Annotated in this window: 154 protein-coding genes, 1 tRNA gene, 1 pseudogene, 1 CRISPR repeat array and 1 riboswitch (1 of these 158 only partly in view); of the genes and pseudogenes, 88 read left to right on the top strand and 68 right to left on the bottom strand. The window is 69.0% G+C overall.

The features are described 5' to 3' along the window. The 7 genes from C7389_RS09675 to C7389_RS09705 all read right to left on the bottom strand — a co-directional run. A protein-coding gene (locus C7389_RS09675) for a 3-hydroxyacyl-CoA dehydrogenase/enoyl-CoA hydratase family protein (RefSeq protein WP_133590783.1) crosses the window boundary here: on the bottom strand, window positions 1-1,454 show its 5' portion. It extends 937 nt beyond the left edge of the window; only the first 1,454 of its 2,391 coding nucleotides appear in the window; it begins with the start codon at window positions 1,452-1,454; its stop codon lies beyond the left edge, outside the window. 122 nt (window positions 1,455-1,576) lie between these two features. Then, a complete protein-coding gene (locus tag C7389_RS09680; protein WP_133590785.1) occupies window positions 1,577-2,854 on the bottom strand; it encodes an OmpP1/FadL family transporter in 1,278 nt (425 codons plus the stop codon). A 115-nt stretch (window positions 2,855-2,969) separates the two neighbouring features. Further along, window positions 2,970-3,377 (bottom strand): acyl-CoA thioesterase, encoded by a 408-nt coding sequence (locus tag C7389_RS09685; RefSeq protein WP_246034697.1) that lies wholly within the window; start codon window positions 3,375-3,377, stop codon window positions 2,970-2,972. Further along, window positions 3,374-5,470 carry a 3-hydroxyacyl-CoA dehydrogenase NAD-binding domain-containing protein gene (locus tag C7389_RS09690; protein ID WP_133590787.1) on the bottom strand — a complete coding sequence of 699 codons (2,097 nt, stop codon included), beginning with the start codon at window positions 5,468-5,470 and terminating at the stop codon, window positions 3,374-3,376. Before C7389_RS09690 ends, C7389_RS09685 begins: the two co-directional genes overlap by 4 nt. Then, a complete protein-coding gene (locus C7389_RS09695) occupies window positions 5,467-6,750 on the bottom strand; it encodes an acetyl-CoA C-acetyltransferase (protein ID WP_133590789.1) in 1,284 nt (427 codons plus the stop codon). Before C7389_RS09695 ends, C7389_RS09690 begins: the two co-directional genes overlap by 4 nt. A gap of 11 nt (window positions 6,751-6,761) precedes the next feature. Continuing rightward, the gene (locus C7389_RS09700) at window positions 6,762-9,266 is read right to left on the bottom strand and encodes an acyl-CoA dehydrogenase (RefSeq protein WP_133590790.1); all 2,505 of its coding nucleotides are present in this window, start codon (window positions 9,264-9,266) and stop codon (window positions 6,762-6,764) included. Between the two features lie 102 nt (window positions 9,267-9,368). After that, window positions 9,369-10,067, bottom strand: coding sequence for a TetR/AcrR family transcriptional regulator (locus C7389_RS09705; RefSeq protein ID WP_133590793.1), 699 nt, complete (start codon window positions 10,065-10,067; stop codon window positions 9,369-9,371). A 271-nt stretch (window positions 10,068-10,338) separates the two neighbouring features. Between C7389_RS09705 and C7389_RS09710 the strand changes: the two genes are divergently transcribed. The 6 genes from C7389_RS09710 to thrS all read left to right on the top strand — a co-directional run bounded on the left by C7389_RS09710 (window position 10,339) and on the right by thrS (window position 16,502). Beyond that, window positions 10,339-10,731, top strand: coding sequence for a Fur family transcriptional regulator (locus C7389_RS09710; protein ID WP_133590796.1), 393 nt, complete (start codon window positions 10,339-10,341; stop codon window positions 10,729-10,731). 46 nt (window positions 10,732-10,777) lie between these two features. Then, entirely contained in the window at window positions 10,778-12,004 is a 1,227-nt protein-coding gene (zigA, locus tag C7389_RS09715; RefSeq protein ID WP_133590798.1) for a zinc metallochaperone GTPase ZigA, read from the top strand. A gap of 585 nt (window positions 12,005-12,589) precedes the next feature. Next, window positions 12,590-13,177: a 6-pyruvoyl trahydropterin synthase family protein gene (locus C7389_RS09720; RefSeq protein WP_133590800.1), complete on the top strand. Its 588-nt coding sequence runs from the start codon at window positions 12,590-12,592 to the stop codon at window positions 13,175-13,177. Then, window positions 13,174-13,734 carry an LbetaH domain-containing protein gene (locus C7389_RS09725; protein ID WP_133590802.1) on the top strand — a complete coding sequence of 187 codons (561 nt, stop codon included), beginning with the start codon at window positions 13,174-13,176 and terminating at the stop codon, window positions 13,732-13,734. The genes C7389_RS09720 and C7389_RS09725 overlap by 4 nt, the downstream gene beginning before the upstream one ends. A gap of 21 nt (window positions 13,735-13,755) precedes the next feature. Beyond that, window positions 13,756-14,490 carry a PIG-L deacetylase family protein gene (locus tag C7389_RS09730; RefSeq protein WP_133590804.1) on the top strand — a complete coding sequence of 245 codons (735 nt, stop codon included), beginning with the start codon at window positions 13,756-13,758 and terminating at the stop codon, window positions 14,488-14,490. Next, the gene (gene thrS, locus C7389_RS09735) at window positions 14,487-16,502 is read left to right on the top strand and encodes a threonine--tRNA ligase (protein WP_133590806.1); all 2,016 of its coding nucleotides are present in this window, start codon (window positions 14,487-14,489) and stop codon (window positions 16,500-16,502) included. The genes C7389_RS09730 and thrS overlap by 4 nt, the downstream gene beginning before the upstream one ends. A 146-nt stretch (window positions 16,503-16,648) precedes the next feature. Here thrS and C7389_RS09740 read toward each other — a convergent pair whose 3' ends face one another. Further along, complete coding sequence (locus C7389_RS09740) at window positions 16,649-17,440, bottom strand: AraC family transcriptional regulator (RefSeq protein WP_133590808.1); 792 nt, start codon at window positions 17,438-17,440, stop codon at window positions 16,649-16,651. A gap of 93 nt (window positions 17,441-17,533) precedes the next feature. On the opposite strand from C7389_RS09740, the gene C7389_RS09745 reads away from it, so the two are divergent. Then, the gene (locus C7389_RS09745; protein ID WP_133590810.1) at window positions 17,534-17,788 is read left to right on the top strand and encodes a hypothetical protein; all 255 of its coding nucleotides are present in this window, start codon (window positions 17,534-17,536) and stop codon (window positions 17,786-17,788) included. Continuing rightward, window positions 17,785-18,417, top strand: a complete 633-nt coding sequence (locus C7389_RS09750; RefSeq protein ID WP_133590812.1) for a pyridoxamine 5'-phosphate oxidase family protein — start codon at window positions 17,785-17,787, stop codon at window positions 18,415-18,417. The genes C7389_RS09745 and C7389_RS09750 overlap by 4 nt, the downstream gene beginning before the upstream one ends. A 60-nt stretch (window positions 18,418-18,477) precedes the next feature. On the opposite strand, the gene chrA is transcribed toward C7389_RS09750, so the two are convergent. From chrA to C7389_RS09780, 6 genes are read right to left on the bottom strand one after another with little or no spacing between them, the layout of a single operon-like run. Continuing rightward, window positions 18,478-19,674 carry a chromate efflux transporter gene (chrA, locus tag C7389_RS09755; RefSeq protein ID WP_133590814.1) on the bottom strand — a complete coding sequence of 399 codons (1,197 nt, stop codon included), beginning with the start codon at window positions 19,672-19,674 and terminating at the stop codon, window positions 18,478-18,480. Next, window positions 19,674-20,393 (bottom strand): arsenical resistance protein ArsH, encoded by a 720-nt coding sequence (gene arsH, locus C7389_RS09760; RefSeq protein ID WP_133590816.1) that lies wholly within the window; start codon window positions 20,391-20,393, stop codon window positions 19,674-19,676. The genes chrA and arsH overlap by 1 nt, the downstream gene beginning before the upstream one ends. Next, window positions 20,386-20,808, bottom strand: a complete 423-nt coding sequence (arsC, locus tag C7389_RS09765) for an arsenate reductase (glutaredoxin) (protein ID WP_133590818.1) — start codon at window positions 20,806-20,808, stop codon at window positions 20,386-20,388. The genes arsH and arsC overlap by 8 nt, the downstream gene beginning before the upstream one ends. 9 nt (window positions 20,809-20,817) lie before the next feature. After that, window positions 20,818-21,909, bottom strand: coding sequence for an ACR3 family arsenite efflux transporter (arsB, locus tag C7389_RS09770; RefSeq protein ID WP_133590820.1), 1,092 nt, complete (start codon window positions 21,907-21,909; stop codon window positions 20,818-20,820). Window positions 21,910-21,912: 3 nt separating this feature from the next. Next, window positions 21,913-22,407, bottom strand: coding sequence for an arsenate reductase ArsC (locus C7389_RS09775; RefSeq protein ID WP_133590822.1), 495 nt, complete (start codon window positions 22,405-22,407; stop codon window positions 21,913-21,915). A 7-nt stretch (window positions 22,408-22,414) separates the two neighbouring features. After that, window positions 22,415-22,741 (bottom strand): ArsR/SmtB family transcription factor, encoded by a 327-nt coding sequence (locus C7389_RS09780; RefSeq protein ID WP_211168415.1) that lies wholly within the window; start codon window positions 22,739-22,741, stop codon window positions 22,415-22,417. A gap of 99 nt (window positions 22,742-22,840) precedes the next feature. Here C7389_RS09780 and C7389_RS09785 point away from each other — a divergent pair, with 99 nt between their 5' ends. From C7389_RS09785 to C7389_RS09795, 3 genes are all read left to right on the top strand, one after another. Further along, the gene (locus C7389_RS09785; RefSeq protein ID WP_133590826.1) at window positions 22,841-23,212 is read left to right on the top strand and encodes a winged helix-turn-helix domain-containing protein; all 372 of its coding nucleotides are present in this window, start codon (window positions 22,841-22,843) and stop codon (window positions 23,210-23,212) included. A gap of 394 nt (window positions 23,213-23,606) precedes the next feature. Then, on the top strand, window positions 23,607-24,422 hold the full coding sequence (locus C7389_RS09790) for a sulfite exporter TauE/SafE family protein (RefSeq protein WP_211168414.1): 816 nt from the start codon (window positions 23,607-23,609) through the stop codon (window positions 24,420-24,422). A gap of 473 nt (window positions 24,423-24,895) precedes the next feature. Further along, a complete protein-coding gene (locus C7389_RS09795; RefSeq protein ID WP_133590830.1) occupies window positions 24,896-25,666 on the top strand; it encodes a PEP-CTERM/exosortase system-associated acyltransferase in 771 nt (256 codons plus the stop codon). A 111-nt stretch (window positions 25,667-25,777) separates the two neighbouring features. Here C7389_RS09795 and C7389_RS09800 read toward each other — a convergent pair whose 3' ends face one another. Beyond that, the gene (locus C7389_RS09800) at window positions 25,778-26,257 is read right to left on the bottom strand and encodes a VOC family protein (protein WP_133590832.1); all 480 of its coding nucleotides are present in this window, start codon (window positions 26,255-26,257) and stop codon (window positions 25,778-25,780) included. Window positions 26,258-26,361: 104 nt separating this feature from the next. After that, on the bottom strand, window positions 26,362-26,808 hold the full coding sequence (locus C7389_RS09805; RefSeq protein WP_133590834.1) for a winged helix-turn-helix transcriptional regulator: 447 nt from the start codon (window positions 26,806-26,808) through the stop codon (window positions 26,362-26,364). A 100-nt stretch (window positions 26,809-26,908) separates the two neighbouring features. Here C7389_RS09805 and C7389_RS09810 point away from each other — a divergent pair, with 100 nt between their 5' ends. Next, window positions 26,909-28,174: an MFS transporter gene (locus C7389_RS09810; protein ID WP_133590836.1), complete on the top strand. Its 1,266-nt coding sequence runs from the start codon at window positions 26,909-26,911 to the stop codon at window positions 28,172-28,174. Window positions 28,175-28,237: 63 nt separating this feature from the next. Here C7389_RS09810 and C7389_RS25850 read toward each other — a convergent pair. Continuing rightward, window positions 28,238-28,438 (bottom strand): annotated as a pseudogene (locus C7389_RS25850) (manganese efflux pump); the annotation flags it as partial. Window positions 28,439-28,531: 93 nt separating this feature from the next. Next, a riboswitch (yybP-ykoY riboswitch) is annotated at window positions 28,532-28,691 on the bottom strand. A 248-nt stretch (window positions 28,692-28,939) separates the two neighbouring features. After that, window positions 28,940-29,533, bottom strand: coding sequence for a sugar O-acetyltransferase (locus tag C7389_RS25690; protein ID WP_133590838.1), 594 nt, complete (start codon window positions 29,531-29,533; stop codon window positions 28,940-28,942). Window positions 29,534-29,869: 336 nt separating this feature from the next. Here C7389_RS25690 and nirB point away from each other — a divergent pair, with 336 nt between their 5' ends. From nirB to C7389_RS09845, 5 genes are all read left to right on the top strand, one after another. Next, window positions 29,870-32,410, top strand: a complete 2,541-nt coding sequence (gene nirB / locus C7389_RS09825; RefSeq protein WP_133590840.1) for a nitrite reductase large subunit NirB — start codon at window positions 29,870-29,872, stop codon at window positions 32,408-32,410. Window positions 32,411-32,443: 33 nt separating this feature from the next. Next, a complete protein-coding gene (gene nirD, locus C7389_RS09830; protein ID WP_133590842.1) occupies window positions 32,444-32,785 on the top strand; it encodes a nitrite reductase small subunit NirD in 342 nt (113 codons plus the stop codon). Between the two features lie 136 nt (window positions 32,786-32,921). Beyond that, entirely contained in the window at window positions 32,922-33,734 is an 813-nt protein-coding gene (locus C7389_RS09835; RefSeq protein ID WP_133590844.1) for a formate/nitrite transporter family protein, read from the top strand. A 21-nt stretch (window positions 33,735-33,755) separates the two neighbouring features. Beyond that, entirely contained in the window at window positions 33,756-35,492 is a 1,737-nt protein-coding gene (locus C7389_RS09840) for a bifunctional protein-serine/threonine kinase/phosphatase (RefSeq protein ID WP_133590846.1), read from the top strand. Between the two features lie 226 nt (window positions 35,493-35,718). After that, on the top strand, window positions 35,719-36,027 hold the full coding sequence (locus C7389_RS09845; protein ID WP_133590848.1) for a hypothetical protein: 309 nt from the start codon (window positions 35,719-35,721) through the stop codon (window positions 36,025-36,027). Window positions 36,028-36,043: 16 nt separating this feature from the next. Here the strand turns inward: C7389_RS09845 and C7389_RS09850 are convergent, their stop codons facing one another. Then, the gene (locus C7389_RS09850) at window positions 36,044-36,934 is read right to left on the bottom strand and encodes a DMT family transporter (RefSeq protein ID WP_133590850.1); all 891 of its coding nucleotides are present in this window, start codon (window positions 36,932-36,934) and stop codon (window positions 36,044-36,046) included. 296 nt (window positions 36,935-37,230) lie between these two features. After that, on the bottom strand, window positions 37,231-37,635 hold the full coding sequence (locus C7389_RS09855; RefSeq protein ID WP_133590853.1) for an H-NS histone family protein: 405 nt from the start codon (window positions 37,633-37,635) through the stop codon (window positions 37,231-37,233). An 828-nt stretch (window positions 37,636-38,463) separates the two neighbouring features. Here C7389_RS09855 and C7389_RS09860 point away from each other — a divergent pair. Beyond that, a complete protein-coding gene (locus C7389_RS09860; protein WP_133590855.1) occupies window positions 38,464-39,309 on the top strand; it encodes a DMT family transporter in 846 nt (281 codons plus the stop codon). Between the two features lie 223 nt (window positions 39,310-39,532). Here the strand turns inward: C7389_RS09860 and C7389_RS09865 are convergent, their stop codons facing one another. From C7389_RS09865 to C7389_RS25135, 4 genes are all read right to left on the bottom strand, one after another. Next, on the bottom strand, window positions 39,533-40,696 hold the full coding sequence (locus C7389_RS09865) for a DUF1501 domain-containing protein (RefSeq protein WP_133590857.1): 1,164 nt from the start codon (window positions 40,694-40,696) through the stop codon (window positions 39,533-39,535). 16 nt (window positions 40,697-40,712) lie between these two features. After that, window positions 40,713-41,978 carry a DUF1800 domain-containing protein gene (locus tag C7389_RS09870; RefSeq protein WP_133590859.1) on the bottom strand — a complete coding sequence of 422 codons (1,266 nt, stop codon included), beginning with the start codon at window positions 41,976-41,978 and terminating at the stop codon, window positions 40,713-40,715. Window positions 41,979-42,473: 495 nt separating this feature from the next. Continuing rightward, the gene (locus C7389_RS09875; protein ID WP_211168413.1) at window positions 42,474-44,261 is read right to left on the bottom strand and encodes a TonB-dependent siderophore receptor; all 1,788 of its coding nucleotides are present in this window, start codon (window positions 44,259-44,261) and stop codon (window positions 42,474-42,476) included. Next, window positions 44,258-44,560 (bottom strand): TonB-dependent receptor plug domain-containing protein, encoded by a 303-nt coding sequence (locus C7389_RS25135; protein WP_211168412.1) that lies wholly within the window; start codon window positions 44,558-44,560, stop codon window positions 44,258-44,260. Before C7389_RS25135 ends, C7389_RS09875 begins: the two co-directional genes overlap by 4 nt. Window positions 44,561-44,882: 322 nt before the next feature. Here C7389_RS25135 and C7389_RS09880 point away from each other — a divergent pair, with 322 nt between their 5' ends. Further along, window positions 44,883-45,620: an SDR family oxidoreductase gene (locus tag C7389_RS09880; protein ID WP_133590861.1), complete on the top strand. Its 738-nt coding sequence runs from the start codon at window positions 44,883-44,885 to the stop codon at window positions 45,618-45,620. Here C7389_RS09880 and C7389_RS09885 read toward each other — a convergent pair. Together C7389_RS09885 and C7389_RS09890 are read right to left on the bottom strand one after the other, a co-directional pair. Continuing rightward, window positions 45,598-46,350 (bottom strand): 2'-5' RNA ligase family protein, encoded by a 753-nt coding sequence (locus tag C7389_RS09885; protein ID WP_133590863.1) that lies wholly within the window; start codon window positions 46,348-46,350, stop codon window positions 45,598-45,600. The two genes, C7389_RS09880 and C7389_RS09885, sit on opposite strands and share 23 nt — an antisense overlap. A gap of 145 nt (window positions 46,351-46,495) precedes the next feature. Continuing rightward, a complete protein-coding gene (locus tag C7389_RS09890; protein WP_133590865.1) occupies window positions 46,496-47,932 on the bottom strand; it encodes a DHA2 family efflux MFS transporter permease subunit in 1,437 nt (478 codons plus the stop codon). A gap of 62 nt (window positions 47,933-47,994) precedes the next feature. Here C7389_RS09890 and C7389_RS09895 point away from each other — a divergent pair, with 62 nt between their 5' ends. The 3 genes from C7389_RS09895 (at window position 47,995) to C7389_RS09905 (ending at window position 51,299) form a co-directional block, all read left to right on the top strand. After that, window positions 47,995-48,456: a MarR family winged helix-turn-helix transcriptional regulator gene (locus C7389_RS09895; RefSeq protein ID WP_162851712.1), complete on the top strand. Its 462-nt coding sequence runs from the start codon at window positions 47,995-47,997 to the stop codon at window positions 48,454-48,456. Between the two features lie 385 nt (window positions 48,457-48,841). Beyond that, the gene (locus C7389_RS09900) at window positions 48,842-49,477 is read left to right on the top strand and encodes a LysE family translocator (RefSeq protein ID WP_133590869.1); all 636 of its coding nucleotides are present in this window, start codon (window positions 48,842-48,844) and stop codon (window positions 49,475-49,477) included. 10 nt (window positions 49,478-49,487) lie between these two features. Then, complete coding sequence (locus C7389_RS09905; protein WP_133590871.1) at window positions 49,488-51,299, top strand: ABCB family ABC transporter ATP-binding protein/permease; 1,812 nt, start codon at window positions 49,488-49,490, stop codon at window positions 51,297-51,299. 153 nt (window positions 51,300-51,452) lie between these two features. Here C7389_RS09905 and xdp1 read toward each other — a convergent pair whose 3' ends face one another. Together xdp1 and prsT are read right to left on the bottom strand one after the other, a co-directional pair. Further along, entirely contained in the window at window positions 51,453-52,187 is a 735-nt protein-coding gene (gene xdp1, locus C7389_RS09910; RefSeq protein WP_133590873.1) for an exosortase-dependent surface protein XDP1, read from the bottom strand. Window positions 52,188-52,324: 137 nt separating this feature from the next. Further along, entirely contained in the window at window positions 52,325-55,138 is a 2,814-nt protein-coding gene (prsT, locus tag C7389_RS09915) for an XrtA/PEP-CTERM system TPR-repeat protein PrsT (protein ID WP_133590875.1), read from the bottom strand. Between prsT and C7389_RS25695 the strand changes: the two genes are divergently transcribed. Then, entirely contained in the window at window positions 55,137-55,265 is a 129-nt protein-coding gene (locus C7389_RS25695) for a hypothetical protein (RefSeq protein WP_281275373.1), read from the top strand. The two genes, prsT and C7389_RS25695, sit on opposite strands and share 2 nt — an antisense overlap. A gap of 56 nt (window positions 55,266-55,321) precedes the next feature. Here C7389_RS25695 and C7389_RS09920 read toward each other — a convergent pair whose 3' ends face one another. Beyond that, on the bottom strand, window positions 55,322-57,457 hold the full coding sequence (locus C7389_RS09920) for a sensor domain-containing diguanylate cyclase (RefSeq protein WP_162851713.1): 2,136 nt from the start codon (window positions 57,455-57,457) through the stop codon (window positions 55,322-55,324). Window positions 57,458-57,697: 240 nt separating this feature from the next. On the opposite strand from C7389_RS09920, the gene C7389_RS09925 reads away from it, so the two are divergent. Both C7389_RS09925 and C7389_RS09930 read left to right on the top strand, forming a co-directional pair. Beyond that, window positions 57,698-59,602 (top strand): sensor histidine kinase, encoded by a 1,905-nt coding sequence (locus C7389_RS09925; RefSeq protein WP_133590879.1) that lies wholly within the window; start codon window positions 57,698-57,700, stop codon window positions 59,600-59,602. Next, window positions 59,599-60,933 carry a sigma-54-dependent transcriptional regulator gene (locus tag C7389_RS09930; protein WP_133590881.1) on the top strand — a complete coding sequence of 445 codons (1,335 nt, stop codon included), beginning with the start codon at window positions 59,599-59,601 and terminating at the stop codon, window positions 60,931-60,933. The genes C7389_RS09925 and C7389_RS09930 overlap by 4 nt, the downstream gene beginning before the upstream one ends. Before the next feature lie 77 nt (window positions 60,934-61,010). On the opposite strand, the gene C7389_RS09935 is transcribed toward C7389_RS09930, so the two are convergent. Both C7389_RS09935 and C7389_RS09940 read right to left on the bottom strand, forming a co-directional pair. Then, the gene (locus tag C7389_RS09935) at window positions 61,011-62,651 is read right to left on the bottom strand and encodes an ATP-dependent DNA ligase (protein ID WP_133590883.1); all 1,641 of its coding nucleotides are present in this window, start codon (window positions 62,649-62,651) and stop codon (window positions 61,011-61,013) included. Next, the gene (locus tag C7389_RS09940; protein WP_133590885.1) at window positions 62,648-63,745 is read right to left on the bottom strand and encodes a ligase-associated DNA damage response exonuclease; all 1,098 of its coding nucleotides are present in this window, start codon (window positions 63,743-63,745) and stop codon (window positions 62,648-62,650) included. Before C7389_RS09940 ends, C7389_RS09935 begins: the two co-directional genes overlap by 4 nt. A 304-nt stretch (window positions 63,746-64,049) precedes the next feature. On the opposite strand from C7389_RS09940, the gene C7389_RS09945 reads away from it, so the two are divergent. The 8 genes from C7389_RS09945 (at window position 64,050) to C7389_RS09980 (ending at window position 72,040) form a co-directional block, all read left to right on the top strand. Beyond that, window positions 64,050-64,949, top strand: a complete 900-nt coding sequence (locus C7389_RS09945) for a transporter substrate-binding domain-containing protein (RefSeq protein WP_133590887.1) — start codon at window positions 64,050-64,052, stop codon at window positions 64,947-64,949. 106 nt (window positions 64,950-65,055) lie between these two features. Next, window positions 65,056-65,793, top strand: coding sequence for an amino acid ABC transporter permease (locus C7389_RS09950; protein ID WP_133590889.1), 738 nt, complete (start codon window positions 65,056-65,058; stop codon window positions 65,791-65,793). Between the two features lies 1 nt (window position 65,794). Beyond that, complete coding sequence (locus C7389_RS09955) at window positions 65,795-66,475, top strand: amino acid ABC transporter permease (RefSeq protein ID WP_133590891.1); 681 nt, start codon at window positions 65,795-65,797, stop codon at window positions 66,473-66,475. A 28-nt stretch (window positions 66,476-66,503) separates the two neighbouring features. Then, entirely contained in the window at window positions 66,504-67,232 is a 729-nt protein-coding gene (locus C7389_RS09960; RefSeq protein ID WP_133590893.1) for an amino acid ABC transporter ATP-binding protein, read from the top strand. 80 nt (window positions 67,233-67,312) lie between these two features. Then, entirely contained in the window at window positions 67,313-68,437 is a 1,125-nt protein-coding gene (locus C7389_RS09965) for a type II asparaginase (protein ID WP_133590895.1), read from the top strand. A 108-nt stretch (window positions 68,438-68,545) separates the two neighbouring features. Continuing rightward, window positions 68,546-69,946 carry an aspartate ammonia-lyase gene (locus C7389_RS09970; RefSeq protein WP_133590897.1) on the top strand — a complete coding sequence of 467 codons (1,401 nt, stop codon included), beginning with the start codon at window positions 68,546-68,548 and terminating at the stop codon, window positions 69,944-69,946. A gap of 204 nt (window positions 69,947-70,150) precedes the next feature. Then, window positions 70,151-71,059, top strand: coding sequence for a transporter substrate-binding domain-containing protein (locus C7389_RS09975; protein ID WP_133590899.1), 909 nt, complete (start codon window positions 70,151-70,153; stop codon window positions 71,057-71,059). Between the two features lie 9 nt (window positions 71,060-71,068). After that, entirely contained in the window at window positions 71,069-72,040 is a 972-nt protein-coding gene (locus C7389_RS09980; protein WP_133590902.1) for an asparaginase, read from the top strand. A gap of 31 nt (window positions 72,041-72,071) precedes the next feature. Here the strand turns inward: C7389_RS09980 and cysB are convergent, their stop codons facing one another. Beyond that, a complete protein-coding gene (cysB, locus tag C7389_RS09985; protein ID WP_133590904.1) occupies window positions 72,072-73,016 on the bottom strand; it encodes an HTH-type transcriptional regulator CysB in 945 nt (314 codons plus the stop codon). A 161-nt stretch (window positions 73,017-73,177) separates the two neighbouring features. Between cysB and C7389_RS09990 the strand changes: the two genes are divergently transcribed. From C7389_RS09990 to C7389_RS10035, 10 genes are all read left to right on the top strand, one after another. Next, window positions 73,178-73,957: a sulfite exporter TauE/SafE family protein gene (locus tag C7389_RS09990; protein WP_133590906.1), complete on the top strand. Its 780-nt coding sequence runs from the start codon at window positions 73,178-73,180 to the stop codon at window positions 73,955-73,957. Between the two features lie 30 nt (window positions 73,958-73,987). Then, window positions 73,988-75,670 carry a nitrite/sulfite reductase gene (locus C7389_RS09995; RefSeq protein WP_133590908.1) on the top strand — a complete coding sequence of 561 codons (1,683 nt, stop codon included), beginning with the start codon at window positions 73,988-73,990 and terminating at the stop codon, window positions 75,668-75,670. Further along, window positions 75,663-76,193, top strand: coding sequence for a DUF934 domain-containing protein (locus C7389_RS10000; RefSeq protein WP_133590910.1), 531 nt, complete (start codon window positions 75,663-75,665; stop codon window positions 76,191-76,193). Before C7389_RS09995 ends, C7389_RS10000 begins: the two co-directional genes overlap by 8 nt. Beyond that, a complete protein-coding gene (locus C7389_RS10005; protein ID WP_133590912.1) occupies window positions 76,190-76,960 on the top strand; it encodes a phosphoadenylyl-sulfate reductase in 771 nt (256 codons plus the stop codon). The genes C7389_RS10000 and C7389_RS10005 overlap by 4 nt, the downstream gene beginning before the upstream one ends. 39 nt (window positions 76,961-76,999) lie before the next feature. Then, window positions 77,000-77,914 (top strand): sulfate adenylyltransferase subunit CysD, encoded by a 915-nt coding sequence (gene cysD, locus C7389_RS10010; protein ID WP_133590914.1) that lies wholly within the window; start codon window positions 77,000-77,002, stop codon window positions 77,912-77,914. 426 nt (window positions 77,915-78,340) lie between these two features. Next, complete coding sequence (gene cysN, locus C7389_RS10015) at window positions 78,341-79,621, top strand: sulfate adenylyltransferase subunit CysN (protein ID WP_133590916.1); 1,281 nt, start codon at window positions 78,341-78,343, stop codon at window positions 79,619-79,621. Window positions 79,622-79,725: 104 nt separating this feature from the next. Further along, a complete protein-coding gene (locus C7389_RS10020) occupies window positions 79,726-80,118 on the top strand; it encodes an RNA-binding S4 domain-containing protein (RefSeq protein WP_133590918.1) in 393 nt (130 codons plus the stop codon). Window positions 80,119-80,241: 123 nt separating this feature from the next. Beyond that, the gene (locus C7389_RS10025) at window positions 80,242-81,648 is read left to right on the top strand and encodes an NfeD family protein (protein WP_133590920.1); all 1,407 of its coding nucleotides are present in this window, start codon (window positions 80,242-80,244) and stop codon (window positions 81,646-81,648) included. After that, the gene (locus C7389_RS10030) at window positions 81,645-82,421 is read left to right on the top strand and encodes a slipin family protein (protein ID WP_133590922.1); all 777 of its coding nucleotides are present in this window, start codon (window positions 81,645-81,647) and stop codon (window positions 82,419-82,421) included. Before C7389_RS10025 ends, C7389_RS10030 begins: the two co-directional genes overlap by 4 nt. 8 nt (window positions 82,422-82,429) lie before the next feature. Continuing rightward, entirely contained in the window at window positions 82,430-84,349 is a 1,920-nt protein-coding gene (locus tag C7389_RS10035; RefSeq protein ID WP_133590924.1) for a sensor domain-containing diguanylate cyclase, read from the top strand. 15 nt (window positions 84,350-84,364) lie between these two features. Here the strand turns inward: C7389_RS10035 and C7389_RS10040 are convergent, their stop codons facing one another. The 4 genes from C7389_RS10040 to C7389_RS10055 form a co-directional block, all read right to left on the bottom strand. After that, window positions 84,365-85,240, bottom strand: a complete 876-nt coding sequence (locus C7389_RS10040) for an AEC family transporter (RefSeq protein ID WP_133590926.1) — start codon at window positions 85,238-85,240, stop codon at window positions 84,365-84,367. Window positions 85,241-85,381: 141 nt separating this feature from the next. Then, window positions 85,382-86,716 carry an ATP-dependent protease ATPase subunit HslU gene (gene hslU / locus C7389_RS10045; RefSeq protein ID WP_133590928.1) on the bottom strand — a complete coding sequence of 445 codons (1,335 nt, stop codon included), beginning with the start codon at window positions 86,714-86,716 and terminating at the stop codon, window positions 85,382-85,384. A 23-nt stretch (window positions 86,717-86,739) separates the two neighbouring features. Then, window positions 86,740-87,276, bottom strand: a complete 537-nt coding sequence (hslV, locus tag C7389_RS10050; protein ID WP_133590930.1) for an ATP-dependent protease subunit HslV — start codon at window positions 87,274-87,276, stop codon at window positions 86,740-86,742. A 43-nt stretch (window positions 87,277-87,319) separates the two neighbouring features. After that, window positions 87,320-88,504 (bottom strand): STAS domain-containing protein, encoded by a 1,185-nt coding sequence (locus C7389_RS10055; protein ID WP_246034698.1) that lies wholly within the window; start codon window positions 88,502-88,504, stop codon window positions 87,320-87,322. A gap of 194 nt (window positions 88,505-88,698) precedes the next feature. Here C7389_RS10055 and ybgC point away from each other — a divergent pair, with 194 nt between their 5' ends. The 13 genes from ybgC to C7389_RS10120 all read left to right on the top strand — a co-directional run bounded on the left by ybgC (window position 88,699) and on the right by C7389_RS10120 (window position 97,760). Next, window positions 88,699-89,145 carry a tol-pal system-associated acyl-CoA thioesterase gene (gene ybgC, locus C7389_RS10060; protein WP_133590934.1) on the top strand — a complete coding sequence of 149 codons (447 nt, stop codon included), beginning with the start codon at window positions 88,699-88,701 and terminating at the stop codon, window positions 89,143-89,145. Continuing rightward, a complete protein-coding gene (tolQ, locus tag C7389_RS10065; protein WP_133590936.1) occupies window positions 89,142-89,816 on the top strand; it encodes a protein TolQ in 675 nt (224 codons plus the stop codon). Before ybgC ends, tolQ begins: the two co-directional genes overlap by 4 nt. Window positions 89,817-89,836: 20 nt before the next feature. Further along, a complete protein-coding gene (locus C7389_RS10070) occupies window positions 89,837-90,250 on the top strand; it encodes an ExbD/TolR family protein (protein WP_133590938.1) in 414 nt (137 codons plus the stop codon). Continuing rightward, on the top strand, window positions 90,247-91,101 hold the full coding sequence (locus C7389_RS10075) for an energy transducer TonB (RefSeq protein ID WP_133590940.1): 855 nt from the start codon (window positions 90,247-90,249) through the stop codon (window positions 91,099-91,101). Before C7389_RS10070 ends, C7389_RS10075 begins: the two co-directional genes overlap by 4 nt. A gap of 38 nt (window positions 91,102-91,139) precedes the next feature. Continuing rightward, a complete protein-coding gene (gene tolB / locus C7389_RS10080) occupies window positions 91,140-92,423 on the top strand; it encodes a Tol-Pal system beta propeller repeat protein TolB (protein WP_133590942.1) in 1,284 nt (427 codons plus the stop codon). A gap of 42 nt (window positions 92,424-92,465) precedes the next feature. Then, window positions 92,466-92,990 (top strand): peptidoglycan-associated lipoprotein Pal, encoded by a 525-nt coding sequence (pal, locus tag C7389_RS10085; protein ID WP_133590944.1) that lies wholly within the window; start codon window positions 92,466-92,468, stop codon window positions 92,988-92,990. A 1-nt stretch (window position 92,991) separates the two neighbouring features. Next, window positions 92,992-93,714 (top strand): tol-pal system protein YbgF, encoded by a 723-nt coding sequence (gene ybgF, locus C7389_RS10090; protein WP_133590946.1) that lies wholly within the window; start codon window positions 92,992-92,994, stop codon window positions 93,712-93,714. Window positions 93,715-93,716: 2 nt separating this feature from the next. Then, window positions 93,717-94,385, top strand: coding sequence for a 7-carboxy-7-deazaguanine synthase QueE (queE, locus tag C7389_RS10095; protein ID WP_133590948.1), 669 nt, complete (start codon window positions 93,717-93,719; stop codon window positions 94,383-94,385). A 36-nt stretch (window positions 94,386-94,421) separates the two neighbouring features. After that, the gene (gene queC, locus C7389_RS10100) at window positions 94,422-95,114 is read left to right on the top strand and encodes a 7-cyano-7-deazaguanine synthase QueC (protein ID WP_133590951.1); all 693 of its coding nucleotides are present in this window, start codon (window positions 94,422-94,424) and stop codon (window positions 95,112-95,114) included. A gap of 128 nt (window positions 95,115-95,242) precedes the next feature. Continuing rightward, a complete protein-coding gene (locus tag C7389_RS10105) occupies window positions 95,243-96,349 on the top strand; it encodes a YeeE/YedE family protein (protein WP_133590953.1) in 1,107 nt (368 codons plus the stop codon). Window positions 96,350-96,409: 60 nt separating this feature from the next. Beyond that, window positions 96,410-96,485: transfer RNA gene (locus C7389_RS10110), tRNA-Lys, on the top strand. A gap of 230 nt (window positions 96,486-96,715) precedes the next feature. Further along, on the top strand, window positions 96,716-97,276 hold the full coding sequence (locus C7389_RS10115) for a hypothetical protein (RefSeq protein WP_133590955.1): 561 nt from the start codon (window positions 96,716-96,718) through the stop codon (window positions 97,274-97,276). Between the two features lie 223 nt (window positions 97,277-97,499). Next, on the top strand, window positions 97,500-97,760 hold the full coding sequence (locus tag C7389_RS10120; RefSeq protein WP_133590957.1) for a hypothetical protein: 261 nt from the start codon (window positions 97,500-97,502) through the stop codon (window positions 97,758-97,760). A gap of 16 nt (window positions 97,761-97,776) precedes the next feature. Here the strand turns inward: C7389_RS10120 and C7389_RS10125 are convergent, their stop codons facing one another. Then, window positions 97,777-98,004 (bottom strand): hypothetical protein, encoded by a 228-nt coding sequence (locus C7389_RS10125; protein WP_133590959.1) that lies wholly within the window; start codon window positions 98,002-98,004, stop codon window positions 97,777-97,779. A 249-nt stretch (window positions 98,005-98,253) separates the two neighbouring features. Between C7389_RS10125 and C7389_RS10130 the strand changes: the two genes are divergently transcribed. The 11 genes from C7389_RS10130 to C7389_RS10180 all read left to right on the top strand — a co-directional run bounded on the left by C7389_RS10130 (window position 98,254) and on the right by C7389_RS10180 (window position 110,172). Then, the gene (locus C7389_RS10130; protein WP_133590961.1) at window positions 98,254-99,123 is read left to right on the top strand and encodes a dienelactone hydrolase family protein; all 870 of its coding nucleotides are present in this window, start codon (window positions 98,254-98,256) and stop codon (window positions 99,121-99,123) included. Window positions 99,124-99,305: 182 nt separating this feature from the next. Beyond that, window positions 99,306-99,671 (top strand): response regulator, encoded by a 366-nt coding sequence (locus C7389_RS10135; RefSeq protein WP_133590963.1) that lies wholly within the window; start codon window positions 99,306-99,308, stop codon window positions 99,669-99,671. A 1-nt stretch (window position 99,672) separates the two neighbouring features. After that, the gene (locus tag C7389_RS25700; RefSeq protein ID WP_133590965.1) at window positions 99,673-100,941 is read left to right on the top strand and encodes a methyl-accepting chemotaxis protein; all 1,269 of its coding nucleotides are present in this window, start codon (window positions 99,673-99,675) and stop codon (window positions 100,939-100,941) included. 10 nt (window positions 100,942-100,951) lie between these two features. Continuing rightward, window positions 100,952-101,266, top strand: coding sequence for an STAS domain-containing protein (locus C7389_RS10145; protein ID WP_133590967.1), 315 nt, complete (start codon window positions 100,952-100,954; stop codon window positions 101,264-101,266). A 13-nt stretch (window positions 101,267-101,279) separates the two neighbouring features. Next, window positions 101,280-103,460 carry a chemotaxis protein CheA gene (locus C7389_RS10150; RefSeq protein WP_133590969.1) on the top strand — a complete coding sequence of 727 codons (2,181 nt, stop codon included), beginning with the start codon at window positions 101,280-101,282 and terminating at the stop codon, window positions 103,458-103,460. 71 nt (window positions 103,461-103,531) lie between these two features. After that, window positions 103,532-105,235 (top strand): methyl-accepting chemotaxis protein, encoded by a 1,704-nt coding sequence (locus C7389_RS10155; RefSeq protein WP_133590971.1) that lies wholly within the window; start codon window positions 103,532-103,534, stop codon window positions 105,233-105,235. Between the two features lie 12 nt (window positions 105,236-105,247). Beyond that, entirely contained in the window at window positions 105,248-105,808 is a 561-nt protein-coding gene (locus C7389_RS10160) for a chemotaxis protein CheW (RefSeq protein ID WP_133590973.1), read from the top strand. A gap of 26 nt (window positions 105,809-105,834) precedes the next feature. Next, complete coding sequence (locus tag C7389_RS10165; protein ID WP_133590975.1) at window positions 105,835-107,664, top strand: methyl-accepting chemotaxis protein; 1,830 nt, start codon at window positions 105,835-105,837, stop codon at window positions 107,662-107,664. Between the two features lie 51 nt (window positions 107,665-107,715). Next, window positions 107,716-108,543 carry a CheR family methyltransferase gene (locus C7389_RS10170; protein ID WP_133590977.1) on the top strand — a complete coding sequence of 276 codons (828 nt, stop codon included), beginning with the start codon at window positions 107,716-107,718 and terminating at the stop codon, window positions 108,541-108,543. Window positions 108,544-108,547: 4 nt separating this feature from the next. Beyond that, on the top strand, window positions 108,548-109,048 hold the full coding sequence (locus C7389_RS10175) for a chemotaxis protein CheD (RefSeq protein WP_133590979.1): 501 nt from the start codon (window positions 108,548-108,550) through the stop codon (window positions 109,046-109,048). Further along, complete coding sequence (locus C7389_RS10180; RefSeq protein ID WP_133590981.1) at window positions 109,048-110,172, top strand: protein-glutamate methylesterase/protein-glutamine glutaminase; 1,125 nt, start codon at window positions 109,048-109,050, stop codon at window positions 110,170-110,172. The genes C7389_RS10175 and C7389_RS10180 overlap by 1 nt, the downstream gene beginning before the upstream one ends. 85 nt (window positions 110,173-110,257) lie before the next feature. Here C7389_RS10180 and C7389_RS10185 read toward each other — a convergent pair whose 3' ends face one another. From C7389_RS10185 to C7389_RS10235, 11 genes are all read right to left on the bottom strand, one after another. Beyond that, on the bottom strand, window positions 110,258-110,524 hold the full coding sequence (locus tag C7389_RS10185) for a hypothetical protein (protein ID WP_133590983.1): 267 nt from the start codon (window positions 110,522-110,524) through the stop codon (window positions 110,258-110,260). Between the two features lie 75 nt (window positions 110,525-110,599). Next, window positions 110,600-111,148: a Gx transporter family protein gene (locus C7389_RS10190; RefSeq protein ID WP_211168343.1), complete on the bottom strand. Its 549-nt coding sequence runs from the start codon at window positions 111,146-111,148 to the stop codon at window positions 110,600-110,602. Next, on the bottom strand, window positions 111,129-111,518 hold the full coding sequence (locus tag C7389_RS10195) for a NusG domain II-containing protein (protein ID WP_133590985.1): 390 nt from the start codon (window positions 111,516-111,518) through the stop codon (window positions 111,129-111,131). Before C7389_RS10195 ends, C7389_RS10190 begins: the two co-directional genes overlap by 20 nt. Then, window positions 111,515-112,393 carry an RNase adapter RapZ gene (rapZ, locus tag C7389_RS10200; RefSeq protein WP_133590988.1) on the bottom strand — a complete coding sequence of 293 codons (879 nt, stop codon included), beginning with the start codon at window positions 112,391-112,393 and terminating at the stop codon, window positions 111,515-111,517. Before rapZ ends, C7389_RS10195 begins: the two co-directional genes overlap by 4 nt. 91 nt (window positions 112,394-112,484) lie before the next feature. Next, on the bottom strand, window positions 112,485-113,402 hold the full coding sequence (locus C7389_RS10205) for an MBL fold metallo-hydrolase (protein WP_133590990.1): 918 nt from the start codon (window positions 113,400-113,402) through the stop codon (window positions 112,485-112,487). After that, the gene (locus C7389_RS10210) at window positions 113,399-113,566 is read right to left on the bottom strand and encodes a DUF1289 domain-containing protein (RefSeq protein ID WP_133590992.1); all 168 of its coding nucleotides are present in this window, start codon (window positions 113,564-113,566) and stop codon (window positions 113,399-113,401) included. The genes C7389_RS10205 and C7389_RS10210 overlap by 4 nt, the downstream gene beginning before the upstream one ends. Next, window positions 113,563-113,742 carry a DUF1289 domain-containing protein gene (locus tag C7389_RS10215; protein ID WP_133590994.1) on the bottom strand — a complete coding sequence of 60 codons (180 nt, stop codon included), beginning with the start codon at window positions 113,740-113,742 and terminating at the stop codon, window positions 113,563-113,565. Before C7389_RS10215 ends, C7389_RS10210 begins: the two co-directional genes overlap by 4 nt. Window positions 113,743-113,874: 132 nt before the next feature. Beyond that, on the bottom strand, window positions 113,875-114,468 hold the full coding sequence (locus tag C7389_RS10220; protein WP_133590996.1) for an LOG family protein: 594 nt from the start codon (window positions 114,466-114,468) through the stop codon (window positions 113,875-113,877). A gap of 13 nt (window positions 114,469-114,481) precedes the next feature. Continuing rightward, on the bottom strand, window positions 114,482-115,072 hold the full coding sequence (locus C7389_RS10225) for a 2-hydroxychromene-2-carboxylate isomerase (protein WP_133590998.1): 591 nt from the start codon (window positions 115,070-115,072) through the stop codon (window positions 114,482-114,484). 141 nt (window positions 115,073-115,213) lie between these two features. Continuing rightward, entirely contained in the window at window positions 115,214-116,434 is a 1,221-nt protein-coding gene (locus C7389_RS10230) for an acetyl-CoA C-acetyltransferase (protein ID WP_133591000.1), read from the bottom strand. A gap of 201 nt (window positions 116,435-116,635) precedes the next feature. Further along, complete coding sequence (locus C7389_RS10235; protein WP_133591002.1) at window positions 116,636-117,079, bottom strand: MerR family transcriptional regulator; 444 nt, start codon at window positions 117,077-117,079, stop codon at window positions 116,636-116,638. A 151-nt stretch (window positions 117,080-117,230) separates the two neighbouring features. On the opposite strand from C7389_RS10235, the gene C7389_RS10240 reads away from it, so the two are divergent. The 3 genes from C7389_RS10240 (at window position 117,231) to C7389_RS10250 (ending at window position 120,675) form a co-directional block, all read left to right on the top strand. After that, window positions 117,231-118,259 carry an MBL fold metallo-hydrolase gene (locus C7389_RS10240; RefSeq protein WP_133591004.1) on the top strand — a complete coding sequence of 343 codons (1,029 nt, stop codon included), beginning with the start codon at window positions 117,231-117,233 and terminating at the stop codon, window positions 118,257-118,259. Between the two features lie 40 nt (window positions 118,260-118,299). Beyond that, window positions 118,300-120,120 (top strand): PHA/PHB synthase family protein, encoded by a 1,821-nt coding sequence (locus tag C7389_RS10245; protein ID WP_133591006.1) that lies wholly within the window; start codon window positions 118,300-118,302, stop codon window positions 120,118-120,120. A gap of 105 nt (window positions 120,121-120,225) precedes the next feature. Then, window positions 120,226-120,675 carry a putative toxin-antitoxin system toxin component, PIN family gene (locus tag C7389_RS10250; protein WP_133591008.1) on the top strand — a complete coding sequence of 150 codons (450 nt, stop codon included), beginning with the start codon at window positions 120,226-120,228 and terminating at the stop codon, window positions 120,673-120,675. On the opposite strand, the gene C7389_RS10255 is transcribed toward C7389_RS10250, so the two are convergent. The 7 genes from C7389_RS10255 to argS form a co-directional block, all read right to left on the bottom strand. After that, window positions 120,660-121,484 carry a helical backbone metal receptor gene (locus C7389_RS10255; RefSeq protein WP_133591010.1) on the bottom strand — a complete coding sequence of 275 codons (825 nt, stop codon included), beginning with the start codon at window positions 121,482-121,484 and terminating at the stop codon, window positions 120,660-120,662. The genes C7389_RS10250 and C7389_RS10255 overlap by 16 nt on opposite strands. 115 nt (window positions 121,485-121,599) lie before the next feature. Next, entirely contained in the window at window positions 121,600-123,348 is a 1,749-nt protein-coding gene (gene ggt, locus C7389_RS10260) for a gamma-glutamyltransferase (RefSeq protein ID WP_246034699.1), read from the bottom strand. 200 nt (window positions 123,349-123,548) lie between these two features. Next, window positions 123,549-123,965: a PilZ domain-containing protein gene (locus C7389_RS10265; protein WP_133591015.1), complete on the bottom strand. Its 417-nt coding sequence runs from the start codon at window positions 123,963-123,965 to the stop codon at window positions 123,549-123,551. 84 nt (window positions 123,966-124,049) lie between these two features. Then, on the bottom strand, window positions 124,050-124,847 hold the full coding sequence (locus C7389_RS10270) for an SDR family oxidoreductase (RefSeq protein WP_133591017.1): 798 nt from the start codon (window positions 124,845-124,847) through the stop codon (window positions 124,050-124,052). Between the two features lie 15 nt (window positions 124,848-124,862). Next, window positions 124,863-125,498 (bottom strand): thiol:disulfide interchange protein DsbA/DsbL, encoded by a 636-nt coding sequence (locus tag C7389_RS10275; protein WP_133591019.1) that lies wholly within the window; start codon window positions 125,496-125,498, stop codon window positions 124,863-124,865. 94 nt (window positions 125,499-125,592) lie between these two features. Further along, entirely contained in the window at window positions 125,593-126,198 is a 606-nt protein-coding gene (locus C7389_RS10280; RefSeq protein ID WP_133591021.1) for an SPOR domain-containing protein, read from the bottom strand. Window positions 126,199-126,213: 15 nt separating this feature from the next. Next, entirely contained in the window at window positions 126,214-127,980 is a 1,767-nt protein-coding gene (gene argS / locus C7389_RS10285) for an arginine--tRNA ligase (protein WP_133591023.1), read from the bottom strand. Window positions 127,981-128,253: 273 nt separating this feature from the next. On the opposite strand from argS, the gene C7389_RS10290 reads away from it, so the two are divergent. The 5 genes from C7389_RS10290 to C7389_RS10310 all read left to right on the top strand — a co-directional run bounded on the left by C7389_RS10290 (window position 128,254) and on the right by C7389_RS10310 (window position 136,957). Then, complete coding sequence (locus C7389_RS10290; protein WP_133591025.1) at window positions 128,254-128,670, top strand: hypothetical protein; 417 nt, start codon at window positions 128,254-128,256, stop codon at window positions 128,668-128,670. Window positions 128,671-128,888: 218 nt separating this feature from the next. Beyond that, window positions 128,889-130,976, top strand: a complete 2,088-nt coding sequence (locus C7389_RS10295; RefSeq protein ID WP_133591027.1) for a TonB-dependent receptor domain-containing protein — start codon at window positions 128,889-128,891, stop codon at window positions 130,974-130,976. Between the two features lie 113 nt (window positions 130,977-131,089). Then, window positions 131,090-132,619 (top strand): ubiquinone biosynthesis regulatory protein kinase UbiB, encoded by a 1,530-nt coding sequence (gene ubiB / locus C7389_RS10300; protein ID WP_133591029.1) that lies wholly within the window; start codon window positions 131,090-131,092, stop codon window positions 132,617-132,619. A gap of 164 nt (window positions 132,620-132,783) precedes the next feature. Beyond that, window positions 132,784-134,919, top strand: a complete 2,136-nt coding sequence (gene rocD / locus C7389_RS25705; RefSeq protein WP_133591031.1) for an ornithine--oxo-acid transaminase — start codon at window positions 132,784-132,786, stop codon at window positions 134,917-134,919. Window positions 134,920-135,499: 580 nt separating this feature from the next. Beyond that, window positions 135,500-136,957 carry a high affinity choline transporter 1 gene (locus tag C7389_RS10310; RefSeq protein ID WP_133591034.1) on the top strand — a complete coding sequence of 486 codons (1,458 nt, stop codon included), beginning with the start codon at window positions 135,500-135,502 and terminating at the stop codon, window positions 136,955-136,957. A gap of 94 nt (window positions 136,958-137,051) precedes the next feature. Here the strand turns inward: C7389_RS10310 and C7389_RS10315 are convergent, their stop codons facing one another. After that, window positions 137,052-137,933 carry a LysR family transcriptional regulator gene (locus tag C7389_RS10315; RefSeq protein ID WP_133591036.1) on the bottom strand — a complete coding sequence of 294 codons (882 nt, stop codon included), beginning with the start codon at window positions 137,931-137,933 and terminating at the stop codon, window positions 137,052-137,054. Between the two features lie 106 nt (window positions 137,934-138,039). On the opposite strand from C7389_RS10315, the gene C7389_RS10320 reads away from it, so the two are divergent. Then, window positions 138,040-138,915 (top strand): HTD2 family dehydratase, encoded by an 876-nt coding sequence (locus tag C7389_RS10320; protein WP_246034700.1) that lies wholly within the window; start codon window positions 138,040-138,042, stop codon window positions 138,913-138,915. A gap of 285 nt (window positions 138,916-139,200) precedes the next feature. On the opposite strand, the gene C7389_RS10325 is transcribed toward C7389_RS10320, so the two are convergent. Further along, window positions 139,201-140,217, bottom strand: a complete 1,017-nt coding sequence (locus C7389_RS10325) for an isopenicillin N synthase family dioxygenase (protein ID WP_133591038.1) — start codon at window positions 140,215-140,217, stop codon at window positions 139,201-139,203. A 689-nt stretch (window positions 140,218-140,906) separates the two neighbouring features. Between C7389_RS10325 and C7389_RS10330 the strand changes: the two genes are divergently transcribed. The 7 genes from C7389_RS10330 (at window position 140,907) to C7389_RS10360 (ending at window position 148,102) form a co-directional block, all read left to right on the top strand. Beyond that, on the top strand, window positions 140,907-141,959 hold the full coding sequence (locus tag C7389_RS10330) for an ABC transporter substrate-binding protein (protein WP_133591040.1): 1,053 nt from the start codon (window positions 140,907-140,909) through the stop codon (window positions 141,957-141,959). A gap of 2 nt (window positions 141,960-141,961) precedes the next feature. Continuing rightward, window positions 141,962-142,459 carry a nucleoside deaminase gene (locus C7389_RS10335; RefSeq protein WP_133591042.1) on the top strand — a complete coding sequence of 166 codons (498 nt, stop codon included), beginning with the start codon at window positions 141,962-141,964 and terminating at the stop codon, window positions 142,457-142,459. A gap of 138 nt (window positions 142,460-142,597) precedes the next feature. Continuing rightward, window positions 142,598-143,614, top strand: a complete 1,017-nt coding sequence (ubiU, locus tag C7389_RS10340) for a ubiquinone anaerobic biosynthesis protein UbiU (protein WP_133591044.1) — start codon at window positions 142,598-142,600, stop codon at window positions 143,612-143,614. Window positions 143,615-143,655: 41 nt separating this feature from the next. Beyond that, window positions 143,656-144,552: a U32 family peptidase gene (locus C7389_RS10345; protein ID WP_133591046.1), complete on the top strand. Its 897-nt coding sequence runs from the start codon at window positions 143,656-143,658 to the stop codon at window positions 144,550-144,552. A 176-nt stretch (window positions 144,553-144,728) separates the two neighbouring features. After that, entirely contained in the window at window positions 144,729-145,154 is a 426-nt protein-coding gene (gene ubiT, locus C7389_RS10350; RefSeq protein WP_246034707.1) for a ubiquinone anaerobic biosynthesis accessory factor UbiT, read from the top strand. Between the two features lie 194 nt (window positions 145,155-145,348). After that, on the top strand, window positions 145,349-146,935 hold the full coding sequence (locus tag C7389_RS10355) for a gamma-glutamyltransferase family protein (RefSeq protein WP_133591050.1): 1,587 nt from the start codon (window positions 145,349-145,351) through the stop codon (window positions 146,933-146,935). Window positions 146,936-147,172: 237 nt separating this feature from the next. Then, window positions 147,173-148,102, top strand: coding sequence for a sensor domain-containing diguanylate cyclase (locus C7389_RS10360; RefSeq protein WP_133591053.1), 930 nt, complete (start codon window positions 147,173-147,175; stop codon window positions 148,100-148,102). Window positions 148,103-148,153: 51 nt separating this feature from the next. On the opposite strand, the gene C7389_RS10365 is transcribed toward C7389_RS10360, so the two are convergent. From C7389_RS10365 to andAc, 11 genes are all read right to left on the bottom strand, one after another. Next, the gene (locus C7389_RS10365; protein ID WP_133591055.1) at window positions 148,154-148,588 is read right to left on the bottom strand and encodes a type II toxin-antitoxin system VapC family toxin; all 435 of its coding nucleotides are present in this window, start codon (window positions 148,586-148,588) and stop codon (window positions 148,154-148,156) included. Next, window positions 148,588-148,845 carry a type II toxin-antitoxin system prevent-host-death family antitoxin gene (locus tag C7389_RS10370; RefSeq protein ID WP_133591057.1) on the bottom strand — a complete coding sequence of 86 codons (258 nt, stop codon included), beginning with the start codon at window positions 148,843-148,845 and terminating at the stop codon, window positions 148,588-148,590. The genes C7389_RS10365 and C7389_RS10370 overlap by 1 nt, the downstream gene beginning before the upstream one ends. An 81-nt stretch (window positions 148,846-148,926) precedes the next feature. Next, window positions 148,927-149,997 carry a CDP-6-deoxy-delta-3,4-glucoseen reductase gene (locus C7389_RS10375; protein WP_246034701.1) on the bottom strand — a complete coding sequence of 357 codons (1,071 nt, stop codon included), beginning with the start codon at window positions 149,995-149,997 and terminating at the stop codon, window positions 148,927-148,929. Window positions 149,998-150,204: 207 nt separating this feature from the next. Then, window positions 150,205-150,921 (bottom strand): ABC transporter ATP-binding protein, encoded by a 717-nt coding sequence (locus tag C7389_RS10380; RefSeq protein ID WP_133591059.1) that lies wholly within the window; start codon window positions 150,919-150,921, stop codon window positions 150,205-150,207. Between the two features lie 76 nt (window positions 150,922-150,997). Continuing rightward, window positions 150,998-151,747: an ABC transporter ATP-binding protein gene (locus C7389_RS10385; RefSeq protein WP_133591061.1), complete on the bottom strand. Its 750-nt coding sequence runs from the start codon at window positions 151,745-151,747 to the stop codon at window positions 150,998-151,000. Then, window positions 151,744-152,730, bottom strand: a complete 987-nt coding sequence (locus tag C7389_RS10390; protein ID WP_133591063.1) for a branched-chain amino acid ABC transporter permease — start codon at window positions 152,728-152,730, stop codon at window positions 151,744-151,746. The genes C7389_RS10385 and C7389_RS10390 overlap by 4 nt, the downstream gene beginning before the upstream one ends. A gap of 9 nt (window positions 152,731-152,739) precedes the next feature. Then, window positions 152,740-153,660, bottom strand: a complete 921-nt coding sequence (locus C7389_RS10395) for a branched-chain amino acid ABC transporter permease (RefSeq protein WP_133591065.1) — start codon at window positions 153,658-153,660, stop codon at window positions 152,740-152,742. A 220-nt stretch (window positions 153,661-153,880) separates the two neighbouring features. Further along, window positions 153,881-155,044, bottom strand: coding sequence for an ABC transporter substrate-binding protein (locus tag C7389_RS10400; RefSeq protein ID WP_133591067.1), 1,164 nt, complete (start codon window positions 155,042-155,044; stop codon window positions 153,881-153,883). Between the two features lie 165 nt (window positions 155,045-155,209). Then, on the bottom strand, window positions 155,210-155,548 hold the full coding sequence (gene andAb, locus C7389_RS10405; protein ID WP_133591069.1) for an anthranilate 1,2-dioxygenase ferredoxin subunit AndAb: 339 nt from the start codon (window positions 155,546-155,548) through the stop codon (window positions 155,210-155,212). An 8-nt stretch (window positions 155,549-155,556) separates the two neighbouring features. Beyond that, entirely contained in the window at window positions 155,557-156,030 is a 474-nt protein-coding gene (gene andAd, locus C7389_RS10410; protein ID WP_133591071.1) for an anthranilate 1,2-dioxygenase small subunit AndAd, read from the bottom strand. Window positions 156,031-156,057: 27 nt separating this feature from the next. Further along, on the bottom strand, window positions 156,058-157,329 hold the full coding sequence (andAc, locus tag C7389_RS10415; protein ID WP_133591073.1) for an anthranilate 1,2-dioxygenase large subunit AndAc: 1,272 nt from the start codon (window positions 157,327-157,329) through the stop codon (window positions 156,058-156,060). Between the two features lie 252 nt (window positions 157,330-157,581). Here andAc and andR point away from each other — a divergent pair, with 252 nt between their 5' ends. The 5 genes from andR (at window position 157,582) to C7389_RS10440 (ending at window position 162,148) form a co-directional block, all read left to right on the top strand. Beyond that, the gene (gene andR, locus C7389_RS10420) at window positions 157,582-158,559 is read left to right on the top strand and encodes an anthranilate 1,2-dioxygenase regulatory protein AndR (RefSeq protein WP_133591075.1); all 978 of its coding nucleotides are present in this window, start codon (window positions 157,582-157,584) and stop codon (window positions 158,557-158,559) included. A gap of 391 nt (window positions 158,560-158,950) precedes the next feature. Beyond that, a complete protein-coding gene (locus C7389_RS10425) occupies window positions 158,951-160,096 on the top strand; it encodes a VanZ family protein (RefSeq protein ID WP_133591077.1) in 1,146 nt (381 codons plus the stop codon). 64 nt (window positions 160,097-160,160) lie between these two features. Then, the gene (locus C7389_RS10430) at window positions 160,161-160,484 is read left to right on the top strand and encodes a (2Fe-2S) ferredoxin domain-containing protein (protein WP_133591079.1); all 324 of its coding nucleotides are present in this window, start codon (window positions 160,161-160,163) and stop codon (window positions 160,482-160,484) included. Continuing rightward, the gene (locus tag C7389_RS10435; RefSeq protein WP_133591081.1) at window positions 160,481-161,152 is read left to right on the top strand and encodes an alpha/beta hydrolase; all 672 of its coding nucleotides are present in this window, start codon (window positions 160,481-160,483) and stop codon (window positions 161,150-161,152) included. Before C7389_RS10430 ends, C7389_RS10435 begins: the two co-directional genes overlap by 4 nt. 3 nt (window positions 161,153-161,155) lie before the next feature. Then, window positions 161,156-162,148, top strand: a complete 993-nt coding sequence (locus tag C7389_RS10440; protein ID WP_133591083.1) for an ATP-binding cassette domain-containing protein — start codon at window positions 161,156-161,158, stop codon at window positions 162,146-162,148. Between the two features lie 143 nt (window positions 162,149-162,291). Next, a CRISPR array of direct repeats spans window positions 162,292-163,200; the repeat unit is 32 nt; unit sequence GTTTCAATCCACGCGCCCGCGAGGGGCGCGAC. The last annotated feature ends 115 nt before the right edge of the window (window positions 163,201-163,315 follow it).

Here is a 163,315-nt window from a genome sequence, read left to right on the forward strand (position 1 = left end):
CGCCGCCACAGGCGCACGCCCTCGTTCTCCCACAGGGTGTCGCCGGCCTCGGGCGCGGCCTCGCCCAGCACCCGCTCCGGGTAGAGCTGGCGGCGGTAGACGTCCAGCGTGGAGCGCGGCTTCATCGTCCGCTCGGCGGCGCTCCAGGAGCCGTCAGGCTCGTGCACGCCGCCGTAGGCGCCGCGTTCGGCCACCCAGTCGGGCAGCGGCACGTCGGTCATCGCCCGGCCGGCGGCGATGTCCTCGCCCACCGCCTGGGCGATGGCGCCCCAGCCGGCGGCCTGCCAGGTTTCGAACGGGCCCTGCGCCCAGCCGAAGCCCCAGCGCATCGCCAGGTCCACATCGCGGGCGTTGTCCGCCACTTCATCCAGCTGCACCGCGCAGTAGTGGAAGAGGTCGCGGAAGATGGCCCACAGGAACTGCGCTTGCGGGTGGTCGCTGGCGCGCAGCGCGGCGAAGCGCGCCGCCGGGTCGCGCTGCTTGAGGATGGCGCCCACCTCCGGCGCCACCTCGCCGGCGCTGGGGCGGTAGTCGCGCTTCTGCGGGTCCAGCACCAGGATCTGGCGGCCGTCCTTGCGATAGACGCCGGCGCGGGTCTTCTGCCCCAGCGCGCCCTGGGCGATCAGCCCGTCCAGCCAGGCGGGGTGGCGGAAGTAGGCGTGCCAGGGGTCGTCCGGCAGCGTGGCGGCCATGGTGTCCACCACATGCGCCAGGGTATCCAGGCCGACCACGTCGGCGGTGCGGTAGGTGGCGCTCTTGGGCCGGCCGATGAGGGGACCGGTGAGCGCATCCACCTCGTCGAAGCCCAGGCCGAGGCGGGCGGTGTGGTGGATGACGGCGAGGATGGAGAACACGCCGATGCGGTTGGCGACGAAGTTGGGGGTGTCGCGGGCGCGCACGATGCGCTTGCCCAGGCGGCTGGTGAGCCAGGTCTCCAGCGCGTCCAGCATGGCCGCGTCGCTGTCCGGCGCCGGAATCAGCTCCACCAGGGCCATGTAGCGCGGCGGATTGAAGAAGTGGACGCCGCAGAAGTGGTTGCGGCGGCCCGGCGGCACCGCCCTCGCCAGTTCGGCGATGGACAGGCCGGAGGTGTTGCTGGCGAAGATGGCGCCGGGCTTGAGGTGGGGGGCGACCTTCTCGTAGAGGTCCAGCTTCCACTCCATCTTCTCGGCGATGGCTTCGATGACGAGGTCGCATTCGCCGAGGCGGGCGAGGCCGTCGGCATAGGTGGCGGCCTCGATCAGCGCCACCTTCTCCGGCAGCGCCAGCGGCGCCGGGTCCAGCTTCTTCAGCCCGGCCAGGGCGCGGCGGACGACGCCGTCCGGCGGGCCCTCCTTGGCCGGCAGGTCGAACAGGATCACCGGCACGTCGGCATTGGCGCAGTGGGCGGCGATCTGCGCCCCCATGACGCCGGCGCCGAGCACGGCGACCTTGCGGATGATGAATCGGCTCATGCGTTCCTCCGGTGCGGGACGAAGCGAAGCGGGGACGGCCGCGCGCCCGCGGGCACGGCCGCAAGCCGGGCGCGGCCGCGAATGCGGCCGGCGCCGGGGCGAGCGAGTCAGTCAGCCAAGGCTCAGAACGCCAGCGAGTACTGGGCGCCGACGATCCAGACGCTGGAGTCGTAGTCGCCAGTGACGCGGCCGCGGCCGTCGGCGATCTGGTTGTTGTCGATCTTGGTCTTGGGCACGTAGAGGTAGGCCAGGCCCAGATCGACGGTGGACGCCGGGGTGGCCTTCCACTGGCCGCCGACGGTGAACCAGGTGCGGTCGTTGTCCGGCAGCGACACCAGGCGGCGCTCCTTGTCCTTCACCGGCGTCTGGTCGTAGGCGATGCCGAACTTCAGCTTCCAGGCGTCGTTGAGCTGGTAGTTGGCGCCGATGGCCAGCCTCCAGGTGTCGCGGAACTCGGTCTCCAGCGTCTGCACGGTGGCGCCGGACAGGGGGCCGGAGGTGCGCACGATGTCCACCTCCTTGATCTTGCTCCAGCCCGTCCAGGACACGTCGCCCAGCAGCTCCCAGCGGCTGTCCAGGCGGTGGGCGAGGCTGACGATGAAGGAATCCGGCAGCTCCACCTTCGCCTCGGCCTTGCCGGTGGTGAGCGCCGCGGTGGCGCCGGCGGCCGGCCCCTTCACCTTGAGGTCGCCCTTGAGCTTGTGCTCGATGGAGGAGCGGTAGGACACGCCCAGGCGGGTGGCGTCGGAGAGCTTGAACAGCGCACCGATGTTCCAGCCCCAGGCGTCGGAATCCGCCTCTAGGATGGCGTGGGTGGCGGCCAGCGCTGGCGAGATCACCGCCGCCGCGCGCTCGTACTCCGCTTCCATGCGCTGCCAGTTGAGGCCACCGCCGATGGACACCACCTCGTTCACCCGCCAGGCGATGGAGGGGTTGATGTTGTAGGTCTTGATGTCGAACTTGATCGAGTGGGCGGCGCCCACCCAATCGTCGTCGTACTCGGTCATCAGGCCGAAGGGCGCGCCCAGGCCGACGCCGACGTAGACATCGCGGTTCAGCGCCCAGGACAGATAGCCGTTGGGCAGGTAGGCCCAGGAGCCGGCGTCCTTGGTGTCGCCCTGCAGGAAGCCGGTGCCGCTGGAGCCGTCGTTGTCGAACTTGAAGGCCGGCCGCACTGCCGAGATGCCCACCGAGAGCTCGCGCTCGCGCAGCTCGGTCATCCCCGCCGGGTTGAAGTAGATGGTGCTGGCGTTGTCCGCCACCGCGGCGGAGCCGGCGTAGGCGTTGCCGAGGCCGCTGGCGTTCTGCTCCAGGAGCTGGAAGCCGGCGGCGTGGCTGGCGGCAGGCGCCATCAGCACCAGGGCGGCCGGGATCAGTCGTGCAAGCTCTTTCCGTTGCATCGTGTCGTCTCCTCCTTTGTCGGGCGTTACCGCCCTTGGCGCGCCGGGGACTACCGCCCCGGTTGTCGTTGGCCGCGCTCGCCTGCGCCGCTGGCGCCGCGGTGTTACTGCCCGGTCATGCGGCCGGGATCGGGGATTTCTCCCCTGCTTCGTTGATGGCCACGTAGGTCAGCCTGGCCTCGGTCACCTTCACGAACACCGGCTCGGCATGGCCGCGCTCGGCGAAAACCACCACATCCACCGTCACCGAGGTGCGGCCCACCGATTCCACCTTGGCGTAGAAGCTCACCAGGTCGCCCACCGACACCGGCTGCTTGAAGGTGAAGGAATTCACCGCCACGGTGACGACGCGGCACTTGGCGCGACGGATGGCGGGGATGGAGCCGGCAATGTCCACCATGGACATGATCCAGCCGCCGAACACGTCGCCGGACGGGTTGGTGTCGGCCGGCATCGCCATCACGCGCAGCGAGAGGTGCTTGTCGGCCGGGAGGGATTCGCGGGAGATCGGGGGGGTGGTCATGGTTTTTCCTGCGTGGGGGTCTGGACTGTAACCCCGCTATTTTGCTGCAACGCAGCACGTCCAGCTATCCGGAATTCCCCCACGTCCTCCAGATATTGCAAGGGCCCACCGGTATAGGGCGCGAAGCCGGTGCCGAAGATCACGCCGGCGTCGGCGAGGTCGGCGTCCGCCACCACCTTTTCCGCAACGCAGCGACGCGCCGCTGCCAGCAGCGGGGCGACGATGCGCTGGGCAAGCCCGACCGGTGCGCTCTCGGCGGCATGCTCCGCCGCGGCGGACTTCTCCGCCTTGCCCTCCTTCCAGCGGTAGTAGCCCTGACCAGTCTTGCGGCCAAGCTGGCCGGCTTCCACCAGCATCGCCAGCCGCGCCGGCACCTGGGCCTCGCCGCCGGTGAGGCCGCGGCCGGCGGCCAGCGCCACGTCCAGGCCCACGGTATCCACCAGCTCCACCGGCCCCATCGGCATGCCGAAGGCGAGCAGCGCAGCATCCACCGTTTCCGGCGCAATGCCCTCTTCCACACAGCGCAGGGCCTCCAGCATGTAGGGCGCCAGCACCGCGTTCACCAGGAAGCCGGGCGCGCTCTTCACCGGCAGCGGCAGCTTGTCGATACGGCGGACGAAGCTGGCGGCGGCCTGGGCCAGCGCCGGCGCGGTCTGCGCGCCGCTCACCACTTCCACCAGCGGCATGCGCGGCACCGGGTTGAAGAAGTGGATGCCGACCAGACGGCCGGGGTCGCCCAGCGCGGTGGCGATGTCCTCCAGCCGCAGGCTGGAGGTGTTGGTGGCGAGCAGCGCGTCCGGCCTGGCCTTGCGCTCCAGTTCGGCGAACAGGCTGCGCTTGGCTTCCAGGTCTTCGAAGATGGCTTCGATCACCAGGTCGGCGCGGGCCACGCCGTAGCCTTGCGGGTCCGGCAGCAGGCGGTCCAGCGCGAAGCGCACCGCGCGCTCGGTGTCTTCGCTGCGGCCCCCTTTGCCGCGCCCGCTCTTACCACTGCCTCCCAGCTTGCGCCGGAACAGTTCGGCGGCACGGCCGATGGCGGGGGCGATGCGCGCCACCGACTGATCCTGCAGCGTCACCGTCAAGCCGGCGAGCACGCAGACGGCGGCGATGTCGCCGCCCATCACGCCGGCGCCGACCACATGCACATGGCGCGGCGCAAAGCCGCTCTCCTTGCCGTAGCCCTTCAGCCGCTCCTGCAGGAAGAACACCCGCAGCAGCTTGCGGGTGGTGGGCGAGGCGATCAGCGCCTCCAGCGAGGCCGGATCGCCGGCCGGCACCGCCAGCGCGTTGCCGCCGTGGCGCGCCCAGATTTCCAGGATGGCGTAGGGTGCCGGATAGTGTTCGGCGCGCGCCCTCGCCGCCAGTTGCTTGCGGGCGCGGCTGGCGACCAGCGGTTTCAGCGGGCCATCCAGCAGACGCGCCAGCAGCGGCGGCTTGTGCAAGGGCTGGCCGGAGAGCACCAGCATGCGCGCGGCGTTCTCCATGACGCGCGCCGGCACGCAGTCGTCCGCCAGGCCGAGGCGCTTGGCGCGGCGGGCATCCACGCTCTTGCCGGCCAGCATCATGTCCAGCGCCGCCAATGGGCCGATCAGCGCCGGCAGCCGTTTCATGCCGCCCCAGCCGGGCACGATGCCCAGCATCACCTCCGGCAGCGCCAGCTTGGTGTCCTTGTCATCCACCACCAGCCGGTAGCGGCAAGCCAGCGCCAGTTCCAGGCCGCCGCCCAGGCAGTGGCCGCGGATCAGCGCCAGCGTGGGAAAAGGCAGCGCGGCGACGCGCTCGAACAGCGCCCAGCCGCGTGTCACCAGGGCACGGGCGGCGGTGGCGGAGTCCAGCTGCTCGAACTCGCTGATGTCCGCGCCGGCGATGAAGCCGGCCGGCTTGGCGGAGGCAATGATGAGGGCGCGCGGCGGCGCCGCTTCCAGCCGGCCCAGCACTTCCTCCAGCTCGTCCATCACCGCCCGCGACAAAGTGTTGGTGGCGGACTCGGCCTTGTCCAGCCACAGCCAGCTGGGGCCGCCGGCCTCCTCGGCGAGGCGCCAGTGGCGGCCACCGGCAGCCGCGCGCAGCAGGGCGCTGGATTCCGCATTCATGCCAGGTTCTCCACCAGCATCGCCCCGCCCTGTCCGCCGCCTATGCAGATGGCGGCGATGCCGCGCTTGCCGCCGGTGCGCCGCAGCACCCGCAGCAGGTGGAGCACGATGCGCGCGCCGCTGGCGCCCACCGGATGGCCCAGCGCCACCGCGCCGCCATCCACGTTGAGCCGCGATACATCCGGCACACCGGGCGCTGAAAGGCCGAACTCGCGCTGGAACAAGGCCTCGTCGCCAAAGGCGCGCAGGCAGGCGATGACTTGGGCGGCGAAGGCTTCGTTGATCTCCCAGGCGTCGATGTCGGTGCTGGCGAGTTGCTTGCGCGCCAGCAACGGCGCGGCGGCATATACCGGCCCCAGGCCCATGCGTTCCGGCGCCAGCCCGGCCCAGGCGCTGTCCACGATGCGGCCCAGCGGCTGCAGGCCGTGGCGCTCCACCGCGTCCGCCGAGGCCAGCAACAGCCAGGCGGCGCCGTCGGTGATCTGCGAGCTGTTGCCGGGGGTGACGCGACCGTAGCGCTTGTCGAAGAAGGGCTTGAGCCTGGCCAGGCCTTCGGCGGAGGCGTCACGCCGCAGGCCGTCGTCGCTGGCATGGAGAGCGCCGTCCGGGCTCACCAGCGGCGCGATCTCGTCGTTGAAGTGGCCAGCATCCTGCGCCGCCGCAACCCGTCTGTGGCTCTCCAGCGCATAAGCGTCCATCTCCTCGCGGGAGATGCCGAACTCCCAGGCCAGGTTCTCGGCGGTCTGGCCCATGGTCTGGCCGACCACCGGATCGGTCAGCCCTTTGACGATGCCTATCACCGGCGCGAGGTAAGCCGGGCGGAAGCCGCGCAGCACCTGCAGGCGCGCCACTGGCCCGCGCGCCGCGTACCAGGCGGAGAACCAGCGCACCATCGCATCAGAGAACAGCAGCGGCGCGCGCGACAGCGCATCCACGCCACCGGCCAGCACCAGCCCGGAGCGGCCGGCCTGGATGTTGGCGATGGCGGAATCCAGCGCCTGCATGCCGCTGGCGCAGTTACGCATCACCGTCCAGCCCGGCACCGCCGCGCCGCAGCCCATGCGCAGGGCGACCACCCGGCCGATGTTCACTTCGTCCGGCGAGGGGCTGGCGCAGCCGAGGATGACTTCGTCCAGCTCAGCCGGCGCGAAGCGCTGGCGCAGCAGCAGCGCGCGGCCGGCGGCGGTGGCGAGGTCGGCCGCGGAGAAGGGGCCGGGCGCGTTGCGCGCCTTGAGGAAGGGCGTGCGGGCGCCGTCGATGATGTAGATGCTGCGATCCATGCGCGCCGCCCTCAGGCCACCGCCCGCGTGGGCGCAACGGCGCCGGGCGCTGCTGCCGTCTCACCAGCCGTGCCGGCCGCCACCGTTGCACCGAACTCGAAAGGGAAATCATCCACCCGGATCACCTTGTCGCGCAGTTCGCCCCGTCGCTTCAGCATAGACAACTCGTCGTCGTCGATGACGCCGTCTTCGCGCGCCTGCAGCCACACCGCGTCTACGCCGCCGCCGGGCGCCGGCCGCGGCTTGAAGCGGCCCTCCTTCTGCGCACGGCGCACCTTGGCTTCGATGGGCTCCGCCGCCACGGTGGCGAGCAGCGCCGCTTCCAGCGCGGCCACCGGTTCGTCGATTCCGGTGGGCAGGAAGACGTCGGCGGTGAGGCGGTCGCGGGTCGGCGAGGGCGCGATCAGGCGCTTGGCGACTTCATGGCCGAGGCGGTCGGACGGCACCACGTAGGGCCGGCCCAGCGGGAACACCACCAGCCGGCGCAGCAGCAGGGCGAAGAAGCGGTTGGGAAAGTTGGCGATGACGCCTTCGAAGGCGTTCTGCGCGCGGAACATGCAGTCCCAGAGCGCCCAGTGCATCAGCGGCGCGTCTTCCGCCTGGCGGCCTTCGGCCTCGAAGCGCTTCAGCGTGGCCGAGGCCAGGTACATCAGCGACAGGATGTCGCCCAGCCGGGCGGAGAGCTTTTCCTTGCGCTTGAGGGCGCCGCCCATGGTGCCCATGGAGAGGTCGGCGAGGAAGGCGAAGGCGGCGGAGAAGCGGGTGAGCTGCTGGTAGTAGCGGCGGGTTTCCGGCGCCACGTCCGCCGCCACGCCGACGAAGTGGGAGCCGGTGAGGCCCATGACCAGCGCCCGCACGCCGTTGGACAGGGTGTAGCCGATGTGGCCCCAGAAAGCGCGGTCGAAGGCGGCGAGGTCGCCCTCGCCAGCGGCGTGCATTTCCTCCAGCACATAGGGATGGCAGCGGATGGCGCCCTGGCCGAACAGGATCAGGCTGCGGGTGAGGATGTTGGCGCCCTCCACCGTGATGCCCACCGGGATCTGCTGGTAGGCGCGGCCGAGGAAGTTCTGCGGGCCGAGGCAGATGCCCTTGCCGCCGATGACGTCCATGCCGTCGTTCACCGTCTGCCGCGCGCGCTCGGTGACGTGGTATTTGACGATGGCCGACACCACCGAGGGCTTCTCGCCGAGGTCGATGGCGCCGGCGGTCATCACCCGCGCGGCGTCGCATAGATAGGTGTTGGCGCCAATGCGGGTGAGCGCCTCCTCCACGCCCTCGAAGCGGCCGATGGCGGTCTTGAACTGGTAGCGCACCCGGGCATAGGCGCCGACCGCGCGGGCGGTGAGCTTCTGCATGCCGGTGTTGGAGCCGGGCAGCGAGATGCTGCGGCCGGCGGCCAGGCACTCCATCAGCATGCGCCAGCCCTGGCCGGCCATCTTCGGCCCGCCGATGATGAAGTCCAGCGGCATGAACACATCCTGACCGCGGATGGGACCGTTCATCCACACCGCGTTGAGCGGGAAGTGGCGGCGGCCGATGTCCACCCCGGGGTGGTCGTGCGGCACCAGCGCGCAGGTGATGCCGATGTCCTCGACACTACCCAGCAGGTGGTCCGGATCGTAGAGGCGGAAGGCGAGGCCGAACACGGTGCACACCGGCGCCAGCGTGATGTAGCGCTTGTCGAAGCTCACCCGCATGCCCAACACCTCGCGCCCCTGCCACTGGCCGCGGCAGACCACGCCGGCATCCGGGATGGAGGCGGCGTCCGAGCCAGCCCAGGGGCTGGTCAGGGCGAAAGCGGGAATGTCCTCGCCGCGCGCCAGCCGCGGCAGGTAGTGGCGCTTCTGCTCCGGCGTGCCGTAGTGCAGCAGCAACTCCGCCGGGCCCAGGGAGTTGGGCACCATCACCGTCACCGCCGGCGCCGAGGAGCGGGTGGAGAGCTTGGTCACCACCTGGGAATGGGCGTAGGCGGAGAAGCCTTTGCCGCCGTATTCCTTGGGGATGATCATGCCGAGGAAGCCCTGCTCCTTGATGTAGCGCCAGACCTCGGGCGACATGTCGTGCTGGCTGGTCGCCTCCCAGTCCTGCACCCGGCGGCACAGCTCGCTGGTCTCGTTGTCGAGGAAGGCCTGCTCCTCGGCGCTCAGCCGTGGCCAGGGATAGGCGGCGAAGCGGCGCCAGTCCGGCTTGCCGGCGAACAGCTCGCCCTCCCACCACACGGTGCCGGCCTCCAGCGCGTCGCGCTCGGTCTGCGACATCGCCGGCAGCGCGCGGCGGAAGCCCTTGAACAGCGGCGCGCTGACCAGGCGGCGGCGCAGCGCCGGCAGCAGGAACACGCCCAGCGCCAACGCATAGAGCCCCATCACCGCCCAGGCCACCGCCGGCGGCCAGCCGCCCGCCCAAGCCAGCGCAGCAAGCCACAGCAGACCCGCCGCGTACCAGGCAAAAAATGGCGCTCGCCCATAGGCGAGCGCGCCTGCCACGGGAGGGAAGAAAACCAGCAGCCACCAGATCATCGTCGTCTCCTGTCTCCGTCGCCGCGCGTCTGTGGCGCGGTCGCGTTTGATTCGAACCTGACTGTCCGCGGGCCCTGCCGCCCGCCTGCCACCTGAGCTTCTTTATGCGGCTGCAGCATCCTCCGCAGCGTCGCGCGCCGCGTTGAACACCGGCAGCGGCGCGCGCAGGCCGCCGAGCAGGAAGGACATCAGCCGCGGCATCAGGCGCTGCGGATCGGCGTCGTCGAAGGTGCCGGCGAAGAGCTGCAGCGCGTCGGTGCCGGCGATGGCGTAGGACATCGCCCCCATCATGAAATGGAAGCGCCACAGGATTTCCTCCCGCGGCACGTCCGCCAGCGCGCGGTAGAGCGCGCCGAGGAAACGCTCCAGCACTTCGGCATATTCCTCGGCGAGGAACTGGCGCACGAAGGCGTTGGGCTCGGTGTAGGTGCGGCCCAGCAGGCGCATGAAGGTGTGGCCGCCATGTTCGGTGTCCGCCGCCAGCGCCAGCGCGGTGCCGAAGAAGGCCTCGACGATGCGGCTGGGCTTGAGCGGCGCGCCCTGCGCTTCCGCCTCCAGCCGGTCCAGCGCCGCCAGCCGCTGGCGGTTCAGCTCGGTGAGGCGGCGGCGGAACACTTCCTGGATCAGCGCGTCCTTGCTGCCGAAGTGGTAGTTCACCGCGGCCAGGTTGGCATTCGCCCGGCCGGTGATCATCCGCATCGAGGTCGCCTCCAGCCCGTGCTCCACGAACAGCGCCTCGGCGGCATCCAGGATGCGGTCGCGGGTCTCGGAAGCCTGGCGGGGAAGCGCGCTGTCGTTCATCGGGCGTCTCGGGCGGAATCAATTCAAACGTCTGTTTGAATCATACGTTTCATTTATGGCATGTCAAGCCTCGGCCGAACGGCCTCGGGAAAACCCTGAGGCAGAAGTGAAATGCGGGAGCGCCTGACAGGAACGACACATCGCGCCGCCAAACGCCGTGGCGAAGAGCGCCCGTGCGGCGAGGGCACTGTCGCGCGCACAAAATGTTATGTTATAACATCACCAACCCTCGTCGCCCTCAAGCCCTCGCGGGCAAGCCCAGGAGCCCTCAATGAACCTGACCGACAAACAGCGCCAAGTCCTCTCCCTCCTGGAGGGCGGAAGCAGCCCCCTGAGCGCCTACGAACTGCTCGACCGCCTGCGCGGAAGCGGTTTCAGCGCGCCTACGCAGGTCTACCGGGTGCTGGAGAAGCTGACCGCGAACGGCCTGGTCCATCGCGTGGCCAGCCTCAATGCCTATGTTCGCTGCGCGCATCCGGAGGAGCTGGGGCATGGGCTGACGGCATTCGCCATCTGCGACGACTGCGGCCAGATCGACGAGTTCGTCGATCCCGAGCTCGTCCACGGGCTGAGCCATTGGGCCGGGCAGGCTGCGTTCGCGATGCGCGAGGCGTCGATCGAGGTTCGCGGCAGATGCGCGAACTGCAGCGCCCACGCAGCCTGACTCACATCCGCCCCTCTCCCTCCGAACGACTACCCCGCCATCACTAATGGACATCCACGCCTCCGCCTGCAGGCGCCTGCCTGTCACCGTCCTCTCCGGCTTCCTGGGAGCGGGCAAGACGACCTTGCTGAACCACATCCTCAACAACCGCGAAGGACGCCGGGTCGCGGTGATCGTCAACGACATGTCCGAGGTCAATATCGACGCGGCGCTGGTGCGCGACGGCGGCGCCCAGCTGTCGCGCACCGACGAAAAGCTGGTGGAAATGAGCAATGGCTGCATCTGCTGCACCTTGCGGGAAGACCTGCTGGTGGAGGTGGACCGCCTCGCCAGGGAAGGTCGCTTCGACCAGTTGGTCATCGAATCCACAGGCATTTCCGAACCGCTGCCGGTAGCCGAAACCTTCACCTTCGCTGGCGAGGACGGCCGCAGCCTCAACGAAGTCGCCCGGCTGGACACCATGGTCACCGTGGTCGATGCCTTCAACTTCCTGCGCGACTACAGTTCGCGCGACAGCCTGCAACTGCGCGGCGAATCGCTGGGCGAGCAGGATCAGCGCACCGTCGTCGATCTGCTGATCGAGCAGATCGAGTTCTGTGACGTACTCGTCCTCAACAAGACAGACCTGATCAGCGACCAGGAACGCGAACAGCTGATCGCGATACTTCACAGCCTCAATCCCCGCGCCCGCATCGAACTGGCCGAGTTCGGCAAGGTGCCGCTGGACCGCCTGCTGGACACCGGACTGTTCGACTTCGAGGCCGCCTCCAAGGCGCCTGGCTGGCTGCAGGAGTTGCGCGGCACGCACACGCCGGAAACCGAGGAGTACGGCATCCACAGCTTCGTCTATCGCGCACGCCGCCCTTTCCACCCCGAGCGCTTCTTCGCGCTGGTGGAAGATGAATGGCCGGGCGTGGTCCGCTCCAAGGGCTTCTTCTGGCTCGCCAGCCACCCCTCGCTGGCCGGCACCTGGTCGCAGGCTGGCGCGGTAGCGCGGCACGGTCCCGCCGGCTGCTGGTGGGCGGTCGTGCCGCAGGAACATTGGCCCCAGGATCCGGCTTCGGTGGCCGCCATCCGCTCGAACTGGGACGACCTGGTTGGCGACTCCCGCCAGGAACTGGTGCTGATCGGGATGGATATGGACGAATCCGCGCTGCGCGAACGCCTTGACGCCTGTTTGCTGAGCGATGAAGAAATGGCCAGTGGCGCCGAAACCTGGTTCTCCTGGCCCAACCCCTTTCCAGGTTGGCCCACCGATCCGGACTCACGCTGACACGCGGCCAGGCTGGAATCCTCCGCCTCGAAGCTCCGCCTCAAACCCCACATGCAAGCCCGTCTCAGTACCCCCGAGGCGGCGTGCGTTCCAAGCCCCATCACTTTCCCCGACATGGAGCCGGCGATGCCCAGGCTGAATATCGAAGATGCACGCGCCGCACACCAGGCCTTGGTGTATGCACTCGCCACCTTGCCTGCGGATGCGCCACAACGTACTGACTGGGAACGCGCCCTCGGCCGCCTTCACCTCCGGCTGAACATCGCGCATTCACAGGCCGGCCGCCCCCGGCATCAGCCCAGTGTCAGCAGTGGCGCCAGGACACATCGCTCATGTGAGGACAGCGCAGCTTGAACAGCAGCGACAAAGCGAGCCAGCGGCTGCATCGCTCACCAATGGCATCCAGCCAGGTGCGGGTCTTACTGACAAGCGGCTGCACTACGCCGGGAGCGGGAAGCCAAAGGCTACGGGATGAAGGACACCGCCCCGGGCCCGGCGCCACGCTCCGTCGCGAAAGTGCCCTCATGAGGAACCAGACCGGTGGCGGCCCCCCTCCTGTTCCGGCCCCCTCCGCAGAGGCCGCCGGTGCTGATCCGCAAGTTGTTCAAGTTCGAGAACGCACATATCGTGCGCGGCTGCAGCACGCGGCGCTGCTCCCACTCCATCCATGGCCACTCATACAAGGTAGAGCTGTTGCTGGAGGCCCATGCGTTTGACAACGGCCAGATGATTTATGACTTCGGCCTGCTCAAAGGCGCGGTACGCGAGTTGATCGATGCCTTCGACCACGCCGTCACCCTCTGGTCCGGTGACAACCTGGACTACCTGGCGGCCATGTGCAGGCACTCCGAGCGCTGGGTGTTGATCCCGGTCTCGCCCAGCGCGGAGCAGTTTTCGCGGCTGTTCTTCTGCCTCGTCGATGCGGTGCTGGCCCTCTCCGACATGGCCAACGGCGAGGCCGACGTGCAGCTCCACTCCGTGATCGTGCACGAGACCGACACCGGCTATGCCCAGTGCTTCCGCGAGGACGCCCTCAACCCGCGCATGGGCCTCATCGACCTGCATGCCATCGAGTTCGCCCCCGCCATCACCGCCCCCTGGCGCGACCCGGAACTCTTCGAACGCATCAAGCACGGCCAACAGATTCCCGCCTGCCTGGAAGAACTTGCATGATCAGGAAGAACCCCCGCGGCGATCTGCCGCAAATCCACCCCAGCGCCTTCGTCGACCCCACCGCCATCCTGTGCGGCCTGGTGATCGTGGAAGAAAACGTATTCATCGGCCCTTACGTCGTGATCCGTGCCGACGAGATGGACGCCAACGGCCACATGAACCCCATCGTCATCGGCGCCCACTCCAACATCCAGGATGGCGTGGTGATCCATTCCAAGTCCGGCGCCCCGGTCACCATCGGACAGCGGACCTCCATCGCCCACCGCGCCATCGTGCATGGTCCCTGCATCGTGGGCGACGGCGTGTTCATCGGCTTCAACAGCGTGCTGTTCAACTGCACCGTCGAAGCCGGCTGCGTGGTCCGCTACAACGCGGTGGTCGATGGCGCGCACCTGCCCTCTGGCTTCTACGTCCGCTCCACCGAACGTATCGGCCCCGACACCGAACTGGCCGCGCTACCACAGGTGAGCGCGGACGCCAGCGAGTTCTCGGAAGATGTGGCGCGCACCAATAACCGGCTTGTCCACGGCTACAAACAGATCCAGAACGAGTTTTGACTTGCCTTGAGGAATTTCCAGATGCCCGGCAGCAATCCCCAAACAGCACTCGTCGTCAGCGCCCACTCGGCCGATTTCGTCTGGCGCGCCGGCGGCGCCATCGCCACTCACGTCAAACAAGGCTGGCAGGTGAAGATCGTCTGCCTGTCCTACGGCGAGCGCGGCGAGTCGGCCAAGCTCTGGCGCAAACCCGGCATGACGCAGGAGAAGGTCAAGGCAGCGCGCAGGGAGGAGGCCCAGCGCGCCGCGGACATTCTCGGTGGCGACGTCGACTTCTGGGACATCGGCGACTACCCGATGCGCATCAGCGATGAAACCCTGTTCCGCCTGGTCGACCTCTACCGCACGCTGCAACCGGCTTTCGTGCTGAGCCACTCAGTCAAGGATCCCTACAACTTCGACCACCCCTTGGCCATGCACCTGGCCCAGGAAGCACGCGTCATCGCCCAGGCCGAAGGCCATAACCCCGGACAGAAAATCCTGGGCGCTCCACCAGTCTACGCCTTCGAGCCCCACCAGCCGGAGCAGTGCGGCTGGGAGCCCAACACCTTCCTTGACATCACCGAGGTGTGGGACATCAAGCGCCGCGCCATCGAATGCATGGCCGGCCAGGAGCACCTCTGGCACTACTACACCCGGGTGGCCCAACAGCGCGGCGTGCAGGCCAAGCGCAACATCGGCATCACCGCGGCGCGCACCATCGAGTATGCCGAAGGCTTCATGCGCCTGACGCCCAGCGTAGTGGACACCTTATGAGCCGCGCGCAGCCGCCCGGCCCCGCTGGATCGCCCATCATCGTCACCCTGCCGGACGGCAGGCAGCTCAGCTTCTCCGGCCCGGTCACCGTCGCCGATGCCGCCCGCGCAATCGGGCCGGGGCTGGCCAGGAATGCGGTGGCGGGCAAACTCGATGGCCGGCTGGTCGACACCTGCGAGCCGATTACGCGGGATGCGGAGCTGCGGATACTCACCCCGAACGACGACGAGGGCCTGGAAGTCATCCGGCACTCCTGTGCCCACCTCGTCGGCCATGCCGTCAAGCAGCTCTACCCGACGGCCAGGATGGTCATCGGGCCGGTCATCGCCGACGGTTTCTACTACGACATCGCCTGGGAACGCCCCTTCACGCCGGCAGACCTGGCCGCGATCGAGGCCCGCATGCAGATGCTGATCGCCAAGGAATACGCAGTGGTGAAGCGGGTTCTGCCACGCGCGAAAGCGATCCGCGTGTTCAGCCAGCGCGGCGAGGACTACAAGCTGCGCCTGATCGAAGACATGCCCGAAGTGCAGCAAATGGCCCTGTACTTCCACGAGGAGTATGTGGACATGTGCCGCGGCCCGCATGTGCCCAACACCCGCTTTCTCAAGGCCTTCAAGCTCACCAAGCTGGCCGGTGCGTATTGGCGGGGAGACGCCGGGAACGAACAGCTGCAACGCATCTACGGCACCGCCTGGGCCGACAAGAAGCAGCTTGACGCCTATCTGCTGCGCCTGGAGGAAGCCGAGAAGCGCGACCACCGCAAGCTGGGTCGCGAGCTGGACCTGTTCCACCTCCAGGACGACGCCCCTGGCGCCGTGTTCTGGCATCCGCGCGGCTGGGCGGTATTCCAGGAGTTGATCGGCTACATGCGCCGCCGCCAGCGGGACGCCGGCTATGTGGAGGTGAACTCGCCGGACGTGATGGACCGCAGCCTGTGGGAGATCTCCGGCCACTGGCAGAACTACCGCGACCACATGTTCACCACCGCAACGGAGGACGGCCGCGCGCTGGCACTGAAGCCGATGAACTGCCCCGGCAGCGTGCTGCTGTACCGTCACGGCCTCAAGAGCTACCGCGACCTGCCGTTGCGCATGGGCGAGTTCGGCAAGGTGCACCGCTACGAGCCCTCCGGCTCGCTGCACGGCTTGCTGCGCGTGCGCCACTTCACCCAGGACGACGCCCACATCTACTGCACCCCGCAGCAGATGGACGGCGAATGCCGCGAGGTCGTCGCGCTGGTGCTGGACATCTACCGCCAGTTCGGCTTCGAGGACATCCGCATCAAGCTCTCCACCCGCCCCGCGAACCGCATGGGTGACGACGCCACCTGGGACCTCCTTGAGGGCGCGCTGCTCCGGGCGCTGCAGGGCATGGCGCTGCCTTACCAGCTCAACCCCGGCGAGGGCGCCTTCTACGGGCCCAAACTCGAATTCGTGCTGCGCGACGCCATCGGCCGCGACTGGCAGTGCGGCACCCTGCAGGTGGACATGAACCTGCCGGAGCGCTTCGGCATCGAGTACGTCGCCGAAGACGGCCAGCGCAGGCGCCCGGTCATGCTGCACCGTGCGCTGTTCGGCTCGCTGGAGCGCTTCACCGGCATCCTGCTCGAACACCACGCCGGCAGGCTGCCCGCCTGGCTGGCGCCAGTGCAGGTGGCGGTGCTCTCGATCACGGAAGCGCATGCGCCCTATGCTCAGGACGTAGCACTGGCGCTGCGCCATGCCGGTCTGCGCGCCGAAGCCGATGTGCGTAACGAAAAGATCGGCTACAAGATCCGTGAGCAAACCCTGCAGCGCACCCCTTTCCTGCTCGTGGCGGGAGACCTGGAGACCGACAACGGCAGCGTCGCCGTACGCCTGCGAGACGGCCAGGACGTCGGGACGCTGAAGCTCGCCGACGCGATCGCCTTCCTGCTTGAGCGCACCCTGGCGCCCGACCAGAGCGTGCGCCGCACCCAGCAGGCGGAGCACCTGCTGCGAATGGCCGTACCGGCCGCGCCAACGACTTAAGTACCTCCCTCAAGCACACGGGCCAGCGCATCCGCTGCGCCCACACCTGACTGCTACAGCCGCTCCTTCCTGCTCCGCAGGCCCAGGGATTGCGGCCTGCCCCACCTCGCGGCCCACAGTAGCGCCACAGCACCGGCTCCTGCGACTCAGAGCCGCAACCGGTAGCTGGCGGGCGTGTCGCCGAAGGTGCGGCGGAACAAGCTGATGAAGGCGCTGGCAGTCGAGTAGCCGAGGTCCAGCGCAATGGCGGACACCGGCATGTCGGCGGCGAGCATCTCCAGCGCGCGCAGCATGCGGGCGCGCTGCCGCCAGGCGGTGAAGTTGAAGCCGGTTTCCGCCACGAAGCGCCGGCTCAGGGTGCGGGCGCTGACCGCGCCCCAGGCGGCCCACTGCTCCAGGCGGCGGTCGTCCGCCGGCTCGTCGATCAGCGCCCGGGCGATGCGCTGCAGCCGCGGATCGCTGGGCAGGGGCAGGCCCAAGGGCTCGACCGGCAGGCTGCGGATTTCCTCCAGGATCACCGCGGCGAGATGCGCCTGCGCGGGGGCCAACGCCCGCGCAGGCGTTTCGAGCGGCCAGCTGCACGCGCGCAGCACCGCTTCACGCAGCAGGCCGGAGGTACGCAAGGTGCAGGCGCGCTGCGGCAGATCGGCGCAGGCCGACTCCGCCACATAGACGCTCCAGCCGTGGAAAGGCCCGTGCGAACGCCCGGAGTGCACCTGGTGCGGCGGCAGCCACACCGCGTGGATGGCCGGCACGATCCACAGGCCATCCCCCAACCCCACCGACAGCAGCCCGCTCAGCGAGCCGAAGAGCTGGCCGCGCACATGCTGGTGCGGCCCGGCCGCCAGCTCATGTTCCTGGTGTTCCTGCGCGGCGAAGAGCAGCGGGCCATCGGCGGCATTCACCCATTCGTTCAGCCTCTGCAGCGTTTCGGTCATGGCGGATTCGAGCTATTGATTGTCCTTAACAGTCTATAGCCGCCACGATCTTCCTTCCTATGCTGCACGCCACTAGCACACGGAGACCCCCACATGCGCGCGCAAGACATCCTTCCCGTCGGACTCGACCAGATCGAGCGCCAGGGCATCACCATCCGCAAAGGCGCGGTCGGCGCCTTCCTCGCCAATGCACGGGCGCTGCAGGACACCGCCCTGGACGACGCGGCAAAGGAGCAGGCGCTGCGGGACATCGCCGACGGCCTGCCGGCGCTGCGCGCGCTGGGCCTGTTCGACATCCTGGAGATCCGCGATCCCCGGCTGCGCGCCCTGGTGGAGGCCGCAGCATGACGCCGGCCATCACGCCCGACCTGGACGCGCTCTACCAGCCGCCGCTCGAGATGGTCCAGAAGGCGGTGCTGGACCGCCTCGTCGATTTCCACCAGGCCTATCTCGCCCAGGCCACCTTCTTCTGCCTGGCAACCGGCAGCGCGCGCGGCCTGGACGCCTCTCCCCGCGGCGGCCCGCCCGGTTTCGTCCGCGTGCTGGATCCGCACACCGTCGCTTTCGCCGACTGGCCGGGCAACAACCGCATCGAGTCCCTGCGCAACCTGCAAGAGGACGAGCGCCTCGGCATGCTCTTCCTCTTCCCCGGGCTGGAAGTCTTCATGCGCATCAACGGCCGTGGCCGCCTGACGACCGAGGCGGCGCTGCTGCAGGCGCTGAGCGAGAACGGCCACACGCCCAAGGTGGCGACCGTGGTGCAGGTGGACGAAGTGCTGATGCATTGCGGCCGGGCCATCAACCGCGCCCGCCTTTGGGAGGAGAGCGCCCGCCTGGAGCGCGGCAGCCTGCCGACGGTGGGCCGCATTCTCGCCGCGGTGAAGCAGATGCAGGACGCATCCGCTGCGAGCAGCGAAGCGGAAATCGGCCAGATCGACGCCCATTACACCGCTGCGGTACGCAATCAGCTGTATTGAGCCGCTACGCCCTGCCCGGCGTGCTTCTTCGTCGAGCACCGCTGTGGCGGGATGCCCGGCTCAGGCGGCGATCTGCCCTGCCAGCGCGGCCAGCCCCACCACCGCCACCGGCGGCACCCGGCCCGGCACGAGCAGGCCGAAGCAGGCCAGGGCCAGCGCGAAGTCGGTACGGGTGTGGATGGCGCTGGTCCACACCGGATCGTAGAGCGCCGCCAGCAGGATGCCGACCACGCCGGCGTTGATGCCGGCCAGCGCGGCCTGAACATGCCGGCGGCGGCGCAGCCGTTCCCAGAAGGGCAGCGCGGCCAGGAGCACCAGGAGCGCCGGCAGGAAGATCACCGCCAGCAGCACCAGCCCGCCGCGCCAGCCCTGCAGGGGCCAGTCGGCCACCGCGCCGAGAAAGGCGGCGAAGGAGAACAGCGGCCCGGGAACCGCCTGCGCGGCGCCGTAGCCGGCGAGGAAATCGGCATTGCCCACCACGCCGGCCGCGGCGGTGGCCGACTGCAGCAGGGGCAGGACGACATGACCGCCGCCGAACACCAGCGCGCCGGCGCGGAACACGCCGTCTATCAGCGCGGCGCTGGACGAAGCGCTGGCCGAGGCCCACAGCGGCAGGCCGAGCAGCAGTAGCACGAGCACGCCCAGGGCCGTCACGCCCAGGCGCGATGAAACCGCATGCGGCGCCGGATGCGCCGCCGCCGGGAGAGCCAGGCGCAGCCACCAGCGGCCAGCCAGTCCGGTCGCCGCGATGGCGGCGAGTTGGGTCCAGGCCGAGGGCAGCAGCAGCGTCAGCAACGCAGCCAGCAGCGCCAGCGCGACGCGCGGGCGGTCCGGGCACAGCGTCTTCGCCATGCCCCAGACGGCTTGCGCCACCACCGCCACCGCAACCACCTTCAGGCCGTGCACCCAGCCGGCATCGGCGAGCGAGCGGTACTCGGTCAAGCCGTAGGCGAACAGGATGAGCGCGAGCGCCGAGGGCAGCGTGAAGCCGGCCCAGGCCGCCAGCGCGCCGCCGAGGCCCGCCCGCCCCAGGCCCAGCGCCATGCCGACCTGGCTGCTGGCCGGCCCGGGCAGGAACTGGCACAGCGCGAGCAGCTCGGCATAGCTGCGGTCGTCCAGCCAGCGGCGGCGATCCACGAACTCGGTGCGGAAGTAGCCCAGGTGGGCCACCGGCCCACCGAAGGAAGTCAGGCCCAGGCGCAGGAACAGGAGGAAGATGCGGCCCATGCTGTCCTGCGTCCGGGCGGGCGGCGGCATCAGAGCGCCTCCTGCCGCATCCGTCCCGCCAGCGCCGCGGCCGACTCCTTGCGCTCGCTGTACCTGTCCACCAGGTAGGCGGCGGCGTCGCGGGTCAGCAGGGTGAATTTCATCAGCTCCTCCATCACGTCCACCAGCCGGTCGTAGTACGGCGAGGGCTTCATCCGCCCGGCCTCGTCGAACTCCTGGTAGGCCTTGGCCACCGAAGACTGGTTAGGGATGGTCAGCATGCGCATCCAGCGCCCCAGCACCCGCATCTGGTTCACCGCATTGAAGGACTGCGAGCCGCCGGACACCTGCATCACCGCCAGCGTCTTGCCCTGGGTGGGCCGCAGCGCCCCGAGCGACAGCGGGATCCAGTCGATCTGGGTCTTCATCACGCCGGTCATGGCGCCATGCCGCTCCGGCGAACTCCACACCATGCCCTCGGCCCATTGCACCAGGTCGCGCAGCTCCCGCACCTTGGGGTGATCCTCGCCAGCGTCATCCACCAGGGGCAGGCCGGAGGGATTGAACATGCGCGTCTCGCCGCCAAGCGCTCGCAGCACCCGCGCCGCCTCCTCCGCCACCAGGCGGCTGTACGAGCGCTCGCGCAGGGAGCCGTAGAGCAGCAGGAAGCGGGGCGCATGCATGGCGCGCTTGGCCGGGAACAGGGCGCCCGGCTCGGCTTGCCGGAACAGCGCGGCATCCAGGTTGGGCAGATCGTCGAGCTCAGACACGGCGGCCCTCCGCGTCGATCACCACTTCGCCATCTTCCTTGGTGAACGCGCCTTGCTGGGGCCGGGGCAGGATGTCCAGCACCACCTCCGAGGGGCGGCACAGGCGGGTGCCCAGCGGGGTGACGACGATGGGACGGTTGATCAGGATGGGGTGCTGCAGCATGAAGCCGATCAACTCGTCGTCGGACCACTTCGGATCGCCCAGCCCCAGCTCCTGGTAGGGCGTGCCCTTGATCCGCAGCAACTCGCGCACCGGCATGCCCAGCGCCGCGATCAGCCGCTCCAGCGTGGCGCGGTCCGGCGGCGTCTTCAGGTATTCGATGATCTGCGGCTCTTCGCCCGAGTTGCGGATCAGGCCCAGGGTGTTGCGCGAGGTGCCGCAGGCCGGGTTGTGATAGATGGTGATGGTGCTCATCTGCTTGCCTCAGGAAGTTCGGGCCCGGCCCGCGCCGGCGTCGTACCAGCCGCGGCTGCGATTGACGATGCGCACCACCAGCAGCATCACCGGCACTTCGATGAGCACGCCCACTACCGTCGCCAGGGCCGCGCCCGAGTGGAAACCGAACAGGCTGATGGCCGCCGCCACCGCCAGCTCGAAGAAGTTGCTTGCGCCTATCAGCGCCGACGGGCAGGCGATGTCGTGCCGCTCGCCGACCCGGCGGTTGAGCCAGTAGGCCAGCCCGGCGTTGAGGAAGACCTGGATCAGGATGGGCACCGCCAGCATCAATATCACCAGCGGCTGCGCCAGGATGGCCCGCCCCTGGAAGGCGAACAGCAGCACCAGCGTGGCCAGCAGCGCCGCCATGGAGAGCGGCCCCAGACGGGCCAGCGCCCGGTCGAAGGCGGCCTGGCCCCGGCGCAACAAAGCGCGCCGCCACAGTTGCGCCAGCACCACCGGGATCACGATGTAAAGCGCCACCGAAACCAGCAGGGTGGCCCACGGCACGATGATGGACGACAGCCCCAGCAGCAGCCCGACGATGGGGGCAAAGGCGAAGACCATGATGGTGTCGTTGAGCGCCACCTGGGACAGGGTGAATACCGGATCGCCACCGGTCAGCCGGCTCCACACGAAGACCATCGCGGTACAAGGCGCCGCCGCCAGCAGGATCAGCCCGGCCACGTAGCTGTCCAGCTGTTCCGCCGGCAGCCAGGGGGCGAAAACCTGGCGGATGAAGAGCCAGCCCAGCAAGGCCATGGAGAAGGGCTTCACCGCCCAGTTGATGAACAGCGTCACGCCGATGCCGCGCCAGTGTTGCCGCACCTGGCCGAGGGCGCCGAAATCCACCTTCAGCAGCATGGGCACGATCATGACCCAGATCAGCAGCCCCACCGGCAGGTTGACCTGCGCCACCTCCAGCCGGCCGATGGCCTGGGCCAGTTGCGGCGCAAGCTGGCCCAGGGCAATGCCGGCGACGATGCACAGCGCCACCCACAGCGTGAGATAGCGCTCGAAGACGCTCATGCCGGTCGTCGCTCGTACGCAGGAAGCCAGATTGGCCTGGATGGAAGACATGGCTCAGCTCCGACCGATCTTGCGCAGTTCGCTCTGCAGCGAGATTTCGTCCAACCGGAGCAAGGGCAGCGAGAGTAGCAGTTCGATGCGTCTGCGCAGAGTCATGGCGACGTCGAGAAAGGCCTTGCGCTGGAGATCCTCATGCACATCCAGTGCAGAAGGATCCGGCACGCCCCAATGAGCCGTCACCGGTTTTCCCGGCCATACGGGGCAAACCTCTCCAGCTGCGCTATCGCAGACGGTAAAAATGAAGTCGAACACAGGCGCGCCAGGCGAGGTGAACTCGTCCCAACTCTTGCTGCGGAAGGCGGCAACCGGCAGTCCCATGCGTTCCAGGGTAGTGAGGGCGAGCGGATGCACCTCGCCTTTCGGAAAGCTGCCGGCGGACCAGGCCCGGAAACGCCCCTCCCCCAATGCATTGAGAATTCCTTCGGCCAGGATGGAACGGGCGGAGTTGCCAGTGCAGATGAAAAGTACGTTGTAGGCTTTAGCGGTCATTGGAATTTCAACCTTTGCACAAGGGAAAGGAGGCGGAGACCTCGCAGACGCCGCCTTCGCAGCAATGCTCGGTCAGATAGCCGATGAGGCCGTTCATGAGCTGGTACTCCGCCCGGTAGATCAGGTTGCGGCCCTGCTGCTCCACCGTCACCAGGCCGGCGTGGGCCAGTTCCTTGAGGTGGAAGGACAGGGTGTTCCGCGCCACGTCGAGGCGCTCGGCCAGCACGCTGGGCGTAAGGCCCTCCGGCCCGGCAACGACGAGGGCGCGGAATACCCGCAGCCGCTGGGCGTGGGCCAGGGCGCCGAGGGCAGAGATGGCTTGGTCTTCGTTCATTATTCGATGATACAACATTCATTGAATCGTTGACCATTTCCCTGGGCATCGATCTGCCGGCGGCTTGGGCACGCCGGGCAATTCCACTACCCTTTGCGCATGGACTCCCTTGCCCCCGAAGTACGCGCCATCCTGGTCCGGCCCCGCATCTACCTCGGGGATGGCATAGCCATTGGTCCCGGCAAGATCGATCTGCTGCGGGCCGTGGGAGAAACCCATTCCATCTCCGCCGCCGCCCGTTCGCTGGGCGTGCCTTACAAACGCGCCTGGCTGTTGATCGACTCGCTGAATGCCGGCTTCGGGCGGCCGGTGGTCTCGACCGCGACCGGCGGGAAAGGCGGCGGCGGCACCTCCCTCACCAAGCTGGGAGAAGACCTCATTGCCGCTTACGACGCCCTTGAAAAACGCCTGAACGCTGCCGCGCCGCCCGAGCTGGAAGCGCTCCACGCGCTGGCCGATCGCCGCGACTGAGCGCAGGGGCCAAGCAATACGGCCGCGATTCCGACGTTCGTTATGTCAACGTTGACACAGCGCAGTCGCCAATACGACAAATGCCCGCCATGCATGGCTGCCCGCAAGCGCCGACGGCTCCCCCGCCAGCGCCGGCAGGCGCGCCCGCCAATGCCTCCCGGCGCTGAGGTGCGGCCTTCGCCCGGCGACTTCCCGCAGGGCCCTGGCGCAAATGGCACATGCGTTGCTTGATGACATTCGTTATGTCTTTCTTCACCCAACGAATGCAACCCCGAATGCAACCCTTCTCCACCAGCGTCAGGGCACGCCGCGCGAAACGCACCTGCCAGCGACGAACCGCCGAGGAAACACCGTGAAAACCGAGAACCTGCCCGGACAGGACCAAACTCCAGCCGTGAGCGACACCGGCGCCGGCCGTGGCTGCGGGACTCGCAGCTTCATCGCAGGCACCCTGATCGGAACGCTGGGCGGATTGATAGGCCTGGGCGGAGCCGAATTCCGCCTGCCGGTGCTGGTCGGCATGTTCCGCCTGCCCACCCTCGAAGCCATCGTCCTGAACAAGGCGATGAGCCTCGTGGTGGTAGCGGCGGCGCTCATCTTCAGGATGCAGAGCATTCCCATCGACCGCCTCTACGCGCACGGCGACATCGTCCTCAACCTGCTCGCCGGGAGCCTGGTCGGCGCCTGGTGGGCGGCGGGCCACGCGATGACGATGCCCAGGGTCTGGCTCAATCGCATCGTGATGGTCCTGCTCGCGGCGCTAGCCATGCTGATGCTCTCCGAGGCCTGGCTGGGGCTGCATGACGGCGGCGCGCCGCTGTTCGACAACCCGCTGCTACGCACCGGCGCCGGCGTCATCGCCGGCTTCGGAATCGGCATCGCTGCGGCGCTGCTTGGCGTCGCCGGCGGGGAACTGCTCATCCCCACCATCGTGCTGCTCTTCGGCATGGACGTCCGGCTGGCGGGCAGCCTGTCCCTGATGGTGAGCCTGCCCACCATGATCGTCGGCTTCGCCCGCTACAGCCGCTCCGACGCCTTCGCGGTCATTCGGCGGGAACAGACCCTGTTCCGCACCATGGTGACCGGCTCCATCCTCGGCGCCGCGATAGGCGGGCTGATGGTCGGCGCCATTCCCATGTCCATCCTGATGACGGCGCTGGGGGTCATCCTGCTGGTATCGGCGCTCAAGACCTTCAGGCACCCGCATTGAAGAAGGCCAGGGGCCGGCCGCAACCTGGCTACTAACGCGGCAGTTGAATGCACAACAGCCGTTCGCCCTGAGCCAGTCGAAGGCCGCTCCCCGCGACGCCCTTCGACAAGCTCAGGGCGAACGGACTCTCTTGTTTGATTGCCGGGCCAATGGCCGGGTGTTCGGCGGCAACATCCGGCCCATCGGTTCCGCCCCCGGCTTGCGCACGTCGATGCTCTGCCGACTCGCTCCGCTGCCACCTCGGGAGTGGCTTTTCCCCGGCTGCAGCGGCGCTTTTTCAGTTGCGGCCCATGACGCCCGTACCCGATCAGCCAAAGGTCGTAGACAATGGCGGCCGGTGCTGGCTGCGCCGCTGCAGCCGTCATGCCGCCCGCCGCGAGACGCCTTCTCAAGCCCGCAAATGGGACCAAGGCCATTTCGCCCTTCCAAACAGGGGCCAAGACCATGTCTAATGGATGGTCTTATTGGAGAGCATGTTGAGCGTCGACCAACTGAACCTGGGGCTGGGCTTCAGGAAGCACTACAGGATTGTTCCGGCAACAAGCCGGACGTTGCGCGACGAGGGCTATCGCATCCGGCATGAGGTGTATTGCGAGGAACTGCGGTTCGAGCCGGAACGGCCCGACCGCCTGGAGCATGACAAATACGATGCCCACAGCCTGCACTGCCTGATCAGCAGCGCCGCCGATCCCAGCCTGTCGGCGGGCTGCACCCGCATCGTGCTGGTGAATCCGGCCGATCCGCATGCGCCGCTGCCCTTCGAGCGCATCACCGCCGGCACCCTGGACCGCTCCCTGCTCGACCCGGCGAAGCTGCAGCGCAAGCGCATCGCCGAGGTTTCCCGGCTGGCAGTCCGCAGCCTCTACCGCCGCCGCAAGGGGGAAGGCCACCGCGCGGTCACCCTCAGCGACGAGGACTACGGCACCGGCGCGCAGCCGCGCTTCCCCTACATCTCCATCGGCCTCTACCTGGCGGCGGTGTCGATGGCCGCGCGCAATGGCATCGACACCCTGTTCGTGCTGACCGAACCGCGGCTGGCGGCCCACTTCCGCAAGCTGGGCGTGGACATCCGCCAGATCGGCGCGCCGGTGGAACATCGCGGCCTGCGCGTACCGTCGGTGATGGACGTGCAGGCCATCATCCGCGACCTGCGACATCTGCTCAGGCCGATCTGGGCCGCGGTGAATGAAGACCTGGAACAGGGCTACGCGCAGGCCGCTCCGGACGAAGAACTGGTTGCCTGAGGCACCGCGCCAGTGACGAGGCGTGGCGAAACCGCCACTGAAGCGCCGCCTCCCCTCATGAGCGCCCCGGCGGACCGGGCGGCCACGCAGCCCCGTACCAGCCGGCCCGTTTCAGCCCCGCCGCGCCGCCTCTATGGTGGCGATGTCGATCTTTCCCATCCGCATCATCGCGTCGAAAGCACGCTTCGCCGCCGCGCGGTCGGGATCGGTGATCGCCTCGCTGAGCGCCCGCGGCGTGATCTGCCAGGACAGGCCCCATTTGTCCTTGCACCAGCCGCAGGCACTCTCCTGCCCGCCATTGCCGACGATGGCGTTCCACAGGCGGTCGGTTTCCGCCTGGTCTTCGGTGGCCACCTGGAAGGAGAAGGCCTCGCTGTGCCTGAACGCCGGCCCGCCATTCAGGCCCAGGCAGGGGATGCCGAGCACGGTGAACTCAACGGTCAGCACCTCGCCCTCGCGGCCGGAGGGGTAGTCGCCCGGCGCGCGATGGACCGCGGTCAGCTCGCTGTCGGGAAAGGTGGCGGCGTAGAACTGCGCCGCCTCCAGCGCATCGCCGTCGTACCAGAGGCAGATGGTGTTCCTGTGGGCCATGGTCGTTCTCCAGTTGCGGGCCCTCGCCCGCGAGGCACAGGCGGAAAAGCCTGCGGGGGCGGGGCGATCCGGGTATGCGGTGGTGGCGCTCACACGCCCTGAACTCAACGCAGCTTGCGCACTTCCGTCTCGGCCGGCGCCAGTTCAGCGCCATCGCCAGCCTTGGGCGACATGAAGGGAATCGGCTGGCCGGTGCTTTTTTCGATCAGTTCCGAATGGCGTTCGCCGCGGGCAAACAGCTGCCGCTCGCCCCACTGCCGCAGCGCCACCACCACCGGGAAGAGGCCCTCACCCTTGATCGTTAGTACGTACTCCTGGTAGGCGGTGCCATCCGACGCCGCCCGGGTTTCCAGGATGCCGGCTTCGACCAGCTTGCGCAGGCGGTCGGACAAAATGTTGCGCGCCACGCCCAGGCTGCGCTGGAAATCGCCGAAGCGGCGCATGCCGTCGAAAGCATCCCGCAGGATAAGCAGCGACCAGCGATCGCCGATGACATCAACGGAGCGAGCGACCGGGCAGGGTTCATCGTCCAGCGCTTTGCGGGGTGACATGGCGGTTCTCGGATATGGACGCAAGACAGAATGTAGTTGCATTTTAAAACCGCATACCGCAGCATTCAATCGGTTTCGTTTTGCAACTGGATTGAATGCGATGAAGGCGACTTCCGTTTCCGTCCCCTGCGCCATGCCGCCCGTGAACCCGCAAGCCTGCCTGCCGCGCGGCCTGGTGGTGCTGTTCGCGGCGGCCAGCGGGCTCAGCGTGGCCAACGTCTATTACGCCCAGCCGCTGCTGGATGCGTTGGCGCGGGACTTCGGCGTCGGCCAGGCGGCGGTGGGCAGCGTAGTCACGGCCACCCAGGCCGGCTGCGCCCTCGCCCTGCTGTTGCTGGTTCCGCTGGGCGACCGGCTGGACCGCCGCCGCCTGATGGCTGGCCAGCTGGCGGCCCTGGTGGCGGCGCTGGCGCTCACCGGTGCCGCCTCGTCCGCGCCCATGCTGCTGGCCGGCATGCTGGGCGTCGGTCTGCTCGGCACCGCGATGACGCAGGGCCTGATCGCCTACGCCGCCAGCGCCGCCGCACCGGGGGAACAGGGCCGGGTGGTGGGCGCAGCGCAGGGCGGGGTGTTCATCGGCCTGTTGCTGGCGCGGGTGTTCGCCGGCGGCGTGAGCGATCTGGCCGGCTGGCGCGGCGTGTACTTCTGCGCCGCCGGGCTGATGCTGGCACTGGCCCTGCCGCTGTGGCGCCGCCTGCCGGCATTGCCGCCGCAGCCGGACGCCATCAGCTATCCGCGCCTGCTCGCCTCCATGCTCACGCTGTTGCGGGAAGAAGGAGTGCTGCGGGTGCGCGGCACGCTGGCGCTGCTGATGTTCGCCGCCTTCAACATCTTCTGGAGCGCGCTAGTGCTGCCGCTGAGCGCGCCGCCCTTCGCCCTCTCCCGCACCGCCATCGGCGCCTTCGGGCTGGTGGGTGCGGTCGGTGCATTCGCCGCCGCCCGCGCCGGGCGCTGGGCGGACCAGGGCCATGCCCAGCGCACCACCGCCGCCGCGCTGGCGCTGTTACTGCTCGCCTGGTGGCCGCTGGCGCTGATGGAGCAGTCGCTGTGGGCGCTGGTGCTCGGCATCCTGCTGCTGGACCTGGGTGGCCAGGCGCTGCATGTGACCAACCAGAGCCTGATCTTCCGCACCCGGCCGCAGGCCTATGGCCGGCTGGTAAGCCTCTACATGCTGTTCTACGCGGTGGGCAGCGGACTCGGCGCCATCGCCACCACCGCGACGTACGCCCACGCGGGCTGGCCGGGTGTGTGCCTGCTGGGCGCGGCGGTCAGTGTGCTGGCGCTGGCGTTCTGGGGGTGGACAGCGGGAGCCGGACGCAGGCGCAGCAATGGCGCAGAGCACGCGGCCTCGCCTCCACCCGCCTAGGCCGCGTGCAGGTGCTCGTAGAGGATGGCCGCTCCCACCGCGATCAGGATGACGCCGCCTCCTCCTCCCCTCGCCCCGGACTGCCTTCCACCGCATGTGCAGGCCGAGCGCGGACAGCAACGCGAAGGCCGCCCAGTGGTCGAACGCCTCGATCTGGCTGGAGGCAACCGAGCCCAGCAGCCAGCCGATGACCGGCGTGATGGCCTCGACCACGCCGAAGATGAGGCCGGCCCGCAGCGCCTCGGCGAAGCGCGGCCTGGCCATGCCCGCCCCTTTTCCGAGGGCGGCGGCAAAAGCAATCGGTGGACATGGCCAGGCCGCGCAGGACGATGGAAACGGGGCTCATGTGAGGGGGACGGCGGCCGGGACGCGGAAACGAACAATACGTGCGCCCGGCCGGCTTACACGGATGGCTCGCCTGGTCTCGCCTACCACTGCTTGCCTGCGCCACGGCCGTTGGGCCGAGCATGTTGACGCAGGCGCTTCCTGGACTGGAAGCCGGCTACTCCCCAAGAGAGAACCGCATTCCAACCAGCAAGGGGAAACGGAGAAACGCATGGCGCGGGAAGGGCTATCGCGCTGGCCCCGGATCGCCTCCCCGAGCGGTCGCCGCTATCCTCGGCAGTTCCTTCGGAGTTCCTTCTTGCATCCGCCCGCCACCACCCGAAGGGAACGGCCCCTTATGAGCGGCGGGAAAGCCACCCTCACCGGCCTGCTCGCCATCCAGCCCCGGTCTGCTCCGGACCCGGGCCAGCACCGCCGCGATCAGCCCGCCTTTGTGCTGAACCGCAGCCGGTCAGCCCCGGTAATCGGACGCAGCACCCGCGCCGGGTTGCCCGCTACCAGCACCGACGCCGGCACGTCCTTCACCACCACCGCGCCGGCGCCGATCACGCTGCCGGCGCCTATGGTCACGCCGGGCAGGATGGACACGCCTGCGCCTATCCACACGTTGTCGCCTATGGTTACCGGGAAGGCGTACTCCAGGCCCTGGTTGCGGCGTTCCACGTCCAGCGGATGGCCGGCGGTGTAGATGCCCACATTGGGGGCGACGAAAACGTTGTCGCCTATGGCCACCCTCGCGCAGTCCAGAATCACCAGGTTGACGTTGGCGTAGAAGTTCTCGCCCAGCTCGATGTTGTAGCCATAGTCGCAATTGAACGGCGGCTCGATCAGGAAGGCGGCGCCGGTGCGGCCCAGCAACCCGCGCAGGATGACCTCGCGCCGCGCCTGCTCGCCGGGCGGGGTGTGGTTGAACTCGAACAGCCTGGCCTTGGCCGCCTCGCGCCGGCGGCGCAGTTCCGGATCGTAATTGGCGTCGTAGAGCAGGCCGGCGGCGGCCTTTTCCATTTCGTTCATTGCGCTCTTCTCCCGTGCGCCATTCACCAAATCGGTGATGCAGCGCACCAAAACAGGGCTTCAATCCTGGGCCAAATCCGCGGCATGAGGGCCAAAAGCCCGTAAATACGCCGGATCGTCGCTAGGCACGAAACGTGCTGTTGCACCATTGCCCGCTGCAAAGATGCGACGGGCAAAGCCTCCGCCAACGATGGTGGGACCCGGCCGGCCGCAAAGACGCAGCCTCCGGGCAATCCGAACCCTATCGAACCGCGTTTGCGGAGGCCTTCATGCTCATGACCTGTCCAGGCTCACGGGTATCACGCGAGGTCCTCCGGGCGACTGAGTGATACGAGCATGAAGATACTTCTCATCGGCCACGGCATGGTTGGCCACAAGTTCCTCGAAGAACTCGCGCAGCTGCGCCAGCCCGGCACCGAAGTCACCGTACTGTGCGAAGAGCCGCGTGCAGCGTATGACCGGGTCCATCTCTCCGAATTCTTCGCCGGCAAGAGCGCCGACGATCTCTCCCTGGTCGCCCCCGGCTTCTTCGAGGACAGCGGCTTCACGCTGCGCCTCAACACCCGCGCCGTAGCCATCGACCGCCGCGCCAGGACGGTGACCACCGCCGGCGGCGAGGTACTGCCCTACGACAAGCTGGTGATCGCCACCGGCTCGGTGCCCTTCGTGCCGCCGGTACAGGGCAATGACCGCGCGGACTGCTTCGTCTACCGCACCATCGAAGACCTGGAGGCGATGACCGCGGCCGGCGCGCGCAGCCGCAGCGGCGTGGTGGTGGGCGGCGGCCTGCTCGGCCTGGAATGCGCCAAGGCGCTGCGCGACCTCGGGCTGGAAACCCATGTGGTGGAGTTCGCCCCGCGGCTGATGGCGGTCCAGGTGGACGACGACGGCGGCCGCATCCTGCGCGGCAAGATCGAGGAGCTGGGCGTGCGGGTGCATACCGGCCGCAACACGCTGGAGATCACCGACGGCGCCCGCGCCCGCCACCGCATGGTGTTCGCCGACGGCAGCCACCTGGAAGCGGACATGATCGTGTTCTCCGCCGGCATCCGGCCGCAGGACATCCTGGCGCGGCAAAACGCGCTGGCGGTGGGCGCCCGCGGCGGCATCGCGGTGGACGACCAGTGCCGCAGCAGCGACCCGGACATCTACGCCATCGGCGAATGCGCCGCCTGGCGCGACCAGCTGTTCGGCCTGGTCGCGCCCGGCTACGACATGGCGCGGGTGGCGGCCCGCCACATCACCGGCCAGACGGAGGTGGCCTTCGGCGGCGCCGACATGAGCACCAAGCTCAAGCTGATGGGCGTGGACGTGGCCAGCATAGGCGACGCCCAGGGCCGCACGCCGGACAGCCGCAGCTTCCGCTACATGGACGAGTGCAAGCGCATCTACAAGAAGATCGTGGTGAGCGCCGACGGCAAGCAGCTGCTGGGCGCGGTGCTGGTCGGCAACGCGGACGAATACGGCACCCTGCTGCAGATGGCGCTCAACCGCATCGCCCTGCCGGCCGACCCGGAATTCCTCATCCTCCCCGCCAGCGACGGCAAGGCCAAACCCGGCCTGGGCGTGGATGCGCTGCCCGACAGCGCCCAGATCTGCTCCTGCAACAACGTCAGCAAGGGCGAACTCTGCGCCGCGGTGGCCGGCGGCGCCACCACCCTGGGCGCGCTCAAGGCTTGCACCAAGGCCGGCGCCACCTGTGGCGGCTGCGTGCCGCTGGTCACCCAGGTGATGAAGGCGGAAATGGCCCGCCTGGGCATGGCGGTGAACAATCACCTGTGCGAGCACTTCCCCTACTCCCGCCAGGAGCTGTTCCACCTCATCAAGGTGGGCGGCATCAAGAGCTTCGGCGAACTCATCGCCAGGCACGGCAAGGGCCTGGGCTGCGACATCTGCAAGCCGACCGCCGCCAGCATCTTCGCCTCCTGCTGGAACGAGTTCGTGCTCAAGCAGGAGCTGGCCAGCCTGCAGGACAGCAACGACTACTTCCTCGGCAACATCCAGAAGGACGGCACCTACTCGGTGGTGCCGCGCATGCCCGGCGGCGAGGTGACGCCCGACGGCCTGATCGCCGTCGGCCAGGTGGCGAAGAAGTACGGCCTCTACACCAAGGTCACCGGCGGCGCCCGGGTGGACATGTTCGGCGCCCGGCTGGAGCAGCTGCCGGCGATCTGGGAAGAGCTGATCGCCGCCGGCTTCGAATCCGGCCATGCCTACGGCAAATCCCTGCGCACGGTGAAGAGCTGCGTCGGCTCCACCTGGTGCCGCTACGGCGTGGGCGACAGCGTCGGCCTCGCGGTGGAGCTGGAGAACCGCTACAAGGGCCTGCGCGCGCCGCACAAGATCAAGTTCGGCGTGTCCGGCTGCACCCGCGAATGCGCCGAGGCGCAGGGCAAGGACGTGGGCGTGATCGCCACCGAGAAGGGCTGGAACCTCTACGTCTGCGGTAACGGCGGCATGAAGCCGCGCCACGCCGAGCTGCTCGCCAGCGACCTGGACAAGGAAACGCTGGTGCGCCTGATCGACCGTTTCCTGATGTTCTACGTGCGCACCGCCGACCGTCTGCAGCGCACCAGCACCTGGCGCGACAACCTGGAAGGCGGCCTGGACTACCTGAAGAACGTGGTGGTGCAGGACAGCCTGGGCCTCGCCGCCGAGCTGGAGGCGCAGATGGCGCATGTGGTGGCGACCTACCAGTGCGAGTGGAAAACCGCCGTCACCAGCCCGGAGGTGCGCAAGCGCTTCCGCACCTTCGTCAATGACGGCCGGCCGGATGCGCGCATCGTCTTCGTCGAGGAGCGCGGCCAGATCCGCCCCGCCCGCGCCGAAGAGCGCCCAGCCGCCATGGCCGATTCCACCACCGAGATGGCCGTCTGAGGCGCCCCGCGCCCCACATCGAGGAGACCCGCCATGACTACAGCCCCCTCCCAGCACTGGACCGCCGTCTGCAGCCTGACCGACATCCTGCCCGGCACCGGCGTCTGCGCCCTGGTGGCAGACCGCCACATCGCCATCTTCCGCCTGGCCGGCGACGAGCTCTATGCCATCGACAACATCGACCCCCGCTCCGGCGCCAGCGTGCTGTCGCGCGGCCTGGTGGGCAACCTGGGCGATCAGCTCGTCGTCGCCTCGCCGCTGTACAAGAACCACTTCGACCTGCGCACCGGCGCCTGCCTGGAAACCCCGGAACACTCGGTGCGCAGCTACCCGGTGCGCCTCAGCGGCGACAGCGTGATGGTCGCCTCCGGCTGAGCCACACCGCCTCATCCCATCCAGACATCCCACGGTTTCCCGTCTCCCCTCGGGGCACCGGGGATAGGGGAACGGCCCGCAACATCCCACCAAGCCGCCCTCAAGACAATCCAACCATCCTTCAAGAGGCACCACCATGGCATACCTGGCCCCCGCCGAATTCGTCACCAAGATGATCGATGCCGGCGAATCCAAACTCCTGATGTCCACCCGCGACACCCTGATCCGCGCCTACATGGCCGGCGCCATCCTGGCGCTGGCGGCCGCCTTCGCGGTATCGGTCACGGTGAATACCGGCAACCCGCTGCTCGGCGCCCTGCTCTTCCCGGTGGGCTTCTGCATGCTCTACCTGCTGGGCTTCGACCTGCTCACCGGCGTGTTCACCCTGGCCCCGCTGGCGGTGTTCGACCGCCGCCCCGGCGCCACCTGGAACGGGGTGATGCGCAACTGGAGCCTGGTGTTCCTCGGCAACTTCGCCGGCGCGATGACGGTGGCGGTGTTCATGGCCATCATCTTCACCAACGGCTTCACCGAGGCGCCCAACGCCATCGGCCAGAAGATCGGCCACATCGGCGAAGGCCGCACCCTGGGCTACGCCGCCCACGGCGCCGCCGGCATGCTGACGCTGTTCGTGCGCGCGGTGATGTGCAACTGGATGGTCTCCACCGGCGTGGTCGCCGCTATGATGTCCACCAGCGTGTCCGGCAAGGTCATCGCCATGTGGATGCCCATCCTGGTGTTCTTCTACATGGGCTTCGAGCACAGCATCGTGAACATGTACCTCTTCCCCTCCGGTCTGATGCTGGGCGGCCAGTTCACCTTCATGGACTACCTGATCTGGAACGAAATCCCCACCGTGCTCGGCAACCTGGTCGGCGGCCTCACCTTCGTCGGCGCCACGCTGTACTCCACCCACTACAAGACCGCGCCCAAGCGCAAGGCGGCCTGATCTCCGCCTGACCACCGCCACATGGCCAGCGCCCCGCGCGTCACCGTCGGCCAGCACTCGCTGGCCGGCGCGCACGAAACCAACCAGGACTTCCACGGCGCGGTGCTGCCCGCCGGCAGCCTGCTGGCGACCAAGGGCATCGCCCTGGCGCTGGCCGACGGCATCAGCACCAGCAGCGTCGGCCACCTCGCCAGCCAGACCGCCGTCGGCGCCTTCCTGGAGGACTACTACGCCACCTCGGAAGCCTGGACGGTGCGCCGCGCCGCCCAGCGCGTGCTCGGCGCCACCAACGCCTGGCTGCACGGCCAGACCCAGCGCAGCGAAGGCCGCTTCGACAAGGACAGGGGCTACGTCTGCACCTTCAGCGCCCTCATCCTCAAGGGCCGCGACCTGCACCTGCTGCATGTGGGCGACTCGCGCATCTACCGGCTGCATCCGCAGGCGCTGGAACAGCTCACCGCGGACCATCGCGTCCATCACTCCGCCAGCGAGAGCTACCTCGCCCGCGCGCTGGGCACCGGCCCGCGGCTGGAGATCGACTACCGCAGCTGGGAAGCCGAGGCCGGCGAGCTCTACCTGCTGGCCACCGACGGCGCCTATGAACACCTGGACGCTGCCGCGATCCACGCCGCCCTGGCCCGCCACCCGGACGACCTCGACGCCGCCGCCGCCGCGCTGGTCGCCCAAGCCCGGGCCGCCGGCAGCCGCGACGACGCCACCCTGCAACTGCTGCGCATCGACGCCCTGCCGGCGGACGACGCCCCCCAGGCCGCGCTGCGCCGCGAAAGCCTGGCGCTGCCGCCGGCGCTGAAACCGCGGCAGGTCTTCGAAGGCTTCACCATCGTCCGCGAGCTGCAGGTCAGCGCGCGCAGCCATGTCCTGCTGGCGGTGGATGCCGCCAGCGGCCGCCAGCTGGTGCTGAAGACGCCCTCGGTGGACCTGCGCGACGATACGCGCTACCTGGACGGCTTCGTGCTGGAGGAATGGGTGGCGCGGCGGGTGGACAGCCCGCACGTGATCAAGGCCTGGCCGGGGGAACGCCGCCGGCAGCATCTCTACGTCGCCATGGAGTACATCGAGGGCCAGACGCTGGCGCAGTGGATGACCGACCATCCGCAGCCGCCGCTGGACATCGTGCGGGGCATCGTCGAGCAGATCGGCCACGGCCTGCAGGCCCTGCATGGCCGCGACATGCTGCACCGCGACCTGCGCCCGGAAAACCTCATGATCGACCGCAGTGGCACCGTCAAGCTCATCGACCTCGCCAGCGTGCATGTCGCCGGCCTGGCCGAAAGCCTGGGCGAGCCGGACGCGGCGCCGCCGCCCGGCACCCTGCAATACCTGGCGCCGGAATGCCTGCTGGGCGAGCCGGCCACCCCCGCCAGCGACCTGTTCGCTCTCGCCGCCCTGAGCTACCAGATGTTCACCGGCCAGTTGCCCTATGGCCTGGCCGCCAGCCGGGTACGCACACCGCAGGAACTGCGCCGCCTGCGCTATATCCCGCTGCGCCACCTGCGGCCCGAGTTGCCGGCCTGGCTGGACGCGGTGCTCGCCCGGGCACTCGACCCGCGGCCGGCGAAGCGGCAGGAAGCCATCTCCGAATTCATCTACGACCTGAAAAATCCCGCCCCCCATTTCCAGCGCACGCAGCGCCTGCCCCTGGCCGAGCGCGATCCGGTGCTGTTCTGGAAATGCGTGTCGCTGATGTCGGGAATGGCGGTGCTGGGCTTGCTGGCCTTCATTGCGTCCTCCCGTTGAGAGCGCAATCGGAAAGAGGCCATCGGGAAGATGCAAAGCCGCGCGACACCGGATTGAATTGCGCGGTATCCGGGCGCCGATATGCGCGCCGCCCCGACCGGCACAGGCTGAATATCAGCGCCGGTCGAAGCCGGTATTCGCCCGAAGACACCCTGCGACGAGGCAGGCGCGGAATCAGCCGCGCAGCGGATTAAACTTTCGCCCCCGCACAGCACCGCGAATCCCAATGAAGATCGATCACCTTCCCATAGGCGCCCGTTTCCAGTGGAAGGGCATCACCTACACCAAGACCGGCCCGATGACGGCCACCGGGGACAGCGGCGGCACCGCCTTCATCCCCAAGCATGTGGTGCTGCAGCCGGTACCGGGCGAAGCACCGCCGGCACCGCCGGAGCCCACCGCGGCCCCGCTGGACGCCGCGAGGGTGCTGGCGGCCTTCGAGGCCTATCACCGCAAGGCGCTCACGCTCACCGACGAGGGGGCCCATGCCGAGTTGGAGGCAGCGCGCCAGCGCTTCCTCGCCGGCCTGCGCTGAAGCGCCCTCCACGCCGCTAGCGCCCCGCCGCAGCCGGCGCCGGATTGCGCTGCAGCGCGCCCAGCAGCGCCCCGGCGGAAACGATCAGGATGCCGACCGCAGCGGTCGGGCTGATGGCCTCGTCTATCAGCAGGCTGGCCCCCACGGCCGATACCGCCGGCACCAGTGCCAGCGCCATCGCCGCCTGGCTGGCGCCTATCTTCTGCGTGGCGTAGCTGAACATGCCGGCCGCCAGCATCGCGGCGACGACACCCTGGTAGACGCCCTGCAGCAGCAGGTCCTGCCAGCTCGCCTGGCCGATGGCCTTGGGCAGGAAAGCGAGATAGGCCGGCAGATAGATCACCGCCGAGATGCTGGCGATGCCAAGCACCGCGCGCTGCGGCGCAATCTGCCAGCGCCGCGTCAGCAGGCCGAAGGCCGCCCAGCAGCCGGCGGCGGCGAAGAACAGCAGGTCGCCCGCCCAGCTGCCCGGGTGCTGCGGCGCCAGCAGGCTTTCCGCGCCGATCAGCAGCAGGCCCGCCGAGGACAACAGCAAGGCGCTCAATACCCGGCGCGAAAGAGGGAAGCCGGCGCCAGCCGCCAGCAGGATCACCGTCCACAACGGAATGCCGCCATTGACGAAGACGCCGGCATGGGCGCTGGGTGCGAACTGGAAGCCGGAATACACCAGCAGCGCATAGCCCAGGCCGCCGCAGGCCGCCAGCGCGGCGTGGCGCGGCCACTCGCGGCGGGGCACCAGGCGCAGGAAGAAAGGCAGCGCGATCGCCGCGGAAACGCCGAAACGCAAGGCGCCAAGATCAAACGCGGTAAAGGTGCCGGTGCTGCCGAAGCGGGAAACGATATTGAAGCCCGACCAGCACACCACCACCAGCGCCACGGCCAGCCTGCCCTTGAGCACCTCGCTCATCGCGGTGCCCGCCCGCCGGGCGCTTGCGGAGGAATACAGGGAATGGGGCAGGAGTTCATCGGCGGCTCACGGCGAAAGTCGGCAAGGCCACCGCTGCGCAGCGCACCTTTGCCCGGTGCAAAAGGCAATGGAATGAGCCTGGAAGTAAATCACCCGCCAGCGGAAACGGACAGCATCAGTGGTGCGAATTTTCCGCCATAACAGTCCGCGGGGCGGAAAAACAAACAGCCCCATGTCTCCATGAGGCTGCAGTGACCCGCCAATTCCCCGCCGGAGGAATTGGCAAAAGCGGAAACTCAGCTGCGCTTTTTCTTCAGGTCGTCCAACTCGCCACCATTGCCCAGCCAATTGATGACCCAATTCGGCTTGCGGCCGCGGCCAGACCAGCCTTCTTTCGGATTCAGCGGGTTGAAATAAACCGGCGGCAGCGCTTCCTTCTTTTCGGCCGGCTGCTTCTCGGCCTTGGCCTTCGCCAGCTTGGCGGCCTTGGGCGCCTTCACCGCCTTCGCTTCCTTGGAGTCCTTGCGCGCGGGAGCGCCTTCCAGCAGGTCGCTCAATTCCAGCCCTTCCGCCTGGGCCATCTTCTCGAGCTTGCGTATCAGCGCCTTCTTCGCGCCCGTCGCCCGCTTCTCGATTTCCTTTTCAATCTGGACACAGAGCTTCTTCAGGTCGCTGAGCGAATACGACTTCAAATCCTGCATGGTTTTTCCGCTGATTTAAAAAGCGGCGAGATTACCATGCCCGGAATAAATTGCGCTCGAATCCGCCCTACCGGCGATATACGGAATTTCCCGCATAAGCCCGCGGGTAATTCCGTGACCGGAGACGCCGGCGAAACGCCCCTTACGCAAGGCCGGTGGCATATGGGCTTGAGCCGGGCCTCAGGCCGGCTGCCGAATTGAAAGCAAGTGGCGCACGGAATATCCGGCGCTGCCGCCAAATCACCGGAACGGCGCGGAGCAGGCTGGCACCATAAAAATGGCGCGCGGAATTCGGCGGTCAGACGGGGAGCCTTCTCACCCGGATCTGCACCACCGCGCAGCCCGGCTGAACAGCGCCTGAGGGATCGGGCTGTAATTCGTGGCCGGCACCGCTGCCGTGTTTTTTGCGCCATCGAGCAGGCGAATTCCGTGGCTCAGCGAATTGAGTCCGGGGCGCGCAGGAATTACTCCTTCCCGGGGCATGCATATCGCCGGTGGCCCGGAAAACGGATATGAAGGGAATTCGCACTGGGACGGCCATGCTCGCACGGCAATATCCGGCATCCGGCCTGCGCCCTTCATCCGTGCCCTTCCTGCCCGTTTCTTGGGCAGGCTGGCTGTACGCTTGCCGGCCAGGCACTTGCAGCATTTGTCCCGGCGTTTTCCACAGCGCTGCCCACACCGGCTGGGGACAAAAAGCGCCGCGCCGGCGCACAGGGTGCGTGCAGCCATCCGCCCGGCCTAGAATCCACCATCGCCCGCATTCGCGGGCAGATCCGAAAACGATAAGCCGGCGGCACGAGCCGACCGGCAACGGAGACATGCGCCATGCGCAAAAGCACGCTGCTTCAACTAGTGGCGGTCGCCATGATCGCTTTCGCCGGCAATTCCCTGCTGTGCCGCATCGCCCTGCGCGAGGGTCATATCGACGCCGCCAGTTTCAGCACGCTGAGGCTGGCCTCGGGCGCATTGATGCTGTGGCTGCTGGTGCGCCGGCGGGAAGGCAGCGGCGCCGGCCACGGCAGCTGGATTTCCGCCTTCGCGCTGTTCGCCTATGCGGCCGGTTTCTCCTTTGCCTACCTCACCCTGCCGGCGGCGGCGGGCGCCTTGCTGCTGTTCGGCGCGGTGCAGGCGACCATGATCGGCTACGGCCTGTGGCGGGGCGAGCGGCTGAACCTGCTGCAGGGCGGCGGCCTGCTGCTGGCCGCCGGCGGGCTGGTCGGGCTGCTGCTGCCGGGGCTGTCGGCGCCGCCGCTGCGGGGCGCGCTGCTGATGATCGCCGCCGGCATCGCCTGGGGCGTGTATTCCCTGCGCGGCCGCGGCGTCGCCAGGGCCACCGCCAGCACCGCCGGCAACTTCCTCCGCGCCCTGCCCTTCGCCGCCGTGCTCAGCCTGCTGACGCTGCAGCAGGCCGCGCTGACACCAGCCGGCATCGGCTATGCCATCGCCTCCGGCGCGCTGGCCTCCGGCCTGGGGTATGCGATCTGGTATTCGGTGCTGCCGGCCTTGCGCGCGACCAACGCGGCGACGATACAGCTCAGCGTGCCGGTGATCACCGCGGCGGGCGGGGTGATCTTCCTGGGCGAGCCGATCACGTTGCGGCTGGTGCTGACGTCCATCGCCATCCTGGCGGGAATCGCGCTGGTGATCACCGGGAAGCGGGCGGCGGGCTGAGGAGTCCGGCGGCGGCCAAGAAATACCCTACGCCGCCTTGCCCCCAGGGCCCTTCGGTCTCGCGGGGGTGGGCTGATTGAAGCGTCGGGCAGCAAGCAGGCTTCGACAAGATCAGCCCAACCCGCGCTGCGCCGGTATTCGATTCCCGGATCAATGGCCGCCGCCTGAGCGCAGCTGCCGGGCCGGCGATGCTTGGTCCGGCCGTTGACGGTCCCCCCTGGCTTCAGGCGAGCACCCCTTCCACCGGCTTCAATCCCTGGCTGCCAGGGAATACCGTTTCCGCCAGCTGCCTGCGGCCCAGGCCGAGGGCCGGGCCAGCCGCCGCGGCGAGCAGCGCGCGCAGGTCGGTGGTGGCGCGCAGGTCGCGGTCCTGGTGCAGGCTGGCGCTGGCGAGGCCGGGCCAGTCGCCCAGCACCTTGCCGCCAGCCACCCGGCCGCCGAGCACGAAGGCGGCGCCGGCGGTGCCGTGATCGGTGCCGCGGGTGCCGTTCTCCCGCACGGTGCGGCCGAATTCCGAGACGACGACGACCGTGGTGCGCGCCCAGGCCGGGCCCAGCGCCGCCTGCAGCGCAATCAGGCCATCGTCCAGCTGGCCCAGGGCCCGCAGCAGCGCGCCCTTGGGAGCAGCCTGGCCGGCATGGGAATCCCAGCCCGTCATCTCCAGCATGGCGACGCGCGGGCCGCGCTCGGCGGCGAGGAATTCGCCGGCGCGGGTGGCCAGCCGCAGGAAATCGCCGCGCGCCGCCGCTTCGCCCGCCATGCCGCCGTCGCCGCGTTGCTCCACCGCGCGACTGAGTGCCGGGCCGAGCTGGGCATCCTGCTCGTACATCCGCCCCAGCCGTTCCAGCAGCGCCGGGTCCGGCTCCGGCGCGCGCGAGGGCGACCAGGTTTCGACCGCGCCGGCGCCGCGCAGCGCCAGCGGCGGGATGGTGGCCAGCGCCAGGCCCTGGCGGCCGCTGGCCTGCAGCGCGCGGCCCAGCCAGCCGGTGGTGAGCACATGCGGCTGCACGCCGCCGCTCTCCAGCACTTGCTGGGCGTCGAAGTGGGAGCGCTCGCGGTAGGGCGTGGCGACCGCGTGGACGACGGCGAGCTGCTTCGCCTGCCACAGGCCGTGCAGCCCGGTGAGGCGCGGATGCAGGGCGAAGAAGCCGTCCAGCGCCAAGGGTTCGCCGCCCTGGTTGGCGAGGCTGCCGCGCTGGCCGGCGTAGTCCGGATCGCCGGGCGCCGGCACCGCGGCGAGGCCGTCCAGGCCGCCGCGCAGCAGCACGAACACCAGGCGTTCGCCGTCGGCCTTGCCGCTGGCGGGCGCGGCCAGGCCAAGGCGGGCGACCGGCAGCGCGGCAGCGGCGCCCAGGGCGTGGAGGAAATGTCTTCGGCTGATCGGCATGCGGCGTCTCCTGCAGTCAGCGGCGCTGGAATTCGGGCGCGGCGAGGAAGAGGGTGAGGGCCTGGCGCGGGCTGTCGGCGCGGGCGATCTCGGCGCGGCTGGCGGGGCCGAGGCGCTCGGCCAGGCTGCTTTCGGCCAGGCTGCGGGCATCCACCGCCGGCACCCGGCCAGCCAGGCGCGCCGCCCATTCGATGCGCTTCCACATGGCGTCGGTGCCCAGCCAGTCTTCGGCGCGATCCGGCCAGCCCGCCGGCGAGGGCGCGGCGCCGACGCGCTGGCCCATGGCCTGGGCGCCGGCGCCCACGCCTTCGAACACCCGCTGGCGCAGGCCCAGCAGGCGGTAGGCGGAGAGGCCCAGTTCCTCCGGCAGCTTGAGCTTGGGAAAGCCGGCATCCCAGGCCTGCGGATGGGCAAGCAGGGCGCGGCAGACTTCGGCCAGATCGCCGCCGCTGTCCAGGTAGCGCCGCGACAGCGCCCGCACCAGCGCCGGTGGCGGTTCGTCGGCAACGAAATGGCGCGCCAGCCGGTCGGCGACGTGGCGGGCGCAGGCCGGGGTGGCGGCGAGGTCGCGCAGCACGGCGTGGATCTCGCCTTCGCCGTCCTCGGCGTAGCGGCGGCCGAGGATGTGCTTGGCGCCGGGCTGGTGGCGGCGGGCGTCGAAGCGGGTCTCGCCGCTGTCGGCATCCACCGTCCAGCCGGTGAGCACCGCCGCCAGCGCGCGCACGTCGTCCTGGGAATAGCCGCCATCCACGCCGAGGGCGTGCAGTTCCAGCAGTTCGCGTGCGAGGTTTTCGTTGAGGCCGCGCTTGCCGCGGTTGCCGGCGGGCGAGTCCGGCCCGACCGACTGCACGTTGTCCAGGTAGCGCAGCATGGCCGGGTGCAGGGTAGCGGCCTGCAGCATGTCGCCGAAGCGGCCACAGGCGTGGGGGCGGATGGCGTCGCGCTCGAAGGCGCCGACCAGGGGCGCGACCGGCCCGCGCAGCGCGGAGACGGTGAAGTGGTTGCACCACAGGATGACCAGCCGCTCGGCGAAGGGCGCGGCGCTGTCGATCTGGTGGATCCAGCGCGCTTCGGCTTCGTCGCGCAGCCAGTCGCGGTAGCGCCGGCGTCTGGTCTCTTCGGCGTCCTGTTCGCCATGCACCGGCTTGGGCGGCGGCGCCCAGGGCGGCGGCGGCGCCGCCAGCTGGGCCTGCAGCCAGCGCACCGGATCGCCGATGCCGGCGAGGGAGGGCTCGCCGAGGCCGAAACGGTGGGCGGCGATGGACTGCTGGACCAGGCTCATGGCGGATCTGTCCCTGTAGCTGCGGAGTGGTGGCAGGCGGATGCCTGTTCAACGTGGCGGGCGGCGCCCGGGTGGACGTCCGCGGGCGCTGCCAGGGTGCGACCGATGGGGTCGCGGCGGGGTTTCCGGGAGCGGGCGGGCTTTACATCAAGTCACCGGCTGGGGAGGGGTGTAACAGCTGGGGCTGGGGAGTCTGCGCCTGGCGCGGTTTGCCGCTGGGGCTCGCTGTCGGCTCGGCAGGGCACTGCGTGCGGTATGAGGCGGGTGGGGGCAATCGAAAGACATTGCGGGGAGCGGGCTTCGACAGGCTCAGCCCGAACGGGAATGAGTGCGCAGGGTGGGCGCGGATAGGCGTGCGGATTTCTTCACTTTTCCCCCCTCTCATCCAAGGCCGCGGAGAACAGCTTTGCGCGGGCCCGGCACCGCGCCCGGCGCAAAGCCGGAACGCGGCGCGCCGCAGCCGGGGCGGACTCCCGTCCGCCCCGCTCCACCGCCTTACAGATCGATCTTCAACGAGGCCTTGAAGGTGCGCGGCGCGCCCGCGGCGAGGCGGGTGCCGCCGGCGGCCCAGTATTCCTTGTCGGCCAGGTTTTCGACGTTGAGCTGCCACACCGTCTGCTTGCCCATCACCCGGGTGGCGTAGCGCACGCCGGCGCCGTAGAGGGTGACTTCGTCCAGCCAGGCCTGGTTGAGGTCGTTCACCGGGCGGCGGCCGGTGTAGTAGGCGCCGGCATTCAGCGACAGGCCGGGCAGCTGGGCGATGTCGTAGGTGAGGAAGAGGCTGCCGGTGCGGCGCGCGGCGTTCTCGGGCAGCTTGCCGTCGTAGTCCGGGCCGATGTCGCGGAACTCCGGGTCCAGCCACAGCGCGGAGGCCTGCCAGCCGAGCTGGCGGCTGAGCCTGCCCTGGGCGGAGAGTTCGACCCCGCGGTAACGCTGTTCGCCGTCGGCGGTGTAGAGGTTGTCGGCATTGGTGTAGTAGCCGGGGCGTTCGATGTCGAACACCGCGGCGGACACCAGGGTGCCGAACGGCGCCTGCCAGCGCGCACCCAGTTCCTTCTGCTTGCTGACGCCGGGCGACATGCGGGTGCCGACGTTGGCGGTGCCGGTGGGCGCGGTCTCGCCCTCTTCCAGGCCCTCCGAGTAGGAGGCGTAGAGCGAGACCTCCGGCAGCGGCTTGTAGATCACCGCCGCCAGCGGCGTGGTTTCCTGCGGGCTGTAGGAGGTGCCGCCCTGGTCGCTGTGGTAGCGGGCGTGGCGCAGGCCGGCGATGAGCTGCCATTGCGGGCTGAGGGTGATGCGGTCTATGGCGTAGTAGCCGACGTCGCGCGTCTCGTAGGCGGCGGTGGTGGGCGAGGTGGGCATCGCGCTCCAGGTGACGCTGCCGGAGATGTCGCGCGGGTTGTAGAGGTTCTGCGAGGCGACGCTGTAGGTCTGCTGGTAGATCGGGTCCTGGTCCTTGCTGGTGTAGCTGGCGCCCAGGGTGAGCTCGTGGCGCAGGAAGCCGGTGTCGAAGGTGCCGAACAGCTCGGCGCGGCCCATGTCGGACTCCAGCGTCAGCTCCTGCGAGTTGCCGCGGATGTTGCCGGCGCCGGTGGCCACCGCGGCGGCGTTGGTGAAGCGGAAGATGGCGAGCTGGCGCTTGCGCTCCACCCTGGCGTGGCCGGCTTCCAGCGTCAGCGCCCAGTTGTCGGAGAGGGCGTAGTCGGCGCGCAGCAGGGCGTTGGTGGTTTCGGCGCGGAAGGTGGACCAGTCCGGGCCGACGAGCTTGGCCGGGTCCACCGTGTGCGGCAGGGTGATGCGGCCATTCACCGCCGTCGGCAATTGCACGCCGGCCTGCTCGGTGGTTTCGCGGCGGTCGTATTCGAAGTCGGCCTTCAGCGTCAGGCGGTCGTTCACCCGCCAGTCGAAGGCGGCGGAGAAGAAGCGGCGCTCGCCGTTGTCCACCCCGTCCAGGTAAGAACCCAGCGAGCCGCCGGCGGCATTCACCCGCAGGCCGTACTGCTGCTGGTCGCCGAAGCGGCGGCCGACGTCCGCGCTGGCCAGCGCGCTGCCGTGGGAGTCGAAGGACAGGCCCAGCGTGGTCACCGGCTCGGCGCCGGCGCGCTTGGTCACCAGGTTCACCACGCCGGCCGGCGAGGTGAAGCCGTAGTACAGCGCCGAGGCGCCCTTCAGCACTTCCACCCGCTCCTTGTTCTCCATCGGCACCTGGGAGAAGTTGAGGTAGGGCAGCGAGCCGTTGATGCGATAGTTGGTGCGGTTCTCGACGCCGATGCCGCGTATCACCAGCTGGTCCCCCAGGTTTCGCCGCCGTTCTGCTGGCGGGTGACGCCGGCGGTGTTGCGCAGCGCGTCGTACAGCCCGCTGGCGGCCTGCAGCTCCAGCGCCTCGCGCGTCACCACGTTGATGGTGGACGGCACGTCCATGATGTCAGCACCGCGGAAGGTGCCGGCCTCCACCGTTTCCGGCTTCAGGCCGTCGGCGCGCACGCCGGTGACGGTGACCGTCTGCAGCTGGCGGGCGCCGTCTTCGTCGCCGCTCTGCGCCTGCGCCGGCGCGAACATCGCCAGCGAGGCGGGAATCAACAGCAGTTTCAGTTTGGGATGGCGGAGGGAAAGCGGAGACGCGGACGGGCGGAGTCGGGTAGCGGGGTGAGGGGCCATGGGAATCGAGCGGGTTGGGGAGAGGAACGCCCGGCTTGCTGCCGGATCGAGAGTGGAAGCGGGTTTGCGTCGGCGCGCGGCGGAAAACGGCGATGCATTCGCACCAAGGCAATAATGAAAACGATTCTTATTATAAGTTTGTGCCGCGCTTTTCCGACACCTCGGTTTCCACGCCCCGCTTGCCGGCGCGCGCCAGCCTGTTGAAGAATCCCGTGCCTCCCCCTTTCCGCCCGGAGATTCCGCCATGCACGCCTTGCTCACCGGCCATAGCCGCGGCCTGGGAGAGGCCATTGCCGACGCCTTGCTGGCGCGCGGCATTCCGGTACTCGCCCTGTCGCGCCACGGCAATACCGCCCTCGCCGCCCGCCACCCCGGCCTGCTCACCGAAGTGGCGCTGGACCTGGCCGACGGCGCCGCGCTGGAGCGCTGGCTGGCTGACGGCGCCCTCGCCCGGCTGCTGCCGCCGGACGCGCCGGCGCTACTGGTGAACAACGCCGGCGTGCTGCAACCGGTGGGCGCGCCCGGCGAGCAGGGCGCGGCGGCCATCCTGCGCGCGGTGACGGTGAACGTGGCGGCGCCGCTGATGCTGGCGGACGCGCTGATCGCCACCCGCCAGGGCAGCGCCGAGCGCCGCATCCTGCATGTTTCCAGCGGCGCCGCGCGCAGCCCTTATGCCGGCTGGAGCCTGTACTGCGCCACCAAGGCCGCGCTGGACCACCACGCCCGCAGCGTGGCGCTGGATGGCCTGGCCGGCGTGCGCATCTGCAGCCTGGCGCCGGGCGTGATCGACACCGAAATGCAGGGCCAGATCCGCGCCACGCCGGCGGAACGCTTTCCGCTGAAGGCGCGCTTCGAGCAGCTGAAGCAGGACGGCGGGCTGAGCAGCCCGGCGGACACCGCCGCCCGGCTGGTGGACTACCTGCTCTCGGCGGGCTACGGCGGCGAGCCGGTGGCCGACCTCAGAACGCTGGCGTCCGGCTGAGGGGCGCCGTGCCGCGGGCCGGTGTGTCGAAAGGGAAAGCGCCGTAGCGGCGCACCGCGCCATCCGCCAGCGCGTAATCGGCGACCAGCGTGAGCGGCCCGCCGATGTCGGCGCTGTCGTAGCAGAGGAAGGCCAGCCGCTGCACCGCCAAGCGCAGCCGCACCGCCGGAAAGGCAGCCAGCCGTGGGGCGAGCGCGGCGCAGTCGTACTCATCGGCATAGAGGCCGACGGTGAGATGCGGCAGGTAATCGCCGTCGCGGCCCTGCTCTTCGCCGGTACCGGCCATCAACCCACGGCGCAGCGCGGCGATGCCGCCCTCCACGTCATCCACCGCCAGAAAGGGGGCCGAGGCGAAGCTCTCCAGCCCGCCGAGCTCCAGCGCAAAAGGCGGCGGCGCTGCAACACGCAGCGCCGCCAGCGCCTCCTCGAAAGCCGCCAGCGGATAGTCGCCCGCGCGCTGCGCCTCCGCGCAGGGAAAACCGCCCAGCGCCAGGGTGATGTGCGGCTGGCGGCGGTAGCCCGAAAGCAGGCAGTCGCCCAGATGCGCCTGCGCCGCCGCCATCGCGTCCGCCACCACCGGCTCCTCCAGCAGCAGCGCCCACAGGCCGTAGTGCGGCCGGCCGTGGTGCCATTCGACGAAATCCCGCCGCAGGTTGCGCAGCGTGCGGCCGGCGGCGAGAAAGGTCTCGCGGGCGCGAACCAGGCGGGCGTCGGGCGGGATCGGGTCCATGGGGCTTACGGCGAAGGAATGGGCGGATTATCTCCGCAGCGGCGGGCACCCGGAGCCCCGGGTCGGCGATGACGCAGCGCCCCCGCTCCAATCCGGCGCCGACTGGCCTGCCGGAGCCCTGCAGAAGAGCTCACCGCCGGACCGTTCAACGCTTCCCCATGCGGCAGGCCGCCACCAGCGCCAGCGCGAACACCCCGGCCAGCAGCAGGAAGCCCTGGGCGTAGGCGGTGAGCACGCCGGGCACCACCGTGCCATACACCGACTCCCGCCAGGCGACGAACACCGCCGCCACCGCGATGCCCAGCATGCCGCCCAGCTGGCGGGCGTAGCTGATCACCGCCGACGACTGGCTCAGCTGATGCGGCTCCAGGTGGCGCAGCGTGGCGAGATTGAGCGCCGGCATGATCATGCCCAGGCCGACGCGGCCGAGCACGGTGACGAAGATCAGTTCGCCATGGCCTATGCCCTTCGCCAGCAGCGCGAACAGCAGGAAGGAGAGGCCGAAGCAGGCCAGGCCGGCGACGGTGATCCACTGCGGCGACACCTTGTCCGCCAGCCGGCCGGCCGGCGGAATGGTGGCCGCCAGCGCCAGCCCGGCCGGCACCAGCACCATGCCAGCGGCAGCCGCGCCAAAGCCGAGTGCGTTCTGCAGGAACACCGGGATCAGGTAGGTGGAGGCGTACAGCCCGAAGCCGTAGGCGAAGGCCACCGTGGTGCCCATGGCGAAGCTGCGGTGGCGGAACAGGCCCAGGCTGATGAGCGGCTTCTTCACCCGCTGCGCATGGCGCACGAAGCAGGCCAGCAAACCGGCGGCCAGCGCCAGCTGCGCCAGCGTCCACGGCGCCAGCAGGCCGCTGTGCTGCAGGCTGGCGACGGACTCGATCAGCGCCAGCGTGCCGGCGGTGAGCAGCGCCAGCCCCCACCAGTCGAAGCCGTGGCGCGGCGCCGCCTCCGCCCGCGGCAGCAGGTAGAGCGCGCTGCCAACGGCGAGCACGCAGAAAGGCAGGTTGAGCAGGAAGATCGCCGGCCAGCCGTAGCGGTCCAGCAGCACGCCGCCCAAGGCCGGCGCCACCGCCGGCGCCAGCACCAGGCTGAAGCTGAGCGCGCCGGAGGCCCGCCCCTGCACGCCGGGCGGAAAGCTGCGCATCACCACCAGCGGCCCCAGCGGCTGCAACATGCCGGCCGCCAGCCCCTGGACGACGCGGGTGAACACCAGGTAGGGGAAATGGGTGGCCAACGCGCCGGCCACGCTGGCCAGCAACATCATCAACACCGCGCCGAGAAAAAGGCGGCGGAAACCGAAGCGGTCCAGCAGCCAAGGCGTGGGCAGCATGCCCACCGTCATCGCCGCCATGAAGCCGGTGATGGCCCACTGCACCTGTTCCTGGCCGAGGGCGAAATCCCGCATCAGCGCCGGCACCGCGACGTTGAAGCTGGTGGTGGACAGCACGCCGGCGATGGTGCCCAGGCTGGCGACGATCAGCACCATCCACTTGTAGCGCCCACCATGGCGCTGGGTGTGGGTTTCCGCCGGCAGGGCGCGGAACAGGTCGCGGGTGAGGTCGCGGATGGGGGAGGACATGGTGGACATTTCGCCCGGCAGGGGCCAAGCTTTCCATTAGCACATCAACAATTAGCATGCTAATGAAAAACCTGACCAAAGATCAACACGCCGTCGCCACCCTGCTCCACCGCGCCGCCGCCCTGTGGCGGGTGAAACTGGACGAACGCCTGCGCCCCTGGGGCATGACCCAGGCCACCTGGCGGGTGCTGTGGGCGCTGCACACCGCCGGGGAGCGCTACAACCAGAGCAGCCTCGCCACCCGCCTGGGCATAGAGACGCCGACGCTGGTGCGCCTGCTGGACCGCATGGAAAAGCTGGGCCTGGTCGGCCGCAGCCCGGACGCCCAGGACCGCCGCCAGAAGTACCTGGAGATCAAGCCCGACGGCCTGGCGCTGGTAGCCCGCATCGAGGGCGAGGTGATAGGCATGCGGGAAGAGATGCTGGCCGGCCTGGGCCAGGCCGAGCTGCAAGCCTGCCTGAAGGTGCTGGAGCGAGTGGTCGCCAACGGCGGCGGAAAACCCGCGGGGGATGCGGCGGGCTGAGTGGAGGCCGTCCTCCAAGGTAGCCCCGGGGGCAGGGTTGCTGTGCGCCGGTGATGTTCGGGAAGCGTGGAGGTTCGGGTGAGGGGCGCGTTGCACTGGACTGCGGCTGACACCGCAGCCAGCGGCGACCGACAGCCAAGCACCTATCGCGCCCTTGGGTGCCGCCCTGTACGGCTCCGCCCTCCCCTGGCACATCGCCAGGCCAGCCCGCTTTCCTCAGCCACCTAGCCACGCCGTTCCGCGATAACCCGGCCCCACAGACCCGCGCGCCCCGCTCCTCACCAACAAATCCCTTCTCCTCCAAGGGCCCACCCCGCATTTGACTGTGCCTGCCCCGCCCAACAGAATCGAACGCTTTTCCCGCACGCCCTGCCGCCCGACCGCCATGCTGCCCCTGGACACCCTGCTCGCCTTCCTCGCCGTCTCCATCGCCATCACCTTCGCGCCGGGGCCAGACAACCTGATGGTGCTGGGGCAGAGCCTGGCGCGCGGGCGCATGGCCGGCTTCGGCATCGCCGTCGGCTGTGCGCTGGGCTGTTTCACCCACACGCTGTGGGCAGCGATAGGCGTGAGTGCCGCCATTGCCGCCTCGCCGCAGCTCTTCCTCGGCCTCAAGCTGGCGGGCGCCGCCTATCTCGCCTGGCTGGGCGTGCAGGCGCTGCGCAACGCCTCCGCCCTGCGGCCGGCAGCCCTCGCCGGTAGCGGCGAGCCCTGGCTGCGCTACCTGCGGCGCGGCTTCATCGCCAATGCCATCAACCCCAAGGTGGCGCTGTTCTTCCTCGCCTTCTTGCCGCAGTTCAGCCGGCCGGAGCTGGGCAGCGTGGCGCTGCAGACGGTGCAGCTGGGGCTGGCCTTCGCGCTGCAGACGGTGCTGGTGTTCGGCACCATCGCCTGCGCCGCCGGCGCCATCGGCCGCGCGCTGGCGAAGCGGCCGGCAGCGGGCGCCTGGCTGGACCGGCTGGCGGGGCTGATCTTCATCGGTCTCGCCATCCGCCTTGCCACCGACGGCCGCGGCCAGTAGGAGCCGCCGCATGCGCCGCGCCTCCTCCCTGCCCGCCCCCGTTGGCGACACCGGCCAGCGCCGCGACTGGCAGACGCTGAAGAGCCTGCTGCCCTTCATCTGGGCCCACCGCCTGCGGGTGCTGCTGGCGCTTTCCTGTCTGATCGCCGCCAAGGGCGCCAACGTGGCGGTGCCCCTGGTGTTCAAGCACCTGGTGGACGCGCTGACGATCACGCCGGAGCAAGCCTTCATCGTGGTACCGGCGGCGCTGCTGCTGGCCTACGGCGCGCTGCGCTTTTCCACCTCGCTGCTGACCGAGCTGCGCGAGCTGGTGTTCGCCCGGGTGACGCAGGGCGCGGTGCGCGAGATCTCGCTGCGGGTGTTCCGCCACCTGCATGCGCTCAGCCTGCGCTTCCACCTGGAGCGGCAGACCGGCGGCCTCACCCGCGACATCGAGCGCGGCACCCGCTCCATCGGCTCGCTGATCAGCTACACGCTCTACTCCATCCTGCCGACATTGGTGGAGATCGGCCTGGTGGTAGGCATCCTGCTGGTCCAGTACGACGCGGTGTTCGCCCTCATCACGCTGGCCACGCTGGCGCTCTACATCGTGTTCACCGTGGCGGTGACCAACTGGCGTACCGCGCTGCGGCGCGAAGCCAACGAGCTGGACTCGGCCGCCAACGCCCGCGCCATCGACAGCCTGCTCAACTTCGAGACGGTGAAGTACTTCAACAACGAAGCCTTCGAGGCCCGCCGCTACGACGAACAGCTGCAAAAATGGACCGCCGCCCAGCTGCGCAACCAGATGTCGCTGTCCAGCCTCAACATCGGCCAGGCGGCCATCATCGCCGTCGGCGTCACCGCGATGATGTGGCAGGCCGCCAGCCGGGTCGCCGCCGGCAGCATGACGCTGGGCGACATCGTGCTGGTGAATGCCTTCCTCATCCAGCTCTACATCCCGCTCAACTTCCTCGGCGTGATCTACCGCGAGCTGCGCCAGGCGCTGACCGACATCGAGCGCATGTTCGGCCTGCTCGGCCAGCACCGCGAGATCGCCGACGCCAGCGACGCCCGCGTGCTGCCGCCAGGGCCGGCCGGCGTGCGCTTCGAGGCGGTGGATTTCGCCTACGACGCCCGCCGCCCCATCCTGCACGGCGTGGACCTGGACATTCCCGCCGGCCGCACGGTGGCTGTCGTCGGCCACTCCGGCTCCGGCAAATCCACGCTGGCGCGCCTGCTGTACCGCTTCTACGACGTGCAGGGCGGCAGCATCCGGGTGAATGGCACCGACATCCGCCAGCTGACGCAGGACAGCCTGCGCGCCGCCATCGGCATCGTTCCGCAGGACACCGTGCTGTTCAACGACAGTCTCTACTACAACATCGCCTACGGCCGGCCGGACGCCAGCCGCGCGGAAGTGGAGGCCGCGGCGCGGGCGGCCCAGCTGGAAGACTTCGTCGCCCGCCTGCCGGAGGGCTATGACACCCGCGTCGGCGAGCGCGGCCTGAAGCTCTCCGGCGGCGAGAAGCAGCGGGTGGCCATCGCCCGCGCGCTGCTGAAGAACCCAGCCATCCTGATCTTCGACGAGGCCACCTCGGCACTGGACTCCCGCACCGAAAAGGCCATCCAGGGTCAGCTGGAACTGGCGGCGGAAGGCCGCACCGCGCTGGTCATCGCCCATCGCCTGTCCACCGTGATGAATGCCGACGAGATCATCGTGCTGGACCAGGGCCGCATCATCGAACGCGGCCGCCACTTCGATCTGCTGGCCCGCGACGGCGCCTACACCCAGATGTGGCTGCTGCAGCAGCAGGAAGAGGCATTGGCCGAGCAGGCCTGAACCGGGCTCTCCGGCGACCAGCAGCAGACTTCATCCGGTACCGGCCGGCAATAAAAAACGGCAGCCTTTTCAGACCGCCGTTTGGCTTGCTGCGGGTCGCACCTCTGCGGGTGCTGCCACCCTCCCTGATTGCCTCAGTTGCTCAGTTCCAGGTCAGTCGCGCTTGCGCCGGATCCCGAGGATGCCCAGGAAGGCGGCACCGGCCAGCGCCAGGGAGCCCGGCTCCGGTACATGGGTGACGGGGGGAGGCGGCTGCTTCACCGTGCCGCTGACAGCGGCAACCTTGACGTAGTCGTAGCGGGATGAGGTGAAGCTCTGCCAGCTGCCGTTGCTCTTGTCGCCGGAGGTGACGCCCAGCGTGCCGTCGAAGCCGCCGGCGCCGATCAGCCAGAAGCTGGAGTAAAGATTGGCGGCTGCGTTCAACTGCACCGTGTTGCTACCGACGTTGGCGTAATTGCCGACCAGCGACCAGCCGTTGCTCAGCAGCGACGCGTAGGTAGCCCCGGCCAGGGAGCCAGTGAAGGGAGTGGCGCCGGTGTAGGCCAGCACGAAGATGTCGCTGTCGGTCTGGGTCCAGCCGAGGGAGACGCTGTCCAGGTGGACCGACTCGGTGCCGAAGTTCAGCATCAGCATTTCGTAGCCAGACTTGTTGTCCAGCGAGTGCTGGCCGTCGGAACTGGATTCGCCGCCGACGCCCACGCCGGAGCCAGCCCAGTAGCCGGTGCTGGTGGAGTAGATGGCGCTGCTGTTGTTGCTCGCCTTCCACCCGGTTTCAGTCGGCGCGGTCGAACTCTTGTTGTCCAGCGTCCAGGTGGTAGAGGCCAGCGCGCAGCTTCCGCATAGGGCAAGGGCCGTACCCAGGACGAATTTTTTGACGATGTAGTTCATTCTGCTCTCCGAAACAACTTTCGTCCGGCTCAAAGCAATCATCGAGCCAATAAAAAATTTATCTTAATAATCAAACTCATTGCCCCTAGCAGAGGAGCGAATGTATCAGTATGTGTAAAAAAATCTGACAGCCACTACTACAACGTAAGACGGAGGCGCCTGGCCTCTTCCGCGCCGTCGAAAGTGCTACTCAGGCGCAAGGCGCCGTCCAGTTCGTCGCGCGCTTCCTGGACACGGCCCACCTTGGCCAGCACGTAGGCCAGGTGCCAGCGCACCTCGGCGTTGTCCGGGGCCCGCAGGCGGGCGTCGCGCAGGTAGCGCAGCGCATCCTCATAGCGCTCGCCGCGGGCGAGCGCCCAACCCAGGGTGTCGATGACGTTGGGGTCGGCCGGAGCCAGGGCCAGCGCCTTCTGCGCGGTGGCGATGGCGGCGCCGTCCTTCATGTGGATCTGGATGTTGGCGAGGTTGTTGTAGGCGCTGGCGTCGGTGGGCACCTCGGCGACCAGGCGCTCGTACTCGCGCCGTGCCGCAGCCCAGTCACCAGTGCGCATATGGATCTCGGCCAGCGCGCGACGCACCGCCGGCTCCGGCTTCTCCTTCAACCATTGCTGCAGCAGCGGCGCCGCGGCGGCGGCCTTGTCCTGCGCCAGCAGCACCTGCACCCGGCGCAGCAGCAGCTCCGCCGAGGGTTGGCGTTCCTGGGCCTGGCGGTAGGCTTCGGCGGCGGCCGGCAGCTGACCGCGGGCGAAGGCGATGTCGCCCTCCACCCGCAGGGCATCCACCGCCTTCGGGTCCAGCCGGCGCAGTTCGCGCACCCGCTCGCCGGCCTTGTCGAACTCGCCGCGGGCGAGCGCGGCCTCGGCGGCCAGGGTGAGCGCGCCGGCATGCTCAGGCCGGCCCTGCAGCGCCTTCTGCGCGTTCTTGGCGGCTTCGTCCGCCGCGCCGGCACGCAGTTGCAGGTAGCCGATGCGCACCTGGGCATCGGGGTCGTATTCGGCGATGCGCGACATTTCGCGCAAGGTCTGCTGGGCGGCGCGGGTATCGCCCACCGCCTGCTCGATGCGGGCCAGTTCGGCCAGCGCGGCGAGGTCGCCGGGGCGGCGCATGGTGAGTGTGCGCATGGCCTCCAGCGCGGCCTGGCCTTCGCCGGCGGCGAGGCGGACTTCGGCCAGGGCGAGGCTGGCGGCAATGTTGTCCGGCCGGGCAACCACCGCCTTTTCGAACCAGCGCATGGCATCGGCATTGTTGCCGGCCTGCTGTTCGAGCACGCCGGATTCGTAGAGGGCGACGCCGTCGTTGCGATCCTTTGCGAGCATTGCCGCGTAACGCTGGCGGGCAGCGTCCAGCTTGCCCTCGGCGCGGTCCACCCGGGCGAGGTTGAGCTGGGCAGGGATGAAGCTGGCATCGCGCTTGAGCGCCTCGTTGTAGGCGTTGCGGGCACCAGGAAGGTCGCCATTGCTGGCCAGCGCGAGGCCAAGCAGGTTGTGCGCCGCCGGGTTGGCAGCCTGCGCCTGCACCGTCTTGCGCGCGGCGGCGACTGCCTTGGCGCGCTCGCCGCCACGCATCAGCAGGTTCACATAGGTGGCGGCGAGGCCGACATCCTGCGGCGCCTTGTCGAAGGCAGCGGCAATGCTGCGCAGGCCGGCGTCAGTGTCGCCCATGCCGACGCGGCCAAGGCCGAGGGCGGTCTGCAGCCGGGGATCCTCGCCGGCGCCGCGGGCGGCGGCACGCTCCAGGGTTTCGGCCGCCTTGGCGTAGCGCTTCTGCGCCAGTTGCACCCGGCCGAGCAGGTAGAGCGCCTGGGCATCGTCCGGCTGCTTGCGCAGCACATCTTCCAGCAGGGCCTGCGCCGGGGTGGTTTCGTTGCGTTCGACCAGCACGGCGGCGAGCAGCTTGCGCGCGCCGAGGTTGCGCGGGTAGCGGGCGACCAGCACGTCCAGGTATTTGCGCGCCTTCTCGAACTGGCCGGTGGCGTGGTGAGCCAGCGCGCCGGTCATCAGCAGCTGTTCCTGGGTGGCCAGCCATTCGGCCGGCAGGTTTTCCAGCAGATCGCCGACCTGCAGCATCTGCGCGTTGGCGGCGGCGCCATCGCCCCGGCGGCTGGCAAGCAGGGCGCGCAGGTAGGCGACGCGCGGCTCCTTCGGCATGTCGACGGCGAGCTTGTCCAGCATGGCGGCGGCTTCAGCGTCGCGGCCGAGGTCGAGCAGGATGCCGGCGCGCGCCACACGGGCGTCGAGCTGGCCGGGCTGCAGTTCGATGGCGCGGGCGTAGTCTTCCAGCGCGGCGGGCAGGCGGCCGGTGGCATGGGCCACCGAGGCGCGCACGTTGTAGGCGGCGGCATCGCGCGGGGCCAGTTGCACCGCGCGCTCGGCGCGCTCCCGCGCCAGCTCCGGCTTGCCGCTGCCCAGCAGCACCGGCACCTCGGCCACCAGCGGCACCGCGGAATTCGGGTCCAGCGCGCGGGCGGCGGCGAAGCTGCGTTCGGATTCGTTGCCCTTGCCCAGATTGGCATAGGCGGTGCCGCGCAGGCTCAGCAGTTCGAGCTGGGCGGCGGGCGGCAGGCCTTCGGGCTGCAAGCCGTCCACCACCAGGGAGGCGCGGCCCTGCAGCAGGTAAATGCGTGCCAGCGGCACCGCCACCTCGGCGCGGCTGGCGCCCAGGCGCAGAGCTTCACGGAAGGAGACCTCGGCGGCGCCGAGTTCGCCCTGGTCGAAGTAGCTGCGGCCCAGCAGCAGGTGGGCGGCGAGCATGTTGCGGTCCTGCTGCAGGGCGTTCTTGAGCTGGATGACCGCACCCGGCAGATCCTGCTTCTCGTAGCGCGCCAGGCCGTCCTCGTAATAGCGGCTGGCGGCAGCCGGATCGGACTGCGCCGCCTGCGCAACGATGCTGCTGGCGCTGAGGACGAGCACCGTCAGCAGGCGACGGACGGGGTGGTTTCGGGACGCGGGCATGATCGGTGGATATGAAATCGACAGGGAAACGGCGGAAATGCCGCGGGAGTATATGCCCGCCGGCGGGCGCCGTGCCGTTAAATCCGTCCGCGGCGACGTGCTGCGCTATGCCCTGATTTTCCTGTGATTTTCGCGCCAGGACCGGCAGCGCGCCGCCATCGGCGGCGGAAACACCGGGCTGGATCAGGCGGCGACGGCGATGCGCCGCAGGCCGTGGCTGCCGCGTTTGGCGTGGTACATGGCGCGATCGGCGGCGCGCAGTAACTCGTCCAGCGTGCGGCCGTGCTGCGGGTAGAGGCTGACGCCGACGCTGGCGCCCAGATTGAACACGCCGCTGTCGAGCAGCAGCGGCGCGTTCAGCGCGTCCATCAGCTTGCCGGCCGCCTCCAGCGCATCCCCGGCGCCGCCGACCTGGGCCAGCAGCACGACAAATTCGTCACCGCCGACGCGGGCCACGGTATCGCTCTGGCGCACCAGTTCGCGCAAGCGGCTGGCCACCGCGCGCAGCACCTCGTCGCCCACCGCATGGCCGTGGGTGTCGTTCACCGGCTTGAAGGCGTCGAGATCGAAGTAGAGCAGCGCCATGCCGCGGCCATCCCATTCGGCGAGGCTGGCAGCCTGGTCGAAGCGGCCGCTGAGCTGGATGCGGTTGGCGAGGCCGGTGAGGCCGTCGTGCAGGGCGAGGTGGCGCACGCTGGCCTCCTGCGCGCGGCGCTCGCTGATGTCGGAGAAGATGGCGATGCAATGTTCCGCCTGGCCGTGCTCGCCGCGCACCAGGGTGGCCGACAGCGCCACCGGGAAGCGGCCGCCGCCGCGGTGGCGGGCCTCCAGCTCGCCCTGCCAGTGGTCGCGCGCACCCAGCGCCTGGCGCACCTGGGCGAACAGCTCCATGCCGCCGACGCCTTCGCCGCCGGTGCCCAGCACTTCCTCCGCCGGATAGCCGGTGAGGCGGGTGAAGGCGGGGTTCACCGATGCGATGCGGCCCTCGCCGTCGAACACCACGATGCCCTCGCCGCTGCGCTCGAACACCCGCGCCGCCAGCGCCAGCTGGGCGGCCAGCGCCTGGCGCTCGGTGAGGTCCGCCATGACACCGACCAGGCCGCCGTCGCCGCCCCCGCCGCCCACACCGCGGTGAAAGGCGGCGCGCACCACCAGGTGGTGGATGCGGCCGGCATCGTCGGCGATGCGCACCCGCTCATCGAACAGCACCGCTCCGCTGCCGGCAGCCGCGGCGGCGAGAAAACGCTCGCAGCGGGCAGCGGCCAGCACACGGTCTTCCGCCAGCAGCAGCTCGGTCCAGTGACGGCCCAGGCTTTCGTCCGCCGCGCGGCCGGACAGCCGCTGCCAGGCGGGGTTGAGGTAGCTCAGCCGGCCGGCGGCGTCGGTACGGAACAGCACGTCGTGGATCTGCTCGGCCAGCTCGCGGTGCAACTGTTCGGAATCTTCCAGCCGGGCGGCGACGCGGTTGAAGCGCCACAACAGCAGCAGCACGAACAGCGCCACGCCGGCGCCGGCCGCGCGCACCCGCCACACCGCGGCAGCCAGGCCGGGCACGCCGTCCAGCGGCATCGCCGCCATGTCCCATTCGCCGTCGAGCACGCGCACATCGAGCTTGAAGGCGGCCGGATCGTCGAACAGCGCGCCGTCGCCCCAGAACACTGCGCCGCCGCTGCCCAGGCCATCCACCCCGCGCAGGGCGATCTGATAGCGCAGCTCGGCTTCGTGCAGGCCGCTGCGCACGAGCAGGCGGTCGAAATCTATCGGCGTGCTCATCAGCCCCCAGTAGCGGCCACTGCGCGGCGCGGCGCCGGGCGGCGTGAGATGGATGGGCACGCGGTGGATCAGCGCGCGGCCGCCCTGCACCAGGGCCACCGGGCCGGCCAGCACCGCCCGGCCATCCGCCAGCATGCGCCGGGTGGCGGCGCCCTGCACCGGGTGATGCAGCAGGTCCAGCCCGACCGCAGCCTCGTTGCCCGCCATTGGATACACCATGGAGATGACGTTGTCCGGCGCCAGGGTGATGTTGCGCAGCAGGCTCTGGTCTGCCAGCAGCTCGCGGGCGATGAGGTCGAAATCCTGCTGGGAGATGCCACCCCGGGCGGCGACGTAGGACACCAGGCCGGCGGTGAGATTGGTGGCGCCGTTCAGCTCGCCCTCCAGGCGGGCGCGCAGCCCGGCGAGTTCGGACAGGCGCTCGGCGCGCCAGCGCTCCTGCAGGCGCGCCTCGAACATCTCGCCGGCGATGACGACGAACACCGCCGCCGCCACGCCCACCAGCGCGAGCGCCGCACTCATCACCGCCCGCGAACCGATACGCATCGTGCCTCCCTGAAGCCGGTGCCTAATTGTAGGCAGCGGATGCGGCCGGGCAAGCGGAAAGGCGCATCCTGCCTGCCTCGCGGCCTGCCGGCACGGCATGCCAGGCGGATCGCCCGCCCCGCGGCAGCCCCATTTCCGCCGCGGCAGTGCGGCGGAACAGCACTGCGCGGCGCGCGGCCGCCGCGCTTTCCTTCCCCGCCCCGCCCTCCTAGAATCGGCCGGCCCTCCGCCCGCCTCCCCATGGAAACCGACGCCCTTCCCCAGCCGGCTCCCGCCTTTCGTCGCCCGGCCCATCCGCCGCATCCGCTGCTGCTCGCGCTGTGCGTGGTGCTGGTGAGCCTGGCCGGCTTCGGCGGCTACCGGCTGAGCGAGCATGTGGGCATGCAGGCGCTGCGGGTGGAGGCCAGCCACCGGCTGGACCTGTTCGCCGCCGCGGTGGACGCGGTGGTGAACCGCTACGCCCACCTGCCGGCCACGGTGGAGCTGAGCCCGGAGGTGAACAGCCTGCTGCGCCTGCCGGGCGACGCCGGCCGGGCGGACGCCGCCAACCGCTACCTGGAGCGGCTCAACCACAGCATCGGCAGCATCGCCATCTTCATCCTCGATGCCAACGGCCATGCGGTGGCCGCCAGCAACTGGAACCAGCCGGACAGCTTCGTCGGTGAGGACCTCTCCTTCCGCCCCTACTTCCGCAGCGCCATGCAAGGCAAGGTCGGCCGCCACTTCGCCATCGGCACCACCCGCGGCGATCCAGGCTACTTCGTCTCCCACCCGGTGATGAATGCCGGCCGCCTGCTGGGCGTGGCGGTGATCAAGATCGGCTTCGCCGACCTGGACGAGACCTGGACCTCGCTGGGCTCGCCGGCGCTGATCGCCGATGACAAAGGCGTGGTCATCCTCACCTCGGTGCCGGCCTGGCTGTACACCGCGCTGGCACCGCTGAGCGAGGACGACAAGGCGCAGATCGCCGCCGACCGGCTGTACAACAACCGCCCCATCGGCCGCCTGCCGGTCACCCTCGCCGGCGGCGAGGAGAACGGCAGCACCGCGCGCTTCGACAGCCGGCTGGTGCTGCCGCCCACGCTGCCGCACAACAGCGGCTTCTACCTCGCCCAGTCGCGCGGGCTGCCGGACACCGGCTGGAAGCTGCTGGTGTTCTCCGAGGTGACGCCGGTGCGCCGCCAGGCCGCCACCCATGCGGCGCTCACCGTGGTCGGCGCCGGCTTCCTCATCCTGCTGCTGCTGGTGATCGCCCAGCGCCGCCGCATCCTGCAGGAGAAGCTGGAGGCGCAGGCGCTGCTGCAGCGCGCCAATGCCGAACTGGAGGGTAAGGTGGGCCGCCGCACCCGCGCCCTCACCGAGTCCATTGCCCGCCTGCGCAAGGAAATCGCCGAGCGCCAGCATGCCGAGCAGACGCTGCGGGCGGCGCAGGACGAGCTGGTGCAGGCGGCCAAGCTGGCGGTGCTGGGGCGGCTGGCCACCGGCATCACCCATGAGCTGAACCAGCCGCTGGGGGCGATGCGCACGCTGTCGGGCAATGCCATCGAATTCATCCGCCGCGGCGACCTCGCCACCGCCGAGAAGAACCTGGGCATCATCGGCCGCCTGATCGACCAGATGGGCGGCATCATCACGCCGCTGAAGACCTTCGCCCGCAAATCCCCGGCGGTACCCGCGCGGGTGGACGTGGCCCATGCGGTGGCCAATGCCCTGTTCCTGCTCGACCAGCGCCTCAAGCGTGCCGACATCACGGTGCACAACGGCTGCGAACCGGGCCGGGCGGTGGCCTGGTGCGACCAGAACCGGCTGGAACAGGTGCTGGTGAACCTCATTTCCAACGCCATCGACGCCATGCGCGGCCAAGCGGTGCGCGAGCTGGACCTGGGCGCCTACACCCACGGCGACGGCCGGGTGGTGCTGCGGGTGGGCGACACCGGCGTCGGCCTGCCGACCACGCTGCAGAACCGCCTGTTCGAGCCCTTCTTCACCACCAAGCCGGCCGGCGAAGGGCTGGGCTTGGGGCTGGCCATCTCGCGCGACATCGTGCGCGAGTTCGGCGGCGACCTTGTGGCCGACAACCGCGCCCGCGGCGGCGCCTTCTTCACCGTCTTCCTGCCCGCGGCCCCGGAGCCGCCCGCCCCATGACAACAGCGCTTTCCGTACTCATCATCGAAGACGACCCCGACGTCCGCCTCGGCTGCGAGCAGGCGCTGGAACTGGCGGGCATCCCGGTCACCGGCTGCGCCAGCGCGGAGGAGGGGCTGCGCCGGCTGACGCAGGACTTCGCCGGCATCGTCGTCACCGACATGCGCCTGCCCGGTGCCGACGGCATGGCGGTGGTGCGCCGCGCCCACGAGCTGGACCCGGCGCTGCCGGTGATCATGATCACCGGCCACGGCGACGTCACCCTGGCGGTGGAGGCGATGCGCAGCGGCGCCTACGACTTCATCCAGAAGCCCTTCGCCCCGGAACTGTTGATCGAGGTGGTGCACCGCGCGCTGGACAAGCGCGCGCTGGCGCTGGAAGTGGCCGACCTGCGCCGCCGCCTGGAGCGGCGCGAGGGCCTGGACGCGGCCTTGATCGGCCGCTCGCCGCAGATGGAGCGGCTGCGCCAGCTCATCCTCGACGTCGCCGGCAAGACGGTGGACGTGCTGGTGCGCGGCGAAACCGGCACCGGCAAGGAGCTGGTCGCCCGCTGCCTGCACGACCTCGGCCCGCGTCGCAAGGCCAACTTCGTCGCCCTCAACTGCGGCGGCCTGCCGGACAACCTGCTCGACAGCGAGCTGTTCGGCCACGAGGCCGGCGCCTTCACCGGCGCGCAGAAGCGCCGCGTTGGCAAGATCGAACACGCCAGCGGCGGCACCCTGTTCCTGGACGAGCTGGAAAGCATGCCGATGGCGGTGCAGATCAAGCTGCTGCGGGTGCTGCAGGAGCGGGTGATAGAGCGCCTGGGCTCCAACCAGCTGCTGCCGGTGGACACCCGGGTGGTGGCGGCGACCAAAGACGACCTGCTGGAACTGGCCGGCCAGGGCCGCTTCCGCGCCGACCTCTACTACCGCCTCAACGTCGTCACCGTGGAGCTGCCGCCGCTGCGCGAGCGCCGCGAGGACGTTCCGCTGCTCCTCGAGCACTTCATGCTGCAGGCGGCCCAGCGCTACGACCGCCCGCTGCCGCAGATGAGCGCCGAGCAGACCCACCGCCTGATGGCCCACCCCTGGCCGGGCAATGTGCGCGAGCTGCGCAACGTGGCCGACTGCCTGGTGCTGGGCGTGGGCAACAGCGTACTCGGCACCGCCGAGCGCAGCGACGCGCCCTCGCTGGCGGAGATGGTGGACCGCTTCGAGCGCAACCTGATCGACGAGACCCTGCGCCGCCACGGTGGCAACCTCAGCCGCGCCGCCGAGGCGTTGCGGGTGCCCAAGACCACGCTGCACGACAAGATCCGCAAGCACGGGCTGACGCCGCGCGAGGGTTGAAGCGGCCCGCCCATCATCGGCGCGGCGGCGGCCGAACTGTTCGCACCGCCCTTCCGTCGCCGCCCGCAGGCGGCCCCCTACTCCGGCAGCAGCGCCGCCAGCGTCTGCAGCGTGTCCGCCTCCGCCGCCGGCTTGTCGCGGCGCCAGCGCAGGATGCGCGGGAAGCGCACCGCCACCCCGCTCTTGTGGCGGGCGCTGCGGGCGATGCCCTCGAAGCCCAGCTCGAACACCTGCTCTGGCACCACGCTGCGCACCGGGCCGAACTTCTCCTGCGTGCTGCGGCGGACGATGGCGTCCACCTCGCGGATCTCGGCGTCGCTGAGGCCGGAGTAGGCCTTGGCGAAGGGCACCAGGCGACGCTGCGGCTCGCCTTCCGGCGCATCCCAGACGGCGAAGGTGTAGTCGGTGTAGAGGCTGGCGCGGCGGCCGTGGCCACGCTGGGCGTAGATCAGCACCGCGTCCACGCTGTAGGGGTCTATCTTCCACTTCCACCACACGCCTTCGTCCTTGCTGCGGCCGACGCCATAGGCGGAATCGCGCGCCTTCAGCATCATCCCTTCCACCCCCAGCGCGCGGGCGGACTCGCGCTGCCGCGCCAGCGCCTCCCAGTTCTCCCCCTGCAGCAGCGGCGACAGCCGCAGCGCGCGGTGGGGGTGGTGGGCGACCAGGCGCTCCAGCAGCGCGCGGCGCTCGGCCAGCGGCCGCCGGCGCAGATCCTCGCCCTCCCACTCCAGCACATCGTAGGCGCACAACACCACCGGCGCCGCGGCCAGCAGGCGGGGGCCCACCGTCTTGCGGCCAAGGCGGGTCTGCAGCGCGGCGAAGGGCTGCACCCGGTCGTCCTTCCACACCAGGATCTCGCCATCCACCACCGTGCCCTCGGGCAGCTCGGCGCCGAGCGCGGCCAGCTCGGGGAAGCGTTCGGTGACCAGATCCTCGCCGCGCGACCACAGCCAGCTGCGGCCGCCACGGCGTACCAGCTGGGCGCGTATGCCGTCCCACTTCCACTCCACCAGCCAGTGCGCCGGCGGCCCCAGGCGGGCGGCGAACCCGGCCACCGGCGCCTGCAGCGAGTGGGCGAGGAAGAAGGGATAGGGCAGGCCGTCCTCGCGCTCGAGCGGCGCCTCCGGCGGCGCCAGCAGGGCGGTGTAGCTGGCGGCGTCCGGCCGGGCGCCGATGCCGGTATAGCCGATCAGGCGCTGGGCGACGCGCTTGGTATCCACACCGCCGGCCTCGGCCAGCGCGCGGGTGGCGAGCAAACGGGAGACGCCGACGCGGAAGCTGCCGGTGATGAGTTTGGCGCAGACGAAGCGCTCCAGCGTGCCCAGCCCGGCCAGCAGCTCTGCCAGCCGCGACTGCAGCGACGCTGCCGGCAAGCCGCGCAACGGCAGCAGGCGCTCCTCCATCCACTCGGCGAGGGAGGCGTCGTCGCCGCCCGCGCCCTCCGGCAGCAGCAGCGCCAGCGTCTCGGCGAGGTCGCCCACCGCCTGGTAGCTCTCCTCGAACAGCCATTCCGGTACGCCGGCCGCGCGCATGGCGAATTCCCGCAGCTGGCGCACGGGCACCAGCTGGCGCGGCTTGCCGCCGGCGAGGAAGTAGGCCGCCCAGGCGGCGTCGGCCGGCGGCGCGGCCCGGAAGTACTCCACCATGGCGGCGAGCTTGGCGTTGCTGGAAGTGGTGGCATCCAGCGCGGCGTAAAGGGCGGCGAAAGCCTTCATTGCGCGGGCTCTCCGCCGGGTTTCGCCGGTGGCGTCGCCGGCTCGGCATCCGCCACATCGACCTGTGGCGCGACGCCCTCCTCCGTCTCGCTCCCGGCTGCCTCCTCCGCCTGGGCGCCCTCGCCATACTCGGTGTCGAAAGCCTGCGCCTGCAGGCCCTGCTCGGCGAGCCAACGCACCAGCACCGGCACGCTGCCGTGGGTGACGAAGACGCGGCCGGCGCCGGTGGCGGCGATGGCGGCGAGCAAGCCGGGCCAGTCGGCATGGTCGGAGAGCACGAAGCCGCGATCCACGCCCCGCCGCCGCCGGGTGCCGCGTATGCGCATCCAGCCGCTGGCGAAGGCGTCGGCATAGTCGCCGAAGCGGCGCAGCCATGGGCTGCCCTGGGCCGAGGGCGACGCCAGCACCATCGCCTGGCGCAGGGCGGCAGCCTCGCCCACGTCATTGACCCGCAGCGTGGCCGGCAGCGCCACGCCGGCGTCCCGGTAGGCGGCGTTGAGCGCCTCCAGCGCGCCATGGACCACGATGGGGCCGATGGCCGCATCCAGCATGTGCAGGATGCGCTGGGCCTTGCCGAAGGCGTAGCAGAACAGCACCGAGGTCCGGCCGGCGGCGGCGTTGGCGGCCCACCAGGCGTTGATCTGCGCCGCCAGCTCCGCCTGCGGCGGCCAGCGGTAGATGGGCAGGCCGAAGGTGGATTCGGTGATGAAGGCGTCGCAGCGCACCGGCTCGAAAGGCGCGCAGGTGCCGTCCGCCTCCAGCTTGTAGTCGCCGGAGGCCACCCACACCTCGCCGCCGTACGCCAGCCTCACCTGGGCCGAGCCCAGCACATGGCCGGCGGGATGGAAGCTGATGTCCACGCCTCGATGCCGCAGCGAGCGGCCGTAGGGCAAGGTCTCCAGCGGGATGTCGCCGAGGCGGGCGCGCAGGATGCCGGCGCCGGCCGCGGCGGCGAGGTAATGGCGGTGGCCGGGGCGGGCATGGTCGCCGTGGCCATGGGTGATCACCGCACGCGCCACCGGCCGCCAGGGGTCGATGTAGAAATCGCCGGGCGGGCAGTAGAGGCCTTCAGGGCGGGGTACGACGAGATCCATGGGCTTGAAGGAGGGGGTTCCGGGTCGAAAGGGGATCAGGGCCGCGGAACAAGCCCGCGCCCGCGGCAGACAGGGGAAGCAGCCGCCGTGCCCGCCCGCGGCGTTCGGTTTTCCGAACGGATGGCGCGGCGCAGGCACGGGTTCCCGAACGCGGGCCGCGGGTCTACCCGGATCAACCCCAATCGGATCAAGGGGCTAGGATGAAACCGGGCATTGGCACATTACGTGCGATAACCGCCGGCAACGGGCGAAGCCTTCGCCCGCCTTCTCGAACGTACTCTCGAACGTAGATTGGAGACTGGTCATGCGCAAATCCCTCACCGTCATCGCCCTGTGTCTCACCGCGGGAGGCCTCGCCGCCCCCGCGCAAGCCGCCGAACTCACCGGCTCGCTGAAGAAGATCAAGGATGCCGGGGCGATCACCGTGGGCTACCGTGAATCCTCGGTGCCCTTCTCCTACCTGGACGCCGACCAGAAGCCGGTGGGCTACGCGATGGACCTCTGCGCCAAGGTGGTGGACGCGGTGAAGGAGGAGTTGAAGGCGCCCAACCTGCAGGTGAAGTACCAGGCGGTGACCTCGCAGAACCGCATTCCGCTGATGCAGAACGGCACCATAGACATCGAGTGCGGCTCCACCACCAACAGCGTGCAGCGCCAGCAGCAAGTGGGCTTCTCGGTGGCCTACTTCATCACCAGCGTGCGCATGGGCGTGCGCAAGGATTCGGGCATCAACGACATCACCGACCTGGAAGGCAAGCCGGTGGTGACTACCACCGGCACCACTTCCGACGGCCTGATCAAGCAGAACCAGCGCGGCAAGTCCATCAATCTGCGCAACCTCTACGGCAAGGACCACGCCGATTCCTTCCTGATGGTGGAGAGCGGCCGCGCCGCCGCCTTCGTGATGGACGACATCCTCATCGCCGGCCTCATCGCCAACTCCAAGAACCCGTCCGCCTACGCCATCGTCGGCCCCTCGCTGCGCGACGAGCCCTATGGGGTGATGCTGCGCAAGGACGACCCCGAGTTCAAGGCGGTGGTGGACAAGGCGCTGATCGCCGCGATGAAGTCCGGCGAAGCCACCAAGCTGTACGAGAAGTGGTTCATGAGCCCGATTCCTCCGCGCAATGTGAACCTGAACTTCCCGATGAGCCCGGTGCTGAAGGCGGCCATCGAGAACCCGACCGACAAGGGCGTCGAGTAAGGCCCTCGCGCCGGCCCGCATCCCGCGGGCCGCTACCCGGCGGCGGCGGCCGCGCAGGCCGCCGCCCTCCCCCCACCCGGGCCGCCCACGGCGGCGAGGACAGGCGATGAATTACCACTGGGACTGGCTGTTCTTCTTCCAGGAGGCCGACGACGGCCTCAAATATTACGAATGGATCATCTCCGGCATGGGCTGGACGGTGGCGGTGTCGCTGGGCGCGCTGGCGGTGGCCCTGCTGCTGGGCTCGGTGCTGGGCGTGATGCGCACCACCCCCAGCCGCCTGCTGGTGGCCATCGGCGACACCTATGTGGACGTGTTCCGCAACGTGCCGCTGATCGTGCAACTCTTCATGTGGTTCTTCGTCATCCCGGAGTTCCTGCCCGAGAAGCTGGGCCTGTGGGTGAAGCAGGAGCTGCCCTACCTGGTCACCGCCATCATCGGCCTCGGCCTCTACACCGCGGCGCGCATCGCCGAGCAAGTGAAATCGGGCATCAACGCCCTCGCCCGCGGCCAGCGCTTCGCCGGCCTGGCGCTGGGTTTCACCGAGTGGCAGACCTACCGCTACGTGCGCCTGCCGATGGCCTACCGCATCGTGCTGCCGGCCATCACCTCCGAGGCGATGAACATCTTCAAGAACTCGGCGGTGACCTACGCGGTGGGCATCCTGGAGCTGTACTTCCAGTACAAGCAGATCATCGAGAAGACCTCGCAGGTGCTGGAGATCACCATCGTCGTCACCGCCATCTACTTCGGCCTCGCCTTCGCGATGAACCGCGTCCTCGCCTTCATCGAGAAGCGCAGCGCGGTGCCCGGCCTGATCACCGGCGGCAAGGGAGGCCACTGACATGAACGATTTCGACTTCGGCGTCGTCACCGCCAACTGGCAGTTCCTGGCCGAGGGCCTGCGCTACACCCTGCAGGTGACGGTGGTGGCGATGATAGGCGGCATCATCCTCGGCACCCTGCTGGCGCTGATGCGGCTGTCATCGATCAAACCGCTGCAGCTGTTCGCCTCGGCCTATGTGAACTTCTTCCGCAGCGTGCCGCTGGTGCAGGTGATCCTGGCCTTCTACCTGATCCTGCCGATGGTGCTGCAACTCTTCACCGGCCAGCCGATGCCAATAGGCGCGGCCAACTCGGCCTACTTCACCTTCACCGTGTTCGAGGCCGCCTACTACTCCGAGATCATGCGTTCCGGCATCCAGTCGGTGGCGCGCGGCCAGATCGCCGCCGGTTCGGCGCTGGGCTTCACCTACGGCCAGACCATGCGCCTGGTGGTGCTGCCGCAGGCCTTCCGCAACATGCTGCCGGTGCTGCTGACGCAGACCATCGTGCTGTTCCAGGACGTGTCGCTGGTGTATGCCATCGGCGCCACCGACTTCTTCGGCGCGGCGGACAAGATCACCCAGCGCGACCTGCGTCCGGTAGAGATGTACACCACCGTGGCGGTGGTCTATTTCATCATCTGCTTTACCCTTTCGCGGCTGGTCAAGCGGCTCCAGGCGCGCATCGCCATCATCCGCTGATCCCAGGCTAGCAACGGAGTTATTCCCGATGATCGAGATCAAGAACGTTTCCAAGTGGTACGGCAGCTTCCAGGTGCTCACCGATTGCACCACCCATGTGAACAAGGGTGAGGTGGTGGTGGTCTGCGGCCCCTCCGGCTCCGGCAAATCCACCCTGATCAAGTGCGTGAACGGCCTGGAGCCCTTCCAGCAGGGCAGCATCGTGGTGGACGGCACCGCGGTGGAGGCGCCCAAGACCAACCTGCCCAAGCTGCGCTCGCGGGTCGGCATGGTGTTCCAGCACTTCGAGCTGTTCCCGCACATGACCATCACCGACAACCTCGCCATCGCCCAGATCAAGGTGCTGGGCCGCAAGCGCGATGAGGCGATCGACAAGGGCATGAAGCTGCTTGACCGCGTCGGCCTCAAGGCCCACGCCCACAAGTTCCCCGGCCAGCTCTCCGGCGGCCAGCAGCAGCGGGTGGCGATCGCCCGCGCGCTGGCGATGGACCCGATCTGCATGCTGTTCGATGAGCCCACCTCGGCGCTGGACCCGGAGATGATCAACGAGGTGCTGGACGTCATGGTGGAACTCGCCCGCGAAGGCATGACCATGATGTGCGTGACCCACGAGATGGGCTTCGCCCGCAAGGTCGCCCACCGGGTGATCTTCATGGACCGCGGCGCCATCGTCGAAGACGCCTCCAAGGACGACTTCTTCGGCCAGCCGCGCTCCGAGCGCGCCCAGACCTTCCTCGCCAAGATCCTGCAGCACTGACCCGCGCACGGCGGCGGTCCGGCCCACGGACCGCCGCCGACGCACATGCCTATTCCGCCGCACCCCGCCCGGGAGATGTCATGAAAACCCTGCCTGCCTCCACCGCCCGGCGCAGCCTCCTCGCCGCGCCGCTTTTGTTCCTCACCCTCTCTCTCAACCTCTCCCTGCTGCAGCCGGCGCCCGCACTGGCGCGCGACACCGCACCCGCAGCCCGCCTCGCCAACGTCGTCATCCTCGCCACCGGCGGCACCATCGCCGGCGCCGGTGCGGGCACGGCCAACAGCGCCACCTACCAGGCCGCCAAGGTGCCGGTGGAGCAGCTGGTGGCCGGCGTGCCGGAGCTGAAGGACATCGCCAGCGTGCGCGGCGAGCAGGTGTTCCAGATCGCCTCCGAGAGCTTCACCGACGAGCACCTGCTGCAGCTCGGCCGGCGGGTGGCGGAACTGGCGCGGCAGGACGATGTGGACGGCATCGTCATCACCCACGGCACCGATACCCTGGAAGAGACCGCCTTCTTCCTCAACCTGGTCATCCCCAGCGACAAGCCCATCGTCGTCGTCGGCTCGATGCGGCCGGGCACCGCGATGTCGGCCGACGGCACGCTCAACCTCTACGATGCGGTGGCGGTGGCCGCCAGCCCGGATGCCCGCGGCAAGGGCGTGCTGGTGACGATGAACGACGAGATCCACAGCGGCCGGGACGTGATGAAGGCGGTGAACATCCGCCCGGACGCCTTCAGGAGCGCCTGGGGCCCGCTGGGCATGGTGGTGGAGGGCAAGCCATATTGGTTCCGCCTGCCGGCCAAGCGCCACACCAGCGGCTCGGAGTTCGACATTGCCCGCATCAGCGCGCTGGCGCCGGTGGAGATCGCCTACGGCTACGGCAACGTCACGCCCACCGCCTACCAGGCCTTCGCCGCCGGCGGCGCACGCGCCATCGTCCACGCCGGCACCGGCAACGGCTCGGTGTCCAACCGGGTGGCGCCGGCGCTGCAGGCGCTGCGCGGCCAGGGGGTGCACATCATCCGCTCCTCGCGCGTCACCGCCGGCGGCTTCGTGCTGCGCAACGCCGAGCAGCCGGACGACAAGAACGACTGGGTGGTCGCCCACGACCTCAACCCGCAGAAGGCGCGCATCCTCGCCGCGGTAGCGCTGACGCGCAGCAACGACAGCAAGGAGCTGCAGCGGGTGTTCTGGGAATACTGAACACAGCAGCGCTGAACACCACGCCGGATGAAGCCCCCCCGCCCCCGTAGCGCCAACAACAAACGAGGACCACGGCGCGCAGCAGCGCCGGGCAAAGAGGAGAGACAGATGCAGACCACCCGCAGCGAACATGACCTGCTCGGCGACCGCGAGATCCCGGCCGAGGTCTATTGGGGCATACACACCCTGCGCGCGCTGGAGAACTACCCCATCACCGGCAAGACCATAGGCTCCTACCCGGAACTTGTGCGCGCGCTGGCGCTGGTGAAGCAGGCCGCCGCCCGCACCAACCATGCGCTGGGCCAGCTGGACGAGGGCCGCTTCAACGCCATCGACTCGGCCTGCCGCGAGATCGCCGAAGGCCGGCTGCACAACCAGTTCGTGGTGGATGTGATCCAGGGCGGCGCCGGCACCTCGACCAACATGAACGCCAACGAGGTCATCGCCAACCTGGCGCTGGAGAAGCTGGGCTGGCCCAAGGGCCACTACAACGAGCTGCACCCGCTCAACCATGTGAACATGAGCCAGAGCACCAACGACGTCTATCCGACGGCGCTGAAGCTGGCGGTGGTGTTCGCCATCCAGGGCCTGCTGGACGCGATGGAGAAGCTGCGCCTGGCCTTCTTCGCCAAGGCGGAGGAGTTCAAGGACATCCTCAAGATCGGCCGCACCCAGTTGCAGGACGCGGTGCCGATGACGCTGGGCCAGGAGTTCTCCACCTACGCGGTGATGATGAGCGAGGACATCACCCGCCTGCGCGAGGCCATCTGCCTGATCCAGGAGATCAACCTCGGCGCCACCGCCATCGGCACCGGCATCAATACCGACATCCGCTACGCCAAGATGGCCACCGAGTGCCTGTCGGAGCTGTCCGGCGTGAAGCTGGTGCCGTCGGAGAACCTCATCGAGGCCACCCAGGACACCGGCGCCTTCGTGCAGCTCTCCGGCGTGCTCAAGCGCATCGCCTGCAAGCTGTCCAAGGTGTGCAACGACCTGCGCCTGCTCTCCAGCGGCCCGCAGGCGGGTTTCAACGAGATCAACCTGCCGGAGCGCGCCGCCGGCTCCAGCATCATGCCGGGCAAGGTGAACCCCATCATCCCCGAGGTGGTGAACCAGATCGCCTTCGAAGTCATCGGCAACGACGTCACCATCACCATGGCCTCGGAAGGTGGCCAGCTGCAGCTGAACGCCTTCGAACCCATCATCGGCCACTCGCTGTTCAAGAGCATCGAGCACCTGGAGGCCGGCTGCCGCACGCTGACCGACAACTGCGTACGCGGCATCACCGCCAACCGCGAGCTGCTGGCCGAACGGGTGCGCACCTCCGCCGGCCTCGCCACCGCGCTGAACCCGCTGATCGGCTACGAGAACGCCACCTGGGCCGCGCGCGAAGCGCTGAAGACCGGCCGCAGCGTGTCCGAACTGGTGCTGGAACGCGGCCTGATGGACAAGGAAAGCCTGGAGCGCACGCTGCGGCCGGAGGTGTTGACGGCGCCGCGGGCGGAGTAAGCGGCCCGAATCGACCGGCGGAACACCGGCCGCCAACGCGGGGGGCGGGAGGCAGGGCACGCATCGGCCCCGCAATCGGCTGTGCCCCCCAGCCGGGCGGCCAATGCCGGCCCCTGCGCCACGGCATGCAGCCAGCTCGCCAACACGGCGGCAGGCTGGGGCTAGAATCCGGCGTTCGCCGCTCCCTTTGCCGCCGCCACCGCAATGCCCGCCTACCGCCTTCTTCGCCACGCCCTGCTGCCGCTCCTGCTTGCTTTCGGGCAAGCGCTTCCCGCCCATGCCGCCGAGGGCTCCGCCGTGCTGGAGCGGATACGCGGTGAGGGCGAGTTCAGGCTGGGCTACCGCAGCGCCTCCATCCCCTTCTCCTATGTGGCGGACGGCGAGGTCATCGGCTACTCCAACGAGTTGGCGCTGCAGGTGGTGGAGGCGGTGCGCCGCCATCTCCAGCTACCCGACCTGCCGCTGCGGCTGGTACCCATCACGCCGCACAACCGCATGGCCATGGTGAGCAGCGGCCGCGTCGACCTGGAGTGCGGCTCCACCACCCACAACCGCGAGCGCGAGGCCCAGGTCGGCTTCTCCAACACCATCTTCATCGCCGGCACCCGGCTGATGGTGCGCGCCGACTCCGGCATCCGCGACTTCTCCGACCTGGTCGGCCGGCGCATCGTCACCACCGCCGGCACCACCTCGGAAACCGTGCTGCGGCGCGCCTTCAACAGCGGCGAACTGGCTAGCGCCACCATCGTCTCCGCCCGCGACCATGCGGAGAGCTTCATGGTGCTCGCCGCCGGCCGCGCCGACGCCTTCATGATGGACGACGCCCTGCTGCACGGCGAGCTCGCCAAGCGCGGCGAGGGCGGGCGCTGGATCGTCACCGGCACGCCGCGTTCCTACGAGGCTTACGCCTGCATGCTCGACCGCAGCGACCCGACCTTCAAGAAAGTGGTGGACGAAGCCCTGGCCGGGCTGATGCGCAGCGGCGAGGCGGCGCGCATCTACGCCCGCTGGTTCACCCAGCCGATTCCGCCGCTGGGCCACAACCTGAACCTGCCGATGTCCTCCGCCATGCAGACGCTCTACGCCACGCCCAACGACACGCCCTTCGACTAGGCCGCCTGCATGAAACCCACGCTCGCCCTCATCGCCACCGGCGGCACCATCGCCGGCCTCGCCGAAGACAGCGCCGCACCGGCGAACTACATCGCCGGCGTGGTGGATGCGGCAACGCTGGTCGCCGCCGTGCCGCCGCTGCGCGAACTCGCCAGCCTGCAGGTGGAGCAGCTATGCAACCTGGACAGCAGCGACCTCACGCCGGCCCACTGGCTGGCGCTTGCCCAGCGGGTGCAGGCGCTGGCCGCCGACCCTGCCATCGCCGGCATCGTCATCACCCACGGCACCGATACGCTGGAAGAGACGGCCGCCTTCCTCGCGCTCTGCCACCAAGGCGACACGCCGGTAGTGCTCACTGGCGCCATGCGCCCGGCCAACGCCCTGTCCGCCGACGGCCCGGCCAACCTCCACGACGCCTGCCGGGTAGCGCTGGCCGGGGACAGCCGCGGCCGCGGGGTGATGGTGGTGTTCGCCGGCGAAATCCTGCCGGCGCTGCCGCTGAACAAAGCCAGGCTGGGTCTGCAGCCCTACGTGGCCGGCGCCGGCGGTACGCTGGGGGTGGCCGGCAGCCCGCCGCGCTTCTTTCATCCCCCCTCACCCGCCCCAGCCGTGCTGGACGCGGCCGCCTGCCACTCGCTGCCAGAGGTCGCTGTCCTGTATGTCGCCGCCGGCATGCCGCCGCAGGCGCTGCGGGATGCGCTGCGCCACGGCGCCCGCGGCGCGGTGCTCGCCCTGCCCGGCAGCGGCACCGTGCCACAGGCGTGGGAGGAAACCATCGCCGAAGCCTGCAGCGCCGGCATCCGCATCGTGCGCGGCAGCCGGCTGACTTGCGCCTATGTCACGCCCCGCCACCAGGACGTCGAACTCGGCAGTTGGGCAGCCGGTGCGCTGGCACCCGCCCAGGCCCGCGCCGCCCTGATCGCGGCCATCGCCGCCGGGCTGGAAGGTTTGCCTTCCGCCGCCTACGCCCAGGGCGGCTGAACCCGGCGGCGTGGCCGCCGCCCAGGCTTCCTCACAGCGAATAATCGTCCTCGTGGCCGCCGGCCAGCGCGGTTTCCACCATCTTGCGGGTGAGGTGGGGGGCGAAGCCTTCGACGAAGGCGAACACATAGCCGCGCAGCCAGGCGCGGCGACGCAGGCCGATGCGGGTGGTGCTGGATTCGAACAGGTGGGCGGCGTCTATCATGCCGAGGTTGCGGTCCTCCGCCGGGTCATAGGCCATGCGGGCGAGGATGCCGATGCCCAGGTCCATGGAGACGTAGGTCTTGATCACGTCGGAGTCGATCGCGGTCAGCACCACGTTGGGCTTCAGGCCGCGGCCGAGGAAAGCCTTGTTGATCTGGCTGCGGCCGGTGAAGGCATCGTCGTAGGTGATCAGCGGGTAGCGGGCGATGGCCTCCAGCGTCAGCGGCTGCTCCCTGAGGATGGGATGGCGCGGCGAGGCGACGATGCAGCGGTTCCACTGGTAGCAGGGCAGCATGATGAGCTCGTCGTAGTCCGAGATCGCCTCGGTGGCGATGGCGATGTCGGCGGTGCCATCCAGCACCATCTCGCACACCTGCCGCGGGCTGCCCTGGTGCAGCGACAGCCGCACCTGCGGGTAGCGGCGCATGAAATCCCGCACCACCCGCGGCAGCGCATAGCGCGCCTGGGTGTGGGTGGTGGCGATGGAGAGGCTGCCGGCGGCCTCGTTGGAGAACTCCTCGCCGACCTGCATCAGGTTGTCCATGTCCCGCAGCATGCGTTCGGCGATGCCCAGCACCGCCCGCCCCGGCTCGGTCACAGCCACCAGGCGCTTGCCGTGGCGGACGAAGATCTCCACCCCCAACTCGGCCTCCAGCAAGCGGATCTGCTTGGACACCCCGGGCTGCGAAGTGAACAGCGCCTCCGCCGCCTCCGACACGTTCAGCCCGTGGCGGGCCACTTCGTAGATGTAGCGCAACTGCTGCAGGTTCATGGCTTTCTCCCCGCAAGACGCCAGTGGCTCCCAAGGAACGACCACCCGCCGCTTGCCACTTTCTCTTATAACCAATTCTTCTTAGAGTCTAACGCATACCCTCTTCGCCGCCCTAAACTTCCCCCTTAGGATGCGCTGCACCAAAAAGTAAGAACAGGATCATGGACTTCGCCTATACCGTCGCCGGTTTCGCGGTCGGCGCCATCGTCGGCCTCACGGGCGTCGGCGGCGGTTCGCTAATGACGCCGCTGCTCGTCCTGCTGTTCGGCATCCACCCCTCGGTGGCCGTCGGCACCGACCTGCTGTACGCGGCCATCACCAAAGCCGGCGGCACCGTGGCGCACGGGCTGAAGGGTACGGTGGACTGGACGGTGACCCGGCGCCTGGCCACCGGCAGCATTCCCGCCGCCGCGCTCACGCTGACGCTGGTGGCGGTGTTCGCCCCCGGCGGCATGGAAGGCGCGGCCGGACTGATCAAGGTGGCGCTGGGCGTGGCCCTGTTGCTGACGGCGGTGGCGCTGCTGCTGCGCCGCCACATCCAGGCCTATGCGCTGAAGCGCTTCGGTGGCGAGCCGAACCCGAAGCGAACCGCGGTACTCACAGTGGTGACCGGCGCGGTGCTGGGTGTGCTGGTGTCCATCTCCTCGGTGGGCGCGGGCGCGCTGGGGGTAACCGCGCTGTTCTTCCTTTACCCGGCGATGCCGGCGCTGCGCATCGTCGGCTCCGACATCGCCCACGCGGTGCCGCTGACGCTGGTCGCCGGACTCGGCCACTGGATGCTGGGCAGCGTGGACTGGCTGCTGCTCGGCAGCCTCATCGTCGGTTCGCTGCCTGGCATCTGGCTGGGCAGCCATATTTCAACCAAGGTACCGGACCGCGTGCTGCGGCCGCTCCTTGCAACCATGCTGGTGCTCGTCGGCGCCAAGCTGATCGGCCACTGACCCCCGGCGGCCCAGACAGAGAGAAGAGCGATGTACCGATACGACGCATACGACCAGCGGGCTGTGGACGAGCGAGTCGCCCAGTTCCGCGATCAGACCCGCCGCTACCTCGCCGGCGAGCTGACGGAAGACGAATACCGCCCGCTGCGCCTGCAGAACGGTCTCTACGTCCAGCGCCATGCGCCCATGCTGCGCATCGCCGTGCCCTACGGCCTGTTCTCCAGCGCCCAGCTGCGCATGCTGGCGCATGTGGCGCGCACCTACGACAAGGGCTACGGCCACTTCACCACCCGCCAGAACATCCAGTTCAACTGGCCGGCGCTGGCAGACGTGCCGGAAATCCTGGCGCAGCTGGCCACCGTGCAGATGCACGCCATCCAGACCTCCGGCAACTGCATCCGCAACATCACCTCCGACGCCTTCGCCGGCGTGGCCGGCGACGAGCGCATCGACCCGCGCCCGTGGTGCGAGATCCTGCGCCAGTGGAGCAGCTTCCACCCCGAGTTCGCCCACCTGCCGCGCAAGTTCAAGTTCGCGGTGAATGGCGCCGAGGAAGACCGCGCGGTGATCCAGGCCCACGACATCGGCCTGGACGTGATCCGCAACGAGGCCGGCGAGATCGGCTTCCGCGTGCTGGTCGGCGGCGGCCTGGGCCGCACCCCCATCATTGGCGAGGAAATCGCCAGCTTCGTGCCGTGGCAGCACATCGTCACCTACTGCGAGTCCATCCTGCGGGTGTACAACCTGCATGGCCGCCGTGACAACAAGTACAAGGCGCGCATCAAGATCCTGGTGAAGGCGCTGGGCATCGAGGAATTCCGCCGCCAGGTGGAAGCCGAATGGGCGCATGTGAAGAACGGCCCCTCCACCCTCACCGAAGCGGAAGTCGCCCGCGTGGCCGCCCACTTCGTCGATCCGGTATATGAAACCCTGCCGGCCCACGACGCCGCCTACGCCGAGGCGCTGGCCGACAACAAGCCCTTCGCCGCCTGGGCCAAGCGTAATGTGCGCGCCCACAAGGTGCCCGGCTACGCCAGCGTGGTGCTGTCGCTGAAGAAGACCGGCGTGCCGCCGGGCGACATCAGCGCCGAGCAGATGGAACTGGTCGCGGACCTCGCCGACGCCCACAGCTACGGCGAAGTGCGCGCCACCCACCAGCAGAACCTGGTACTGGCCGACGTGCGCCAGTCCGAGCTGTTCAAGCTGTGGCAGACGCTGCGCGACGCCGGCCTGGCGACGCCCAACATCGGCCTGCTGACCGACATCATCGCCTGTCCCGGGGGCGACTACTGCGCGCTCGCCAACGCCAAGTCCATCCCCATCGCGCAGGCCATCCAGGAGCGCTTCGACGATCTCGACTACCTGTACGAGATCGGCGACATCGACCTCAACATCTCCGGCTGCATGAACGCCTGCGGCCACCACCACGTCGGCCACATCGGCGTGCTCGGCGTCGATAAGAACGGCGAGGAGTGGTACCAGGTCACCGTCGGCGGCGCTCAGGGCAACGATGCCAGCCTGGGCAAGGTCATCGGCCCGTCCTTCGCCGCGCATGAGATGGCGGACGTGGTCAGCTCGCTGATCGAGACCTATGTTGAAAACCGCCACGAGGACGAGCGCTTCATCGACACCGTGCGCCGCCTCGGCATCGAACCGTTCAAGACCAATGTGTACGGCAAGCGCCAGCAGGAAAGGAAGGTGGCCCATGGCTAAAGTGATCCGCAACCGCAGCATCGTCGACGACGCCCGCCAGACCGTCCGCCTGGCCGAAGGCGAAACGCCGGAAGGCGTCGCCCTGCCCGCCGGCCCGCTGCTGGTGCCGCTGGCGGTGTGGCAGGCCCGCGCCGCCGAACTGGCCGCCCGCGGCGATGTCGGCGTCTGGCTGGCGGCCGGCGAAGGCGCCGAGGCCATCGCCGCGGAGTTGCCGCGTCTGGCGGCGGTGGGCGTTCATTTCCCCGCCTTCACCGACGGCCGCGGCTACTCCACCGCCGCTTTGCTGCGCACCCGCTACGGCTACACCGGCGAGTTGCGCGCCATTGGCGACGTGCTGCGCGACCAGTTCCAGGCCTATGTGCGCTGCGGCTTCGACACCCTGCAGCCGCCGGAAGGCCGCTACTCCGACGAACAGCTGCAGGCCGCACTGGCCAGCCTGAGTGACATCTCCACGCCTTACCAGGGCGCGGTGGATGAGCCCCGGCCGCTGTGGCTGCGGGCGCAGCGCGGGGTTGCGGCATGAGCGGCGCCGTCAGCCTGCTGCGGCCGCCGCCCAGCAATCCGGCCACCCGCCCGGAACTCACCGACGCGCTGCGCGCCAGCGTGGCGGCGAAGGCCGCCGCAGCCCGTGAATTCCTTGCCGCCGCGGCAGCCGAGTTCGGCACCAATGGCGAGCTCACCTTCGCCAACAGCTTCGGCGCCGAGGACATGGTGCTGACCGACCTCATCCTCGGCGGCAAACTGCCGATCGAGATCTTCTCCCTGGACACCGGCCGGCTGCCGGCCGAGACCTACACCCTGATGGGCGAGGTCGAGCAGCGCTACGGCAGCAAGCTCAAAGTGTTCTTCCCGGAGTCCGGCGCGGTGGAAAGCTATGTGCGCGAGCACGGCATCAACGCCTTCTACGACTCGGTGGAGCTGCGCAAAGCCTGCTGCCATGTGCGCAAGGTGGAGCCGCTGCGCCGCGCGCTGGCAGGCAAGAAGGCCTGGATCACCGGCCTGCGCGCCGCCCAGTCCACCACCCGCAGCGGCCTGCCGCTGCGCGAGTTCGACGCCGGCAACGGGCTGGAGAAGCTGAACCCGCTGGCGGACTGGAGCGAAACCGAGGTGTGGGCCTACATCCGCCTCAACGAAGTGCCCTACAACGCCCTGCATGACCAGTTCTACCCCAGCATCGGCTGTGCCCCCTGTACCCGGGCCATCGCCGTCGGCGAAGATGTGCGCGCCGGCCGCTGGTGGTGGGAAGATCCCGCCTCCAAGGAGTGCGGGCTACATGTGAAGAAGGGCTGAGACCACGCCGCCGGACGAATCATCGACATCGCTGAAATCATGACCACGCTGACCAAACAGACCCTGAGCCACCTCGATTGGCTGGAAGCCGAAGCCATCCACATCCTGCGCGAAGTGGCGGGCCAGTGCGCCAACCCGGCGCTGCTGTTCTCCGGCGGCAAGGATTCGATCTGCCTGCTGCGGCTGGCGGAGAAGGCCTTCCGCCCGGGCCGCTTCCCCTTCCCGCTGCTGCACATCGACACCGGCCACAACTACAAGGAAGTGACCGACTTCCGCGACAAGCGCGCCGCCGAACTGGGCGAGCGCCTGATCGTGCGTTCGGTCGAGGATTCGATGGCGCGCGGCACGGTGGTGCTGAAGTCGCCCACCGAGTCGCGCAACAAGCACCAGTCGGTGACGCTGCTGGAAGCCATCGAGGAGTTCGGCTTCGACGCGTGTATCGGCGGCGCCCGCCGCGACGAGGAAAAGGCGCGGGCGAAGGAGCGGATCATGAGCTTCCGCGACGAGTTCGGTCAGTGGGACCCGAAGAACCAGCGCCCGGAGTTGTGGAACCTGTACAACGCCCGCAGCCACAAGGGCGAGAACATCCGCGCCTTCCCGATCAGCAACTGGACCGAACTGGACGTGTGGCAATACATCCAGCGCGAGCAGCTGGAGCTGCCCTCCATCTACTTCGCCCATGTGCGGCCGGTGGTGCGCAAGAACGGCCTGCTGCAGCCGGTGACCGAGCTGACCCCGGCCAAGGCGGAAGACAAGATCGAGGACGTGCTGGTGCGCTTCCGCACCGTCGGCGACATCACCTGCACCGCGCCGGTGGAGTCGGATGCCGACACGGTGGAGAAGATCCTGGCCGAAACCGCGACCACCACGATCACCGAGCGCGGCGCCACCCGGATGGACGACCAGACCTCCGAGGCGTCGATGGAGCAGCGGAAGAAGGAAGGGTATTTCTGATATCCGGCTTTGCCGTTGGAAACCATCATGGAGCTCCAAGGGTATTGCACGGGGTATTTGCTCCACGAGGCTGCGGAACTCGCCCCACGGGCTCAGACAGTCCTCGCCTCGCTCCGCAAACACCCCGCCCATCCCGGCGAAGTCTGAGCGACGGCCGTAAAAGCGCAGGACGGCAGCACGAGTGGGCCGGAAGCCGCCAGCCTGGGGAGCAAGCACCGTTTGCCCTGAGCTTGTCGAAGAGCACAGGTAAGCGAGGCACTCGAAGCCTTGCTTCCAGCGACCCGGTAGCCGGAGCGCCTGGCACAGACGAGGACAGCCCGAGCCTGCGGAAGGAATGCCCCGCGCGGCGCGGCGGGCAGGAGAGCCCCAGCTGGGCCGCCCGGCAAACGCACTAAACTGAATTGAAGCATTGAAGGAACGATGACCATGTCCGCCCCCGAACAACTGCCCGAAATCGACAACGGCCTGCTGCGCTTCCTCACCTGCGGCAGTGTGGACGACGGCAAGAGCACCCTGATCGGCCGTCTGCTGTTCGACACCAAGACCATCCTCGCCGACACCCTCAACGCCATCGAGAAGACCTCGGCCAAGCGCGGCATGAGCGCGGTGGATCTCTCCCTGCTCACCGACGGCCTGCAGGCCGAGCGCGAACAGGGCATCACCATCGACGTCGCCTACCGCTACTTCTCCACCGGCACCCGCAAGTACATCATCGCCGACGCGCCGGGCCACGAGCAGTACACCCGCAACATGGTCACCGCGGCCTCCACCGCCAACCTGGCCATCATCCTGGTGGACGCGCGCAAGGGCGTGCTCACCCAGACCCGCCGCCACTCCTATCTCGCCAGCCTGGTCGGCATCCCGCACCTGCTGGTGGCGGTGAACAAGATGGACCTGGTGGACTACGACCAGGCGGTGTTCGAGCGCATCAAGGCCGACTACCTGGACTTCGCCGGCAAGCTGGGCATCAAGGATGTGCGCTTCATCCCGCTGTCCGCCCTCAACGGCGACATGATCGTGGATCGCGGCGACAAGCTCGGCTGGTACGAAGGCCCGACGCTGCTCGAAATCCTCGAAAGCGCGCCGGCCGCCCACACCGAGCAGGCGGAGAACTTCCGCTTCCCGGTGCAGTACGTGTGCCGCCCGCAGGACTCCGCCAACCCCGCACTGCACGACTACCGCGGCTTCATGGGCCGGGTCGAGTCGGGCGAGGTCGCGGTGGGCGATGCCGTCACCGTGCTGCCGTCCGGCCTCACCAGCAAGGTCAAGGCCATCGAGCTAGGCGCGGTGCAGCTGCCGCGCGCCATCCACGAGCAGTCGGTGACGCTGCTGCTCGAAGACGAGATCGACATCTCCCGCGGCGACATGATCGTCAAGTCCGCCGAAGTGGTGGAACCGGTGAAGCAGATCGAGGCCACCGTGTGCTGGCTGTCAGAGACTCCGCTGCAGCCTGCGCGCACCTACCTCATCCGCCACACTACCCGCGAAGCCAAGGCCAAGGTCGCCAGCATCGCCTACCGGGTGGATGTGAACACCCTGGCGCAGGAGCCGGCCACCACGCTGGCAATGAACGACATCGCCCGCATCAGCCTGAAGCTGGCCCAGCCGCTGGTGGCGGACCGCTACGCCGACAACCGCGCCACCGGCGCCTTCATCATCATCGACGAGAGCACCAACAACACCGTCGGCGCCGGCATGATCGTCTGATTGCTGTCGCGCTCGGCCGAAGCACGCAGGCCTCCTCCGGGAGGCCTGCTGCATTCCGCGGCCGGCGACGACTCATGCCGGGAGCGCTCGGCCATAATGCCGCCATGAACACCCACACCCCGAACAGTACCCGCCTCGACAAATGGCTGTGGGCGGCGCGCTTCTTCAAGCACCGCACCGCCGCCACCGAGGCGGTGGACGGCGGCAAGGTCAAACTCAACGGCGCCACGGTGAAGCCCGCCCGCGAGGTGAAGATCGGCGACCGGGTGGATGTCACCATCGGTGACGACACCCGCAGCGTGGAAGTGCGCGCCATCGCCGAGAAGCGCGGCTCCGCCACCGTCGCCCAGACGCTCTACGAAGAGACCGCCGACAGCGTGGCCCGCCGCGAGGCCGCCCGCGAATCCCGCCGGCTGGCGGCCACGCCGGGTGCCGACCTGCACGGCCGGCCAACCAAGCGCGACCGCCGCCGCATCGGCCGCTTCACCGGCTTCTGATCCCGTCGCGAGACCTGGCCGCGCGCCGCGCCCCGGTGCGCTGGGCCAGTTCAGCGACTACACTCCGGCCATGACGTCGGCTGCCCGGCCTCCGCCGCAGCCCATGCAGACGGGGATCTCCTCATGGTGTCGGCATACGCTGTCCGCCTGACCGGCAAGCTGGCCTGCCTCCTCGGCCTGGTCCTGCTCGCCCTCGGCGCGCCTCTCGCCGCGACCACCGACACGCCGCAGAACGGCCAGGTGCTGGCGCTGCGGGTGGATGGCGTGATCGGCCCGGCGACGGCGGACTTCATCCACCGCGGCCTCTCCCGCGCCCAGGCTGGCGGCTACCGGCTGGTGGTGCTGGAGCTGGATACCCCCGGCGGGCTGGACACCTCCATGCGCGCCATCATCAAGGACATCCTCGCCTCGCCGGTGCCGGTCGCCACCTATGTGCACCCGGAGGGCGCCCGCGCTGCCAGCGCCGGCACCTACATCCTCTACGCCAGCCACATCGCTGCGATGACGCCCGCCACCAACCTCGGCGCCGCCACGCCGGTCGCCATCGGCGGCACGCCCTCGCCGGCACCCAGCCCGCCAGCCGGAGACAAAGCCAAGGATGGCGGCGGCAAGGCGCCGGACGACGCCATGGGTGCCAAGGCGGTCAACGACGCCGCTGCCTACCTGCGCAGCCTCGCCCAGCTGCGCGGCCGCGACGCCGACTTCGCCGAGCGCGCGGTGCGCGAAGCCGCCAGCCTGAGCGCGGAGGAAGCCCTCGCCCGCGGCGTCGTCGACGTCGTCTCCCCCTCGCTGCCGGCGCTGCTGCGCCAGGTGGACGGGCGCGAGGTCGAGCTCGTCCAGGGCAAGCTGCGCCTGGCCACCGCCGACGCGGCCATAGAGCGCAGCGAACCCGACGGCCGCAACCGCTTCCTCGCCCTGCTCGCCAACCCGCAGGTGGCGCTGATCCTGATGATGATCGGCATCTACGGCCTGTTCTTCGAATTCACCTCGCCCGGCTTCGTCGTGCCCGGCATCGCCGGCGCCATCTGCCTGCTGCTGGCGCTCTACGCCTTCCACCTGCTGCCGGTGAACTGGGCGGGCGTGGCGCTGATCGTGGTCGGCTGCGCCCTGATGGTGGCCGAGGCCTTCGCCCCCAGCTTCGGCGTACTGGGCATCGGCGGGCTCGTGGCTTTCGTCATCGGTGGGCTGTTCCTGATGGATGGCGAGCTGCCCGGCTTCGGCATTCCGCCGTCACTCATCGTCGGCCTCGGCCTCGCCAGCGCGGCCGTGCTGTTCGCCCTCGGCGGCTTCGCCGCCCGCAGCCGCAAGCGGCCGGTGATCAGCGGGCGGGAGGAGATGGCCGGCCAGCTCGCCACCGTCGCCGGCCCGGCAGCGGACGGCGGCTACTGGGTGCAGCTGCGCGGCGAAACCTGGCGCGCCCGCGCCACCCAGCCCCTCAGCGCCGGCGAACAGGTCCGCATAGACGGACTGGACGGCCTGATCCTGCAGGTTTCCCCCACTTCCCCAGTACAACGGAGTGCCTCGCCATGATCGAACTGCAGTTCGGACTCGCCCCGCTGCTCATCCTGCTCGTCGCCCTGGCCTTCGCCTCGCTGCGCATCCTGCGCGAGTACGAACGCGGCGTGGTCTTCATGCTCGGCCGCTTCTGGAAGGTGAAGGGCCCCGGACTGATCTTCGTCATCCCCGGCCTGCAACAGATGGTGAAGGTTGACCTGCGGGTGGTGACCATGGACGTGCCCAGCCAGGACGTGATCTCCCGCGACAATGTCTCGGTGAAGGTGAATGCGGTGGTCTACTTCCGTGTCGTCGATCCGCAGCGCGCCATCATCCAGGTGGAGAACTACCTGGTTGCCACCAGCCAGCTCGCCCAGACCACGCTGCGCGCGGTGCTCGGCAAGCACGAGCTGGACGAGATGCTGGCCGAGCGCGAGAAGCTCAACATGGACGTACAGCAGATACTCGACGCTCAGACCGACTCCTGGGGTATCAAGGTGGCCAACGTCGAGATCAAGCACGTGGACCTCAACGAGAACATGGTGCGCGCCATTGCCCGCCAGGCCGAGGCCGAGCGCGAGCGGCGCGCCAAGGTGATCCATGCCGAAGGCGAAAAGCAGGCGGCGCAGGCATTGATGGAAGCCGCCGAGATGCTGTCACGCGAGCCCGCCGCGATGCAGCTGCGCTACCTGCAGACGCTCACTCAGGTGGCCGGTGACAAGACCTCCACCCTGGTCTTCCCGGTGCCGGTGGACCTGCTCGATGCCCTGGTGGGGAAAAACCGCAAGGACAAGGGCGACACCGCCTGAGCCGCTTCGTGCGCCGCCCGCCCCGACTCACCGCCCTGCTGCCGCGCCCAGCCGGCCCGGCGCTGCGCGCCGCCGCGCTGACGCTGCTGGTGGTGTTCGCCACCCTGGGCCTGCAATGGCTGGCCTGGCGTCAGTACCGCGCGGTGGAAATGCGCGAGGCGGCCGCCGCCTTCGCCCGCGTCGCCGATCAGTCCACCCTGTCGCTGAACCAGCAGCTCACCCATTACCGCAACGCCCTGCTCGCCCTGCGCGCCGCCTACATGGCAGCCGAGGGCTTCAGCGTCGAGGAGTTCGCCCGCTACATCCAGATCCTGGGCATAGACCGCGGCCTCTCCGGCCTGCGCGCGCTCGCCTTCAACCGCGCCGTCAGCGACACCGAACGCGACGCTTATCTCGCCGAGGTGCGCCAGCGCAACAAGGCCTACGACCCGATCTACGCCGAGTTCGACATCTACCCGCCTGCGCGCCGGCCCTTCTACCATGTCGCAGAAATGGTGCAGCCGCCAGCCGGCAACCAGCGCTCCCTGGGCTACGACTTGCTGTCCGACGAGGTCCGGCAACGCGCCATCGAGGAGGCCGGCGAACATGGCTTCGCCGCCACGCCGCCGCTGCGCCTGCGGCAGGATCCGGACGCGCTGGCGGTGCTGCTGCTCACCCCGGTGCCCACCCCCAGCCCGGAAGGCAAGCTGCGCCCATCCAACACACTGGGCGCCTCCTTCGTCGTCACCGATCTGGTGGAGACCGCGCTGTCGCCGGCACTGCGCCGGCAGTTCAATCTACGCCTCACCGACCTCGGCGCCGCCGGCAGCACCTCCCTGCAGGCACAGCCGCTGTTCGACGACGGCTTTCCGGCGACGCCGGACCTGCGCGCGGTGCGCAGCGAACTGGTATTCGGCGGCCGCCGCTGGCTGCTGGAGTTCCACCCGGTACAGCCACTGCTACCGCCGATCGCGCGCCACGAGCTCGCCGCCCTCTTCATCGCCGGGGCGCTGCTGGCCGGCACCGTTGCCCACCTCACCCAGCAGCGCCTGCAGCGCAACAGCCGCGACCACGCGCTGGCGCGCCTGGCATCGGACTGCGTGATGCGGGTGGACGCCCATGGTCATGTGATAGACGCCGACCATACCGCGCTGCGCATCACCGGCCGCAGCGCCGAGCGTTGGCGGAATCTGCCCTTGTGGGCCAGCTGCGCGCCCGGCGCCCATGCAGAAACCATACGCTCACTGGTGATGAGCGTGGCCGCCGAGCGCAACAGCGGCAGCGCGGAATGCCGGATACTGGGCGACGACGGCAAGGAACACTGGATCTCCCTGCGCCTGGGCAACCACCTGGAACATCCCCACCTGCGCTGCCTGCTCGCCCAGCTTTCCAGCATCGCCAAGCGCAAGGCCGCCGAGGCGGAGATCGAACGCCTCGCCTTCTTCGACCCGCTCACCGGCCTGCCCAACCGCCGCCTGCTGGAAGAGCGCGCCGAACTGACACTGAGCGCAGCCCGCCGCCAGCCCGGCCACGCCGCGCTGTTGGTGATAGACCTTGACGGCTTCAAGACGGTGAACGACGAAGGCGGCCATGCCGCCGGTGACAAGGTATTGGAGATCGTCGCCGAACGCCTGCAGGCCGCCATCCGCGCCAGCGACACCGCCGCCCGGCTGGGCGGGGATGAATTCGTGGTGCTGCTGGGCGCGCCGGCCAACGAAGCCGACGTGCGCGCCACCGCGCTGCGCCTGGCGCGCGCCATCGCCCTGCCGGCGGTGGTGCAGGAGCGCGGCTGGACAGTGACCGCCAGCATAGGCATGGCGCTCTATCCGCTGCATGGCACAGACTTCGCCAGCCTGCTGGGCGCCGCCGATGCGGCGATGTACCGCAGCAAGCACGGCGCCAAGGGCCTGCATGTGATGGCCGCCGACCCGGACGAGCTGACGGCCTGAACAGCGGCCGCCGCTTCAGTCGAGCGCCAGCGCCAGCGGAATCGGCAGCATCGCCAGGCTGAGCAAGTTGCCGACCAGCACCAGCGAGGCCACCTTCTCCGGTTCCTGGCGGTAGCGCTCGGCAAAGATGTAATTGAGCACCGCCGGCGGCAGCGCGCCGAACACCATCAGCAGCGCCCGCTCCTGCGGCGGCAGATCGATCAGCAACAGCACCGCCCAGACCAGCGCCATGCCGGCGAGCGGTCGCAAGATGCCAGTGAGCACGCCCAGGCCGATGGCGCCGAGGCGCGAATCGGTCAACCGCACACCGAGTGCGAACAGCATCAGCGGAATCGCGATGTCGCCCAGCATCTTCACCGCCACCATCAACGGCGGCCACAACTCGATGCCGGAGAGCCCGAGCGCCACGCCGGCAATCGTCGCCGCCACCGAAGGCACCCGCCACAGGTTGCGCAAACGGATGTTGTGGTCCAGCAGCCAGGCACCGAAGGAGAAATGCAGCAGATTGGAGACGGCGAAGGTGACCACCGCCGGCGCCAGCGCCGCGTCGCCAAAGGCCAGTACCGCCAGCGGAATGCCTAGGTTGCCGGAGTTGTTGAACATCAGCGGCGGCACCAGCGTGCGGGTGGATTGCCCGGCGGCGCGGGCGAAAGCCCAGGCGAGCAGACCGGAGCCGATCACCACCAGCAGCGTCGCCGCCGCCAGCGGCAGGTAATCGCCGATGCGGGTCTCCCTGCTCGCCAGCGCGGCGAATACCAGCGCCGGTACGAACACGTCCATGTTCAGCCGGTTGGCGTGGCTGAGGTCCGGCTTCAAGCGGCGGCCGACCAGGTAGCCGAGCGCGGCAATGGCGAACAGCGGGAAGAGGATGGAGACGATGCGGATCAGCATGTTGTTCTTCGTCGTTGCCGCCGCCCCGACGATGGGCAGCGGTGGAAAGACGGCCCGGGAGGATGGGCCGCGGATGAAGAAAGGGACCGGTCTCGCCGGTCCCCGCTTCAACGCTGCACGGCCGTGGCCGGCCGCGACGGCTCAGAGGATGAAGTGCGCCAGATCTTCCCGCTGCGCCAGCATGTCCAGCCGGCCATCGACGTAGGCGGCATCCACCTCCAGCCGCTCCAGGCCAACACGGCCAGCGTCGAAGGAGACCTCTTCCAGCAGCTTCTCCATGACGGTGTACAGCCGGCGGGCCCCGATGTTCTCCGTCTTCTCGTTGACCTGGAAGGCGATCTGCGCCAGGCGGCGTATGCCCTCGGGCTTGAACTCCAGCGTCACCCCATCGGTGGCGAGCAGCGCCTGGTACTGGCGGGTGAGGCAAGCGTCGGTGCTGGTGAGGATGCGCTCGAAATCCTCCACCGACAGGGAGTCCAGCTCCACCCGGATGGGGAAGCGGCCCTGCAGTTCGGGGATCAGGTCGCTGGGCTTGGAGAGGTGGAAGGCGCCGCTTGCGATGAACAGGATGTGGTCGGTCTTGATCATCCCGTACTTGGTGGACACCGTGGTGCCCTCGACCAGCGGCAGCAGGTCGCGCTGTACGCCCTGGCGGGAGACGTCGGCGCCGTGGGCGTCGGAGCGGGCAGCGATCTTGTCCACCTCATCGAGGAAGACGATGCCGTTCTGCTCCACCGCGCGCAGCGCCTCGGCCTTGACCTCCTCGTCGTTGATCAGGCGGGCGGCCTCCTCGTCGGCCAGCACCTTCAGCGCTTCCTTGATCTGCAGCTTGCGCAGCTTCTTCTTGCCACCGCCAATGTTCTGGAACATGCCCTGGATCTGCTGGGTGAGCTCTTCCATGCCGGGTGGCGCGAAGATCTCGGCCTGCATGCCGGCGACGGCGACTTCGATCTCGATCTCCTTGTCGTCCAGCTCACCCTCGCGCAGGCGCTTGCGGAATTTCTGCCGGGTGGCGTTATCCGTGGCGGCCTCCGGCTCGGCATTGAAGCCGACCGGCCGTGCCGGCGGCAACAGGGCGTCCAGCACGCGATCCTCGGCGGCGTCCAGCGCACGGTCGCGCACCACCCGCATGGCGCGCTCGCGGCCGTCCTTGATGGCGATCTCGGCGAGGTCACGGATGATGGTGTCCACATCGCGGCCTACGTAGCCGACCTCGGTGAACTTGGTTGCCTCCACCTTGATGAAGGGAGCGTTCGCGAGCCGAGCGAGGCGGCGGGCGATCTCGGTCTTGCCAACGCCGGTCGGCCCTATCATCAGGATGTTCTTGGGCGTGATCTCGCTACGCAGCGGCTCGTCCACCTGGGCGCGGCGCCAGCGGTTGCGCAGGGCGATCGCCACCGCCTTCTTGGCCTTGGCCTGGCCGACGATGTGCTTGTCGAGCTCGGAGACGATCTCCGGCGGGGTCATCTGGGTCATGGCTGCTCGCTCTGTCCGGTGGGCTATTCCAGCACCTCTATGGTGTGGCTCTGGTTGGTGTAGATGCAGAGGTCGCCGGCGATGGCGAGGGACTTCGCCACCACCTCGCGCGGCGACAGCTCGGTATTCTCGATCAGCGCCCGCGCGGCGGACTGGGCGTAGGCGCCGCCGCTGCCGATGGCGACGATGCCTTGTTCCGGCTCCAGCACGTCGCCGTTGCCGGTGATGATCAGGGAGTTCTCGCGGTCGGCCACCGCCAGCATCGCCTCCAGCCGGCGCAGCATGCGGTCGGTGCGCCAGTCCTTGGCCAGCTCCACCGCGCTGCGCACCAGATTGCCTTGGTGCTTGTCCAGCTTGGCCTCGAAGCGTTCGAACAAAGTGAAGGCGTCAGCGGTGCCGCCGGCGAAACCAGCGAGGATGCTGCCTTGATAGAGGGTGCGCACCTTGCGTGCGCTGGCCTTGATGACGATGTTGCCCAGGGTGACCTGACCATCGCCGCCGAGGGCGACGCGATTGCCTCGGCGCACCGACAGGATGGTGGTGCCGTGATACTGTTCCATGCGTTTTTCCTTGCCTGTGGGGCGCCCGGGCGCGCCAACTGCACTAGATGCGCAGCGTGACCTGGGCCACCTGATCGACGCCCATGACCCGCAGCAGCGCGGCAACCATGGCGTTCACATTCTGTAGCTCGACGAGTTTACCCTGAGCCTGCAGGGTGGCGAGGATGTTGAACAAGGTGCCGGCGCTGACGAAATCCAGGCGGCGCAGGCGACTGCAATCCACGCTGACATTGCGCCTGTCACCGGCGAAAGCTGCCAGACGCTTGATGGCGTCGTTGGACGCGCCGACCAGTTCCCCTTCCAGGCGGAAACCTTCGTCTCCTTCAGTCGGGGTAACGGGAGCCACCAGGCCAGCAGTGGAAACCACCGCCCGCATCTGCTCACGGCCTTCCCAGGACGGCGGAGACTCTTCGAAGGTGATGGCGTAATCCACCGCGATCTGCTCGAAGCGCTCCTGCTCGCCGGTATGCTGCAGCAACTCCAGCAGCAGCAGCCACATGTCGCGGCTCTCCGCCTTGCCCGGCGCGATCTGCCCTGCCAGCATGTTGGCCATGGAGGCCCCGTTGAGCAGCGCCACCTTGACCCGGTCGGCCGCCAGGCTGGCCAGTGTCTGGCGCAACAAGGTACAGCCGGTTTCATCCACCGCCCGCAGCTTGCCCAGATCTATGCGCACCCCACCGCTCTTGCGGCCGATGACGCCGATCTGCTGGAACTGGTTGGCCGCCTGGCCGGACAGGTTGCCGGCGAGATTGACCAGCGGCACCCGTTCGCCCTGGCGTACCGCCGGTTGCGAGGACAGATCCAGCCATGGCGGCGGCGAACGCTCGAAACGGGTTGCGTAGTCCAGCACCCGCGACTCGAACTTCTCGCGCTGGCCGGTCAGCCGATAGAGATCCAGCAACATCATCCACAGGCCTTCGCCGGCGGTGTTGTGCCGTTCATCCAGCACAGATCCCAGCACCTTCTCCGCCTCGCCGTTGTTGCCGTTGGCGTAGAGAACCGCAGCCTCCTCGTAGATCGCACCTATCCCGCTGCCCACCTCCTGCACTTCCACCAACTCGGCACACTGCGCCAGTGCCCGGTTCGCATCGCCGCCGGAGAAGTCCAGGGTAGACAGCTCGGTGCGCGGCGGCTGCGTCTGCCTGCCGCCTTTCTCCGGGCGAGCACCGGCCGGTTGCCTCTGGGGAGGAGCGGCGGGGGTCTTCTTACCGAAAAAGGGGAGTGCCACGTGGAAACCTGCCTGCTGACTGGGGTGTATGAACATACGACCGTGGGCCAAGGATAGCATTCCCTCCCCGGCCTTGCGCCGCCCCGTCTTCAACCCTCACGGCAAAATCCGCGGTCCCGGCATTTACGTTTTGCAATACACGCCAGAGTGAAATCGTCCGGATGCGCAGACGCGAGCTCGGATAGAATGTTGCGATGCACACCTCGCCAGCTCCCGCCCTGCCCGCGTCCGCGCGGGAGTTCGTGCTGCCCGTCCGGGTGTATTACGAAGATACCGACGCCGCAGGCGTGGTCTATTACGCCAACTATCTCCGTTTCTGCGAACGTGCCCGCACCGAATGGCTGCGGGCGCTGGGCTTCGAACAGCAGCAGCTGCGCACAGAGACCAACCTGGTTTTCGTCGTGCGCTCCGTCCAGGCCGAATACTTGTCACCCGGATTGCTGGACGATGCGTTAGAGATCGTGTCCACGCTCGGCAACGTCGGCCGGGCAAGTATCACTTTCGTGCAAAAGGTGATGCGCGCCCAGGAACTATTGTTCGAAGCGCGCGTCCTCATCGCCTGCGTGGACTGGAACAAGAAGAAAGCGGCCGCCATCCCCGCCGCGATACGCAACCGACTCGAACAACTCTCGCCAGCATGACCGTCTCACAAGACCTCTCCATCCTCAGCCTGATCACCCAGGCCAGTGTCCTCGTCCAACTCGTGATGGCCTTGCTGGCCACGCTGTCGCTGGTCTCCTGGTACTGGATCTTCCGCAAGTGGTTCCAGATCCGCGCCGCGCGCAGCAAGACCAATGAGTTCGAACGCGATTTCTGGAGCGGCGGCGACCTCAATGCGCTGTTCCAGTCGGCTTCCGCCGCCCGCCATCACTCCGGCGGCCTGGAACGCATCTTCGAATCCGGCTATCGTGAATTCACCAAGCTGCGGGCCAAGAGCCACGACCAAAGCGCCACCATAGACGGCGCCCGCCGCGCCATGCGGGCGACCTACCAGCGCGAGGTGGACGACCTGGAGGCCCACCTGGCCTTCCTCGCCTCGGTCGGTTCGGTGTCGCCCTACATCGGCCTGCTCGGCACCGTGTGGGGCATCATGAACGCCTTCCGCGGCCTGTCCAACGTCGGCGCCGCCACCCTGGCGCACGTCGCGCCGGGCATCGCAGAGGCCCTGGTCGCCACCGCCATCGGCCTGTTCGCAGCCATTCCCGCGGTCGTCGCCTACAATCGTTTCGCCCATGACATCGACCGCATCGGCATCCGTTTCGAGAGCTTCATGGAAGAGTTCTCCAACATCCTGCAGCGCCATCTGCGCTGAAAGTGGTTGGGGTCGGAAAGATGCGCCAACGCCGCCTAATGAACCAGATCAACGTCGTGCCCTACATCGACGTGATGCTGGTGCTGCTGGTGATCTTCATGGTCACCGCGCCGATGATCCAGCCAGGCAACATCGACGTGCCCTCGGCCGGCGCACTCAGCACGCCGCCAGCCGAGGCCATGGTGATCGAGGTGAAGGCCGACGGCTCCATGGCCCTGCGCCAGACGAGCAATGCCTCACCGCGCCCTGTCACCCATCTCGAGTTCCAACGCGCCCTGCGCGACGCCCTCGCAGCCAATCCGGAGCAGCCCTTCCTCGTTGCGGCCAGCAAGGAGTTGCAGTATCAGAAAGTCATCGACGTCCTCGAAGCAGCACGCGAAATCGGCGTCAGGAAGATTAGCCTGCAGACCGAGGCAGGCAGCCGCGGCCGATGAACGAGCGCGACATTCCCCGGGATCACCCCGGGAAGTGGGCTTCCATAGGATTGACGGTCGCGGTCCACGTTGGACTGGCGCTGTTCCTGTTCTTCGGCGTGCGCTGGCAAAGCGAGCCGCCGGCGTCGCTTGAGGTCGAACTGGCCGCCGCGCCGCCGCGTTCGGCGCCTACGCCCACGCCGCAACCTCAACCTGAGCCCCGGCCAGAGCCACCTCCGCCTCCTCCCCCCGAACCCAAGCCCCAGCCACGCCCGGAGCCGCCCAAGCCGGCTCCCCAGCCGGAGCCCAAGCCCGCGCCCAAACCGGACATCGCCACCAAGGCGCCGGAAAAGAAGCCGGAGCCCAAGCCCGAGCCCAAGCCAGAACCGAAGAAACCGGAACCGCCCAAACCCGAGCCGAAGCCGGAGCCCAAGCCGGAGCCGAAGAAACCCGAGCCCAAGCCCACGCAGCCGCCCAAGGACGACCACATGGCGAAGCTGCTGGATCAGACGCTGGCCCAGACCAATGAGCGCGCCCAGCTCGAAAAGCTGATGCGCGACGAAGCTGCGCGTGCCAGCGCCGCACGCAACCGTGCGGCCGGCGATGCCTACCAGAATGCGATCCGCACCAAGGTCCGCGGCAATCTGCTCCGCCCCCCCGGCCTGAGCGGCAACCCCGAAGCGGTATTCGAGGTCGATCAGTTGCCCAGCGGCGAGGTGCTCAACGTCACACTGAAACGAAGTTCCGGCATTCCTGCGCTGGACGAAGCCATCGAACGCGCCATCCGTCGCTCCAGCCCGCTGCCTTTGCCGGAATCGAGGGAACTTTTCCAGCGCACGCTTGAACTGAAATTCAGGCCGTTGGAGGAATGACGGGAACGCTTCGCTATAATTCGCATCCTGAATACGCCATGACCAAGACGCTCCACGCCCTTCGCCTCATCCTGGCCGCCGCGCTCGCCGCCCTGTCGGTGGCAGCCCAGGCGCAGCTCTCCATTGAAATCACCGGTGCCGGCGCCGCCCGCTTCCCGGTCGTGGTACCCATCTTCGAGAACGAAAGCGCACTCCCGCGCGGCGTTTCCGACATCGTCAAGGCCGACCTCGAGCGCAGCGGCCTGTTCAACCTGGTGGATATCGGCCCGCTGTCGCTGCCCGAATCCCGCGTACCGGACCTCGCCGACCTGCGGTCCCGCGGCGCCGACGCCGCCCTCGCCGCCAGCGTGATCCCGCAGCCGGATGGCCGCTACGAGATCCGCTTCCGCCTCTTCGACACCCAGAAGCAGCAGGAAATCGGCGGCCAGGTGCTGCGCATGGCGCCCGCGCAGAACCGCCTCACCGCCCACCGCATCGCCGACTTCATCTACGAGAAGCTGACCGGCCTGCCGGGCTACTTCTCTACCCGCATCGCCTACGTGGTGAAGAGCGGCGCCCGCTACGAACTGCAGATCGCCGACGCCGACGGCGCGAACCCGCAGGCGGCGCTGGTGTCCCGCGAGCCCATCATCTCGCCGGCATGGTCGCCTGACGGCCAGCGTCTGGCCTACGTCTCCTTCGAACAGAAGAAGCCCATCATCTACGTCCACACGCTCGCCACTGGCCAGCGCCAGGTCGTGGCCAACTTCAAGGGCTCCAACTCGGCGCCCACCTGGTCGCCCGACGGCCAGCAACTGGCGGTAGTGCTAACCAAGGACGGTCTGTCGCAGCTCTATACGCTGTCGGCCGATGGCTCGGGCGTGCGCCGCCTGGCCACCTCCTCCGGCATCGACACCGAACCGGCCTGGGCGCCGGACGGCCAGTGGATCTACTTCACCTCCGATCGCGGCGGCAGCCCGCAGATCTATCGCATTCCGACCAGCGGCGGCAGCGCCCAGCGGGTTACCTTCGAAGGCACGTACAACGTCACGCCGCGCCCGTCCGCAGACGGCCGCCTGCTCGCCTTCATCACCCGCAACAACGGTCGCTTCCAGGTGGCGGTCCAGGACCTGACCACCCGCCAGACCACGATCCTCACCGATTCGACGCGAGACGAATCGCCCAGCTTCGCCCCCAACGGCCGCATGATCCTCTACGCCTCCGAAAGCGGCGGCAGGGGCATACTTGCGGCCGTTTCGTCCGATGGCCGGGTGAAACAGCGTCTTTCGGTGCAGGCCGCCGACGTGCGGGAACCCGCCTGGGGCCCCGCGCAGAAGCAATAACGCTGCTGTCTGTCCAACATAAGACGAACTGGAGAAACATCCATGAAGCAACTCGTTCTGCCCGCTCTACTCGCCGCTCTGCTCGCCGCGTGCTCCAGCACCGGTGGGCCCGAGCAAACTGGGGCCAAGGTCGAAGACCGCGCCGGCTCCGGCTCCGGTGTCGCCACCGTGACCGCGCCGCCCTTGTCCGGCTCCGGCATCGCCGCCCTGACCGACCCGAACAACATCCTGTCCAAGCGCAGCGTGTTCTTCGACTTCGACAGCTTCGTCATCAAGGCCGAAGCCAAGCCGCTGGTTGAAGCCCACGCCCGCTTCCTGGTTCAGAACCCGCAAATGCGCATCCTGATCCAGGGCAACACCGACGAACGCGGCAGCCGCGAGTACAACCTGGCCCTGGGCCAGAAGCGTGCCGACGCCGTCAAGCAAGCGCTGCAACTGCTGGGTGCTAAGGAAGGCCAGATCGAGTCCGTGAGCCTGGGTGAAGAGAAGCCGCGCTGCACCGAAAGCACCGAAGCTTGCTTCGCTCAGAACCGCCGCAGCGACATCCTGTACTCGGGCGAGTTCTAAGATGAAGCGCCTCGTGCCGCTGGTGGCGCTACTCGCACTGTCGTCGGCCGGGCCCGCCCATGCGGGTCTGTTCGACGACGCCGAGGCGCGTCGTCAGATCGTCGAAATGCGACAGGACCTGGAAAGCCAGATCGCCACGGCCCGCAATGGCCAACTCGAACTCGCCAACCAGAACCAACAACTTCGCGACGAGGTGGCCCGCTTGCGCGGGCAGCTCGAAGTGGTGCTGAATGAAGTCGAATCACTCAAGCAGCGCCAACGCGATTTTTATGTCGACCTCGACAACCGGCTGAGGCAGCTGGAAACGGCCGCGGCCACCCAGCAGGCGCAAGCCCAGGCTCCGGTGGATCCCGCGGCCGAATCCGCCGAATACGAAGCAGGTCTGAACCTGCTGAAGGAGGGCAAGGCGCGTGAAGCCCTGGCCGCCTTCGATGCCTTCATCGGCAAGCACCCCTCCAGCGGCTTCCTGCCCGGCGCCCACTTCTGGGCCGGCAACGCAGCCCTACAGGTCAAGGAGGTTTCCGCCGCCTCCAACCACTTCAACACCGTTCTCGGCAAGTGGCCCAACGACGCCATGGCACCTGACGCCATGCTCGGCCTGGCGAACAGCCAGCAGGCCATGGGCGACGCCCGGAACAGCCAGCGTACCCTGCAGTCGCTGGTGGAACGCTATCCGAGCAGCAACGCCGCGCAAACGGCCAAGCAACGCCTCGGCAAGCGCTGACCATGGCGGTATCGACGGCGGCCCCGGCCGCCGCCAAGCTTCGCATCACGGAAATCTTCGCTTCGGTCCAGGGCGAATCGACCCGCGTCGGCCTCCCCACCGTTTTCGTCCGCCTCACCGGCTGTCCGCTGCGCTGCGTGTGGTGCGACACCGCCTACGCCTTCCAGGGCGGCGAGGGCCGCGACGTGGCCTCGGTACTGGAGGAGGTCGCCAGCCACGGGCTGCGGCATGTCTGCGTCACCGGCGGCGAACCGCTGTCGCAGAAGTCCTGTCCGGCCCTGCTCACCGCGCTCTGCGACGCCGGCCACTCGGTATCGCTGGAGACCAGCGGCGCGCTGGACATCTCGGCGGTGGACCCGCGCGTATCCCGCATCATGGACCTGAAAGCACCTGGCTCCGGCGAGGAGGCCAGGAACCGCTACGAGAACATCCCCTTTCTGAACGCTGCGGATGAAGTGAAGATCGTTCTCGCCGACGCCACGGACTACGAATGGGCAAAAGCGTGTATCGCTGAACATGCGCTGACCCGCCGCTGTGCCGTGCTGCTGTCGCCCGTCGCGGGCAATCTCGAGCCGGCGGACCTGGCGGAATGGATAGTGCGCGATCGCCTGCCGGTGCGCTTCCAACTGCAGTTGCACAAGATCCTGTGGAACGATGCCCGCGGCCGATGAGGCCCCTGCGTCACGATACGACACGGAACTGTCCCCATGACCGATAAGCAGCGCGCCGTCGTCCTTCTTTCCGGCGGCCTGGATTCCGCTACCTGCCTCGCCATCGCCCGCGACATGGGGCTGGAGACCTACGCCCTGTCCGTTTCCTACGGTCAGCGCCACGCTGCGGAGCTGACCGCCTCCAAGCGGGTGGCCGACGCTCTGGGCGCCAGGGAGCATCGCCTCGCCCGCGTCGGCCTCGGCCAGTTCGGCGGCTCCGCGCTCACCGACCCATCCATCGCCGTGCCCGAAGATGTCGAAGCCGAGGGCATTCCGGTCACCTACGTGCCTGCGCGCAACACCGTCATGCTCTCGATCGCGCTGGCCTGGGCAGAAGTGCTGGATGCACGCCACATCTTCGTCGGCGTCAATGCGGTGGACTACTCCGGCTATCCCGACTGCCGCCCCGCCTTCATCAAGGCCTTCGAGACCATGGCCAACCTGGCGACCAAGGCCGGCGTCGAAGGCAACGGCGTCACCATCCACGCCCCGCTGATCGACCTCTCCAAGGCCGACATCATCCGCCGCGGCACCGCGCTGGGCGTCGATTACAGCCTCACCGTCTCCTGCTACCAGGCGGACGACAGCGGCCGTGCCTGCGGCCGCTGCGACGCCTGCCGCCTGCGCCGCGCCGGCTTCGAAGCCGCCGGCATCAGCGACCCCACGCCCTACCAGCCACGCAACCTCTGACGCACCAGGGAAGGCAGTGGCGCCCCTGGCTGACGGCCCTCGATAGCGGAAACACCTCGCGCAAAGATCGCCGCCACCGCCGCGATGCCCGCTAGAATCCCGGGCTGTCCAAAATTCTCCGCCGCCTCATGGAAGACGCTCTGGTCTCCCCCGCCACCATCGCCTGGCTCGCCTTCGCCATCGGCGGCCTGTTCGGCTTCATCGGCAACAAGACCCACTTCTGCACGCTGGGCGCAGTCTCCGACATCGTCAACATCGGCGATTGGGGCCGCATGCGCATGTGGCTGCTGGCCATCGCCACCGCCATCCTCGGCACCGCGGCACTGCAGCTGGCCGGTCTGTTCGATCCGGCCAAGACCATCTACACCGGCAGCCGGCTGATCTGGCTGTCGCACCTCGCCGGCGGCCTGCTGTTCGGCGCCGGCATGGTGCTGGGCTCCGGCTGCGGCAGCAAGACGCTGATCCGGCTGGGCGGTGGCAACCTGAAATCGCTGGTGGTATTCACCTTCCTGGCCATCGGCGCCTCGATGACGCTGCGCGGCCTCACCGGCGTCTGGCGGGTGCGCTTCCTCGACTCGGTGAATGTCGAGCTCGGCCACAGCCAGGCCATTCCCGCCTTCCTGTCCGCGGCCGGCATGGCACCTGACACCGCGGTTTGGCTCGCTGCAGGCGTGGCTGCAATCGCATTGCTGGTTTTCACCCTTGGCCGGCGGGACGCCTGGCGCGGCGACATCCTGCTCGGTGGCCTCGGCGTAGGCGCGCTCATCGTCGCCTGCTGGTACGTCACCGGTCACATCGGCTACGTCGCCGAGCATCCAGAGACGCTGGAAGAAGCCTTCATCGGCACCAACAGCGGCCGCGCCGAGTCGCTGACCTTCGTCGCGCCGCTGGCCTACACGCTAGAGTTGCTGCAATTGTGGAGCGACACCAGCCGCATCGTCACCTTCGGCATCGCCAGCGTGCTGGGCGTGATTTGCGGTTCGGCGCTGTGCGCCCTGCTCAACGGCAGCTTCCGTATCGAGAGCTTCCGCGACCCGGCCGACCTGGGCCGCCACATCGTCGGCGGCCTGTTGATGGGCATAGGCGGCGTCACCGCGGTGGGCTGCACCATAGGCCAGGGCCTGTCCGGCGTCTCCACTCTGGCGCTGGGCTCCATCCTTACCACCGCAGCCATCATCGCCGGCGCCGTCGTCACCATGAAGGTGCAGTACTGGCTGATGATGCGCGAGGCCTGAGCCTCCCCTCGACAGGTTGACCTACAAGTCCGTACCACCTATACTGCCGGGCTCGTTTTTGGGTCGGTAGCTCAGTCGGTAGAGCAGCGGACTTTTAATCCGTTGGTCGCGAGTTCGAGCCTCGCCCGACCCACCAAAACACACCAGAAATCAGCGCCTTGGCTTCCTGCCCTGGCGCTGTTTTTCTTCCTGGATTCCGTTTCGCAGGTGTTCCCCGTCCGGTTTGGCTGACCCAAGGCAGACCTGACGCGCTCTTGGAGCCGAAGAACATCCCCGCTCCATCACGGCTGCGTGCGACGTGACTTCCATCACACTGGCCCGGCCGCGGGGATTGATCCTCATCCCATTCGAGTAAATTCTTCTGACATGAAGCAGAATCTACTCGCCCTCGCCCTGACTCTCGCCATCGCCTGCGGGCTCGGCCTGTACGTCTGGCACGACCACAAGAACGTTCAGGCCACGTTCACCGGGCAACATCCTGTCCCCGGCCCCGCAAGACCACCCGGCCTCAACGCTGGAGAAAACGGCCGCCCTCCACCCGAGCCGGGGCCGCAGTTGCCGAGGCGCCACGCCAACGGCCTGTATCGCTGCGAACAGCGGGGAGCCGTCACCTATCAGGGCACGCCCTGCCCGGAGGACTCCACGCAGGCAGAGGTACGGAACGGCTCGCTGAGCGTGGCAGCGAAAACGGCTCCTGTTCAGCCCACTTCGCAGCCTGCCCCTTCAGGCGGCGAGAGGGTCGGGCTCATAGCTCGAGCCGAAGAGCCTTGGTTTGGAGAAGCAAACGCCCCCGAGTGCTACTCGCTGCGTCGACAAATAGAACGCATCGACGCCGCCGCCCGCCGTTACTCCACCGAGCGCCTGAAGGAGGAGCGGCGAAAAGCAGTGCGAAGGAAATATGACCTCGGGTGTTCCGAGTTCGACTGAGTCCACCTCTTCGCCCCTGCCTTTCCCGCTCACCCAATCGTTCGAACTGCGGCGCACGAGGCAGGTGCATGCCTTCGAAAGAATCAGATTCCGGCCAAAACGATGCGCAGGATTTGATCTCATCGGGGGTCCAGCGTCCGGAGGGGCGGCTACCATGCTCGTAATGGGGCGTGCAGAGAATGCGCATCCAGTGTTTGCGAGCGAAGCCCCCGAGGCGAGAGCCATGCATCACAGCCTCCATCCACGAGGAGAAGCACCATTGGGAATCGAACTGGGAGTGTCGCCGGCCTTGCTGTTCAGCAGCCTGTCCCTCTTTCTGCTTCCCGTCACCATCGCCTGCGGTGGCTCCCTGCTGGCGGCCCTCGGTGCAGCGCAATTGCTGGGAATGCAGCGCAAGCCTCATGAGGAGCGACGCATGATGATCGCGTTGTTCGCCGCCATCGGCATGCTCAGCTACGCGGTGGGCTGGATACTCCTGCATTGAGCGCCGCTTCCCTGCCTCAGCGGATCCGCTTCGCCCTGCGCTTCTTCACCACCGCGGCGATGTAGCTGTATAGCCCGTAACCGCTGCGCGCCAGCCTCGCCATCTCGGTGACGCTGCCAGCCCCCACGCTGCCCTTGGTGAAAAGGTAGGCGGAACCGTCGTCATACTCGACAACAATCTGTCCGTCGCCGATCTCGTATCCGGTGATACTCGAACGGCCGCTGAGGTTCTGATATCGCTCCATCTGGTGTCCCCCGGATATTCAGCAATATGTCAGCGCAAAGCGCGGCGGGGAGTATATACCGTTCAGATTGCAGAAAATGACGTTAACGTTGCCCGTAACGGGGCGAGCTGGGCCTCGCCCTCCACCTCTCCCAAAGCACAGGGCACCGCCAGCACCGAGACCTCAGCACCCGGCCTGCTAGGATTCAGGCAAGCGGCCATCGACCGCCTCGCACGATCACGCACTTTCCCCGGAAGAAGGAGACCCTGAATGACGACAACAAAGGAATTCGACAGCCTGCTCCCCTCCAACTGCTCCGACCGCCGCAGCTTCATCACCACCGTGGCCGCCGCCGGCTTCGCCCTCGCGGTGCAGCCGGTGCAGGCGCAGACAGTGATCAGCACCAGCAGCGACAAGCTGGAGGCCGGCGGCGGCAGCATCCCGGTCGAAGGGGGCGCCTTGCCCATCTACTACGCCCGTCCCGCCCAAGCCGCCGGCAGACTGCCCACGGTCCTGGTGGTGCAGGAAATCTTCGGTGTGCACGAGTACATTCGCGACGTCTGCCGCCGCCTTGCCAAGCTGGGCTATCTGGCGATCGCACCCGAGCTCTACTTCCGCCAGGGCGACCCCGCAAGACTGGAAAACGTCGGCGCCATCCTGGAGACCATCGTCTCCAAGGTGCCGGATGCCCAAGTGCTGGCTGACCTGGACGCCACCGCCGCCTGGGCGCTGGGCAAGGGCGGCGACGCCGGCCGGCTGGCGATCACCGGCTTCTGCTGGGGCGGCCGCATCACCTGGCTCTATTCCGCCCACAACCCCAAGATCAAGGCCGGCGTCGCCTGGTACGGCAAACTGGATGGCGCCCCTTCCGCGCTCACGCCCAGGCACCCGCTGGACATCGCCGGCAGTCTGCACGCTCCGGTGTTGGGCCTCTATGGCGGCCAGGACCAGGGCATCCCGATGCATGACGTGGAGGCGATGCAGGCGGAACTGAAGAAAGCCGGCAGCAAGAGTGAGATCGTCGTCTATCCGGATGCGCCCCACGCCTTCCATGCCGACTACCGTCCGAGCTATCGCAAGGAGGCGGCCGAGGACGGCTGGAAGCGCCTGCAGACGTGGTTCCGAGAGCACGGCGTTTAGCGCCATGGCATTATGCCGGCCGTCCCTCTGGCGGGATGGCCGGCACGGTCCGTGCCGGATGGCACGGCGGTCGATCTAAAGTTCTTTTTAGTCCGCGTCGTAAAGTGTTAAGAAGGTGCCCGCAGCCTTAGTACCACAAGGAAACGGCTGCTCACCCGAAAATACAACCGCGCGTACAGGCCATGAAAACGATCTTCCTCGTCGACGACTCCGCCACTATCCTGCTGTCCATCTCCAACATCCTCAGCAAGGCCGGCTATGGGGTGGAAAAGGCGCCCAACGCCCTCGACGCCCTCAAGAAATTCCAGGCGGGAGTGAAGGTCGATCTGCTGATCACCGACCTCAACATGCCGGGCATGAACGGCATCGAGTTCATCAAGGAGGTGCGCAAGCTCACCCCCTACCGCTTCATGCCCATCCTGTTCCTGACCACCGAATCGCAGCAGGCCAAGAAGGCCGAAGCCAAGGCCGCCGGCGCTTCCGGCTGGATCGTAAAGCCCGCTTCGGCGGATGAACTCCTCAACACGATCAAGCTGGTCATGCGCTGAGATGCCACTTCACACCCTACTGCGCCGCTCCATCATCGTCTTCGCCACCGTCGCCGCGGTGGCGGGGCTGACGGTGTTCCTCCTCAACGAATGGTTCCATGCCCACTTCCTGCCGTCGGTAGGGCTGGCCCAGCCTTTCGGTGACGCGATCGGCACGGTGCTCATTGTCAGCGTGGCCTATCTCGGCCAGCGCCTGGTGTCCCTAGCCTTCTTCCGCGACCACATGTACGGCTTCGCGACCTCACAGGAACAGTTGCAGCACACCTCCAGCAACGTTTCCTCGGTATCGGACGAAGTGGTGAAGGAGTTGCGCGCAGTCCCCACTTTCAATGACGTGTTGCGCGGCCAGCTGGACAGCGTGATCCAGCAGACAGAGCTCGCGGCCTACCAGATCACCGAGCGGCTGCAGGCAATCGACGGCGTGGTCGGCCACCTCAATCATTTCGTCGCCACCAGCTCCTCCGAGTCCAACCAGATGGCGCACGACTCGGAAGAACGCATCGCCAACAACCAGAAGCTGATCGGCGAGATGCGGCAGTACATCGAGAACCGCATCGCCGAAGCAGCCGAGGACCAGGCCCGCATCGCCAAAGTAGTCGGCGAAGCACGCGAGCTGGAAGCCCTCACCCGGCTGATCAAGGACATTGCGGCGCAGACCAATCTGCTCGCCCTCAACGCGGCCATCGAGGCGGCGCGCGCCGGCGAGGCCGGCCGCGGCTTCTCAGTGGTGGCCGACGAAGTGCGCAAGCTCTCGGCCGAGACGGAGAAGGCGGTCATCGCCATCAACCGCGGTATCGAGGGCGTGGCCAACACCATAGAGACGCAGCTGCGGGAAAAACTCTCCGCCAACAACCTGGACCGCGAGCAGGCCGCCCTCAGCCAGTTCGCGGACCAGCTCACCGACCTCGGCCACAGCTACGAGGAAATCCTGCTGCACCAGGGCAAGGTCATCGAAACCGTGGGCGCCAGCAGCCAGGAACTGGCGCAGATGTTCATGGATGCGCTCGCCAGCGTGCAGTTCCAGGACGTGACCCGGCAGCAGATCGAACAGACCTCCGAGGCCCTGCAGCGGCTGGACCAGCACCTGGACCAGCTGGCCGAACGCCTGGTGCAGGCCGAGAACCCCGACTTCCGCTACATCCCGCTGTCCGTACACCTGGAGGAGATCTACGCCCGCTACGTGATGGACCAGCAGCGCAACACCCACAACGAATCCCTCCACCAGTCGGACTCCTCGACCGGCGGCGGTTCCAAGGTCGAACTTTTCTGAGTTCTCCGCCATGAGCAAAGCCACGACTGGCTGCCAGCGCCTGGCGATCGTCGACGACATGACGATCTACAACGCCGCCGCCCAGAAACAAACCCTCATCGAAGCTCTCTGCGGCTGCGACGAACTCGAGCTGGACCTCTCCACCGTCGGCGAGATCGACACTGCCGGCTTCCAGCTGCTCATCCTGGTCAAGCGCGAAGCGCGACGGCTGGGCAAGCAAGCCCGCATCGTCGCCCACAGCCCGGTAGTACGGGAGACGGTGGACTTCTTCAACATGGCCGCCGATTTCGGCGACCCCATGCTGATTCCCGCACAAGAAGGCTGAGGCGCTCGCGATCATGGATGAAATCACCACAGTCTTCGTCACCGAGAGCCGCGAACAGCTCGCGGCCATGGAAGCGGCCCTGCTGGAGCTGGAAAACTCGCCCGGCGACTCGGACACGCTGAACGCCATCTTCCGCTCGGCGCACACCATCAAGGGTGGCGCCGGGGTGGTGGAGTGCGACTTCATCGTCGCCTTCACCCACGTGGTCGAGAACGCGCTGGACAAGCTGCGCAACGGCGAGATCGCCGTCGATGGCGACCTCGTCGCCGTGCTGCTCGCCTGCTCCGACCACATCAACGCCCTGCTGGACGTGCTCGAATCCGGCATGCCGGCGCCCGCCGCCGATCTCCAGGCCGACGGCAACGCCCTGCTGGACCGCCTGCAGCGCGGCTGGCTGAGCGGCGAAGGCAAGCAATCCGACGACAGCACTCCGCCCGCCACCAGCGACGGCACGGTGGAGAGCAGCGGCGGCGGCGTGGTGGAAACCGACTGCTGGCACATCTCCCTGCGCTTCGGCCAGGACGTGCTGCGCCAGGGCATGGACCCGCTGTCCTTCCTGCGCTATCTCACCTCGCTCGGCACCATCGTCCGGCTGGAAACCCTGGCGGATGCCATGCCGGCGGCGGACGACATGGACCCGGAGGCCTGCTACCTCGGCTTCGAGATCCACTTCGCGTCCAGCGCCGACAAGGCCGCCATCGAGCGGGTGTTCGACTTCGTCCGCGATGAGTGCACTCTCCACATCCTGCCGCCGCGCAGCCGCCTGGCCGACTACGTCGCCCTGATCAAGGCGCTGCCGGAAGACCCGATGCGCCTGGGCGAAATCCTGGTGCGGGTGGGCGCGCTAACCCAGGCCGAGCTGGACGTCGGCCTGGCCGCGCAGCAGGCAACGGAAGCCGCTGCCACCGAGGAAACCGCGGCGCCGCCGCTGGGCGAGATCCTGGTGGAGCAGCAGGTCGTCCAGCCCGAACTGGTCGAAGCCGCGGTGGTGAAGCAGAAGCAGGTCGGCGAGAAGAAAGCCGCCGAGGCGCGGCTGATCCGCATCCAGGCCGATAAGCTGGACGCGCTGATCGACCTCGTCGGCGAACTGGTGATCGCCGGCGCCGGCGTGAACCTGCTGGCCGCCCGCTCCGGCCTGGCCGAACTCACCGAGGCCACCTCAGTGATGAGCCGGCTGGTGGAGAGCATCCGCGATTCCGCCTTGCAGCTGCGCATGGTGCAGATCGGCGAAACCTTCAACCGCTTCAACCGGGTGGTGCGCGACGTCTCCAAGGAACTGGGCAAAGACATCGAACTGGTGGTGAGCGGTGCCGAGACCGAGCTGGACAAGAGCGTAGTCGAGAAGATCGGCGACCCGCTGATGCACCTGGTGCGCAATGCCATAGACCACGGCATCGAGCCGGCCGAGGCGCGCGCCGCCGCCGGCAAGCCGGAGCGCGGCCGGTTGTCGCTGAACGCCTGCCACGACTCCGGCAGCATCGTCATCGAGGTTGCCGACGACGGCGGCGGCCTCAACCGCGAGAAGATCGCCCGCAAGGCAATGGAGCGCGGCCTGGTGCCGGCCGGCCACACGCTGAGCGACCAGGAGGTCTACAACCTCATCTTCGAACCCGGCTTCTCCACCGCAGACAAGGTCTCGAACCTGTCGGGCCGCGGCGTTGGCATGGACGTGGTCAAGCGCAACATCCAGAGCCTGCGCGGCCGGGTAGAAGTGGATTCCCAGCCGGGCGAAGGCACCCGCTTCACCATCCGCCTGCCGCTCACCCTGGCCATCATCGACGGCTTCCTGGTCGGCGCCGGCAGCGCCGGCTACGTGGTGCCGCTGGACATGGTGGTGGAGTGCCTGGAACTGCCGCCGCAGGCCGGCGACAGCCACTATCTCAACCTGCGCGGCGAGGTGCTGCCCTTTATCCGCTTGCGCGACCTGTTCGAGATCCGCGGCGAGCAGCCGGTGCGGGAGAACGTGGTGGTGGTCAAGGCCGCCGGCCAGAAGGCGGGCATCGTCGTCGATGAACTGCTGGGCGAATTCCAGACGGTGATCAAGCCGTTGGGCCACCTGTTCCGCAATCTGCGCGGCATCGGCGGCTCCACCATCCTCGGCAGCGGGGAGGTGGCTCTCATCCTGGACGTACAGGCCCTGATCCATCTCGCCGCCCACCGCGACGAACCCAACGCAATCCTCAACCGCAGCTAAGCCGCAGCCCTAGCAGATAGCCAAACCGTTTTCCCCGTTCCCATCAATTCCGTCTCTGCACGAGGCCCCAAATGTTCGGCAACCTGCGTATCGGCGTAAAACTCGCCCTCGCCTTCGGCATGGTCATCCTGATGCTGCTCATCATCACCGCGGTGAGCGTCATCCGGCTGGCTGGCCTGGGTGAAGAAATCGACTCCACTGTCAACAAGCGCTTCCCGATGACGGTCTGGTCCAACACCGTCATCGACCAACTCAACGTTGCCGGCACCGCAATGCGTGACCTCGTGCTGGCGCATACCCCGCAGGAACGCCAGGAGGCGCTTGACCGCCAGAGCCAGACCAGCGCCAACGTCACCGCTGCGCTGGAAAAGCTCAACGCCAACGCCGTCACCGCCGAAGACAAGGCGCTGCTGCAGAAGGTCGAGGCCGTCCGCGCCGCCTACCGTTCGCCGCGCCAACGCGCGATGGATGCAATCCAGGCCGGCCGCCTGGAAGAGGCCAGCGCCATCGTCACCGGCGAGTTGCGCCTGGCCCAGACTGCCTATATTCAAGCCCTGAACGACCTGATCAAGTATGAAACGCAGCAGATGGACGAAGCCGGCGCCCGCGCGGCGGACAGCGCCCAGTCCGCCCGCACCGTGCTGATGGTGCTCGGCGTCATCGCCATCCTGCTGGCGGTACTGTTCGCCGTGTTCATCACCCGTTCCATCGTCCAGCCAGTACGCGAGGCGGTGGGCGTGGCCAATGCGCTGGCCGAGGGCAACCTGGCGGTGCGCATCGACGCCAGCCGGCGCGACGAGACCGGCCAGCTACTGGCGGCGATGCAGAACATGGTGGCCCAGCTGTCCCGCATCATCGGCGAGATCCGCAGCGCGGCGGACAACCTCTCCGCCGCTTCGGAAGAAGTCTCCTCCACCGCCCAGTCGCTGTCCCAGGGCGCCTCCGAACAGGCCGCCAGCGTCGAGGAAATCTCCTCCACGCTGGAGCAGGCCACCGCCTCGGTGGTGCAGAACACCGAGAACGCCAAGATCACCGACGACATCGCCTCCAAGGCCGCCGGCGAAGCCAGCGAGGGTGGCAACGCGGTGAAGGAGACGGTGACCGCGATGCAGGCCATCGCCGAGAAGATCGGCATCGTCGATGACATCGCCTACCAGACCAATCTGCTGGCGCTCAACGCCGCCATCGAAGCCGCCCGCGCCGGCGAGCACGGCAAGGGCTTCGCGGTAGTTGCCGCCGAGGTGCGCAAGCTGGCCGAGCGCAGCCAGGTGGCCGCGCGCGAGATCGGCGAACTGGCTGGCTCCAGCGTCAAGCTGGCCGACAAGGCCGGCCGCCTGCTGGACCAGATGCTGCCCAGCATCCGCAAGACTTCCGACCTGGTGCAGGAAATTTCCTCCGCCTCCGAGGAGCAGAGCGCCGGTGTCGCCCAGATCAACCAGGCGGTGGGCCAGCTCAATCAGGTGACGCAGCACTCCGCCTCCTCCTCCGAAGAGCTGGCGGCCACCTCGGAAGAGATGGGCGCCCAGGCGCAGCAGTTGCAGAACCTGATGCAGTTCTTCCGCGTCGAGGACAATGCCACGCCGCTGAAGACCGCCGCCCGCCAGGCCATCACCGCCGCCCGCCGTCCGGCGCCAGTCGCCGAACCGGCTCCCATGCCGACGCCCGCGCCGGCTGCCCCGGCCCGCGGCCGTACGCCTGCGCCGCGCGCCCCCGGCAAGCCGCTGCCCAAAAACACCGCCCTCTCGTTCGACGAGCAGGATTTCGAGCGCTTCTGAGGAGCCCACGACATGGGACAGATCGTCGCCCGCGATAACAAGCCGCTTGCCGCTGCCGCCGCCGAAGCGCCCCAGCAGTACCTCACCTTCACCCTGAACGCGGAGATCTTTGCCATCGGCATCCTCCACATCAAGGAGATCATCGAGTACGGCAGTCTCACCGAGATCCCGATGATGCCGGCCTTCATCCGTGGCGTGATCAACCTGCGCGGCGCAGTGGTGCCCGTGATCGACCTGTCGGCCCGCTTCGGCGGCCGCCAGACCGAGATCGCCCGCCGCACCTGCATCGTCATCGTCGAACTGGTGCAGACGGTAGAGGATGGCGAGCTGCGCCAGGACATCGGCATCATGGTGGACAGCGTCAATGAAGTGCTGGAGATTCCGGCCACCGACGTCGAGCCGCCGCCGGCCTTCGGCTCGCGCATCCGCACCGATTTCATCCGCGCGATGGGCAAGGTGGAGGGCCGTTTCGTCATCATCCTCGATCTCGACCGCGTGCTGTCCGTCGAGGAAATGGCCCAGCTTGGCGCCACCGCCGATGCCAGCGCTCCCGCCACCGACAATGCCGGCTGAAGCCGGCGCACCGGACAACCCATCCAATGCATCGCCTCGGCATCCTGGCCCGCTTCGCCCTGTTCGGCTTCCTGCCGCTCACCATCGCGCTCGTGATAGGCGCGGTCATACTCGCCATCAGCGAAACCAACCGCATCGGCGATGACGTCGCGCTGCAGTCCGAGCGCAGCGCCACCGCCATCATCAGCCTGCTGCAGGTCACCGACACGCTGACCGGCGAGCAGGTGAGAACCTCAATGAAGCTGTTCCGCGACCGCAGCGCCATGAGCGGCCCCGCCGCGCTGGCCGGCCGCGCCAGCGTCGCCGGACGCGACGTGCCGGCGCTGTTCTTCGGCAGCCAGGCGCAGACCGACGCCACCGCGCTGGTGGATCAGGTGACCGCCATGGCCGGCGGCACCGCCACCCTGTTCGTGCGCGATGGCAAGGACTTCGTCCGCATCGCCACCAATGTGCTGCGCGAGGGCAAGCGCGCCATCGGCACCGTGCTGGACTCGCAGGGCGCCGCCTGGAAAGCGCTCAACGCCGGCCAGGCCTACTACGGCCAGGTTGGCATCCTCGGCTCTCCCTACCTCACCGGCTACGAGCCCATTCGCAACGGCGCCGGCGAGATCATCGGTGCCTGGTATGTCGGCTTCAAGGCGGACCTGCCCATCCTCAAGGACCAGGTGGGCAAGGCGGAGCGCTTCGGCTCCGGCTTCGTCGCCCTGCTGGACGACAAGGGCCAGCCCTTCCTGTGGACCGCCGGCCAGGACGCCAAGGGCATCGCCGACCGCCTGGCCAACACCGCGGGCTGGACGGTGCAGCGCCAGCCCTTCCCCGCCTGGGGCTTCTCGGTGGCGGTAGGCTCCAACGATGCCGAAGTGCGCATGGCCGGCTGGACTCGCGCGCTGCCGGTGCTGATCGGCGGCCTGCTGTTCGCCGCCGCCCTGCTCGCCCTGCTCACCCTGGTGTTGCGCCGGGTGGTGCTGCGGCCGGTGCAGGAAGCGATGAACGCCGCCAACGCCCTGGCCGAAGGCGACCTCACGGTGCGAATCGAAGTGCGCAGCGGCGACGAAGTCGGCCAGCTACTGGCGGCGATGCAGAACATGGTGGCCCAGCTCTCCCGCATCATCAGCGAGATCCGCAGCGCGGCGGACAACCTCTCCTCTGCCTCGGAAGAAGTTTCCTCCACCGCCCAGTCGCTGTCCCAGGGCGCCTCCGAACAGGCCGCCAGCGTCGAGGAAATCTCCTCCACGCTGGAGGAAACCACCTCTTCGGTGGTGCAGAACACCGAGAACGCCAAGATCACCGACGACATCGCCTCCAAGGCCGCCGGCGAAGCCAGCGAGGGCGGCTCCGCAGTGAAGGAGACGGTGACCGCGATGCAGGCCATCGCCGAAAAGATCGGCATCGTCGATGACATCGCCTACCAGACCAACCTGCTGGCGCTCAACGCCGCCATCGAAGCTGCCCGCGCCGGCGAGCACGGCAAGGGCTTCGCGGTAGTTGCCGCCGAGGTGCGCAAGCTGGCCGAGCGCAGCCAGGTGGCCGCCCGCGAGATCCGCGAGCTGGCTGGCTCCAGCGTCAAGCTGGCCGACAAGGCCGGCCGCCTGCTGGAACAGATGCTGCCCAGCATCCGCAAGACTTCCGAACTGGTGCAAGAGATCTCCTCCTCCTCCGAGGAGCAGAGCACCGGCGTCAGCCAGATCAACCAGGCCATCGGCCAGCTCAACCGGGTTACCCAGCACTCCGCCTCCGCCTCGGAGGAACTGGCCGCCACCTCGGAAGAGATGGGCGCCCAGGCCCAGCAACTGCAGGAACTCATGCTGTTCTTCCGCACCGACGACAAGCGCCCAAGCGGCGCGCAGCGGGCATGAGGCCGGCGCCCGATCAAGCGGCGGCACCAGGCCGCCGGGAGACCCGCTGACATGGCCGCCCCCCCTCCCGCTCCGCCGCCCGGCAGCATCAGCGACCAGGACTTCGCCCGCTTCCAGCGCCTGCTCTACCAGCTGGCGGGCATCTACCTGGCGCCGTCGAAGAAGGTGCTGCTGGTCGGCCGCCTCACCCGACGGCTGAAAGCACGCGGCCTGAGCGAGTTCGGCGACTACTTCCGCCTGGTCTCCAGCGGGGAGGATCCGCAGGAACGCCAGACCATGGTGGATCTCCTGACCACCAATGAAACCTACTTCTTCCGCGAACCCAAGCACTTCGACTTCCTGGTGAACGAGATCCTGCCGGCGCGCCTGCCCGGCAATACCTTCTCGGTATGGAGCGGCGCCTGCTCCAGCGGGGAGGAACCCTATTCGCTCGCCATGATCCTCGCCGACAAGCTGGGCGACAACGGCTGGAAGATCATCGGCTCCGACATTTCCACCCAGGTGCTGGAACGCGCCCGCCGCGGCCACTACCAGATGGAACGCATAGACGGCATCCCGCAAGCCTACCTGCGGCGCTTCTGCCTCAAGGGCGTGCGCGAACAGGAAGGCAGCTTCCTGGTAAACCGCGAGCTGCGCGCCAAGGTGCAGTTCATGCAGGTGAACCTGATAGAGCCGATTCCCAACATCGGCCCCTTCGACGTCATCTTCCTGCGCAACGTCATGATCTACTTCGATCAGGAAACCAAGCGCAAGGTGGTGGCCAACATGCTGCCGCGGCTCAAGCCGGGCGGCTATTTCATCGTCGGCCACTCGGAAACGCTCAACGGCGTCACCGAGCAGCTGCACGCACTGCGCCCCACCATCTACGTCAAGAAGTGAAGCCATGGGGGCCGCCGAATGCTATCTGGGCATGGGCGAATTCCAGTTCGCCAACAGGCCGCTGCGCCTACGGACCCTGCTCGGCTCCTGCGTGGCCATCGTACTCTGGCATCCTGAGCGCAGCATGGGCGGCATGTGCCACTATATGCTGCCGTCACGGCAGCAGGCGCCCGGCATGCCCCCGGATGGCCGCTACGGCGATGAGGCCATGATGCTGTTCGACCAGGCCATCGCCCGCTACCGCAGCCAGGCTACCGACTATCGCGCCCAGGTATTCGGCGGCGGCAACATGTTTCCCAGACAACAAACGGAGGGCTCGACGCTGGACATCGGCCGGCGCAACATCGACACCGCGCGCCGGCTGCTGGCCGAACGCGGCATTCCCATCGTTGCCGAACACCTCGGCGGCTACGGGCACCGCAAGCTGGTGTTCGATGTGCATAGTGGCAAGGTCTGGCTGCTGTTCCAGGAAGAGAACAGGCCCTACCCCAGGAGACCTCAATAATGAATCCAATACGCGTGATGATCGTGGATGACTCGGCGGTGGTCCGCCAGGTCGTCAAGCAGGCGCTGGCCCAGGACCCTGGCATCGAAGTACTGGGTGCCGCCTCCGACCCGCTGTTCGCCATCGAGCACATGAAACGCCAGTGGCCGGACGTGATCGTGCTCGACATCGAAATGCCGCGCATGGACGGCCTCACCTTCCTGAAGAAGATCATGAGCGAGCATCCCACCCCGGTGGTGATCTGCTCCTCGCTAGCCGAGAAGGGTGCCGAGGCAACGATGAACGCGCTCGCCGCCGGGGCGGTCACCGTCATCACCAAGCCCAAGATGGGCCTGAAGCAGTTCCTGGAAGACAGCTCCAACGACATCGTGCACGCGGTCAAGGCCGCCGCCCGCGCCAATGTGCGCAAGCTGCAGAGCCGACCGGCCGCCGCGACCAGCCCCGGCAGCGCCACCGCGGCCGCCGGCTTCACCCCCCGGCCCAAGCTGTCGGCGGATGCCGTCATCGCCTCGCCCGGCTCCGGGCTGGGCAGCGGCGCCAACATGGTGCGCACCACCGAGCGCATTGTTGCCATCGGCACCTCCACGGGCGGCACCCAGGCGCTGGAGGCGGTACTGACGCGGCTGCCTGCGGTATGCCCGGGCATCGTCATCGTCCAGCACATGCCGGAGCGCTTCACTGCGATGTTCGCCGAGCGCCTCAACGGCCTGTGCAAGATCGAGGTGCGGGAAGCCCGCCACGGCGACCGCGTGGTCCCCGGCCGGGCCCTGATTGCCCCCGGTGGCAAGCACATGATGCTGTCGCGCAGCGGCGCCCAATACACGGTGGAAGTCGTAGACGGACCGCTGGTGAACCGTCACCGGCCGTCGGTGGACGTGCTGTTCCGCTCCTGCGCCAAGTTCGCCGGCCGCAACGCCCTGGGCGTGATCATGACCGGCATGGGCGACGACGGCGCCCGCGGGCTGAAGGAGATGCGCGACGCCGGTTCGCAGACGGTGGCGGAGGACGAATCCACCTGCGTGGTGTTCGGCATGCCGAAGGAGGCGATCCGCATGGGCGGCGCTGAAGCCATACTGCCGCTGGACCGCATTCCCAACGCCATCATGCAGTCGGCGCGGGACTGAAAGACGCAACGCTCCGCCCGCGGACGGGCCAGCCGGAGCACAACGGGCAACGGAGGCCGCGGCGCCCGGCAGGGTCTGACGGCGATCAGCCGGCCGAACGGCGCGCCGGCAGCGTCACCGCCCCGCCGGTGAGCGGCAGGCCACGCCCCTGACCCCGCCCGCCGCCCTCCCGGGCCATGGCTTCCCCGGCATACAGCGCCAGCAGCACGGCGCCGCCGGCCAGTAAAGGAGCCGCCATCGCCTTCGGCAGTTCCGCCGCCCTCACCATGCCCATCCCTGCCAGCAGGCCGAAGGCCACGCCGCAGATGGCCGCGAGCAGCGCGCTGGCCCATCTCCACCACCGTCCTCGCATCTTCCTCTCCAGGCTCCCGCAGGTCGTCCGATGCGGGTTGGAGACGCAGGTCGGGCCAGTGTTCCCGCCTGCGGCTCAGGGCTGCTGCGCGGCCGGCGCAGCCTTGTCGCCGCCTAGTTCCTTCAGCAGGCGGGCGGCGATAAGGCCGTTGGCGGTGCCGAAGACCACCGCTGCGGCGGCGAATACCGGCGTCAGGTAGAACACCCCGTCGTGCGGCACCAGCCACAGCCGCGCCACCAGCAGCTGGGCGCCGATGTGGGCGAAGGCGGCGACGATGCTCTGGCTCACCGGCCCGAACCAGCGCCGCGGCAGGTGCATTGCCAGCCCCAGCGCCAGCAGGCTGGCGACCGAGCCGGACAGGCTGAGGAAGAAGCCGGGCGCCAGGAACTGGCCCAGCAGCAGGCTGCCGGCCAGCACCCGCAACAGCGCCACCCACACCGCCTCGCGCCAGCCCCAGCGCGCCAGCACCACCAGGGTGATGATGTTGGCCAGGCCGGGCTTGACGCCGGGCAGCGGCAGCGGAATGGCCGCCTCCGCCACCGTCAGCGCGATGGCCGCCGCTGCATGGCGGGCGACGCGCCTGTCGTCGGCGGTGGGGACGAGTTCAATAGTTGAGGGAGTCATAGTCCGCGCCGCGCCCGGTGAGGGCAAGGCTGACCTCGTTGGGCGCACAGATGGCCACCGCGCCGGCGCGGCTCAACCAGCCCTGGCGCACGCAGTACTGGCGCGGGCCGGGGTCGGAGGCGACGCGGGCGCGGCCGGGTTCGATCTCGATGCGGGTCATGCCCAGCGGCCCGGGCACATCCAGCGTGCGGGCGCGCGACAGATCCACCTGGGCGAACACCTTGCCGCCGGCACGTATCACCGCGCCGTCCGGCGCGCCGCCGCGCCACAGGTGGAGCGCGGAATACACGCACAGCGCCAGACCCAGCAGGGCGATGCCGTAGTCGCCGGGACGCAGCAGGCCGCGCCAGGCGGCCAGGGCCGGGCTCACGCCGGCGGCGGCGCGGCGTCGCGGTCCATCGCCCGCCGCGCCGAGGAACGGTGGCGCACGATCACCCGGGCGTTGTCGCGGAAGCGCCGCGCCAGCCATTCAGCGATGTACACCGAGCGGTGCTGGCCGCCGGTGCAGCCGATGGCGACGGTGAGATAGCTGCGGTTGTCGCGCACATAGGCCGGCAGCCAGTTGGCGACGAAGAGGCGGATGTCCTCCGCCATGCGGCCGACCTCCGGGATCTTCTCCAGGAACTCGATCACCGCCGGATCGCGGCCGGTGAGCGGGCGCAACCGGGGGTCGTAGTGCGGGTTGGGCAGGCAGCGCACGTCGAACACCAGGTCGGCATCCATCGGAATGCCGTACTTGAAGCCGAAGGACTGGAACATCAGCGTCAGCCCCTCGCTGGCCTCGACGTTGATGAAGTCCTTGATCCAGGCGCGCAGGGTGTTGGCGTGCAGGTCGCTGGTGTCGATACGGTGGCCCAACTCGGCGATGGGCTCCAGCGCGTCGCGCTCGCGCTGGATGGCCTCTTCCAGCGACACGCCTTCGGCCGCCAGCGGATGGCGGCGGCGGGTTTCGGAAAAGCGGGCGATGAGGGCGTCGTCGCGCGCCTCCAGGAAGATGAAGCGCAGGTCGTCCACGATGCTGCGCAGGGCTTCCACCTGCTGCGGCAGCGCGGCGATGCTGGCGCCGGAACGCACGTCCACCGCCACCGCCACCCGCTTGTAGCCGGTGCTGCGCAGGTGGGCGACGAGTTGCGGCAGCAGGGCGGCTGGCAGGTTGTCCACGACGAAGTAGCTGGCGTCTTCCAGCACGTTCACCGCGATGCTCTTGCCGGAGCCGGAGAGGCCGCTGATGAGTACGATCTGCATGGGGAAATCAGGAGAGGGCGGGGGCGCCCCAACTATAACGCAGCCGCCCGGCGCGCAGTCAGCCGCGGCCGCCCTCCTGGCGCGTCTGCGCTCAGACCGCCAGCAGCGCGCCGCCCTCGCGGCGGGCGAGACCGGCGCGCTCCAGTTCGCCCACCAGCCAGTCGGCCAGCGCTTCGGCGCCCAGGCCGAGAAAGCGCCGGTCGGCCTCGCGGTAGAGCGGTGTCTCCGCCAGCAGGCGCGGCAACTCGTCCAGCTTCAGGCGGCGGCGCGCAAGCAGGTCGAAGGCAACGCAGGCGCGGATGGCATTGCGCGCCATGCGTGCGCCGTCGGCCTCGAAGGCGCGCAGGCGGGCATAGGCGCGGGCCATGGCATCGTCGAAGTCGGCAAAGGGCGCGCCGTGGCCGGGGATGACCACGTCCACCGCCAGCCGGCCTATCGCCTCCAGCGTGCGGCGGGTCGCGCCCAGGCCGTCATCGGTGCCCAGCACTTCGGCGAAGAGGATGCCGAAGCCGTCGCGCCATAAGGCATCGCCAGAGATGAGCAGGCGTTGCTCCGGGTTGTAGAACACCAGCGCGTCCATGTCGTGGCCGGGCGCGGCCAGCGCCTGCCAGGCGAGTTCGCCGGCGACGAAGCCGTCGCCTGCCGTCAGCACGTCGTCGTGGCGGAAGCGCTCGCCGGCTTGGCCGGCGGTGCTCAGCAGCAGGGCCGCCTCGTCCCAGTTCTCCACCGCCGCCGCCATGCCGGCGGGCACGCTGATGGCGCAGCCGAAGGCGCGCTGCAGCGCGGCATTGCCGCCGATGTGGTCGGAGTGGGAGTGGGTATTGATGAGGCGGGCGAGCTGCCGCCCGCCCAAGGCATCGGCGACCAGCGCCACCGTCTGCGGCGCATGGCTGAGGTAGCCGGAGTCGATCAGCGTGGCTTCGTCGCCATCGACCAGCAGCACGTTGTTGGCGGACAGCCAGCCACGTTCGAAAACCCGCAACGTGGACGGCAGGCGGGGGGCGCTCACCCTTGCCCGGCCGGCAACGGCAAGACGGCCGCCGCGGTGGCTTCCGGCTCGGCAGGCACGTCCTCCGGCTCGCCGTAAATCTCGTCGGTGCTGCGGCCGCAACCGTTGCAGATGCCGCTTTCCCAATCGATGTCGCACAGGCCCAGGCAGGCTTCGTCGCTCATTGCAACGTCTCCGTGGCCTGGCGCCGCACCGCCAGCGCGAGCAGGACACGGCGCTTGTCGGCGTCGCTGGCGCGGCTCCAGTTGGCGATCTCGTCCAGCGTGCGCAGGCAGCCCTCGCACCAGCCGGTGGCGGGATTCATGCGGCAGACGCCGATACAAGGGGAAGCGACATTCATGATGGCTCTCTGGGGCTGGGCGGGCCGGGCTGCGTCCGCGCCGCCGGCAGCGGCGGGAGCCGCCGCGCCGTGGCGACCGGGTCGGCCCGGCCTCATGCTGCTTGGTCTGTCTGGCGGCCGGCTTCGTTCCGCTTACAGCTGGCGCTCGTCGCGGATGCGCTGGGCGACCGCCGGCGGATGATACTGCCCCATCGCGCGCAGCAAGGAGCAGGGATTGTCCTCGGTGAGCAGCAGTCCACGGTTTTCCGGCTTCATGAAGCCCTCCTCCACGCCACGCTCCAGCATCTGCACCAGCGGCGCATAGTAGCCGGTGGCGTCCAGCAGGCCGACCGGCTTGGCGTGGAAGCCGAGTTGCGCCCAGGTGAGGATCTCGAACAGCTCCTCGAAGGTGCCCAGCCCGCCGGGCAGGGCGATGAAGCCATCCGCCAGTTCGGCCATGCGCGCCTTGCGTGCATGCATGGACTCGACGATCTCCAGCCGCGTCAGGCCTTCGTGGCCGACCTCCCAGTCCAGCATCACCCGCGGGATCACGCCCACCGCGGTGCCGCCGGCGGCCAGCACCGCATCCGCGACCACGCCCATCAGGCCCACCCGGCCGCCGCCATACACCAGTTCGATGCCCCGCTCGGCCAGCAGGCCGCCCAGCTGTTCCGCCAGCGCACGGTATGCCGGCCGGTTGCCCGGGCGGGAGCCGCAAAACACGCATATCCGTTGCAAACCGCTCATCCAGCACTCCAGGTCAAAATCCGCCGCTCTCCAGCCAGCGCGCGATCTGCGGCAGGCGGTCCGCCCCCCAGAAGGGCTCGCCGTCGATGATGACATAAGGCGAACCGAAGACGCCGGCCTGCAGCGCGGCCTTGCAGGCCTCGCGCAGCAGGCTGCGCGGCATGTCGCCCGCCAAGGCCGCGCGCAGCATGTCGGCATCGGCGCCGGCTTCGGCTGCGATCGCGCACACCGTTGTCTCCTCGGCGATGTTGCGCCCGTCGACGAAATAGCCGCGGAACACGCCGTGGGCATAGCGCCGCGCTAGTGCCTCGTCCTTCGCCTCCAGCAGGTAGTAGGCGCGCGCCGCCTGCTGGGTAGCGACCGGAAAGGGCTGGGGGGGCCGGAAGGGCAAGCCCAGGAAACGGGCGCTGCGGGCCACGTCGTGGTGAAAGTACTCGCCCTTCAGCGGCAGTTCGGTGACCGGCCGGGACTGTAGCTGGCGATAGACCACGCCGAGCAGATAGGGCCGCCAGCGCACCAGCCGGCCATGCGCAGCGGCGAGCGCATCCAGTTGCTCACTGGCAAGGTAGGCGTAAGGCGAGGAGAAATCGAACCAGAAGTCCATGCCAGTGCTCCTGCGGGCTCCGCGAAAAAACGGCCCTGCGCGGGCGGTGCGGAGGAGACAGTCTCCACCCCCCGCGCAGGAAGCCCAGAAAGCTTGCCGCCACCCCGGGCGCGGGAGCAAGCGGCCTGTAAGCTGGACCGCTCAGGCAGTGTCGGCCTCATCCACCAGCGAGATCGCCATCGCCGTCGCCTCGCCACCACCTATGCACAGGCTGGCGACGCCGCGGCGCATGCGGTGGCGGCGCAACGCGCCTATCAGGCTGACCAGGATGCGCGCCCCCGACGCGCCTATCGGATGACCCAGGGCGCAGGCGCCGCCGTGCACATTCACCCGCTCGTGCGGCAGCGCCAAATCCTTCATCGCCGCCATGGCGACCACTGCAAAAGCCTCGTTGATCTCCCACAGATCCACCTCGCCGGCCAGCCAGCCGGCTTTCTCCAGCACCTTCTCGATGGCTCCCACCGGCGCGGTGGTGAACCAGGCCGCAGCCTGGGCGTGGGTGGCGTGGGCCACCACCCGCGCCAGCGGCCTGCAGCCCAGCCGGCGGGCGGTGGATTCGCGCATCAGCACCAGGGCGGCGGCGCCGTCGGAAATGGAACTGGCGTTGGCGGCGGTCACCGTGCCGTCCTTGCGGAAGGCGGGCTTCAGCAGCGAAATACGATCCAGCCTAGCCTTCGGCGGTTGTTCGTCGGCAGCAATCTCGCGCTCTCCCTGGCGGTCGCTCAGCGTTACCGGTGTGATCTCCCAGTCGAAAGCACCATCGCGCATCGCCGCCTGGGCGCGGGTGGTGGAGGCCATGGCGTAGGCGTCCTGCGCTTCGCGGTCAAAGGCATAGTGGGCGGCGCAGTCTTCGGCGAAGCTGCCCATCAGCCGGCCACGGTTCTCCGCCGAGTAGGCGTCTTCCAGTCCGTCGAGGAACATGTGATCCAGCACCTGGCCGTGCCCCAGCCGCAGGCCGCTGCGGGCTTTGGGCAGCAGGTAGGGGGCGTTGCTCATGGACTCCATGCCGCCGGCCACCACCACTCCCGCGCTGCCGGCGAGGAGCAGGTCGTGCGCCAGCATCGCCGCCTTCATGCCGGAGCCGCAGACCTTATTCACCGTGGTACAGGCTACGCTCTGCGGTAGTCCGGCTGCCAGTGCGGCCTGCCGGGCCGGCGCCTGCCCCAGCCCCGCCGGCAGCACGCAACCCATGAGCAATTCCTCCACCTGCATCGGCGCCAGGCCGGCGCGCTCCACCGCTGCGCGGATGGCGACCGCGCCCAGTTCCGGAGCCGACAGACCGGACAACTCCCCCTGGAATGCGCCCAGCGGCGTGCGGGCGGCAGCAACGATGACGACGGCGTCCTGGCTGGCAGTGCTCATGCTGCGCTCTCCTTGTCCGGGATCGACACCCACGTCCGCTCCCGGCGGACCTCCAGCAAGCGCCGGTCCCGCCACGGCACCCCGGGGACACTTCCCTTCCTGCCCTGGCTCTCCAGCCAAGGCAGGCGGTTCGTCCTGGACACACTCTGCGACGCGCGTGTTCTTTACGTTTACGTCAACGTAATAAATCAAGCAAAAAAATCAAGCCGTTCCGACGTCCTCTATCCGCTCCGCCAGCGCCGCACGCGCCGCCGCCGCTCCCTCGGCGTTGTCGCCGAGCAGCGCGCGGCATTGCTGTTCGATCATGCCGATCTCCAGCATCACCGCTTCGATGTCCCGGCGCTGCTGCTCCAGGGCGGCGCGGCGCTCGGCAAGAAAAGCCAGCAGACGCTCGAGTTGGGGAGCAGAGTTCTTCACACCGTCATACATGCCGAGTAATTCCTTGATCTCGGCAAGCGACAATCCCAGGCGCTTGCCCCTCAAGGTCAGCATCAGGCGGGTGCGGTCGGCACGGTCGTATACCCGGCTGCGGCCAGCGCGCGCGGGAGAAAGCAGCCCCTGATCCTCGTAGAAGCGGATCGCCCGCGGAGTAATGTCGAACTCACGCGCCAGGTCGGTAATGGTGTAGGTTTGTCGGCTACGCATGGCATAAAGCCGGCCGGGCAAGCAATAATCCAACAAGCATTTGTTTTGATTGGAAAAATAACAATAATCTGGAAAAAGTTAAGCAGATTTCGCAGCTTTCGGCAATGTCCCCGCCATGCCGATGCGCTGCCAGCTACGGAGAGACACCCAAATGAACGCCCCCGCGCCCCTGCTCTATCCCTTCAATGATGCGCCCACTCCGGGCCACACCACCGCTGTCGCCCCCGGCGTGGGCTGGCTGCGCATGCCGCTGCCCTTCGCCCTCAACCATATCAACCTGTGGCTGCTGGATGACGGCCCGGCGGTGGTGGCGGTGGATTCCGGCTTCGGGCTGGAGGACATCCAGCACTGCTGGGAGCAGGTGCTGGAGGCGGACGGCCGGCCGCTGCGCGATCTCATCATCACCCACTGCCACCCGGACCACCTCGGCCTCGCAACCTGGCTGACCGCGCGCAATGGCGCCACCCTGCACATGACGCTGGGCGAGTACCTCGGCGGCCACGCCCTGTGGCACGGCCTGCCGGGCTACGCCATCGACGAGACGGTGGCCTACTTCCGCCGCAACGGCCTGGACGAAGCCCGCCTGGCCGCCCTCACTGCCCGCGGCAACGGCTACCGCGCCGGCATCCCGCAGATGCCCTCCTCTTTCCACCGCCTGTTCGACGGTGATCTGCTAACCATCGGCCAGAACGAGTGGCAGGTGCTGGTCGGCTACGGCCACTCCCCGGAGCACGCCAGCCTCTATTGCGAGGAGCTGGGCATACTCATTTCGGGGGACATGCTGCTGCCGCGCATTTCGACCAATATCAGCGCCTACGCGGCCACGCCTTATGACGATCCGCTGGGCTGTTTCCTCGACTCGCTGCAACGGCTGCGCAACCTGCCCGACGATACGCTCGTGCTACCATCCCACGGCATGCCTTTCAGGGGTATCCAGGCACGCGTGGCGCAACTCGTGGAGCATCATCGCGAGCGCTGTGCCGTGCTGGTCGACGCGTGCTCCACACCGCACACCGCAGGCGAACTGCTCGGCACCCTGTTCCCCCGCGAACTGGATACTCACCAGACATTGTTTGCCATGGGAGAGGCGATTGCGCACCTCAACCACCTCGCGAAGCAGGGAGAGCTCCGCCGGGTGGAAGGGGAAGATGGGCTCAACCGCTACGTCAAAAACAGTTGAGCGGCCCGCCCGGGCCGCCGGAACCAGGAGTGGAACAACGATGGCCGCACCCACCGACACCGCGCCCGCCGAGCTGCCGGACCCCAAAGAAGTCGCCAAGACCTATGCGGAGGTCGCCCAGCGCGCCTCCCACCTGATCAGCGAACACGTTCAGCGTCAGTTGAAGAAGGGCGTCGCCGCGCCGGCCGACGAACTCGGCATCGCCCAGGCCTTCATGGACATGATGGCCAAGCTGCTGGCCAATCCCTACCGCCTCGCCCAGGCACAGATGAACCTGGTGTGGGACTACTTCTCGCTGTGGCAACACTCCATGCTGCGCTTCATGGGCATGCATGCCGCGCCGGTGGCCATGCCGGAAAAGTCGGACAAGCGCTTCAAGGACGAGGAGTGGCAGGAGCATTTCCTGTTCGACTACATCAAGCAGTCCTATCTCATCGCCGCCCGTCACATCCATGACACCGTGTGCTGCGTGGACGGCCTGGACGAGCAGACGCAGAAGAAGGTCAACTTCTACACCCGCCAGTACATCGACGCCCTGTCGCCGTCCAACTTCGCCATCACCAACCCGGAAGTGTTCCGCGAGACGGTGCGCAGCAACGGCCAGAACCTGATCAAGGGCCTGAACAACCTGCTGCGCGACGTGGAAGACGGCGGCGGCCAGCTGCGGGTCAAGATGACCGACACCGCCGCCTTCGAGCTGGGCCGCAACGTGGCCACCACGCCGGGCAAGGTCGTGTTCCAGACCGACATGATGCAGCTGATCCAGTACACGCCCAGCACCGACAAGGTGGCCAAGCGCCCGCTGCTGATCGTGCCGCCATGGATCAACAAGTACTACATCCTCGACCTGCGCGAGAAGAACTCCTACATCAAGTGGTGCGTGGACCAGGGCCACACCGTGTTCGTGATCTCCTGGGTGAACCCGGATGAGCACCAGGCGGAGAAGACCTTCGAGTCCTACGTCAAGGAAGGCCTGGTGGCCGCGGTGGACGCCATCGAGAAGCAGACCGGCGAGAAGGAGATCAACGCCGTCGGCTACTGCCTGGGCGGCACCCTGCTCGCCACCACGCTGGCCTACCTCGCAGGCAAGAAGGAAAAGCGCATCGCCTCGGCCACCTTCTTCACCACCATGACCGACTTCACCGAGCCGGGCGAGCTGGGCGTGTTCATCGACGAAGGCCAGGTTTCCAGCCTGGAGAAGAAGATGTTCGAGCGCGGCTATCTGGAAGGCTCGGAAATGGCCGGCACCTTCAACATGCTGCGCGCCAACGACCTCATCTGGTCCTTCGTGGTGAACAACTACCTGCTGGGCAAGGATCCCTTCCCCTTCGACCTGCTGTACTGGAACTCCGACTCCACCCGCATGCCGGCGAAGATGCACAGCTTCTACCTGCGCGCGATGTACATGGAGAACAAGCTGGTGCAGCCGGGCGGCATCGAGATCGACGGCGTGCCCATCGACCTCGGCAAGATCAAGGTGCCCTGCTACTTCATCTCCACCATCGAAGACCACATCGCGCCGTGGAAGAGCACCTACGCCGGCGCGCGCAACTTCGGCGGACCGGTGCGCTTCGTACTCGGCGGCTCCGGCCACATCGCCGGCATCGTCAATCCGCCGGTGGCGAACAAGTACGGCTACTGGCTGAACCCGGCCGCCAAGCTGCCGGCCACCGCGGACGAATGGTTCGCCGGCGCCCAGCAGCAGGCCGGCTCCTGGTGGACCGACTGGCACGCCTGGACCACCGCCCAGGACGACGAGCAGGTCGCCCCGCGCGATCCGGCCAAAGGCAAGCTGAAGGTGCTGGAAGAGGCGCCCGGCAGCTTCGTCAAGATCCGCGCCGACGCCCGCCACGCCGCCTGATCCGGCCGCGGCGGCAACAAGGGGAAGGGGCAACCCTTCCCTTTTTTTCGTTTCATGCTTCCTCCCGCGTTCCCCCTCACTCCTTCACCCGCAGGCCGACTCCGCATGCTCCACCGCCTCGTACTCGACACCAACACGGTGATGGCCTTGTGGCACTTCCGCGACCCCAAGCTTGCGCCGCTGGCCGAGGCCATCGCCGCCGGCCAGGTGAACCTGTTCTCCCGTACGGATGCGCTGGAAGAGCTGCGCCGGGTGCTGGCCTACCGCCAGTTCGAGATTGCCGCCGAGCGCCAGGCCGAGTTGCTGGACGGTTACCGCGCCCGCCTCGACCAGGCGGACGTCGCACCCACCGAGCTTGAGCTCCCCGCCTGCCGTGACCGCGACGACCAGAAGTTCCTCGAAATCGCCGCCGCCAGCGCCACCCACCTGCTGACCCGCGACAAGGCGCTGCTGAAGCTGGCGCGCCACCGCCTGCTGCGGGAGCGCTTCCTCATCCTCACGCCTGAGCGCTACTGCCTGCTGCTGGTGGAAGCCGCCGTTCAGCCGCCGGTCTGAACTCCCGGCCGCGCCACCGCGCGCCGCAAGCGCGCCAGGTAGTGCAGCCCGGCCGCCGCCCGGCTGCCGTACCAGGAGCAATACTCGCCATCCACCGCCATGGCCGGCCGGCCGCACAGCGCGGTCACCTCGGCCAGATGCGCCTCGCCGAAGCGGTAAGGCTCGGACGACAGCAGCACCCGTTGCACCTCGCCCAGCCAAGGCGCCCGCCAGTCGATCTCCGGATAGCGCGGCTCGGTAGCCGCCGGCAGCGTCTGCCAGCCCACCGCCGCCAGCATCGCTGCGATGTAGGTCGCCGGCGACACCGCCATCCAGGGCTGGCGCCAGATCAGGTAGAGCACCTTCTCCGGCGGCAGTCCAGCCGCGGTGGCGGCAGCTTCGGCGATGGCGGCCTGCAGCGCCCGCGTCAGCGCCGCGGCTTCCTCCATGCGGCCGAAGATGCCGCCGAACAGCCGGTACAGGCCGAAGTTGTCCGCCGGCATGCAGGGATGAGTGACGATCACCGTCGGCACGAAGGCAGCCAACGCCTCCACCGTATCGCGCCGGTTCTCATCGATGTTCACCACCAGGTGGGTGGGGGCCAGCGTCCGCACCGCCTCCACCTTCACATCCTTGGTACCGCCGACCTTGGGAATGCGGCGCAGCGTGTCGCGCGGATGGATGCAGAAGCCGGTACGGCCCACCAGCCGGTCGGCGAGACCGAGTTCGCACAGCAACTCGGTCAGCGAGGGCACCAGGGAGACGATGCGCGGCTCGCCGGTGGCCAGCGTGTGAATCTGGCCCAAGGCATCCAGCAATGCTTCGCTCATGGCGCGGCCTCGCGGTTCGGGTATGGATGGAAGGGAAGCCGCATTCTGGCGGGCGAAAAACGCCTCGGCCACCGGCCCGCTTGATCCTGCGCCCCGAGGATCAGGCAGAAATGCGTCAATCCCCCAGCGCGACACCTTCGCGCCGGGGGTCCGCGCCGCCGCTCAGGCCGCTCTCGTCGATCAGGATGCCGTGCAGGCCGCTGGGCTGATCGCCCACGTTCACCGTGTGTCCCAAGGAACGCAGCCCGTCCGCCAGCGGCACCAACGCGCTGCCGTGCTCCAACTCGGTCTGGCGGTTACGGCTGCCCATGTTCGGCAGCGCGATGGCCTGCTGCACGTCCAGCCCCCAGTCGAGCACGCCGACCAGCGTCTTGGCGACGTAGTTGATGATGGCCGACCCGCCGGGCGAGCCAATCAGCAGATAAGGCTGTTCGCCGCGGAACACCACCATCGGCGCCATCGCACTGCGCGGCCGTTTGCCCGGCTGCACCCGGTTGGCGATGGGACGTCCCTCGGCATCCCTTGGCAACAGCGAGAAATCGGTGAGCTGGTTGTTGAGCAGGAAGCCGCGCACGAAGATCTTGCTGCCGAAGGCGGCCTCTATGGTGGTGGTCATGCTCAGCGCATTGCCCTCGCCGTCTACCGCGACGAGATGGCTGGTGGAGGGCTGCGCGGCGGTGGCGTCCTCGCCCGGCGCCATCTGCGCGCCCGCCGGCAAGCCGGGCAAGGCGCGGCCCATGCTGCGGCGGGGAGAGATCAGCGCCGCGCGGGTAGCAAGGTAGTCGGCGGCCAGCAGCCCGGCCACCGGCACCGCGACAAAGTCCGGATCGGCGACGTAGCGCTCGCGGTCGGCATAGGCCAGGCGGCCAGCTTCGGCGAAGTAATGCACCGCCTGCACCGAATCCGGAGCCAGCCGCGCCATCGGCTGCGGCTCCAGCATGCCCAGCATCTGCAGCACCGCAAGCGGCCCGGAAGTGGGCGGCGGCGGGCCACACAGGCGATAGCCGCGATAGTTGCCACACAAGGGCGGGCGCTGCAGCGCGCGGTAGCCCGCAAGATCGGCCGCGGCCAGATCGCCGGGGCGCGGATGCGCGCGCACCGCGGCGACGATGTCATCGGCGATGTCGCCGCGATAGAAGGCATCCGCGCCCCCTGCCGCCACCCGGCGCAGCACCTCGGCAAGAGCCGGGTTGCGCAGGCGGTGGCCGACCGGCCAGGGACGCCCCTCGCCATCCAGGAAGTAAGCGGCCGCCGACGGCTGCTCCGCCAGCGCTGGCGTGGCGGCGATCAAGGCATGCAGGCGCGGCGACACCGCAAAACCCTCCTCGGCAAGCGCGACGGCCGGCGCGAACAGCGCCGCCCAAGGCAGACGGCCATGCTGGCGATGGGCCATCTCCAGCGCCCGCAGCAGGCCGGGCGTGCCGACCGACAGGCCGCTGTTCATCGCGGCGCGGAAGGGCAAGGCGCGGCCTTCCGGCACAAAGCGGTCCTCGCGCGCGGCAGCCGGCGCCGTCTCGCGGCCGTCTATCACGCTCAGGCGCCTGTCCGCCGCCTGCCAGTGCAGCAGGAAACCACCGCCGCCGATGCCCGAGGACTGCGGCTCCACCAGGTTCAGCACCAGCTGCATGGCGATGCCGGCATCCACCGCGCTGCCGCCCTGCCGCAGTACGGCCAGCCCCGCCTGCGCCGCCAGCGGATGCGCGGCAGCAACCATATGGCGCTGGGCCCGCACCAACACCTTGGTGACAGCGGCGGTGGCCGGCTCGGGATGACGCGACTCGTCCGAGGCGGGGGCTGCCAGGGGCGACAGCGCCAGCACCAGAGCCAGGAGCGGGCGGTGGATCGTGTGGGAGAAAGGCGTCACGAAGCGCGTCTTCCGCGGCGGGGAACAGCGCGCATGATGGCGCGGAATTTTCTCCGCGGCCACGGAAAGAGGGGTGGATCGCGATTGCTGCGGGGCAGGCGCACCAGAGCAGGCCTGGCTCTCAGGGGCGCAGGCCATTCAAGCGCCGCCCCTCCAACGAGGAGAGAGAACAGATCTCCCCTCGCTGAACAGCCCTGTACCTAGACCAGCGAGCGCCCCATCACGATCTCCACCGCTTCCCGCTCGGTGATGCGCACCGTGGCGTTCACGATCACATGGGTCACCAGCCAGTCCTGCAGGCGGAACAGGCCGTCGTCCTTCACCTCGACGAACTGGCAGCCGGCCAGGCCGCCCTCCGGCGAGGCGGAGTGGCTGACCACGGCGGCGGTACCGCGGATCTCGTCCGGCACGCCCTCGCGCACCAGCGTGAAGTGGAAAGGCTGGCCGGCCGGCGGCGGCGTGGTCGCCGGCATGGAGAAGCCTTCCAGGGAAAGATCGTTGAGCGCGATGCGTTCGCCGTCCAGCATCACCCAGAAGCAGGGCTCGCCCCGACGCAGGGCGAGGAAACGCTGACGGCCGCGCCGTTCCTGTGCATCGTTGGTCACCGCAGTCGTCATGCTGGTCGATCTCCGTCGCTCGGAATGCTATGCATATTAGCCAAAAGGTCATAACCCGGCTGCGGGCATGGATCACGCCGGCGCTTACAGTGGCAGGCCCCGCGGCTTGCGGCCGGCGCGGGCGAAGGCAGCGTCGAAGCAGGCGTTGGGCAGCAGGCGCAGCAGCTTGGCGACCACGCCCATCTGCCAGGGCACCACGCTGTAGCTGCGGCCGGCGGCAATTACCCTGGCGATGCGGCGCGCCGCTTCGTCGGCCGGCAGCAGGAAGGGCATGGGGTAGGAGTTCACCGCCGTCATCGGCGTTTCGACATAGCCGGGCGCCACGGTACACACCCGCAGGCCGCTGCCATGCAGTTCCACCCGCAGGCTTTCCAGGTAGGCGATGGCCGCCGCCTTGGAGGCGCTGTAGGCGCCGGCGCCGGGCAGGCCCCGGATGCCGGCGACCGAGGCGATGCCCACCAGCCGGCCGTTGCCGCGGCTGCGCATGGCGGGCAGAAAGGGCTGGAAGGTGGCGACCATGCCGAGCACGTTGGTCCGCAGCACCTTGTCGAAGGCGTCCAGGTCTTCAGCGTATTCGGTCAGCGTGCCGACGGAGACGCCGGCGTTGGCGATGACGATGTCCGGCGTGCCGGCCTGGGCGGTGAAGGCGGCGGCGGCCCCGCGCATCGCCGCCGCATCACCGACGTCGGCGACATGCACCGTGTGGCTGACACCGGCTGCCGCCGGCAGCGCGGCCCGCAATGCCTCCAGCGCGTCGGCACGGCGGGCGACCAGGCCCACGGTGGCGCCGGCGGCGGCGTAGTGCTGCGCCAGCGCGGCGCCCAGGCCGCTGGAGGCGCCGGTGAGGAAGACGCGCGCCCCGGCCGGGGAAAGCGTGGACACGGGGCGCGAGCGGGATCAGCCGCGGCTGCGGACGATGAGCTGATCCACCGTCTTCAGCAGGTTGTCGTAGCCGCCGGCGGTGCTGGCGGAGGCCAGGTAGCGGCCATTCACCGCCATCAGCGGTACGCCGTTCACCCGGTAGCTGGCGGCGATCTGGGCAAGGCGGGACAGGCGCGACTGCACGCCGAAGGACTTCCAGGCTTCGTTGAACTTGACCTTGTCGATGCCGCGCTTGGCCACCCACTCCAGCAGCACCGCCTCGTCGTGCAGCGGCACGCGGTCTTCATGCAGGGCGGCGAACACCGCGGCGTGCTGGCGGTTCACCTCGCCCAGCGCTTCCAGGGTGACGTAGAGCTTGGCGTAGGCCGTCCAGTCCGGGCGGTTGAAGGTGATGGGCACGCGGACGAAGTTCACATCCGCCGGCAGGGCCTTTACCCAGCGCTCCAGCAGCGGCTCGAAATCGTGGCAATGCGGGCAGCCGTAGGAGAAGAACTCGATGACTTCCACCTTGCCCTGGACTTCCGTCGGCACCGGCGTGGGCAGGGTGCGGAAGGAAGCGCCTCCGGCGCTGTCCGCCGCCAGAACGGTTGCGGCGGGGCTGGCGAGAACGGCGAGGGCGGCAAGCTGTTGCAGGGCGGTGCGGCGATTCATGGGGGACTCCCGGGTCAATGACGAGACTCAGACGTGGGACGGGCGCCGGCGTTCCGTGGAACGCCGGCGATTTTCGGCTGGCTCCGGCTGGGGCTCAGGGGCCGGTACGGCTGACGGTGGCGTTGAAGCCGGCCTCGGCCAGGCGGGAACGCACCGGGTTCATCTCTTCCGGCTTGCTGAAGGGGCCGACGCGCACCCGGTGGATGGTGCGGCCATCCGGCAGCTGGCCACGCTGGGCGCTGGCCTCGATGCCGGCCAGCGCCAGCCGGGCCTTGAGGTTATCCGCCTCGGACGGGTTCTCGAAGGCGCCGATCTGCAGGTAGATGCGCTCCTGCGGCTTCTCCGGCGTGGGCGTGGCCAGCGGCGGCACCTGCACCGCGGCCGGCTGCACCGGTGCCTGCTGGCTGGGCACGTTGTCGCCCTGCGGCAGGATCTTGTAGAACTCGAAGTCCTGCTTCACCACCGGCCGGTCGCCCGGCTTGCCCGGCAGCGCGGCCGGAGCCTGTTCGCCGCCCGGCAGGCGCTGGGGCGAAGAGGGCGGCACCGCCTGGAAGGGATTCGCCCGGGTGAAATACCAGGCCGCGCCAGCGGCGATCAGCGCGCCGATGACCAGGCCGATGAAGATGCCGATCAGGGTGCTGCCGCCGCTGCGCGCGGGCGCACGGGCGGGTTTGCGGGCGGGCTTGCGATCTCGACTCACGAACGGCTCCGGGGATTACATCGAGGCGGGGGCGGACACCCCCAGCAGGGCCAGGCCGCTGGCGAGCACCTGGCGGATGGCGGCGGCCAGCGCCAGGCGGGCCAGCTTCAGCCCCTCGTCTTCCACCAGCATGCGCTCGGCGTTGTACCAGCTGTGGAAATCCCCGGCGAGGTCCTTCAGGTAGAAGGCGATCTGGTGCGGCGCGTAGTCGGCGGCGGCGTTCTGGACCACTTCCGGGAAGGTGGACAGGCGGGCGCACAGCGCCAGTTCGCGCTCGTTCTCCAGCCGCTCCAGCGCCGCGCCGGCCAGCTCGGCCGCCTCGCCGCCCCACTTGGTGTCCAGCACCGAGCAGACGCGGGCATGGGCGTACTGGATGTAGTACACCGGGTTCTCGTTGCTCTGGCTCTTGGCGAGGTCGAGGTCGAAGTCCAGGTGCTGGTCGGACTTGCGCAGCACGTAGAAAAAGCGGCAAGCGTCGTTGCCGACTTCGCTGCGCAGTTCGCGCAGGGTGACGAACTCGCCGGAGCGGGTGGACATCGAGGTCTTCTGGCCGTCGCGGTAGAGCACCGCGAACTGCACCAACGCCACTTCCAGCTTCTCCGGCGGCAGACCGAGCGCGGCGATGGCGCCCTTCACCCGCGGGATGTAGCCGTGGTGGTCGGCGCCCCAGATGTCGATCATGCGGTCGAAGCCGCGCTCGTACTTGTTCAGGTGGTAGGCGATGTCGGAGGCGAAATAGGTGTAGAGGCCGTTCTCGCGCTGCACGACACGGTCCTTCTCGTCGCCGAAGGCGGTGGAGCGGAACCACTTGGCGCCGTCCTGCAGGTAGATGTGGCCGCGCTGCTCCAGCTCGGTCACCGCGCGCTCCACCAGGCCGGTGTCGAACAGGCTCTTCTCGGAGAACCACTTGTCGAAGCGGACGCCGAACTCCTGCAGATCCTCGCGGCCGTCGCCCAGCTGTTCGTTGAGGGCGAAGCCGTGTACCCAGGCGTAGTCCTGGCCAAGCAGCTGCTTGGCGTTGGCGATCAGCGCGTCCAGGTGCAGCTCGCGCTGCTGCTTGGCTTCGTCGTCCTTGCGGTCGGCGGTCGGCAGGCCGGGCGTGCCGGCCAGCAGCTGGGTCACGGTGACGCGGGCGAAGCGGTCGCCATGGGCGCTGGCCATCTCGCGCCCCATGTCCTTCACATAGTCGCCCTGGTAGGCGTTGGGCGGAAAGTCGATGTGGATGCCGAACTCGGCGAGGTAGCGCAGCCAGGTGGACAGCGCCAGGATGTCCATCTGCCGGCCGGCGTCATTGACGTAGTATTCGCGGCTCACGGTGTAGCCGGCGAAGTCCAGCACGTCCGACAGCGAGGCACCGTAGGCAGCGCCACGGCCGTGGCCGACGTGCAGCGGGCCGGTGGGGTTGGCGGAAACGAACTCCACCTGCACCTTGCAGGCCTTGTCCGCGCCGCGGCCGAAATCGGCGCCGCGCTTCAGCACCTCGGCAACCACGCTGGTCTTGCTGCCGGCGGCCAGGGTGAAGTTGATGAAGCCGGCACCGGCCACCTCGGTCTTCACTACCAGCGGCGAGGGCGGCAGCTCAGCCAGCAGCAGGGCGGCAAGGTCGCGCGGGCTGCGCTTGAGCGGCTTGGCCAGTTGCAGGGCCAGGTTGGTGGCAAAATCGCCATGGCTCGCCTGCTTGGGGCGTTCCAGCACGATGGGGGTGGCGGCCAGCTCCGGCGCCACGCTCTTCAGTGCGGTTTGCAGGAGTTCGGTCAGCAGGACTTTGGGATCGGCGCTCATGGCACTCGCGGAGACAACTAAACGCGCGATTATAACGGATCGACCGCCACCGCCCGGCCGCCGCTTGTGAGCGTTGGTTGCTACCAAAGGCAAAGCGCAGGGAATACGCCCGGGGTGCCCCCCGGCTTCCGACCAGCGCCCCCGCATCCGGCTTCAGCATGGCGAACGGGCGGCGTTGCCGGCCGACGCATACCTTCGCCGCCAAATTCCTCCTCTTCCATACTTTTGCAACAAAGTTGCGTCAAATGCAACTGGCCGCCTAGAATGGGCGTCATGCTTGCGCCGCGTCCGCTCCTCCGCCGCCTGAACCCCGCTGCCCGGCCTGCCGCCGCGGCGCGCGCGGGCGGCTGGACGCAGGCCCTGCTGCTGCGCCTGACGCTGGCCCTGCTGCTGGTGACGGTGCAGGTCGGCGCCGGCATGCACGTCATCGGCCATACGGCCGACGTGCCCCACGCCGCGGCCAGCGCCGACGCCCATGCCGACGGCAACAGCGACGGCCACACCGCCTCCCACACCTGCAGCGAATGCATTGCCCTCAGCGGCATCGATCTGCCGCTGGCCGATTCTCCCCGCCTGCCGGCCCCGCGGGCCGGCGACTGCCTGGCCGGCGCCTTCGCCGCTCCAGCGGCGGCGGGCGGCGCACTGCCGGCGCCGCGCTGCCGCGCGCCGCCCGCCGCCCTGCCGGGCTGATTCCCGGCCCCGGTCCGCCCCACTCCCGCTACGCCCATACCGCCGACGCGCACCCGCGCCCCTCGGCGGCACACCGCTGCGCCATGCCTGGAAAAACCACGCTGGCCGCCGCGCGCAGACGCACCTTGCGACCCCCCCGGCGCACGCCCTTCTGGCGGGCTCGCCGGCCGCCGGTCTGCGTCGGCACGCAGCGCGAACAGAATCAACAAGGAATACAGATGTCCGCTCAGCCTCGTCCCCTCGCCCTCGCACTCCTGCTGGCCTTCTCCAGCCCGGCGGCTTTCCATGCCGCCACCGCCCATGCCGCCGACCCCGGCCCCGCCCCCGCCGAGGGCGAAGCCAGCATCACGCTGGCGCCGGTCACCGTCTCCGCCAGCGCGCTGTCGCTGGGCAGCGACGACATGAGCACGCCGGTGAGCGTGCTGGAGGGCGATGAGCTCCTGCGCCGCCGCGAAGCCTCGCTGGGCGAGACGCTGGAGCGCGAGCCCGGCATCGCCGCCAGCCACTTCGGCGCCGGCGCCAGCCGTCCGGTGATCCGCGGCATGGATGGCCCGCGCGTCAAGATCCTGTCCGACGGCAGCGAGATCATGGACGCCTCCACCGTCAGCCCGGACCACGCGGTCGCGCTGGAACCCCTGCTCAGCCGCCAGATCGAGGTGCTGCGCGGTCCCTCCGCGCTGGCCTACGGCGGCGGCGCCATCGGCGGCGTGGTCAACGTGCTGGACGACAAGATTCCCACCGCGGTGCCGCAGAACGGCATCGAGGGCAGCGTGGAGCTGCGCGGCAACACCGCCGCCAAGGAAGGCGCCGGCGCCTTCGCCATCACTGGCGGCAGCGGCAACTTCGCCATCCACGCCGAAGGCTTGAAGCGGGATGCGCGCGACTACGCCGTCGGCCACGGCTGGTCCGGTGGCGGCCGGGTGGACGGCAGCTACAACGAGACCGAGACCGGCAGCGTCGGCCTGTCCTGGATAGGCGACCGCGGCTACCTCGGCCTGGCCTACACCAGCCAGCGCAACGAATACGGCCTGCCTGGCCACTCCCACGAGCTGGAAGGCTGCCACACCCACGGCGACGAGCTGCACTGCGGCGACCACGACGATGATGACGACGACGACCATGATCATGAGCACGAGGAAGGCGGCGTTCCCTACGTGAAGCTGCGCAGCCAGCGCTGGGAGATGCGCGGCGAGCTGTTGGAGCCGCTGCCCGGCTTCGCCCGCCTGCGCGTGCGCGCTGGCCATACCGACTACCAGCACGACGAGATCGAGGACGGCGCCGTCGCCACCCGCTTCAAGAACAAGGCCCAGGACGGCCGCTTCGAGCTGGAGCACGAGCCGCTGGCCGGCTGGCGCGGCGTGATCGGCGTGCAGGCCTCGCGCCGCGACTTCAGCGCCCAGGGCGAGGAGTCCTACGTCGCGCCGACGCTGACGCGCAAGAACGCGCTCTTCCTCATCGAGGAGCGCCGCTTCGGCGACGTCCGCGTGGAAGCCGGCCTGCGCCAGGAGTGGCAGGACATCAATGTCGACTCCACCCAGCGCGACCGCAGCCACACCGGCAGCTCCGTCTCCCTGGGCGCGGTGTGGAGCTTCGCTCCGCAGTATTCCCTCGGCCTCAGCCTGTCGCGCGCCCAGCGCCTGCCCACCGCCGAAGAGCTGTACGCCGACGGCCTGCACATGGCCACCCGCACCTACGAGCGCGGCAACCCGGACCTGAAGGCGGAAACCTCGCACAACGTCGACATCACCCTGCGCAAGCAGGGCGGCGACACCACCTTCTCGGTCAGCGCCTATCACAACCGGGTGTCGGACTACATCTACGCCAACACCCTGGACGAGGTGGAAGGCCTGCAGCTCATCGAGTACGCCCAGCGCGACGCGGTGTTCACCGGCATCGAAGGCCAGGTGCACCAGCAACTGGACCGCACCTACGGCCTGACCCTGTTCGGCGACTACGTGCGCGCCCGCCTCGCCTCCGGCGATGGCGACCGCGACCTGCCGCGCATCCCGGCCCACCGCGTCGGCCTGCGCCTGGATGGCAACTGGAACGCGCTGCGCGGGGAGGCCGAGGTCTATCGCGTCGGCGAGCAGAACAAGGTCGCCGAGTACGAGAGCAGCACGCCCGGCTACACCATGGTCAACCTGGGCGTGAGCTACCAGACCCGCTACGAGCGCTTCCCGGTGCAGCTCTACCTGAAGGCCAACAACCTCACCGACCAGAAGGCCTACAGCCATACCTCCTTCATCAAGGACGCCGCGCCGCTGGCCGGCCGCAACCTCACCGCGGGCGTGCGCCTGTCCTTCTGAAGACGGTGCCGCCGGCCGGGTGCAAGGCCCGGCCGGCGGCCTCCGCACCCGACTTTCCCCGGCGCACCCTTTCCAGCTAAAGTCCGGGCTTCGCCTTTCCGCCGCCCCCGTCCGTGCGCCTTTTCCGCCTCGCCAAGATCGCCTCCGTCAGCCTGCGTTTCGGGCTGGACCGCATGCTGCTGGATGTAGACGCGAGCGGGCGGCTGGGCAGGCTGTGGACGCTGGTGTTCTTCTGGCGCCGCTTCGACCAGCCGCGCGCGGTACGGCTGCGGCTGGCGCTGGAGTCGCTGGGCCCCATCTTCGTCAAGTTCGGCCAGATGCTGTCCACCCGGCGCGACCTGCTGCCGCCGGACCTCGCCGACGAGCTCGCCCTGCTGCAGGACCGCGTGCCGCCCTTCCCCACCGCCCAGGCGCTGGCGGTGCTGGAGGGCTTCTACGGCCGGCCGGTGGACATGGTGTTCCGCAACTTCGAACGCACGCCGGTGGCCTCCGCCTCGGTGGCCCAGGTGCACTTCGCCGAACTGCCGGACGGCACCGAGGTGGCGGTGAAGATCCTGCGCCCCGGCATCAACCGCGTCATCGTCAACGACCTGGCGCTGATGGACGTCGCCGCCATGGTGCTGGAGAAGCTGTGGCCCGAGAGCCGCCGGCTGAAGCCGCGCGAGGTCGTCGCCGAGTTCAGCAAGTACCTGCGCGACGAGCTGGACCTGATGCGCGAGGCCGCCAACTGTTCCCAGCTGCGGCGCAACTTCAAGGATTCCTCGCTGCTGCTGGTGCCGGAGGTCTACTGGGACTGGTGCGGCCGCGAGGTGATGGTGATGGAGCGCATGCACGGCCTGCCGGTGTCGCAGATCGCCGCCCTCACCGCCCAGGGCACCGACCTCAGCGCCCTGTCCCGCGCCGGCGTCGAGATCTTCTTCACCCAGGTGTTCCGCGACGGCTTCTTCCATGCCGACATGCACCCGGGCAACATCTTCGTCCATGCCGACGGCCGCTACATCGCGCTGGACTTCGGCATCATGGGCACCCTCAACGAGGTGGACAAGAACTACCTCGCGCAGAACTTCCTCGCCTTCTTCAAGCGCGACTACAAGCGGGTGGCGATGGCCCACATCGAGGCCGGCTGGGTGCCGGCCAAGACCCGGGTGGATGAATTCGAAGCCGCCATCCGCACCGTCTGCGAGCCCATCTTCGACAAGCCGCTGAAGGACATCTCCTTCGGCAAGACCCTGCTGCGCCTGTTCCAGACCGCGCGCCGCTTCGAGATGGAAGTGCAGCCCCAGCTGGTACTGCTACAGAAGACCCTGCTCAACATCGAAGGCCTGGGCCGCCAGCTTGACCCGGAACTGGACCTGTGGAAGACCGCCAAACCCTTCCTCGAACGCTGGATGAACGAGCAGATGGGCTGGCGCGCGCTGGTGCGCGGCGTCAAGGAAGAAGCCCCCGGCTGGGCCAACACCCTGCCGCAGCTGCCGCGCCTGGTGCACCACGCCCTGGCCGAATCCACCCGCCTGCAGGCCGAGCAGAACCGCCAGTTCGACCGCCTCTACGCCCGCCAGCGCCGCCACGGCCGGCTGCTCGCCCTGGTCGGACTGCTCGCCGCCGCGCTGCTGGCGCTGGAACTGCACCGCCTGTTCGGCTGAGCCCTTGGGGCCGCGCGCGAGCCTCGCATCAGGGTCTTCCGCAGGCGCGGCCATGCGCCTGAACGTTTGCCAGCCCCCCGGATCGAACCGGCAAGCGCGCCCCGCGAAGGCCGCGCGACCACACCGTTCACCCGCCGCAAGCGCGGCGCACAGGGAAGCCAGTCATGACCATTCCCATCCCGCTTCCGCCGGGCCCCCACGCAAGGCTGCGCATCATCGGCGCCGCCTCCGCCCTGGGCACCCCCTTGCCCGGCACCGCTGCCGGACCGGAGGCGCTACGCGCCACGCCCTTCCTGCAGCGCCTCGCCGAAGCCGGCATCGCCGCCGAATGGGTGGAGACCCTGAAACCCCGGCTGGTGCCGCCGCCCAGTGCGCCAATGGGCGAGCGCCTGGCCGCCAACGGCGAATTCATGGGCCGCCTGGCCGACCGCATCGCCGCGCTGGAGCCGGACACCTTCCCGCTGGTCATCGGCGGCGACCACGCCATCGCCGTCGGCACCTGGCGCGGCATCGCCCGCCGCCAGGGCCACGCCCCCGGCCTCGTCTGGGTGGACGCCCACCTCGACAGCCACACCGAAACCAGCACCCACTCCGGCAACATCCACGGCATGCCGCTGGCCTCGCTGATCGGCGAAGGCCCGCCGGCGCTGGTGGATGTTCCCGGCCCGCTGCTGGACCCGGCGCGCATCTGCATCATCGGCGCCCGCGACTGGGAGAGCGAGGAATACGATCGCCTGATTCGCCTGGGCGTGCGCATCTTCGACATGGCCGACGTGCGCCGCCGCGGCTTCGGCGCGCTGTTCGCCGAGGCGCTGCGCATCGCCCGCGGCAAGCCGGGCGAGGAAGGCGGCTTCGGCGTCAGCATCGACCTCGACGCGCTGGACCCGCTCGCGGTGCCGGCGGTCACCTGCCCCACCGCCGACGGCATCGCCCCGCAGGCGCTGGCGGACGCTCTGCTCACCCTGCGCAGCTGCGGCGACTTCGTCGGCCTGGAGATCGTCGAGTACAGCCCGCAGCTGGACACCGATGGCAGCAGCGCCCGGTGGACCGCCGAATTCGCCACCGCCGCCCTTGGCCCGGCCACCTACTGGCTGCGCGCCAAGGAGCGCAACTTCGGCGCCCGCAACTACGCCCCGCTGCCGGTGGTGTTCCACCGCGGCGAAGGCGTGTGGCTATGGGACGTAGAAGGCCGCCGCTACCTGGACATGATGAGCGCCTACTCAGCGGTCAGCTTCGGCCACGCCCACCCGCGCCTGCTGCGCGCCCTCACCGACCAGGCGCAGCGCCTCAGCCTCACCTCCCGCGCCTACTCCAACGACCGCCTGCCGCTGCTGCTGGAGCGGCTGTGCGTGCTGTTCGGCTATGAGCGCGCGCTGCCGATGAACACCGGCGCCGAAGCGGTAGAAACGGCGATCAAGGTCGCGCGCAAGTGGGCCTACCGCATCAAGGGCGTGCCGGACGACATGGCCGAGATCATCGCCTGCGACAACAACTTCCATGGCCGCAGCACCACCATCGTCGGCCTCTCCTCCGAGCTGCAGTACCGCGACGGCTTCGGCCCCTTCCCGGCCGGCCTGAAGCGGGTGCCCTACGGCGACGCCGATGCGCTGGAGCGCGCCATCACGCCCTGCACCGCCGCCTTCCTGGTCGAACCAATACAGGGCGAAGGCGGCATCGTGCTGCCGCCGCCGGGCTACCTCGCCCGCTGCGCCGAGCTGTGCCGCCAGCACGACGTGCTGCTGATCGCCGACGAGGTACAGACCGGCCTGGGCCGCAGCGGCCGCCTGCTCGCCTGCGACCACGACGGCGTGCGGCCGGACGGCATCATCCTCGGCAAGGCGCTGGGCGGCGGCCTGCTGCCGGTGTCCGCCTTCCTCGCCGACGAACGGGTGATGCAGGTGCTGAACCCCGGTGACCACGGCTCCACCTTCGGCGGCAATCCGCTGGGCGCCGCGGTGGCGTTGGCGGTGCTGGACCTGCTGGAGGAGGAAAACCTGATCGCCCACGCCGCCCAGCTTGGCAACCGCTGGCTGGACAGCCTGCGCCGGCTGCGCAGTCCGCTGGTGAAGGAGATCCGTGGCCGCGGCCTGTTCATCGGCATCGAACTGGCCGACCATGCGCCGCCCGCCCTCACCGCCGCCGAGCTGCTGCTGGCCCGCGGCGTGCTCACCAAGGACACCCACCAGCGGGTGCTGCGCTTCGCCCCGCCGCTGGTGGTGCAGCAGGCCGAACTGGACTGGACCACCGAAGTGCTGAAGGAGGTGCTGGAGCTGGAAGCGCCGGCGCTGGCAACGAACTGAGGGGCGCGGCCGTCGCGCCCCTCAGGCGGCATTGCCTCCCTGATTGGGCTGGCAACCGAGTCGCCGGCCATCGACCACCCGACCACCCTCCGCGCCGGGCCGGCCGTAGCCCCGCCATGCGACGCACTTAGGCAAGCTTGGGCTGAAGGGGCTTCTGATGGGGCCCCGCCCCGAGCGGGGCTCACGCCGAGTTCCCGGCCCGGTGAGCGCAAGGGCGGCAAGGCGCCCGGCTGCTGCCGCCCTTGCGCCCGGCTGAGCCGTCACCTTCGGCAGGCTGACACCGTTTTCACGCTGGACCAAGCCTGCCAGCCTTGAAAGTCCGTCGCACCAAAGCGGTGCCGGCACCGGCCGCAAACCCGCGCCGGCACTGGCGGGCAGCGATTTTCACGATCCGGTGGAAAACGCTTTTCCCCCGCCCCCGCCAACGTTATATTCGCGCCTTGCGGCCGCGCAGCATCGCTGTGCCGGGCAAGGATGGCGGACCCCATATTCCCCGTTTTCCCTCCGCGACTGGATTTCGGGCGGCCTCCCGGGCGGAGGCCGCCCTTTTTGCAACCCGGCTTAGCGGAAAGCGCCCTCCATGCTGATCGCCTTCGTGATCCTCTACCTCCTGGTCTCCATCGGCATCGGCCTGTATGCCGCGACCCGGGTCAAGAACTCCACCGACTACGTGGCCGCCGGCCGCCACCTGCCGCTGTACATCGTCACCGCCACGGTGTTCGCCACCTGGTTCGGCTCCGAGACGGTGCTGGGCATCTCCGCCACCTTCATCGACGAAGGCCTGCGCGGGCTGTGGTCCGACCCCTTCGGCGCCTCGCTGTGCCTGATCCTGGTCGGCCTGTTCTTCGCTCGCCCGCTCTACCGCATGAACCTGCTGACGCTGGGCGATTACTACCGCACCCGCTACGGCCGCACGGTGGAGCTGCTGTGCTCCATCGCCATCGTCATCTCCTACCTTGGCTGGGTGTCGGCACAGATCACCGCGCTGGGCCTGGTATTCAACATCCTCTCCGACGGCACCATCTCCAGCGAGGCCGGCATGCTGATCGGCGCCGGCGTGGTGCTGCTCTACACCCTGTTCGGCGGCATGTGGTCGGTGGCGCTGACCGACTTCCTGCAGATGACCATCATCATCATCGGCCTGGCCTACATCGCCTGGGCGGTGGGCGACATGGCCGGTGGCGTCGGCACCGTGGTGGCCCACGCCAGCGAGGCCGGCAAGCTCAACTTCCTGCCGGCGCTGGACCCGAAGGACGTCATCGCCTTCGCCGCCGGCATCCTCACCATGGGCTTCGGCTCCATCCCTCAGCAGGACGTGTTCCAGCGCATCAACTCCGCCCGCGACGAGAAGACCGCGGTGCGCGGCACCCTGCTGGGCGGCTCCGGCTACTTCCTGTTCGCCTTCATCCCGCTGTTCATCGCCTACTCGGCCACGCTGATCGACCCGGCGCTGGTGGCCAACTACCAGGAAAGCGACAGCCAGCAGATCCTGCCGCAGCTCATCCTGCAGCACACCCCGATGTTCGCCCAGGTGATGTTCTTCGGCGCATTGCTGTCGGCCATCATGAGTACCGCCTCCGGTACCCTGCTGGCGCCCTCGGTGACCTTCTCCGAGAACATCCTGCGCAGCACCTTCCGCGGCATGAGCGATCGCCAGTTCCTGTGGATGACGCGGGTGGTGGTGGTGGTGTTCGCGGTGCTGGTCACCTGGTACGCGATGCGCACCGACGAGAGCATCCACGCCATGGTGGAAAACGCCTACAAGGTGACGCTGGCCACCGCCTTCGTGCCGCTGGCCTTCGGCCTCTACTGGAAGCGCGCCAGCACCCAGGGCGCGCTGGCCTCCATCCTGCTCGGCCTGGTGGTGTGGCTGGGGCTGGAGACGGTGGCGCCGGAGGCGGACATGCCACCGCACTTCGCCGGCATGCTCGCCGGCATCGTCGGCATGCTCGCCGGCTCGCTGCTGCCGCAGACCCTGGTGCGCCAGAGCCATGGCCACAGCGCCCACCTGGATCTGGGCCGCCAGGAGTCGCGCTGAACGCGCCACGCTTGTGCCCTCCGCAAGCCCTCACCGCCCGGCCGGGTCTCCCGCGCCGGGCGGTGCGCTTTCAGGGGATGACGAACAAGGCGGCTCAGCCGCGCAGCGCATCCACCAACTGGCGGGCATAGGCCGGCAGCGCCTCGTAGGAGCGCACCGCGATCTGCAGACGGCGCTCCGCCCAGTCGTCCGCCAGCGGCACCACCGCCAAGCGGCCGGGTTCGCCGAAGCGCTCCGCCGCCGAGCGCGGCACCACCGCCACGCCCACGCCGCACTGGGCGAAGCGGCACACCGCGTCGAAGCTACGGGTGCCCACCCGCAGCTGCAGCCGGCGGCCCAAGCCGCTGGCCTTCTCTTCCAGGAACGCCTGGATGGCCGCCTCGCCATCCAGGCCGACGAAATCCTCGTCCAGCAACTGCTCGAAGCGGATCTGCGCCGCACCGGCATGGGCGTGGTCGGCAGCCATCACCGCCACCAGCCTGTCGTTGCGGAAGGGGAACAGCTCCAGCCGCGGCGCCTCCAGCGTGGCGGCGTAGATGCCGATGTCGGCGCGGCCCTCCGCTACCCGCCGCAGCACCTCCACCGACAGCCCCTCCTCGATGCGCACGTCCACCTGGCGGTTGCGCGCCAGGTACTCGCCTATGCACTCCGGCAGGAAACCCTGCATGGCGTTGGTGTTGGCCGCCAGCCGCACCAGTCCGCGGAAGCCGCGCGCATGCTCCTGCAGCTCGGCGTTCAGCACCTGGATGTCGTAGAGCCAGGCGCGGGCGTGGCGCAGGAAGACCGCCCCCGCCGGCGTGGTCGCCACGCCCTGCTTGCCGCGCGTGAACAGCGCGCTCCCGGTCTGCTCCTCCAGCCGGGCGATGCGCTTGCTCACCGCCGCCAACGCCAGGTGGCAGTGGCGGCCAGCGGCAGTCAGCGAGCCCTGTTCGGCGGCGGCGACGAAGACCTTGAGGTCGGCGAGATCGAAGTGCATGGGGCGGCCTCCCTTCGCAAAGCGCGAAGGCTAGCGCGAAAAATCGCCGATCAACAGCCGGCCGCCGCTGGCCTAAGCTGCAGGTTCTCCCCCTGAGGAAGACGAGATGCACGACGAGGACATGCACGCCGCGCTGGACGAAGCCCGCCTGCGCCAGTGGCTGGGGCGCCAGGAAGAAACCGAGGACGAGGTGAGCGCCTTCCCGCCGCGCGCGCTGGCGGCCACGCTGGAGGCGCCCTATGCCGGCGAGGGCCGCCCCGGCGATCCGCTGCCACCGTTGTGGCACTGGCTCTACTTCCTGCCGCTGCACGCCCGCTCCACCCTGGGCGAGGACGGCCACGCGCGCAAGGGCGGCTTCCTGCCGCCGGTGCCGCTGCCACGGCGCATGTGGGCAGGCGGCCGCTTCGACTTCGTCGAGCCCTTGCGCGTCGGCGAGCGCATCCGCAAGCGCTCCACCATCACCGCCATCGACATCAAGCATGGCCGCAGCGGCGCACTGGCCTTCGTCACCGTGCGCCACGAGATTTCCGCCAAGGGCGCGCCCCGGCTGGTGGAGGAACACGACATCGTCTACCGCGAAGCACCGCGGCCGGACGCGCCGGCCGTCGCCCCCACGCCCGCGCCCCAGGGCCCCTGGCAGCGCCGCATCACGCCGGACGACGTGCTGCTGTTCCGCTACTCCGCGCTGACCTTCAATGGCCACCGCATCCACTATGACCGCCGCTACGTCACCGAGGTGGAGGGCTATCCCGGCCTGGTGGTGCACGGCCCGCTGATCGCCACCCTGCTGCTGGACCTGCTGCAGCGTGAACAGCCCGGCGTGCGCCTGGCCGGCTTCCAGTTCCGCGCGCTGCGGCCTACGTTCGACACCGCACCTTTCTTCGTGCATGGCGAACCGGCGGCGGATGGCAGGACAGTGCGGCTATGGGCGAGCGACGCCGAGGGCTGGCTGACGATGGAGGCGACGGCGACGCTGGGCTGAGGGTTGCCGGAACGGAAGTATCACCATCCCACCCTGCATCCCCTACCAGCGCTAGCCGGCTGACGGGGTTTTACTCCCCTCTCCCGTCGCGGGAGATGGACTGGGGGAGAGGGGGAGTGGCGCTCGTATTGCCGCTAACGCCCCTTGCGGGGCGCCCGCTCTCCCCAACCCTCCCCCGCAAGGGCGAGGGGGCAGAACCGCCGCTACCTTAGGCGGGCGAGCCTGTCCCGACCAATGCCTGTCCGGGCCCTACTGGCACCGGCCATATCGGCACGCCGCAGCCCCTCAATACTTGGCGAAGTTCGCATTCACCCGCTGGTACAGATAGTCCTCGGCGGTGATCGCCGGGTACTTGTGCGCCGGCCCTTCGATGACCACCTCGCGGTTGGCCTGGCAGAAGAAGGCCAGGCTGTAACGCGCGCCCTGGTACTCGTCCGGGCGCGGGTTGCGCACGCGGTGGAAGTTGGACGGCAGCTGGTCGTCGCTCCAGCGCATCAGCATGTCACCGATGTTGCAGGTGATGACCTCTTCCGCCGGCGGAATGCTGGTCCATTCCTGGGCCTCGAACTCCTTGCCGGGGCACACCTGCAGGCCGCCCTGGCCCTCGCGCTGGAACAGCAGGGTGAGGCAGTCGAAGTCGGTGTGGGCACCGGCGCGCCACAGGTCCAGCTTGTCCCGGAACTCCGGCGGGATGGCGTAGTAGTGCAGCAGGCGCAGGGTGCTCTGGTAGCCGGGGCTGAGCGGATCGTGGGCGCGGGTGAAGAACTCGCTGTCGAAGCCCAGCTTGTCGGCGAAGCAGGACAGCACCCGCATGCCCACCGTCCAGCACTGCGCCTCGAAGGCCAGCATGGTGTCGCGGAAGCCGGCCAGTTCTTCCTCGCTGGGCCACAACTCGGCCATGTGCGGGCGGGTGATCTGGTAGGACTCCTTCTGGTCCGGCGTGCCGGTGGAAGGCCGCACCTGGGCCTTGCTCTCCCAGCCGGCGTTGCAGCCCTTCTTCAGCGGATACTTGGCCTTCACCTCGTCCGGCAGGGCAAAGAAGCGCTCCATGGTGGCGAAGGCCTTGCGCACTTCGGCCAGCTCGATGCCGTGGTTGTAGAGCTGGAAGAAGCCCACGTCCACCGAGGCGCTCCACAGCTGGTCGGCGATCTCGGCTTTGCGGTGTTCGAAATCGGATAGGTCGATACGTCGCACTTCGCGGCTCTCGTTCTCGGTGCCCATCGCGCCCATGCGCGATTCCTTGTTGAGTTCGTTGAGGGCATAGGGCGCCTGGGCGGCGGGGGTCTGCTGGGTGGTCTGCATTGTCGTGCTCCTGCGTTACATGGGCTCGCGAGGGATGCACGGGGCGGAAAGGGCCGGCGGCATCGCCTCTTGAAGGGTCTCCCGGCGCGGCGCCTCCCGGGCGGGACGACGCAACGCCAGCTTCAAGAGCAATTACCGACCGGCCGCTGGTTCGCCGGGCGGCGGACCAGGGAGGTGAACGCTTCTACTCTCGCCGCAGCACAAAGCAGGTGGCGTGCCACCTGATCTGGCCGGGTGCTCCGGCAGCTCGTCCCGCCCCCGACAAAGCCGGGCGACTCCTGCCCCGACGCTGCGACGTCGCGGGCTTTTCACCCCGGTACGGCAGACACCGCAAGGCGCGCCTGCCACCGTCCGCGCCCCTCCGGACAGCCCGGCACCGCCAAGGCCCCCCTGCCCCAATTCAAGGCATACCACCCATTTTGCGCACCAAGCCAATGCACATGGCCCCTCGTGGGCTCGGGCCCACGAGACAGACGGAAACCCTGGCGGATACGCGGCTTTCCGCCAGCCATCCATACCTTTGGCATCGAAGCGCCACCATCTGGCACGCATGCTGCTAAGAGCGAAACCGAGAGTAGAAGCGTTCAGCGCCGCCGGAACAGAGAGCCGGGGCGCCCGGAAATTGCTCTTGTCGCCCCGTCGGCGCGCACCGCCGCCGGGTACCAAGAACATTGCCCGGAGCATCCCCAATGGATCGTCGTCGCTTCCTCACCTCCTTCGCCGCACTGCCCGCCGCTACCGCCCTCGCCAGCCTGTCGAACCCGGTGCGGGCCCAGCCTGCCCCCGCCGCCGGCCTGCTGCCGCTCAAGTTCTCACTGGATTTCCGCGTCACCAGCCAGACCTCGCCCTTCTTCCTGGCCCTCGCCCGTGGCTATTACCGCGAGGAAGGGCTGGACGTGACCATAGACACCGGCGCCGGCTCGGTGGCCTCCATCACCCGCGTCGCCAGCGGCGCCTATGACATGTCGCTGGGCGACATCAGCTCGCTGATCGAATTCCACGCCCAGAACCCGGGCAAGGCGGCGGTGCAGGCGGTGTACCAGTATTACAACCGCGCGCCCTTCGTCATCATCGGCCGCAAAGACCGTGGCATCACCGCCGATTTCGCCAGCCTGCGCGGCAAGCGCGTGGCCGCTGCGGCGGTGGAATCCACCCGCCGGCTGTGGCCCATGGTGGCGAACAGACTCAAGGCCGGGCCGGACTTCTTCGAGTGGGTCACCACCGACTTCGCGGTGCGCGACAACGTGATGGTCCGCGGCGACGTGGATGCCGCCACCTACTTCCATGACTCGGCGGTGTCGCTGTTCTCGCGCATGCCGCTGGAGCAGCTCGCGGTGCTGGAGTACGCCAAGGCCGGCCTGGACCTCTACGGCAACGCCATTCTCGCCAGCCGCAAGCTGATCGCCGACAAGCCGCAGGCGGTGGCCGGCTTCCTGCGCGCCACCAACCGCGCGCTGCGCGAGACGGTGGCGGACGTGGAGCCCGCGCTGGCGGCGATCAAGGCGCGCGAGCCCATCCTCAATCTGGAGGTGGAGCGCGAGCGCTGGAACATCACCCGCGGCTACGTCGCCGCCGCCGACACCCGCGCCGACGGCCTGGGCGCGGTGCGCAGCGAGCTGGTAAGCCGCCAGATCGCCGACGTTGCCGCCGTGTTCGGCCTGGAGAAGCCGCCCGCCGCCGCCGAACTGTACGAGCTCTCGCTGCTGCCGCCCAAGGCGGAACGCCTGGTCGCCGGAGCCTGAGCATGGGCGCGCCGGAAACCGTGCTGGATGCGCGCGACGCCCTCTACCTGCGCCGCGCCATCGAACTCGCCGACCTCGGCCGCAGCCGCGGCAACCGGCCCTTCGGCGCCCTCATCGTCGGCGCCGACGGCAGCGTGCTGGCCGAAGCCTGGTGCAACACCGCCGAAACCGGCGACTGCACCGGCCACGCCGAAACCAGCGCCGTGCGCCTGGCATCGCCGCGCCACAGCCGCGAGGAACTGGCGCGGGCCACCCTCTACTCCTCCGCCGAGCCCTGCGTGATGTGCGCCGGCGCCATCTTCTGGGCCAATATCGGCCGGGTGGTGTTCGGCATAGACGCGGTGGCGCTGCGGCGCTTCCGCGGCGAGCGGCTGGACCAGCGCGACGCCGAGCTGTCCTGCCGCGACGTGTTCGACGCCTCGCCCAATGGCATCGTCTGCGTCGGCCCGGCGCTGCTGGAGGAGGCGGCGCGCTCCCACGTCGGCGCCTGGAAGGTCTGAGCGGAAGCCGGCGGCCGGAGCAAGGCGCCCAGGCAAGCCGCGCCGCCGCCCCGCTTTGACCCCAGTCAAGGCAGCCCGGCGGCGGCGCCACTATGGTGGCGGGGCTTTGCAAACGCCCCGCCACTCCCCCGCCTCCCCATGACCCCCGCCTCCCAGCGCATCGAACTGGTCTGCCCCGCAGGCTCCCTGCCGGCACTCAAGACCGCCATCGACAACGGTGCCGACTGCGTTTATCTCGGCTTCAAGGACGCCACCAACGCCCGCAACTTCACCGGCCTCAATTTCGACGCCCGCCAGATGCGCGAAGGCGTGGATTACGCCCATGCGCGCAAGCGCAAGGTGCTGCTGGCGCTGAACACCTATCCGCAGTCCGCCAACTGGGCGGACTGGACCGCCGCGGTGGACCGCGCCGCCGCGCTCGGCATCGACGCCGTCATCCTCGCCGACCCCGGCCTCATGGCCTACGCCGCCAAAACGCATCCGCAGCTCCGGCTGCACCTTTCGGTGCAAGGCTCGGCCACCAGCTACGAGGCCATCGCCTGGTACCACGAGCGATTCGGCATCCAGCGCGCGGTGCTGCCGCGGGTACTGTCGCTGGCCCAGGTGGAGAAGGTGATCGCCAACAGCCCGGTGGAGATCGAGGTGTTCGGCTTCGGCGGCTTGTGCGTGATGGTGGAAGGCCGCTGCGCGCTGTCCGCCTACGCCACCGGCGAATCGCCCAACTGCAACGGCGCCTGCTCGCCCGGCAAGCATGTGCGCTGGGAACAGACGCCCAGGGGCATGGAGACCCGGCTCAACGGCATCCTCATCGACCGCTTCGGCGCCAACGAGCGCGCAGGCTACCCGACGCTGTGCAAGGGCCGCTTCGAGGTGAACGACGAGACCTATTACGCCATCGAGGAGCCGACCAGCCTCAACACCCTGGAGATGCTGCCGGAGCTGGCCCGCGTCGGCGTGTCGGCGATCAAGATCGAAGGCCGCCAGCGCAGCCCGGCCTATGTCGCCCAGGTCACCAGGGTGTGGCGCGCCGCGCTGGACCGCCTCGCCCTCGACCCCGCCAGCTTCCGGGCCCAGCCGGCCTGGATGGCCGAACTGAACAAGGTTTCCGAGGGCCAGAGCCACACCCTCGGCGCCTACTACCGGCCGTGGAAATGAACGCCCCAATGAACGCTCACAGGCCCGCCACCGGACACACCATGAAGCTATCCCTAGGCCCCCTGCTCTATTACTGGCCGCGCCAGAGCGTGCTGGATTTCTACGCCGGCATCGCCGACAGCCCGGTGGACATCGTCCACCTCGGCGAAACCGTCTGCTCCCGCCGCCACGAACTGCGCCTGGACGACTGGCTGGAGGTGGCCGCCATGCTGGCCGCCGCCGGCAAGGAAGCGGTGCTGTCCAGCCAGTCGCTGATCGAATCCGAGTCCGACCTCAAGACCCTGCGCCGCATCGTCGGCCAGGGCGATTTCCGGGTGGAGGCCAACGACTTCGCCGCGGTGCGCCTGCTGGCCGACGCCGGCCGCCGCGACTGGATCGCCGGCCCCACGCTCAATGTCTTCAACCCGCACACCCTGGGCCTGCTGGTGGAATCCGGCGCCAGCCGCTGGGTAGTGCCGCCGGAAATGTCCGGCGAAGTGCTGGCTGGCCTGCGCGCCGGGCTGCCAGCGCCGCTGGAAACCGAGGTCTTCGCCTATGGCCGCCTGCCACTGGCGCACTCGGCGCGCTGCTTCACCGCCCGCCACTACAACCTGCAGAAGGACAGCTGCGAGTTCCGCTGCCTGGGCATCGCCGATGGCCTGGTGCTGCGCACCCGCGAGGGCGAGGCCTTCCTGACCCTGAACGGCGTGCAGACCCAGTCCGCCCGGGTGCACAACCTGCTCGGCGACCTGCCGGCGCTGCAGCCGCATGCCGAGGTACTGCGCATCAGCCCGCAGGGTGCCGACAGCCGCGAGATCATCCAGCTCTTCCGCGCCGCGCTGGATGGTCAGCGCAGCCCCGAGAGCGCCTTCGCCGTCAGCGTGGCCCACATGCCGGCCGCGCCCTGCAACGGCTTCTGGCACGGCCGGCCGGGCGTGGAGCAGTACGTCGCCGTGTAGGCGGCCTGCGGTTCTCCAGCGCATCCACCCGCTTCCTTCCGACCGCCCCGCCGCGAATCCACAACCGGAACCCCGCCATGTCCGCCTCCTTCCCACCCTCGCCCGCCACCCTGTTGCTGCCCGGCGCGCTGCGCCAGCGCATCCTGTCGCCGCTCGCCGACCGCGTCGGCCGCGGCCTGCAGAGCCTGCGCGTGCCAGCCTTCACCCTGCCGGCACCCTTCGGCCGCGTCGTCGCCCGCCTGCCGCAGCAGCCGCCGGCGCTGGCGCTGTGCGGCGCCCTCAACCTCGCACTGGGCCGCATCCTGCCGCGGGAAGACCTCGCCGCGCTGGAAGGCCGCCGCCTGCGCCTGCGAGTGAGCGACGCCGGCCTGACGCTGGACTTCGGCCTCGCCAGCGGCCGCTTCCGCCCGCTGGCCGCCCACATGGCCGCCGACCTCACCCTCACCGCTAGCGCGCGCGACTACCTTGCCCTCGCCCTGCGCGAGGAAGACGCCGACACCCTGTTCTTCTCCCGCCGCCTGCTGATGGAAGGCGACACCGAGATCGGCCTGCTGGTGAAGAACACGCTGGACGCGGTGGACTGGAGCCGCCTGCGCGGCTGACGAAGCAGGGGCCGGCCCCGCCGGCGACACGGCGGCGGCCCCCTCCCGGACGCGCGGCCAAAGCGCCCAAAGGCGCATCCTTGCGGCATTCAAGCCACACCCCGCCACCATTCCCCATCGCGGGGCACACCCCGTAGTTCCCTCCGGCGCGCCGCTCAGGCATGCTCGCTCCTCCGCCCCCACGGAGTTACGAGATGCTCAACACGCTGGCCGCCGTCGGCGGCATGCAGGTCGCCCCGCACCACCTCGCCGCCCAGGCCGGCCGCGACGTGCTGCGCGACGGCGGCAACGCGGTGGAAGCCATGGTTGCCGCCGCCGCTGCCGTCGCGGTGGTCTATCCCCACATGAACGCCATCGGCGGCGACGGTTTCTGGCTGATCCACGAACCGGGCAAGGCCCCCATCGCCATCGACGCCTGCGGCTCCGCCGCCGCGCTGGCGAACCGCGAGTTCTACGCCGGCCATGACACCATTCCCTCGCGCGGCCCGCTGGCGGCGCTCACCGTAGCCGGCACCGTGGGCGGCTGGCAGCAAGCGCTGCTCGCCGCCGCGCCCTGGGGCCGCGCGCTGCCGCTGTCGCGCCTGCTGGCCGACGCCATCCGCCACGCCCGCGACGGCGTCGCCGTCACCGCCAGCCAGGCGGCGCTCACCCGCAGCAAGTTCGACGGCCTGCGCGATGCCCCCGGCTTCGCCGAGACCTTCCTGGTGCGCGGCGCGCCGCCGGAACGCGGCCAGCTGCTGCGCCAGCCGGCGCTGGCCAATACCCTCTCGACCCTGGCCGAGCGCGGTCTGGACGACTTCTACCGCGGCGAAACCGCCACCCGCATCGCCGCCGAGCTGGAGCGCCTGGGCAGCCCGCTGCGCGCCGCCGACCTCGCCGGCTACCGCGCCGAGGTGGTGGAGCCGCTGTCGGTGCGCCTGCGCGGCAGCACCATCTACAACCTGCCGCCACCGACGCAGGGCCTGGCCGCGCTGATGATCCTCGGCATCTTCGACCGCCTGGGCGTCACCGAGGGCGAGGGCTTCGCCTACCTGCACGGCCTGGTGGAATCCACCAAGCGCGCCTTCCGCGTGCGCGACCGGGTAGTCACCGACCCGCGCCGCCTGCCGGCCGACCCGCGCAGCTTCCTCACCGCCGCCGCGCTGGCCGAGCGCGCCGCCGACGTCGACATGCAGCTCGCCCTGCCGTGGCCGGACCCGGCAGCGCCGGGCGACACCATCTGGATGGGCGCCATCGACCGCGAAGGCCGCGCGGTGAGCTTCATCCAGAGCGTGTACTGGGAGTTCGGCTCCGGCGTGGTGCTGCGCGACACCGGCATCACCTGGCAGAACCGCGGCGTCAGCTTCTCGCTGGACCCGGCGGCGCTCAACACCCTGGAGCCGGGGCGCAAGCCCTTCCACACCCTGAACCCCTCGCTGGCGCTGTTCGACGACGGCCGGGTGATGCCCTACGGCACCATGGGCGGCGAAGGCCAGCCGCAGACCCAGGCGGCGGTGTTCAGCCGCTACGCCATGTTCGGCCACAGCCTGCAGCAGGCGGTGAGCGCGCCGCGCTGGCTGCTCGGCCGCACCTGGGGCGACGTCAGCACCAGCCTCAAGCTGGAAAGCCGCTTCGACCCGACGCTGGTGCAGGCCCTGCGCGACGCCGGCCATCAGGTGGAAGTGCTGGACGAGGCCTACAGCGACACTATGGGCCACGCCGGCGCGCTGGTGCGCCACCCCAACGGCGTCATCGAAGGCGCCGCCGACCCGCGCAGCGACGGCGCCGCCGCCGGGGTATAAATCCGCCGCGCCCGCGGCGGCAAACGCGGCATACAGCAAAAGGCCGGCCTGCCCGGCCTTTTGCTTGAGCCGCCGCTGCCTCCGCGCCACCCGGCGGCCCATCCGCAGCCGTCAGCGGCATTTCCTCACCGGAACAGCGGCTTGCGACGCGACCGTCACGCCAGCACCAGCGTGCGCCGCTATCATCCCGCTCAGCCGGCACCGCGACCGGCCGATGCCCCGCCCCACGGAGTCTCCATGCCCCTCCCCAGCGCCGAGCCCGCGCCCGACAGCGACGTCTATCGCACCCTGCTCGAATCCACCAAGGCCATCCCCTGGCGCATCGACTGGAAAACCCTGCGCTTCACCTACATCGGCCCGCAGATCGAAACCCTGCTCGGCTGGACGCCCGACAGCTGGGCGACGGTGGAAGACTGGGCGGCCCGCATGCACCCCGAGGACCGCGAGCGGGTGGTGAACTTCTGCGTCTCCCAGTCCCAGGCCGGCACCGACCATGAGGCCGACTACCGCGCCCTTACCGCCGGCGGCGGCTACGTGTGGATACGCGACGTGGTCCACGTGGTGCGCAAGGAGGGCGAGGTGGAAGCGCTGATCGGCTTCATGTTCGACATCAGCGAACGCAAGGCCACCGAGGAACAGCTGCTGACGCTGCAGCAGGAGCTGGAGGCGCTGTCCTACAGGGACGGCCTCACCGGCGTCGCCAACCGCCGCATGTTCGACACCGTGTTCGACCTCGAATGGGCCAGGGCGCGGCAGAACCGCCAGCCGCTGTCGGTGATCCTGGCCGATGTGGATCACTTCAAGGAATACAACGACCACTACGGCCACCTCGCCGGCGACGACAGCCTCAAGCTCGTCGCCCAGGCCCTGGGCAGCGCCGCCGCCCGCGCCCGCGACTTCGTCGCCCGTTTCGGCGGCGAGGAATTCGCCATCGTCCTGCCGGAAGCGGACGCCGCCGCCGGCAGCCTGATCGCCGAACGCTGCCGCCAGGCCATCGCCGAGCTCGCCATCCCCCACGCCGCCATCGGCGGCCGGCTCAGCATCAGCCTGGGCGTGGGCACGCTGATCCCCAATGCGGAAGACGACCCGCGCCGCTTCCTCGATCAGGTGGATGGCGCGCTGTACGCGGCCAAGGACAGGGGGCGGGATCGGGTGGAGAGCGTTTGACGGCGGACTGCGCGAAGCATCACGCCAGGCACATCGACGAGCGGGAACGCTTCAGGAATCGGTAGGCCGGGCGCTCCAGGGATTGAGCAGGGAGACACCGGTCGGCTCGAAGTCGCCGACGTTCCGCGTCGCCACCGTCATGCCATGGACCAGGGCGGTCGCGGCGATCAAGGCATCCCGCTCGGAGCGCCTGTCGGGCACATGCAGCCGGGCGCAGCGCTGTGCCACCGCGGCATCGATCGGCAGGATGCGGCCGGAGAAGGCCGGCAACACGTGGAGCTCCAGCCAGGTCCGCAACAGCGCGCCCTGGCCGGCATCCCGCCGTTCGATCTGCAGCACGCCCATCTCCAGTTCCATCACGGTGATGGCCGAGATGAAGAGTTCGCCCGCCTCCACGCCCTGCGACCAGGCCGAGACATTCGCATCGGCCTTTCCCGCCCGCACCTTCCTGAGTTCGGACACCACGTTCGTGTCGAGCAGGTACATCAGGAGAGATCCGCCGGCCGCGAATCGATGTCTGCCCGGGGCGCGTCGAACTCGATCTCTTCCACCCCCGGCATGGCCAGCGCATCGGCAATGTTGCGGCCTTGCCCGGTCAGCCGCTGGTAGGCCTCGAAAGTAAGCAGCACATGAGCCGGCCGGCCACGGTCGGTGATGACGACCGGGCCCAGTTCGGCCGCCCTTTTCGCGCGGCTCACATCCTGGTTGAGTTCGCGGCTGGATAGCGTTGTTGTCTGCGCCATGGGAAAGCCTCCATCAACAGAGCAATGTAGGCATGTTACTACAAGCTATACGGGACGGAAGACCAGCTTCCCCACACCCCCTCAAGCCGCCGCAGGCGCCGCCGTCACGAAAGCATCGGCGTAGAAGCGCTCCGCCGCCAGGCCCGCCTCGGCGGCAAAGTCCCGCCGCGCCGCGTCCACCATCTGCGGCGCGCCGCAGGCGTACACCTCGTAGCCGGACAGGTCGGCGAAGTCCTCCAGCACTGCGCGGTGTACCAGGCCACGGCGGCCGCTCCAGTCGGCATTGGCGTCGGAGAGCACCGGCACATAGCGGAACCACGGCAGCTCACGCGCCCATTGCTGGGCGAGGGCGTGGTGGTAGAGGTCTTCCCGGCGGCGGGCGCCCCAGTAGAGCACCGCCTTGCGGCGCAGGCCGGCGCGGCGGGCCTGTTCGACCAGGGCCTTGATCGGCGCGAAGCCAGTGCCGCTGGCGAGCAGGATCATCGGCGCCTCCGAATCCCTCAGGTAGAAGGTGCCGAAAGGCCCTTCCAGGCGCAGCATCTCGCGCGCCTTGAGGCGGCCGAAGACGTGGTCGGTGAAGGCGCCGCCGGGCAGGTGGCGGATGTGCAGCTCCAGCTGCTCCGCCTTGCCGGGCGCGGTGGCCAGCGAATAGCTGCGGCGGCGGCCGTCGCGCAGCAGCACGTCCACATACTGGCCGGCGAGGTATTCCAGCGGCTGGCCGGCGGGCGGCTGCAGGTGGAGGATGGCGACGTCGGCCGCCGGCCGCTCTATGGTGGTCACACGCACCGCGAGCTTGCGCAGCGGCAGGCCAGCTACGCCGGGCACTTCGTCACAGGCCAGCGTGACCGGGCCGCGAGCCTGGCAGCGGCACAGCAGGCAGTCGCCCGCTTTCTCCAGCGGATAGCTGGCCGGCAGATGTTCCACCTCGCCCGCCAGCACGCGGGCCTTGCAGGTGCCGCAGTCGCCGGTGCGGCACTGGTAGGGCAGGCAGAGGCCGGCGGCGAGGCCGGCATCCAGCAGGGTCTGGCCGGGCGCGGCGGCGTAGCGCTTGCCGCCGGGCTGAAGCTCGATGGGGTGGCTGCCGGCCGCGCCTCCGGACATCGGGGATTCGGCAGGATTCAATGTCTTCGGGAACGTGGCGGCGGGGCTCATGACGGCTTCCTCGGGGTGGAACGGCAGGCAAAGCGGGGCCTGCCGCGCCGTGGCGGGCACGGCGGGGTGGGGTTCTTCGGTTAATTCCGGCTTGGGGGCGGCCTGCTGAAGCGCGCTGGCGCTGCTCACCACCCAGGACACGTACAGGATCAGGCTCAGTGCCTCAGCAGGGGCGACTTCCCGGTCGCGGCGGCAGGAGGCGGGCGCTCACACGCCCAGGTAGCGATGCCACAGCCCGCGATCCGCATCCAGTTCGGCGGAGGTGCCGGTCCAGGCCACCCGGCCGCGTTCCAGGATGAGGTGGCGGTCGGCGAGGCCGACCAGCTTCTCCACGTATTTGTCCACCACCAGCGTGGTCTGGCCCTGTTCCTTGAGCAGGCCGAGGCAGCGCCAGATCTCGTCGCGTATCACCGGCGCCAGGCCCTCGGTGGCTTCGTCCAGGATCAGCAGCCGCGGGTTGGTGGAAAGCGCCCGCGCCACCGCCAGCATCTGCTGCTCGCCGCCGGAGAGCTGGTTGCCCATGTTGCTGGCGCGCTCCTTCAGCCGCGGGAAGAGCTCGTACAGGCGCGGCAGCGTCCAGCCGTCGCGCAGGCCGTTGCGGTTGTCGGCGAAGGCGAGCAGGTGCTCTTCCACCGTGAGGTTGGGGAAGCACTGCCGGCCTTCCGGCACGATGGCGACGCCCATGCGGGCGATGGCGTCGGGCCGAGCGCCGTGGATGTCGCGGCCGCCGAAGCGGATCTGGCCGGCACGCGGGCGCAGGCCGCCGATCAGCGTCTTGATGGTGGTGCTCTTGCCCATGCCGTTGCGGCCCAGCAGGGCGACGACCTCGCCGGCCTGGATGTCGAAATCGATGCCGAACAACACCTGGCTGGCGCCGTAGCCGGCCTCCAGGCCACGGCAGCTCAGGAGGGGATCGTGCTTCATGCGGACCTCCGCGCGGCGCCGGAAAGGGAGAGGGAGACAGCGGCCGGGCGGCGCGCCGGGTGGGCGGAAAGCGGCTTCATGCGGTCGCCTCCGTGCCCAGGTAGACCGCCTGCACTTCCGGGTGGCCCTTCACATGCTCGGCGTCGCCGGAGGTCAGCACCTTGCCGTAGACCAGCACCGAGATGCGGTCGGCGAGCTGGAACACCGCGTCCATGTCGTGCTCGATCAGCAGGATGGCGGCTTCGGCGCGCAGCTTCTCGATCAGCGCCACCATCTGCAGCGAATCCTCCGGGCCCATGCCGGCCATCGGCTCGTCCAGCAGCAGCAGCTTGGGCCGCGCCGCCAGGGCGAGGGCCACGTCCAGCTTGCGCTGCACGCCGTGCGGCAGGGTGCCGGCGGTACGGTCGAGCACATCGGAGAGGCCCACCTTTTCCGCCAGACCGAGCGCGGTTTCCATCAGCGCCTGCTCGCCGGCGCGGCGCGACAGGAAGCGGAAGCTGGAGCCGGCGTGGGCCTGGGCGGCCAGCAGCAGGTTGCTGCGCACGCTGTCGCCCCTGAACACGCTGGTGACCTGGAAGCAGCGCGACAGGCCGGCGCGCACCCGCTGGTGCGGCGGCAGCGCGGTGAGCTCCACGCCGTCCAGTTCCAGCCTGCCGGCGTCCAGCGGCAGCAGGCCGGAGATGAGATTCACCAGCGTGGATTTGCCGGCGCCGTTGGGGCCGATCAGGGCGTGGATCTCGCCCGGCTCGACGGCGATGGAGACATTGTCGGTGGCGACCAGGCCGCCGAAGCGCTTCACCAGGCCCTGGGCTTGGAACAGGCTCATGCTCGCTCTCCCTTGCTGCCGAACAGCGCGGCCAGGCCGCGCGGGGCGAAGAACACGATGGCGATCAGCAGCAGGCCCAGCGGCCAGTGCCAGTATTCGGTGTACATCTTCAGCACCTCTTCCAGCGTGAGCCACAGGCCGACGCCGATGACGCCGCCCCAGCGGTTGCCCATGCCGCCTATCACCACCATGACGATGAGGATGGCGGATTCGGTCCAGTGCATCATCGAGGGGCTGACGAAGCCGTTGTGGCTGGCGAGCAGCGCGCCCGCCAGGCCGGCCACCGCGCCGGCGCCGGCGAAGGCCACCAGGCGCAGGCGGAACACCGGGAAGCCGAGCGCGGCCATGCGGGTTTCGTTGTCGCGTATGCCCATCAGCGCCAGGCCGAAGCGGGACACCGCCAGCCGGCTGCCGAGGGCGAAGATCAGCGCGGCGAGGGCCAGCACCGCCCAGTAGAAGGCGTTGGGCTGGGCATCCAGCCAGCCGCCCAGCGACAGCGGCGTGTAGATGCCGTAGCCGTCGTCGCCGCCGTAGGTGCGCAGCGACACGCCCAGGTAATAGAGCATCTGGGCGAAGGCCAGGGTGATCATGATGAAGTACACCCCGCGGGTACGCAGGGACACGGCGCCGATCAGCGTGGCGAAGGCGGCGGTGACCACCAGCGCCGCGCCCCAGGCCAGCCAGGCGGAGCTGAAGCCGGCATCCACCAGCGCCACCACCGTGTAGGCGCCGACGCCGAGGAAGCCGGCGTGGCCCAGCGCCACCATGCCGCCGTAGCCGAGGATGAAGTTGAGGCTGGTGGCGGCGATCATGACGATGAGCAGCCGGCGCACGAAGCCGACGTAGTACTCCAACTCGAAATGCGGCGCGATCAGCGGGAAGGCGGCGAGCAGCGCCAGCAGCAGCCAGGGCAGCACGGCGCCGAAACCACCGCCGCGGCGGGCGGCCGGGGCGCTGGCGGGCAGGCTTGCGGAAGCGTTCATGGACAAACCTCAGGCGCGGGCGGGGAACAGGCCCGCGGGTTTCAGGGTGAGGATGACGGCCATCAGCACGTACATGGCGATGCCGGCCATGGCCGGGCCGAGGTCGGCGGCGAGCGAGGGTGGCAGCACCGCGCGCAGCAGCGGCGGCAGGAAGGCGCGGCCGGCGGTATCCACCAAGCCGACGATGAGGGCGGCGACGAAGGCGCCGCGCACCGAGCCGATGCCGCCGATGACGATGACCACCAGCGCCGGAATCAGGATGGCCTCGCCCATGCCGATCTGCACCGCGCTGATCGGCCCCATCAGCGCCCCGGCCAGCGCCGCCAGCGCCGCGCCCAGCGCGAACACGAAGGAGAACACCCGGCCGACGCGCACGCCCATGAACTCCGCCATGGCGCGGTTGGAGGCGCCGGCGCGCACCAGCATGCCGACGCGGGTGTGATTCACCAGCAGGTAGAGGCCGATGGCGACCAGCAGGCCGGCGGCGATCATCAGCAGGCGGTAGGAGGGATAGGGCAGCGCATCCAGCAACTGCACCGGGCCGGCCAGCGCCGGCGGCGTCGGCGCCATGATGGGCGACGGGCCCCAGATGGCTTTCACCGCGTCGTCGGCGAGCAGGATGATGCCGAAGGTGGCCAGCACCTGGGCGAGGTGATCCCGGCTGTAGAGGCGGCGGATGATGAGGATTTCGATCACCGCGGCGATGAGCACGGTGGCGAGGATGGCGATGAGCACCGCGCCGGCGAAGGAGCCGCTGCTCTCGTGCACCCGGGCGGCGATGTAGGCGCCGGCCATGAACAGCGAGCCGTGGGCGAGGTTCATGGTGTCCATGATGCCGAACACCAGGGTCAGGCCGGCGGCGAGCAGGAACAGCATGAAGCCGTAGCCCAGGCCGTTGAGCAATTGCTCGATGATGAAGATGGCGTCCATCGGTGGAGTCCGGTTGGCGGCACGATGCCGGGAGGGGTGAGCTTATTGAGGCTGGTATGAAATTGGCAATACCGGGGCGGCCGGGATGGCGGATCGGCTCAGCAACGATGTCCGCCTCTGCCCCCCGATCAGTCCATCCCGGCCACACGGCGGTCAGGAACCGCGCCGCCGGCGCGCGGGAACCGTCTCCAGCCCCGCGCACCGGCGACACGCGCCGCGCTTACATCGCGCACTCGGCGACGTAGGCGTCCTGGTGCTTTTCCAGGACCTTGCCGACCAGCTTGTTGGTGAGCTTGCCGTCGGCATCCTTCTCCACCACGCGCAGGTAATAGTCCTGCACCGGGTAGTGGTTGCGGGCATAGGTGAATTCACCGCGCACCGACTTGAAGCTGGGCGTGGAGAGCGCCTTCACCAGCGCTTCCGGGCTGTCCGTCTTGCCGCCGGTGTCGCGCACCGCGGCGTCCATGGCGAGAATGGCGTCATAGGCCATGGCGGCGTACACCGTGGGGTAGCGGCCGTCGTACTTCTTGCGGAAGGCGGAGACGAACTCGGCGTTGGCCGGCAGCGGCAGGTCGTGCGTCCAGTGGGCGGTGTTGTACAGGCCCAGCATCGGCTCGCCGACGGCCTGGATCACGTCCTGGTCGGCGGAGAAGCCGGGGGCGATCAGCGGCACGTCCTTCAGGCCGCCGCCGACGAACTGCTTGACGAAGTTGATGCCCATCGCGCCCGGCAGGAAGAAGAACACCGCATCCGGCTTGGCGGCGCGAATCTGGGCGATCTCGGCGGCATAGTCGATCTGGCCGACCTTGGTGTAGATCTCATCCTTCAGGCCGCCCTTGTACAGGCGCTTGAAGCCGTTCAGGTGATCCTTGCCCGCCGGGTAGTTGGGGGCAATGATGACCATGTTCTTGTAGCCCTTCTCGTTGGCGAGCTTGCCGGCGGCCTCGTCGTAAGTGTCGTTCTGGTACTGGCCGAAGAAGTAGGGATTGCACTGCTTGCCGGCGAACTGGCTGGGGCCGGGGTTGCTGGAGATGAAGGGCACCTTGGCGGCGAACAGCGCCGGCGCCACCGCCAGCGCGGAGTTGGAGGCGATGGGGCCGGTGAAGAAGGTGATCTTGTCGCGCTGCAGGTAGCGGGTCACCAGCTGGGTGGCCTGTTCCGGGTTGCCGGCGAAGTCGGTCTTGAGGAATTCGGCCGGTTGGCCGCCGAGCTTGCCGCCCAGCTTGTCGATGGCGAGGTCGAAGCCATCGCGCGCTTCGGCACCGGCGGCGGCGAAAGGGCCGGAGATGTCGAGGGCGATGCCGACCTTGATCGGGTCGGCCGCCTGGGCACCGAGGGCGCCGCAGAGGGCTAGGGCCAGCGCGGCGTTTTTCAGCTTGAACATGGATCTCTCCTGGTATCGGACTGCGTGCGATGCGGTTGGGGACTGCGGGAAATTCATGCGGCGGGCGCGGGCGGGCTCCCGGCCCGCCGGCTTTCTCGGACGGCGTTCATGCCGCCCTCCTGGTGTCTTCCATGCGGCTCTTTCAAGGGCTACCCGGGCGGCTGCTCAGATACCCACCTCCACCCGGCCGGCGACCACCCGCACCGGGAAGGCGCGCACCGGTTCGGTGAGCGGCGCGCATTTGTGCGCACCGGTCCGGATATCGAACAGCCCCTGGTGCAGCGGGCATTCGACGCAGCCGTCCTCGACATAGCCGTCGGACAGCCTGGCCGCGCCGTGGGAACAGAGGTCGCGCAGGGCGAACAGCTCGTCGCCCAGGCGGAACACGGCCACTTCCATGCCGCCGGCCACTACCGGCCAGGAGCCGTTGTCGGGGAAATCGTCCGGCACGCCGACGTCGTGCCAGGTGGCCGCCGCGGCCACCGCGCTGTCTTCGCTGCTCATGGCGGGCCTCAGATCGGCGTGGCGAGCAGGGTCTGCACGCGGGAGGTGTCGAAAATGGCGCGCTTCTTCTGGAAGCGCCAGCCTTCGGCGGTGCGCACCACGCGGTCTTCGTAGCGGCCGGCCTGGTACACCTGGGATTCGCCGTTGGCGCGGGTCTGCACCACCACATAGTTCGAGAGCATGTCCACCGTGTCGGCATCGACCGGCGTGATCTGCAGGCCGGAAGTCATATGCCGGTAGCTGTGCGCCTCGAAGATGTTGGCGTGGCGCAGGGAGACAACGCGGTCGCGCAGCATGCGCTGGTTGTTGCACCAGATGACGCCCACCGGCAGGCCCATGTCCTCGTTTTCCTTGGGAATCACGCCGTATTCGCAGTCTTCGGTGAACAGCGTGGGCCACTCTTCCAGGCGGTCGTTGTCGAGCACGCTCACGTAGCGCTCCTGCAGGCTGTGGAGCTCGAACCACAGCAACATCTGTTCCATCTTATCCATAACGATCTATATCCCCGCTCAGAATCCCATGAGTTGCTGGTAGCCGACCCAGAAGCGCCGGATCAGGCTTTCGGTGATGTTGCTGTCCTGCTGGCCGGGGTTGTCGCGCGCCATCTCGATCACCGAGGTGGCCTTGGGGTCGCGCCGGGTGCCGCGCTGTACCAGCTCGGTGGCCTCGGTGTCTTCCATCGAGATGTAGCCGGCCGGGCCCACCAGGTTGGCCTGCTTGAGGCGCAGCTCGCGCAGCTCCGGGGTGTCGTCGGTGTAGCCGAAGAAGTGGAAGATCAGCTCGAAGTTGTCTGGCCCCTTGGGCAGCAGCTGGCGCGCCACCAGGGTGTTGTGTATCTGCTGGATGACCAGCTGCGGGAAGATGGTCTGGATGTGGTTGGTGGTGAGCTCGTCGTATTCCTTGACGTGGCCCAGCACGGATTCGTCTTCCAGGCGGAAGCCGTCGTCCATCGAGCGGATGCCCTGCTGCTTGTAGGCGGCGGAGGTTTCTTCCTCGTTCTTGGTGACGGTGATGATGCTGTGCAGGCCGTGGGTGGCGTCCGGCAGCGAGCGCGCATGCATGCCCACGCGGAAGATGTTGAAGGTGGTGTGGAACAGGTGAAGCATGCTGGCGTGGTACGGGTCCTTCACGTTCTCGTAGTACAGCTTCCAGTTGGACTGGGAGTACTGCCGCGTACAGCCGAGGTATTCCACCGGCTTGTGAAAGATGCGGTCCACCCACGGCCGCATCTCGTTGCCGAGGTAATCCGGCAGTGTCGGCGCCTCGTCGCTGAAGGTGGCGAACACCAGGCCGCGGTAGCTCTCCACCTTGAGCTGGCGCAGGCTGTGGCACTTGGGGTCGAAGTCCTTCGGCATGCCGGTCATGTGCTTCTGGCCGCGGCGGAAGGGCACGCCCAGCAGGTTGCCGCGCTGGTCGAAGCTCCACTGGTGATACACGCAGGAGTGGGAGCTGGCGTTACCGCGGGCATTGCGGCAGACCATGGCGCCGCGGTGGGAGCAGCGGTTCACCCAGGCAGCCAGTTCGCCATCCTCGCTGCGGGTGACCACCACCGGCGTATCGCCGACGAAGGTGCTCTTGTAGTCGCCCGGCTTCGGAATCTCGGCTTCCAGCGCGAGGAAGCTCCAGGTCGGGCCGCGGAAGATGCGCTCCTGCTCCAGGTCGTAGATTTCCTGCGAACTGAACACTTCGTAGGGCACCCGCGAGCCATCCTCGCGGGGAAAGAAGGCCAGCTTGTGCGCCGGGGCGGGCGCGGCGCCCTCGCTGGTGGGGACTGCACTCATGGGGAATCTCCAGGCTTAAGGCATTCGGGATTGCTGCATTGCGCAACCATGGAGCGCATTCTGCGCAGCCGCCCGCGCCCGGCTCTATCCATCCGCCGCAGGCAGGCCGGCGTCTTATCCACTTATCGCAGCTTTCTCCGCCGGCCTTGATGCGGCGCAAAACGCACAGGCCAGATGGGACCTCCATCGGCACGGCTGTTGCTTGGTTCTCCCTACCCGACGCGCTGTACACAAAGTCAGGAGACCCCCCAGATGCCTGCCGCCGTTGCCCAGGAGCCGGTCGCGCTCCGCCAGCACAGGTACTTCGAGTCGCACGACGTCGATGACACCTGCCTGCGCATTTCCACCATCCTGCAGCCCCACCGGCTGCGGCCGACGCGCCATTCCACGCGGGTTCACTCGCACATGGACTTCATCCGCTTCGGCGGAGCGGTGATCGGCGCGCTGGACTTCGGCGACGAGATGGATGTGATCGTGGAGGAGATGGAGGCGTACTACCTCTTCGTCTGCTGCCTGCGCGGCCACGCCGAGCTCAACACCATGGGCGAGCGCACCACCATCGGGCAGAACCGCGGCGCGGTGTGCATTCCTGGGGCGCATTTCTCCGGCCGCTTCTCGCCGGACTGCGAGCAGATATTCCTGCGGGTGGACCGCGCCACCCTGGCCGCCCACACCGGCGTGGAACTGATGCACTTCGACCACGCCATGGCGCTGGATCGTCCAGAGCTGTCGCCCTGGGTCTCCCAGTTCCGCCTGCTCGCCACCGAGCCGGCCATGCTGCAGCTGGCCCAGCGCGACGAGCGCATCGCCATCGAGTTCGAACGCATGCTCATCTCCCTGCTGCTGGCCGGACACCCCCACCGCCCGCTGCAGGAGCCGGCCGCGCCCAGCCTGGCCCCGCGCGCGGTGCGGCGCGCCGAAGCCTTCATCGACGCCCACGCCTGCGAAGCCATCCGCCTGGCCGACATCGCCGCCGCCGCCGAAGTGCCGGCCCGCACCCTGCTGGACAGCTTCCAGCGCTTCCGCTCCTGTAGCCCGATGCAGCTGGTGCGCGAGCGCCGCCTTGAACGCGCCCGCGCAAGCCTGCTGAGCGCCGGCCCGGAAACGCGGGTGGCCGACATCGCGCTGGACTGCGGCTTCCCCCACCTCGGCCGCTTCGCCGGCCTGTACCAGCAGCGCTACGGCGAAAGCCCATCGGAGACGGTGCGGCGCGGACGGCGGCGGAGCTGAGGCTGAGAGGCTGAGACTGAGAGGCGCGCAACAGCATGTTGCGGGTCAGCCCCTGCCGCCTGCCGCTTTCCGCATCGATCTGCGCGCCCCGCGCCCAGCGCTTCAGCCGCCACAGCTTCTGGCGGCGCTCAACCCCGAAGCGCCGCTCGCCCTGAGCCTGTCGAAGGGCATTCGCATGCAACTCGCGTCCGGAGCACCGGCCACACGCTTCCCGCCCCCGCCTCAGCACAAGGGAATACCCGCGCGCTCCTACACCCGGACCCAACGTCGGCGAGCCTCCAACCAGCCGGCTTGACGCCCCCCTGCCGCGCCCCGCAGACTGGCCCGTTCCGTCCCTCACCCACAGCACGCGACACGGCCAGCCTCGCGCACCGGCCCGCCGCCCTTGCCGATGACCCGACGCCGCCCGGCTGCCGCCGCCCGGACCGCCCCCACCCGGACAGCGCCCGCCACCGACCGCCCCTCCTCGCTGCCGCGCAACCTCGCGATCGCCTACGGGCTGCTCATCATCTACGCCTGCCTGCACCCCTTCACCGGCTGGAAGGCCACCGGCCTGCCGCTGTTCGACTTCCTCGTCGCGCCCTGGCCGAAGTACTTCATCCCGGCGGACATGGTGTTCAACATCCTCGGCTACCTGCCGCTGGGCTTCGTCGCCGCCGCCGCACTGCCGCGCGCCTGGCCGGCGTGGAGCACGGTGGCGCTCGCCACCCTGCTGTGCGCCCTGCTTAGCTTCGCGCTGGAGACCACCCAGAACTTCCTGCCCACCCGTGTCGCCAGCAACCTGGATCTGGCCGCCAACACCGCCGGCGCCCTGCTTGGCGCCGCCTTCGGCGCGCGCTGGGGCCACCCGCTGTTCGACCACAGCGGCGCGCTGCAGCGCTGGCGCAATGAACGCATCATCGACGGCCACACCGGCGACGCCGGGCTCATCCTGCTCGGCCTGTGGGTGCTCGGCCAGCTCACGCCGGACGACCTGCTGTTCGGCAGCGGCGACATCCGCAGCCTGTTCGGCATCGCCGCGCCGCTGCGCTTCGCCCCGGAACGTTTCATCGCCTTCGAGACCGCGCTGTCGGCGACCACCATCGTCGCCCTCGGCCTGCTGGTGCGCTGCATGATGCGCCGGCCCAGCCCCTGGCCGGTGCTGGTGCTGATCGCGCTCGGCATAGGCGCCAAGACCCTGGCCACCGCCACCTTCTTCGTGCCCAGCGCGCCGCTGGCCTGGCTCACCCCCGGCGCCGAACGCGGCGCGCTGGTGGGCGCCGCGCTGCTGCTGGCCAGCCTGGCGCTGCCACGGGTGGTGCAGCACGCCATCGCCGGCACCACGCTGCTGGCCGCCACCGCGCTGGTGAACCTGCTGCCGGAAAACCCCTACCTGCTCTACAACTTGAGCTTCACCCGACAGAGCAACTTCCTCAATTTCCACGGCCTTACCCAGCTGGTGGACAGCCTGTGGCCCTTCGCCGCGCTGGCCTACCTCTCCGCCCTCGGCCTGTGGCGCGGGCAACACCTGGCCGAGGAGCACAGCCCCAGGCGCTGAGCCGCCCCGCGCGGGCTCGCGCCTTGCTCAACTCTTATAATCGGCGCATCCCACGGAGAGCCCCATGAGCTATTTCAGCCACCACGTCTTCTTCTGCTGCAACCAGCGCAAGCCCGGCGAATCCTGTTGCAACGACCACCACGCCACCGAAATGCAGACCTACGCCAAGGACCGCATCGCCCAGCTGGGCCTGAAGGGCGCCGGCAAGGTGCGCATCAACAAGGCCGGCTGCCTCGGCCGCTGCGACGACGGCCCGGTGCTGGTGGTCTATCCGGACAACGTCTGGTACACCTTCGTCGACAAGGAAGACATCGACGAAATCATCGACCAACACCTCGCCGGCGGCCGCATCGTCGAACGCCTGCGCCTGCCGGACCAAGCCGCATGAGCACCGAGCCCAGCCGCAACCCGCCCACCGAATCCGTGCTGCTGCGCGGTGCCGAAGGCAATATCGACGTCCTCATCGACGCCCCCGCCGAGGTGCGCGGCATCGCCCTCGTCTGCCATCCGCACCCGCTGTTCAGCGGCAGCAACACCAACAAGGTCGCCCACACCCTGGCGCGCGCCTACCGCGACCTCGGCTACGCCGCGCTGCGCCCCAACTTCCGCGGCGTCGGCAAGAGCGAAGGCACGCACGACCACGGCGACGGCGAAACCGAAGACATGCTGGCGGTGATCGCCTGGGCGCAGTCGCGCTGGGGCAGCCTGCCGCTGGCGCTGGGCGGCTTCTCCTTCGGCGCCTTCGTGCAGACGCGGGTGGTGAACCGGCTGGCCGACGGCGTCGCTCCGCCGCGCCAGATCGTGCTCGTCGGCACCGCCGCCGGCGTCGCCTCCCACGGCCAGCGCAGCTACGACACCCAAGCGCTGCCCAAGGGCATCCCGGCGCTGCTGATCCACGGCGAAACCGACGACACCGTGCCGCTCGCCAACGTCTTCGAATGGGCGCGGCCGCAGGAACTGCCGGTTACCGTCATCCCCGGCGCCGACCACTTCTTCCACGCCAAGCTGCACATCCTGCGCGACATCATCCTGCGCAACGTGCCGGCGCTGGGCTGAGGCATGACCGCCGCGCTGCCGCCCCACCAGGCCATCCCGCCCGCCGCCGGAACCCGCTCCCCACTCCTCATCCACGGCCTGTTCAAGCGTTACGGCGAGGCGGAGATCGTGCGCGGCATCGACCTCGAACTGCGCCCCGGCGAATGCTTCACCCTGCTCGGCCCCAACGGCGCCGGCAAAACCACCACCCTGCGCTGCGCCCTCGGCCTCACCGCCCCCAGCGCCGGCGAAATCCGGCTCTGCGGCGAACCGGTGCCCGAACGCGCCCGCGAGGCGCGCATGCGGGTCGGCATCGTCCCCCAGCTCGACAACCTCGACCCGGACTTCACCTGCGCCGAGAACCTGCTCGTCTACGGCCGCTACTTCGGCCTCGCCAGCGCCGACATCCGCGCCCGCATCCCGGAACTGCTCGCCTTCGCCGGCCTCGAAGGCAAGACCGACGCCCGCATCCAGTCCCTCTCCGGCGGCATGAAGCGCCGCCTCACCCTCGCCCGCGCCCTCATCAACCGCCCCGAGCTGCTGGTGCTGGACGAACCCACCACCGGCCTGGACCCGCAAGCCCGCCACCTCATCTGGGACCGCCTCAAGCAACTCATACGCGGTGGCACCACCGTGCTCCTCACCACCCACTTCATGGACGAGGCCGAACGCCTCTCCGACCAACTCGCCATCCTCGACGCCGGCCGCCTGCTCACCACCGGCAGCCCGCGCGAGGTCATCGCCGCCCACATCGAACCGCAAGTCGTCGAAGTCTTCGGCGACTGGAACGGCCACGACACCGCGACCTCCAGCGGCGCCGCCGCCTGGGCCAACACCCACGCCGCCGCCCTCTCCCACCGCTACGAAATCAGCGGCGAAACCGCCTTCTGCTACGTCCACGACCCCGCCCCCCTGCTCGCCCACCTCGCCGAGCAACAAGGCCTGCGCTACCTGCACCGGCCGGCGAACCTGGAGGACGTGTTCCTGAAACTGACGGGGCGGGAGTTGCGGGACTGAGGCTGGGCCGGCAGAGGGCAAGCCCTGTGACGATGGTTCTGCATCAATGCGCGCAGAACCTCAGCTCGGCGAATGGAAGGAAAGGCCGCGCCCGCGAGGGGCGCGACGCACGCTGGCGCGGGCGGTGAGGTGCCGCAGCGGGAGTTTCAATCCACGCGCCCGCGAGGGGCGCGACCAGTACCTGCAGCGGTTTGGACAGGTTGTTACGGTTTCAATCCACGCGCCCGCGAGGGGCGCGACCTTCGTCACCTGGCCAGGCGCCGTCACCAGCTCATCGTTTCAATCCACGCGCCCGCGAGGGGCGCGACCACCCGCGTGGCGGATTACCTCGCCCAAATCGGGCACGTTTCAATCCACGCGCCCGCGAGGGGCGCGACGCCGATGGCCATGTAAGTGAGGCTGGCGCCGCCGGTGTTTCAATCCACGCGCCCGCGAGGGGCGCGACGCGGTGCGGGCGTAGCCGATGGGCACGGCGCCGGCGTTTCAATCCACGCGCCCGCGAGGGGCGCGACATGGGACTGCAGGCTTACCCAGCCGCGCGAGGACGTTTCAATCCACGCGCCCGCGAGGGGCGCGACGACAACCCGCTGTCCGATCTGATTCGGCTGCGAGAGTTTCAATCCACGCGCCCGCGAGGGGCGCGACTTCCTTGGTTTCGCACTCCCAGGCCGAGCAGTAGGCGTTTCAATCCACGCGCCCGCGAGGGGCGCGACTTGCCCATAGCTTCCGCGATCTCGTCCGGTACTGCGTCGTTTCAATCCACGCGCCCGCGAGGGGCGCGACAGGCCGTAGCGCCCGTAGATGGCCGCCACCGCCTTGTTTCAATCCACGCGCCCGCGAGGGGCGCGACCAGAGGAGTACTACCTCAGCCTCCAGCGCGAGATCGTTTCAATCCACGCGCCCGCGAGGGGCGCGACCTGGGGGAGGATTTCGTGGCCTACCCCGCGCTGCTCGTTTCAATCCACGCGCCCGCGAGGGGCGCGACCCGGGGGCAAGGTCGTCGATGATCATGCCGGGTTGGTTTCAATCCACGCGCCCGCGAGGGGCGCGACCCGCCGGGCTGGAGCGTGGTTGTCAAGCGACACGAGGATTTAACCCCCTGACGACATCTGGAATTGACCCCCTGGGTTAATCAACTCTCCGCGGTGATCGGGGTGGGGGCCGCGG

This window comes from Azoarcus indigens (assembly GCF_004361735.1).
Classification (GTDB): Bacteria; Pseudomonadota; Gammaproteobacteria; order Burkholderiales; family Rhodocyclaceae; genus Azoarcus; species Azoarcus indigens.

Coding starts and splice junctions, on each gene's coding strand:
- tolB (WP_133590942.1), top strand. CDS start 91,140: ATGACCAAGACGCTCCACGCCCTTCGCCTCATCCTGGCCGCCGCGCTC.
- C7389_RS10385 (WP_133591061.1), bottom strand. CDS start 151,747: ATGAGCCTGTTCCAAGCCCAGGGCCTGGTGAAGCGCTTCGGCGGCCTG.
- C7389_RS09930 (WP_133590881.1), top strand. CDS start 59,599: ATGACAACAGCGCTTTCCGTACTCATCATCGAAGACGACCCCGACGTC.
- C7389_RS09935 (WP_133590883.1), bottom strand. CDS start 62,651: ATGAAGGCTTTCGCCGCCCTTTACGCCGCGCTGGATGCCACCACTTCC.
- C7389_RS10135 (WP_133590963.1), top strand. CDS start 99,306: ATGAAAACGATCTTCCTCGTCGACGACTCCGCCACTATCCTGCTGTCC.
- C7389_RS09900 (WP_133590869.1), top strand. CDS start 48,842: ATGCTGCCCCTGGACACCCTGCTCGCCTTCCTCGCCGTCTCCATCGCC.
- C7389_RS10435 (WP_133591081.1), top strand. CDS start 160,481: ATGAGCACCGAGCCCAGCCGCAACCCGCCCACCGAATCCGTGCTGCTG.
- C7389_RS09995 (WP_133590908.1), top strand. CDS start 73,988: ATGTACCGATACGACGCATACGACCAGCGGGCTGTGGACGAGCGAGTC.
- C7389_RS10355 (WP_133591050.1), top strand. CDS start 145,349: ATGCTCAACACGCTGGCCGCCGTCGGCGGCATGCAGGTCGCCCCGCAC.
- C7389_RS09880 (WP_133590861.1), top strand. CDS start 44,883: ATGCACGCCTTGCTCACCGGCCATAGCCGCGGCCTGGGAGAGGCCATT.
- C7389_RS10310 (WP_133591034.1), top strand. CDS start 135,500: ATGCTGATCGCCTTCGTGATCCTCTACCTCCTGGTCTCCATCGGCATC.
- andAb (WP_133591069.1), bottom strand. CDS start 155,548: ATGAGCAGCGAAGACAGCGCGGTGGCCGCGGCGGCCACCTGGCACGAC.
- C7389_RS09945 (WP_133590887.1), top strand. CDS start 64,050: ATGCGCAAATCCCTCACCGTCATCGCCCTGTGTCTCACCGCGGGAGGC.
- C7389_RS10155 (WP_133590971.1), top strand. CDS start 103,532: ATGTTCGGCAACCTGCGTATCGGCGTAAAACTCGCCCTCGCCTTCGGC.
- xdp1 (WP_133590873.1), bottom strand. CDS start 52,187: ATGAACTACATCGTCAAAAAATTCGTCCTGGGTACGGCCCTTGCCCTA.
- C7389_RS09850 (WP_133590850.1), bottom strand. CDS start 36,934: ATGAGCGAGGTGCTCAAGGGCAGGCTGGCCGTGGCGCTGGTGGTGGTG.
- C7389_RS10325 (WP_133591038.1), bottom strand. CDS start 140,217: ATGCAGACCACCCAGCAGACCCCCGCCGCCCAGGCGCCCTATGCCCTC.
- C7389_RS09980 (WP_133590902.1), top strand. CDS start 71,069: ATGAAACCCACGCTCGCCCTCATCGCCACCGGCGGCACCATCGCCGGC.
- C7389_RS09970 (WP_133590897.1), top strand. CDS start 68,546: ATGCAGACCACCCGCAGCGAACATGACCTGCTCGGCGACCGCGAGATC.
- C7389_RS10125 (WP_133590959.1), bottom strand. CDS start 98,004: ATGGAGCGATATCAGAACCTCAGCGGCCGTTCGAGTATCACCGGATAC.
- C7389_RS10180 (WP_133590981.1), top strand. CDS start 109,048: ATGAATCCAATACGCGTGATGATCGTGGATGACTCGGCGGTGGTCCGC.
- nirB (WP_133590840.1), top strand. CDS start 29,870: ATGAAGATACTTCTCATCGGCCACGGCATGGTTGGCCACAAGTTCCTC.
- C7389_RS09860 (WP_133590855.1), top strand. CDS start 38,464: ATGCGCAAAAGCACGCTGCTTCAACTAGTGGCGGTCGCCATGATCGCT.
- C7389_RS10255 (WP_133591010.1), bottom strand. CDS start 121,484: ATGAGCGAAGCATTGCTGGATGCCTTGGGCCAGATTCACACGCTGGCC.
- C7389_RS09840 (WP_133590846.1), top strand. CDS start 33,756: ATGGCCAGCGCCCCGCGCGTCACCGTCGGCCAGCACTCGCTGGCCGGC.
- ybgF (WP_133590946.1), top strand. CDS start 92,992: ATGAAGCGCCTCGTGCCGCTGGTGGCGCTACTCGCACTGTCGTCGGCC.
- andAd (WP_133591071.1), bottom strand. CDS start 156,030: ATGGAACAGATGTTGCTGTGGTTCGAGCTCCACAGCCTGCAGGAGCGC.
- rapZ (WP_133590988.1), bottom strand. CDS start 112,393: ATGCAGATCGTACTCATCAGCGGCCTCTCCGGCTCCGGCAAGAGCATC.
- C7389_RS10190 (WP_211168343.1), bottom strand. CDS start 111,148: ATGACTCCCTCAACTATTGAACTCGTCCCCACCGCCGACGACAGGCGC.
- hslU (WP_133590928.1), bottom strand. CDS start 86,716: ATGACCCAGATGACCCCGCCGGAGATCGTCTCCGAGCTCGACAAGCAC.
- C7389_RS10380 (WP_133591059.1), bottom strand. CDS start 150,921: ATGAAGCACGATCCCCTCCTGAGCTGCCGTGGCCTGGAGGCCGGCTAC.
- chrA (WP_133590814.1), bottom strand. CDS start 19,674: ATGCCGCCGCCCGCCCGGACGCAGGACAGCATGGGCCGCATCTTCCTC.
- C7389_RS10185 (WP_133590983.1), bottom strand. CDS start 110,524: ATGCGAGGACGGTGGTGGAGATGGGCCAGCGCGCTGCTCGCGGCCATC.
- C7389_RS10020 (WP_133590918.1), top strand. CDS start 79,726: ATGAACACCCACACCCCGAACAGTACCCGCCTCGACAAATGGCTGTGG.
- cysB (WP_133590904.1), bottom strand. CDS start 73,016: ATGAACCTGCAGCAGTTGCGCTACATCTACGAAGTGGCCCGCCACGGG.
- C7389_RS10335 (WP_133591042.1), top strand. CDS start 141,962: ATGGGCGCGCCGGAAACCGTGCTGGATGCGCGCGACGCCCTCTACCTG.
- C7389_RS10005 (WP_133590912.1), top strand. CDS start 76,190: ATGAGCGGCGCCGTCAGCCTGCTGCGGCCGCCGCCCAGCAATCCGGCC.
- queE (WP_133590948.1), top strand. CDS start 93,717: ATGGCGGTATCGACGGCGGCCCCGGCCGCCGCCAAGCTTCGCATCACG.
- C7389_RS09785 (WP_133590826.1), top strand. CDS start 22,841: ATGGACTCCCTTGCCCCCGAAGTACGCGCCATCCTGGTCCGGCCCCGC.
- C7389_RS09805 (WP_133590834.1), bottom strand. CDS start 26,808: ATGTCACCCCGCAAAGCGCTGGACGATGAACCCTGCCCGGTCGCTCGC.
- C7389_RS09835 (WP_133590844.1), top strand. CDS start 32,922: ATGGCATACCTGGCCCCCGCCGAATTCGTCACCAAGATGATCGATGCC.
- C7389_RS10025 (WP_133590920.1), top strand. CDS start 80,242: ATGGTGTCGGCATACGCTGTCCGCCTGACCGGCAAGCTGGCCTGCCTC.
- C7389_RS09955 (WP_133590891.1), top strand. CDS start 65,795: ATGAACGATTTCGACTTCGGCGTCGTCACCGCCAACTGGCAGTTCCTG.
- C7389_RS09855 (WP_133590853.1), bottom strand. CDS start 37,635: ATGCAGGATTTGAAGTCGTATTCGCTCAGCGACCTGAAGAAGCTCTGT.
- C7389_RS09890 (WP_133590865.1), bottom strand. CDS start 47,932: ATGTCCTCCCCCATCCGCGACCTCACCCGCGACCTGTTCCGCGCCCTG.
- C7389_RS25700 (WP_133590965.1), top strand. CDS start 99,673: ATGCCACTTCACACCCTACTGCGCCGCTCCATCATCGTCTTCGCCACC.
- prsT (WP_133590875.1), bottom strand. CDS start 55,138: ATGCCCGCGTCCCGAAACCACCCCGTCCGTCGCCTGCTGACGGTGCTC.
- C7389_RS10170 (WP_133590977.1), top strand. CDS start 107,716: ATGGCCGCCCCCCCTCCCGCTCCGCCGCCCGGCAGCATCAGCGACCAG.
- C7389_RS10370 (WP_133591057.1), bottom strand. CDS start 148,845: ATGGCGCAGACAACAACGCTATCCAGCCGCGAACTCAACCAGGATGTG.
- C7389_RS10000 (WP_133590910.1), top strand. CDS start 75,663: ATGGCTAAAGTGATCCGCAACCGCAGCATCGTCGACGACGCCCGCCAG.
- C7389_RS10250 (WP_133591008.1), top strand. CDS start 120,226: ATGCTCCACCGCCTCGTACTCGACACCAACACGGTGATGGCCTTGTGG.
- C7389_RS10330 (WP_133591040.1), top strand. CDS start 140,907: ATGGATCGTCGTCGCTTCCTCACCTCCTTCGCCGCACTGCCCGCCGCT.
- C7389_RS10425 (WP_133591077.1), top strand. CDS start 158,951: ATGACCCGACGCCGCCCGGCTGCCGCCGCCCGGACCGCCCCCACCCGG.
- arsC (WP_133590818.1), bottom strand. CDS start 20,808: ATGAGCACCATCACCATCTATCACAACCCGGCCTGCGGCACCTCGCGC.
- C7389_RS09710 (WP_133590796.1), top strand. CDS start 10,339: ATGAACCTGACCGACAAACAGCGCCAAGTCCTCTCCCTCCTGGAGGGC.
- C7389_RS10295 (WP_133591027.1), top strand. CDS start 128,889: ATGTCCGCTCAGCCTCGTCCCCTCGCCCTCGCACTCCTGCTGGCCTTC.
- C7389_RS10365 (WP_133591055.1), bottom strand. CDS start 148,588: ATGTACCTGCTCGACACGAACGTGGTGTCCGAACTCAGGAAGGTGCGG.
- C7389_RS10430 (WP_133591079.1), top strand. CDS start 160,161: ATGAGCTATTTCAGCCACCACGTCTTCTTCTGCTGCAACCAGCGCAAG.
- C7389_RS10145 (WP_133590967.1), top strand. CDS start 100,952: ATGAGCAAAGCCACGACTGGCTGCCAGCGCCTGGCGATCGTCGACGAC.
- C7389_RS09960 (WP_133590893.1), top strand. CDS start 66,504: ATGATCGAGATCAAGAACGTTTCCAAGTGGTACGGCAGCTTCCAGGTG.
- C7389_RS10375 (WP_246034701.1), bottom strand. CDS start 149,997: ATGAGCCCCGCCGCCACGTTCCCGAAGACATTGAATCCTGCCGAATCC.
- C7389_RS09920 (WP_162851713.1), bottom strand. CDS start 57,457: ATGCGTATCGGTTCGCGGGCGGTGATGAGTGCGGCGCTCGCGCTGGTG.
- C7389_RS09750 (WP_133590812.1), top strand. CDS start 17,785: ATGACGCCGGCCATCACGCCCGACCTGGACGCGCTCTACCAGCCGCCG.
- C7389_RS10070 (WP_133590938.1), top strand. CDS start 89,837: ATGCGCCAACGCCGCCTAATGAACCAGATCAACGTCGTGCCCTACATC.
- C7389_RS09695 (WP_133590789.1), bottom strand. CDS start 6,750: ATGGATCGCAGCATCTACATCATCGACGGCGCCCGCACGCCCTTCCTC.
- C7389_RS09870 (WP_133590859.1), bottom strand. CDS start 41,978: ATGAGCCTGGTCCAGCAGTCCATCGCCGCCCACCGTTTCGGCCTCGGC.
- C7389_RS09810 (WP_133590836.1), top strand. CDS start 26,909: ATGAAGGCGACTTCCGTTTCCGTCCCCTGCGCCATGCCGCCCGTGAAC.
- C7389_RS10290 (WP_133591025.1), top strand. CDS start 128,254: ATGCTTGCGCCGCGTCCGCTCCTCCGCCGCCTGAACCCCGCTGCCCGG.
- C7389_RS25695 (WP_281275373.1), top strand. CDS start 55,137: ATGATCGGTGGATATGAAATCGACAGGGAAACGGCGGAAATGCCGCGG.
- C7389_RS10235 (WP_133591002.1), bottom strand. CDS start 117,079: ATGCGTAGCCGACAAACCTACACCATTACCGACCTGGCGCGTGAGTTC.
- C7389_RS10390 (WP_133591063.1), bottom strand. CDS start 152,730: ATGAACGCTTCCGCAAGCCTGCCCGCCAGCGCCCCGGCCGCCCGCCGC.
- C7389_RS10175 (WP_133590979.1), top strand. CDS start 108,548: ATGGGGGCCGCCGAATGCTATCTGGGCATGGGCGAATTCCAGTTCGCC.
- C7389_RS09885 (WP_133590863.1), bottom strand. CDS start 46,350: ATGGACCCGATCCCGCCCGACGCCCGCCTGGTTCGCGCCCGCGAGACC.
- C7389_RS09725 (WP_133590802.1), top strand. CDS start 13,174: ATGATCAGGAAGAACCCCCGCGGCGATCTGCCGCAAATCCACCCCAGC.
- C7389_RS10150 (WP_133590969.1), top strand. CDS start 101,280: ATGGATGAAATCACCACAGTCTTCGTCACCGAGAGCCGCGAACAGCTC.
- hslV (WP_133590930.1), bottom strand. CDS start 87,276: ATGGAACAGTATCACGGCACCACCATCCTGTCGGTGCGCCGAGGCAAT.
- argS (WP_133591023.1), bottom strand. CDS start 127,980: ATGAGCGCCGATCCCAAAGTCCTGCTGACCGAACTCCTGCAAACCGCA.
- C7389_RS10400 (WP_133591067.1), bottom strand. CDS start 155,044: ATGTTCAAGCTGAAAAACGCCGCGCTGGCCCTAGCCCTCTGCGGCGCC.
- C7389_RS10230 (WP_133591000.1), bottom strand. CDS start 116,434: ATGAGCACTGCCAGCCAGGACGCCGTCGTCATCGTTGCTGCCGCCCGC.
- C7389_RS10030 (WP_133590922.1), top strand. CDS start 81,645: ATGATCGAACTGCAGTTCGGACTCGCCCCGCTGCTCATCCTGCTCGTC.
- C7389_RS09795 (WP_133590830.1), top strand. CDS start 24,896: ATGTTGAGCGTCGACCAACTGAACCTGGGGCTGGGCTTCAGGAAGCAC.
- nirD (WP_133590842.1), top strand. CDS start 32,444: ATGACTACAGCCCCCTCCCAGCACTGGACCGCCGTCTGCAGCCTGACC.
- C7389_RS10315 (WP_133591036.1), bottom strand. CDS start 137,933: ATGCACTTCGATCTCGCCGACCTCAAGGTCTTCGTCGCCGCCGCCGAA.
- C7389_RS09965 (WP_133590895.1), top strand. CDS start 67,313: ATGAAAACCCTGCCTGCCTCCACCGCCCGGCGCAGCCTCCTCGCCGCG.
- pal (WP_133590944.1), top strand. CDS start 92,466: ATGAAGCAACTCGTTCTGCCCGCTCTACTCGCCGCTCTGCTCGCCGCG.
- C7389_RS25690 (WP_133590838.1), bottom strand. CDS start 29,533: ATGAACGAAATGGAAAAGGCCGCCGCCGGCCTGCTCTACGACGCCAAT.
- C7389_RS09680 (WP_133590785.1), bottom strand. CDS start 2,854: ATGCAACGGAAAGAGCTTGCACGACTGATCCCGGCCGCCCTGGTGCTG.
- C7389_RS09865 (WP_133590857.1), bottom strand. CDS start 40,696: ATGCCGATCAGCCGAAGACATTTCCTCCACGCCCTGGGCGCCGCTGCC.
- cysN (WP_133590916.1), top strand. CDS start 78,341: ATGTCCGCCCCCGAACAACTGCCCGAAATCGACAACGGCCTGCTGCGC.
- C7389_RS10165 (WP_133590975.1), top strand. CDS start 105,835: ATGCATCGCCTCGGCATCCTGGCCCGCTTCGCCCTGTTCGGCTTCCTG.
- C7389_RS09775 (WP_133590822.1), bottom strand. CDS start 22,407: ATGACCGCTAAAGCCTACAACGTACTTTTCATCTGCACTGGCAACTCC.
- C7389_RS10215 (WP_133590994.1), bottom strand. CDS start 113,742: ATGAATGTCGCTTCCCCTTGTATCGGCGTCTGCCGCATGAATCCCGCC.
- C7389_RS10320 (WP_246034700.1), top strand. CDS start 138,040: ATGCACGACGAGGACATGCACGCCGCGCTGGACGAAGCCCGCCTGCGC.
- queC (WP_133590951.1), top strand. CDS start 94,422: ATGACCGATAAGCAGCGCGCCGTCGTCCTTCTTTCCGGCGGCCTGGAT.
- C7389_RS10115 (WP_133590955.1), top strand. CDS start 96,716: ATGAAGCAGAATCTACTCGCCCTCGCCCTGACTCTCGCCATCGCCTGC.
- C7389_RS10345 (WP_133591046.1), top strand. CDS start 143,656: ATGAAGCTATCCCTAGGCCCCCTGCTCTATTACTGGCCGCGCCAGAGC.
- C7389_RS10440 (WP_133591083.1), top strand. CDS start 161,156: ATGACCGCCGCGCTGCCGCCCCACCAGGCCATCCCGCCCGCCGCCGGA.
- C7389_RS09800 (WP_133590832.1), bottom strand. CDS start 26,257: ATGGCCCACAGGAACACCATCTGCCTCTGGTACGACGGCGATGCGCTG.
- C7389_RS09690 (WP_133590787.1), bottom strand. CDS start 5,470: ATGAATGCGGAATCCAGCGCCCTGCTGCGCGCGGCTGCCGGTGGCCGC.
- tolQ (WP_133590936.1), top strand. CDS start 89,142: ATGACCGTCTCACAAGACCTCTCCATCCTCAGCCTGATCACCCAGGCC.
- C7389_RS10240 (WP_133591004.1), top strand. CDS start 117,231: ATGAACGCCCCCGCGCCCCTGCTCTATCCCTTCAATGATGCGCCCACT.
- C7389_RS09895 (WP_162851712.1), top strand. CDS start 47,995: ATGAAAAACCTGACCAAAGATCAACACGCCGTCGCCACCCTGCTCCAC.
- C7389_RS10040 (WP_133590926.1), bottom strand. CDS start 85,240: ATGCTGATCCGCATCGTCTCCATCCTCTTCCCGCTGTTCGCCATTGCC.
- C7389_RS09975 (WP_133590899.1), top strand. CDS start 70,151: ATGCCCGCCTACCGCCTTCTTCGCCACGCCCTGCTGCCGCTCCTGCTT.
- C7389_RS10120 (WP_133590957.1), top strand. CDS start 97,500: ATGCATCACAGCCTCCATCCACGAGGAGAAGCACCATTGGGAATCGAA.
- C7389_RS10210 (WP_133590992.1), bottom strand. CDS start 113,566: ATGAGCGACGAAGCCTGCCTGGGCCTGTGCGACATCGATTGGGAAAGC.
- C7389_RS09705 (WP_133590793.1), bottom strand. CDS start 10,067: ATGAACGACAGCGCGCTTCCCCGCCAGGCTTCCGAGACCCGCGACCGC.
- C7389_RS10075 (WP_133590940.1), top strand. CDS start 90,247: ATGAACGAGCGCGACATTCCCCGGGATCACCCCGGGAAGTGGGCTTCC.
- C7389_RS09700 (WP_133590790.1), bottom strand. CDS start 9,266: ATGATCTGGTGGCTGCTGGTTTTCTTCCCTCCCGTGGCAGGCGCGCTC.
- C7389_RS10245 (WP_133591006.1), top strand. CDS start 118,300: ATGGCCGCACCCACCGACACCGCGCCCGCCGAGCTGCCGGACCCCAAA.
- C7389_RS09950 (WP_133590889.1), top strand. CDS start 65,056: ATGAATTACCACTGGGACTGGCTGTTCTTCTTCCAGGAGGCCGACGAC.
- C7389_RS10360 (WP_133591053.1), top strand. CDS start 147,173: ATGCCCCTCCCCAGCGCCGAGCCCGCGCCCGACAGCGACGTCTATCGC.
- C7389_RS09780 (WP_211168415.1), bottom strand. CDS start 22,741: ATGAACGAAGACCAAGCCATCTCTGCCCTCGGCGCCCTGGCCCACGCC.
- andR (WP_133591075.1), top strand. CDS start 157,582: ATGCCTGCCGCCGTTGCCCAGGAGCCGGTCGCGCTCCGCCAGCACAGG.
- C7389_RS09990 (WP_133590906.1), top strand. CDS start 73,178: ATGGACTTCGCCTATACCGTCGCCGGTTTCGCGGTCGGCGCCATCGTC.
- ubiU (WP_133591044.1), top strand. CDS start 142,598: ATGACCCCCGCCTCCCAGCGCATCGAACTGGTCTGCCCCGCAGGCTCC.
- C7389_RS10105 (WP_133590953.1), top strand. CDS start 95,243: ATGGAAGACGCTCTGGTCTCCCCCGCCACCATCGCCTGGCTCGCCTTC.
- C7389_RS10225 (WP_133590998.1), bottom strand. CDS start 115,072: ATGGACTTCTGGTTCGATTTCTCCTCGCCTTACGCCTACCTTGCCAGT.
- arsB (WP_133590820.1), bottom strand. CDS start 21,909: ATGTCTTCCATCCAGGCCAATCTGGCTTCCTGCGTACGAGCGACGACC.
- C7389_RS10160 (WP_133590973.1), top strand. CDS start 105,248: ATGGGACAGATCGTCGCCCGCGATAACAAGCCGCTTGCCGCTGCCGCC.
- C7389_RS09905 (WP_133590871.1), top strand. CDS start 49,488: ATGCGCCGCGCCTCCTCCCTGCCCGCCCCCGTTGGCGACACCGGCCAG.
- C7389_RS10275 (WP_133591019.1), bottom strand. CDS start 125,498: ATGAATCGCCGCACCGCCCTGCAACAGCTTGCCGCCCTCGCCGTTCTC.
- C7389_RS10265 (WP_133591015.1), bottom strand. CDS start 123,965: ATGACGACTGCGGTGACCAACGATGCACAGGAACGGCGCGGCCGTCAG.
- C7389_RS09940 (WP_133590885.1), bottom strand. CDS start 63,745: ATGGATCTCGTCGTACCCCGCCCTGAAGGCCTCTACTGCCCGCCCGGC.
- C7389_RS09730 (WP_133590804.1), top strand. CDS start 13,756: ATGCCCGGCAGCAATCCCCAAACAGCACTCGTCGTCAGCGCCCACTCG.
- C7389_RS10395 (WP_133591065.1), bottom strand. CDS start 153,660: ATGGACGCCATCTTCATCATCGAGCAATTGCTCAACGGCCTGGGCTAC.
- C7389_RS09685 (WP_246034697.1), bottom strand. CDS start 3,377: ATGACCACCCCCCCGATCTCCCGCGAATCCCTCCCGGCCGACAAGCAC.
- andAc (WP_133591073.1), bottom strand. CDS start 157,329: ATGAGTGCAGTCCCCACCAGCGAGGGCGCCGCGCCCGCCCCGGCGCAC.
- zigA (WP_133590798.1), top strand. CDS start 10,778: ATGGACATCCACGCCTCCGCCTGCAGGCGCCTGCCTGTCACCGTCCTC.
- C7389_RS10220 (WP_133590996.1), bottom strand. CDS start 114,468: ATGAGCGGTTTGCAACGGATATGCGTGTTTTGCGGCTCCCGCCCGGGC.
- C7389_RS09845 (WP_133590848.1), top strand. CDS start 35,719: ATGAAGATCGATCACCTTCCCATAGGCGCCCGTTTCCAGTGGAAGGGC.
- C7389_RS09745 (WP_133590810.1), top strand. CDS start 17,534: ATGCGCGCGCAAGACATCCTTCCCGTCGGACTCGACCAGATCGAGCGC.
- thrS (WP_133590806.1), top strand. CDS start 14,487: ATGAGCCGCGCGCAGCCGCCCGGCCCCGCTGGATCGCCCATCATCGTC.
- C7389_RS09925 (WP_133590879.1), top strand. CDS start 57,698: ATGGAAACCGACGCCCTTCCCCAGCCGGCTCCCGCCTTTCGTCGCCCG.
- ybgC (WP_133590934.1), top strand. CDS start 88,699: ATGCACACCTCGCCAGCTCCCGCCCTGCCCGCGTCCGCGCGGGAGTTC.
- C7389_RS10130 (WP_133590961.1), top strand. CDS start 98,254: ATGACGACAACAAAGGAATTCGACAGCCTGCTCCCCTCCAACTGCTCC.
- rocD (WP_133591031.1), top strand. CDS start 132,784: ATGACCATTCCCATCCCGCTTCCGCCGGGCCCCCACGCAAGGCTGCGC.
- C7389_RS09740 (WP_133590808.1), bottom strand. CDS start 17,440: ATGACCGAAACGCTGCAGAGGCTGAACGAATGGGTGAATGCCGCCGAT.
- cysD (WP_133590914.1), top strand. CDS start 77,000: ATGACCACGCTGACCAAACAGACCCTGAGCCACCTCGATTGGCTGGAA.